At 55.9% G+C, this 228,891-nt stretch carries 221 protein-coding genes, 10 tRNA genes, 1 riboswitch and 1 other annotated feature (2 of these 233 only partly in view); of the genes, 98 read left to right on the forward strand and 133 right to left on the reverse strand.

Features of this window, described 5'->3' with window-relative positions; genetic code table 11:
• The 10 genes from HV355_RS10735 to HV355_RS10780 all read left to right on the forward strand — a co-directional run.
• Window positions 1-409, forward strand: the 3' portion of a protein-coding gene (locus tag HV355_RS10735; protein ID WP_010425933.1) for an Rsd/AlgQ family anti-sigma factor. The gene continues 89 nt to the left of window position 1, outside the view; only the last 409 of its 498 coding nucleotides appear in the window; its start codon lies off the left edge, out of view; its stop codon occupies window positions 407-409.
• 54 nt (window positions 410-463) lie between these two features.
• A riboswitch (TPP riboswitch) is annotated at window positions 464-573 on the forward strand.
• Window positions 574-650: 77 nt separating this feature from the next.
• The gene (gene thiC / locus HV355_RS10740) at window positions 651-2,546 is read left to right on the forward strand and encodes a phosphomethylpyrimidine synthase ThiC (RefSeq protein ID WP_182401868.1); all 1,896 of its coding nucleotides are present in this window, start codon (window positions 651-653) and stop codon (window positions 2,544-2,546) included.
• Window positions 2,546-3,181, forward strand: coding sequence for a thiamine phosphate synthase (gene thiE, locus HV355_RS10745; protein WP_182401870.1), 636 nt, complete (start codon window positions 2,546-2,548; stop codon window positions 3,179-3,181). The genes thiC and thiE overlap by 1 nt, the downstream gene beginning before the upstream one ends.
• A complete protein-coding gene (gene thiF, locus HV355_RS10750; RefSeq protein WP_182401872.1) occupies window positions 3,174-3,929 on the forward strand; it encodes a thiazole biosynthesis adenylyltransferase ThiF in 756 nt (251 codons plus the stop codon). Before thiE ends, thiF begins: the two co-directional genes overlap by 8 nt.
• The gene (gene thiS / locus HV355_RS10755; protein WP_010425940.1) at window positions 3,913-4,113 is read left to right on the forward strand and encodes a sulfur carrier protein ThiS; all 201 of its coding nucleotides are present in this window, start codon (window positions 3,913-3,915) and stop codon (window positions 4,111-4,113) included. Before thiF ends, thiS begins: the two co-directional genes overlap by 17 nt.
• A gap of 1 nt (window position 4,114) precedes the next feature.
• Window positions 4,115-4,882, forward strand: a complete 768-nt coding sequence (gene thiG, locus HV355_RS10760; RefSeq protein WP_182401874.1) for a thiazole synthase — start codon at window positions 4,115-4,117, stop codon at window positions 4,880-4,882.
• On the forward strand, window positions 4,882-6,015 hold the full coding sequence (gene thiH, locus HV355_RS10765; protein ID WP_010425943.1) for a 2-iminoacetate synthase ThiH: 1,134 nt from the start codon (window positions 4,882-4,884) through the stop codon (window positions 6,013-6,015). Before thiG ends, thiH begins: the two co-directional genes overlap by 1 nt.
• A 334-nt stretch (window positions 6,016-6,349) precedes the next feature.
• Entirely contained in the window at window positions 6,350-7,894 is a 1,545-nt protein-coding gene (locus tag HV355_RS10770; RefSeq protein ID WP_182401882.1) for a sensor domain-containing diguanylate cyclase, read from the forward strand.
• A 133-nt stretch (window positions 7,895-8,027) separates the two neighbouring features.
• Window positions 8,028-8,336 (forward strand): PTS sugar transporter subunit IIB, encoded by a 309-nt coding sequence (locus tag HV355_RS10775; protein WP_010425948.1) that lies wholly within the window; start codon window positions 8,028-8,030, stop codon window positions 8,334-8,336.
• Complete coding sequence (locus HV355_RS10780) at window positions 8,336-8,653, forward strand: PTS lactose/cellobiose transporter subunit IIA (protein WP_003862327.1); 318 nt, start codon at window positions 8,336-8,338, stop codon at window positions 8,651-8,653. Before HV355_RS10775 ends, HV355_RS10780 begins: the two co-directional genes overlap by 1 nt.
• Before the next feature lie 115 nt (window positions 8,654-8,768).
• On the opposite strand, the gene rpoC is transcribed toward HV355_RS10780, so the two are convergent.
• From rpoC to HV355_RS10845, 13 genes are all read right to left on the reverse strand, one after another.
• Window positions 8,769-12,992 (reverse strand): DNA-directed RNA polymerase subunit beta', encoded by a 4,224-nt coding sequence (gene rpoC / locus HV355_RS10785; protein ID WP_042715985.1) that lies wholly within the window; start codon window positions 12,990-12,992, stop codon window positions 8,769-8,771.
• A 76-nt stretch (window positions 12,993-13,068) separates the two neighbouring features.
• Window positions 13,069-17,097 (reverse strand): DNA-directed RNA polymerase subunit beta, encoded by a 4,029-nt coding sequence (gene rpoB, locus HV355_RS10790; RefSeq protein ID WP_100167617.1) that lies wholly within the window; start codon window positions 17,095-17,097, stop codon window positions 13,069-13,071.
• 319 nt (window positions 17,098-17,416) lie between these two features.
• Window positions 17,417-17,782, reverse strand: a complete 366-nt coding sequence (rplL, locus tag HV355_RS10795; RefSeq protein WP_006176746.1) for a 50S ribosomal protein L7/L12 — start codon at window positions 17,780-17,782, stop codon at window positions 17,417-17,419.
• 66 nt (window positions 17,783-17,848) lie between these two features.
• On the reverse strand, window positions 17,849-18,346 hold the full coding sequence (gene rplJ, locus HV355_RS10800; protein WP_001207203.1) for a 50S ribosomal protein L10: 498 nt from the start codon (window positions 18,344-18,346) through the stop codon (window positions 17,849-17,851).
• Between the two features lie 291 nt (window positions 18,347-18,637).
• Window positions 18,638-19,342, reverse strand: coding sequence for a 50S ribosomal protein L1 (gene rplA / locus HV355_RS10805; protein ID WP_006176745.1), 705 nt, complete (start codon window positions 19,340-19,342; stop codon window positions 18,638-18,640).
• 3 nt (window positions 19,343-19,345) lie between these two features.
• Window positions 19,346-19,774, reverse strand: a complete 429-nt coding sequence (gene rplK / locus HV355_RS10810; protein WP_008503452.1) for a 50S ribosomal protein L11 — start codon at window positions 19,772-19,774, stop codon at window positions 19,346-19,348.
• 156 nt (window positions 19,775-19,930) lie between these two features.
• Complete coding sequence (gene nusG, locus HV355_RS10815; RefSeq protein ID WP_003862341.1) at window positions 19,931-20,476, reverse strand: transcription termination/antitermination protein NusG; 546 nt, start codon at window positions 20,474-20,476, stop codon at window positions 19,931-19,933.
• A 1-nt stretch (window position 20,477) separates the two neighbouring features.
• Window positions 20,478-20,861 (reverse strand): preprotein translocase subunit SecE, encoded by a 384-nt coding sequence (gene secE, locus HV355_RS10820; protein WP_003862342.1) that lies wholly within the window; start codon window positions 20,859-20,861, stop codon window positions 20,478-20,480.
• A 229-nt stretch (window positions 20,862-21,090) separates the two neighbouring features.
• Window positions 21,091-22,275 (reverse strand): elongation factor Tu, encoded by a 1,185-nt coding sequence (gene tuf, locus HV355_RS10825; RefSeq protein WP_023309456.1) that lies wholly within the window; start codon window positions 22,273-22,275, stop codon window positions 21,091-21,093.
• 117 nt (window positions 22,276-22,392) lie between these two features.
• Window positions 22,393-22,468, reverse strand: a tRNA-Thr gene (locus tag HV355_RS10830).
• 6 nt (window positions 22,469-22,474) lie between these two features.
• Window positions 22,475-22,549: transfer RNA gene (locus HV355_RS10835), tRNA-Gly, on the reverse strand.
• A gap of 117 nt (window positions 22,550-22,666) precedes the next feature.
• Window positions 22,667-22,751: transfer RNA gene (locus HV355_RS10840), tRNA-Tyr, on the reverse strand.
• 8 nt (window positions 22,752-22,759) lie between these two features.
• Window positions 22,760-22,835 (reverse strand) — tRNA-Thr (locus HV355_RS10845).
• 318 nt (window positions 22,836-23,153) lie between these two features.
• Between HV355_RS10845 and coaA the strand changes: the two genes are divergently transcribed.
• Window positions 23,154-24,107, forward strand: coding sequence for a type I pantothenate kinase (gene coaA / locus HV355_RS10850; protein ID WP_010426211.1), 954 nt, complete (start codon window positions 23,154-23,156; stop codon window positions 24,105-24,107).
• Window positions 24,108-24,147: 40 nt separating this feature from the next.
• On the opposite strand, the gene dppF is transcribed toward coaA, so the two are convergent.
• From dppF to HV355_RS10895, 9 genes are all read right to left on the reverse strand, one after another.
• Complete coding sequence (dppF, locus tag HV355_RS10855) at window positions 24,148-25,146, reverse strand: dipeptide ABC transporter ATP-binding subunit DppF (protein ID WP_010426213.1); 999 nt, start codon at window positions 25,144-25,146, stop codon at window positions 24,148-24,150.
• Window positions 25,143-26,126, reverse strand: coding sequence for a dipeptide ABC transporter ATP-binding protein (gene dppD, locus HV355_RS10860; protein ID WP_010426220.1), 984 nt, complete (start codon window positions 26,124-26,126; stop codon window positions 25,143-25,145). Before dppD ends, dppF begins: the two co-directional genes overlap by 4 nt.
• A 10-nt stretch (window positions 26,127-26,136) precedes the next feature.
• Window positions 26,137-27,039: a dipeptide ABC transporter permease DppC gene (gene dppC / locus HV355_RS10865; protein WP_182401884.1), complete on the reverse strand. Its 903-nt coding sequence runs from the start codon at window positions 27,037-27,039 to the stop codon at window positions 26,137-26,139.
• Between the two features lie 9 nt (window positions 27,040-27,048).
• A complete protein-coding gene (gene dppB, locus HV355_RS10870) occupies window positions 27,049-28,068 on the reverse strand; it encodes a dipeptide ABC transporter permease DppB (protein WP_006177810.1) in 1,020 nt (339 codons plus the stop codon).
• Between the two features lie 161 nt (window positions 28,069-28,229).
• On the reverse strand, window positions 28,230-29,837 hold the full coding sequence (gene dppA / locus HV355_RS10875; protein ID WP_100167433.1) for a dipeptide ABC transporter periplasmic-binding protein DppA: 1,608 nt from the start codon (window positions 29,835-29,837) through the stop codon (window positions 28,230-28,232).
• A 620-nt stretch (window positions 29,838-30,457) separates the two neighbouring features.
• Window positions 30,458-30,534 (reverse strand) — tRNA-Pro (locus HV355_RS10880).
• A 91-nt stretch (window positions 30,535-30,625) separates the two neighbouring features.
• Window positions 30,626-32,320, reverse strand: coding sequence for a kdo(2)-lipid A phosphoethanolamine 7''-transferase (eptB, locus tag HV355_RS10885; RefSeq protein ID WP_148400228.1), 1,695 nt, complete (start codon window positions 32,318-32,320; stop codon window positions 30,626-30,628).
• Window positions 32,321-32,560: 240 nt separating this feature from the next.
• Window positions 32,561-33,763 (reverse strand): MFS transporter, encoded by a 1,203-nt coding sequence (locus tag HV355_RS10890; protein ID WP_182401887.1) that lies wholly within the window; start codon window positions 33,761-33,763, stop codon window positions 32,561-32,563.
• A gap of 238 nt (window positions 33,764-34,001) precedes the next feature.
• Window positions 34,002-34,700, reverse strand: a complete 699-nt coding sequence (locus HV355_RS10895; protein WP_182401888.1) for an autotransporter domain-containing protein — start codon at window positions 34,698-34,700, stop codon at window positions 34,002-34,004.
• 163 nt (window positions 34,701-34,863) lie between these two features.
• Between HV355_RS10895 and tag the strand changes: the two genes are divergently transcribed.
• The gene (gene tag / locus HV355_RS10900; RefSeq protein ID WP_010426235.1) at window positions 34,864-35,445 is read left to right on the forward strand and encodes a DNA-3-methyladenine glycosylase I; all 582 of its coding nucleotides are present in this window, start codon (window positions 34,864-34,866) and stop codon (window positions 35,443-35,445) included.
• Complete coding sequence (locus HV355_RS10905; protein WP_010426237.1) at window positions 35,423-35,869, forward strand: N-acetyltransferase; 447 nt, start codon at window positions 35,423-35,425, stop codon at window positions 35,867-35,869. Before tag ends, HV355_RS10905 begins: the two co-directional genes overlap by 23 nt.
• Here the strand turns inward: HV355_RS10905 and HV355_RS10910 are convergent.
• Window positions 35,832-38,159 carry a molybdopterin guanine dinucleotide-containing S/N-oxide reductase gene (locus HV355_RS10910; protein WP_120158914.1) on the reverse strand — a complete coding sequence of 776 codons (2,328 nt, stop codon included), beginning with the start codon at window positions 38,157-38,159 and terminating at the stop codon, window positions 35,832-35,834. The two genes, HV355_RS10905 and HV355_RS10910, sit on opposite strands and share 38 nt — an antisense overlap.
• A gap of 165 nt (window positions 38,160-38,324) precedes the next feature.
• On the opposite strand from HV355_RS10910, the gene HV355_RS10915 reads away from it, so the two are divergent.
• The 6 genes from HV355_RS10915 (at window position 38,325) to ghrB (ending at window position 44,374) form a co-directional block, all read left to right on the forward strand.
• The gene (locus tag HV355_RS10915; RefSeq protein WP_010426241.1) at window positions 38,325-38,987 is read left to right on the forward strand and encodes an OmpA family lipoprotein; all 663 of its coding nucleotides are present in this window, start codon (window positions 38,325-38,327) and stop codon (window positions 38,985-38,987) included.
• Window positions 38,988-39,166: 179 nt separating this feature from the next.
• Window positions 39,167-40,183 (forward strand): LacI family DNA-binding transcriptional regulator, encoded by a 1,017-nt coding sequence (locus HV355_RS10920; RefSeq protein WP_010426243.1) that lies wholly within the window; start codon window positions 39,167-39,169, stop codon window positions 40,181-40,183.
• Between the two features lie 99 nt (window positions 40,184-40,282).
• Window positions 40,283-41,032, forward strand: a complete 750-nt coding sequence (locus tag HV355_RS10925; protein WP_120158915.1) for a sugar phosphate isomerase/epimerase — start codon at window positions 40,283-40,285, stop codon at window positions 41,030-41,032.
• A gap of 3 nt (window positions 41,033-41,035) precedes the next feature.
• On the forward strand, window positions 41,036-41,974 hold the full coding sequence (locus HV355_RS10930) for a sugar kinase (protein WP_100167438.1): 939 nt from the start codon (window positions 41,036-41,038) through the stop codon (window positions 41,972-41,974).
• A gap of 117 nt (window positions 41,975-42,091) precedes the next feature.
• The gene (locus HV355_RS10935; protein WP_182401890.1) at window positions 42,092-43,372 is read left to right on the forward strand and encodes an MFS transporter; all 1,281 of its coding nucleotides are present in this window, start codon (window positions 42,092-42,094) and stop codon (window positions 43,370-43,372) included.
• Between the two features lie 27 nt (window positions 43,373-43,399).
• On the forward strand, window positions 43,400-44,374 hold the full coding sequence (ghrB, locus tag HV355_RS10940; protein ID WP_182401892.1) for a glyoxylate/hydroxypyruvate reductase GhrB: 975 nt from the start codon (window positions 43,400-43,402) through the stop codon (window positions 44,372-44,374).
• Between the two features lie 58 nt (window positions 44,375-44,432).
• On the opposite strand, the gene cspA is transcribed toward ghrB, so the two are convergent.
• Both cspA and HV355_RS10950 read right to left on the reverse strand, forming a co-directional pair.
• Complete coding sequence (cspA, locus tag HV355_RS10945; RefSeq protein ID WP_003860775.1) at window positions 44,433-44,645, reverse strand: RNA chaperone/antiterminator CspA; 213 nt, start codon at window positions 44,643-44,645, stop codon at window positions 44,433-44,435.
• 247 nt (window positions 44,646-44,892) lie between these two features.
• Complete coding sequence (locus tag HV355_RS10950; RefSeq protein ID WP_042715665.1) at window positions 44,893-45,603, reverse strand: DUF3053 domain-containing protein; 711 nt, start codon at window positions 45,601-45,603, stop codon at window positions 44,893-44,895.
• Between the two features lie 331 nt (window positions 45,604-45,934).
• Between HV355_RS10950 and HV355_RS10955 the strand changes: the two genes are divergently transcribed.
• Entirely contained in the window at window positions 45,935-46,222 is a 288-nt protein-coding gene (locus tag HV355_RS10955) for an HTH-type transcriptional regulator (RefSeq protein WP_010426260.1), read from the forward strand.
• Between the two features lie 39 nt (window positions 46,223-46,261).
• On the opposite strand, the gene HV355_RS10960 is transcribed toward HV355_RS10955, so the two are convergent.
• From HV355_RS10960 to ubiD, 3 genes are all read right to left on the reverse strand, one after another.
• Window positions 46,262-47,881 carry an ABC-F family ATP-binding cassette domain-containing protein gene (locus tag HV355_RS10960; protein ID WP_182401894.1) on the reverse strand — a complete coding sequence of 540 codons (1,620 nt, stop codon included), beginning with the start codon at window positions 47,879-47,881 and terminating at the stop codon, window positions 46,262-46,264.
• 215 nt (window positions 47,882-48,096) lie between these two features.
• On the reverse strand, window positions 48,097-48,801 hold the full coding sequence (gene fre, locus HV355_RS10965) for an NAD(P)H-flavin reductase (RefSeq protein WP_182401896.1): 705 nt from the start codon (window positions 48,799-48,801) through the stop codon (window positions 48,097-48,099).
• Window positions 48,802-48,843: 42 nt separating this feature from the next.
• Complete coding sequence (ubiD, locus tag HV355_RS10970; protein ID WP_182401898.1) at window positions 48,844-50,337, reverse strand: 4-hydroxy-3-polyprenylbenzoate decarboxylase; 1,494 nt, start codon at window positions 50,335-50,337, stop codon at window positions 48,844-48,846.
• A gap of 170 nt (window positions 50,338-50,507) precedes the next feature.
• Between ubiD and rfaH the strand changes: the two genes are divergently transcribed.
• Window positions 50,508-50,999: a transcription/translation regulatory transformer protein RfaH gene (gene rfaH / locus HV355_RS10975; RefSeq protein ID WP_010426265.1), complete on the forward strand. Its 492-nt coding sequence runs from the start codon at window positions 50,508-50,510 to the stop codon at window positions 50,997-50,999.
• Here rfaH and tatD read toward each other — a convergent pair.
• From tatD to udp, 9 genes are all read right to left on the reverse strand, one after another.
• Window positions 50,996-51,778, reverse strand: a complete 783-nt coding sequence (tatD, locus tag HV355_RS10980; RefSeq protein WP_108417331.1) for a 3'-5' ssDNA/RNA exonuclease TatD — start codon at window positions 51,776-51,778, stop codon at window positions 50,996-50,998. The genes rfaH and tatD overlap by 4 nt on opposite strands.
• A 41-nt stretch (window positions 51,779-51,819) precedes the next feature.
• Window positions 51,820-52,590 (reverse strand): Sec-independent protein translocase subunit TatC, encoded by a 771-nt coding sequence (gene tatC / locus HV355_RS10985; RefSeq protein ID WP_126546334.1) that lies wholly within the window; start codon window positions 52,588-52,590, stop codon window positions 51,820-51,822.
• 2 nt (window positions 52,591-52,592) lie between these two features.
• Window positions 52,593-53,135, reverse strand: a complete 543-nt coding sequence (gene tatB, locus HV355_RS10990; RefSeq protein ID WP_042715671.1) for a Sec-independent protein translocase protein TatB — start codon at window positions 53,133-53,135, stop codon at window positions 52,593-52,595.
• A 3-nt stretch (window positions 53,136-53,138) separates the two neighbouring features.
• Window positions 53,139-53,393: a Sec-independent protein translocase subunit TatA gene (tatA, locus tag HV355_RS10995; RefSeq protein WP_010426269.1), complete on the reverse strand. Its 255-nt coding sequence runs from the start codon at window positions 53,391-53,393 to the stop codon at window positions 53,139-53,141.
• Between the two features lie 76 nt (window positions 53,394-53,469).
• On the reverse strand, window positions 53,470-55,110 hold the full coding sequence (ubiB, locus tag HV355_RS11000; protein ID WP_089598243.1) for a ubiquinone biosynthesis regulatory protein kinase UbiB: 1,641 nt from the start codon (window positions 55,108-55,110) through the stop codon (window positions 53,470-53,472).
• On the reverse strand, window positions 55,107-55,712 hold the full coding sequence (gene ubiJ / locus HV355_RS11005) for a ubiquinone biosynthesis protein UbiJ (RefSeq protein ID WP_042715673.1): 606 nt from the start codon (window positions 55,710-55,712) through the stop codon (window positions 55,107-55,109). Before ubiJ ends, ubiB begins: the two co-directional genes overlap by 4 nt.
• 13 nt (window positions 55,713-55,725) lie before the next feature.
• Window positions 55,726-56,481: a bifunctional demethylmenaquinone methyltransferase/2-methoxy-6-polyprenyl-1,4-benzoquinol methylase UbiE gene (ubiE, locus tag HV355_RS11010; protein ID WP_010426273.1), complete on the reverse strand. Its 756-nt coding sequence runs from the start codon at window positions 56,479-56,481 to the stop codon at window positions 55,726-55,728.
• A 66-nt stretch (window positions 56,482-56,547) separates the two neighbouring features.
• Complete coding sequence (rmuC, locus tag HV355_RS11015; RefSeq protein ID WP_182401900.1) at window positions 56,548-58,005, reverse strand: DNA recombination protein RmuC; 1,458 nt, start codon at window positions 58,003-58,005, stop codon at window positions 56,548-56,550.
• Window positions 58,006-58,144: 139 nt separating this feature from the next.
• Window positions 58,145-58,906 (reverse strand): uridine phosphorylase, encoded by a 762-nt coding sequence (gene udp, locus HV355_RS11020; RefSeq protein ID WP_003860792.1) that lies wholly within the window; start codon window positions 58,904-58,906, stop codon window positions 58,145-58,147.
• Window positions 58,907-59,162: 256 nt separating this feature from the next.
• Between udp and HV355_RS11025 the strand changes: the two genes are divergently transcribed.
• Complete coding sequence (locus tag HV355_RS11025; RefSeq protein WP_089598245.1) at window positions 59,163-59,969, forward strand: dienelactone hydrolase family protein; 807 nt, start codon at window positions 59,163-59,165, stop codon at window positions 59,967-59,969.
• Window positions 59,970-60,017: 48 nt separating this feature from the next.
• On the opposite strand, the gene metE is transcribed toward HV355_RS11025, so the two are convergent.
• On the reverse strand, window positions 60,018-62,279 hold the full coding sequence (gene metE / locus HV355_RS11030) for a 5-methyltetrahydropteroyltriglutamate--homocysteine S-methyltransferase (RefSeq protein WP_182401902.1): 2,262 nt from the start codon (window positions 62,277-62,279) through the stop codon (window positions 60,018-60,020).
• 115 nt (window positions 62,280-62,394) lie between these two features.
• On the opposite strand from metE, the gene metR reads away from it, so the two are divergent.
• The gene (gene metR / locus HV355_RS11035; RefSeq protein WP_182401904.1) at window positions 62,395-63,348 is read left to right on the forward strand and encodes an HTH-type transcriptional regulator MetR; all 954 of its coding nucleotides are present in this window, start codon (window positions 62,395-62,397) and stop codon (window positions 63,346-63,348) included.
• Here the strand turns inward: metR and HV355_RS11040 are convergent.
• From HV355_RS11040 to pldB, 3 genes are all read right to left on the reverse strand, one after another.
• The gene (locus tag HV355_RS11040) at window positions 63,236-64,135 is read right to left on the reverse strand and encodes a carboxylate/amino acid/amine transporter (protein WP_010426279.1); all 900 of its coding nucleotides are present in this window, start codon (window positions 64,133-64,135) and stop codon (window positions 63,236-63,238) included. The genes metR and HV355_RS11040 overlap by 113 nt on opposite strands.
• Window positions 64,136-64,217: 82 nt before the next feature.
• Window positions 64,218-65,018, reverse strand: coding sequence for a sugar/pyridoxal phosphate phosphatase YigL (yigL, locus tag HV355_RS11045; protein WP_182401906.1), 801 nt, complete (start codon window positions 65,016-65,018; stop codon window positions 64,218-64,220).
• A gap of 25 nt (window positions 65,019-65,043) precedes the next feature.
• Entirely contained in the window at window positions 65,044-66,036 is a 993-nt protein-coding gene (gene pldB / locus HV355_RS11050; RefSeq protein ID WP_010426283.1) for a lysophospholipase L2, read from the reverse strand.
• Between the two features lie 110 nt (window positions 66,037-66,146).
• On the opposite strand from pldB, the gene rhtB reads away from it, so the two are divergent.
• On the forward strand, window positions 66,147-66,767 hold the full coding sequence (rhtB, locus tag HV355_RS11055) for a homoserine/homoserine lactone efflux protein (protein WP_008501533.1): 621 nt from the start codon (window positions 66,147-66,149) through the stop codon (window positions 66,765-66,767).
• Here the strand turns inward: rhtB and rhtC are convergent.
• From rhtC to pldA, 3 genes are all read right to left on the reverse strand, one after another.
• A complete protein-coding gene (gene rhtC / locus HV355_RS11060; protein WP_010426287.1) occupies window positions 66,764-67,384 on the reverse strand; it encodes a threonine export protein RhtC in 621 nt (206 codons plus the stop codon). The genes rhtB and rhtC overlap by 4 nt on opposite strands.
• Before the next feature lie 61 nt (window positions 67,385-67,445).
• Window positions 67,446-69,275 carry an ATP-dependent DNA helicase RecQ gene (gene recQ / locus HV355_RS11065; RefSeq protein ID WP_010426289.1) on the reverse strand — a complete coding sequence of 610 codons (1,830 nt, stop codon included), beginning with the start codon at window positions 69,273-69,275 and terminating at the stop codon, window positions 67,446-67,448.
• 90 nt (window positions 69,276-69,365) lie between these two features.
• Window positions 69,366-70,235 carry a phospholipase A gene (pldA, locus tag HV355_RS11070; protein WP_042716814.1) on the reverse strand — a complete coding sequence of 290 codons (870 nt, stop codon included), beginning with the start codon at window positions 70,233-70,235 and terminating at the stop codon, window positions 69,366-69,368.
• Between the two features lie 160 nt (window positions 70,236-70,395).
• On the opposite strand from pldA, the gene yigI reads away from it, so the two are divergent.
• Entirely contained in the window at window positions 70,396-70,863 is a 468-nt protein-coding gene (yigI, locus tag HV355_RS11075) for an acyl-CoA thioesterase YigI (protein WP_010426301.1), read from the forward strand.
• 51 nt (window positions 70,864-70,914) lie between these two features.
• Window positions 70,915-71,811: an EamA family transporter RarD gene (gene rarD, locus HV355_RS11080; protein ID WP_010426302.1), complete on the forward strand. Its 897-nt coding sequence runs from the start codon at window positions 70,915-70,917 to the stop codon at window positions 71,809-71,811.
• Between the two features lie 82 nt (window positions 71,812-71,893).
• Here the strand turns inward: rarD and corA are convergent, their stop codons facing one another.
• The 8 genes from corA to HV355_RS11115 all read right to left on the reverse strand — a co-directional run bounded on the left by corA (window position 71,894) and on the right by HV355_RS11115 (window position 78,851).
• Window positions 71,894-72,844, reverse strand: a complete 951-nt coding sequence (gene corA / locus HV355_RS11085) for a magnesium/cobalt transporter CorA (protein WP_010426304.1) — start codon at window positions 72,842-72,844, stop codon at window positions 71,894-71,896.
• A gap of 150 nt (window positions 72,845-72,994) precedes the next feature.
• Window positions 72,995-73,051: a YsgD/CorL family protein gene (ysgD, locus tag HV355_RS24025; protein WP_212743980.1), complete on the reverse strand. Its 57-nt coding sequence runs from the start codon at window positions 73,049-73,051 to the stop codon at window positions 72,995-72,997.
• A gap of 149 nt (window positions 73,052-73,200) precedes the next feature.
• Window positions 73,201-75,363, reverse strand: a complete 2,163-nt coding sequence (gene uvrD, locus HV355_RS11090) for a DNA helicase II (RefSeq protein WP_182401908.1) — start codon at window positions 75,361-75,363, stop codon at window positions 73,201-73,203.
• 107 nt (window positions 75,364-75,470) lie between these two features.
• Window positions 75,471-76,187 carry a 5-amino-6-(5-phospho-D-ribitylamino)uracil phosphatase YigB gene (gene yigB, locus HV355_RS11095; RefSeq protein ID WP_010426308.1) on the reverse strand — a complete coding sequence of 239 codons (717 nt, stop codon included), beginning with the start codon at window positions 76,185-76,187 and terminating at the stop codon, window positions 75,471-75,473.
• Window positions 76,187-77,086 (reverse strand): tyrosine recombinase XerC, encoded by a 900-nt coding sequence (gene xerC, locus HV355_RS11100; RefSeq protein WP_010426310.1) that lies wholly within the window; start codon window positions 77,084-77,086, stop codon window positions 76,187-76,189. Before xerC ends, yigB begins: the two co-directional genes overlap by 1 nt.
• On the reverse strand, window positions 77,083-77,790 hold the full coding sequence (locus tag HV355_RS11105) for a DUF484 domain-containing protein (RefSeq protein WP_182401910.1): 708 nt from the start codon (window positions 77,788-77,790) through the stop codon (window positions 77,083-77,085). Before HV355_RS11105 ends, xerC begins: the two co-directional genes overlap by 4 nt.
• Complete coding sequence (gene dapF / locus HV355_RS11110) at window positions 77,787-78,611, reverse strand: diaminopimelate epimerase (protein ID WP_010426314.1); 825 nt, start codon at window positions 78,609-78,611, stop codon at window positions 77,787-77,789. Before dapF ends, HV355_RS11105 begins: the two co-directional genes overlap by 4 nt.
• Before the next feature lie 36 nt (window positions 78,612-78,647).
• A complete protein-coding gene (locus HV355_RS11115; RefSeq protein ID WP_042716806.1) occupies window positions 78,648-78,851 on the reverse strand; it encodes a lipoprotein in 204 nt (67 codons plus the stop codon).
• 135 nt (window positions 78,852-78,986) lie between these two features.
• Between HV355_RS11115 and cyaY the strand changes: the two genes are divergently transcribed.
• Window positions 78,987-79,307 carry an iron donor protein CyaY gene (gene cyaY / locus HV355_RS11120; RefSeq protein ID WP_045403860.1) on the forward strand — a complete coding sequence of 107 codons (321 nt, stop codon included), beginning with the start codon at window positions 78,987-78,989 and terminating at the stop codon, window positions 79,305-79,307.
• Between the two features lie 75 nt (window positions 79,308-79,382).
• Here the strand turns inward: cyaY and cyaA are convergent, their stop codons facing one another.
• Entirely contained in the window at window positions 79,383-81,926 is a 2,544-nt protein-coding gene (gene cyaA / locus HV355_RS11125; RefSeq protein WP_182401912.1) for a class I adenylate cyclase, read from the reverse strand.
• Between the two features lie 350 nt (window positions 81,927-82,276).
• Here cyaA and hemC point away from each other — a divergent pair, with 350 nt between their 5' ends.
• The 5 genes from hemC (at window position 82,277) to HV355_RS11150 (ending at window position 87,754) form a co-directional block, all read left to right on the forward strand.
• On the forward strand, window positions 82,277-83,218 hold the full coding sequence (hemC, locus tag HV355_RS11130; protein WP_182401914.1) for a hydroxymethylbilane synthase: 942 nt from the start codon (window positions 82,277-82,279) through the stop codon (window positions 83,216-83,218).
• The gene (gene hemD, locus HV355_RS11135; RefSeq protein ID WP_182401916.1) at window positions 83,215-83,955 is read left to right on the forward strand and encodes a uroporphyrinogen-III synthase; all 741 of its coding nucleotides are present in this window, start codon (window positions 83,215-83,217) and stop codon (window positions 83,953-83,955) included. The genes hemC and hemD overlap by 4 nt, the downstream gene beginning before the upstream one ends.
• A gap of 20 nt (window positions 83,956-83,975) precedes the next feature.
• The gene (hemX, locus tag HV355_RS11140) at window positions 83,976-85,169 is read left to right on the forward strand and encodes a uroporphyrinogen-III C-methyltransferase (protein ID WP_174340366.1); all 1,194 of its coding nucleotides are present in this window, start codon (window positions 83,976-83,978) and stop codon (window positions 85,167-85,169) included.
• 2 nt (window positions 85,170-85,171) lie between these two features.
• Window positions 85,172-86,371, forward strand: a complete 1,200-nt coding sequence (gene hemY, locus HV355_RS11145; RefSeq protein ID WP_029484909.1) for a protoheme IX biogenesis protein HemY — start codon at window positions 85,172-85,174, stop codon at window positions 86,369-86,371.
• A gap of 171 nt (window positions 86,372-86,542) precedes the next feature.
• A complete protein-coding gene (locus tag HV355_RS11150) occupies window positions 86,543-87,754 on the forward strand; it encodes an MFS transporter (RefSeq protein ID WP_182401918.1) in 1,212 nt (403 codons plus the stop codon).
• 505 nt (window positions 87,755-88,259) lie between these two features.
• Here the strand turns inward: HV355_RS11150 and HV355_RS11155 are convergent.
• From HV355_RS11155 to trxA, 17 genes are all read right to left on the reverse strand, one after another.
• Window positions 88,260-88,336 (reverse strand) — tRNA-Pro (locus tag HV355_RS11155).
• A 46-nt stretch (window positions 88,337-88,382) separates the two neighbouring features.
• Window positions 88,383-88,468, reverse strand: a tRNA-Leu gene (locus tag HV355_RS11160).
• A 22-nt stretch (window positions 88,469-88,490) separates the two neighbouring features.
• Window positions 88,491-88,566 (reverse strand) — tRNA-His (locus HV355_RS11165).
• 64 nt (window positions 88,567-88,630) lie between these two features.
• Window positions 88,631-88,707 (reverse strand) — tRNA-Arg (locus tag HV355_RS11170).
• 102 nt (window positions 88,708-88,809) lie between these two features.
• A complete protein-coding gene (locus tag HV355_RS11175) occupies window positions 88,810-90,195 on the reverse strand; it encodes an amino acid permease (protein ID WP_010426333.1) in 1,386 nt (461 codons plus the stop codon).
• A gap of 196 nt (window positions 90,196-90,391) precedes the next feature.
• On the reverse strand, window positions 90,392-91,132 hold the full coding sequence (gene wecG, locus HV355_RS11180) for a lipopolysaccharide N-acetylmannosaminouronosyltransferase (RefSeq protein ID WP_108417316.1): 741 nt from the start codon (window positions 91,130-91,132) through the stop codon (window positions 90,392-90,394).
• Between the two features lie 12 nt (window positions 91,133-91,144).
• Entirely contained in the window at window positions 91,145-92,497 is a 1,353-nt protein-coding gene (gene wzyE, locus HV355_RS11185) for an ECA oligosaccharide polymerase (protein ID WP_089598259.1), read from the reverse strand.
• Window positions 92,494-93,573, reverse strand: a complete 1,080-nt coding sequence (locus HV355_RS11190) for a TDP-N-acetylfucosamine:lipid II N-acetylfucosaminyltransferase (protein WP_120158934.1) — start codon at window positions 93,571-93,573, stop codon at window positions 92,494-92,496. The genes wzyE and HV355_RS11190 overlap by 4 nt, the downstream gene beginning before the upstream one ends.
• Window positions 93,570-94,820, reverse strand: a complete 1,251-nt coding sequence (wzxE, locus tag HV355_RS11195; RefSeq protein ID WP_108417314.1) for a lipid III flippase WzxE — start codon at window positions 94,818-94,820, stop codon at window positions 93,570-93,572. The genes HV355_RS11190 and wzxE overlap by 4 nt, the downstream gene beginning before the upstream one ends.
• A gap of 1 nt (window position 94,821) precedes the next feature.
• Window positions 94,822-95,952 (reverse strand): dTDP-4-amino-4,6-dideoxygalactose transaminase, encoded by a 1,131-nt coding sequence (rffA, locus tag HV355_RS11200; protein WP_042717731.1) that lies wholly within the window; start codon window positions 95,950-95,952, stop codon window positions 94,822-94,824.
• 4 nt (window positions 95,953-95,956) lie between these two features.
• On the reverse strand, window positions 95,957-96,634 hold the full coding sequence (gene rffC, locus HV355_RS11205; RefSeq protein ID WP_108417313.1) for a dTDP-4-amino-4,6-dideoxy-D-galactose acyltransferase: 678 nt from the start codon (window positions 96,632-96,634) through the stop codon (window positions 95,957-95,959).
• A complete protein-coding gene (gene wecC / locus HV355_RS11210) occupies window positions 96,631-97,893 on the reverse strand; it encodes a UDP-N-acetyl-D-mannosamine dehydrogenase (RefSeq protein ID WP_042717724.1) in 1,263 nt (420 codons plus the stop codon). The genes rffC and wecC overlap by 4 nt, the downstream gene beginning before the upstream one ends.
• Window positions 97,890-99,020: a UDP-N-acetylglucosamine 2-epimerase (non-hydrolyzing) gene (gene wecB / locus HV355_RS11215; protein WP_010426343.1), complete on the reverse strand. Its 1,131-nt coding sequence runs from the start codon at window positions 99,018-99,020 to the stop codon at window positions 97,890-97,892. Before wecB ends, wecC begins: the two co-directional genes overlap by 4 nt.
• A 56-nt stretch (window positions 99,021-99,076) precedes the next feature.
• Window positions 99,077-100,123 (reverse strand): ECA polysaccharide chain length modulation protein, encoded by a 1,047-nt coding sequence (gene wzzE, locus HV355_RS11220; protein ID WP_042717725.1) that lies wholly within the window; start codon window positions 100,121-100,123, stop codon window positions 99,077-99,079.
• A 13-nt stretch (window positions 100,124-100,136) separates the two neighbouring features.
• Window positions 100,137-101,240: a UDP-N-acetylglucosamine--undecaprenyl-phosphate N-acetylglucosaminephosphotransferase gene (wecA, locus tag HV355_RS11225; RefSeq protein ID WP_089598263.1), complete on the reverse strand. Its 1,104-nt coding sequence runs from the start codon at window positions 101,238-101,240 to the stop codon at window positions 100,137-100,139.
• A gap of 244 nt (window positions 101,241-101,484) precedes the next feature.
• Window positions 101,485-102,744 (reverse strand): transcription termination factor Rho, encoded by a 1,260-nt coding sequence (gene rho / locus HV355_RS11230; protein WP_001054528.1) that lies wholly within the window; start codon window positions 102,742-102,744, stop codon window positions 101,485-101,487.
• A gap of 341 nt (window positions 102,745-103,085) precedes the next feature.
• Window positions 103,086-103,415 carry a thioredoxin TrxA gene (gene trxA, locus HV355_RS11235; RefSeq protein ID WP_004386384.1) on the reverse strand — a complete coding sequence of 110 codons (330 nt, stop codon included), beginning with the start codon at window positions 103,413-103,415 and terminating at the stop codon, window positions 103,086-103,088.
• Window positions 103,416-103,559: 144 nt separating this feature from the next.
• Here trxA and rhlB point away from each other — a divergent pair, with 144 nt between their 5' ends.
• Window positions 103,560-104,828, forward strand: coding sequence for an ATP-dependent RNA helicase RhlB (rhlB, locus tag HV355_RS11240; protein ID WP_010426359.1), 1,269 nt, complete (start codon window positions 103,560-103,562; stop codon window positions 104,826-104,828).
• A 6-nt stretch (window positions 104,829-104,834) separates the two neighbouring features.
• Window positions 104,835-106,319 (forward strand): guanosine-5'-triphosphate,3'-diphosphate diphosphatase, encoded by a 1,485-nt coding sequence (gene gppA / locus HV355_RS11245; RefSeq protein ID WP_108417311.1) that lies wholly within the window; start codon window positions 104,835-104,837, stop codon window positions 106,317-106,319.
• 51 nt (window positions 106,320-106,370) lie between these two features.
• Here gppA and rep read toward each other — a convergent pair whose 3' ends face one another.
• Window positions 106,371-108,395, reverse strand: a complete 2,025-nt coding sequence (gene rep, locus HV355_RS11250; protein ID WP_182401923.1) for a DNA helicase Rep — start codon at window positions 108,393-108,395, stop codon at window positions 106,371-106,373.
• A gap of 85 nt (window positions 108,396-108,480) precedes the next feature.
• Between rep and ppiC the strand changes: the two genes are divergently transcribed.
• Window positions 108,481-108,762 carry a peptidylprolyl isomerase PpiC gene (ppiC, locus tag HV355_RS11255; RefSeq protein WP_006812396.1) on the forward strand — a complete coding sequence of 94 codons (282 nt, stop codon included), beginning with the start codon at window positions 108,481-108,483 and terminating at the stop codon, window positions 108,760-108,762.
• A 55-nt stretch (window positions 108,763-108,817) separates the two neighbouring features.
• On the opposite strand, the gene cysE is transcribed toward ppiC, so the two are convergent.
• From cysE to HV355_RS11280, 5 genes are all read right to left on the reverse strand, one after another.
• Window positions 108,818-109,639: a serine O-acetyltransferase gene (gene cysE / locus HV355_RS11260; RefSeq protein WP_010426365.1), complete on the reverse strand. Its 822-nt coding sequence runs from the start codon at window positions 109,637-109,639 to the stop codon at window positions 108,818-108,820.
• Window positions 109,640-109,713: 74 nt separating this feature from the next.
• Complete coding sequence (gene gpsA / locus HV355_RS11265) at window positions 109,714-110,733, reverse strand: NAD(P)H-dependent glycerol-3-phosphate dehydrogenase (RefSeq protein ID WP_108417309.1); 1,020 nt, start codon at window positions 110,731-110,733, stop codon at window positions 109,714-109,716.
• Window positions 110,733-111,200: a protein-export chaperone SecB gene (secB, locus tag HV355_RS11270; RefSeq protein ID WP_003860835.1), complete on the reverse strand. Its 468-nt coding sequence runs from the start codon at window positions 111,198-111,200 to the stop codon at window positions 110,733-110,735. Before secB ends, gpsA begins: the two co-directional genes overlap by 1 nt.
• A 32-nt stretch (window positions 111,201-111,232) precedes the next feature.
• Entirely contained in the window at window positions 111,233-111,484 is a 252-nt protein-coding gene (gene grxC / locus HV355_RS11275) for a glutaredoxin 3 (RefSeq protein WP_010426371.1), read from the reverse strand.
• A gap of 11 nt (window positions 111,485-111,495) precedes the next feature.
• Window positions 111,496-111,927 (reverse strand): rhodanese-like domain-containing protein, encoded by a 432-nt coding sequence (locus HV355_RS11280; RefSeq protein ID WP_010426372.1) that lies wholly within the window; start codon window positions 111,925-111,927, stop codon window positions 111,496-111,498.
• A gap of 248 nt (window positions 111,928-112,175) precedes the next feature.
• Between HV355_RS11280 and gpmM the strand changes: the two genes are divergently transcribed.
• The 5 genes from gpmM to HV355_RS11305 are packed head-to-tail and all read left to right on the forward strand — an operon-like array spanning window position 112,176 to window position 118,112.
• Window positions 112,176-113,720, forward strand: coding sequence for a 2,3-bisphosphoglycerate-independent phosphoglycerate mutase (gene gpmM / locus HV355_RS11285; protein WP_148400202.1), 1,545 nt, complete (start codon window positions 112,176-112,178; stop codon window positions 113,718-113,720).
• A gap of 33 nt (window positions 113,721-113,753) precedes the next feature.
• The gene (gene envC, locus HV355_RS11290; protein ID WP_029484911.1) at window positions 113,754-115,013 is read left to right on the forward strand and encodes a murein hydrolase activator EnvC; all 1,260 of its coding nucleotides are present in this window, start codon (window positions 113,754-113,756) and stop codon (window positions 115,011-115,013) included.
• A gap of 3 nt (window positions 115,014-115,016) precedes the next feature.
• On the forward strand, window positions 115,017-115,967 hold the full coding sequence (locus HV355_RS11295; protein ID WP_089598268.1) for a divergent polysaccharide deacetylase family protein: 951 nt from the start codon (window positions 115,017-115,019) through the stop codon (window positions 115,965-115,967).
• A gap of 9 nt (window positions 115,968-115,976) precedes the next feature.
• Window positions 115,977-117,182, forward strand: a complete 1,206-nt coding sequence (locus tag HV355_RS11300) for a glycosyltransferase (protein WP_182401925.1) — start codon at window positions 115,977-115,979, stop codon at window positions 117,180-117,182.
• Window positions 117,183-117,197: 15 nt separating this feature from the next.
• Window positions 117,198-118,112 carry a hypothetical protein gene (locus tag HV355_RS11305; RefSeq protein WP_182401926.1) on the forward strand — a complete coding sequence of 305 codons (915 nt, stop codon included), beginning with the start codon at window positions 117,198-117,200 and terminating at the stop codon, window positions 118,110-118,112.
• A gap of 27 nt (window positions 118,113-118,139) precedes the next feature.
• Here the strand turns inward: HV355_RS11305 and tdh are convergent, their stop codons facing one another.
• Window positions 118,140-119,168, reverse strand: coding sequence for an L-threonine 3-dehydrogenase (gene tdh / locus HV355_RS11310; RefSeq protein ID WP_042717745.1), 1,029 nt, complete (start codon window positions 119,166-119,168; stop codon window positions 118,140-118,142).
• A 9-nt stretch (window positions 119,169-119,177) separates the two neighbouring features.
• A complete protein-coding gene (kbl, locus tag HV355_RS11315) occupies window positions 119,178-120,374 on the reverse strand; it encodes a glycine C-acetyltransferase (protein WP_010426385.1) in 1,197 nt (398 codons plus the stop codon).
• A gap of 215 nt (window positions 120,375-120,589) precedes the next feature.
• Between kbl and rfaD the strand changes: the two genes are divergently transcribed.
• Genes rfaD through HV355_RS11345 form a run of 6 tightly spaced genes read left to right on the forward strand, consistent with a single transcriptional unit; the run spans window position 120,590 to window position 126,784 of the window.
• Window positions 120,590-121,522, forward strand: coding sequence for an ADP-glyceromanno-heptose 6-epimerase (gene rfaD, locus HV355_RS11320; protein ID WP_174340354.1), 933 nt, complete (start codon window positions 120,590-120,592; stop codon window positions 121,520-121,522).
• A gap of 2 nt (window positions 121,523-121,524) precedes the next feature.
• Window positions 121,525-122,571 carry an ADP-heptose--LPS heptosyltransferase RfaF gene (gene rfaF / locus HV355_RS11325; protein WP_182401928.1) on the forward strand — a complete coding sequence of 349 codons (1,047 nt, stop codon included), beginning with the start codon at window positions 121,525-121,527 and terminating at the stop codon, window positions 122,569-122,571.
• 3 nt (window positions 122,572-122,574) lie between these two features.
• Window positions 122,575-123,558, forward strand: coding sequence for a lipopolysaccharide heptosyltransferase RfaC (rfaC, locus tag HV355_RS11330; RefSeq protein ID WP_182401930.1), 984 nt, complete (start codon window positions 122,575-122,577; stop codon window positions 123,556-123,558).
• Window positions 123,559-123,561: 3 nt separating this feature from the next.
• On the forward strand, window positions 123,562-124,671 hold the full coding sequence (locus HV355_RS11335; RefSeq protein WP_120158945.1) for a glycosyltransferase family 9 protein: 1,110 nt from the start codon (window positions 123,562-123,564) through the stop codon (window positions 124,669-124,671).
• Between the two features lie 5 nt (window positions 124,672-124,676).
• Window positions 124,677-125,585, forward strand: coding sequence for a glycosyltransferase family 2 protein (locus HV355_RS11340; RefSeq protein ID WP_182401932.1), 909 nt, complete (start codon window positions 124,677-124,679; stop codon window positions 125,583-125,585).
• Window positions 125,573-126,784 (forward strand): O-antigen ligase family protein, encoded by a 1,212-nt coding sequence (locus HV355_RS11345; RefSeq protein ID WP_182401934.1) that lies wholly within the window; start codon window positions 125,573-125,575, stop codon window positions 126,782-126,784. The genes HV355_RS11340 and HV355_RS11345 overlap by 13 nt, the downstream gene beginning before the upstream one ends.
• 23 nt (window positions 126,785-126,807) lie before the next feature.
• On the opposite strand, the gene HV355_RS11350 is transcribed toward HV355_RS11345, so the two are convergent.
• Window positions 126,808-127,764, reverse strand: a complete 957-nt coding sequence (locus HV355_RS11350; protein WP_182401936.1) for a polysaccharide deacetylase family protein — start codon at window positions 127,762-127,764, stop codon at window positions 126,808-126,810.
• 150 nt (window positions 127,765-127,914) lie between these two features.
• Between HV355_RS11350 and rfaQ the strand changes: the two genes are divergently transcribed.
• From rfaQ to coaD, 7 genes are all read left to right on the forward strand, one after another.
• Window positions 127,915-128,982, forward strand: coding sequence for a putative lipopolysaccharide heptosyltransferase III (rfaQ, locus tag HV355_RS11355; protein ID WP_182401938.1), 1,068 nt, complete (start codon window positions 127,915-127,917; stop codon window positions 128,980-128,982).
• Complete coding sequence (locus tag HV355_RS11360; protein ID WP_182401940.1) at window positions 128,982-130,109, forward strand: glycosyltransferase family 4 protein; 1,128 nt, start codon at window positions 128,982-128,984, stop codon at window positions 130,107-130,109. Before rfaQ ends, HV355_RS11360 begins: the two co-directional genes overlap by 1 nt.
• Window positions 130,110-130,111: 2 nt before the next feature.
• Window positions 130,112-131,209 (forward strand): glycosyltransferase, encoded by a 1,098-nt coding sequence (locus tag HV355_RS11365; RefSeq protein ID WP_029484913.1) that lies wholly within the window; start codon window positions 130,112-130,114, stop codon window positions 131,207-131,209.
• 14 nt (window positions 131,210-131,223) lie between these two features.
• Window positions 131,224-132,213: a glycosyltransferase gene (locus HV355_RS11370; protein WP_010426408.1), complete on the forward strand. Its 990-nt coding sequence runs from the start codon at window positions 131,224-131,226 to the stop codon at window positions 132,211-132,213.
• Between the two features lie 66 nt (window positions 132,214-132,279).
• Window positions 132,280-133,554, forward strand: coding sequence for a lipid IV(A) 3-deoxy-D-manno-octulosonic acid transferase (waaA, locus tag HV355_RS11375; protein WP_108417290.1), 1,275 nt, complete (start codon window positions 132,280-132,282; stop codon window positions 133,552-133,554).
• On the forward strand, window positions 133,554-134,324 hold the full coding sequence (locus tag HV355_RS11380) for a glycosyltransferase family 2 protein (RefSeq protein ID WP_126815719.1): 771 nt from the start codon (window positions 133,554-133,556) through the stop codon (window positions 134,322-134,324). The genes waaA and HV355_RS11380 overlap by 1 nt, the downstream gene beginning before the upstream one ends.
• A gap of 3 nt (window positions 134,325-134,327) precedes the next feature.
• Window positions 134,328-134,807: a pantetheine-phosphate adenylyltransferase gene (gene coaD, locus HV355_RS11385; RefSeq protein WP_042717767.1), complete on the forward strand. Its 480-nt coding sequence runs from the start codon at window positions 134,328-134,330 to the stop codon at window positions 134,805-134,807.
• Window positions 134,808-134,809: 2 nt separating this feature from the next.
• Here coaD and mutM read toward each other — a convergent pair whose 3' ends face one another.
• The 4 genes from mutM to radC all read right to left on the reverse strand — a co-directional run bounded on the left by mutM (window position 134,810) and on the right by radC (window position 137,002).
• Window positions 134,810-135,619: a bifunctional DNA-formamidopyrimidine glycosylase/DNA-(apurinic or apyrimidinic site) lyase gene (gene mutM, locus HV355_RS11390; RefSeq protein ID WP_100167467.1), complete on the reverse strand. Its 810-nt coding sequence runs from the start codon at window positions 135,617-135,619 to the stop codon at window positions 134,810-134,812.
• Between the two features lie 72 nt (window positions 135,620-135,691).
• The gene (gene rpmG, locus HV355_RS11395; protein WP_003024094.1) at window positions 135,692-135,859 is read right to left on the reverse strand and encodes a 50S ribosomal protein L33; all 168 of its coding nucleotides are present in this window, start codon (window positions 135,857-135,859) and stop codon (window positions 135,692-135,694) included.
• 22 nt (window positions 135,860-135,881) lie between these two features.
• Window positions 135,882-136,118 (reverse strand): 50S ribosomal protein L28, encoded by a 237-nt coding sequence (gene rpmB, locus HV355_RS11400; RefSeq protein ID WP_002436699.1) that lies wholly within the window; start codon window positions 136,116-136,118, stop codon window positions 135,882-135,884.
• 218 nt (window positions 136,119-136,336) lie between these two features.
• Window positions 136,337-137,002, reverse strand: coding sequence for a DNA repair protein RadC (gene radC, locus HV355_RS11405; RefSeq protein WP_010426422.1), 666 nt, complete (start codon window positions 137,000-137,002; stop codon window positions 136,337-136,339).
• 173 nt (window positions 137,003-137,175) lie between these two features.
• Between radC and coaBC the strand changes: the two genes are divergently transcribed.
• From coaBC to slmA, 3 genes are all read left to right on the forward strand, one after another.
• Complete coding sequence (gene coaBC / locus HV355_RS11410; protein ID WP_120159028.1) at window positions 137,176-138,387, forward strand: bifunctional phosphopantothenoylcysteine decarboxylase/phosphopantothenate--cysteine ligase CoaBC; 1,212 nt, start codon at window positions 137,176-137,178, stop codon at window positions 138,385-138,387.
• Window positions 138,365-138,823 carry a dUTP diphosphatase gene (dut, locus tag HV355_RS11415; RefSeq protein WP_015570042.1) on the forward strand — a complete coding sequence of 153 codons (459 nt, stop codon included), beginning with the start codon at window positions 138,365-138,367 and terminating at the stop codon, window positions 138,821-138,823. Before coaBC ends, dut begins: the two co-directional genes overlap by 23 nt.
• A 120-nt stretch (window positions 138,824-138,943) precedes the next feature.
• Complete coding sequence (slmA, locus tag HV355_RS11420) at window positions 138,944-139,540, forward strand: nucleoid occlusion factor SlmA (RefSeq protein ID WP_010426428.1); 597 nt, start codon at window positions 138,944-138,946, stop codon at window positions 139,538-139,540.
• Window positions 139,541-139,623: 83 nt separating this feature from the next.
• On the opposite strand, the gene pyrE is transcribed toward slmA, so the two are convergent.
• Together pyrE and rph are read right to left on the reverse strand one after the other, a co-directional pair.
• On the reverse strand, window positions 139,624-140,265 hold the full coding sequence (gene pyrE / locus HV355_RS11425) for an orotate phosphoribosyltransferase (RefSeq protein WP_010426430.1): 642 nt from the start codon (window positions 140,263-140,265) through the stop codon (window positions 139,624-139,626).
• 67 nt (window positions 140,266-140,332) lie between these two features.
• Window positions 140,333-141,049 (reverse strand): ribonuclease PH, encoded by a 717-nt coding sequence (gene rph / locus HV355_RS11430; protein ID WP_010426431.1) that lies wholly within the window; start codon window positions 141,047-141,049, stop codon window positions 140,333-140,335.
• A gap of 125 nt (window positions 141,050-141,174) precedes the next feature.
• Between rph and HV355_RS11435 the strand changes: the two genes are divergently transcribed.
• On the forward strand, window positions 141,175-142,038 hold the full coding sequence (locus HV355_RS11435; RefSeq protein WP_010426433.1) for a YicC/YloC family endoribonuclease: 864 nt from the start codon (window positions 141,175-141,177) through the stop codon (window positions 142,036-142,038).
• A gap of 204 nt (window positions 142,039-142,242) precedes the next feature.
• Window positions 142,243-142,860 (forward strand): trimeric intracellular cation channel family protein, encoded by a 618-nt coding sequence (locus HV355_RS11440; RefSeq protein ID WP_010426435.1) that lies wholly within the window; start codon window positions 142,243-142,245, stop codon window positions 142,858-142,860.
• A 2-nt stretch (window positions 142,861-142,862) separates the two neighbouring features.
• Here HV355_RS11440 and ligB read toward each other — a convergent pair whose 3' ends face one another.
• A complete protein-coding gene (gene ligB, locus HV355_RS11445) occupies window positions 142,863-144,533 on the reverse strand; it encodes an NAD-dependent DNA ligase LigB (RefSeq protein ID WP_182401942.1) in 1,671 nt (556 codons plus the stop codon).
• A gap of 251 nt (window positions 144,534-144,784) precedes the next feature.
• Here ligB and gmk point away from each other — a divergent pair, with 251 nt between their 5' ends.
• From gmk to recG, 5 genes are read left to right on the forward strand one after another with little or no spacing between them, the layout of a single operon-like run.
• Window positions 144,785-145,408 (forward strand): guanylate kinase, encoded by a 624-nt coding sequence (gene gmk / locus HV355_RS11450; RefSeq protein WP_010426438.1) that lies wholly within the window; start codon window positions 144,785-144,787, stop codon window positions 145,406-145,408.
• Window positions 145,409-145,462: 54 nt separating this feature from the next.
• Window positions 145,463-145,738 carry a DNA-directed RNA polymerase subunit omega gene (rpoZ, locus tag HV355_RS11455; RefSeq protein WP_000135058.1) on the forward strand — a complete coding sequence of 92 codons (276 nt, stop codon included), beginning with the start codon at window positions 145,463-145,465 and terminating at the stop codon, window positions 145,736-145,738.
• A 19-nt stretch (window positions 145,739-145,757) separates the two neighbouring features.
• Window positions 145,758-147,872, forward strand: a complete 2,115-nt coding sequence (spoT, locus tag HV355_RS11460; RefSeq protein WP_023309883.1) for a bifunctional GTP diphosphokinase/guanosine-3',5'-bis pyrophosphate 3'-pyrophosphohydrolase — start codon at window positions 145,758-145,760, stop codon at window positions 147,870-147,872.
• Window positions 147,873-147,876: 4 nt separating this feature from the next.
• Complete coding sequence (trmH, locus tag HV355_RS11465; RefSeq protein WP_182401944.1) at window positions 147,877-148,566, forward strand: tRNA (guanosine(18)-2'-O)-methyltransferase TrmH; 690 nt, start codon at window positions 147,877-147,879, stop codon at window positions 148,564-148,566.
• Window positions 148,567-148,569: 3 nt separating this feature from the next.
• Window positions 148,570-150,651, forward strand: a complete 2,082-nt coding sequence (gene recG, locus HV355_RS11470) for an ATP-dependent DNA helicase RecG (RefSeq protein ID WP_182401946.1) — start codon at window positions 148,570-148,572, stop codon at window positions 150,649-150,651.
• 2 nt (window positions 150,652-150,653) lie between these two features.
• On the opposite strand, the gene gltS is transcribed toward recG, so the two are convergent.
• On the reverse strand, window positions 150,654-151,856 hold the full coding sequence (gltS, locus tag HV355_RS11475; protein WP_108417283.1) for a sodium/glutamate symporter: 1,203 nt from the start codon (window positions 151,854-151,856) through the stop codon (window positions 150,654-150,656).
• A gap of 225 nt (window positions 151,857-152,081) precedes the next feature.
• Between gltS and HV355_RS11480 the strand changes: the two genes are divergently transcribed.
• Together HV355_RS11480 and HV355_RS11485 are read left to right on the forward strand one after the other, a co-directional pair.
• Window positions 152,082-153,473: a uracil-xanthine permease family protein gene (locus tag HV355_RS11480; RefSeq protein WP_042714436.1), complete on the forward strand. Its 1,392-nt coding sequence runs from the start codon at window positions 152,082-152,084 to the stop codon at window positions 153,471-153,473.
• 119 nt (window positions 153,474-153,592) lie between these two features.
• Window positions 153,593-155,281 carry an AsmA family protein gene (locus HV355_RS11485; protein ID WP_182401948.1) on the forward strand — a complete coding sequence of 563 codons (1,689 nt, stop codon included), beginning with the start codon at window positions 153,593-153,595 and terminating at the stop codon, window positions 155,279-155,281.
• Window positions 155,282-155,423: 142 nt separating this feature from the next.
• Here the strand turns inward: HV355_RS11485 and yicI are convergent, their stop codons facing one another.
• Window positions 155,424-157,742, reverse strand: a complete 2,319-nt coding sequence (gene yicI / locus HV355_RS11490; RefSeq protein ID WP_182401950.1) for an alpha-xylosidase — start codon at window positions 157,740-157,742, stop codon at window positions 155,424-155,426.
• A 12-nt stretch (window positions 157,743-157,754) separates the two neighbouring features.
• Window positions 157,755-159,146 (reverse strand): glycoside-pentoside-hexuronide family transporter, encoded by a 1,392-nt coding sequence (locus tag HV355_RS11495; RefSeq protein WP_182401952.1) that lies wholly within the window; start codon window positions 159,144-159,146, stop codon window positions 157,755-157,757.
• A gap of 288 nt (window positions 159,147-159,434) precedes the next feature.
• On the opposite strand from HV355_RS11495, the gene HV355_RS11500 reads away from it, so the two are divergent.
• Window positions 159,435-159,529 (forward strand) — tRNA-Sec (locus HV355_RS11500).
• Window positions 159,530-159,566: 37 nt separating this feature from the next.
• Window positions 159,567-160,409 (forward strand): DUF2971 domain-containing protein, encoded by an 843-nt coding sequence (locus HV355_RS11505; protein WP_182401954.1) that lies wholly within the window; start codon window positions 159,567-159,569, stop codon window positions 160,407-160,409.
• Here the strand turns inward: HV355_RS11505 and HV355_RS11510 are convergent.
• The gene (locus HV355_RS11510) at window positions 160,404-160,589 is read right to left on the reverse strand and encodes a toxin-antitoxin system HicB family antitoxin (RefSeq protein WP_120158963.1); all 186 of its coding nucleotides are present in this window, start codon (window positions 160,587-160,589) and stop codon (window positions 160,404-160,406) included. The two genes, HV355_RS11505 and HV355_RS11510, sit on opposite strands and share 6 nt — an antisense overlap.
• 136 nt (window positions 160,590-160,725) lie before the next feature.
• Between HV355_RS11510 and HV355_RS11515 the strand changes: the two genes are divergently transcribed.
• From HV355_RS11515 to HV355_RS24270, 4 genes are all read left to right on the forward strand, one after another.
• On the forward strand, window positions 160,726-161,067 hold the full coding sequence (locus tag HV355_RS11515) for a SymE family type I addiction module toxin (RefSeq protein WP_182401956.1): 342 nt from the start codon (window positions 160,726-160,728) through the stop codon (window positions 161,065-161,067).
• Between the two features lie 498 nt (window positions 161,068-161,565).
• Window positions 161,566-162,261 carry a hypothetical protein gene (locus HV355_RS11520; RefSeq protein WP_182401958.1) on the forward strand — a complete coding sequence of 232 codons (696 nt, stop codon included), beginning with the start codon at window positions 161,566-161,568 and terminating at the stop codon, window positions 162,259-162,261.
• A gap of 211 nt (window positions 162,262-162,472) precedes the next feature.
• Window positions 162,473-162,952 (forward strand): type VI secretion system tube protein TssD, encoded by a 480-nt coding sequence (gene tssD / locus HV355_RS11525; RefSeq protein WP_182401960.1) that lies wholly within the window; start codon window positions 162,473-162,475, stop codon window positions 162,950-162,952.
• 10 nt (window positions 162,953-162,962) lie between these two features.
• Window positions 162,963-163,271 (forward strand): hypothetical protein, encoded by a 309-nt coding sequence (locus HV355_RS24270; protein ID WP_249420867.1) that lies wholly within the window; start codon window positions 162,963-162,965, stop codon window positions 163,269-163,271.
• 307 nt (window positions 163,272-163,578) lie between these two features.
• On the opposite strand, the gene HV355_RS11535 is transcribed toward HV355_RS24270, so the two are convergent.
• The 3 genes from HV355_RS11535 to HV355_RS11545 all read right to left on the reverse strand — a co-directional run bounded on the left by HV355_RS11535 (window position 163,579) and on the right by HV355_RS11545 (window position 165,979).
• Window positions 163,579-164,022: an acetyltransferase gene (locus HV355_RS11535; protein ID WP_182401962.1), complete on the reverse strand. Its 444-nt coding sequence runs from the start codon at window positions 164,020-164,022 to the stop codon at window positions 163,579-163,581.
• 355 nt (window positions 164,023-164,377) lie between these two features.
• The gene (locus HV355_RS11540) at window positions 164,378-165,376 is read right to left on the reverse strand and encodes a class I SAM-dependent methyltransferase (protein WP_182401964.1); all 999 of its coding nucleotides are present in this window, start codon (window positions 165,374-165,376) and stop codon (window positions 164,378-164,380) included.
• Between the two features lie 78 nt (window positions 165,377-165,454).
• Window positions 165,455-165,979 carry a lipocalin family protein gene (locus tag HV355_RS11545; protein ID WP_182401966.1) on the reverse strand — a complete coding sequence of 175 codons (525 nt, stop codon included), beginning with the start codon at window positions 165,977-165,979 and terminating at the stop codon, window positions 165,455-165,457.
• 117 nt (window positions 165,980-166,096) lie between these two features.
• On the opposite strand from HV355_RS11545, the gene HV355_RS11550 reads away from it, so the two are divergent.
• The 4 genes from HV355_RS11550 (at window position 166,097) to HV355_RS11565 (ending at window position 169,629) form a co-directional block, all read left to right on the forward strand.
• Window positions 166,097-166,822 carry a MerR family transcriptional regulator gene (locus HV355_RS11550; protein ID WP_172701444.1) on the forward strand — a complete coding sequence of 242 codons (726 nt, stop codon included), beginning with the start codon at window positions 166,097-166,099 and terminating at the stop codon, window positions 166,820-166,822.
• 99 nt (window positions 166,823-166,921) lie between these two features.
• On the forward strand, window positions 166,922-167,332 hold the full coding sequence (gene uraH / locus HV355_RS11555; RefSeq protein ID WP_148400180.1) for a hydroxyisourate hydrolase: 411 nt from the start codon (window positions 166,922-166,924) through the stop codon (window positions 167,330-167,332).
• A gap of 102 nt (window positions 167,333-167,434) precedes the next feature.
• Window positions 167,435-168,394, forward strand: coding sequence for a DUF523 and DUF1722 domain-containing protein (locus HV355_RS11560; protein ID WP_000208728.1), 960 nt, complete (start codon window positions 167,435-167,437; stop codon window positions 168,392-168,394).
• Between the two features lie 146 nt (window positions 168,395-168,540).
• A complete protein-coding gene (locus HV355_RS11565; protein WP_120158970.1) occupies window positions 168,541-169,629 on the forward strand; it encodes an AAA family ATPase in 1,089 nt (362 codons plus the stop codon).
• A gap of 28 nt (window positions 169,630-169,657) precedes the next feature.
• Here the strand turns inward: HV355_RS11565 and HV355_RS11570 are convergent, their stop codons facing one another.
• The 6 genes from HV355_RS11570 to HV355_RS11595 all read right to left on the reverse strand — a co-directional run bounded on the left by HV355_RS11570 (window position 169,658) and on the right by HV355_RS11595 (window position 174,780).
• On the reverse strand, window positions 169,658-170,611 hold the full coding sequence (locus HV355_RS11570; RefSeq protein WP_182401968.1) for a helix-turn-helix domain-containing protein: 954 nt from the start codon (window positions 170,609-170,611) through the stop codon (window positions 169,658-169,660).
• Between the two features lie 25 nt (window positions 170,612-170,636).
• Window positions 170,637-171,416: an MBL fold metallo-hydrolase gene (locus tag HV355_RS11575; protein WP_182401970.1), complete on the reverse strand. Its 780-nt coding sequence runs from the start codon at window positions 171,414-171,416 to the stop codon at window positions 170,637-170,639.
• 95 nt (window positions 171,417-171,511) lie between these two features.
• Entirely contained in the window at window positions 171,512-172,312 is an 801-nt protein-coding gene (nlpA, locus tag HV355_RS11580; protein ID WP_182401972.1) for a lipoprotein NlpA, read from the reverse strand.
• 188 nt (window positions 172,313-172,500) lie between these two features.
• Window positions 172,501-172,899, reverse strand: coding sequence for a type II toxin-antitoxin system VapC family toxin (locus tag HV355_RS11585; RefSeq protein WP_174340333.1), 399 nt, complete (start codon window positions 172,897-172,899; stop codon window positions 172,501-172,503).
• A 3-nt stretch (window positions 172,900-172,902) separates the two neighbouring features.
• The gene (locus HV355_RS11590; RefSeq protein WP_108417271.1) at window positions 172,903-173,163 is read right to left on the reverse strand and encodes an AbrB/MazE/SpoVT family DNA-binding domain-containing protein; all 261 of its coding nucleotides are present in this window, start codon (window positions 173,161-173,163) and stop codon (window positions 172,903-172,905) included.
• A 117-nt stretch (window positions 173,164-173,280) separates the two neighbouring features.
• The gene (locus HV355_RS11595) at window positions 173,281-174,780 is read right to left on the reverse strand and encodes an MDR family MFS transporter (RefSeq protein WP_089598299.1); all 1,500 of its coding nucleotides are present in this window, start codon (window positions 174,778-174,780) and stop codon (window positions 173,281-173,283) included.
• 78 nt (window positions 174,781-174,858) lie between these two features.
• On the opposite strand from HV355_RS11595, the gene HV355_RS11600 reads away from it, so the two are divergent.
• The gene (locus tag HV355_RS11600; RefSeq protein ID WP_182401974.1) at window positions 174,859-175,506 is read left to right on the forward strand and encodes a TetR/AcrR family transcriptional regulator; all 648 of its coding nucleotides are present in this window, start codon (window positions 174,859-174,861) and stop codon (window positions 175,504-175,506) included.
• Here HV355_RS11600 and HV355_RS11605 read toward each other — a convergent pair.
• Window positions 175,503-175,922, reverse strand: coding sequence for a GNAT family N-acetyltransferase (locus HV355_RS11605; RefSeq protein ID WP_148400175.1), 420 nt, complete (start codon window positions 175,920-175,922; stop codon window positions 175,503-175,505). The genes HV355_RS11600 and HV355_RS11605 overlap by 4 nt on opposite strands.
• Before the next feature lie 186 nt (window positions 175,923-176,108).
• Between HV355_RS11605 and HV355_RS11610 the strand changes: the two genes are divergently transcribed.
• The 5 genes from HV355_RS11610 (at window position 176,109) to HV355_RS11630 (ending at window position 182,840) form a co-directional block, all read left to right on the forward strand.
• Window positions 176,109-176,678 carry a TetR/AcrR family transcriptional regulator gene (locus tag HV355_RS11610; protein WP_010426497.1) on the forward strand — a complete coding sequence of 190 codons (570 nt, stop codon included), beginning with the start codon at window positions 176,109-176,111 and terminating at the stop codon, window positions 176,676-176,678.
• Between the two features lie 149 nt (window positions 176,679-176,827).
• Window positions 176,828-177,949, forward strand: coding sequence for an efflux RND transporter periplasmic adaptor subunit (locus tag HV355_RS11615; protein ID WP_029484915.1), 1,122 nt, complete (start codon window positions 176,828-176,830; stop codon window positions 177,947-177,949).
• A complete protein-coding gene (locus HV355_RS11620; protein WP_182401976.1) occupies window positions 177,949-181,059 on the forward strand; it encodes an efflux RND transporter permease subunit in 3,111 nt (1,036 codons plus the stop codon). Before HV355_RS11615 ends, HV355_RS11620 begins: the two co-directional genes overlap by 1 nt.
• The gene (locus HV355_RS11625) at window positions 181,059-182,423 is read left to right on the forward strand and encodes a TolC family protein (RefSeq protein WP_182401978.1); all 1,365 of its coding nucleotides are present in this window, start codon (window positions 181,059-181,061) and stop codon (window positions 182,421-182,423) included. Before HV355_RS11620 ends, HV355_RS11625 begins: the two co-directional genes overlap by 1 nt.
• Before the next feature lie 120 nt (window positions 182,424-182,543).
• The gene (locus HV355_RS11630; RefSeq protein ID WP_010426504.1) at window positions 182,544-182,840 is read left to right on the forward strand and encodes a YicS family protein; all 297 of its coding nucleotides are present in this window, start codon (window positions 182,544-182,546) and stop codon (window positions 182,838-182,840) included.
• 51 nt (window positions 182,841-182,891) lie between these two features.
• On the opposite strand, the gene HV355_RS11635 is transcribed toward HV355_RS11630, so the two are convergent.
• Window positions 182,892-183,842 carry a LacI family DNA-binding transcriptional regulator gene (locus HV355_RS11635; RefSeq protein ID WP_042714383.1) on the reverse strand — a complete coding sequence of 317 codons (951 nt, stop codon included), beginning with the start codon at window positions 183,840-183,842 and terminating at the stop codon, window positions 182,892-182,894.
• Window positions 183,843-184,135: 293 nt separating this feature from the next.
• On the opposite strand from HV355_RS11635, the gene HV355_RS11640 reads away from it, so the two are divergent.
• From HV355_RS11640 to HV355_RS11665, 6 genes are all read left to right on the forward strand, one after another.
• Complete coding sequence (locus tag HV355_RS11640) at window positions 184,136-184,450, forward strand: PTS sugar transporter subunit IIB (protein WP_010426508.1); 315 nt, start codon at window positions 184,136-184,138, stop codon at window positions 184,448-184,450.
• 11 nt (window positions 184,451-184,461) lie between these two features.
• On the forward strand, window positions 184,462-185,787 hold the full coding sequence (locus HV355_RS11645) for a PTS sugar transporter subunit IIC (RefSeq protein ID WP_182401980.1): 1,326 nt from the start codon (window positions 184,462-184,464) through the stop codon (window positions 185,785-185,787).
• A 17-nt stretch (window positions 185,788-185,804) separates the two neighbouring features.
• A complete protein-coding gene (locus HV355_RS11650) occupies window positions 185,805-187,181 on the forward strand; it encodes a glycoside hydrolase family 1 protein (RefSeq protein ID WP_182401982.1) in 1,377 nt (458 codons plus the stop codon).
• A 5-nt stretch (window positions 187,182-187,186) separates the two neighbouring features.
• Window positions 187,187-187,489: a PTS lactose/cellobiose transporter subunit IIA gene (locus tag HV355_RS11655; protein ID WP_029741865.1), complete on the forward strand. Its 303-nt coding sequence runs from the start codon at window positions 187,187-187,189 to the stop codon at window positions 187,487-187,489.
• 138 nt (window positions 187,490-187,627) lie between these two features.
• Window positions 187,628-189,007 (forward strand): carbohydrate porin, encoded by a 1,380-nt coding sequence (locus HV355_RS11660; RefSeq protein ID WP_033144328.1) that lies wholly within the window; start codon window positions 187,628-187,630, stop codon window positions 189,005-189,007.
• Window positions 189,008-189,141: 134 nt separating this feature from the next.
• On the forward strand, window positions 189,142-190,047 hold the full coding sequence (locus HV355_RS11665) for a DMT family transporter (protein WP_121426073.1): 906 nt from the start codon (window positions 189,142-189,144) through the stop codon (window positions 190,045-190,047).
• 1 nt (window position 190,048) lies between these two features.
• Here HV355_RS11665 and HV355_RS11670 read toward each other — a convergent pair whose 3' ends face one another.
• The 5 genes from HV355_RS11670 to HV355_RS11690 all read right to left on the reverse strand — a co-directional run bounded on the left by HV355_RS11670 (window position 190,049) and on the right by HV355_RS11690 (window position 193,047).
• The gene (locus HV355_RS11670; protein ID WP_041911701.1) at window positions 190,049-190,315 is read right to left on the reverse strand and encodes a Txe/YoeB family addiction module toxin; all 267 of its coding nucleotides are present in this window, start codon (window positions 190,313-190,315) and stop codon (window positions 190,049-190,051) included.
• Window positions 190,290-190,562: a type II toxin-antitoxin system prevent-host-death family antitoxin gene (locus HV355_RS11675; RefSeq protein WP_041911702.1), complete on the reverse strand. Its 273-nt coding sequence runs from the start codon at window positions 190,560-190,562 to the stop codon at window positions 190,290-190,292. Before HV355_RS11675 ends, HV355_RS11670 begins: the two co-directional genes overlap by 26 nt.
• Before the next feature lie 56 nt (window positions 190,563-190,618).
• A complete protein-coding gene (gene nepI, locus HV355_RS11680) occupies window positions 190,619-191,809 on the reverse strand; it encodes a purine ribonucleoside efflux pump NepI (protein ID WP_182401984.1) in 1,191 nt (396 codons plus the stop codon).
• Between the two features lie 169 nt (window positions 191,810-191,978).
• Window positions 191,979-192,497: an SRPBCC domain-containing protein gene (locus HV355_RS11685; protein WP_182401985.1), complete on the reverse strand. Its 519-nt coding sequence runs from the start codon at window positions 192,495-192,497 to the stop codon at window positions 191,979-191,981.
• Between the two features lie 97 nt (window positions 192,498-192,594).
• Window positions 192,595-193,047, reverse strand: a complete 453-nt coding sequence (locus tag HV355_RS11690) for a DUF1198 domain-containing protein (RefSeq protein ID WP_045343915.1) — start codon at window positions 193,045-193,047, stop codon at window positions 192,595-192,597.
• 99 nt (window positions 193,048-193,146) lie between these two features.
• On the opposite strand from HV355_RS11690, the gene HV355_RS11695 reads away from it, so the two are divergent.
• The gene (locus HV355_RS11695) at window positions 193,147-194,049 is read left to right on the forward strand and encodes a LysR family transcriptional regulator (protein WP_182401987.1); all 903 of its coding nucleotides are present in this window, start codon (window positions 193,147-193,149) and stop codon (window positions 194,047-194,049) included.
• Here the strand turns inward: HV355_RS11695 and HV355_RS11700 are convergent.
• The 10 genes from HV355_RS11700 to HV355_RS11745 form a co-directional block, all read right to left on the reverse strand.
• Window positions 194,037-195,041 (reverse strand): alpha/beta hydrolase, encoded by a 1,005-nt coding sequence (locus HV355_RS11700; protein ID WP_182401989.1) that lies wholly within the window; start codon window positions 195,039-195,041, stop codon window positions 194,037-194,039. The two genes, HV355_RS11695 and HV355_RS11700, sit on opposite strands and share 13 nt — an antisense overlap.
• Before the next feature lie 162 nt (window positions 195,042-195,203).
• Window positions 195,204-196,601: a hexose-6-phosphate:phosphate antiporter gene (uhpT, locus tag HV355_RS11705; protein ID WP_182401991.1), complete on the reverse strand. Its 1,398-nt coding sequence runs from the start codon at window positions 196,599-196,601 to the stop codon at window positions 195,204-195,206.
• Between the two features lie 132 nt (window positions 196,602-196,733).
• Window positions 196,734-198,053: an MFS transporter gene (locus HV355_RS11710; protein WP_182401993.1), complete on the reverse strand. Its 1,320-nt coding sequence runs from the start codon at window positions 198,051-198,053 to the stop codon at window positions 196,734-196,736.
• Window positions 198,046-199,551: a signal transduction histidine-protein kinase/phosphatase UhpB gene (gene uhpB / locus HV355_RS11715; RefSeq protein ID WP_182401995.1), complete on the reverse strand. Its 1,506-nt coding sequence runs from the start codon at window positions 199,549-199,551 to the stop codon at window positions 198,046-198,048. The genes HV355_RS11710 and uhpB overlap by 8 nt, the downstream gene beginning before the upstream one ends.
• A complete protein-coding gene (uhpA, locus tag HV355_RS11720) occupies window positions 199,548-200,141 on the reverse strand; it encodes a transcriptional regulator UhpA (protein ID WP_108417255.1) in 594 nt (197 codons plus the stop codon). The genes uhpB and uhpA overlap by 4 nt, the downstream gene beginning before the upstream one ends.
• 125 nt (window positions 200,142-200,266) lie before the next feature.
• Entirely contained in the window at window positions 200,267-200,554 is a 288-nt protein-coding gene (gene ilvN, locus HV355_RS11725; RefSeq protein WP_010426528.1) for an acetolactate synthase small subunit, read from the reverse strand.
• Window positions 200,555-200,557: 3 nt separating this feature from the next.
• Entirely contained in the window at window positions 200,558-202,246 is a 1,689-nt protein-coding gene (gene ilvB / locus HV355_RS11730; protein ID WP_182401997.1) for an acetolactate synthase large subunit, read from the reverse strand.
• Window positions 202,247-202,352: 106 nt separating this feature from the next.
• Complete coding sequence (gene ivbL, locus HV355_RS11735; RefSeq protein ID WP_057979964.1) at window positions 202,353-202,451, reverse strand: ilvB operon leader peptide IvbL; 99 nt, start codon at window positions 202,449-202,451, stop codon at window positions 202,353-202,355.
• A 147-nt stretch (window positions 202,452-202,598) separates the two neighbouring features.
• Window positions 202,599-203,018: a helix-turn-helix domain-containing protein gene (locus HV355_RS11740; RefSeq protein WP_152537873.1), complete on the reverse strand. Its 420-nt coding sequence runs from the start codon at window positions 203,016-203,018 to the stop codon at window positions 202,599-202,601.
• Entirely contained in the window at window positions 203,015-203,329 is a 315-nt protein-coding gene (locus tag HV355_RS11745) for a type II toxin-antitoxin system HigB family toxin (RefSeq protein ID WP_032662028.1), read from the reverse strand. Before HV355_RS11745 ends, HV355_RS11740 begins: the two co-directional genes overlap by 4 nt.
• A 29-nt stretch (window positions 203,330-203,358) precedes the next feature.
• Here HV355_RS11745 and HV355_RS11750 point away from each other — a divergent pair, with 29 nt between their 5' ends.
• The 5 genes from HV355_RS11750 to emrD all read left to right on the forward strand — a co-directional run bounded on the left by HV355_RS11750 (window position 203,359) and on the right by emrD (window position 206,663).
• Complete coding sequence (locus HV355_RS11750; RefSeq protein WP_182402150.1) at window positions 203,359-203,703, forward strand: hypothetical protein; 345 nt, start codon at window positions 203,359-203,361, stop codon at window positions 203,701-203,703.
• 103 nt (window positions 203,704-203,806) lie between these two features.
• Entirely contained in the window at window positions 203,807-203,896 is a 90-nt protein-coding gene (gene tisB / locus HV355_RS11755) for a type I toxin-antitoxin system toxin TisB (protein ID WP_023309830.1), read from the forward strand.
• 64 nt (window positions 203,897-203,960) lie between these two features.
• A complete protein-coding gene (locus HV355_RS11760; RefSeq protein ID WP_010426532.1) occupies window positions 203,961-204,407 on the forward strand; it encodes a GNAT family N-acetyltransferase in 447 nt (148 codons plus the stop codon).
• A 62-nt stretch (window positions 204,408-204,469) separates the two neighbouring features.
• Window positions 204,470-205,303, forward strand: coding sequence for an EamA family transporter (locus tag HV355_RS11765; RefSeq protein WP_182401999.1), 834 nt, complete (start codon window positions 204,470-204,472; stop codon window positions 205,301-205,303).
• Between the two features lie 175 nt (window positions 205,304-205,478).
• Entirely contained in the window at window positions 205,479-206,663 is a 1,185-nt protein-coding gene (gene emrD / locus HV355_RS11770; protein WP_182402001.1) for a multidrug efflux MFS transporter EmrD, read from the forward strand.
• Here emrD and HV355_RS11775 read toward each other — a convergent pair.
• Together HV355_RS11775 and dsdC are read right to left on the reverse strand one after the other, a co-directional pair.
• Complete coding sequence (locus HV355_RS11775) at window positions 206,566-207,654, reverse strand: cellulase family glycosylhydrolase (RefSeq protein WP_182402003.1); 1,089 nt, start codon at window positions 207,652-207,654, stop codon at window positions 206,566-206,568. The two genes, emrD and HV355_RS11775, sit on opposite strands and share 98 nt — an antisense overlap.
• 84 nt (window positions 207,655-207,738) lie before the next feature.
• Window positions 207,739-208,665 (reverse strand): DNA-binding transcriptional regulator DsdC, encoded by a 927-nt coding sequence (dsdC, locus tag HV355_RS11780; RefSeq protein ID WP_148400154.1) that lies wholly within the window; start codon window positions 208,663-208,665, stop codon window positions 207,739-207,741.
• Between the two features lie 204 nt (window positions 208,666-208,869).
• Here dsdC and dsdX point away from each other — a divergent pair, with 204 nt between their 5' ends.
• Window positions 208,870-210,207: a D-serine transporter DsdX gene (gene dsdX, locus HV355_RS11785; protein WP_023309824.1), complete on the forward strand. Its 1,338-nt coding sequence runs from the start codon at window positions 208,870-208,872 to the stop codon at window positions 210,205-210,207.
• Window positions 210,208-210,224: 17 nt separating this feature from the next.
• Window positions 210,225-211,511: a D-serine ammonia-lyase gene (gene dsdA, locus HV355_RS11790; RefSeq protein WP_182402005.1), complete on the forward strand. Its 1,287-nt coding sequence runs from the start codon at window positions 210,225-210,227 to the stop codon at window positions 211,509-211,511.
• A gap of 32 nt (window positions 211,512-211,543) precedes the next feature.
• Here dsdA and HV355_RS11795 read toward each other — a convergent pair whose 3' ends face one another.
• From HV355_RS11795 to HV355_RS11810, 4 genes are all read right to left on the reverse strand, one after another.
• Window positions 211,544-211,891 carry a DUF202 domain-containing protein gene (locus tag HV355_RS11795; protein ID WP_120159003.1) on the reverse strand — a complete coding sequence of 116 codons (348 nt, stop codon included), beginning with the start codon at window positions 211,889-211,891 and terminating at the stop codon, window positions 211,544-211,546.
• The gene (locus HV355_RS11800) at window positions 211,881-212,228 is read right to left on the reverse strand and encodes a YidH family protein (RefSeq protein WP_023309821.1); all 348 of its coding nucleotides are present in this window, start codon (window positions 212,226-212,228) and stop codon (window positions 211,881-211,883) included. Before HV355_RS11800 ends, HV355_RS11795 begins: the two co-directional genes overlap by 11 nt.
• Window positions 212,229-212,320: 92 nt before the next feature.
• Entirely contained in the window at window positions 212,321-213,643 is a 1,323-nt protein-coding gene (locus HV355_RS11805) for a 6-phospho-alpha-glucosidase (RefSeq protein ID WP_108417248.1), read from the reverse strand.
• Window positions 213,640-215,262: an alpha-glucoside-specific PTS transporter subunit IIBC gene (locus HV355_RS11810; protein WP_168980069.1), complete on the reverse strand. Its 1,623-nt coding sequence runs from the start codon at window positions 215,260-215,262 to the stop codon at window positions 213,640-213,642. The genes HV355_RS11805 and HV355_RS11810 overlap by 4 nt, the downstream gene beginning before the upstream one ends.
• A gap of 221 nt (window positions 215,263-215,483) precedes the next feature.
• On the opposite strand from HV355_RS11810, the gene HV355_RS11815 reads away from it, so the two are divergent.
• On the forward strand, window positions 215,484-216,230 hold the full coding sequence (locus HV355_RS11815) for a GntR family transcriptional regulator (protein ID WP_024907387.1): 747 nt from the start codon (window positions 215,484-215,486) through the stop codon (window positions 216,228-216,230).
• On the opposite strand, the gene HV355_RS11820 is transcribed toward HV355_RS11815, so the two are convergent.
• The 3 genes from HV355_RS11820 to ibpA form a co-directional block, all read right to left on the reverse strand.
• Window positions 216,198-217,859: a putative transporter gene (locus HV355_RS11820; protein WP_120159005.1), complete on the reverse strand. Its 1,662-nt coding sequence runs from the start codon at window positions 217,857-217,859 to the stop codon at window positions 216,198-216,200. The two genes, HV355_RS11815 and HV355_RS11820, sit on opposite strands and share 33 nt — an antisense overlap.
• Window positions 217,860-218,074: 215 nt before the next feature.
• A complete protein-coding gene (gene ibpB, locus HV355_RS11825) occupies window positions 218,075-218,503 on the reverse strand; it encodes a small heat shock chaperone IbpB (RefSeq protein ID WP_059311582.1) in 429 nt (142 codons plus the stop codon).
• Between the two features lie 136 nt (window positions 218,504-218,639).
• Complete coding sequence (gene ibpA, locus HV355_RS11830; RefSeq protein WP_008500162.1) at window positions 218,640-219,050, reverse strand: small heat shock chaperone IbpA; 411 nt, start codon at window positions 219,048-219,050, stop codon at window positions 218,640-218,642.
• Window positions 219,044-219,115 (reverse strand) — a sequence feature (ROSE (Repression Of Heat Shock gene Expression) occurs in the 5'-region of heat shock genes and acts as an RNA thermometer to modulate expression.). It overlaps the preceding gene by 7 nt.
• A 247-nt stretch (window positions 219,116-219,362) precedes the next feature.
• On the opposite strand from ibpA, the gene HV355_RS11835 reads away from it, so the two are divergent.
• Complete coding sequence (locus tag HV355_RS11835) at window positions 219,363-219,695, forward strand: YceK/YidQ family lipoprotein (RefSeq protein WP_010426547.1); 333 nt, start codon at window positions 219,363-219,365, stop codon at window positions 219,693-219,695.
• Here HV355_RS11835 and HV355_RS11840 read toward each other — a convergent pair.
• The 8 genes from HV355_RS11840 to HV355_RS11875 form a co-directional block, all read right to left on the reverse strand.
• Window positions 219,692-220,921, reverse strand: a complete 1,230-nt coding sequence (locus tag HV355_RS11840) for a DUF3748 domain-containing protein (RefSeq protein WP_182402007.1) — start codon at window positions 220,919-220,921, stop codon at window positions 219,692-219,694. The genes HV355_RS11835 and HV355_RS11840 overlap by 4 nt on opposite strands.
• Before the next feature lie 51 nt (window positions 220,922-220,972).
• Window positions 220,973-222,310, reverse strand: coding sequence for an MFS transporter (locus tag HV355_RS11845; RefSeq protein WP_108417245.1), 1,338 nt, complete (start codon window positions 222,308-222,310; stop codon window positions 220,973-220,975).
• Window positions 222,311-222,424: 114 nt separating this feature from the next.
• Complete coding sequence (gene dgoD / locus HV355_RS11850) at window positions 222,425-223,573, reverse strand: galactonate dehydratase (protein ID WP_174340309.1); 1,149 nt, start codon at window positions 223,571-223,573, stop codon at window positions 222,425-222,427.
• A complete protein-coding gene (locus HV355_RS11855) occupies window positions 223,570-224,187 on the reverse strand; it encodes a 2-dehydro-3-deoxy-6-phosphogalactonate aldolase (RefSeq protein WP_042714333.1) in 618 nt (205 codons plus the stop codon). Before HV355_RS11855 ends, dgoD begins: the two co-directional genes overlap by 4 nt.
• Window positions 224,171-225,049, reverse strand: coding sequence for a 2-dehydro-3-deoxygalactonokinase (locus tag HV355_RS11860; protein WP_182402009.1), 879 nt, complete (start codon window positions 225,047-225,049; stop codon window positions 224,171-224,173). The genes HV355_RS11855 and HV355_RS11860 overlap by 17 nt, the downstream gene beginning before the upstream one ends.
• Window positions 225,046-225,735 (reverse strand): D-galactonate utilization transcriptional regulator DgoR, encoded by a 690-nt coding sequence (gene dgoR, locus HV355_RS11865; protein WP_003861109.1) that lies wholly within the window; start codon window positions 225,733-225,735, stop codon window positions 225,046-225,048. Before dgoR ends, HV355_RS11860 begins: the two co-directional genes overlap by 4 nt.
• A 226-nt stretch (window positions 225,736-225,961) precedes the next feature.
• Complete coding sequence (gene yidA, locus HV355_RS11870) at window positions 225,962-226,774, reverse strand: sugar-phosphatase (RefSeq protein WP_172701413.1); 813 nt, start codon at window positions 226,772-226,774, stop codon at window positions 225,962-225,964.
• 115 nt (window positions 226,775-226,889) lie between these two features.
• Complete coding sequence (locus HV355_RS11875) at window positions 226,890-227,915, reverse strand: NAD(P)-dependent alcohol dehydrogenase (protein WP_182402011.1); 1,026 nt, start codon at window positions 227,913-227,915, stop codon at window positions 226,890-226,892.
• 110 nt (window positions 227,916-228,025) lie between these two features.
• On the opposite strand from HV355_RS11875, the gene HV355_RS11880 reads away from it, so the two are divergent.
• Window positions 228,026-228,891, forward strand: the 5' portion of a protein-coding gene (locus HV355_RS11880; RefSeq protein ID WP_182402013.1) for a LysR family transcriptional regulator. The gene runs 70 nt beyond the window's last position; the window shows 866 of its 936 coding nt (coding positions 1-866); it begins with the start codon at window positions 228,026-228,028; the stop codon falls past the right edge of the window.

Raw genomic sequence — 228,891 nt, forward strand, 5'->3', positions numbered from 1 at the left:
CGTGGCTTATTACAATCTGGTCGGTATTAAGCCTGGCAAAGAATCGTTTATGCGGCTGAATGAAAAAGCGCTGGATGATTTTTGCCAGAGCCTGGTCGACTACCTGTCCGACGGCCATTTCAATATTTATGAACGCATTATCCGCGAAATGGAAGGGACAACACCGTATTTAGCGGCCAGCAAACTCTATCCGCTGCTGGAAGCCAACACCCAGCAGATCATGGATTACTACGATTCCACGCTCGAAAACGCCATCGATCACGATAACTATCTTGAGTTTCAGCAGGCGCTGTCCGATCTCGGTGAAGCGCTGGAGGAGAGATTCACGCTTGAAGATAAGCTGATCGCCCTCGTGCTGGACAATGACGTGAATACCAGCAATGAAGAGAACGTCGCGCGCCCTGCTTGAGTTCTTAATCGTTAACGAGTAATTTACAACCATTCGCCCCTCTCACGAGGGGGATTTTTCTTGTCGGAGTGCCCAGTGTGAAAGCACGGGCTGAGACCGTTAATTCGGGATCCGCGGAACCTGATCAGGCTAATACCTGCGAAGGGAACAAGAGTCACACAGCTGTTGTATCGCCTGAGGGCGATCCTCTCTTGCTTCATCCGTCGTCTGACAAGCCATGTCCTTCACTTTGGAATGAGCTATGTCTACTGCAAAACTGACCCGCCGCGAACAGCGCGCACAGGCCCAACACTTCATCGATACCCTGGAAGGCACTGCTTTCCCGAACTCTAAACGTATCTACATTTCCGGCTCGCAGGCCGATATTCGCGTCCCGATGCGTGAGATCCAGCTCAGCCCGACGCTTATCGGCGGCAGCAAAGAGGATCCGCAGTTCGAAGACAACGAAGCCGTGCCGGTATACGACACCTCCGGCCCGTATGGCGATCCCAATGTGGCAATTAACGTCCAGCAGGGTCTGGCAAAGCTGCGCCAGCCGTGGATTGACGCGCGTAATGACAGCGAAGCGCTAAACGAGCAAAGCTCTGCTTACACCAAAGAACGCCTGGCCGACGACGGTTTGGACGAGTTGCGCTTTACCGGCCTGCTGACGCCAAAACGCGCTAAAGCGGGTAAATGCGTGACCCAGCTGCACTACGCGCGCCAGGGCATCGTCACGCCGGAGATGGAGTTCATCGCCATCCGCGAAAACATGGGTCGCGAGCGCATCCGTAGCGAAATACTGCGCTATCAGCATCCGGGCGAAGGCTTTGGCGCTCGTCTGCCGGAGAACATCACGCCGGAGTTTGTGCGTGACGAAGTGGCTGCCGGTCGCGCCATTATCCCCGCCAACATCAACCACCCGGAATCCGAGCCGATGATTATCGGCCGCAACTTCCTGGTGAAGGTCAACGCGAACATCGGTAACTCTGCCGTCACCTCCTCCATCGAAGAAGAGGTGGAAAAGCTGGTCTGGTCCACGCGCTGGGGTGCGGACACGGTAATGGACCTCTCCACCGGCCGCTATATTCACGAAACCCGCGAGTGGATCCTGCGTAACAGCCCGGTACCGATTGGCACCGTCCCGATTTATCAGGCGCTGGAGAAGGTCAACGGCATTGCCGAAGACCTCACCTGGGAAGCGTTCCGCGACACGCTGCTGGAGCAGGCGGAACAGGGCGTGGACTACTTCACCATTCACGCGGGCGTGCTGCTGCGCTACGTGCCGATGACGGCGAAACGTCTGACCGGCATCGTCTCGCGCGGCGGCTCCATCATGGCGAAGTGGTGCCTGTCACATCATCAGGAAAACTTCCTCTACGAACACTTCCGCGAGATCTGCGAAATCTGCGCCGCGTATGATGTCTCTCTGTCACTGGGCGACGGCTTGCGTCCGGGCTCTATTCGCGACGCGAATGACGAAGCGCAGTTTGCCGAACTGCACACGCTGGGCGAGCTGACCAAAATCGCCTGGGAATACGACGTGCAGGTGATGATTGAAGGCCCAGGCCATGTGCCGATGCAGATGATCCGCCGCAATATGACCGAGGAGCTGGAGCACTGCCACGAAGCGCCGTTCTATACCCTGGGGCCGTTGACCACCGACATCGCGCCGGGCTATGACCACTTCACGTCAGGCATTGGGGCGGCGATGATCGGCTGGTTCGGCTGCGCCATGCTCTGCTACGTGACGCCGAAAGAGCACCTCGGCCTGCCTAACAAAGAAGACGTGAAGCAGGGGCTGATTACCTACAAGATTGCCGCCCACGCGGCGGATTTGGCGAAAGGCCACCCGGGCGCGCAAATCCGCGATAACGCCATGTCGAAGGCACGCTTTGAATTTCGCTGGGAAGACCAGTTCAACCTGGCGCTGGACCCGTTCACCGCCCGCGCCTATCACGACGAGACCCTGCCGCAGGAATCGGGCAAAGTCGCGCACTTCTGCTCTATGTGTGGGCCGAAGTTCTGCTCGATGAAAATCAGCCAGGAGGTGCGCGACTACGCCGCCGCGCAAACCATTGAAGTGGGTATGGCGGACATGTCAGAAACCTTCCGCGCCAAAGGCGGCGAAATCTACCTCAAAAAAGAGGAGGCGTAATGTACCAGCCCGATTTTCCCCCGGTGCCCTTCCGCTTAGGGCTTTATCCGGTGGTGGACAGCGTGGAGTGGATAGAGCGCCTGCTGAAGGCTGGCGTTCGCACCCTCCAGCTGCGCATCAAAGATAAACGCGATGACGAGGTGGAAGCCGATGTGGTTGCCGCCGTCGCGCTTGGGCGTCGACATAACGCCCGCCTGTTTATCAACGACTACTGGCGGCTGGCCGTTAAGCACCGGGCGTACGGCGTGCATCTGGGCCAGGAGGACATGGAAACAACGGATCTGAGCGCTATCCGTCAAGCCGGGTTGCGTCTTGGCGTTTCAACGCATGATGACATGGAGATCGACGTGGCGCTGGCGGCCCGTCCCTCTTACATCGCGCTGGGTCACGTCTTCCCGACGCAAACCAAGCAGATGCCCTCCGCACCGCAGGGGCTGACGCAGCTGGCGAGTCATGTTAAGCGTCTGGCGGATTACCCCACCGTCGCCATCGGCGGGATCAGCCTTGAACGTGCCCCGTCGGTGCTGGATACCGGCGTCGGCAGTATCGCCGTCGTCAGCGCCATCACCCAGGCCGCTGACTGGCAGGCCGCGACCGCACAGCTGTTAAAGCTGGCAGGAGCAGGCGATGAATGATCGTGATTTTATGCGCTACAGCCGTCAGATCCTGCTGGAGGATATCGCCATCGACGGGCAGCAAAAACTGCTCGCCAGCCGGGTGCTGATTGTCGGTCTGGGCGGCTTAGGCGCGCCCGCCGCGCTTTATCTGGCGGGTGCGGGCGTCGGCACGCTGGTGCTTGCCGACGACGACGAGGTACATCTCAGCAACCTGCAGCGGCAAATTCTTTTCACCATGGAGGATATCGACCAGCCTAAAGCGCAGATCACCCGGCAGCGGCTGAACCAGCTTAACCCGGACATCGAGCTGATTGCCCTGCAGGAGCGGCTCGGTGGTGAACGCCTGCAGCGTGAAGTTGCCCTTGCCGACGTGGTGCTGGACTGCACGGACAATATGGCGACGCGTCAGGCGATTAACGCCGTCTGTGTGGCACATAACACGCCGCTTATCACCGCCAGCGCGGTCGGTTTCGGGGGACAGATGATGGTCCTGACGCCGCCGTGGGCGCAGGGCTGCTATCGCTGCCTGTGGCCGGACGATGCCGAGCCAGAGCGTAACTGCCGCACCGCAGGCATTCTCGGTCCAGTCGTTGGTGTGATGGGCACGCTGCAGGCACTGGAGGCCATCAAGCTGCTCAGCGGCATAGAGACGGAACGTAATACGCTGCGGCTGTTTGATGCGCGCTCAAGCGGCTGGCGTCACCTGGCCTTGCACCGCGCCAGCGGCTGCCCGGTATGCGGAGGCAGCGATGCGCATTCTGTTTAACGATGAGCCAATGAAGTGCGATGACGGACTTACCGTTGCCGTGCTGCTCGAAAGGCTACGCCAGCTCAAGCCGGGAACGGCGCTGGCGCTCAATCAACAGATCCTGCCGCGCGAGCAGTGGGAACATCAGCAGGTCAATGAAGGCGACCAGATCCTGCTGTTTCAGGTCATCGCAGGGGGCTGAAATGTTACGTATTGCCGATAAAGTTTTTGATTCGCATCTGTTTACAGGTACCGGAAAATTCGCCTCGCCGCAGCTGATGGTGGATGCCATCCGTGAAAGCGGCAGCCAGCTGGTGACGCTGGCGATGAAGCGCGTGGACCTTCGCCAGCATAACGATGCCATTCTTGCGCCTTTACTGGAGGCAGGCGTTACGCTTTTACCGAATACCTCCGGCGCGAAAACGGCCGAGGAGGCGATTTTCGCCGCACAGCTGGCGCGTGAAGCGCTCGGCACCCGCTGGCTGAAGCTGGAAATTCACCCGGATGCGCGCTGGCTGCTGCCCGACCCGATTGAAACGCTGAAAGCAGCTGAAAAGCTGGTGCAGCAAGGGTTTACCGTCCTGCCTTACTGCGGCGCCGACCCGGTCCTGTGTAAACGGCTGGAAGAGGTCGGCTGCGCCGCCGTCATGCCGCTGGGAGCACCCATCGGCTCCAACCAGGGGCTGGAAACCCGGGCGATGCTGGAGATCATCATCGAACAGGCCACCGTGCCCGTGGTCGTGGATGCGGGCATTGGCGTACCAAGCCATGCCGCGCAGGCGCTGGAGATGGGTGCCGACGCGGTTCTGGTGAACACGGCTATTGCGGTGGCTGACGATCCGGTCATGATGGCGCGTGCGTTTCGCCTGGCGGTGGAGTCAGGTTTGCTGGCACGGCAGTCTGGCCCCGGCTCCCGCAGTGTTCAGGCGCAGGCCACCAGCCCGCTGACCGGTTTCCTGGAGGCGCTCTGATGACCACGTTTACCGATCGCTGGCGGCAGATCCACTGGGACGATATTGCCCTGCGCATCAACAGCAAAACGGCTGCGGATGTCGAGCGTGCGTTAAACGCGCGTCATCCGACCCGCGAAGACATGATGGCCCTGCTTTCACCGGCGGCTAGCGCCTACCTTGAGCCGATGGCGCAGCGCGCGCAGCGGCTCACCCGCCAGCGCTTTGGCAACACGGTGAGCTTCTACGTGCCGCTTTACCTCTCAAACCTGTGCGCCAACGACTGCACCTACTGCGGCTTCTCCATGAGCAACCGCATTAAGCGTAAAACGCTCGATGAAGGTGAGATTGCGCGCGAGTGTGCGGCCATTCGTGAAATGGGCTTTGAGCATCTTCTGCTGGTCACGGGCGAACATCAGGGGAAGGTGGGAATGGACTATTTCCGTCAGCATCTTCCGGCTATTCGCCGTGAGTTTGCATCGTTGCAGATGGAAGTGCAGCCCCTGTCGCAGGACGAGTACGCAGAACTGAAAACGCTTGGGCTGGACGGGGTCATGGTCTACCAGGAAACCTATCACGAGGCGACGTACGCCCGGCATCACCTGAAGGGGAAAAAGCAGGACTTTTTCTTCCGGCTGGAAACGCCGGACAGGCTGGGGCGCGCCGGGATCGACAAAATCGGCCTCGGCGCACTGACGGGGCTTTCAGACAACTGGCGAGTGGATAACTATCTGGTGGCGGAACATCTGCTGTGGCTCCAGCAGCATTACTGGCAGAGTCGCTACTCCATCTCTTTCCCCAGATTGCGTCCGTGTACAGGCGGCGTCGAACCGGCCTCGGTGATGGATGAGCGCCAGCTGGTACAAACTATCTGCGCGTTTCGCCTGCTCGCCCCGGACGTTGAATTATCGCTCTCAACGCGTGAGTCGCCGGCGTTTCGCGATCGCGTTATCCCGCTTGCGATTAACAACGTCAGCGCGTTTTCCAAAACGCAGCCGGGCGGTTACGCCGACGATCGTTCGGAGCTGGAGCAGTTTGCGCCACACGATGCTCGACGTCCGGAAGCCGTCGCTGAAGCGCTGATCGCCCAGGGGCTTCAGCCTGTCTGGAAAGACTGGGACAGCTGGCTGGGACGCGCCTCGCAATTACGTTGAAATGTGCTGCAACTACGTAAAAAAATGACGAGGCGTCTTCTGAGATAAACACCGGGCAGTTGTGAACAGGTGCCCGGTTTTTCTATTCTGCTTTCGTCAGCAACGGATGCTGTCCAGGGCGAAAAGCTTCTTCCTCGTTTCGCCCTGCCTCCGCCCAAACATAACAAAAGTTGAGAAAATAAAAATAATGAGTAGTTTCTTAATGATTCTTAAGATAAATCATCTCGCCTGAAATCCTGTTCCGTATAATTCGCTACTAACCTCAGGACAGCGACTAAGCTGAGAGAATATCAGCAGGCGTAACGTATTCATCATCTGGATTAATCTACAGCTCATGGCACTTCACAGTAAAAAGCTCTCTTTCACCCGGCCGATTATGGTCAGCTTTGCGGGGATCCTCTGCAGCTTCGCGCTGATCGCCGTGTTGATTACGCTTTCTCAGAGAAAGGATTTTCTGGAGGATTATCATAAGATTAATGGTAATTTCACCCATAACCTGGCGGTGAACTATACCGAATCCATCCTGCGTGAAAACGACTATATTTTGGGGCGTGCAGCGATGTATTTTGCGCGCAATGACCGGCTGAATCAGACAATCAACGTCGATCCGGCACAAGGGCTGCAGATGTTAATGCATTTGCAAAACCTGATGCCGACCGTGTCGTCCATCTCTTTGACAGACACGCAGGGGCATTACCTGCGCGCGCCGGAAGTGCTTCCAACGGAAAAGAGCAAGACATTCGACGCGCGAACCCGCCCGTGGTTTATAGGCCAGGCAGAGGCCAGTATCTTTAGCCACTATACCAGCCCCTATATGGACTACTTTACCGACCACCCAACCGTCACTCTCTACAAGCCGGTGATTTCACCCGAAGGCAGGCTGAAGGGAACGCTCGCTTTTCATCTCGATTTAACCTCTATGGGTTATACCCTCCGCCAAATGGTGGCCCCCGTACAGGGTGAATTTTTCGTCGTCGAACGCGATGGTACCGTGGTACTTCACCCGGACACGGGGGCGCTCTTTAAACCGTACGTCAGCGAAGCGCTGATGGACAAAATGACCAGCGGCGAAGGCCATTTATTCGATCCAAAAAGCAAATCCTGGTACTACTACTACTCCTTCACCAACCCGGACTGGTTTGTTATTTATCGAGTATCCGACGCCACGCTTACCGCCATTACCCGCCACGAAACCGTTGTTGTCAGTTGGGGATTTGCACTCGCAGCCATTATCATCATTCTGTTTGGTTTGTACCTGCGCCATGCTTCCCGTACTGTGCTGATGAATATTATCAACGCCATCAAAACCGGGGATGTCAGCCAGGCCCCGCGCCTTGAGGCAATGCTCAGCCATACCATTCAGTCAAACAAAGAGCGTGAACAGGCCTATGTGCGTCAGGCAACCCATGATGCATTAACGGGCTGTAAAAACCGCCGCGCTTTCGACAACGATGTGGATGAACTGCTGAACGCCCATCAACCTTTCGCGCTGGGCCTGATCGATATCGATAACTTCAAATCCATTAATGACACCTGGGGACACCTGAGCGGCGATATCGTTTTGCGTAACGTTGCCCGCGAGGGGATCCAGATCATGCAGCCCCATCACATCTCTGTTTACCGCTACGGCGGCGAAGAGTTCGCGGTGATCTTCCATACGGAGCCGATCGCTACCGCTCACGCGCTGCTGGAAGCGTGGCGCACCGCCGTGGAACGGCGCGTCTGGCGTGAGGAAAACCTGCACGTGACGTTCAGTGCGGGCCTGGGGGAATGGCACTTCGAGCCGCTGGAACACTTTGTAGGTAGCGTCGATGGCGCGCTTTACACGGCAAAACAGCAGGGAAAAAATCGTATCGTTCGTACATCTGACAGCGAGTGACCACAAAATTGTAACCGGTTTCAGAAAAATGCCGATTTCTTTGTGATGCCTGACACACAATCACGGTAAAGCGGTTGTTGAAGCGGTCTGCACGGGATAATTATCAATAAACACATGTAGATCGAGGCTGATTATGAAGAACATCGTTTTATGCTGTGCAGCGGGAATGTCAACCAGCATGCTGGTTCAACGTATGAAAGATGCCGCGCAGAAAAAAGGGGTTGAAGTCACCATTAAAGCCGTTCCGGTCGCGGAGTTTAAAGACAATATCGCGACGGCCGACATCGTATTGCTGGGGCCACAGGTAAAATACGAGCAGGCGAAACTTCAGGCGCAGGCCGACCCGCTGGGCAAAAAAGTCGCGGTGATCGACATGATGGATTACGGCATGATGAAAGGTGATGCCGTACTGGAAAAAGCGCTCAAGCTGCTGGAGTCATAATGGAAGACTTAGAAACCACAATCATGGAACTGCTGGTGAACGCGGGCGCGGCGAGAAGTGCTGCTCTGACCGCACTGCAGATGGCACGTAAAGGCGACTTTGACGAAGCCGAGAAGGCGATGGAAGAGTCGCGCGAATATGTGAAGCACGCGCATACGATCCAGACGCAGCTTATCGGTCTTGACGAAGGCACCGGGAAGCTTCCGGTTAACCTGATCACCGTTCACTCTCAGGATCACCTGATGAACGCGATGGTCATTCAGGATCTGGCGGGCGATATGATTGAACTTTATCGACGGATCCCGTTGGTAAACTGATAACATACAGATGTAAAAAAACCCGCCGAGGCGGGTTTTTTGTTGTCGGGTGGCGCTACGCTTACCCGACCTACGAGGCATATGCCCGGTAATGTTTATTACCGGGCATCAACGATTACTCGTTGTCGGAACCGCCCAGACCTGCGTTCAGCAGTTCTGCCAGGCTCGCGGATGCATCTTCTGCAGTGACCTGCGGTGCAGCTGGCAGTTCGCCCGCAGCACGACGACGCATACGATCCTGGTGGTACGCATAACCGGTACCTGCCGGGATCAGACGACCCACGATGACGTTCTCTTTCAGACCGCGCAATTCATCACGCTTACCAGCAACAGCCGCTTCGGTCAGGACACGCGTGGTCTCCTGGAACGATGCTGCAGAGATGAAGGACTCGGTTGCCAGAGACGCTTTGGTGATACCCAGCAGATCGCGCGCGAAGGTCGCACCGATTTTGCCGTTCGCTTCCAGATCGCGGTTAGCAATCTTAACGCGAGAGTATTCAACCTGTTCGCCTTCCAGGAACTCGGAGCTGCCTGCGTTTTCGATGGTTGCTTTACGCAGCATCTGACGAACGATAACTTCGATGTGCTTATCGTTAATCTTAACGCCCTGCAGACGGTAAACGTCCTGTACTTCGTTGGTGATGTAACGCGTTACCGCGTGTACGCCACGAAGACGCAGAATGTCGTGCGGAGCTTCTGGACCATCGGAAACCACGTCACCACGTTCTACACGTTCACCTTCGAACACGTTGAGCTGACGCCACTTAGGAATCATCTCTTCGTACGGCTCGCTGCCATCTACTGGGGTGATAACCAGACGGCGTTTACCTTTGGTCTCTTTACCGAAGGAAATGATACCGCTGATTTCAGCCAGGATTGCAGGCTCTTTCGGACGACGTGCTTCAAACAGGTCCGCAACGCGTGGCAGACCACCGGTGATGTCCTTGGTACCGCTGGATTCCTGAGGAATACGCGCCAGAGCATCACCCGCACCGATCTGAATACCATCTTCCAGCTGTACGATCGCTTTACCCGGCAGGAAGTACTGCGCAGGCATGTCGGTACCAGGGATCAGAACGTCGTTACCCTGACCATCAACGATTTTCAGTGCAGGACGCAGATCTTTACCACCGGCAGTACGTTCAGCAGAATCCAGAACCACCAGAGAAGACAGACCGGTCAGCTCGTCGGTCTGACGAGTAATGGTCTGGCCGTCGATCATGTCAGTGAAGCGGATGAAACCACTTACTTCGGTGATAACCGGCATGGTGTGTGGATCCCAGTTTGCAACGGTTTCACCGCCGGCAACCTGCTCGCCATCACCTTTCGCCATAACCGCACCGTAAGGCACTTTATAGCTCTCTTTGGTACGACCGAATTCGTCGATCAGCTTCAGCTCGGTGTTACGAGAGGTCACAACCAGCTTGCCTGCGGAGTTAACAACAGACTTCGCATTGCTGAGCTTGATGCTACCTTTGTTTTTCACCTGGATGCTGGATTCAGCAGCCGCACGAGATGCCGCACCACCGATGTGGAACGTACGCATCGTCAGCTGTGTACCCGGCTCACCGATGGACTGTGCCGCGATAACGCCGATTGCTTCACCTTTGTTGATGATGTGGCCACGCGCCAGGTCACGACCGTAGCAGTGCGCACATACACCAAAGTCGGTGTCACAAGATACAACGGAACGCACTTTCACTGAGTCAACAGAGTTCGCTTCCAGCAGGTCACACCAGTGCTCGTGCAGCAGCGTGTTGCGTGGAACCAGAATGTCTGCAGTGCCCGGCTTCAGAATGTCTTCCGCGGTCACACGACCCAGAACGCGATCGCGCAGTGGCTCTTTAACATCACCACCCTCGATAACCGGGGTCATGGTGATACCTTCGAGGGTGCCACAATCGTCTTCGGTCACAACCAGATCCTGCGCAACGTCAACCAGACGACGCGTCAGATAACCGGAGTTTGCTGTTTTCAGTGCGGTATCCGCCAGACCTTTACGAGCACCGTGCGTGGAGATGAAGTACTGGAGTACGTTCAGACCTTCACGGAAGTTCGCGGTGATTGGCGTTTCGATGATGGAGCCATCTGGCTTCGCCATCAGACCACGCATACCTGCCAGCTGACGAATCTGTGCTGCGGAACCACGCGCACCGGAGTCGGCCATCATGTAGATGCTGTTGAAGGAAACCTGCTGCTCTTCTACGCCGTCACGGTTAATCACGGTTTCGGTCTGCAGGTTATCCATCATCGCTTTGGATACACGATCGTTCGCCGCTGCCCAGATATCGATAACTTTGTTATAGCGTTCGCCTGCGGTTACCAGACCAGACTGGAACTGCTCCTGGATCTCAGCAACTTCGGCTTCCGCTTCAGAGATGATCTCGTGTTTCTTCTCTGGGATGACCATGTCATCGATACCAACAGATGCACCTGAACGCGCTGCATAAGCAAAGCCGGTGTACATTGTCTGGTCAGCGAAGATTACGGTCGGCTTCAGACCCAGAATGCGGTAACAGGTGTTCAGCATTTTGGAGATCGCTTTCTTGCCCAGCGCCTGGTTGACGATGGAGAAAGGCAGACCTTTCGGTACGATCATCCACAGAATGGCACGGCCAACGGTCGTGTCTTTCAGGCTGGTTTTCGCCACGAATTCGCCGTTTTCATCTTTTTCGTATTCGGTGATACGCACTTTAACGCGCGCATGCAGAGAGGCCAGGCCAGCGCGATAAATACGCTCAGCTTCTTTCGGGCCAGTCAGCACCATGCCTTCGCCTTTGGCGTTAACACAGTCACGGGTCATGTAGTACAGACCCAATACAACGTCCTGAGAAGGAACGATAATTGGTTCACCGTTCGCTGGAGACAGGATGTTGTTGGTAGACATCATCAGCGCACGCGCTTCGAGCTGGGCTTCCAGCGTCAGCGGTACGTGAACAGCCATCTGGTCACCATCGAAGTCGGCGTTATAAGCCGCACAAACCAGCGGGTGAAGCTGGATAGCTTTACCTTCGATCAGGACTGGCTCAAATGCCTGGATACCCAGACGGTGCAGTGTTGGTGCACGGTTCAGCAGTACCGGGTGTTCGCGGATCACTTCGTCCAGGATATCCCAAACGACAGCTTCTTCACGCTCAACCATTTTCTTCGCGGCTTTGATGGTGGTGGCCAGGCCACGCAGTTCCAGCTTGCCGTAAATGAACGGTTTGAACAGCTCCAGTGCCATTTTCTTCGGCAGACCGCACTGATGCAGACGCAGGTATGGACCTACGGTGATTACAGAACGACCGGAGTAGTCAACACGCTTACCGAGCAGGTTCTGACGGAAACGACCCTGTTTACCTTTGATCATGTCGGCCAAAGATTTCAGAGGACGTTTGTTCGAACCGGTGATCGCACGACCGCGACGACCGTTATCCAGCAGGGCATCTACCGCTTCCTGCAGCATACGTTTTTCGTTGCGTACGATGATGTCCGGCGCAGCCAGATCCAGCAGACGCTTCAGACGGTTGTTACGGTTGATAACGCGACGATACAGATCGTTCAGATCGGACGTTGCGAAACGACCACCATCCAGCGGTACCAGTGGACGCAGATCTGGCGGCAGAACCGGCAGAACGGTCAGGATCATCCACTCTGGCTTGTTGCCAGACTGAACGAACGCTTCCAGCAGTTTGATACGCTTGGTCAGCTTTTTACGCTTGGTTTCGGAGTTAGTTTCGTTCAGCTCTTCACGCAGCTGCTCGCACTCTTGCTCCAGATCCATGCTCTTCAGCAGGGCCTGGATAGCTTCCGCACCCATCTTCGCGTCGAATTCGTCACCGAACTCTTCCAGCGCGTCCAGATACTGTTCTTCGGTCAGAATCTGGTTACGTTCCAGGTTCGTCATACCGCCTTCGATCACAACATAAGATTCGAAGTACAGAACACGTTCGATATCGCGCAGCGGCATATCCAGCAGCAGGCCGATACGGGACGGCAGAGATTTCAGGAACCAGATGTGAGCAGTCGGAGACGCCAGCTCGATGTGGCCCATACGCTCACGGCGTACTTTGGTCTGGGTCACTTCAACGCCGCACTTCTCACAGATCACACCACGGTGTTTCAGGCGCTTGTACTTACCGCACAGGCACTCGTAGTCTTTTACTGGCCCGAAAATACGCGCACAGAAAAGGCCGTCACGCTCAGGTTTGAACGTACGGTAGTTGATGGTTTCCGGCTTTTTAACTTCACCAAAAGACCATGAACGGATCATGTCTGGCGAAGCCAGAGCAATTTTGATCGCATCAAACTCTTCGGTTTTAGTCTGCGCTTTCAGAAACTTTAATAAATCTTTCACGGATTTGCTCCCGTCGGAGTTAGCACAATCTGGTGTCGGGGGTGAACCCGACACCAGTGACCTGTTTGAGCGAGAATTACTCGTCTTCCAGTTCGATGTTGATACCCAGCGAACGAATCTCTTTCAACAGTACGTTGAAGGATTCTGGCATGCCCGGCTCCATCTGATGGTTGCCGTCCACGATGTTCTTATACATCTTGGTACGACCGTTCACGTCATCAGACTTAACGGTGAGCATTTCCTGCAGGGTGTATGCTGCGCCGTATGCTTCCAGCGCCCACACTTCCATCTCCCCGAAGCGCTGACCACCGAACTGAGCCTTACCACCCAGCGGCTGCTGAGTAACCAGGCTGTAAGAACCGGTAGAACGAGCGTGCATCTTGTCGTCGACCAGGTGGTTCAGTTTCAGCATGTACATGTAACCTACGGTTACCGGACGCTCGAACTGTTCACCGGTACGGCCGTCAAACAGCGTAATCTGACCAGACGTTGGCAGACCACCCAGTTGCAGCAGCTCTTTAATTTCAGCTTCTTTTGCACCGTCGAATACCGGCGTTGCAATTGGCATACCCTTACGCAGGTTTTCCGCCAGACGCAGAACTTCATCATCGCTGAAGGTGTTCAGGTCGACTTTCTGACGCACGTCGGTACCCAGATCGTAGGCACGCTGGATGAATTCGCGCAGTTTCGCGACTTCTTCCTGCTGCTTCAGCATGGCGTTAATCTTGTCGCCGATACCTTTCGCAGCCATACCCAGGTGGGTTTCCAGGATCTGACCGATGTTCATACGAGACGGTACACCCAGTGGGTTCAGTACGATATCTACCGGCGTACCGTTAGCATCGTGCGGCATATCTTCGATCGGGTTGATCTTAGAGATAACACCCTTGTTACCGTGACGACCTGCCATCTTATCACCAGGCTGGATCTGACGTTTAACGGCCAGATAAACCTTAACAATCTTCAGCACGCCTGGTGCCAGATCGTCGCCCTGAGTGATTTTGCGGCGTTTCGCTTCGAGTTTTTTCTCGAACTCGTGTTTCAGTTCGTCATACTGCTCAGCCAGCTGTTCCAGCTGATTTTGTTTCTCTTCATCGGTCAGGCCCAGTTCCAGCCAGCGATCGCGTGGCAGTTTGTCGAGCTTCTCAGCTTCAACGCCACCGGCAACCAGCACCGCATAGATACGGCTGAACAGACCCGCTTCGAGGATCTGCAGTTCTTCAGACAGGTCTTTCTTAGCCTGTTTGAGCTGCATCTCTTCGATTTCCAGCGCACGCTTATCTTTCTCAACGCCGTCACGGGTGAAGACCTGAACATCGATAACCGTACCGGAAACACCGTTTGGTACGCGCAGAGAAGAGTCTTTAACGTCAGACGCTTTCTCACCGAAGATTGCACGCAGCAGTTTCTCTTCTGGCGTCAGCTGGGTTTCACCTTTAGGCGTAACCTTACCAACCAGAATGTCGCCGCCGGTCACTTCAGCACCGATGTAAACGATACCGGATTCATCCAGTTTAGAGAGCGCAGCTTCACCCACGTTCGGGATGTCAGCGGTGATCTCTTCTGGCCCCAGCTTGGTGTCACGGGACACACATGCCAGTTCCTGAATGTGGATGGTGGTGAAACGATCTTCCTGAACCACACGCTCGGAGACGAGGATGGAGTCTTCGAAGTTGTAACCGTTCCACGGCATGAACGCTACGCGCATGTTCTGACCGAGCGCCAGTTCACCGAGGTCGGTGGACGGACCGTCTGCCAGCACGTCGCCACGTTCAACTGGCTCACCCAGAGATACGCAAGGCATCTGGTTGATACAGGTGTTCTGGTTAGAACGGGTGTATTTGGTCAGGTTATAAATGTCGATACCCGCTTCGCCCGGATACATCTCGTCTTCGTTAACTTTGATAACGATACGGGATGCGTCGACGTACTGAACGGTACCGCCACGCTTAGCAACTGCAGTAACACCGGAGTCAACGGCAACAGCACGTTCCATACCGGTACCAACCAGCGGCTTATCAGCACGCAGAGTTGGAACGGCCTGACGTTGCATGTTCGCACCCATCAATGCACGGTTGGCGTCATCGTGTTCCAGGAACGGGATCAGGGACGCACCGACGGATACCACCTGCTGGGTGGATACGTCCATGTAGTCAACCTGGTCGCGGCTGAACAAGCTGGATTCGCCTTTGCTACGGCAGGTAACCAGATCTTCTACAAAGTGGCCTTCGTCATCCAGGTTGGAGTTCGCCTGAGCGATAACGTAGTTGCCTTCTTCGATAGCAGACAGGTAATGAATTTCGTCGGTAACAACACCGTCGGTCACTTTACGATACGGAGTCTCGAGGAAACCGTATTCGTTAGTCTGTGCGTACACGGACAGGGAGTTGATCAGACCGATGTTTGGACCTTCAGGCGTTTCGATTGGACATACGCGACCGTAGTGGGTCGGGTGTACGTCTCGAACTTCAAAGCCTGCGCGTTCACGGGTCAGACCGCCTGGGCCGAGTGCAGAGATACGACGTTTGTGCGTAATCTCAGACAGCGGGTTGTTCTGGTCCATGAACTGAGACAGCTGGCTTGAACCGAAGAACTCTTTCACTGCTGCAGAAATCGGCTTGGCGTTGATCATATCCTGAGGCATCAGGGTATCCAGATCGCCCAAAGACAGACGCTCTTTCACCGCACGCTCAACACGCACCAGGCCAACGCGGAACTGGTTTTCCGCCATTTCGCCTACGGAACGGATACGACGGTTGCCGAGGTGGTCGATATCATCCACTTCGCCTTTACCGTTACGGATATCGATGAGCTTCTTCATCACTTCGATGATGTCGTCTTTGCTCAGGATACCGGAACCTTCGATCTCATCACGCAGCAGAGAACGGTTGAACTTCATACGACCAACCGCGGACAGATCGTAGCGGTCTTCGGAGAAGAACAGGTTCTCGAACAGGCTTTCCGCCGCTTCGCGAGTTGGTGGCTCACCAGGACGCATCATGCGGTAGATTTCTACCAGCGCGCTCAGACGATCGGTGGTTGGGTCGACACGGATAGTCTCAGAGATATACGCGCCGTGGTCCAGATCGTTGGTGAACAGCGTTTCGATACGTTTGTGGCCAGACTGGCTCAGCTTAGCCAGCAGATCCAGGCTCAGCTCCATGTTCGCTGGGCAGATCAGCTCACCCGTTGATTCATCAACGTAATCTTTCGCGGCTACTTTTCCTGCAATGTACTCAACCGGAACTTCGATGAGTTTGATATCATCTTTTTCCAGCTGGCGGATATGGCGCGCGGTGATACGGCGACCTTTTTCCACATACACTTTGCCGTCGGCTTCGATGTCGAACGACGCGGTCTCACCACGCAGACGTTCCGGCACCAGCTCCATCTGCAGCTTGTTGTCGCGGATTTCAAAGATCACTTTCTCAAAGAACAGGTCCAGGATCTGTTCAGTGGTGTATTGCAGCGCACGCAGAATGATGGTTGCAGGCAGCTTACGACGACGGTCGATACGGACAAACAGGTTGTCTTTCGGATCGAACTCGAAGTCCAGCCATGAACCACGGTAAGGAATGATACGTGCGTTATACAGTACTTTACCGGAAGAGTGTGTTTTACCTTTATCGCTGTCGAAGAAGACGCCCGGGCTACGATGCAGCTGGGAAACGATAACACGCTCAGTACCGTTGATTACGAAAGTACCGTTGTCTGTCATGAGTGGAATTTCACCCATGTAGACTTCTTGTTCTTTAATGTCTTTAACGGTGCCTTCCGGCGCTTCGCGCTCGTAGATCACCAGACGCAGTTTTACGCGCAGCGGTGCGGAATAGGTCACGCCACGGATCTGACATTCCTGAACGTCAAACACCGGTTCGCCAAGGCGGTAGCTGACGTACTGCAGCTCGGAGTTACCGCTGTAGCTCTGAATCGGGAACACGGAGCGGAAGGCTGCTTCCAGACCGTACTGCCCTTCAGGATCTTGCTCGATAAACTTCTGGAACGAGTCAAGCTGGATAGAAAGGAGATATGGAATGTCCAGAACTTGTGGACGTTTACCAAAATCCTTACGAATACGTTTTTTCTCGGTATAGGAGTAAACCATAGGGTTCCTCAGCTCGCTGACAAGTCGACCCATCTGTCCGACGAAGGGACAGTTTGTGCAACACCATTTTGTGGACCGGAAAATTGAATACTTTCCGCAATACCTGTTGCTATCACGCTTAAATCATTTCGTCGCGATTTACACAGAGCGAGCACCCTGTCGCAATATATTAAGTCGTCGATAGAAACATGCATTGTCAGGACAACCAGCAGTCAAACAGTGTGAAATGCTACTGATGCCTTACAGCGCAAAAAGGCTGGTGACTAAAAAGTCACCAGCCATCAGCCTAATGACTTAGGCTGCAACCAGAAAAGTTGGCTTATTTAACTTCAACTTCAGCGCCAGCTTCTTCCAGAGATTTTTTCAGTGCTTCTGCGTCGTCTTTGCTCACGCCTTCTTTCAGCGCAGCTGGAGCAGATTCTACCAGGTCTTTAGCTTCTTTCAGACCCAGGCCAGTTGCGCCACGTACTGCTTTGATAACAGCAACTTTGTTAGCGCCAGCAGCTTTCAGAATTACGTCGAATTCAGTTTTTTCTTCAGCAGCTTCAGCCGGGCCCGCAGCTACAGCTACAGCAGCAGCAGCAGAAACACCGAATTTTTCTTCCATTGCAGAAATCAGTTCTACAACGTCCATTACGGACATAGCTGCAACTGCTTCAATGATTTGATCTTTAGTGATAGACATTTAAATTGTTCCTGAAAATCAGAATAAGTTTATACGTAAGCGAATGCTTTATAAAGATAACTGCGATTAAGCAGCTTCTTTCGCATCGCGAACAGCAGCCAGAGTGCGAACCAGTTTGCCAGCCGAAGCTTCTTTCATGGTTGCCATCAGGCGTGCAATTGCTTCTTCGTAGGTCGGCAGGGTTGCCAGGCGATCGATTTGCGATGCCGGGATCAACTCACCTTCAAAGGCTGCAGCTTTGACCTCAAATTTTGCATTCGCTTTCGCGAACTCTTTGAACAGACGAGCAGCAGCGCCCGGGTGTTCCATAGAGTATGCAATAAGGGTCGGACCAACAAACGTGTCTTTCAGGCACTCGAACTGAGTACCTTCAACTACGCGACGCAGCAGGGTGTTACGAACAACACGCATGTATACGCCAGCTTCACGACCTGCTTTACGCAGTTCAGTCATTTTGTCTACAGTAACGCCACGGGAATCCGCAACTACTGCAGACAGCGCGCCTTTGGCTACTTCGCTGACTTCAGCAACAATCGCTTGTTTGTCTTGAAGATTTAAAGCCATTAGCTTTGCTCCTGGATGTTTGCCGGAACTCATGTCCCGGAACTCACTTCACTCTCCCCAACGAGGAGAGCGTCTTAATACGGTGAGCAGAAACAAGCCAGAGTATTCAAAAATAATCTTAGCGTTCTGTCACCGTCTACGCAGGGGATTAAGTCTCTTGCGAAACACCTGCGGTCTTCGACGGAGGCCTGGATTAGGCCAGGCTCCAACGAACAATTCTGTTAGCCGCTAACTTTCGTTAGCAAACATGGGGGTAAGATTGTAGACAAAATCACCGCCCACGTAAAGGCATTAGTTTGCAGCAGCGCTCAGGCCAGCCTGGTCAACTGCAACACCTGCACCCATGGTGGTGGAGATGCTAACTTTCTTGATGTACACGCCTTTCGCCTGAGTTGGTTTTGCTTTTTTCAGCGCAACCAGCAGAGATTCCAGGTTTTCTTTCAGTTTGTCAGCGTCAAAGTCCACTTTACCGATGGTGGTGTGGATGATGCCGTTTTTGTCGTTACGATAACGAACCTGACCTGCTTTAGCGTTCTTAACCGCTTCAGCAACGTTAGGGGTTACAGTACCCACTTTCGGGTTTGGCATCAGGCCACGTGGACCCAGAACCTGGCCCAGCTGGCCAACAACGCGCATTGCATCTGGAGAAGCAATAACAACGTCAAAGTTCATTTCGCCTTTCTTGATCTGATCAGCCAGATCTTCCATACCTACCAGTTCAGCGCCGGCAGCTTTAGCAGCTTCAGCGTTTGCACCCTGAGCAAATACAGCTACGCGAACGGAACGGCCAGTACCGTGTGGCAGTACAGTTGCGCCACGAACGTTCTGATCGGATTTACGAGCGTCGATGCCGAGGTTAACGGCAACGTCAACGCTTTCAACGAACTTAGCAGTTGCCAGTTCTTTCAGCAGAGCGATAGCTTCGTTGATGTCGTACTGTTTGGTCGCATCAACTTTGTCACGGATCACGGACATGCGCTTGGTCAGTTTAGCCATTTCTTAGTCCTCCACTACCAGGCCCATGGAACGTGCAGTACCTTCGATTGAGCGAGTCATCGCTTCAATGTCGGCACCAGTCATGTCGGCAGCTTTGGTCTGCGCGATTTCCTGCAGCTGAGCGCGGGAAATTTTACCCACTTTGTCTTTGTTCGGTTTACCGGAACCAGACTTGATACCAGCCGCTTTCTTCAGCAGAACTGCTGCTGGAGGGGTTTTGGTAACGAAAGTGAAAGAACGGTCAGCGTAAACAGTGATTACGACTGGGATTGGCAGACCTTTTTCCAGGGATTCAGTTTTTGCGTTGAACGCTTTACAGAATTCCATGATGTTCACACCCTGCTGACCCAGAGCTGGACCAACTGGTGGACTTGGGTTCGCCATACCAGCTGCAACCTGCAGCTTGACGTAGGCTTGTACTTTCTTAGCCATTCTAAAATCCTCTGATTGGGTGATAGCGCCTCAGAGAGGCTCCCCGTGAATAAAATTCGTTTTACGGGCCGTAACCCATAAAAACAAAAGGCGCGAAATTGTATTCCAATCTCGCGCCTTGTGCAACGATTTAATCGCCGCTTTTTTGATCGCTGCTTAGGCTTTTTCGACCTGTGCAAAGTCCAGCTCTACCGGGGTCGCACGACCGAAGATAGAAACAGACACTTTCAGGCGGGACTTCTCGTAGTCCACTTCTTCAACGACGCCGTTAAAGTCAGCAAACGGACCGTCATTAACACGAACCATCTCACCCGGTTCAAACAGCGTTTTCGGACGCGGCTTATCACCCACCTGCTGCAGGCGGTTCATAATCGCATCAACTTCTTTATCGCTGATTGGCGCCGGACGGTCAGACGTGCCGCCGATAAAGCCCATCACGCGCGGTACGCTGCGCACCAGGTGCCAGCTCGCGTCGTTCATCACCATCTGAACCAGCACGTAACCCGGGAAGAATTTACGCTCGCTTTTGCGACGTTGGCCGCCACGGATCTCGACCACTTCTTCGGTCGGAACCATCACTTCGCCAAATAACTCTTCCATGTTGTGTAATTTGATATGCTCACGCAGCGACGTAGCTACGCGGCCTTCAAAACCGGAAAACGCCTGAACGACGTACCAACGCTTTTTAGGGGCTTCAGACATCTTAGAACCTCAGGCCAGTGATAAAGGAAACCAGGCGAACCAGAATACCATCCAGTCCCCACAGGATCAGTGACATTACAGCGGTAACCGCCGCTACGATCAGCGTGGTGTGCAATGTTTCCTGGCGAGTCGGCCAAATGACCTTGCGGACTTCGGTACGTGCTTCGCGAGCGAAAGCGACAGTCGCTTTGCCTTTTGTCGTCAACAGCGCGACACCACCCGCTGCAGCAATCAGAATTACCACTGCAAGCGCGCGTAGCGGCAGCATCATGTCACGATAAAGATAGTTGCCAACAATTGCCACGATCAGCAGCACGGCTACAACTACCCATTTCATCGCTTCCAGGCCGCGCCCGCTCCCTTGAGCTTCGGTATTCGCACTCATAAACCAACCTGTCAGAAGTATTCTACAAACATTTTCACCCCGCGATTGCGAGGCAAACCAAATCGAAATGCTTATTCGCTTTTCGGATTATACGCTCTCTGCAGAGCCTGTCTCAGCAATGATTATGACAAAAATAATCACTGATGAGCCAGGTTCTGATGTGAAAGCGTGCAAAAAGGGCATCAAATGATGCCCTTTTATTGCGCATTGCGTCAAATGTTATCAGCGATTAGCCGAGAACTTTAGCAACAACGCCCGCGCCAACGGTACGGCCGCCTTCACGGATTGCGAAACGCAGACCATCGTCCATCGCGATTGGGTGGATCAGAGTCACAACCATCTTGATGTTGTCGCCTGGCATTACCATCTCAACGCCTTCTGGCAGTTCGATGGTACCGGTCACGTCAGTTGTACGGAAGTAGAACTGTGGACGGTAGCCTTTGAAGAACGGAGTATGACGGCCGCCTTCGTCTTTGGACAGGATGTACACTTCAGATTCGAACTTGGTGTGTGGCTTGATTGAGCCTGGCTTCGCCAGAACCTGACCACGTTCGATTTCTTCACGTTTGATACCACGCAGCAGAACACCCACGTTCTCACCAGCACGGCCTTCGTCCAGCAGTTTGCGGAACATTTCAACGCCAGTACAGGTAGACTTAGCAGTCTCTTTGATACCAACGATTTCAACTTCTTCACCAACTTTGATGATACCGCGCTCTACACGACCGGTAACAACGGTACCACGACCGGAGATGGAGAATACGTCTTCGATTGGCAGCAGGAATGGCTTGTCAATCGCACGCTCTGGTTCTGGGATGTAAGAATCCAGGAAGCCAGCCAGTTCGATGATTTTCGCTTCCCACTCTGCGTCGCCTTCCAGCGCTTTCAGCGCGGAACCACGAACGATTGGGGTATCGTCGCCTGGGAAATCGTACTGAGACAGCAGTTCACGAACTTCCATCTCTACCAGTTCCAGCAGCTCTTCGTCATCAACCATGTCGCATTTGTTCAGGAACACGATGATGAAAGGAACGCCTACCTGACGACCCAGCAGGATGTGCTCACGAGTCTGAGGCATTGGGCCGTCAGTCGCAGCAACAACCAGGATCGCGCCGTCCATCTGCGCAGCACCGGTGATCATGTTTTTAACATAGTCGGCGTGGCCTGGGCAGTCTACGTGTGCGTAGTGGCGAGTCGGGGTGTCGTACTCAACGTGGGAGGTGTTGATGGTGATACCACGAGCTTTTTCTTCTGGTGCGTTATCGATCTGGTCGAATGCGCGAGCAGAACCACCGTAGGTTTTTGCCAGAACGGTAGTGATTGCAGCGGTCAGCGTTGTTTTACCATGGTCAACGTGGCCGATAGTACCGACGTTAACGTGCGGTTTTGTACGTTCAAACTTTTCTTTAGACATCGATTGTCCCTCTAAGACACGGATAAATCGGTGATATCACCACATCAACCAGGCGAAATGCCTGAACTGTTGAATACATTTAAATTGAAACAGAGAGAAACGGGAGGAGAAGTGAAGTGGTGCTGATACCCAGAGTCGAACTGGGGACCTCACCCTTACCAAGGGTGCGCTCTACCAACTGAGCCATATCAGCACGTATTGGAGCGGGCAGCGGGAATCGAACCCGCATCATCAGCTTGGAAGGCTGAGGTAATAGCCATTATACGATGCCCGCATCCTGAAACTCGGCTACCCAGTTCTTTCTGTAACAAAAAAAGAGATTTCTCTCTTTTCATGTTCGAGCTGGCTAATTTTTCCAACCAGCTCCGGCGGCATTTACGCTGCCAGAAAGTGGTGGTGGGGGAAGGATTCGAACCTTCGAAGTCTGTGACGGCAGATTTACAGTCTGCTCCCTTTGGCCGCTCGGGAACCCCACCGGACTTGATGGTGCCGACTACCGGAATCGAACTGGTGACCTACTGATTACAAGTCAGTTGCTCTACCTACTGAGCTAAGTCGGCATCAAGTAGCGCGCATTCTATGGAGACATGCGCAGTCATGCAACTAAAAAATTGCATAAAACGTTCTTTCGCTCACATTTTATGCGAAACCAGTGCTAACCGCTTTAAATTCATCCGCTCGCGGTCAAATATTCAACATGAACCCCTGATTTACCCCTTCTATACCGTACCGTGATACCTCCCGCGTAAAGCATCGCTTTCCCATATTTTTTCTTATTATTCCTGTCATCTGGTGTTAACCTCCTGCCCATTGTCCAAAATTAACTATGTGAAGAGCCATGACCCGGCAGTTTTGTGCTGGCTCACAGAAGCATGCTTATGAGCAAAAAAGAGCAAACGTTAATGACACCTTATCTTCACTTTAACCGCAGCCAGTGGGCTGCCCTGCGTGATTCCGTTCCCATGACGCTGACGGAAGGTGAAATCGCACGGTTAAAAGGGATAAACGAAGATCTGTCCCTGGAAGAGGTGGCAGAAATTTATCTTCCCCTCTCTCGCTTGCTTAACTTCTATATAAGCTCGAACCTCCGCCGCCAGGCGGTACTGGAACAGTTCCTCGGTACTAACGGTCAGCGTATTCCTTATATCATCAGTATCGCGGGCAGCGTGGCAGTGGGTAAAAGCACCACCGCGCGCGTGTTACAGGCGTTACTGAGCCGCTGGCCAGAACACCGCAGCGTGGAACTGATTACCACCGACGGCTTCCTGCATCCCAATGAAGTATTGAAAGAACGCGGGTTGATGAAGAAGAAGGGCTTCCCGCTCTCTTATGATATGCACCGTCTGGTGAAATTCGTCTCTGATCTGAAATCGGGCGCGCCTAACGTCACCGCGCCGGTTTACTCGCATCTGATTTACGACCGTATCCCGGATGGCGACAAAACGGTTGTGCAGCCAGACATCCTGATTCTGGAAGGGTTAAACGTGCTGCAAAGCGGGATGGATTATCCTCACGACCCGCATCACGTCTTTGTTTCCGACTTTGTTGACTTCTCTATCTATGTCGATGCGCCGGAAGATCTGCTGAAAAGCTGGTATATCAACCGCTTCCTGAAGTTCCGCGAAGGGGCGTTCACCGATCCTGATTCCTACTTCCATAATTACGCCCAGCTCTCTAAAGAAGAGGCGATCAACGTCGCAACGGGACTGTGGAATGAGATCAACTACGTGAACCTGAAAGAGAACATCCTGCCAACACGTGAGCGCGCCAGCCTGATCCTCACCAAGAGTGAGAAACACGCTGTCGACCAGATCCGTCTACGGAAGTCATAACGCAGATATAAAAAAACCGGCTTCACGCCGGTTTTTTTCTTTACGCATGCGGCTTTTCGCCATTTTCATCCTGATCGACCGCGAAGCAGGCCACCAGTTGTCCACGATAATCCTTCAACTGTGGCTGCAACTGCGTGCAGGGCCCGAAGCGTCGGCTACAGCGGGCATTGAACGCACATCCCGGAGGTGGATTCAGCGGGCTTGGCAACTCGCCGGTCAGCTTAATGCGCTCACGACGATCGTCCGGATTCAGACGCGGCGTCGCAGACAGCAGTGCCTGGGTATACGGGTGACGAGGATTATTGAAGATCTGCTCTTTCGTCCCTTTCTCCACGCAGCGCCCTAAGTACATCACCATCACTTCATCGGCAATGTGCTCCACGACAGACAAATCATGTGAAATGAACACATACGACAGCCCCAGATCCTGCTGCAGATCCATCATCAGGTTCAGCACCTGCGCACGTACGGATACGTCGAGCGCAGAAACAGGCTCATCGGCAATCACCACGTCCGGGTCAAGCATCAGACCGCGGGCGATGGCGATACGCTGACGCTGGCCGCCCGAGAACATATGCGGGTAGCGATCGTAATGCTCAGTTTTCAAACCCACTTTCGCCATCATCGCCAGCGCTTTCTCACGACGCTGCTCTTTGCTCAGGTTGCTGTTGATAAGCAAAGGCTCTTCCAGAATCTGACCCACTTTTTTGCGCGGGTTCAGTGAACCGTACGGGTTCTGGAACACAATCTGGATTTTCTGGCGACGCAGCTTCTGCGCCTGTGGGTCGTGCTTGAGCAGATCCTGCCCCTGATAGTACAGTTCGCCGCCGGTTGGCACTTCAATCATCGTCAGCAGACGGCCCAGCGTCGATTTGCCACAGCCGGACTCCCCCACCACCGCAAGCGTTTTACCGCGCTCAAGGGTAAAGGAGACACCGTCCAGCGCTTTGACCAGGCGCTCAGGAGCAAATAAGCCCTTCTTCACCGGGTAGTGTTTTTTCAGGTCGATGGCCTGCAACAGCAGTTGTTGCGTACTCATAGTGTTGGCCTCCCGGCATCATCGAGTGGATAGTGGCATTTGGACTGGCGACCGTCAGCCAGCAGATTGAGCTCTGGCTCGTCGACGCGGCATTTATCCGTCGCATACGGGCAGCGCGGGTTAAGCAGACAGCCCTGCGGACGGTCATATTTACCGGGCACAACCCCAGGAAGCGAGGCCAGACGCGCTTTATCCTGCGCAAATTCCGGCAGCGCACGCAGCAGAGCCTGCGTATACGGATGACGCGGGGCACGGAAGATATCGTGCGAACTTCCGGTCTCCACCACCTGGCCTGCATACATCACGATGATTTTGTGTGCCGCTTCAGCCACCAGCGCCAGATCGTGCGTAATCAGCACCAGCGCCATATTCTCTTTCTGCTGCAGCTCCAGCAGCAGCTCGATGATTTGCGCCTGGATGGTTACATCCAGCGCGGTTGTCGGTTCATCGGCGATCAGCAGTTTTGGCCGACAGGCAATTGCCATGGCGATCATCACGCGCTGGCTCATCCCGCCGGATAACTGGTGCGGATACACATCCAGACGCGATGCCGGATCGGGAATACCTACCTGCGTCAGCAGATCGATAGCGCGCTGACGACGGGTTTGCTTGTTCCCCCCCTGATGCACCTTGATGGCTTCCATAATCTGGAACCCCACGGTGTAACACGGGTTCAGGCTGGTCATTGGGTCCTGGAAGATCATCGCCACTTCCGCGCCCACCAGCTGGCGGCGCTGCTTCTCGGAAATGCGCTGCAGGTCCTGACCATTAAATTCCAGGCTTTCCGCCATTACGCGGCCGGGATAATCAATCAGCCCCATAATTGCCAGCGAGCTGACTGACTTGCCGGAACCAGACTCCCCTACGATACCAACCACTTCACCCTGATTTACGCTGTAGCTGATGCGGTCCACGGCGCGAAACGGTGTGCCTTCGTCGCCGAAGTGTACCGATAATTTATCTACATTTAATAACGCCATCTCGTGCCTCTTACTGCTTCAGTTTGGGATCAAGTGCATCACGCAGACCATCACCCATCAGGTTAAATGCCAGCACCGTCAGCAGAATCGCCAGACCCGGGAAGGTGACGACCCACCAGGCGCTTTGCGCGAACTGCAACACGTCGGAGAGCATAGTGCCCCACTCCGGTGTTGGCGGCTGCGCACCCATGCCAAGGAAGCCAAGAGCGGCCATATCGAGAATGGCGTTAGAGAAACCGAGCGACGCCTGAACAATCAGCGGCGCAAGGCAGTTAGGCAGAATATTGACGAACATCTGGCGCATCGCACCCGCACCCGCCACGCGAGAAGCGGTGACGTAGTCTCGATTCACCTCAACCAGGACAGCCGCACGGGTTAATCGGACATAGTGCGGCAGCGCAACGAACGTCAACGCCAGGGCAGCATTACCTATCGAAGGTCCAAAGACCGCCACCAGCACTAGCGCCAGCAGCAGGCTTGGCAACGCCAGCATGATGTCGACGATACGCATGATGACGTTATCGACGATACCGCCGAAGTAGCCAGCCACCAGGCCGAGCACAACGCCCATGATCAGCGACAGTACAACAACGAGGCAGCCCACCAGCAGCGACAGACGCGCGCCGTACATCAGACGCGACAGCACGTCACGACCCACATCATCGGTACCGAGCAGGTGCGTCAGGCTACCGCCGTCCTGCCAGGCAGGTGGCGCGAGTAGCGCATCGCGGAACTGGTCCGCCGGGTTATACGGTGCGAGGAAGTTCGCAAACACCGCAATCAGGATCATGATAACAACATACACCAGCCCTACCACCGCGCCTTTGTTGCGCTTGAAGTAGTGCCAGAACTCCTGCAGCGGCGTCATAGGAACCGGTGCAGCGACCACGTTATTTTGAGTGACTTCTGACATGACGGCCCCTTACTTCTTATGACGAATACGCGGGTTCACCACGCCGTACAGCAAATCGACCAGCAGGTTGACGAGGATAATCATCGTCGCAACCAGCAGTACACCGCCCTGCACAACCGGATAGTCACGGCGTTGCAGCGCGTCAATCAGCCAGCGACCGAGGCCCGGCCAGGAGAAGATGGTTTCCGTCAGGATCGCCCCTGCCAGCAGCGTCCCCACCTGCAGACCGATAACGGTAACGACCGGCAGCATGGCGTTACGCAGGGCATGAACGATGATCACGCGCATGCGGGTTAACCCTTTGGCACGCGCGGTACGGATGTAATCTTCGCCCAGCACTTCCAGCATGGAGGAACGGGTCATACGCACGATCACCGCCAGAGGAATGGTGCCCAGCACCATCGCAGGCAGGATCATGTGCGCGACGGCATCAATGAAGTTGCCCTCTTCGCCCCAGATAGCCGTGTCGATCAGCATAAAGCCGGTGAGCGGGTTGGTATCATCAAGGAAGACCATATCGCTGACGCGCCCGGAGACCGGGGTTAGGTTCCATTGCACGGAGACCAGCATGATCAGCATCATGCCCCACCAGAAGATAGGCATGGAGTAACCGGTCAGCGCCAGACCCACGGCGGTATGGTCAAAAATAGAGCCACGCTTAACGGCAGCCAGTACCCCAACAGGAATACCCACCGCAGTGGCGAAAATCATGGCGCAGATGCCCAGTTCCAGCGTCGCTTTGAAACGCGGCACGAACTCGTCCCACACCGGAAGACGGCTTTTGAGTGAAATCCCTAAATCACCGTGCAACACGCCCCAGATATAGTGGAGGTACTGCTGCCACATTGGCTTATCAAGGCCAAGTTCAGCCAGCAGCTGCGCATGACGCTCAGGGGAGATACCACGCTCGCCCGCCATAATCATTACCGGGTCGCCGGGGATCATATGGACGAAGGCAAAAGTGAGAAGGGTGATACCGATAAACGTCGGGATAACGAGTCCCAGACGTCGGAGGATGAACTGCAACATAACCCGGATTCTCTCTGATGACGCACGACCAGTGGCGTGACGTCTGTATTGCTCACAAATGTAAATTCCCTCTCCCTGTGGGAGAGGGTTAGGGTGAGGGGATGCATGCACGACCCTCACCCCTGCCCTCTCCCAAAGGGAGAGGGAGAACACCCTACTTATTATTCAACAGATACGTTTTCGAAGTGGTGTTTGCCCAGTGGATCAACCACGTAGCCCTTCACTTCTTTACGCACTGGCTCGTACACGGTGGAGTGAGCAACAATCAGCGCCGGGGCCTGATCGTGCATAACAACCTGCGCTTGCTTGTACAGTTCAATACGTTTGTTGTGATCGTCGGTCGCACGCGCCGGCTGGATCAGATCTTCAAACGGCTTGTAGCACCAGCGAGAGTAGTTGGAACCGTCTTTCGCTGCCGCGCAGCTGAACAGGGTGGCGAAGAAGTTGTCCGGATCCCCATTGTCGCCGGTCCAGCCCATCATCACCGCCTGGTGTTCACCCGCTTTGGCGCGCTTCAGGTACTCGCCCCACTCGTAGGTCACAATCTTGGCCTGAACGCCGATCTTCGCCCAGTCAGCCTGAACCATTTCCGCCATACGGCGCGCGTTCGGGTTATATGGACGCTGAACAGGCATTGCCCACAGTTCAACGGTAAAGCCTTTATCCTGGCCTGCTTCTTTCAGCAGCGCTTTCGCTTTCTCAGGATCGTAGGTGTAGTCTTTAATGTCGTCGTTATAGCCCCACATGGTTGGTGGGATCAGGTTCTTGGCAGCAACGCCAGCGCCCTGGTAAACGGCTTTGATGATCGCTTCTTTGTTCACCGCGTAGGTCAGCGCCTGACGCACTTTCACGTCATCAAACGGTTTCTTCTCGGTGTTGAAGGAGAGATAGCCCACGTTCAGGCCAGCCTGCTCCAGCAGGTTGATGTTCTTGTCCTGCTTCATACGAGCGATGTCAGCCGGGTTCGGGTACGGCATAACCTGACATTCGTTTTTCTGCAGTTTTGCGTAACGCACGGAAGCGTCAGGCGTGATGGAGAAGACCAGGCGGTCAATCTTCGGTTTGGTGCCCCAGAAGCCTTCGAAGGCTTTGTACAGAATGCGGGAGTCTTTCTGGTACTGCAGCAGCTGGAATGGACCGGTACCGATTGGATTCAGGTCGACTTTCTCCGGCGTACCGGCTTTCAGCATGTTGTCCGCGTACTCTTTAGAGAGGATAGAAGCGAAGTCCATGGCCAGGTCAGCCAGGAATGGCGCTTCCGGACGCGTCAGCACGAACTGAACGGTTTTATCGTCCACTTTTTTCACTTCGGCGATCAGGTCCGGCAGACCCATTCCTTCGAAGTACTCATAGCTGCCGCCAGACACTTTATGGTACGGGTTCTGGGCATTTTTCTGACGGTCGAAAGAGAACACAACGTCGTCGGCGTTAAAGTCGCGCGTTGGTTTGAATTCTTTGCTGTCCTGCCACTTCACGCCCTGACGCAGGTGGAAGGTATAGGTTTTACCGTCTTCGCTGACTTCCCACTTCTCAGCCAGACCCGGAATCACTTCCGTGGTGCCGGTTTTAAATTCAACCAGACGGTTATAGATCGGTACAGAGCTTGCGTCGTACGTCGTACCAGAGGTAAAGAGCTGTGGGTTAAAGCCTTCCGGCGAGCCTTCAGAACAGTAAACCAGGGTTTTTGCCTGTACGCTTGCTGCTACGGTCATAGCCACCAGGCTCAGACCAAGCTTTAGCATCCCTGACTTCTTCAAGGAAATACTCATTATTCTGCTCCAATGTGATGTTTTGCTTTGTTGTGTTACGCCGCCTGACCTTTATTTATTTTTTACCCGGTCTGGTCGGTGATGCCCGAAGGCTTTAAAGGGATGGAGAATCCTTTCAGAAGAGCGTTTGAGTTGCAGCGCAGATCGTCCCTGAAATGCCCCTCATGCCCTACAATCTGTCAACAGAATGTGAAAACGTCAATACAGGTGACGGGGATTTACGCGGAGTGTGAGAAACCGCAAACAAAGATTAAAAAAACCTCCAGCGCCAGTTTTCAGCAGGGAAATTTATGCTACTCGCCATGTGGCAGCACAAATATCTTCATATTTCGCAACATGTAGTGATTAACTTTTATTCAGATTGGGTAAATTTTCTTGCGGAATGGTGATTATCTGAGCACTAAATTCCGCGAACGTTAAAACGCACAGCGAAAAATGCTGAGGTTATCCATAAGCAACGCGAAAAAAGATCAATCCATATATAAAAAAATACAATGGATAATGTCACAAAATCGTTAACAGGCAGGGTGAAGCAAGGCTAAGGGGCGTTTTAATGAGTCTGGCTGGCTAACGCCATAATGCAAAAAGGGCTAACCTTGCGGTTAGCCCTTTTTTAAATGTGGTCGGCGAGAGAGGATTCGAACCTCCGACCCACTGGTCCCAAACCAGTTGCGCTACCAAGCTGCGCTACTCGCCGAATGCGGAGCGCATCTTACTGCTGAGGTGCGCCCCCGTCAATCCCTTATTTTCAAAAAGCCATTCAACTGGCGATATTCTCGCCAGAGCAGCTACTGCGCGGCTTTTGCGGTGTTATCAGGGAGTTTACACCAGTTGTTGTTTTCGTTAATTCCACCGTTCGGTGAGGTATAGCCGAGACAACCCATAATGGTATCGTACAGCTCGACGTGACGGCGCGGGACCTTGATCTCTGCCTGCTGCTTCAAATGCGCAAACATTTTGGCTTTGTCAGGGTTCTCAAGGTACTTATCCGACATCCACATGATCATCGGCACGCGGAACTGCTCCGGCGGCGCAAGCTTGCGTGGCGTACCGTGCAGGTGTTCTTTTTCGTTGATGGACTCGCCGTGGTCAGCCGCGTAGATCACAATCGCTTTCTTATCGCGAAGCTCGTCGATCACCCTGCTCAGGAACGTGTCCACATACAGAATCGAGTTGTCGTAGGCATTGATCAGCTCCTGCTTGCTGCAGTTTTTGTTAATGCCGACACACTCAGGCGTCCATTTCGCGAAATCGCGCGTATAACGCTGGTAATAGCTGTAGTGCGAGCCTTTGGTATGCAGCACGATAAGGTGCTTACCCTGCGGATGGTTTTTCAGCGACTGTTCCATCTCGGAGAGCAGCAGCATGTCATCGACATTCTTCCCACGGTTGCGCGGCTCGGCACCAATCTGCTCACGATAGGCGATGTTATCCGCCATGGTGTTGGTGTAGAACCACATCTCACTTTGCATAGCGAACAGGTCGGAGCTAAATCCAAGCTGCTTCAGAACAGCAAACACGTTCTGCTCTTTGAGGGTACGCTGCGGGTTATCGCTGGCACCGCCCTCACGCACAAACATACAGCGCAGAGAGAGCTTCGTCGCGGTATCGCAGGAGTAACCGCGGTAAGCCACGAGGTTCTTTTCCTGGGCCAGTTTTGGCGTGGTATCGCGGTCATAGCCGAGAATACCCATATGATCCCAGCGCGTGGTTTCACCGATAACAAAGACGACGTAGGTATCATCCAGCCCGTCAGCCGGTGCCACGTAATTGAATTTTTTCGTCGGATTCATCAAGGATTTTACATCACTCGATTCATCCGCCTGTGCCCAGGCATACAGGCCTAAGGCCGAGAGCCAGTTGGAGGGCAAATAAGAGTTAGCGACCACACCGCCGTAGCTTGGCATGTCGACGCCCGTCGCTTTTTCGATACGTTTTTGCTGTTTTTCCATCAAGCGAATCGGTGCCCAGACCAGTAATCCGGCCAGCAGGACAACGGCGATATTCCGGATCCGCTGCCCGCGCGTGCGCAGCTGGCGTAACAACGTATAGCGGCAGGTATTACTCCAGATAAAGAAGAGCGGTATCAGACAGGTTAAAACCGTCCAGACGATAAAGCCCTTACCTACGACCTCTTTCGAGAGATCGATATCGGTGGTCATGACTGACGCCACAATCCCATAGCCAATGACCACATTCATAAAGGTCATGTAATAACTGGCGGCGGCAGAGATAATGACAACCAGTGAAGCCAGAATTTGCCACGGGCGTCGGCCAAAAAGGGAAAGCAGACGTAACAGGAAGAAGGTAGCGAGGATGGAACCGAACACTTCAATTGCAGCAAAAATTCCATTTCTTACGGTGAGGTGCTCGAAATAACCTTCCACTCGTCTGAACAGCACCGCGCCATTCAGAAACAAACCGATATAGACAGCCAGCATCAGACACAATCTTTGCTGGGTAAGAGACCTAATGTATTTCATGCAAACAACCCTGGGGGAAGGGGTATAGAGACCCGCCGACTCTCATCGAGAAAACAGACAGAGTAAGTATGTGCGTAGGAAAGCGTTATCAGAAACGTCTACAAGCGCGGTAAGTAGACCACAGCGGGAGAGAAAAGTGGCAGCAGAGAATGTGATCCGTGCAAATTTTTACAAAAAAGCAAGTCAGGAAGCGTATCCCTCAGCGCAAAAAAAGAGGCCATTACGGCCTCTTCTTATTCGTTACGCATGCGCTTCGCTAAATACTTCTCGCTGCGGCTGACGAATCGTCGTCGACAGCGCCAGGGAAATAATCAGCAAGGCAAATATCACGCAGAAGGTCACATAGAACCCGCCGAACAATGAAGCAATTAACGAACCGCAGATACTGCCGATCCCGAAGCCCAGATAGATGACGCCGTAGTTTTTTGCCAGATTGTTCAGGCCAAAGAACTCGCTCACCAGAGACGGGAAGACGGTAATGGTGCCGCCAAAGTTAAAGGCCACGCAGGCAATCGCGGCAAAGAAAGTGGCCTCATTCAGCGGTGCAAACAGCAGCGCCGCCATGCCCACCAGCGAAACCACCTGCCCTATCGTAATGACCCGGATACGGGCAATTTTATCAGACAGAATACCGAGCACCAGACGGCCCGAGAGGTTGGCAATAGAAATCACGGTGACCGCATTCGCCGCCGTGGCCGCATCCAGTTTCACCATGCCCTGCGCGATATCTTTCGCCACGCCAATGACATACAGACCGCTCATGCAGGCCGTCAGGAACATCACCGCCAGCATCCAGTACTGTGGTTTGCGCATGGACTGAGCCAGGGTGAAGTCGTTTTCCACCACACCGTTAACGGATTTCACTTCCTGCTGCGGCGCATCGGCCATCAGCGTTGCACCGAACAGAATCATCACCAGAACGATAACGCCCCAGATCATAAAGGTTTTTTCGAGGCCAACGGAGGCCAGCAAATGGGAATCGATAAATTTGAACCCGAGGCTGCCCAAACCATATGAACCGATGGCAAACGCAGAGATCAAACCTTTACGCTCCGGGAACCACTTCACGCAGTTCGACAGCGTCAGCAGATAACCAGCACCGTCTGCCAGACCCACCAGCACCCCGGCGCTCAGCCAGAGCATCATCAGGTTGTTGGAATGCGCCGTCAGGAAAAAGCCCACGCCCAGCAGGATCCCGGACGCCATGGTGACGCGCTTAACGCCAAAGCGCTCCTGCAGTTTGCCCGCGACGGAAGAGGAAAGCGCCAGCCCCAGGCTCAGCAGGCCGAAAGAGAACGCCACCTGGCTCACCGGTGCACCGAGCTTATCGGAAAGCGCACTGTTGAACAGGCTCCAGGTGTAGACCGAGCCCAGCGCGAACTGGGTGACGATAGTGCCGAAAAGCGTGAGCCAGCGCGTACGGTTATAAGTTGAAGTGTTCATGGCAGTTGTCCTGCAAGAGAAATTAAGGAAGTTCGCTGAGGACAACAATAAACAAAACCTTATTACCGCTGGGGTAAAACGGCATGAAATGCAGGAGGAACGGAATGAAATGCCTGGAATCGGGAATGAATGACCTTGCCGGGGAACGACATGCACAATTGTTAGTGCTCGCTATCGCGACAAGGCGCGCCGTTATTGTATTTAAGATGTTATCGCAACGTTGGAAAAAGTGACAACTTTAAAAGTTTGCACTCACACCCAGGGTGTACATGAACTCCTCGCCCGTCGTGGTGTTTTCCCCCTGAGCCAATGACGCATAGGCCGCCATATGGGTTGTAAACGGCATATCCGTTCCGACGGTCACGTCCATCCAGCTGCTGTTTTGTGCAATAGCAGGCGTCTGCGACATGCCGAACTGAGACTTCCACTGGTTCTCGCCAACCTGCTGATTGAAACTGACCTGCGCCCAGGGCCGAAGATCGCCATATTGCGTATCCACGCGCCAGCCCAGGCTGCTCACGCTGGCATGCCAGAGCGGATCGGTCAGCCCCTGCGTCGTCACGCTATCGCCGAATTCATTAATCATCATGGGTGCCGTGCCATCGTAACGCCACGCCATCACCGGGCCGGTTGTTATATTTCCCGCCAGCGGAAAATTCCAGCCCACGCTCATACTGCCTTCCGCTGTCGGGCCAGAAGGCGAATTCAGGGCAAGCCCAGGTCCAGTTTGCGAAGTCTTAATACGTTCAGCCAGAATGTCTTCATAACGCGGTTGGTGATCCGCATCCCATGTATAGCGTTCCGCCGTATTACTTTGTGCGTCTGAAACGATATATTCCTGTTGCCAGGCAGATACTGTGTGACAAAAAAACAACCACGCTGAAATCCCCACCAGGCCAGAAACAGCATGGCGACCACTGATTTTTTTTATCATCATCAAAGCGACTCCAGAAAGAGCCAATTTCGGCGATATTTATCGTTGTTCAGGAAGAGGTTAACGGGCATATAGCCCTGTATTAACTATTGTCTTTAAAGTAGACACGTCAAGCCTGACGAAATGAAATTTTTTGCGATAACCGTGTGAATAAGGGAGATAACCTATGCAACGTTGCGGCTGGGTAAGCCAGGATCAGCTCTATATCGACTATCACGATCGTGAATGGGGCATACCGGAAACGGATGGCAAAAAACTGTTTGAAATGATCTGCCTTGAAGGCCAGCAGGCGGGTTTGTCATGGATTACCGTACTGAAAAAACGGGAAAATTACCGCAACGCCTTCCACCAGTTCGATCCTGTCGCCGTCGCCGCCATGACCGAAGAGGATGTCGAACGACTGGTACTGGACGCTGGTATCATTCGTCATCGCGGGAAAATCCAGGCCATCATCGGCAATGCACGCGCTTACCTGGCGATGGAGCAAAACGGCGAGTCATTTTCAGAATTTGTCTGGTCTTTTGTGAATGACACGCCACACGTCACGCAGGCCGCTACGCTCGGGGAGATCCCCGCCTCCACACCCGCTTCAGATGCACTCTCTAAGGCGCTGAAAAAACGCGGTTTTAAATTTGTGGGCAGCACCATCTGTTACGCCTTTATGCAAGCCTGTGGGCTGGTCAACGATCATATTACGGGCTGCTTCTGTCATCCGGGAGGCCACCATGATCCGCAAATGGCAAAGTGAAAATACCGATCCGCTCCTGAGTCTGTGGCTAGCAAGCACCACGGAGGCGCATCCGTTTATCGATGCAAACTACTGGAAAGAGAACGAAGCCATGGTGCGGGAGGTTTACCTGCCGTCGGCGGAAACCTGGGTCTGGGAACAGGACGGAAAGCCGTGCGGATTTATCAGCGTGATGCAGTCGCAGTTTGTCGGCGCGCTGTTTGTCGCACCGTCGTACATCGGGAAAGGCATCGGGCGGGCGCTGCTGAACCATGTTCAACAGCGCTTTCCGCATTTAAGCCTGGAGGTGTACCAGAAAAATGTCCGGGCAGTGAATTTCTACCATGCGCAGGGTTTTCGCATTGAAGATAGCGCCTGGCAGGATGATACCCAACACCCGACGTGGATCATGAGCTGGCAGGCGGATCAAACGCCGTTAACGTAAGCGCTGGCCCCTGGTATTTCTCGACCCATGCCAGCGCCGTATTCCCCGCGCAGCCATTCCCCAGCTTCGAGCTGGGGAGATCTTTGGTCAGCACGTTAACCGCCCCGTTTTTACAGATACCGCCTTCGCTCAGGTCCAGATCCGGCCATGCCCCCTGGTGAATGCAGATAACGCCCGGCTTAATCCCGTCGCTCACCACCGCTCCCGCCAGCACCTGTCCGCGCCCGTTCCAGACGCGCACCACATCGCCATCTGCGATTCCACGTGCTTTCGCATCTTCGGAATGCAGGGTAATGGGCTCGCGCCCAGCAACCGCATACTGCTCGCGCAGTGACGTATAGTTCAGCTGGCTGTGCAGGCGGTGCGCCGGATGGGCAGATAAGATCTGAAGCTGCCCCGGCTGCGCGTTGCCGTGCCATTCGTCTGGCTCCAGCCACATGGGGTGCGGTGGGCAATCAGCATAGCCAAAGCCTGCAATGCGCTCGCTGAAGAGAACGATTTTCCCGCTTTCGGTTTTTAGCGGATGGTTCTCCGGGTCGCGGCGGAAATCAGCGAAACGGACAAACTGCGCATTTTGCTCGCTCTCCGGCATTTCGAAGATGCCGTTCGCTTCCCAGAACTCAGCAAACGGCGGCAGCGTCACCCCTTGGGCTGCGCCACGCTGGGCCGCAATCTGGTAGAAGGTTTCCAGCCATTCCAGATCCGTTTTGCCTTCGGTAAAACGCTCGCGCCCGCCCGCTTCCCAGCGCTCGCTCAGTTCCGCAAAGACGTCAAAATCATCACGCGCTTCATCGCGCGGTGCGACAACACGCTTCATTGGCACCATGTGCTGGTTGCTGTAGTCGCCGGTCATGGTGAGATCGTTACGCTCAAACGACGTGGTCGCAGGCAGCACAATATCGGCATGCTTAGCCGAGCCGGTCCAGAAGCACTCGGAAATGACCACCAGCTCCGGCTTCTGCCAGGCGCGGATCAGGCGGTTGGTGTCCTGATGGTGTGTGAAGTTCGACCCGCCCGCCCACCAGACAAATTTAATATCCGGGAAGTGGCGGTCCAGACCGTTGTGCTGATAAAAACCGCCCGGGTTTTCCAGAGCTTCAACAATGCGCGCCACCGGGATTTTATCCACGGCATCCACGCCGCCCTGCACCGAGCCCTGCAGAGACGCCAGCACCGCCGCTTTACGCGTTGGGTTACCGCCGTTCGCAAAGTGATAGGAGAGACCAAAACCACCGCCCGGCGTGCCAATCTGCCCAAGCATTGCGGCAAGGGTCACCAGCATCCAGTGCTTCTGCTCGCCAAACTGCTGGCGCTGCATTCCCCAGCCGGACATTAACATGGTGGTATTTTTATGGAACAACGCCGCCAGTTCGCGGAGTTTACCCGCAGGAACGCCACAAATCTCTGCTGCCCATTCCGCTGTTTTAGCCACCCCATCGGATTCACCCGTCAGGTAGTCGGCAAATTTATCGAAACCGGTGGTACAACGCGCCAGGAATTCCGCATCGTGCCAACCGTTTTCTACCAGCGTATGGGCGATACCCAGCATCATCGCCACGTCGGTGCCCATATGCGGGGCAATCCACTCGGCGCTGTCGCCGAAGAAATCCATGGTTTCCGAACGCATTGGGTCAATACAGAGGATGCGCTTGCCGCTTTTGCGCAGCGCGTCGAAATATGACACGCCCTGCTCATCGGACGCATTCCAGGCAATTTTCAGAGTGTTGAGGGGGTTAGCGCTCCACAGCACAACCACATCAGTATGTTCCAGCACCAGCGGCCAGCTGGTCTGCTGTTGGTAGACCTCATTCCCGCCCACGACATACGGCATAATCGCCTGCGCCGCACCGGTGGAGTAATCTCCCAAATGCCCGGTATAGCCCCCGGCCAGACTCATATAGCGCTGCAGCAGCGTCGAGGCCTTATGCAGCACGCCGTTCGAACGCCAGCCGTAAGAGCCAGCAAAAATGGACGACGGACCATAGCTATCACGGATACGTTTATGCTGGGTGTGAATCAATGCCAGCGCCTCATCCCAGCTCACGCGGACAAACTCATCCTGTCCCCGAATACCTTGCGGTTTGTCTGGCGAAGCCAGATAACCTTTACGCACCATCGGCCAGCGCACGCGCGTTTTGCTATGCACCTGATCGCGAACGACAGTCTGTAACGAGTTGGGATGCTGTGTTGGCAGTGCCCCGCGGGACGACAGGACAGTTTCCCCGTCGGTTTCGACCAGCATGGGTCCCCAGTGGGCGGCGGTCAGAATGGTTTTGGTTGAGGTGCTCAAAGCGTGCGCTCCTGGTTGCGTGCAGGTTTACGGCCTTCTTAATTGAGGCGATTTATGGTTTGTCACAAATTTCAGAGTTATACACTGAATTTTCTCCGTATCTGGACGTCATAATCAACTGCCACGCTCGCCGTGGCAAAGAATAAAAAGGATTAAGGAAATAAGATGAAAAAACGCGTACTCGTTATTGCCGCTCTGGTGAGCGGTGCACTGGCTGTTTCTGGCTGCACAACTAACCCTTACACCGGTGAACGCGAAGCGGGTAAATCCGGCATCGGCGCGGGCATCGGCTCGCTGGTTGGGGCAGGCGTTGGGGCACTCTCTTCCTCCAAGAAAGATCGCGGTAAAGGCGCACTGATTGGCGCAGCAGCAGGTGCAGCACTGGGCGGCGGCGTCGGTTATTACATGGATGTGCAGGAAGCGAAACTGCGCGACAAAATGAAAGGCACAGGCGTGAGCGTCACGCGCAGCGGCGACAACATCATCCTGAACATGCCAAACAACGTGACCTTTGACAGCAGCAGCGCAACGCTGAAACCAGCAGGCGCAAACACCCTGACCGGCGTGGCGATGGTGCTGAAAGAGTACAATAAAACCGCCGTTAACGTGATTGGCTATACCGACAGTACCGGCAGCCAGGATCTGAACATGCGTCTGTCTCAGCAGCGCGCCGATTCCGTGGCCAGCTCGCTGATCGCCCAGGGTGTTGAAGCGAACCGTATCCGCACCAGCGGCATGGGTCCGGCAAATCCGATTGCCAGCAACAGCACGGCGGAAGGCAAAGCACAGAACCGTCGCGTAGAGATTACGTTAAGCCCAATTCAGTAGGTAAAAGCAAAACGGCAACCCCGTTGCCGTTTTTAGTGTTTGCGCCCTCTCCCGTGGGAGAGAGTTGGGGTGAGGGCACCAGACCGCAACCTCCGGTAAGCGCAGCGACACCGGGCAAATTACTTGATTCGCCAGATTTTCCCGCTAAGGTATTCTCACTAAATTCAGGGAAATCAGCGATGAGCAAACCAACCCGGGCCACCATCAGCGACGTTGCGAAAGCCGCCAAAACCGGTAAAACCAGCATTTCGCGCTATCTCAACGGTGAGAAACACCTGCTGTCCGACGCGCTGCTCGCCCGCATTGAACAGGCCATTGCCGAACTCGACTATCGCCCAAGCCTTATGGCGCGCGGCCTGAAACGCGGCAGAACTCGCCTGATTGGTCTGATCATCGCCGATATCACCAACCCCTACTCCGTCAACGTGCTCAGCGGCATCGAAGCCGCCTGTCGCGAAAAAGGCTTTACGCCGCTGGTCTGTAACACCAACAATGAGGTCGATCAGGAGCTGCACTATCTGGATTTGCTACGCAGCTACCAGGTGGAAGGTATTGTGGTGAATGCCGTGGGCATGCGTGAAGAAGGGCTCAACCGGCTGCAGCAGTCTTCGCTGCCAATGGTGCTTATCGACCGCAAAATCCCGGAATTTGCCTGCGATGTCGTCGGGCTGGATAACACGCAGGCGGCCACTACAGCCACCGAGCACCTCATCGAACAGGGTTTTGAAGCGGTCCTTTTCCTGAGTGAACCGTTGGGAATGGTCAACACGCGTCGCGAGCGCTTAAGCGCCTTTCGCGCCACGCTGGACCGCTATCCCGGCGTGATCGCCGAAAATGCCGAAACGCCGCTGCATGAAGCTGACCAGATTGACAATACCCTTCGCCAGTTCCACACGCGCCACCGTGGAATGCGTAAAGCCGTCATCTCCGCAAACGGGGCGCTAACGCTCCAGGTTGCCCGCTCCCTCAAGCGCATTGGCCTGCACTGGGGAAGTGATATCGGCCTGCTGGGTTTCGATGAGCTTGAGTGGGCAGAGCTGGCTGGCGTCGGCATCACCACGCTCAAGCAACCCACGTGGCAAATCGGCTATGCCGCTGTTGAACAGGTGGTTCGCCGTATTGAAGGTGCCAGCGACGCCGTGCGTGAACAGGTCTTCTCTGGCGAACTGATCGTTCGCGGCTCTACCGCCCGCTAACTCCCTTCGTGACAGCGATCATAAATTCAACATCCCGATCTTTTCTTTGGAACCGGTTCCATCTAGCGTAATACTATCGATTACGCGATGGAGTCTGGTATGAGCAGGAAAATAATGGTGGTCACCGCCGCTTATGGCGCGGACCAGGTGCGGCAGGCCGGTGGTCAACGCGCAATGCTTCCCGTCATTGCGGGCGCAGGCGCGGACGGTGTAGAAATCCGCCGCGAGCTGTTCAACAGCGAAGAGCTGCTGGCGCTGCCTGCGCTGGGTGAGTCCATCGAACTACTGGGTCTGCTGGCATGCTATTCCGCACCCGCCGCCCTGTTTATGCCCAACGGAACGCTCAACCCTGACCTCCCCCGCTATCTGGCCGAAGCCACCGCGCTCAACGCGCTGTGGTTGAAAGTCTCGCTGGGTCATTTCAACGATAAACAGCCGCTTGAAGCTTTACGCGCGATGCTGAATGAAAGCGGTATGACGCTGGTGGTGGAAAATGACCAGACCGACTGCGGCCAGCTCGCGCCCATGCAGCGCTTCAAAGCCGCCTGCCGGGTGATGGCATTGCCCGTCACCCTGACGTTCGATATGGGCAACTGGCTGTGGGTGGGCGATTCCCCCGAAGAAGCCGCGCGTCATCTGGCTCCGGCCGTGAGCTATATCCACGTTAAGGCCGCCGTTCCGCATAAGGAGCAGTTCCGCGCCATTGCGCCGGACCGCGCGGAATCACGCTGGCTGGACCTGCTTAATCAGCTTCCTGCCGATGCCCCGCGCGGTATCGAATTCCCCCTGGAGGGGGCAGATTTAACTGCCGTTACCCGCCACTACGTTAACCTGCTGCGCGAGGAGTAAACCATGCAAAAGACGCTGGATGTAATCACTATCGGCGAAGCCATGGCGATGTTTGTGGCCACCGAAACGGGCGACCTGAGCGCGGTAGAACACTTTATGAAACGCGTGGCGGGTGCAGAGCTGAACGTCGCCACGGGCCTGGCGCGCCTGGGCCTGAACGTCGGCTGGGTGAGTCGCGTAGGGGACGACAGTTTTGGCCATTTCGTTCTCGATTCACTGAAAAAAGAGGGAATTGATGCCGCAGGCGTCACGCTCGACGGACGTTTCGCAACGGGCTTTCAGCTGAAATCTAAAGTCGAAAATGGAACCGATCCCATCGTAGAGTATTTCCGTAAAGGATCGGCCGCAAGCCATCTCTCCGTGGAGGATTACCACGCCCACTATTTTGCCTCCGCGCGCCATCTGCACCTCAGCGGCGTGGCGGCAGCGCTGTCTGCCAGCTCGTATGCGTTGCTGGACCATGCGGCAACAGCCATGAAGTCTCAGGGTAAAACGATCTCTTTCGATCCTAATTTGCGCCCGGTGCTGTGGAAAAGCGAAGCGGAAATGGTCGAAAAGCTGAACCGTCTGGCGTTCCAGGCTGACTGGGTTCTGCCGGGCCTGAAAGAAGGGATGATCCTGACGGGTGAAAAGACGCCGGAAGGCATTGCCGATTTCTACCTGAATAACGGGGTAAAAGCGGTGGTGCTGAAGACCGGTGCCGATGGCGCATGGTTTAAAACGGCCAACGGGGAACAGGGCGCGGTCGCGGCGGTGAAGGTTGAGAACGTGGTCGACACCGTCGGCGCGGGCGATGGCTTTGCCGTGGGCGTCATTAGCGCCCTGCTGGAAGGCAAACCGCTGCAGCAGGCCGTTGCGCGTGGCAACAAGATTGGCTCGCTGGCGATTCAGGTGCAGGGCGACAGCGAAGGATTACCAACGCGAGCAGAGCTCGGCGTTTAAATTCCCTCTCCCCGTGGGAGAGGGCCAGGGTGAGGGCAACAGGCCGCACCAAATAATTAAGCCACCGTGTACCCTACAGACAACGGCGGTAACAACCTCAACAACAGAGGCAAGCCTATGAACAGTTCGACCAATGCAGTAAAACGCTGGTGGTACATCATGCCAATCGTGTTTATCACGTACAGCCTGGCGTACCTCGATCGTGCTAACTTCAGTTTCGCATCCGCTGCGGGGATCACCGAAGACCTCGGTATCACCAAAGGTGTATCCTCCCTGCTCGGCGCCCTTTTCTTCCTCGGCTACTTCTTCTTCCAGATCCCCGGCGCGATTTACGCGGAACGCCGCAGCGTGCGCAAGCTGATCTTCGTCTGCCTGATCCTGTGGGGCGCCTGCGCGTCACTGACCGGCATGGTAAACAACATTCCTGCTCTGGCCGCCATTCGCTTTATTCTCGGCGTCGTTGAAGCGGCGGTCATGCCGGCGATGCTGATTTACATCAGTAACTGGTTTACCAAATCTGAACGCTCGCGCGCGAATACCTTCCTGATCCTCGGCAACCCGGTAACGGTACTGTGGATGTCGGTGGTGTCTGGCTACCTGATCCAGTCCTTCGGCTGGCGCGAAATGTTTATCATCGAAGGGGTGCCAGCAGTGATCTGGGCATTCTGCTGGTGGGTGCTGGTGAAGGATAAACCTGCCCAGGCGAAATGGCTTTCCGAAGATGAAAAAGCCGCGCTGCAGGCTCAGTTGGACAAAGAGCAGCAGGGTCTGAAGGCGGTTCGCAACTACGGTGAAGCCTTCCGCTCTCGCAACGTGATCCTGCTGTGCGCGCAATATTTTACCTGGAGCATTGGCGTATATGGCTTCGTACTGTGGCTGCCGTCAATTATCCGCAGCGGTGGCGACAATCTTGGCATGGTCGAAGTGGGCTGGCTGTCATCCGTGCCTTATCTGGCTGCCACCATCGCGATGATTATCGCTTCCTGGGCATCGGACAAACTGCAAAATCGTAAGCTGTTCGTCTGGCCCCTGCTGCTCATCGCTGCCTTTGCCTTCATTGGCTCCTGGGCCGTTGGTGCGAACCATTTCTGGGTCTCTTATACGCTGCTGGTGATTGCGGGTGCAGCGATGTACGCCCCGTATGGTCCGTTCTTTGCCATCATTCCGGAAATGCTGCCGCGTAATGTGGCAGGCGGCGCGATGGCGCTGATTAACAGCATGGGCGCGCTGGGGTCGTTCTGTGGTTCCTGGTTTGTGGGCTATCTGAACGGTGCAACCGGCAGCCCGTCAGCGTCGTACATCTTTATGGGGGTGGCGCTTTTCGCCTCGGTATGGCTTACTCTGATCGTTAAGCCTGCTAATAATCAACAGCTTCCCGTCGGCGCACGACACGCCTGAAACCTTTTAAAATCAACGGAGATTAGCATGAAGCCGTCCGTCATTTTGTACAAAGCACTGCCTGATGATCTGCAAAAACGCCTTGAAGAACACTTCACCGTCACGCAGGTGAAGAACCTGAGCCCAGAAACCGTGGCACAGCACGCCGGGGCGTTCGCCAGCGCTGAAGGTCTGCTGGGTTCAAGCGAGAAAGTGGATGTCGCCCTGCTGGAGAAAATGCCGAAGCTTCGTGCGACGTCTACCGTTTCTGTGGGTTACGACAACTTCGACGTGGATGCCCTTAACGCCCGCAAGATCCTACTGATGCATACGCCACATGCCCTGACGGAAACCGTGGCCGACACGCTGATGGCGCTGGTGCTCAGCACGGCCCGTCGCGTGGTGGAAGTGGCTGAGCGCGTCAAAGCGGGCGAATGGACCAAAAGCATTGGTCCGGACTGGTTCGGCGTAGACGTCCACGGCAAAACGCTGGGCATCGTGGGTATGGGGCGTATCGGGCTGGCGCTGGCACAGCGCGCGCATTTCGGTTTTAACATGCCGATTCTGTACAACGCACGCCGTCGCCACGGTGAAGCTGAAGAACGTTTCAACGCGCGTTACTGCGAGCTTGATAGCCTGCTGCAGGAAGCCGATTTTGTCTGCCTGGTTCTGCCGCTGACGGACGAAACGCGTCATCTGATTGGCAAAGCCGAGTTTGAAAAGATGAAGACGTCGGCCATTTTCATCAATGCGGGTCGCGGCCCGGTGGTGGATGAGAAGGCGCTGATTGAGGCGCTGCAAAACGGCGAGATCCATGCAGCAGGCCTGGACGTGTTTGAACAAGAGCCGCTGTCAGTCGATTCCCCGCTGCTCAAACTGCCAAACGTCGTCGCCCTGCCCCACATCGGCTCAGCCACTCACGAGACGCGCTACAACATGGCGGCGACTGCGGTAGACAATCTAATTGCCGCGCTCGGCGGAAAAGTGGATAAGAACTGCGTTAACCCGCAGATCCAACAGTAGAAACGAAAAAACCCGCCAGAAGGCGGGTTTTTGAATTTTGTGCTACTGGGTTGGAAGCTTACAGGCTTACAACGTTACCAGCTGCTGGGCCTTTAGCGCCGCTTTCGATGGTGAAGGAAACTTTCTGACCTTCATCCAGAGATTTGTAGCCATCGTTCTGGATAGCAGAGAAGTGTACGAACACGTCTTTTGAGCCATCGTCAGGAGTGATGAAGCCGAAACCTTTATCAGCGTTGAACCATTTTACCAGACCAGTCATTTTAGCAGACATAGAAATTACCTTATTAACAAATATATTGTGCCTTCCGGCTTGATGGATTGCGTTACAGATTTTTAAGCGATGAAGGAAGGGTCACAACGAAGGGTATCTATGGATAACAATCTGGACTGCTTTACTAAACTGCTTTAGGTCTGTGTAACAAACCGACGGGGATAGTTATACCGATGTGGTAGAGGAATGACAAGCGTTATTTTCAATACCCCTAAAAAAAACCCCGCACGAAGCGGGGATTTTTATCTTACTCGGTGGCAGCGACTGCCGCACTCCACGCCTGGCTAAAGGCCTGGTGCTGGGAAGCCAGCGGCCCAATCAGCGTATTATATTGACTTGCCTGCTGTGAGGTTGGGAACTGGATACCGTTAGAGACAAAGCTCACCTGCGTCCCCTGTTGGGAGATAAAATCCCCCACCTGAACCAGCTGCTGCGTGAAGACCTGCGCGGCCGGAATCAACGGCTGCAAAGCGTCAGACGGCTTCGTCACCACTTTCTCATACACTTTGTCAAAGACAGGCTTGAGATCCTCGCCCTGTTTCAGCGCAGAACGTGACGCATCAGCCTGCATTTTCGCATTCTGTAACTGCTGGCTCAGCACGCCAAGCGCACCGTTGGACTGGCGCAGCGGTTCACGTTGGGTCATATAATCCTGCGGTACACGGATCGCATTAACGCTATCCAGCACCGGACGAAGTCCAGAGTCCATCGCCTGGCTCACCTGCTGCGAATAACCATAAAGGATGGCGTAATCGGACACGAAAGGACCAAACTGTTTTTTCTGATCCGCAGTCAACGTTGGTAAACGCTCGCCGCTACGCATCACTGTATTCTGAAGAAAATCGATAAACGCTTTGCGCTGATCGCCTTCTTTATCGAAACACCCACTCAGGCTAACTACCATCAACAACGCCGCAAGAGGCGCAAACCAGCGAGAGCAGGACTTTCCTGTCGCCATTTTATTACTCCTTTCACCCAAAAAAGCGCACACCGGCACACGCGTGCCCAACGCTGACAAGGATAGTCCAGGTCAGCCCCGCAAGATACTCTTTTCATGCAAAACGGCTATTGCCGTTTTATTTCTTACCATTTACAAAAAAATACCTGTCGAAGCCGATATATGTCTAATCAGGTAATTAGCATAACTATCCATATAGCTGAAACGGATAAAGCTATCGTTACCGCACGATTAATCACATCCGCAACGATCCTTCGTTTGTATTAGGGACTATTCTTAATTGGCTCTCTGATGTTCTTGATCCCGATGTGTGATTTAAGAGGAGTTCTCAATGGAATATAAAGATCCTGAGTTTGAGCTGCTGAGCAGCCTGGAACAGATTATTTTTAAAGATGTACCGCAGACGGTTACCCTGCAACAAAAGTCCAATCCCTTTACAGAATTTGAGCAATTGCGCAAAGGGACAGGGCTGCAAACAGATGAATTCGCCAGAGCGATGGGTGTCAGCGTGGCGATGGTGCTGGAGTGGGAATCAAAACGTGAAAAGCCCACGCCAACCGAGTTAAAGCTGATGCGCCTGATACAGGCGAACCCTGCACTCAGTAAACAGATTGCGTAATATAGTTTGACCGCCCCCGCCCTTGCGGGGGCTTGTGTTTTACAGGCTTACACAATTCCATCCCGCCTCATTCCACACCAGGTTATGCGTCAGCGTTAATCCCTTCAAAAACGTTTCATCATGCGACACCACCAGCAGCGCGCCAGGGAACTCCGCCAGTGCAGCCTCAATGGCCTGAACGGAGGCCAGATCCAAATGGTTAGTGGGCTCATCCAGGAGCAAAAGCTGCGTGGCCTCTTCACGCCATAAGACAATGGCCAGCGCGGCTTTGAGGCGTTCACCGCCGCTCAGTTCCGCCAGGGGGAGCGAGACCTTATCTGCGCCAAGCTGAAGCTGTGCCAGGCGAGTACGCAACGTGCCTTCTTCAAGCGGCGAGTTGCTGAGGTTGAGATGCGTCATTACCGACAGTGAAAGATCGAACTGCGACAGGTGTTGATCGAGATAGGCGCAGGTGACCGATACCGTGCAGGATCCTGAAAGAGGTGCTTCCTCTCCGGACACCACTTTCAAGAGCGTCGATTTACCACAGCCATTCGGCCCACGGAGTGCGACACGCATTGGCCCGTCCATACGCCAGCTTATCGGCGGAATATCCACATGCGGCAGCGCCAGCGCCTCCAGCACCAGTACCTGTTTCCCCTCCGCGACGCGACTGCCCGGCAGGGTGAAGATGACCGGGTTATCGTCTTCTACCCGCTCGCGCGCGTTGCTTACTGCGGTATTTAACGCGTCATTCTGTTCGCTGTGCTGTTTTTTCCACGAGCCAATGCGCTCTTTTGCCGCCATTTTGTATTTCACCCGCTCAAAGGAGGCGATATTGAGGCTATCAACCGTACGCAACGTTTTTGCCGAACGTCGCTGGCTGTCGTCGTGCTCTTTATGCATCCGCGCGCGGATTCGTTTGCGCTCGGTGGCCGCGTGCTCCAGCGCGGCGCGGGCAGCCTGCTGTTCCGTATCGCGCTGAGTTTGATAATCAGCATAGTTTCCACCGAAGCTGCGCAGGCCAAAAGGGCTCAGCTCGAGAATGCGCGGCACCTGTGCCAGCAATTCACGATCGTGAGAAGCCACCAGCACGCCGCCCTGATGGTGGAAAAGCTGGTCGTAAAACCATTCACGCCCTTGTCTGTCCAGATGGTTCGTGGGTTCATCCAGTAGCAGGTAATCCGCATCCGCACTCAATGCCCCGCAGAGCAGGGCGCGAATACGCTCACCGCCGCTGAGTTCCCTGGCCGGTTTATCGGGATCAAACGGCGGGAGGTGCGCGTTCATAAACGCTTCACTCAGGCGTTCCGCCAAATCCCAGTTACCGTCGAGCTTTTCCAGATCCTCTGGCTGATAGTCACCGCTGTCGATGCGCTTACGGGCGGCGAAAATCGCGTCATATTCGAGCAGTTCCGCAAGCGTGGTCTGCGAGGAAATATCATGCTGCTGCGCCACATAGACATGGGTACCGAAACGCTCAATATGGCCGTTTTCAGGTTCATCAATGCCTGCCAGTAGACGCAGCAGGCGTGTTTTACCGCTGCCGTTGCGGCCAACCAGCGCGCACGGCGACGCAACGAGTGTAAGATTTAGCGGACCGAAAAGGGTATCGCCCGTCGCAAACTGACAGGTGACCTGATGCAAAATAAAAGAAGGGGACTGCGCAAAATGAGCCATAAGCACTCCTGAATGAAATCAAAAACTTCCCCTGCCGACGCTGTAGCGTTTAGCAAGGACAGAAATTCATCAGTCGTGTTTGTTCATTTTTGGGGGGCGCTCCTGAGGGAGGACAATAACAGCGCTAAGGATAGCGGCAATGCACTAACCTTTTCAAGGTTAAATTATCGCCAATTCTCACCGAGACAAAAAACCCGCCGAAGCGGGTTAGACACTTAGATAAACGCGAACGCATCGCCAAACAGGCGATCTTCCCGCGCGTCGCGCTCATTACAGAACAGGTCGCGGGCAATTTTCGCCATTTCAAAACGGCCAGCAATGTAGATATCGTGCCCGGCGAGCGTGCCATGATCCTGCAGGACCGCCGTTAGCACCGTACCACTACGACCGCGCCAGCCCTCTTCCGGCTGCTCAACAACCGGCTCAACGCGCAGGTTCGGGTGATTCACGCTCAGCGCTTCCAGTTCGGACAGGTCGTACAGATGTTTCTCTTCGCGGCCGCCCCAGTAGATGGTGATGTCGCGGTTCGGGTTACGTGCCAGCGCGGTCAACAGAATAGAGCGAACATACGAGAACCCCGTACCGCCAGCAATCAGGATAAGCGGGCGGTCTTCATCTTCTTCGCGCAGCCAGGCTTCACCGTGCGGAATGTCTACCACGATTTCACGCTCTTTCAGGATGCGGTCCATGACAGCCATGGCGTAAAGGTTAAGCTCAGACGCACCAATATGAAGCTCAATAAATTCCTGCTCCGCTGGCGTAGACGCCATAGAGAAAGGACGTTTATCGCGCTCATCCATCACGACCATCAGGTACTGACCAGCGCGGAAAGAGAATGCCGATTCTGGCACTAAACGGACGCGATATACGGTGTCGGTAATGGCATCTACCGAGGTCACTTTACAGCTTAAGGTTGTCATTCGCTCTCTCTGTCGGGAAGTCTATAGGGCTTAACGGTCAGCTTAAGATTTACCGTTATTCATTATGGCCAGTTCGTCCCAGATCGCGTCTATTCGCGCGGTCACGGCAGGATCTTTTTTGATCGGGCGACCCCATTCACGGTCGGTTTCGCCAGGCCATTTATTCGTGGCATCCAGTCCCATTTTTGAGCCAAGACCGGAAACCGGCGAGGCAAAGTCCAGATAATCTATCGGCGTGTTTTCGACTAACACCGTATCACGCGCGGGGTCCATGCGTGTAGTAATCGCCCAAATAACGTCGTTCCAGTCGCGGGCGTTGACGTCATCATCGCAGACGATAACAAACTTGGTATACATAAACTGGCGCAGGAAAGACCATACGCCCATCATCACGCGTTTAGCGTGACCGGCATACTGCTTCTTCATCGTCACTACCGCCAGGCGATACGAGCACCCTTCCGGCGGCAGATAAAAATCAACAATTTCCGGGAACTGTTTTTGCAGAATCGGCACAAAGACTTCGTTCAGCGCCACGCCCAGCACCGCAGGCTCATCCGGTGGACGGCCGGTATAGGTCGAGTGGTAAATCGCATCTTCACGCTGGGTAATGTGCGTGACGGTAAACACCGGGAAGTTATCAATTTCATTGTAATAACCCGTATGGTCGCCGTAAGGCCCTTCCGGTGCAAGCTCACCCTGTTCGATGTAGCCTTCCAGCACGATTTCCGCACTGGCTGGCACTTCCAGGTCATTGGAGACACACTTTACGACTTCCGTTTTAGTGCCGCGCAGCAGCCCTGCAAAGGCATACTCGGACAGCGTATCCGGAACAGGCGTAACCGCGCCCAGAATCGTTGCCGGATCGGCCCCCAGGGCAACAGAAACCGGGAATCGTTCACCGGGATGTTCCGCGCACCACTCCTGGAAATCAAGCGCGCCGCCACGATGTGACAGCCAGCGCATGATAAGTTTATTTTTACCAATCAGCTGCTGGCGGTAGATACCGAGGTTTTGGCGCTCTTTGTGCGGCCCACGGGTGACGGTCAGACCCCAGGTAATCAGCGGCGCAGCATCTTCAGGCCAGCACTGCATAATCGGGATTTTTGTCAGATCAACCGCATCGCCTTCCAGCACTTTTTGCTGGCACGGCGCACCGCGCAGGCGTTTGGTTGGCATGTTCAGTACCTGCTTAAACTGCGGCAGCTTGTCGAACAGATCGCGGAAACCTTTCGGCGGCTCCGGCTCTTTCAAAAACGCCAGCAGTTTACCCACTTCACGCAACGCCGTGACATCCTCTTGCCCCATGCCCAGCGCCACACGGCGCGGCGTGCCGAACAGATTGCACAGCACCGGCATGTCGTAGCCTTTCGGATTTTCAAACAGCAACGCAGGCCCACCGGCACGCAGGGTGCGGTCAGCAATTTCTGTCATTTCCAGATAAGGATCAACAGGAAGCGTAATCCGTTTAAGTTCGCCCTGCTTTTCCAGCAGCGTCAGGAAGTCGCGTAGATCGTGGTATTTCATGCAGTTAGTCATGGCCTCTCTGTAAGCGCTTCATTATACGGCGTAAGCCTACGTGATGCTGTAATTTTGTTAAATTAGCGTGAACTTCCGCGACTTACTCCACTTTCGCCCATTATAATCAACTTAGCGATCCGGCCAGGGTTTTGATATGCTTGCGCCCCGAACTAAGGGAAAGAGTGATTATGCAGGCCTGGTATTTACTGTATTGCAAACGCGGGCAACTTCAGCGCGCGCAGGAACATCTTGAACGTCAGTCGGTGAATTGCCTGACGCCCGTGATCACGCTTGAAAAAATGCAGCGCGGGAAACGCACGATGGTCAGCGAGCCTCTCTTCCCGAACTATCTGTTCGTCGAATTCGACCCGGAAGTGATCCACACCACGACAATCAGCGCCACGCGCGGTGTCAGTCACTTTGTCCGTTTTGGCACCAGCCCCGCGACGGTTCCCTCAACCGTCATTCATCAGCTTTCGATTTATCAACAACCCGAAGGGATTACCGACCCGGAAACCCCTTATGCGGGCGATAGCGTGGTGATTACAGAAGGTGCCTTTGAAGGCCTGCAGGCCATATTCTCTGAACCTGATGGCGAAGCGCGCTCTATGTTGCTGCTTAACCTGTTGAATAAACAGGTGCTACAGAGCGTGAAAAACACCGACTTCCGTAAGCTTTAAAACGCAATTCGAAACAGGCGGCGCACGTTGTCATCCGTCTGCGCGGCCAGCCAGTGCGGATCTTCTCCGCGCCAGTGCGCCACACTCTCAACGATGTGCCCCAGATACGCCGGTTCGTTACGCCGCGATGCCGGTTTGGGCTTCATGTCACGCGGCAGCAAATAAGGGGCATCGGTTTCCAGCAGCAGGCGTTCGGCCGGGATCGCTGGCAACAATTCACGCAGTTCCAGCCCGCGACGCTCATCGCAAACCCAACCGGTAATGCCCAGATAAAGTCCTCGATTCAGGCAATCCAGCGCGTCCTGACGCGATCCGGTAAAGCAGTGCAACACAGCACCAGGCAGTTTATCCAGCCACGGTTCCAGAAGGGTCAGAAAACGCTCATGCGCATCGCGGCAATGCATGAACACCGGCATTTCAAGCTCAGCGGCCAGCGCCAATTGGGCGGTGAATGCTTTTTCCTGGTCTTCCGGCGTGGAAAAATTGCGATTGAAATCAAGACCGCACTCGCCGATGGCGACCACCTGTGGCATTTTCGCCAGCGCGTGGAGCGTTTCAGCGCTGTGTTGCGTCCACTGGCTACTGTCATGAGGGTGGACGCCTGCGGTTGACCAGCAGCGTTCGTAGCGTTGCGCCAGCAACTGCGCCTGCTCACTTTCATGAAGGTTGGTTCCCGTCAGCAACAGCCCTTTCACCCCGGCGGCAAAAGCACGGGCGACGACCTCATCCCGGTCTTTCGCGAACTGCGAGCTGGTCAGGTTAAGCCCAATATCAAACATGCCCCTCTCCATATGACAACCGCCCTGACGGGCGGCTGGTGTTATTCTTCAGTGGTCTTTTCAGACCCGTCTTCTTCATCTTCCTGCGGACGTCGTTTGCCCACATAGAAGCGCGAGAAGAACACGCCGACCTCAAACAAACAATACATCGGTATCGCCAGTAAGGTTTGCGAGAAGACATCCGGTGGCGTCAGCAGCATGCCCACCACAAATGCGCCTACGAGGATATACGGACGCTTCTTGCGGAGATCGTCAGGCGTTGTCACGCCCATCCAGCACAGCAGGACAATCGCCACCGGTACTTCGAACGCCACACCAAACGCCATAAACAGCGCCATGACGAAGCTGAGATAGCTGGCGATGTCTGTCGACACCTGAACCCCTTCCGGCGCGGTATGCGTCAGGAAGCCAAAGGCCAGAGGGAAGACAACGAAATAGGCGAACGCCATGCCGATATAGAACAGCAGCGAGCTGGAGACCAGCAGAGGGATCACCAGTTTACGCTCGTGCTTGTACAGCGCCGGCGCGACGAAGGCCCAGACCTGGTACAAAATAACCGGCGCAGACGCAATCAAGGATACCCAGAAGGTCAGCTTGATCGGGGTGAAAAACGGTGAAGCCACGTCCGTGGCGATCATCGTCGCGCCCAGCGGCATCTGTTTAATCAGCGGTGCAGAGACCACCTGATAGATATCGTTGGCAAAATAGACCAGGCACAGGAATATAAGGAGAACCGCAATAATGCAGTTTAACAGGCGCTTGCGCAGCTCAATGAGGTGCGTAATGAGCGGTTGAGTATCATCTACTGCCATGTTTACGCTTTATCACTCGAGGAAGGGGATGATTCGGAAACGGACGCAGCAGGCTTTGCTTCAGCCGCTTTTAACACTGGCTCGACCGACTGCGCCTGTTTTTTCACTTCAGGTTCCTGCGGCGTCTGTTCTGGTGCGGCAGCCTGATGCTCTGCGCTGGACGGCGTTACGCCCTCACGCTGCTCTTCGCTGCCCTTCACCACCGGGTTATGGATGGTGTTAGCTTCATCACTCGCCTTTTCAGGATCGTTGATGCTGTATGAACGCTTCATAGATTCAGCCGCTTCGCGCAACTCATCCATTGATGCTTTCAGCTCGGGCGTCAGGTTTTCCATGCTCGCCTTCTCAACTTTTTTCAGGCTGTCCTGAAATTCCTGGAGCTTAAGCTCCTGCGCCAGCTCGTTTTGCACGGTGGTTGCCAGCGAGCGAAGCGCACGCACCCAACCCACCACGGTTTTGACCGCAACAGGGAGACGCTGCGGCCCCAGCACAATCAAACCAATCACAAAGACCAGCAGCAGCTCACTAAAACCAATGTCGAACACGAATTACACCTGCTCTTTATCGTGGCGTTTAGCGTCTTCCTTTTTGGCTTCATCTTGCTTATCAGCGATGGATTTAGCAGTAAAGTCAGCGTCCTGGCTGGTTTTATCCTGCTTACTTTCATCATCACCCATGGCCTTCTTAAAGCCTTTGATAGATGCACCAAGGTCGGAACCGATAGAACCGAGTTTCTTCGTACCAAACAGCAGTACGACGATGACGGCAATGATTAACAATTGCCAGATACTGATACCACCCATACGTAATCCTCAGTGATAGATGCTTAATGAGTCAGGTTGCATTATACGTATGCAACCTGGTGATAGCGACGCAAAATCAGCGCGTTTTTCTCCAGCCAGCGAGCCAGACAACAACGCCGCCAGCCATGAGCCAGGCGGGCATCATCTCCCAGTCAGGGCGATTGATGAGCAGCAGCGTACCGCTCAGCAGCAACGTCGCGCCAATGCCAAAGAGGTAGCGTGACTGTCCCTGGCGCACGCGGCTGGACTGAAGCTCGTGCGCGATTTTATCCATGCTGTGCTGAAGGTTCTTGCTCTGACGCAAACTGTCGTAAACCAGTTCAGGAATTTCAGGCATTTTTTCAATCCAGAACGGGCCTTTCTCCTTAAGGGAGCGTACCAGCGCTGGAATGCCAACCTGATCTTTGATCCAGGATTCAAGGAAAGGTTTCGCCGTTTTCCATAAGTCTAACTGAGGATAGAGCTGGCGACCTACGCCCTCAACGTAAAGTAATGTTTTCTGAAGTAAAACTAATTGTGGCTGTACTTCCATATTGAAGCGACGCGCGGTATTGAACAGGTTCAGCAAAACGTGACCGAAGGAGATCTCCGACAGCGGTTTTTCGAAAATCGGTTCGCATACCGTGCGGATCGCAAACTCAAACTCTTCGACATTGGTGTCTGGTGGAACCCAGCCAGAATCCACGTGCAGCTCGGCCACCTTGCGGTAGTCGCGGTTGAAGAACGCGATGAAGTTCTCTGCAAGATAGCGCTTATCTTCTTTGTTCAGCGAGCCAACAATGCCACAGTCGATCCCGATGTACTTCGGATCCTCTGGGTGTTCGTAGCTCACGAAGATGTTGCCCGGGTGCATGTCCGCATGGAAAAAGCTGTCGCGAAAGACCTGGGTAAAGAAGACCTGCACACCACGCTCTGCCAGCAGCTTCATGTTGGTGCCCTGCTTTTCCAGCGCAACAACATCCGAGACCGGAATACCGTAAATACGCTCCATGACCATCATGTTCTGGCTGCAATAGTCAGAATAGACTTCAGGAACATACAGCATTGGGCTGTCTTCAAAGTTACGACGCAGCTGAATGGCGTTCGCCGATTCACGCAGCAGGTTAAGCTCGTCAATCAGCGTTTTTTCATACTCCCGCACCACTTCCATCGGGCGCAGTCGGCGGCCATCCGGTAACAAACGCGGTACCCAACGGGCCAACCTGTAGATCAGCTTCATATCGGCTTTGATGATCGGCAGGATATCCGGACGAATAACCTTGATAACCACTTCTTTGCCGTTTTCTTTCAGGCGAGCCGTATGTACCTGGGCAATGGAGGCCGATGCGAGCGGCTGAATGTCGAAATCATCAAACCAGGTTTCAACAGGAATGTTGCCCATCGCTTCTTCGATCTGCTTCTTCGCTCTCACCCCGTCGAACGGGGCAACGCGATCCTGCAGCATCGCCAGTTCATCGGCAATTTGCGGCGGGAAGAGATCGCGGCGGGTAGAAAGCATCTGCCCAAACTTGATCCATACCGGGCCCAGCTCCTGCAGCGCAAGACGCAAGCGTTCGCCTAAAACCTGGTCTTTGTGGCGATTTGGCATCCAGAACAGCGTGCGCCGCCAGATACGAAGCGGCAGCGTGATACGCATTCTGGGGATAAGCTCGTCGAGCCCGTAGCTCAAAAAGGTGCGAACGATAAAATAGAGGCGCCGAATTTCACCAGGCGTCATTTGCCCTCCAGTTTTTCCAGGCGTTTGGTTAACGCATCAACCGCGCGTTCAACAGCAGCGGTCTCTTCTGCAAACCATGCCACTTCCAGCGGCCCGGGGGCCATGCGCCACTCTTCGGTGATGACCTCTGCGGCATAGCGCTGCTGCCGTTGCAGATTTTTGCGCAGGAACGCCGTACCGCCATGAATCGCTTTTCCGATCCCTTCGGCGGCGATGTCGCCAATAAAAGGCGCAAGCAGTTCTGCCGGGTCAAACTCAGCCAGATCGCTGAGCGCCACGAAGTTCTGCACGACCTGAATGTCGCCTTCAACTTCGAGTTCACCGCTGCGGATAAGCGCCGTGAGTTGCTGACGGTCACGCAGTTTTGGCAGCACGCTCATATGAGTGATAACCGAGCAATCCGCCTCGCCCTCCCATTCACCCAGAACGTCAAGCTGGCGCTCGCTGAAGACCAGCACAAGCGGCGTCGAGAACTCTTTTAAAACGATACGCAGTACCTTTCCGTTCAGCCGCTGACGTGCAGCCTTCAGCGCCGGAGCGCGATACAGAAAGGCATTCAGTACATTCTCAATACCTGCGGTGACTAAGGGTTTAAAGGGCACGGGACACCTCCACTCAGAACTTGTAACCGCGGTGCAGCGCGACGACACCCGCCGTCATGTTGAAATACTCAACGTTTTCAAAGCCCGCGTCCTGCATCATCGCTTTCAGGGTATCCTGATCCGGGTGCATACGAATGGATTCGGCCAGGTAGCGATAGCTCTCTGCATCGTTCGCTACCAGCTCACCAATACGCGGCAGAACGTGGAAGGAGTAGGCGTCGTAGGCTTTGCTCAGCGGCTCAATAATGGGCTTGGAGAATTCAAGCACCAGCAGACGTCCACCCGGCTTCAGCACGCGGTACATGGAGCGCAGCGCTTTGTCTTTGTCGGTGACGTTACGCAGACCAAAAGAGATGGTGATGCAGTCAAAGGTGTTATCCGGGAACGGCAGCGCTTCGGCGTTTGCCTGCACATATTCCACGTTACCCACAACGCCGATGTTACGCAGCTTCTCGCGTCCCATTTTCAGCATTGAGTCGTTGATATCTGCCAGCACGACGCGACCGGTTTCACCCACCAGACGGGAGAACTTCGCCGTCAGATCGCCCGTTCCGCCAGCCAGATCGAGAACTGTTTGTCCACGACGCACACCGCTGCAGTCAATAGTAAAGCGCTTCCACAAGCGATGAATGCCGAAGGACATCAAGTCATTCATCACATCGTACTTCGCCGCCACGGAATGAAATACGTGGGCCACCATGTCAGCTTTCTGCGCTTTGGCAACAGTCTGAAAGCCAAAGTGCGTCGTGTCTTGTGAATCGTCAACCATCTCAGAGCCTGCTTATCAGTAAAATGTTCGTGAAGTGTAACAGATTGGGCGCGTTTGCCCTACGATTCAACCACCGCGAAAGAAACGCGTCGGCTGCTCTTCTGGCGATAAATTCGCCGCTAAATCGTTGTCTTCACTGTGTGTATTTTGTTCATCCGCGCCTTCACGCAGGCGGAACTCTTCGTCCTGCGACGTCGCCTGTTCAACCAATTCCGGATTAATCTCGCGTTTCACCTCCACCCCCAGGCTGCGAAACGCTTCGGCTTGCGCCAGCAGGTTGCCACGCCCGGAGGAGAGCTTTTTCATCGCCTGCCGGTAGTTATCCTGCGCACGATCCAGGCTTTGCCCGACCGAGGACATATCGTCCACAAACAGGCGCATTTTGTCGTAAAGTTTGCTGGCGCGATCGGCAATGTGTTGCGCGTTACGGCTTTGATGCTCGTAACGCCACAAATTAGCAATGGTCCGCAAGGCCACCAGCAGCGTGGTAGGGCTGACCAGCATAATGTTATTTTTCAGCGCTTCAGTGATCAGTTCGGGCTGTCTGTCGAGCGCCAGCAGGAAGGCGGGTTCTACCGGGATAAACATCAGCACGTAGTCCAGCGAGCGCAGGCCCGGCAGCTGCTGATAATCCTTTCTGCCCAGCAGACGAATATGGTTACGCACGGAGGCGATGTGTTCCTGCAGCGCCGACTCGCGGGTGTAGTCATCTTCCGCGTTGAAATAGCGCTCGTAGGCCACCAGCGTCATTTTGGCGTCAATCACCACATCTTTACCCTGCGGCAGACGTACGATGACATCCGGCTGCATACGCGAGCGGGCATCGTTCTCAATGCTGACCTGGGTTTCGTATTCATACCCTTCGCGCAGGCCAGACGCTTCAAGCACGCGCGTCAGCACCACTTCCCCCCAGTTTCCCTGCGTTTTGTTATCGCCTTTGAGCGCGCGCGTCAGGTTCACCGCCTCCTGCGCCATCTGGGCATTCAGCTGCTGGAGATTACGGATTTCATGCGCCAGGGTGTGCCGCTCGCGCGCCTCCTGACCAAAGCTGTCCTGCACCTGACGGCGAAACCCGTCCAGCTGTTCACGCAGTGGTGTCAGCAGGCTATTCAGGCTCTGTCGGTTCTGTTCGTCGACGCGGCGGTTGCTGTGCTCAAAAATTCGGTTGGCGAGGTTCTCAAACTGTTCGCTGAGGCGCTGCTCGCTGTTGATCATCTGGCGGATTTTGTCTTCCGCATGCAGTTGGGTGGATTCAAGACGGGTGGTCACTTCGCGGAGATCGGCCTCCAGCGAAGTGTTGATGTCGCGCAGGTTACGCAGTTCATTATTGAGCAGCTCGCACTCGTCGCGCCAGTGGTCACTCAGAGCAAGCAGTTGTTTTGCCGCGCTGAGATCGGCGACGATCTCCTCGCGCTCTGCCAGCTGCTCGGCTTTCTGCTGCGCATGCTGGTAGCTGGAAATCAGCCAGCCTACCGCCACGCTCACCAGCGCAACCACCGCATAAATCAGGATTGAGATATCCACAATGCCCCCTGCATCAACGTATTACCCGCACAAAATAGAATTGTGCTGTATAAACGTCCAGTTTGAAAGGGTTTTCCTGCGAGGCGCTACGCAAAAAATAAAGGCCGAACATGTCGGCCTTGTGTCTCTGAAGGGAGGATTAGATGAGGCGACGAGCCGCTTCCACCACGATTTTCACTGCATGACTTTCGGTCTGCTTCATGGTTTCGGCGTTCGGGATCTCCTGCTGGGTACGGTTGACGATCACGCCCGCCACCATACCGGCACGCAGACCCTGGCTTGCGCACATGGTCAGCAGCGTTGCAGACTCCATTTCGTAGTTCATCACGCCCATGGACTGCCACTCTTCCATAGAGCCTTTGAAACGGCTCACCACGCGGCCTGAGAAGGTGTCGTAACGCTCCTGGCCCGGGTAGAAGGTATCGGAAGAGGCGGTGACGCCCACGTGGGTGGTCGCGCCCACGGATTTCGCGGCCTCAACCAGCGCGGTGGTGCATTCGAAATCGGCTACTGCCGGGAATTCCATTGGTGCAAAGTGCAGGCTTGCGCCGTCCAGACGTACAGATGCGGTCGTAACCAGCACGTCGCCCACGTTGATGTGCGGCTGAATAGCGCCAGTGGTGCCGATACGCAGGAAAGTACGAATGCCCAGCTGCGCCAGCTCTTCCACCGCAATAGACGTAGACGGGCCACCGATACCGGTAGAGCACACGATCACCGCTTTGCCATCCAGCTCTGCGCGCCAGGTGGTGAATTCACGATGGGCTGCCAGCTTAACCGGCTTATCCATCAGCGCGGCGATCTTTTCCACACGCTCAGGATCGCCAGGGACGATAGCGAGCGTAGCCCCTTGTAAATCGTTTTTGGTGAGGCCGAGATGAAAAACATCAGACTTAGACATAGGGTGACTCCTCTGTGGGTCGGTTAGTCAGAAGAAGTAAAACGGTACTTTACAGAAGCAGTAAGCATATTTTCGTGACACACCTCACCATGAATGAAAATGGTTGCAGTTAATTTCCATTAAATAGTGACTTACATCACATTAACAAGTTATATCGACAGGTGCTGCACAAAAGATAGACCGTATAAGGCACTGTGGGTTGTTAACCTGGTGACTATATTTACCTTTGCGCTAACTCATTGGTACGGAGAATGCCATGACTGAAAAAACCGGTTTTGCACCTGCTGCGGCTCCGCATGCTTCAACCATCGTCTCAACCTCAGAAGAAGCCATTACTGCGGGCGAGACCTCCATCCCCTCGCAGGGGGAGAATATGCCTGCTTATCACGCGCGGCCAAAATCGGCAGACGGCCCGCTGCCGATCGTGATTGTGGTTCAGGAAATTTTTGGCGTTCACGAGCATATTCGCGACCTCTGCCGCCGCCTGGCGCTGGAAGGGTACCTGGCCATTGCGCCAGAGCTCTATTTCCGTCAGGGCGATCCGAACGATTACAGCGATATCCCTACATTGTTCAACAATCTGGTGAGCAAAGTTCCGGATGCCCAGGTGCTGGCTGACCTTGATCACGTTGCCAGCTGGGCCGCGCGCAACGGGGGCGATGCACATCGTCTGCTGGTGACCGGCTTCTGCTGGGGCGGACGCATTAGCTGGTTGTATGCCGCGCATAACCCGCAGTTGAAAGCGGCCGTCGCCTGGTACGGCAAACTGGTGGGCGAAAAAACGCTGAACTCACCGAAGCAGCCTGTTGATATCGCAACGGATTTGAATGCACCGGTGCTAGGGCTTTATGGTGGTCAGGATACAGGCATTCCGCTTGATACCGTCGAGACCATGCGTCATGCGCTACGCGCGGCGAACGCGAAGGCGGAGATTGTGGTATACCCGGATGCCGGACACGCGTTTAATGCCGATTATCGCCCGAGCTATCACGCAGAATCAGCCAAAGATGGCTGGCAGCGGATGCTGGCGTGGTTTAGCCAGTACGGCGGGAAAAAAGCATAAAAGCAAAAAAGCCCGGTGGCGGCAACGCCTTACCGGGCCTACGCTGCATCAAGCCTGACGCAAGTTCTGCGCCGCCTTCACCATGTTCGCCAGCGCCGCGCGCGTCTCCGGCCAGCCGCGGGTTTTCAGTCCGCAGTCCGGGTTCACCCACAGACGTTCCGCCGGGATCCGCTGGGCGGCTTTTTTCAGCAGGGCTTCAATCCACTCCACGCTCGGCACGTTCGGGGAGTGAATGTCGTACACGCCCGGCCCGATTTCGTTCGGGTAGTCGAACTCTTCAAACGACTCCAGCAGCTCCATGTCTGAACGCGAGGTCTCGATGGTGATCACGTCGGCGTCCAGCGCGGCAATCGAATCCATGATGTCGTTAAATTCGCAGTAGCACATGTGGGTGTGGATCTGGGTGTCGTCCTTCGCCACCGCGGCGTTGATGCGGAACGCTTCCACGCCCCACTGCAGGTAAGCATCCCAGTCGCTGCGACGCAGCGGCAGACCTTCACGCAGCGCCGGTTCGTCAATCTGGATGATGCCAATGCCTGCAGCTTCCAGATCTGCCACTTCATCACGCAGCGCCAGCGCGATTTGCTTCGCGATGGTCTCACGGGTCACGTCTTCGCGCGGGAAGGACCAGCAGAGAATGGTTACCGGACCGGTGAGCATCCCTTTCACCGGCTTATCGGTCAGGGACTGGGCATACTTCGCCCACTCCACGGTGATCGCTTCCGGGCGGCTGACGTCGCCGATGACCACTGGCGGCTTCACGCAGCGGGAGCCATAGCTCTGCACCCAGCCGTTCTGGGTAAAGACGAAGCCGTCCAGGTGCTCACCGAAGTATTCGACCATGTCGTTACGCTCGGCCTCCCCGTGCACCAGCACGTCCAGACCTAAACGCTCCTGCTCGATAATTGCCTGCTTAATGTGCTCAGCGATACCGGTGCGGTAGTTGTTCGCATCCAGGTTGCCCTTCTTGAAGTCCAGACGCAGGCCGCGGATTTCAGTGGTTTGCGGGAAAGAACCAATTGTGGTGGTCGGCCACGCGGGCAGGTTGAATCGGGTGCGCTGCGCTTCGGCGCGTATTTCATAGGGGCTCTGGCGCTGGCTGTCCTGCGCGGTGATGGCCGCCAGGCGTTTTTCCACCGCCGGGTTGTGCACACGGGCTGAGTGACGACGTGCCTGGATCGGTGCGCTCCATTCGGTAATCGCCGCCGTCTCACCGCTGTTCAGCGCGTCGCGCAGCAGCGTCAGCTCTTCGCATTTTTGCAGGGCAAAGGCAAACCAGCTTTTCACTTCAGGGTCGAGACGGGTCTCCACGCTGAGATCGATTGGGCTGTGCAGCAGCGAGCAAGAGGATGCCACCCACAGCTCACGTTTGCCGACAATGTCTTTGATTTGTGCATATTTCTCGGTCAGATCGGCACGCCAGACGTTGCGACCGTTAACCAGCCCGGCAGAAAGCAGCCAGTCCGCTGGCAGGCGCTTGTGCAGCTCCGCGACATCGTCTTTACCGTGAACGAGGTCAACGTGCAGGCCCTGAACCGGCAGCGCGGTAATGGTTTTCAGGTTTGGCGTCACGCCTTCGAAATAGGTAGTGAGCAGCAGCTTCACCTGCCCGGTGAGCGCGTCATACGCCGGTTTGAAGGCATCAAGCCACGCCTGCGGCAGCTCGAGCACCAGCGCGGGTTCGTCGATTTGCACCCACTGAATGCCGCGCTTGCCCAGCTCAATCAGCACCTGTTTGTAGACCGGCAGAATATCGTTCAGCAGGCTGAGGCGGTCAAACTGTTCGCCTTTTACTTTACCCAGCCACAGGTAGGTGACTGGCCCCAGCAATACGGGCTTCACCTGATGACCCAGCGCCAGCGCTTCGTCCACTTCATCCAGCAGCTGCGTCCAGGTCAGCCTGAACTGCTGACCTTTCACGAACTCCGGCACCATATAGTGATAGTTGGTGTTGAACCACTTAGTCATTTCCGCCGCTGCCGCTGGCTCCCCCGTTGGTGCACGGCCACGGCCGATGCGGAACAGGGTATCGATATCTACCGATCCATCTTTGTTCTGATGACGAGCCGGCACGTTGCCAAGCAGCAGGCTGGTCGTCAGAACATGGTCGTACCAGGCGAAATCGCCCACCGGCAGCAGGTCAATGCCCGCCTGTTTTTGCTGCTCCCAGTGACGGGCGCGCAGCTCGCATCCCACCGTCAGCAGTTCTTCACGGGTGGTGTTACCCGCCCAGTAGCTTTCTTGCGCTTTTTTCAGTTCGCGGCGCAGGCCAACGCGAGGAAAACCGAGAGTGTGATTGCGGATTGTCATGTTATGCCCCTTGTGAAATTTGTTATTTAGACGTCCAGATGTTTACACATCTATAATTGGCAGGTACTGTATATTCCTCAAGCGCAAAATGTTCATGGCGAAGTGAAGGACTTTCATGATCGAGATTAAACACCTGAAAACGCTACAAGCGTTGCGGAACTGCGGTTCTCTTGCGGCAGCGGCGGCCACGCTGCACCAGACGCAGTCTGCCCTTTCTCACCAGTTCAGCGATCTGGAACAACGCCTCGGCTTTCGTCTTTTTGTGCGTAAGAGCCAGCCTTTGCGCTTTACGCCGCAGGGTGAAATTCTGCTGCAACTGGCAAATCAGGTACTGCCGCAGATCGCCAGCGCGCTGCAGTCCTGTAACGAGCCGCAGCAAACCAAACTGCGTATTGCCATTGAGTGCCATAGCTGTATTCAGTGGCTGACCCCCGCGCTTGAGAACTTCCGCCAGAAGTGGCCGCAGGTGGAGATGGACTTTAAATCCGGCGTGACCTTTGACCCGCAGCCGTCGCTGCAGCAGGGCGAGCTGGATCTGGTGATGACGTCAGATATTCTGCCGCGCAGCGGCCTGCACTATTCGCCGATGTTTGATTATGAAGTGCGCCTGGTGCTGGCCCCGGACCATCCGCTGGCCAGTAAAACGCGCATCACGCCGGAAGATCTGGCGACAGAAACGCTGCTGATTTATCCCGTGCAGCGCAGTCGCCTGGATATCTGGCGTCACTTCCTGCAGCCCGCTGGGATTAGCCCACAGCTGAAAAGTGTGGATAACACGTTGCTGTTGATACAGATGGTGGCGGCCAGAATGGGCATCGCGGCATTGCCGCACTGGGTGGTGGAGAGTTTTGAACGCCAGGGTCTGGTGGTGACCAAAACCCTGGGTGAAGGACTGTGGAGTCGGCTGTACTCTGCCGTGCGCGATGGCGAGCAGCGTCAGCCGATTACGGAAGCGTTTATTCGCTCAGCGCGGAACCACGCGTGCGACCATCTTCCGTTTGTGCGGAGCGCGGAGCGACCCAACGGCGATGTACCCACAGCGAAGCCAGGATCACCGCTCCCCCAATAAGGAAACTCGGCCAGTGCGGCTGTTGCTGCCAGATGGCGAGATTGACCAGCAGCCCTGCCGGGACATGCACGTTATTCATGATCCCCAGCGTACCGGCGTCTACCTGCGTAGCGCCGTAGTTCCACATGAAGTATCCCAGCCCGGAAGCCACCACGCCCAGCCAGACCAGAACGCTCCACTGCACGGTGGTCGTCGGCAGTTTTTGCGGGTTGCCGAGCATAAACCACGCCACCACCGCGACAATCGCGGCCCCCATATAGAACCAGGCGAACGCGTTGTGCTGCGGCATCGGACGGGTCTCCATCAGCCGTTTGTATCCCACCATGCCGATGGCGAAGCTGATATTGGCGAGCTGGACGAACATCAGCCCTGTCCAGAAGTGATCGCTTACCTTGTCATAGCGAATAATCGCCGCCCCAAGCACCGCCAGCGCCGCGCTTAAAAGATATCCCCAGCGCAGACGACGCTTGCTGAGCAGGTCGTAGATCAGGGTGATGTAGAGCGGCGTGAGCACGGTGAACAGCAGGAATTCCGAGACAGACAGATAAACGTAAGCCCGGAAGCTGAACAGGTACATGATGCCGAGCTGCATCGCGCCCACCAGCATATACAGCAGTATCGTTTTCAGCGATTGTCCGCGCGCCCGCAGAAACGGCAGGAACACCAGCGCCGCCAGCCCCACGCGCATCAGCACCGAGAAGTAGCTGTCGACCGATCCGGCAAGGTATTCGCCAATCAGGCTAAAGGAGAAGGCCCACAGGATAGTGGTGATAATGAGTAGCGCCACAATGCTTGTCTCTCAGAAAGAAGGACAGGCATTGTAGCGAACTCTTTAGTTGACAACTGAACAATAAATAATCGAATGAAGATTATTCAAGGAACAGTTTGCGCAGGTACTTAGGCACAGCGTTATCGCCGTTGGTGCCGATCACTTCCAGCTCCGGGTGCAGGTCTTTCAGACGCTGGTGCGCGTTCTCCATGATGCAGCCTTTGCCCGCCATGGAGAGCATCTCAGCGTCGTTCATACCGTCTCCAAACGCGATGCAGTCTTTCAGCTCAAAGCCCAGACGTTTAGCCACCGCTTCCAGCGCGTGACCTTTGGAGACGCCACCGGCCATCACTTCCAGACAGGTCAGCGTGGAGAAGCTCACGTTAACGCGGTCGCCCCAGCGAGCGTTGATCGCCTGCTCCAGCAGCAGCAGCGCTTCATGGCTTTCGCAGGTGAAGAACACCTTACTGATCCCTTCCGGCTCCAGCAGGCCAGGCTCGTACAGTGAGTACTGGAATACGGCTTCCTTGAAAAAGCGCATCTCATCCGGGCGGTGGCGGTTCATAAACCACTCGTCATCGCGATAAACGTTGGTGACGATATCCGGGTTATTGTGCACCACGCCGAACAGATCGGCGGCAATATCGCGGTCCAGATTGTGGGTAAAAATCAGGTTACCATCCGTGTCGTGCACGCGCGCACCGTTGGAGGTGATCATGTACGATTTGATTTCCAGATTATCGCGGATCTGCCCCACGTCCACGTGGTGGCGACCGGTGGCAAACACGAAGTTCACGCCACGGGCAGTCAGGAGTTTTAATGTCTCTTTCGCGTAAGGCGAGAGGGTGTGGTCGGGGGAAAGCAGCGTGCCATCTAAGTCAGATGCAACAACCTGGTACATAGGGAAATTTAACCTCTGGTGAATATCAATTATGCCTGTTGAAAAATTCAACAATGGCGTTAAGCGCGACTGAGCGCATAGCGTCCTTTTCAAAAAGGATCTCATGGTACGCGCCGTTGATGACCAGCGGTTTTCCCCCTTCACAAGGGTGACCGGCGGCAGCGCGCAGTTCACAATAGCGGTCATGCATGCGGTTATCCACCACACGCTCTTCCTCCGCCTGAATCAGAAGCGTCGGCGTGTCATCATCGCCTACGCCCGCCAGCACCTGCTCACCGGCATGAATCCCTTCCCGCACCCAGTGCCAGGTCGGGCCGCCAACGCGCAAGCGCGGTTCATCGGCATAAAAGCGCAGGTTGCGACGATAGCGCTGCCGGCTGTGGGTCAGAACGTTGATGGCGAACGGCAATGCCCGCCAGCGTCCGGTACCGATGGCATAGCCTTCACGAATGCGCTGATGGCCCTCAGCCCAGTCGAGAAGATGGCGCACCATCCAATCGGGAAAACGAATGACAATACCGTACATCGGTGCGGTGAGCGCAATGGCGTCGCACTGGTGCTCATACCGCTGCAAAAACAGTGTCGAAATGGCACCGCCCATGGAGTGCGCAAGGATATACCGCTTGCGCCAGGGGCCAGGCTGCACTTCCTGCTGCCAGAACGCGGCAAAATCGTCGACGTAATCGCTGAAGTTATCCACGTGCCCACGGTGCGTATCCGGCAGCATACGACCGGACAACCCCTGTCCACGGTGGTCGATGATCAGCACGTCGAACCCCATATGGACCAGGTCGTAAGCCAGTTCGGCATATTTAACGTAGCTTTCGATGCGTCCGGGGCAGACGACAATCACACGGTCATTTTTTTCATTGCGGAAACGAACGAAGCGCACCGGGATGCCCCCGACGCCCGTAAACTCATCTTCCTCACGCTGCCGCCAGAAATCGGTCAGCGGCCCCATAGAGAAAGCAGCAAAAGCGTTTTCTCGTGTTTCCCAGTCCTTTTTCTGCTGAAACATTGGGTTTCCACTCACGTAATCCAGGGAATATCGTTTTTTTCGTCACTGGTCACAAAATGACGCAATAATAGCGTATTGTGGCATAAAAATAGACGGTTCGGGAGTTTCAAATGACCTTCGAATGGTGGTTCGCCTACCTGCTGACATCCATTATCCTCAGCCTTTCACCGGGCTCGGGTGCCATTAACACCATGACTACCTCCATCAATCACGGCTATCGCGGTGCGGCGGCATCCATCGCCGGTTTGCAGACCGGGCTGGGCATTCATATCGTCCTGGTCGGAATTGGTCTGGGGACCCTGTTCTCCCGCTCGGTGCTGGCGTTTGAAGTGCTGAAATGGGCCGGTGCGGCATATCTGATTTGGCTCGGCATCCAGCAGTGGCGCGCGGCAGGCTCCATCAACCTCAATACGCTCGCTCAGACGCAAAACCGAGGCCATCTGTTTAAGCGCGCGGTCTTCGTCAACCTGACCAACCCGAAGAGCATCGTTTTCCTCGCCGCGCTGTTCCCGCAGTTTATCGTGCCGCACCAGCCGCAGGTGATGCAGTACGTGGTGCTGGGGGCGACCACCATCATTGTCGATATCATCGTGATGATTGGCTATGCGACGCTGGCGCAGCGAATTGCGGCGTGGATTAAAGGGCCTAAGCAGATGAAGGCCCTGAATAAAGTCTTTGGTTCGCTGTTTATGCTGGTTGGCGCGCTGCTTGCGTCAGCGCGTCATGCTTAGCGAGAGATGATGAGATGAATGCCGAAGCCGGCGAACAGCGCGCCGGCGAAGCCGTCGATCCACTTCGCGATACGCTGGTAGCCGCGGCGCATTGCCGGTAAAGCGAACAGGCTGGCGACGATGGTGAACCAGGCAAAGGTTTCAACGACGATCAGCAGGAAAATACCCCAGCGCGCGCCCGCGCCGACGCTATCGCCGACAAACAGCGAGAACACGGAGCCGAAATAGATAATCGCTTTCGGGTTCGCCAGGTTGGTCAGCAGCCCTTTCACAAAGCTGCGTCCGCCCGTTGCCAGCTCCACCTTTGGCTCTTCCGGCTTTTTCTCTTCTTTCTTCAGCGCCCCGCGCAGCATCTGGTAGCCCATCCAGCACAGGTACAGGCCACCGCCGACCATAATGATGTTATGCAGCCAGGCCATCTTCGCCAGGATCAGGTTCAGACCGAGCAGCGCGACTGCCGCCCAGACCATGACGCCCATGGTAATACCGAGCACGCCCATCATCGCCTCTTTACGGGAGCGGCTGACGGCGGTTTGCGACACGAAGAAAAAGTCAGGGCCTGGGCTCATCAGCGCAACGATGTGCACCAATGCCACGGTGAGAAATAGCATTAACATAATTAGCTCGCGGGGAAATAATGTAGTGAGTCACCATCCTGGCACTTTTTCGCCCGGCTGACTACTCCTCGTCATCACCGTCGGCGTGAGAGCGGATAAGCGCCATAAACTCTTTCCCGAAGCGCTCCAGCTTGCGCGTGCCGACGCCGTTGACGCTCAGCATCTCGCTCGCGCTGAGCGGCATCTGCTCGGCCATCTCAATCAGCGTCGCGTCGTTGAACACCACGTACGGCGGGATGTTTTCTTCGTCGGCAATCGCTTTACGCAGCTTGCGCAGTTTGGCGAACAGCTTGCGGTCGTAGTTGCCGCCGTAGGATTTTTGCATCACACGCGGCTTCAGGGCGATGACGCGTGGAACGGCCAGTTTCAGTTCAACTTCACCGCGCAGTACCGGACGCGCGGCTTCGGTAAGCTGCAACGCAGAGTGCTGGGCAATGTTTTGCGTAGCAAAGCCAAGGTGGATCAGCTGGCGAATGATACTCACCCAGTGCTCGTGGCTCTGCTCTTTACCGATGCCGTAAACCGGCAGCTTGTCGTGGCCCATATCGCGGATACGCTGGTTATTCGCCCCGCGCAGCACTTCCACCACGTAGCCCATACCAAAGCGTTGATTGACGCGCCCAATGGTTGAGAGCGCTTTACGCGCGTCCATCAGACCATCGTACTGCTTCGGCGGATCAAGGCAGATATCGCAGTTGCCGCACGGCTCTTGTCGCCCCTCGCCAAAGTAGTTGAGCAGCACCAGACGGCGGCAGGTTTGCGCTTCGGCAAAGGCGCCCATCGCGTTGAGCTTGTGACGCTCGATATCCTGCAGCTGTCCCTGCGGTTTCTCTTCCAGGCAGCGGCGCAGCCACGCCATGTCCGCCGGATCGTAAAACAGCATCGCTTCCGCAGGCAGCCCGTCACGCCCGGCGCGACCAGTTTCCTGATAGTAGGATTCGATATTGCGCGGGATGTCGAAGTGCACCACAAAGCGCACGTTGGGCTTGTTGATGCCCATCCCGAACGCCACCGTCGCGACCACGATTTGAAGGTCGTCGCGCTGGAATTTCTCCTGCACGTCGGCGCGGATGTGGTTCTCCAGTCCGGCGTGATACGCGGCGGCGCTAAAGCCGCGGTTTTGCAGACGCGCGGCGGTGTCTTCCACCTTCGCACGGCTGTTGCAGTAGATGATGCCGGACTTGCCGCGCTGCTCCTGCACATAGCGTAAGAGCTGATCCAGCGGCTTGAATTTTTCCATCAGCATATAGCGGATGTTCGGGCGGTCGAAGCTGCTGACCTGAATGTAGGGGTCGTTCAGCCCGAGCAGACGAACGATATCCAGGCGTGTAGTGTCATCCGCCGTGGCGGTAAGCGCCATAAACGGCAGCTCGGGGAAGCGCTGACGCAGCTGGCCGAGGGCGGCATATTCCGGGCGGAAATCGTGTCCCCACTGGGAGATACAGTGCGCTTCATCCACCGCCAGCAGCACCGGGTTCCAGTGCGCGAGATGGTCGAGGAAGTTATCCAGCATCAGGCGTTCCGGCGCGATATACAGCAGGCGAATCTGTCCGGTGCGGCAACCCGCCATCACCTCTTGCTGCTGCTCGCGGGTCTGCGTGGAGTTAAGACAGGCGGCTGCCACGCCGTTGGCGAGCAGCTGGTCGACCTGATCTTTCATCAGAGAAATGAGGGGGGATACTACGACCGTCAGGCCGTTCAGCACCAGCGCAGGCACCTGATAGCAGAGGGATTTCCCGCCGCCGGTCGGCATCACCACCAGGCAATCACGGCCTTCCAGCACGGTTTCAATGATGGTTTCCTGGCCGGGGCGGAACTGCTGGTAGCCAAAGGTTTCATGCAAAACCTGTTTAGCCAGCGATTCCTGATTCAATACTTCCGCCTGCGCCACGTTAACCCCATATGCCAGAAATGAAACAGGCGCTATTTTCAGCGCCTGAGAAAGAAACTTCAACGTTTAACGCAAAAACATTCGAGCGACCTAGAAAATATCGTTCAGCATAACGCCCACACCCACACGGGTCTGGTTAAAGTTGTAATCGATAAGCGACTCGCCGTAACCGCTATACACCTGCGTATAAAGACGCACGTGTTTCGTCACCGGGTAGCTCAGGCCAACCTCAGCACCACCGTAGCCAGTGTTCCAGTTGTACTGGCCTTTCGCGCTCAGCACGGCATCACCCAGCTGATAGCCAATCTTGAGCTGGTAGTAGCCCATGTATTTGGTGATATCCGGGTTGTCATCGGTGCTGCCCACCACATACCACGGCTTCACTTCCACCATCCAGTTACCGTTCTGCGCCATCAGGCGCGTATAGGCACGGTTCCAGCTGCGCGAGGTTGGGTCGGAACGTCCGTTGGAATCGTGGTTAAAGCCCACCTCGACGTCACGCAGCGTCCAGCCAGCAAATTCGTAATCCGTTGCGAAGCCGAGGAACAGCTGCGGCTCATAGTTGGTTTCACGGAACGGCGAGGACTCACCGCTGTTGGAGAGCTGCCACCAGGACTTTTGGGTGTATGACGCACCGAGCACCGAGTTCGGCCCAAGAATGCCTCGCCAGAACGGGAACGCGAGGCTGAGCTGGAACTTCACCTCATCTTTACGCGCATTATCGGACCAGTTATAGGAACTTATCGCCTCTTTGTTGAGATCGCTGGTCTGGGTATAGATCACGTAGTTGGTGTCATACGGGTACAGTGTGAACGGATTGTCATGCTCCTGAAGCATATTGGCGATGATGCTGCCGCGCACTGCGGGGGCATCGTGCACTTCTTTGACGGTTGCTTCTTGCGCATATGCTGTGAGGGGCAGCGAAACCGCCGCCAGTAACCAACCCAGATACGTCCGCATCGGTGGTGTTCTCCTGAAAGGGTGATATTTAATGAATAGTTTTGTCCGGGCATTCTACAGACTTCTGCAGCAACTTCCGCCTCCTCGTTTCTGAAAGTGGAAATCCTTATTGTTGAGGCATAAAATCAACATTTTGTTAACAACAAGGATGCAACCCCTCATGTCAGCCACGCTTACCGCCGAAGAAACGTTAAAACTCGTGGGCGAGATTTTTGTGTACCACATGCCGTTTAACCGCGCGCTGGGTCTGGAACTGGAGCGATACGAGAAAGACTTTGCCCAGCTCAGCTTTAATAATCAGCCAATGATGGTAGGCAACTGGGCGCAAAGTATTTTGCACGGTGGGGTAATTGCCTCCGCGCTGGACGTGGCGGCGGGGCTGGTCTGCGTCGGCAGCACGCTGACGCGCCATGACACCATCAATGAAGAGGAGCTCCGCCAGCGTCTTTCGCGGATGGGCACTATCGATTTACGCGTCGACTATCTGCGCCCTGGACGGGGTAATCGCTTTACCTGTACCAGCAGCCTGCTGCGCGCGGGCAACAAAGTCGCGGTAGCGCGCGTTGAGTTGCATAACGAAGAACAGGTTTATATCGCCAGCGCAACCGCCACTTATATGGTGGGTTAAGGCGATAAAAACGGGTAAAATTAATTCACTCTTTTGTAACGGATTTTCCCGATGGATGCTAAACAGACGCGGCAGGGCGTTTTACTCGCCCTTGCCGCTTATTTTATTTGGGGTATCGCACCGGCGTACTTCAAATTTATCGCCTATGTACCGGCCGACGAGATCCTCACCCACCGCGTCATCTGGTCGTTCTTCTTTATGATTGCGCTGATGAGCGTCAGCCGTCAGTGGTCCGGCGTCAAAACGCTGCTGCAAACCCCTAAAAAGGTCTTCCTGCTGGCGCTTTCTGCGGTACTGATCGGCGGCAACTGGCTGCTGTTCATTTGGGCGGTGAATAACCATCACATGCTTGAAGCGAGCCTGGGATACTTTATTAACCCGCTGGTGAACATTGTGCTGGGGATGATTTTCCTCGGCGAACGCTTTCGCCGGATGCAGTGGGTAGCGGTCATTCTGGCTTTCTGCGGCGTGCTGGTGCAGCTGTGGACCTTCGGCTCACTGCCGATTATTGCCCTCGGTCTGGCGTTCAGCTTTGCGTTCTATGGGCTGGTACGTAAGAAGATTGCGGTGGAAGCGCAGACCGGGATGCTGTTTGAAACCCTGTGGCTGCTGCCGGTGGCGGCAATTTATCTGTTTGGCATCGCCGACAGCGCCACCAGCCACATGGGCAGCAACCCGTGGTCGCTGAACCTGATGCTGATGGCCGCGGGCGTGGTGACCACCATTCCGCTGCTGTGCTTCACCGGCGCGGCGACGCGCCTGCGTCTCTCCACGCTGGGCTTCTTCCAGTACATTGGCCCGACGCTGATGTTTCTGCTGGCAGTGGTGTTTTACGGGGAAGTGCCGGGGGCAGATAAGATGGTGACCTTCGCCTTTATCTGGGTGGCGCTGGCGATTTTCGTTGCCGATGCAATTTATACCCAGCGCAGGGTGCGCAAAGGGTTGTAATGTTGCCCTCACCCCAACCCTCTCCCACAGGAGAGGGAGTTCGATCGTAGGGCGGGTAAGCGGAGCGCCACCCGCCAGATTTTTACAGCCAGTTCCGACGCTTGAAATAGAGATACGGCGCCAGCCCGGCGAGGATCATGAAGATAATCGCCCCCGGGTAGCCAAAGCTCCACTTCAGCTCCGGCATAAACTCAAAGTTCATCCCATAGCTGGATGCCACCAGCGTCGGCGGCAGGAACACCACGGATACCACCGAGAAGATCTTGATGATGCGGTTCTGCTCGATGTTGATAAAGCCCATCGCCGCCTGCATCAGGAAGTTCACCTTCTGGAACAGGGATTCGTTGTGCGGCAGCAGGGATTCGATATCTCGTAAGATCTCACGCGCCTGCTCCAGCTGACCGCCCGGCAGACGTGCTTTACGCACCAGGAAGTTCAGCGCACGCTGGGTATCCATCAGACACAAACGCACTTTCCAGCCGATATCTTCCTGCTCCGCCAGCGTCGAAAGCGCTTCGTCATATTCATCGCCCTGATGGCCTTCCATGATCACGCGGCTCAGCTTTTCCAGGTCGCTGTAGATGTTCTCAATTTCGTCCGCCAGCTGTTCAATTTTGGTTTCGAACAGATCGAGCAGCAGCTCGTAAGCATTACCGTCCACCATCGCCTGGCTACGGGCGCGCATGCGGTAGAGACGAAACGCAGGCAGTTCGCGCTCGCGCAGGGTAAACAGACGACCATCGCGGATGGTAAACGCCACGGTGGAGTTACCCGCGTGGTCATCAGCGTCTTCAAAGAAGAAGAAGGAGTGAATGTGCAGACCGTCTTCATCTTCAAAAAAACGTGCGGATGCTTCGATGTCTTCCAGTTCAGGACGCGTTGCCAGGCTTTGCCCCAGCTCAGATTGTACGCGAAGGCGCTCATCGTCGTCCGGCTCGACCAGATCCACCCATACGGCATCAACGAGGGGCTGTGACTCTTCGGCTTCAAGCCGAGTCAGTCGGTTATTTTCGAGTTGAAATGCGCTCAACATGACCGGGACTCCCAATGCAAAAAATATCGGACAGTTCGGTGGGCACACAGAAACAATTTGGGTTTCAGACCATTAAACAGCCTGACTCAGCGCGACGGGGATAATGCAGTCGCTGACAACCACTAAGGCCATCAGCAAGGGGAGATAGCCTTAGGAGTTGTTCCTGGATGACAGGGAATTGAGCCAGTATCTACTGGGTGTGTCCAAGGCGAATGTCCTCTTAGCGTAATCGTGCGCGCATGTTACGCCAGCAGTAACTGTGGCGTCAACACGCAACGGAACGCTGAAGGGCATTAATTGACCTTCAGCCTATAAGGTTAGCAGATTATTACAAAATAATGATATTTTTCTGAAAGTTACACGGTTTCCAGCCTGGCGTAAGCAGCCACCAGCCATTTGATCCCCTGGCCCTGGAACGCCACCTGTAAGCGGCTGTGTTCACCGCTACCTTCGAGGTTCACGATGGTGCCTTCACCAAATTTCGAATGACGCACGCGCTGGCCCAGCTTGTAGCCGGTATCGGTTTCAGTGATGGGTGAACCCATACGTTGATGGTTGACCGGACGGCTGATGCTTGCCCGCAGACGCACCTCTTCCACGCACTCTTCCGGCAGCTCGCCGATGAAGCGCGACGGACGGTGATAAACCTCTTTGCCGTACAGACGGCGGGTTTCGGCGTAGGTCAGCGTTAGCTTTTGCATCGCACGGGTCACGCCCACGTAGGCCAGACGACGCTCTTCTTCCAGACGCCCGCCTTCATCCAGCGACATCTGGCTCGGGAACATCCCCTCTTCCATCCCAACGATAAACACCTGCGGGAACTCCAGACCTTTGGCGGAGTGCAGGGTCATCAGCTGAACTGCATCCTGCCAGGTGTCCGCCTGCCCTTCTCCCGCTTCCAGCGCGGCGTGGGACAGAAACGCCTGCAGCGGCATCAGGTCTTCGTCTTCTTCGTTGTAGCTGAACTGGCGCGTTGCCGTCACCAGTTCCTCTAAGTTCTCAATACGGGTCTGGCCCTTCTCGCCTTTCTCCTGCTCGTACATGGTACGCAGGCCGGAGTCTTTAATCACCCGGTCGGTCTGCACGTGCAGCGGCATATCGGCCGTTTCCTGCGCCAGCGCGTCAATCAGTTCGAGGAAGCGCTGTAATGCGCTGGCGGCACGTCCGGCGAGCGCTTTTTCCTGCAGCAGCTCGCGGCATGCCTGCCAGAGCGTAAGCTGGCGGTCACGCGAGGCCTGGCGCACCACGTCCAGTGTGCGGTCACCGATGCCGCGCGTCGGCGTGTTCACCACGCGCTCAAACGCCGCATCGTCGTTGCGGTTGGCGATCAGGCGCAGATACGAGAGCGCATCCTTGATCTCCTGACGTTCGAAGAAGCGCATCCCGCCGTAAATGCGGTACGGCATGCTCACCTGCAGCAGCGCCTCTTCCAGCACGCGCGACTGGGCGTTGCTGCGGTAGAGAATGGCGCACTGCTCCAGGGCACCGCCGTTGTCCTGCCAGGTTTTGATGCGGTTCACCACGAAGCGGGCTTCGTCGAGCTCGTTGAAGGCGCAGTAAATCGAAATCGGTTCGCCGTCGACGCCGTTGGTCCACAGCTTTTTACCCAAACGCCCGTTGTTGTTTTCGATCAGGGCGTTAGCCGCGCTGAGGATGTTGTTCGTCGAGCGGTAGTTCTGCTCCAGACGGATGGTTTCCGCGCCGGGGAAGTCCTTGAGGAAGCGCTGAATATTCTCCACCTGCGCCCCGCGCCAGCCGTAGATCGACTGGTCATCATCGCCTACGATCATTACCTTGCCGGTATCACCGGCCAGCAGGCGGATCCATGCGTACTGGATGTTGTTGGTATCCTGGAATTCGTCCACCAGGATATTGGTGAAGCGTTCACGGTAGTGCTGAAGGATGTGCGGCTTGTTGAGCCACAGCTCGTGGGCGCGCAGCAGCAGCTCGGCGAAATCCACCAGACCGGCGCGATCGCACGCTTCCTGATAGGCCTTGTAGACGTTCTGCCAGGTCTGCTCGACCGGGTTGCCGAAGCTCTGAATGTGGTGCGGGCGCAGCCCCTCGTCTTTCTGGCCGTTGATGTACCACATCGCCTGACGCGGCGGCCACTGCTTCTCGTCGAGGTTCATCGCCTTGATCAGGCGCTTCAGCAGGCGCAGCTGGTCTTCGCTGTCGAGGATCTGGAAATCCTGCGGCAGGTTGGCGTCCATATGGTGCGCGCGCAGCAGGCGGTGCGCCAGGCCGTGGAAGGTGCCAACCCACATACCGCCCTGGCTGGTGCCCATCAGCTGTGCGATACGGTGGCGCATCTCCGCCGCCGCCTTGTTGGTAAACGTGACCGCCATGATGGAGTACGGCGAGCAGTTCTCCACGCTCTGCAACCAGGCAATACGGTGAACCAGCACGCGCGTCTTACCACTGCCCGCTCCAGCCAGCACCAGCATATTGGTGCGCGAGGCCGCTACGGCTTCACGCTGTTTGTCATTAAGGCTGTCGAGCAGGTAAGAAACGTCCATTGGCACCGTCACATAGTATTCAGGAACACAGCAAAACGCCCGGTGGCGCTTCGCTTACCGGGCCTACAACTGCAAAACCCTGGTAATTTATACAATATTACTGGTGATTATATCAGCGTCGTGAGGGATGCCAACCGCGAAATTTCCACGTGCGGCAGAAGACGGCTATCCTTCGTGGTCATCAGGTCGGCGTTTTCTGGCTTGATCCAGCAGGCCTGCATGCCGCAGCGAATGGCACCCGCGACATCCGTGGTCAGATCGTCGCCCACGTGCAAAATTTCACCGAGCGGCAGGTTCATTTTTTCCGCTGCCAGATGGTACATATCGCTGAACGGCTTCGAGCGCCCGTGCGGGCCCGCGCGCAGCACGAACTCAAAGTAATCCCCGAGGCCAAACAGTTCAGGCTGTGCGTTACCGTTAGTGATGGCCACCAGCGGCCACTTTTCGGCAAGCTTCGCCAGCGTGTCGTGGGTCTCCTGCGGCACGTCGATACGGCTGCGCCATTTGGCGAAGTTTTCCATTGCCGCTTCGGCACCGATGGCCGCGTCCTGTACGCTCAGGCCCACGTTGAGCATCGCCTGCTCAACCGCACGACGACGCCATTCGGTCACGTCGTGGTAAATGTCCGGCTCGGTCTCCCGCAGGGACTGACGCAGAGTCTGAAAATCCTTGTTCTGCATCGCTTTCAGCGCGGGATGGTAGTTCTGCACAAACGCCAGCGACTCCTGCTCGGTACGCAGGATCACCTCACGGTTGTCATAAAGGGTGTCATCAAGGTCAAACGTCAGGGCCGAGATCTGACCAAGTGGGCGGTAAAAACGCATTATTTCCCCCGTTTGGCGCGTGGATGCGCCGCGTCATACACCGAGGCAAGGTGTTGGAAGTCTAAGTGGGTATAGATTTGAGTGGTCGACAGATTTGCGTGGCCAAGCAGTTCCTGCACGCCGCGCAGATCGCCGCTGGATTCCAGCATGTGGGTGGCGAACGAGTGGCGCAGCTTGTGCGGGTGAACGTGGCTGTTTAGCCCCTGCTTGATGCCCCACTCCGCAAAGCGCTTCTGCACGTTACGCGCCGAGATCCGCTTGCCGAGCTTTGATAAAAACAGCGCATTCTCCTCTGCGCCAAACAGCCCGCGCAGATCCAGCCAGTGCTCAATCCAGGAGACCGCGTTGCGGCCAATCGGCAGACGGCGCTCTTTGCTGCCCTTGCCCATGACCCACACTTCGCCGGATTCCAGATCGAGATGCTTTAAATCGAGGTTCACCAGCTCAGAGAGACGCAGGCCCGCACCGTACATTACCTCCAGCATCGCGCGGTCGCGCACCGCCAGCGGATCGTTAAGGTCGATATCCAGCAGGCGATTTACGTCGTCGACGTCGATATTTTTCGGAAGATGGCGAGGGGCTTTTGGCGTGGCGATGCCTTTCGCCGGGTTGGCTTTTAAACCGCCCTGGCTCACCAGCCAGTCGAAGAAACTGCGCAGGGCGGAAAGCCTGAGCGCCAGGCTCGCCGGGCTGAGGTTTTTTTTACGGCTACGCACAACGAACCCGCGCACCGTGGCAGCATCACATTGTTGCCAGCTTTTCAGGCCGATCTCGTCGGCAATCTGGATGATGGCATCAAGCTGACGCTGATAGTTAAGCAGCGTTATGGGGCTGAGCTGACGTTCCACGCCCAGATAGCGCAGAAAGCGCGTGACGTCAGCGGCGAGTGCATCTGTCATACGCGCTCAATCCAGCGCTCCAGCAGCTCAGGCAGCATCAGGGCGATTTCCTGCAGCAGGTGCGTACCCTGCCCCTGCTCATAATGATGTGCGTCACGGCTGGTAAATAACATCACGCCCAGATCGCCATCGCGCCCCATCAGCGACATCGCCACCGAGCCAATCGCTTTGGCTTCCGGCAACACGACCAGCAGCTCAGGCCCGTTCAGCGGCCCGAGATAGTGCTGCTCACGGCCCAGACGCTGAATGCGTAGCGGCTCAAACGCCTGGCGGCTCAGCGACAGATGGGTAAACCCGGACGGCGCACCAATGCGCCAGCGGTCCGGGAACAGGCGAATCGTCGCGCCTGCCAGCCCAAGCTCACGCGCCCAGCGGTGGAAGCGGCTGAGGAACTCTTCAAGGCTGTGCGCCGAGGCCAGACGCGCCTGCAGGTGCAACAGACGATAAAACAGGCTCTCGTTATTGCTGGCCTGCTCCATCAGCAGCGTCATGTTCTCTTCAAGCTGATTGATGTGCTTGCGCGAGCGCGCCATGTGCCATTCGACCAGCGACACGGTTTCACGAATCGGATGCGGTACGCGCATCTGTTCAACAACGCGTGCATTGCGGATAAAAAACTCAGGATTGTTCAGCAGGTAATCAACAACAGCGCTGTCATCCAGTTCCGTCATTATTTCCTGCAGTTCTTCCCCTGGTTGTTTCATAGATGGATAAACCCGTCATAAACATGTGTCGCCGGGCCCGTCATATACAGTGGATGACCCGGTCCTTTCCAGGCGATATCAAGCCGACCGCCCGGTAATTCCACGCGAACCTCTTCTGCCAGTAACCCCTGAGAGATGCCCACAGCAACTGCAGCACAGGCACCGCTTCCGCAGGCCTGGGTTTCGCCCGCGCCGCGCTCGTAAACCCGCAGACGGATGTGCTCACGCTTCACCACCTGCATAAAGCCGATGTTCGCGCGCTCCGGGAAACGTTCGTGGCTTTCCAGCACCGGACCGAGCGTTTCAACCGCGGCGGTTTGCACATCATCAACCTGAATCACACAGTGAGGGTTACCCATCGAGACGACGCCGCACAATACTGTCTGCTCGGCCGCACGCATAATATAGGTCTTTTCCGCTTTGTTTGCGCGGAACGGTACGGCGGAAGGCTCGAAGTTTGGCTCGCCCATATTCACGCGTACCAGCTCGTCATCGGTCACGCTGAGCACCATACGGCCGTTCGCAGTACTGACGCGAATATCGCGCTTGTTGGTCAGCCCCTTCAGGCGGACAAAGCGGGCAAAACAGCGCGCGCCGTTGCCGCACTGGTTAACTTCGCTGCCGTCAGCGTTAAAAATGCGGTAGTGGAAATCGAGATCGGGATCGTAAGGCGGCTCGACCACCAGCAGCTGATCGAACCCCACGCCCACGTGCCGATCCGCCAGGCGGCGAATCAGCTCCGGGGAGAAAAACACATTCTGCGTTACCGCGTCGACGACCATAAAATCGTTGCCAAGGCCATGCATTTTAGAGAACTGCATCATTTGCTCCATTGCGCGGGTACAGAACGTAATCTGTCAGAGATTAACCTGAGTCGGGCCACCGTTATCGCCGCGATCGTTAGTATCTGGCGTCGTTGACTCAATGCCGCTTTGCACCGGTTTCGTTGGCGGCGGTGCGTTTTTATCCTCTGGCGGGAAGTACAGCGGTCCTTTCAGTCCACAACCCGTCAGGCTAAACAGCGTGATGAGAACGGCAAGCGTTCGGAAGACGTTTTTCATTATCAAGTTGCTCGTAAGTTCAAATCTGTTTCTATCATCGCAGGAGAAGACACAAAAGCAAGAGTTTGCCGCTTTCCTGCAACGGGAATTATTTAGCGTTATACTGCCGCCATCACGAAAAACAGGAACAAAACCATGAATGACAGTGAATTCCATCGCCTTGCCGACACCCTGTGGATGACCATCGAAGAGCGCCTGGACGACTGGGACGGCGACAGCGATATCGATTGTGAAATCAACGGCGGTATCCTGACCTTAAGCTTTGAAAACGGCAGCAAAATTATTATTAACCGCCAGGAGCCGCTTCACCAGGTGTGGCTGGCGGCCAAACAGGGCGGCTATCACTTCGATCTGAAAGACGGGGAATGGGTCTGCGACCGTAGCGGCGTACCGTTCTGGGATCTGCTGGAACAGGCGGCGACCGCGCAGGCGGGTGAGGCAGTGAGTTTCAGGTAGTTTTGTTGCCGGGTGGCGGCAACAGCGACTCGAACCGTAGGCCGGGTAAGCGTTAACGCCACCCGGCAAAAAGGATCAGGAGAAATACTGCTGCAACAGCGGCGCGGTATCCTGATTCGCCGGCGCGGCAGGCGTTACGGCCTGGGTCCGGAACGGGATCACCTGCGTACGACCATCGACGTTCACAATCTGATAGAACTGCGGCAGGTTGAAGTTAATGAAGCTTGAGCCGTAGGTGAAACGGTCGTGCGAAGAGGAGTAGAAGCGGCTGACGTCGCGCACCAGCTCCTCTTTACTGCCTTCACAGTGGTGATACACCTCGGCGCGGTTAGTCTCATCAAGGATGTAGATATTGAAACCGGCATCCTCACCTGACTCTTCGAAGAAGAACTGAATAATCCCTTCGCTCGCAAAACCATCCACCACCTGCGGCAGCTTAACGTGGTTGGTTTCCACCTGCACCGACAGGCCATGCAGCTTGTTGTGTGAAATCGCGCCGTAGAACTCGATGGCATTTTCCAGCTTCTGTACTGACACGTTCAGGCGCTCGAAGAACAGCCCCCAGGTCTGGCCGGAGACGCGCAGCGCTTTAAAGCGCCCGGTTTCGTGACGGGTGCTGGAAAGACGCAGCTCGATGCACTCAGAGACCAGCTGCTGCACGCGGGTACGAATCAAACCGCGCAGGTGCTGGCTGTAGCAGAACACTTCGACGCTGTCCGGCGGCGCGGCGTCCTGGTGCATCTTGCCAAGAATGGTTTTCAGCGCTTCGATCATCGCCTGCTCGCCGTTGAAGTGCAGGGTACGTACTTCGTTCCACGAGTTGCGGTACAGCAGGTCTACACTGCCTACCAGGCAGTTTTGCTGCTCGCCAAAGCTGAAGACGTCCAGCTTGCGGAAGTCAAAATGGACTACCTGATTGCGGAAGGCCGCCGTCGGGTCGTACTCCAGGTTGACGATAATCGCCAGATGGCGAATCTCGCACGGGCTGTAAAGCGCTTTTGGCGTTGGCGCAGGCAGACGCAGCGGGAAGTGCTGCGAAACGTCAGCGACCATCTCCTGCAGCTTGGCTAAATCAACCACCTCGTTGCCTTTGATAAACAGGCGCGTGCGCGAGGTCAGCAGGCCGTTGAACCAGGCCCAGGCCACCAGCTTGTTCAGATAGCGGTTATACTCCAGCGGCTGATGGCTGATGATCGAATCCATGCTTGGCGCACGGTTGTACAGATACCACCCGGTGCGGTTTGCGCGGCCCGGTGGCACAAAGATAAAGGTCAGGTTCGGCTCTGACAGGTCAGGTGAAATCTGCGGGTTCACCAGGGTGACTTTACCCGGCAGCGCTTCAAACGCGGCGTACAGCTTGCGGGTCAATACCCCGATGTCCTGCGGGCTGGCGGAAACGCTGAGGTTGTTACGGCGCGCAAAGCGGATCAGATTACGGTAGCTTTGCATCATTGCATCGAGCAGTTCGTTGTGCGCTTCACGCACCTGATCGATCTTCCAGTTGGCGCGGTTGTCGAGCATGGACAGACGCGCTTCGTCCCATCCCCACTCTTTGACTAACTGACTGACCACTTCACGACGCCAGCCCACGCAGGCGCGTTCGCGGCTCAGTTTTTCACAAACTTTGAGATAGAAACATCGACGCACCAGATCGAGACGCGTGGTGTCATCAATGGCTTTCAGGTATTCGGTAACGCGTTCCAGCATCATGCAGTAGGCATCAAGCCCGTAGGAGACAATCTCCCCGTCGTGCAGACGCTGTTTGATGTCTTTCGCCAGCAGGCGCGGCGTAGGGTATTCCCAGGAATAGGCTTCCAGCAGCAGCGTTTTCAGCACCGCTTTGTACGGTGAGTCGATGCTCTTATAAAGCTGCCAGAGGCTCGCGCCAAAGTACTCTTCGGCGGACAGAGAGCTCAGGCCCCCCAGATCCAGCCATTCGTTTGGCGTCAGTACGCCCTGAGAATAGAGCGACATGACGTAATCGTCGTAATGCTCTTCTTCATCGCACGGCACCATATTCCACAGAATACGCTTCCCGGCGAGGCGAACGGCAGTACGGTAGAACTCATCCAGCAATAAGATGTGCTGAGTCGAGCCGCAGTCTTCACCACCGAGACTGCCGCTTTCGTTATGGCGGAAACGGTTTTCATCAATCAGGAAGAAGCTTACTTCCACGCCGAGCGACGCCGCCCAGCTCTCCAGCAGGCTGCATTTACGCTGCAGCAGCTGGCGCTCTTCGTTATCGAGCCAGGATTGATGGCAGACCCAGATATCCAGGTCAGAAGAACAGCTTTGCCCTACCGATGAGGTACTCCCCATTGTGTAAACGCCAGTGATTGGCAGTTCACCTTTCGGAGAAACCTGAGGCGGCATGCCGCGGTAGAGTTCCAGCTCGTTCAGATAGTGCTGTTGGGTTTCATCAGGCGTGAAAAGGCAAATGCCCTGGGGAACGTTACCATCGAGGTAGCCCGGCATCAGAGGATGGTGATAGTGCAATAATGTCGGCAGCAGACTGTATACCTGCTGGAAAGCAGGGCCCATGGCAGCAAGCGCGCGATCCACGCGCAGTTGATTTATGGCATCCAGTCTCTGTTTCAGAGTCTCAATATAGAGGTACAAGACGTATCGCCTGATGTTTCCGGGTGTCGTAAGCTATTCAAAACACGAATAACAGCGAGCCCGCAGTATTTCAAAAAGATAACCGTTACCCTTCTTTCGCCCTTATCATTATGGTGGTACCGACGAAAAAATGGTCTAAAACGTGATCAATTTAACACCTTGCCGGTTGACCGTAAAGAAAGATGCGCTACATACAAGTGTAGCACCGTTCTGTACGTGTAAATTCCTGAATACGGCTACGGCAGACGAATACGCCGCCTTGTCCCTCTCACCCTTCATCAACCGTAAAACTGCCATCCCAGAGTCAACAATGTTAGGATGGTTAGCGATTGATAATGACGGTAACAAGCATGTTAGACAATGTTTTGAGAATTGCCACACGCCAAAGCCCTCTTGCGCTCTGGCAGGCACATTATGTGAAGCAGCGCCTTGAAGCCTGCCATTCCGGATTGCGCGTCGAGCTGGTGCCGATGGTGACGCGCGGTGACGTGATCCTTGATACGCCGCTGGCGAAGGTTGGCGGAAAAGGCTTGTTTGTCAAAGAGCTGGAAATGGCCTTGCTTGAGAACCGTGCTGACATCGCCGTGCACTCCATGAAGGATGTGCCCGTTGAATTCCCGGAAGGGCTGGGGCTCGTGACCATCTGCGAACGTGAAGATCCGCGCGATGCGTTCGTCTCCAACCAGTATGGTTCTCTTGACGCGTTGCCGGAGGGCAGCGTGGTTGGCACGTCCAGTTTACGCCGTCAGTGTCAGCTGGCCGAACGCCGCCCGGACCTGGTGATTCGCTCGCTGCGCGGAAACGTGGGTACGCGTCTGGGCAAGCTGGATAACGGCGACTACGATGCCATTATCCTCGCCGTTGCCGGTTTGAAGCGTCTGGGACTGGAATCACGCATTCGCGTCGCATTGCCGCCAGAGCTGTCGCTACCGGCCGTGGGCCAGGGTGCGGTGGGCATTGAGTGCCGTCTTGACGATGTGCGCACGCGCGAGCTGCTTGCACCGCTGAACCATGACGAGACCGCCATCCGCGTAAAAGCCGAGCGCGCCATGAACACTCGCCTCGAAGGCGGCTGTCAGGTGCCAATTGGCAGCTATGCTGAATTAACCGACGGTGAGCTGTGGCTGCGTGCGCTGGTTGGCGCGCCGGACGGTTCACAGATGGTACGCGGCGAACGTCGCGGTAAGGCGCAAGATGCCGAGCAGCTTGGCGTGTCGCTGGCCGAAGAGTTACTGGATCACGGTGCCCGCGAAATTCTGGCTGACGTTTATAATGGAGAACCCCCTGCATGAGTATTCTTGTCACCCGCCCTTCTCCCGCAGGAAAGCAATTAGTGAGCCGTCTGCGCGCACTGGGGCAGGTGGCCTGGAGTTTTCCGCTGATTGAATTCTCCCCCGGTCGGGAGCTGTCCATGCTCGTCGACCAGATGAATGCCCTGCAGGAAGGCGACCTGATCTTTGCGCTGTCGCAACATGCCGTGGAATTTGCCCATGCGCAGTTGCAACAAGCAGGGAGAGAGTGGCCAACCGCTCCCCGCTATTTCGCTATCGGGCGAACAACCGCACTGGCCTTACATACCGTGAGCGGAACAGACGTTCGCTACCCGTTAGATCGGGAAATCAGCGAAGTCTTGCTACAATTACCTGAATTACAAACTATTGCCGGAAAACGTGCGCTCATTTTACGCGGTAACGGGGGACGTGAACTGTTGGGTGAAACGCTGCGGGAACGCGGGGCCAACGTCACGTTCTGCGAATGCTATCAGCGTTGTGCGAAACACTACGATGGCGCGGAAGAGGCAATGCGCTGGCATATGCGCGGCATCGACACCCTGGTCGTAACCAGCGGTGAAATGCTGCAGCAGCTATGGTCGCTTATTCCACAATGGTATCGTGAGAACTGGTTACTCCACTGTCGGCTTCTGGTCGTCAGTGAGCGTCTGGCGAACCACGCCCGGGAACTGGGCTGGCAAGATATTCGGATCGCTGATAACGCCGACAACGATGCGCTGCTGCGCGCATTACAATAACTCTCAAATGGGAAGCCATAATGACGGAACACGAAAAATCCTCCGCCGTGGTTGAAGAGACCAGGGAGACTGTGGACACAACCCCACAGCCAGAGACGACAGAGAAAACCGCTGAGAAGAAAAACGGCAGCAACAAAACCAGCCTCGCGCTGAGCGCAATTGCCATCGCCATTGCCCTGGCGGCAGGCGTTGGCCTGTACGGTCTTGTTAAGCAGCAAGGCTCTAACCAGACGGCCACCAGCGATGCGCTGGTCAATCAAATTACCGCCCTGCAAAAAGCGCAGGAGACGCAGAAAACCGAGCTGGAAGGCGTGATCAAACAGCAGGCCGCCGCGCTTGCCGATGCGAACAGCAAGCGGGAAGAGTTGACCAAACAGCTGAGTGAAGTGCAGGAGAAAGTCGCCACGATTTCCGGTACCGATGCCAAAACCTGGCTGCTCTCACAGGCCGATTTTCTGGTGAAACTGGCCGGACGTAAGCTCTGGAGCGATCAGGACGTTACCACTGCCGCCGCGCTGCTGAAAAGCGCCGACGCGAGCCTGGCAGATATGAACGACCCAAGCCTGATCGCCGCGCGCCGCGCCATTACCGAAGATATCGCCAGCCTCTCCGCCGTCTCGCAGGTGGATTACGACGGCATTATCCTCAAGGTGAACCAGCTTTCGAACCAGATTGATAACCTGCAGCTGGCGGATAACAACGACGACGACTCCCCGATGGATTCCGACGGTACCGAGCTTTCCAGCTCCCTGAGTGAATGGCGCATAAACCTGCAAAAAAGCTGGCAGAACTTTATGGACAGCTTCATCACCATCCGCCGCCGCGATGAAACCGCCGTGCCGCTGTTAGCACCGAACCAGGATATCTATCTGCGCGAAAACATCCGCTCCCGCCTGCTGGTTGCGGCACAGGCCGTACCGCGTCATCAGGAAGAGACCTACAAGCAGGCGCTGGATAACGTCTCGACGTGGGTGCGTGCGTATTACAACACTGATGACGCGACGACCACGGCCTTCCTGGAAGACATCGATAAGCTGAGCCAGCAAAACATCACCATGAACGTGCCGGATAAGCTGGAAAGCCAGCCGATTCTGGAGAAGCTGATGCAGACGCGCGTGCGTAACCTGCTGGCCCAGCCCGGCGTTCCGGCGGAAGGTACGGCTGAAGCACCGGCCGCCGCTCCAGCGCCTGAAAGCGCGCCACAAGGAGAGTAATGATGCTTAAAGTCCTCTTACTCTTTATCCTGTTGATCGCCGGGATCGTCCTGGGGCCGATGCTCGCGGGCCATCAAGGCTATGTGCTGATCCAGACTGATAACTACAACATTGAAACCAGCGTTACCGGCTTAGTGATTATCCTGGTCCTCGGCGTGGTGGTGCTGCTTGCTGTGGAATGGATCCTGCGCCGTATTTTTCGCACCGGGGCGCATACCCGCGGCTGGTTCGTTGGTCGTAAGCGCCGTCGTGCCCGTAAGCAAACAGAGCAAGCGCTGCTGAAACTGGCCGAAGGCGATTATCAGCAGGTAGAAAAGCTGATGTCGAAGAATGCCGATCACGCAGAACAGCCGGTGGTGAACTATCTGCTGGCCGCTGAAGCGGCACAGCAGCGTGGCGATGAAGCCCGTGCTAATCAACATCTTGAGCGCGCGTCCGAGCTTTCACCTAAAGATCCGATTCCGGTGGAGATCACCCGCGTTCGCCTGCAGCTGGCGCGGAACGAAAACCATGCGGCGCGCCACGGCGTTGACCGACTGCTGGAAATCACCCCACGTCATCCCGAAGTGCTGCGCCTTGCTGAACAGGCCTACATCCGTACCGGTGCCTGGGGTTCACTGCTGGATATCATTCCTTCGATGGCAAAAGCAGACGTCGGTGACGATGAACATCGTGACGAACTGCAGCGCATGGCGTGGATTGGGCTGATGGATCAGGCGCGCGCCGACCTGGGCAGCGACGGTCTGAAAACCTGGTGGAAGAATCAGAGCCGTAAAACGCGTCAGCAGGTTCCACTGCAGGTGGCGATGGCGGAACATCTGATTGAATGTGACGATCATGACACTGCGCAGGAGATCCTTCTCGACGGTCTGAAGCGCCAGTACGACGACCGCCTGGTAATGGTGATCCCGCGCCTGAAAACCAATAATCCTGAGCAGATCGAAAAAGTGCTGCGCCAGCAGATCAAAACCGTGGGCGACCGCCCGCTGCTGTGGAGCACGCTGGGCCAGTCGCTGATGAAGCACGGCGAGTGGCAGGAGGCGAGCCTCGCCTTCCGCGCGGCGCTAAAACAGCGTCCGGACGCGTTTGACTACGCCTGGCTTGCCGATTCACTGGATAAGCAGCATAAGCCGGAAGAGGCCGCCGCCATGCGGCGTGACGGGTTGCTGTTGACGTTGCAAAATAACGGTAACCAGCCGTAATTGAAATGGAGGCCTTGAGGCCTCCTTTTTTTATCTTCACTCTCCTGCTACATTCATTGCATCTTCCGCAGGAAACGAACCCGCCAATGTAACGATCGCTTTTCATTAACCCCTTTTTCGCACACGCGCATTTTGCAGCGTGGAGTAAAACGTTTTTGAAAGGAAATCGTCATGAATTCGCTTTTGTATGCGCTTATTGAAGCGCTGCGCTGCCACCGCTGGCTGCGCCTGCTTGCCTGCGCGTTTATCTTCTCTTCACTGGGGAATGGTTTGACCCAAGTTGTTGTTTTCGGCTTACTGCTGCAGTGGGCAGCACCACCGGTACTGCTGACGCTCGCTTTTCTTTTTGCCACGGTGCCGGGACTCCTCGGCAGTATGATCGGCGAAAAATTGTGCTCTCGATTTTCCCCGTTGTCTTTGCTGATTCTGACTGAGGTACTGGGATTGCTCGCCCTGATCTTTCCCTTTCTCGGCGTGCATTATCACAGCATACCCGCCCTGCTTGCCATGCAATCCGCTGAAGCATTATTGAGTGGGATCGGCTGGCCTGCGCTAACGCTGCTGTTCAAACGCGGCCTCAGTGATGCCGAGCTGCCTGCCGCAACCGTTCTGGAGAATCTGATATTTGCTTCTCAAGTCCTTTTGGGAACCGGACTTGGCGTCGTGCTTTTTCAGAAAATGCCGGTCGTCGATTTGCTGGCAATCGACGCCGCCAGTTTTCTGGGATCGCTCTTGATGCTTCTGCTGGCGAGGCGAGTGTTTGCGGCACGGATAAAACCCTCTCCCACCGACGCCCACGCACTCGTCGCGCTACGTTGGCAGAGGCTAACCCAGCGGCAAAAACGCTGTTTGCTCCTGCTGCCAGCACTGGCTGCCGTAGGCTCACCCGCTATGGCGTTACTGCCCGCCCTGGCGCAGGAGATACAGCCTGAGAATGCGGCAGGTCTCGCGCTGCCCCTGCTTTTCGCCAGGAGCATGGGGCAGCTTTGCGGTCCAATGTTGCTCAAGAGAGACAGTCTGACGCGCGTCGCGACCCAACCTCTCCTGCTGATGGGCTACCTTGCTCTCTTTCTGGCTGCTTATGGGGTGCTTCCGCTGTTATCCGGCTGGGTTGTGCCCGCGCTGGGAATGATCTTCATTGCACATCTGGCGTCGAATATTGTGTTTGCGGCAGGTACGTTTGGGGTGCTTAGTAACTTTCAGATGGCCCAGATTTCGTCAGCAAGCAGTAAAGCCTGGCGCTGGCAAACGCTTAGCGCTTCCCTCTTTACTGGCCTCGCAGCGATGGTAGCGACAGCATTTGGGGCAGTTGAGGCGCTGTATATGGTCTCTGGCACCGCGCTGCTTTTCGTTACGCTGGTACTGCGGCGTTTCAGTGATTAAGACATAAAAAAACGCCTGCTATAAAAGCAGGCGTTAAAACAGGTCTGTAAGACAACATATTTGGTGCTTCACTCAACGTTGTGTCCATGGTGTTTGATGAGGCCGAAGCGACATCTGTCAGTGGACGATAAGCACCGTAAACGGCTCTGCGTCATTCCTGAGTTTATGAGGCACTAAGGCGAACATAAGAGATGGAATGAGCATCTACACGCATATTATTGCACGTTACATGCCAGGTTTACACGCAGAACTTTTACATTGCGCAACATTCTAAGATAAAAGGAAATTCTGCTGTTAAGAACCGCCTGAAGCCCGATAATGTACCGATAAGAGATTCAACCTGTCGTCGGAAAGAGACAATAAAGCCGCCGAAATAGTAAATTGTTTATTTTCAAGGTATTGCATGTCGCCAAATCGCGACAATGGAGAAGTGTGTTGTTGGGGAATAACGACAGGGATTAAAACCGCAGAAAACAAAAAACCCCGCCGAAGCGGGGTTCAAAATTGGTCGGCGAGAGAGGATTCGAACCTCCGACCCACTGGTCCCAAACCAGTTGCGCTACCAAGCTGCGCTACTCGCCGATGTACTGCTTTTTTGAATTTTTAGTTCAATTCATTTAAAAAGTCGTGGTGCGAGGGGGGGGACTCGAACCCCCACATCCAAAGGACACTAACACCTGAAGCTAGCGCGTCTACCAATTCCGCCACCTTCGCAATTCACAACTCTTTCAAATAATGGGGTGGCTAATGGGATTCGAACCCACGACAACTGGAATCACAATCCAGGGCTCTACCAACTGAGCTATAGCCACCACTGTATTCTTTCACGCGGTACTGACTACTTCTCAGACCACCGCAGCTCTAGCACCGGGTTAATGGTGCGCCCGACAGGATTCGAACCTGAGACCTCTGCCTCCGGAGGGCAGCGCTCTATCCAGCTGAGCTACGGGCGCTTAGCGCCGTTGCGGGGCTGGATATTACGTACCTCCGTCCCCGCTGTCTAGTGCTTTTTTGAAAAAAATGCGCGTTTGGTTATGGTTTGCACATTTTGCCGCTTATTCCTCCACTTTATGCGTGGTGGCGCGGCGACCCAGGCCAAAAAGCTTATATGCCGCTGTAACGGCAGCCAGGAAGATCATCCCGACAAACAGCGACATGCGGGTATCTTCATTAAAGTACATCCCAATTAATACGCAAATCAGGAACGCCATCGTCAAATAGTTCGCGTACGGGAACAAAATGGAGCGGAACGGATGGCTGGCGATCGCTTTTTTATGCGCATGACGGAAACGCAGCTGGCTAATCAGGATCACAAACCACGGCACCATGCCCGGCAGCACGCTGGCGCTATAAACGTAAACGAACACGCGCTGCGGATTCGGGATGATGTAATTCAGACATGAACCAATCAGCAGAATCACGATCGATACTGCCACGCCCATAACCGGCACGCCCGCACGGGACACTTTCCCCATCGCCGCAGGCAGTTGGTTGTTTTTAGAAAGCGCGTAGAGCATGCGGCCACAGCTGTACATCCCGCTGTTACAGCCAGAGAGCGCAGCCGTCAGCACCACGAAGTTAATAATCCCTGCTGCTGCCGTAATACCAATCTTCGCGAAGGTTAAGACAAACGGGCTGCCGGTGGTGCCGATTTCATTCCACGGGAAGATAGTCACGATAACGAAAATTGCGCCCACATAGAAAATCAGGATACGCCACAGCACTTTGCCCACCGCGCTACGCAGCGTGACCTGCGGGTTTTTCGCTTCACCGGCAGTAATACCGATCAGCTCCACGCCCTGATAGGAGGCGACAACGATACAGAGCGCCGTCAGGAAGCCCTTCCAGCCGCCCGCGAAGAAGCCACCGTTCTCGGTCAGGTTGCCGAAGCCAATCGCGTGCCCGCCGTTGCCGAAGCCAAAGAAAATAACCCCGAGACCCACGACAATCATCACGATAATGGTGGTGACTTTGATCATCGCAAACCAGAACTCGATCTCACCGTAGAGTCGCACGGCAGCCAGGTTAGCCAGCGCCACCAGCCCCACAGCAATGAGCGCAGGTATCCACTGGACCATGTCCGGGAACCAGAACTGTACGTAGACCCCTATCGCCGTGATTTCCGAGATGCCCACGGCCATCCACATAAACCAGTACGACCAGGCCGTAAGGTAGCCAAAGAACGGGCTCATATAGCGGTGCGCGTAAACGGCGAAAGAGCCGGTGACCGGCTCCAGGAAGAGCATTTCGCCCATTGAACGCATGATGAAGAAAACGAACAGCCCGGCGATGATGTACGCCAGTAATACGGAAGGACCCGCCCATTTGAGCGTACTTGCGGAGCCCATGAACAGGCCAACGCCGATAGTGCCGCCCAGCGCTATCAATTCAATGTGTCGAGCTTCCAGCCCACGCTGTAGCTCCGGTTTTTTCTCTGCCATAAATCCTCGGTTGTGTCTGCTGGTTACCGGCTTAAGCCGGTTATTGTTTTTTAGGGGAACTAAAATACGGTGCGAATGGTTTCTTAAATTCTGCTAAATGGCAAACGATGCATTAAAAAAATGAATGCATTGCACAGATTAGCAGCAGTTTTGCAGGGGAGTTGCAGCGCGAACAGCATATCGCGCTACATTTTGATTACATTTTACCGGTGTAGTGCCAGGCGAGATAGCGCAGCAGACGGATCTGCCGTTTGATACGCGTCGGTTGTGATAACAGACGATACAGCCACTCCAGGCCGAGGTTTTGCCAGACTTTCGGCGCGCGCTTAACGTGGCCGGTAAAGACGTCGTAGGTGCCACCCACGCCCATGTACAGGGCATCCGGGCAGACCAGACGGCAATCGCGCATCAGGATCTCCTGACGCGGCGAGCCCATCGCCACGGTGACAATTTTCGCCCCGCTGTCGCGCACGCGTTCAAACAACGCCTGCCGACTTTCAGGTTTAAAATAGCCGTCCTGGCTTCCCACAATGTTAACATTCCACTGGCTACGCAGCTTCTGCTCCGTCTGGGCCAGCACCTCCGGCTTACCGCCGATCAGGAAGACCGGCGTGCCTTCCGCTCCCGCGCGCGCCATGAGCTGCTCCCAGAGGTCAGCCCCCGCCACGCGTGAAACATTAGCGCCAGGATACTTTTTGCGGATAGAGCGCACGACGCTGATGCCGTCTGCGTACTTGAATTCGGCGGCGGTAATCAGGTCTTTCACTTCCGCGTTATCTTCAACCGCGAGCATTTTTTCCGCATTAATGGCCACCAGCGTGCCCGATTTCATCTGCCCGTCCGAGAACAGAAAATCCAGCGCGTGTTGCATATCACGCCAGCCTATAAGCTGTAGACCGCGCAGCGCATAGCGCGGCGCAGAAGTTGTGTCAGTCATTACAATCCCTACTCAGACTTGCGACAGCGTTGTGCTGCCTTGATGCTCGCGTCGGTGGACAAGCCCTGCGCTGTCAAACAGCCAGTACAACAGTTTTGCCAGCACCAGACACACACCGAAAACGACCATGAAGAACACCACGCGCGAGACGAACGAATCCAGCCCCTCGCGTGCCAGAACAATCATATTGAAAATGGCACCAAAGCAGAAACTGTGCAAAATAGCCGCCTTGTAGCGGTTGGTCTCTTCGTTACCGAGCGTGTAAAGCCAGTCGAACCATTTAATGATCAGCCCAACCGCAATCGCGCCAGGCAGGATAAACCACGCGCCGCCCATCACGACCAGCGAGCCAATCAGCGTTGGCGAGATTGCCAGGCCAGAATGGTTGTTCAGCACTTCCCAGGTAAAGTAGTTCGCCGTATTGAGCACCACGCCCGGACGGTCCGGCCACAGCCAGGTCGGAATAAAGACGTAGAAGTCGCGGGCAATCGGCGCTAATCCCTGGAAGTCGATCTTGTCGTAGTTTTGCAGCAGCAACGCCAGGTTTTCCCACGGCGAGAAGGTGTCGCGCGTGAGGTAGAGGAAGGTGTAAAACGCTTCGTCACCGGCAACGTTTAACCCATAGCGCTTCAGCGCCAGCCAGAACATTCCCACAATGCCAAATACGCCTGCCGCCGCCAGCATCCACAGGGAGATCCACCCGCGAATGATGCCGATAAACAGGAAGATGGCGAAGGCGATAATAATGTTAGCGCGCGTCCCACCCACAATCATGTAGGTCAGGATGCCGAAGGCGACGGTACTCACGAGGAAGAACAGCCACGCCTTGCTGTCCTGGCGCAGGAAAAAGACCACCAGCATCGCCGGAATGAAAAAGTAGAAGAACCGTTTGAGCGCCACGCCTGACACTTCAGCAGAGAAAATCTGGCTGTAGGACTGGAGCTTAAACAGCAGGAAGCCGTTATGCATGAAGAAGATGCCGACGCTGACCAGCGCGATAGTCATCAGCATCACCCACGTAAGGTGCGTCTCCACCCGGTTCATGGTGAAAATCGGTCGCCGCGGTGCGGACGCTGTCGCTGAGCGCAGGCGCGTTTTATAGGTGACGTAGTAGACGGCGTAGAAGCAGGTTGCGGAGAGCAGCGCCTGCAGCAAAATTTCCGGCGGGGCAACGGCCACATCAAAACGGAAAACCAGAATACTGGTCAGCGGGAAGCCGAAGTAAAAGGTCAGCAAAAACAGCAGCGAGAAGAAGACGTTGAAGTTAAAGCGCACCCGACGAAACTCAAACCAGGTGAGCGTGGCGATAAACAGCGTGCTCAGCAGCCAAACCACCAACAAGCCGCTAAATTGCAACTGGCTCATGCGTTGTCTCCTGCAGCGATACGCAGCGCGCGGTGCCACGGCGTGAGGTAGTTCGGGCTAAAGAAGTCGATGCTATTTTTATCCACCAGCGCCAGCTGGCGCTGCGCTTCCCGCACGATATCGATGTTCAGCGTGTCCGAGGTAAACAATACCGGAATATGCTGCTCGGTCATATCCTGCCAGAACGGGTTTTCGCGGTTCAGCACGCATGGAACGCCGGCCTGGATAAGCAGACATAAGGTACCAATCCCCTGCTGACGGGCAAAGATAAAATAACCCAGGTCGCACTGTCTCAGGAGCGCGAGATAGTCATCAAATTCCAGCTTATCCTGCAGAATATTCACATGCTCAGCGCTGAATAACGCCAGCGCCTGCTGACGGACCTCAGCGATGTAGGCGTCGTTATTCGCCGGGTAGCCCATTGGCACTACCACGTTCACCGTATCGCCAAACTGCTGATGCACCGCCCGGAGCGCCGCAACATGTTCGTTACTGCGATCCCCGGAGTTCCCCACCAGAATCGTCAGTTTGCCCTCGCGCAGCGTATCGTTCGCCATATTGTTCAGCGCCGGGTTCATGCGAGTCGGGAAATAGAGCAGCTCACCGCGCACGTTCGGATGCCGTTCAGCAAAGTAGTTAAGATCGCCACGGGTCGCGAACACGCAGCCCACGCGCCCCTGAGCCATACGGCGCAGAGGATAGAACAGGCGAAACTTCCAGCCGCGCGACACTTCATAGAGATCGGCGCCCCAGATATGCCAGCTACACTGGGAAGGCTTTATCCCGCCGCTCAGCAGAGCCATCCACAGGCCCGTATTGAACTGCCCATGGAAAAAGAAGCGTTGATCACGATCGGCTTTTGCCTTCGCGATAACCGCTTTCGCCAGCGCGGCTTTATCTGGCCAGAAGGTGATGTTAAGCGCCGGACACGCCGCGCCCAGGCCATTGTCCTGACCTGCAACCATAAACTCGCGCGCATCAGGATTGCCCGACGCCAGCTCATCGTTGAAGAACCGCAGTACGGTCTGGTTATGGTGTGGGATGTCCGACCCCAGGATGTGAATCAGTGCAGTCATGCGCGTTTACGCCAAAGTAAAAATACGCCGCAACAGGCAGCGAAATAAACGATATAAGTTGCCATATAGGCCTGAGCAGCCCCCAGCGCGCCGTGCGAAGGGATCAGCCAGTGAGAGAACGCCGTCAGCAGCGCAAACTGACTAATCTCCGCCAGGATATACAACCGCAGCGAGGCTTTCGCAATCACCAGATAACCGAAAACGTAAGCGCCGACTTTCAACACATCGCCTACCAGCTGCCAGGCGAACAGATCGCGCATGGCGATAAACTTTGCCGAGAAGAGCAGCCAGATGGCGACATCACGTAATAACCAGACGGTAAAGCTGGCGGCCGCCACGGCAGGGAGCACAAAACGCAATGAGCGGAAAATCTCGCGGGTAATATCCTTTTTTACGGTCAGCCGGGATAAGGTTGGCAGCAAATAGACGCTAAAGGAAGCCGTTATAAATTGGAGGTAGGCATCGGAAATGCTGCTCACGCCCTGCCAAATCCCGACTTCATCCCAACTGTAATGCGCAGCCAGCAGGTTTCGCATCATGACGTAGGCCACCGGAAGCGTCACCGAAGTGATGAGCGCCATCAGGGTAAATTTGCCTAACTGCCCCGCCAGCATCGTGTCCCACTGCGGTTTCAGGTAACGTAGCGGGATGACCCCTCTGCGCATCAGCATAAACGCTGCCGGAACGACAACCAGAGCAGGCACGAGCGCCAGCCCCAGCAGTGCGCCCTCATAGCCACCCAGACGATAGCAGAAATAATAGGCAATCACGCCGATGACGCTTCCCAGGATCAGCGCCAGCGCATTGCCCGCCGCATCACGGAAGCCCTTCATCAGTGCCAGCAGCAGGTTGGCCCAGGCAATCCCCATCTGAACCAGCGCGACCAGGCGAACCAGCCCCTGATACTGCGTATGTCCAAACAGCCCCTGGCTAATCGGGGCCGCCGCCAGTAAAAACACAACGGCCAGCAGCGTGGAAAATCCCAGGACCATGGCCGAGGACGTTCCCACAACCGTGCGCAGTTTTTCGGCATCATCATGATGCTGAGCCACGTATTTGGTGACGCCGTTAAATATTCCCGCCCCGGCCAACACGCCGAGTACCGTGACCAGCTGGCGGAAATTGCCCGCCAGCCCGACGCCTGACGGGCCGAATGAGACAGCCAGCAACTTGACGACCAGCAATCCGGCACCAATTTTTACAAGCGTGGACGCAGCCGTCCACACCGATGCTTTTGCCAGAGACATATCAGCCGAAATAACTCAGAAGGGTATTGATCACCGTGCGTTGATTAACGGGTGCGAGGTTGTAGAACAGAGGCAGGCGGAGCAAACGCTCGCTCTCTTTGGTGGTGTAACGGTCTTCGCCCGCGAATACGCCAAACGCTTCTCCAGCCGGGCTGGAGTGCAGCGGGATGTAGTGGAATACCGCCAGAATTTCAGCCTCTTTCAGCCAGGCAATCAGGCTGCTGCGATCGTCGTTATCGCGCAGCTTGATGTAAAACATATGGGCGTTGTGGACGCAGTCTGCCGGGATCGTCGGCAGTTCAATACGCCCGGCTTTCGCCAGCGGCTCCAGCGCGTCGTAGTAGGTTTGCCACAGGGACAGGCGCTGCAGATTAATACGCTCCGCCGCCTCCAGCTGCGCCCAAAGATATGCGGCCTGCAGATCGGCCATCAGGTAGCTTGAGCCGATATCGCGCCAGGTGTACTTGTCAACCTGACCACGGAAGAACTGGCTGCGGTTGGTGCCTTTTTCGCGGATCACCTCGGCACGCTCCACCAGCGCACGGTCGTTAATCAGCGTCGCCCCACCCTCACCGCCTGCGGTGTAGTTTTTGGTTTCGTGGAAGCTAAAGCAGCCGATGTGGCCTATCGTGCCCAGCGCGCGCCCTTTGTAGGTGGACATCACGCCCTGCGCGGCGTCTTCCACCACGAACAGGTTGTGCTTTTTGGCGATCGCCATAATCGTGTCCATTTCGCACGCCACGCCCGCATAATGAACCGGGACAATCGCGCGCGTTTTGTCGGTAATCGCCGCTTCAATCAGCGTTTCGTCGATGTTCATGGTATCCGGACGGATATCCACAAAGACAATTTTTGCCCCGCGCAGGACAAACGCGTTCGCCGTAGAGACAAAGGTATAACTCGGCATGATCACTTCATCGCCGGGCTGGATGTCCAGCAGCAGTGCGGCCATCTCCAGGGAGGCCGTACAGGATGGCGTCAGCAGCACTTTGGCGCTGTGAAAACGCTGCTCCATCCACTGCTGGCAGCGACGGGTGAAACCGCCGTCGCCGCAAAGTTTGCCGCTGCCCATGGCAGACTGCATATAGTCGAGTTCCGTTCCCACGACGGGTGGTGCGTTAAATGGAATCATCATGTCACCTGTATAACCAGTAAGCGGTGGCGTCGACGTTGGCCCCACTCGCAATATAACGTTTAAGCGCGGCGGTGTTGCCCATCTGGGTCGCCACCCGCAGCGTCGATAACTGTTCCTGCTCAGCCCAGTGCAGCGCGGCCTGCATGAGTTTCTTCCCCATGCCGCGTCCGGCGAGTAAGCCGATACGCGCGTCCTGCTCATTCACCTTACGCAGGGAAACAAAGCCCTGAATCTGTCCATCCACCGCGCGGAAAACCAGACACACGTGGTCGAACGTGCCTTTTACCGCATTTTCAATCCACTGAGCATAAAAACGGCTGCTGTCTTCAGGCTTATACCATGGAGCACGAAAGCGGCTTTGGGCAAAGGCCTGCGCCGCCATCTGGCGCAGCGCGGGAATGTCCTGCTCTGCTGCAATTTCTGCGCCTGCCGACGGGTGGTGGGAAACCGTTATGGAGAGATCAACCTCGCCTTCGACCAGCTGAAAACCATGTTGCTGCAGCGCATCCAGCAGATCGGCACGGCCCGCCGGGATCTTCGCCTGCACGCGCGGCCAGGCCGCGAAGTCGGACGCCTGCAAAGCAGGCGCATCGTCACGCAGACGCACAATCGCCGAAGGCCGGGCAAAAAAAGTGCTTTCCCACTCAAGGGATTCCAGCACGCCGTTGAGTTGACTCAACGCCACACGCCTTTGGTATCAACCACGTACTTCTGGGACACGGTCTTACCGGGGATCGCTTTGAACGCGTTGTGATCCACCAGCAGCACCAGCACATCCGCCGTCGCCAACGCATCGTTTAGCGCGGTCAGCGTACAATGGCCCGCCAGCTTCGCTGGCAGCTCATGGATATTCGGCTCAACCACAAGCGTCTCACCGCTGTGCCAGCCTGCGATCATCTCAGCAATTTCCATCGCCGGGCTTTCGCGCAGATCGTCAATGTTCGGTTTAAAGGCCAGGCCAAAGCAGGCAATTTTCAGCTCGCTGGCGCGCTTGCCGCTTTCAGCCAGACAATCCGCCACCGTCGCTTTTACCTGATTGAGTACCCAGTGAGGTTTGCTGTCGTTGACTTCACGCGCGGTGCGGATCAGGCGCGCCTGATCGGGGTTTTGCGCCACGATAAACCAGGGATCGACGGCGATGCAGTGACCACCCACGCCCGGACCCGGCTGGAGAATGTTGACGCGTGGATGGCGATTCGCAAGGCTAATCAGCTCCCAGACGTTAATCCCCTGATCGGCACAAATCAGTGACAGTTCATTCGCAAAAGCGATGTTAACGTCGCGGAAGCTGTTTTCGGTCAGTTTACACATCTCGGCGGTGCGGGAGTTGGTCACCACGCATTCGCCTTCAAGGAAAATCTTATACAACTCGCTGGCGCGCGCGGAACATACCGGCGTCATGCCGCCAATCACGCGGTCGTTTTTAATCAGCTCGACCATGACCTGACCCGGCAGCACACGCTCCGGACAGTAGGCGATATTAATATCGGCCTGCTCACCCGCCTGCTGTGGGAAGGTTAAATCTGGACGGGCTTCTGCCAGCCACTGGGCCATCTGCTCGGTAGCGCCCACCGGCGACGTGGACTCGAGGATCACCAGCGCCCCTTTTTTCAACACAGGCGCGATAGATTTTGCTGCCGCCTCAACGTAAACCATGTCGGGCTCATGATCGCCTTTAAATGGCGTCGGAACCGCAATCAGAAAGGCATCGGCGTCGACCGGCGTGGTGCTGGCGCGCAGGAATCCCCCGTCGACGGCCTTTTTCACCACGAGGTCAAGATCGGGCTCCACAATATGAATTTCGCCACGGTTAATGGTGTCCACTGCGCGAGCATTGATGTCGACGCCTACAACCTGCTTTTGACGAGAGGCAAAGGCCGCCGCAGTAGGCAGTCCAATGTAGCCAAGACCCACGACAGAGATGGTAGTAAAACTCATAGCGTTACCCGATTGTGTTTAAGTGCATGCAAAATACGACCACAAGACTGCCCATCACCATACGGGTTATGGGCGCGGCTCATCGCCTGATACTCTTCTTCATCGTGCAGCAGGCGCGTCACCTCGTCGACGATGCGGCGCATATCCGTGCCCACCAGACGTACCGTGCCCGCTTTTACCGCTTCCGGGCGCTCGGTGGTTTCACGCATGACCAGCACCGGTTTGCCGAGAGACGGCGCTTCTTCCTGAATCCCGCCGGAATCGGTGAGGATCAGCCAGGCGTGATTCATCAGCCAGACGAATGGCATGTAGTCCTGCGGTTCGATCAGAAGGACATTATCCACATGACCCAGAATACGGTTCACCGGCTCGCTGACGTTAGGATTGAGGTGTACCGGATAGACAATCTGCACATCTTCATTCTGCGCGGCAATCTCAGCCAGCGCGTGGCAGATTTGCTCAAAGCCGCGACCGAAACTTTCGCGACGGTGGCCCGTCACCAGGATCGTTTTCTTGCCGTTATGCAGGAAAGGATAGCGCGCAGCGAGTTCTGCCTGCAGATCGGTGTTTGCCAGCACGCGGTCACGTACCCAGATCAGCGCATCGATAACCGTATTCCCGGTGACAAAGATCTTATTGTCGGCAATATTTTCCCGCAGCAGGTTCTGACGCGAGTTTTCAGTTGGCGCAAAGTGGTACATCGCCAGATGTCCGGTAAGCGTGCGGTTGGCCTCTTCCGGCCAGGGCGAGTAAAGGTTGCCCGTGCGCAGGCCCGCTTCAACATGACCAACGGGAATACGCTGATAGAATGCGGCCAGACTGGTCGCCACGGTGGTCGTGGTGTCACCATGAACCAGCACCACATCAGGTTTGAAGGATTCCAGAATAGGCTTCAATTCTTGCAGAATACGGCAGGTGATCTCCGTCAACCCCTGCCCCGGTTTCATAATATTGAGATCGTAATCCGGGACGATAGAAAAGAGAGTTAAGACCTGATCGAGCATCTCCCGGTGCTGGGCAGTCACGCATACTTTTGCTTCAATATCAGGATCTCTGGCCAGCGCATGAACCAGAGGCGCCATCTTGATGGCCTCCGGCCTGGTGCCAAATACGGTTAGTACTTTCACATCGATTCTCTTCGATTAGGCGATGAAGGCCGTAGCCTTCATCGTAGACGGCGTTCTTAATTTGTGCGACGACGCATTAATGCTACGCCAGCGCCAGTCAGTGCGCCCACAATCCCCCACATGATCATCAGGAATGCGCGTCGCGGACTATCGCGTTTTACAGGTTCTTCAGGCGTTCTCAAATAACGATACGTCTGAAAACGAGGGTCCATCGTTGGACCGACGTTCAGGGTGTTAAGCATGGCGCGGTTTTGGTCGTAATCGAGGTCAAAATCAGGGCCAACGGCCTGGAGATTTTCCAGTCGCGCCTGGAGCATTGGACGACCAAGGAGGAACATTTCGGAATCAGGCAGTTCATCCGCCGGAACATCCGTTTCGCTGCGAGAGATATTGTGCTGCTCCGCAATTTTAAGCGCCTGCTCAATATTGTGGACACGGCGGGCAAAAATGGCTTTCGCCACCTCTTCCTGACGTTTCACCTGCGCCTTCATCTGAATCGTTCGCGCAGCCCAGGCACCTTTCAGCTCATCATTGAGATGGCTGGCGGCACGCTGGCTGGCAAAGGCCACATACTGACGTAGCAGGTTATTCGCATCCGGCGCCGTTTCGGCAATCAGCTTCACGCTGTCGCTGACATTGCGCAGCGCATCGCCCGGCATAAACTGGATATTGTTGATGAGATCATCCAACAGCGCGGCATCGACTTTTGTGTTATCAACCCGACGCTGTTTGAAGTAATCGGTCTGCGACCAGAAATCGCGACGCGTATCCCACGAGGCGAGCTGCATCACGAACTCTTTGTAGGCCTCATCCATTACGGATACCTGATCCGGCGTGGCGAGATTCGCTTTAATATCCAGGTTACGCAGGAATTGCTGCTGGGAATAGAAGCCGCCGAGCATGTTAACCGTTGGTCTGTCGGTAATCGCCGTCGCGCTCCACTCTTGTTTTGCAAAGAATGTGTAGGCCAGCGCTAACAGAGCGAACCCCAACGCGATCCCCGCTATCCAGAATTTGCCCCGCCATAACACGCGAAACAAACCACGAATATCCAGCTCATTCTCAGTTACCACTGATTTCGCTCCCGCCAACGGTTGAGTCATCATAGTCCCGGTTTTACTTAGTTAATGTTGTGTTTTTGCCACTGTTCCGACGCATCCTGCGTTTTAAACGTTTAATGAATCGTGCGACTTTCCATGCGCGTTTGATGCAGTAACCGTACATAAAGAATGCTAGCAAGAATAATACCAACATTACCCATTCAGGGATGAAATGAGCATATTCCGCGGCCACACCAATACCGGCGAGGATAGCCGCTGCGAGGGTGATCAGGACAAAAGCCTGACGGGACGTGAACCCGGCGCGCATGATCAGATGGTGGATATGCTGACGGTCAGGGGAGAATGGACTCATCCCTTTACGCAGACGGCGATACATAATCGCCACCATATCCATCAGCGGAATAGCAATAATCCACAGCGCCGTTACCGGGCTAATCGGATGCGTTTTACCTTGTGTGGTTTCCAGCAGGACCCAGATAACGGTAAAGCCAATCAAGGTACTTCCCGCATCACCCATGAAGACTTTATAGCGACGCCCCAATACACCGAGGTTGAGGAAGATATAGGGCAGGATGGCGGCAATCATGGCGAAACACCACATTGACAGGCTGTACTGACCATCAAACCACAAAATAATACCGATCGCGGCAAACGAGACGGAGGACAACCCGCCGAGCAGGCCGTCAATACCATCGACCATGTTGAAAGCGTTAATTGCCGCCCAGACGGCAAACAGCGTCAGGAAGAAACCAAACGGCCCCAGCACCAGCTCCCACGGGCCAAAAACATAACCCAGACTTCTCAGGTACAGGCCGCCGACCACCATCATGATGACGCCAATGGCCGCCTGTACGGTCGCGCGAAACTTCACACTGATATCAAATCGGTCATCAAGCGCCCCGACTAACACGAGGACACCCGCACATGCCAGGTAGAGCGCGGCATGCGGAATATAGTAATCCGCGATCGCAAACGTGAAACAGATACCTGCGTAAACCGAAATCCCCCCCACCAGCGGGATAAGCCCCTGATGGCGCTTACGGAAATTCGGCTTGTCCACTAACCCGATTCTTTTTGCTACCTTGCGCGCAATAAACAAAAAACAGGTTGTGAATAAAAAAATACTGATCAGCTCAGTTACTGCAGTGAGTAGATTCACAATGGATTGCTCTCAACAAAAGTTAGTCCCGGAAGTATAACCATGAAGCACCCTGCCTCTGAAGGAATAAAAGGTGGCCTCTCACAACTCCCTTTGTATGTTTTTCAATCAATTATTTCTTTGACTGTTTAAACCTGCTTATTGTCGCACCGACAGGTCGAAAATGGGAGTCTGTGGTAATAGCGTATAGTCCATAAATGAAAAACGCCACGTAAAAACGTGGCGTTCACTGGGATAATTTGCGTTACGAGCGTTTCATCATGTCGAAGAAATCGTCGTTGGTTTTGGTCATCGCCAGTTTGTTGATGAGGAACTCCATTGCGTCGATTTCACCCATTGGATGGATGATTTTGCGCAGGATCCACATTTTCTGCAGCTCTTCCTGAGTGGTGAGCAGCTCTTCCTTACGGGTACCGGAACGGTTGTAGTCGATAGCCGGGAAGACGCGTTTTTCAGCGATCTTACGAGAGAGGTGCAGTTCCATGTTGCCTGTACCTTTAAACTCTTCGTAGATAACTTCGTCCATTTTGGAGCCGGTATCAATCAGCGCGGTCGCAATGATGGTCAGGCTGCCGCCCTCTTCCACGTTACGTGCCGCACCGAAGAAGCGCTTCGGACGATGCAGGGCGTTGGCATCCACACCACCGGTCAATACTTTACCGGAAGCTGGCACCACGGTGTTGTACGCACGCGCCAGACGGGTGATGGAGTCGAGCAGGATGATCACGTCTTTCTTGTGCTCAACCAGGCGTTTCGCCTTCTCGATAACCATTTCTGCAACCTGAACGTGGCGAGATGCTGGCTCGTCGAAGGTAGAAGCAACCACTTCACCTTTAACCAGACGCTGCATCTCGGTCACTTCTTCCGGACGTTCGTCAATCAGCAGTACCATCAGCACGCAGTCTGGGTGGTTGTAGGCAATGCTCTGCGCGATGTTCTGCAGCAGCATGGTTTTACCCGCTTTTGGCGGTGCCACAATCAGGCCACGCTGACCACGACCAATAGGTGATGCCAGATCCAGAACGCGAGCAGTTAAGTCTTCGGTAGAACCGTTACCACGCTCCATGCGCAGGCGAGAGTTCGCGTGCAGCGGCGTTAAGTTCTCAAAGAGGATCTTATTGCGCGAGTTTTCCGGTTTGTCGTAGTTAACTTCGTTAACTTTCAACAACGCAAAGTAGCGTTCACCCTCTTTTGGAGGACGAATCTTACCTGAAATGGTGTCACCAGTGCGGAGGTTGAAACGGCGGATTTGGCTAGGGGATACGTAGATGTCGTCAGGGCCGGCGAGGTAGGAGCTGTCTGCAGAGCGGAGGAAACCAAATCCGTCTTGCAATATCTCCAGCACACCGTCGCCAAAGATATCTTCGCCACTCTTAGCGTGCTGCTTCAGGATGGCGAAAATGATGTCCTGCTTGCGCATACGAGCCTGGTTTTCCAGCCCCATATTTTCGCCGAGAGTGATCAGCTCAGAAACCGGCGTATTCTTTAATTCGGTAAGATTCATAATGGTGTGGGTTCTTAAACTCGGGGTGATTCTCGAACTTAATGTTGTGAATGGTATGGCAGGGTCATCCATGCCTGTTTAGCGGCCATCAACTCATGTCTGTTCGCTGTCTGGTCACAGGGAAAGAACGCAGAACTGAAACGACAAGACGGATTGAGTGACAAGCCCGGAATCTAGCAACTTCACGCACTGTTCATGTTAACAACGGGAAGTATCGGGTAAAACAAGATTCAAACAACAAGATATGTTTAAAACGAAGTCATAGCTAACTTAGCACGACTAAAGCCGGGCGTCCAGAGATCCACACAATTTAGGCGCTCAGGACGCTCAGCCGAGAAACCTTACGCCAGATTAGCGTCGAGGAACTCTTTCAGTTGACCTTTGGACAGTGCGCCCACTTTGGTCGCTGCCACTTCACCGTTTTTGAACAGCAGCAGGGTCGGGATGCCACGGATACCGTATTTTGGCGCGGTGCCCGGGTTCTGGTCGATGTTCAGCTTGGCAACGGTCAGTTTGCCCTGATATTCGTCAGCGATTTCATCCAGAATCGGGGCGATCATTTTGCAAGGACCACACCATTCAGCCCAGAAATCGACGAGGGTTAGCCCGTCAGCCTTAAGCACGTCCGTGTCAAAACTGTCGTCAGTCAGGTGAATAATTTTATCGCTCATATATAACTCCACAGGAATAAGCCTGGTACGTTGGTTTTGTCTCCACCAACGACGTGTTGATGTCGCATTAACCAACTAAAGGTTGACTTTATTTCACCGGATACGCTTTCGTAAAGCAATAGTAAGCTGATATTCTACCACACTATGAGCAAAACACATTTAACAGAACAGAAGTTTTCCGACTTCGCCCTGCACCCAAAAGTGATCGAAGCCCTTGAAAATAAAGGGTTTCATAACTGCACGCCCATTCAGGCTCTCGCCCTGCCGCTTACGCTGGCCGGTCGCGATGTTGCAGGGCAGGCGCAAACCGGTACTGGCAAAACGATGGCGTTCTTAACGTCAACGTTTCATTATTTACTGTCTCATCCAGCGATTGCAGACCGCAAAGTTAACCAGCCGCGCGCGCTTATTATGGCCCCGACGCGAGAACTGGCGGTACAGATCCACGCAGACGCTGAACCCCTGGCGCAGGCTACTGGCCTGAAGCTTGGCTTGGCCTATGGCGGCGACGGCTACGATAAGCAGCTGAAAGTGCTGGAAAGCGGTGTGGATATCCTGATCGGTACCACTGGCCGTCTTATCGACTACGCCAAACAGAACCATATCAACCTCGGTGCCATCCAGGTTGTCGTGCTGGATGAAGCCGACCGTATGTACGATCTGGGCTTCATTAAAGACATCCGCTGGCTGTTCCGCCGCATGCCTGCTGCGAATCAGCGTCTGAACATGCTGTTCTCTGCAACCCTTTCTTACCGCGTTCGCGAACTGGCGTTCGAACAAATGAACAACGCCGAGTATGTGGAAGTGGAGCCAGAGCAGAAAACAGGTCACCGCATTAAAGAAGAGCTCTTCTATCCTTCGAATGAAGAGAAAATGCGTCTGCTGCAAACACTGATCGAAGAAGAATGGCCCGATCGCGCCATCATCTTTGCGAACACCAAACACCGCTGTGAAGATATCTGGGGCCATCTGGCTGCAGACGGTCACCGTGTTGGTCTGCTGACCGGCGACGTTGCACAGAAAAAACGCCTGCGTATTCTTGAAGAATTTACCCGTGGCGATCTCGATATTCTGGTCGCAACCGACGTTGCCGCTCGTGGTCTGCACATCCCAGCCGTGACGCACGTTTTTAACTATGATCTGCCAGATGACTGCGAAGACTATGTACACCGTATCGGTCGTACCGGTCGTGCGGGCGCGAGCGGTCACTCTATTAGCCTTGCGTGTGAAGAGTATGCGCTGAATCTTCCAGCCATTGAGACCTACATCGGTCACTCTATTCCGCAGAGCAAATACAACCCGGAAGCGCTGTTAAGCGAACTGCCGCCGCCGAAGCGTCTTACTCGCCCACGTTCCGGCAATGGTCCGCGTCGTTCTGGTGGCGCACCGCGTAATCGTCGTCGTTCAGGTTAAGAAATTATGCTCAGTTCCACCTCGCTATATGCGGCAATTGATCTCGGTTCGAATAGTTTTCATATGCTGGTTGTGCGCGAGGTGGCGGGAAGCATTCAGACGCTGACGCGCATTAAGCGCAAGGTCCGCCTGGCGGCGGGCCTGAGCAGCGACAATCACCTCTCCCCCGAAGCCATGGAACGTGGCTGGCAGTGTCTGCGCCTCTTTGCTGAGCGCCTGCAGGACATACCCCATACCCAAATCCGCGTTGTCGCTACCGCGACGCTTCGCCTGGCGGTTAATGCCGTGGATTTTATTGCCAAAGCGCAGGAAATTCTCGGTTGCCCGGTGCAGGTCATCAGCGGTGAAGAAGAAGCGCGTCTGATCTATCAGGGCGTGGCGCACACCACCGGGGGTGACGATCGCCGTCTGGTGGTGGATATTGGCGGAGCGAGCACCGAACTGGTCACCGGCACGGGCGCCCAGGCGACGTCGCTGTTCAGCCTGTCGATGGGCTGCGTGACCTGGCTTGAGCGCTACTTTACCGACCGCAATCTCGCGCAAGAGAACTTCGACGAGGCGGAAAACGCCGCGCGCGAGGTGCTGCGTCCGGTCATGGACGAATTGCGCTACCACGGCTGGAAAGTGTGTGTTGGCGCGTCCGGAACCGTACAGGCGTTGCAGGAAATCATGATGGCGCAGGGGATGGACGAGCGGATCACGCTTGCCAAACTCCAGCAACTGAAGCAACGCGCTATTCAGTGTGGTCGGCTGGAAGAGCTGGAAATTGAAGGCCTGACGCTTGAGCGTGCATTGGTTTTTCCAAGCGGTCTGGCCATTCTGATCGCCATTTTCACCGAACTGAACATCCAGTGCATGACCCTTGCAGGCGGCGCGCTGCGCGAAGGTCTGGTCTATGGGATGCTGCATCTGTCGGTTGATCTGGACATCCGCAGCCGTACGTTGCGTAACGTCCAGCGCCGCTTCATTGTGGATACCGAGCAGGCACAACGGGTGGGACAGCTGGCATCGCTCTTTGCGGACCAGGTCAAACAGCGTTGGGATATTGAACCATTAAGTCGCGATTTGCTGCTAAGTGCATGTGCGCTGCATGAAATTGGCCTGAGCGTTGAGTACAAGCAAGCGCCGCTGCATGCCGCCTGGCTGGTGCGTAATCTTGATTTGCCGGGCTATACCCCTGCGCAGAAAAAATTGCTCGCTACCCTGCTGCTAAACCAGACCAATGCCGTGGACCTCTCTTCACTCCACCAGCAAAACGCGGTGCCGCCGCGCGTGGCCGAGCATCTGTGCCGTTTGCTTCGTCTGGCGATTTTGTTTGCCAGCCGTCGCCGCGACGATCTCCTCCCGGCAATTACGCTGGCGGCAGACGATGAAAAGCTCACGCTGACGCTACCGGAAAATTGGCTGGATAATCATCCACTTGGGGCAGAGCTGATCGAGCAAGAGTGCCAGTGGCAGAGCTACGTGCACTGGGCGCTTGAGATAAAGTAAGTCGCTGAACAATGCCGGGTGGCGGCTTCGCCTTACCCGGCCTACTCATCATTATCCCTTCTCTTTGGCTTTTGCCAGCATGGCGCGAATATTCGCCACGTTAGCCTGTCCCTTGTGCATGCGCTCTTCCGCGGTAATGACTTTGCGTTCCTGCTCCCAGATGAGATCGTCCTGAGGTAGCTCCAGCAGGAAACGGCTCGGCTCAGGGCGCACCAGTTCACCGTACTGTCTGCGCTCTTTACACAGGGTAAAAATCAGCTCTTTCTGCGCGCGGGTGATCCCCACGTAGGCCAGTCGACGCTCTTCATCGACGTTATCTTCATCAATGCTGCTCTGGTGCGGCAGTAAGCCCTCTTCCATACCGACCAGATAGACATACGGGAATTCCAGTCCTTTGGACGCATGCAGGGTCATCAACTGTACCTGGTCGGCCTCTTCCTCACTCTCACCGCGCTCCATCATATCGCGCAGCGTAAAGCGGGTGACGACCTGGGTCAGCGTCATCGGCTCGTCAATGTCCGAGCCTTCCAGCATTTCAGTCATCCAGCTAAAGAGTTGGTTGACGTTTTTCATCCGCATCTCGGCCGCTTTCGGGCTGGCAGAGGTTTCGTACAGCCAGGATTCGTAGTCGATACCGTGGATCAGATCGCGCACGGCAGCCACAGGCTCACGCTCTGCCAGCCGCTGTACTTCACCAAGCCAGTGGGTGAAGCGGGTTAAGTTGTCATATCCGCGTCCCGTCAGCGTCTGGCTTAGCCCCATATCAAAGCTGGCGGTAAACAGGCTTTTATTGCGGGTCATCGCCCACTCGCCAAGCTTTTGCAGCGTTGCCGGGCCGATCTCGCGTTTCGGCGTATTCACAATGCGCAGGAAGGCACTGTCATCATCCGGGTTAGTCAGCACGCGCAGATAGGCCAGCAGATCTTTGATTTCCGGGCGCGAGAAGAATGAGGTTCCACCCGAAATTTTGTAAGGAATACGGTTCTGCATCAGCATCTTTTCAAAGACGCGCGACTGGTGATTACCGCGATAGAGGATCGCGTAATCCTTGTACTCTGTTTTATTCACGAAGTGATGGGCAATCAGCTCACCGGTGACGCGTTCAGCTTCGTGTTCTTCATTGTTGGCGCTGAGCACTTTCAGCTCTGTACCGTAGCCCAGCTCGGAGAACAGACGCTTCTCAAACACGTGTGGGTTATTGGCGATCAGGATATTCGCCGCTTTCAGGATGCGACCGGACGAACGGTAGTTCTGCTCCAGCTTAATCACCTGTAACGCCGGGAAATCTTTGCTCAGCAGCACCAGGTTTTGCGGACGCGCGCCGCGCCAGGAGTAGATCGACTGGTCGTCGTCGCCTACCACGGTGAAACGCGCGCGTTGCCCTACCAGCAATTTCACCAGCTCGTACTGGCTGGTGTTGGTGTCCTGATATTCATCCACCAGCAGGTAGCGGATCTTGTTCTGCCAGCGCTCGCGCACCTCTTCATTACGCTGCAACAGCAACGTCGGCAGCAGGATCAGGTCGTCGAAATCCAGCACGTTACACGCTTTCATGTGCGCGTCGTACAGACCATAGCAGTGAGCGAAGATACGATCCCGTTCCCCTTTCGCGCTGGCTGCCGCCTGGGCTGGCGTCATCAGATCGTTTTTCCAGTTGGAGATCGTCGAGATCAGCTGTTGCAGCAGGACTTTGTCATCTTCAATCAGCCCTTCCGTCAGCTCTTTAAGCAGCGCCACCTGGTCAGTATCATCGAAAAGCGAGAAGTTTGACTTCATCCCCAGCGCCGCGTATTCGCGTTTAATAATATCCAGCCCCAGCGTGTGGAAGGTGGATATCATCAGGCCGCGCGCCTCTTTACGACCCAGCGTCTGCCCCACACGCTCTTTCATCTCGCGCGCCGCTTTGTTGGTAAACGTTACGGCAGCGATGTGCCGCGCCTGATACCCGCATCCATGGATCAGGTGGGCAATTTTATTGGTGATGACTCGCGTTTTGCCCGATCCCGCACCCGCCAGCACCAGGCAGGGTCCGGTGACGAATTCGACGGCTTGTTGTTGTCCGGGGTTTAAACGCATAAAAGATCACTCAATGAAAGTCGGGAGAGGAGGAAAAACGCGTGGTAGTATACCGAGCGTAAACTAGTCGACTCAAGGCACGATCATGGCAAAAACAGCAGCAGCACTGCATATCCTTGTTAAAGAAGAGAAACTGGCACAGGATCTTCTGGAACAGATTAAAAACGGCGCCGACTTCGGCAAGCTGGCGAAGAAGCACTCTATCTGTCCGTCAGGTAAACGTGGCGGTGACCTGGGTGAATTCCGCCAGGGCCAGATGGTTCCGGCATTCGATAAAGTGGTCTTCTCTTGCCCGGTACTGGAGCCAACCGGTCCCCTGCACACGCAGTTCGGATACCACATTATCAAAGTGTTATACCGCAACTAACAAAAAGCCCGGTGAGTCAATGCACCGAGCTTTTTTGCCAATGGCTGCCGACAGGCTAAATGCCGTCGCCATACTCGAACGTATGATGAATACCGTTGAAGTGCTGATCCATATCCATCGACGGTTTATCGCTATCCGGTTTACCGACAATGCGCGCCGGTACGCCAGCAGCGGTGGTGTGCGGCGGTACAGGCTGCAGCACAACTGAGCCCGCCCCTATTTTGGCCCCACGTCCCACTTCGATATTACCGAGGATCTTCGCTCCCGCGCCAATCATCACCCCTTCACGGATCTTCGGATGGCGATCGCCGCTGGTTTTACCGGTACCGCCCAGGGTAACCGACTGCAGGATAGAGACATCATCTTCAATCACCGCCGTTTCGCCGACAACAATGCCAGTGGCGTGGTCGAGCATGATGCCACGACCAATTTTCGCCGCAGGGTGAATGTCCACCTGGAAGGTCACAGAAACCTGATTTTGCAGGAAGATAGCCAGCGCGCGGCGGCCTTCATTCCATAACCAGTGGCCGATGCGATAAGCCTGAAGCGCGTGGAAGCCCTTCAGATACAGCAGCGGCGTGGAGTATTTATCGACCGCCGGGTCACGCGTGCGCACGGCCTGGATATCACAGGCGGCAGAGGCGATCATCTCCGGGTCAGCGGCATAGGCCTCTTCCACCACTTCACGAATAGCGATAGCAGGCATGATGGAGGAAGCCAGTTTATTGGCGAGCATATAGCTCAGGGCGCTGCCGAGGTCTTCGTGCTTGAGTAGCGTCGCGTGGTAGAAACTGGCCAGCATAGGCTCGCAGTCGGCCAAAGCCCGGGCTTCGGCTTTAATATTGTTCCAGACGATATCCAGTTCTTCACACGGCATTGCTTACTCCAGACGATAGTTAATGACCAGCCAGTTCTGCGCTGGCTGGGTCATTCAGGTGACAACGGTTCCGACTAGTTACTGCTGCGCTCGTCCTTGCGCGCACGACCTAATAAGGTCAATGCTGCCTCGCGCGCATTTTTTCCGCAATACAATACCTGATAAATTTCCTCGGTTATTGGCATTTCGACACCGAAACGGTGCGCCAACTCGCGGACTTCCTTGGTATTGCGGTAGCCTTCAACCACCTGACCAATCTTCTCCTGCGCGCTTTTTACATCGCTGCCCTGACCGAGCATCATGCCGAAGCGACGGTTACGAGACTGGTTATCGGTACAGGTCAACACCAGGTCACCCAGGCCCGCCATGCCCATAAAGGTGGCGGGATCGGCACCCAGTGCTTCGCCCAGGCGAGACATTTCCGTCAGCCCTCGGGTGATCAGCGCCGTACGCGCATTGGCACCAAAACCAATGCCGTCTGACATCCCGGCACCGATGGCAATCACGTTCTTCACCGCGCCGCCCAGCTGTACACCGATGAAATCGGGGTTACTGTAGACGCGGAAGCTCTTGCCGCAGTGCAGCAGCTGCTGGAGATCGTCAGAGAAGGCCTGGTCAGTGGATGCCAGTGAAATCGCTGTCGGCAGGCCAGCAGCAAGCTCTTTGGCAAACGTCGGTCCGGAAATCACCGCAAGCGGGATATCATCGCCCAGCGCTTCGCGGGCTACGTCCTGCAGCAGGCGTCCGGTTTCCGCTTCCAGCCCTTTTGTCGCCCAGACAATGCGTGCATCCGGGCGCATCAGCGGCTTGATTTGACGCAGTACTTCGCCAAACACATGGCTCGGCACCACAATCAGAATGTTGCGGCTGGCCGCCAGCGCGGTCGCGAGGTCGCTTTCCAGGTGCAGGGAGTCAGGGAACGGAACGTCCGGGAGAAAAGCCACGTTGCAGCGGTCGCGTTGCAACGTCGCAATATGTTTGGGATCGTGGCCCCACAGGACCACGTCGTGACCATTTCTTGCCAGCGTGATGGCAAGAGCGGTGCCGTAAGAGCCGGCACCGATCACAATCATTGACGCATTAACAGTGCTCATCAGGCATCCTGATGTTGTTCGGCACCTTCGCCAGCCTGCTGCTGCAGATAGTTCATGAACAGCGCATCAAAGTTAACTGGCGCAAGGTTCAGTTGCGGGAATGTACCGCGAGAGACCAGGCTGGTGATGCATTCGCGAGCATACGGGAACAGGATGTTCGGGCAGTATGCACCCAGGCAATGTGCCATCTGGTTGCCTTCGATACCGCCAATGGAGAAGATGCCGCCCTGCTGTACTTCACACAGGAACGCCGTTTCTTCGCCCAGAGATGCGGTTACGGTCACACGCAGTACAACTTCATACACATCATCCGCCAGTTGGGTGGATGCGGTATCAAGATCAAGTTTAACCTCTGGCTGCCAATCTTTCTGGAAAACGTGTGGCGCATTTGGCGCTTCGAAAGAGACATCTTTGGTGTAGATGCGCTGGATCTGGAAAGTCATTTCAGTGTTGTTTTGTTCTGACATGGAAAAACCCTTTTTAATTGTCCTAAAGTCTCTTAGCTCAGCAGCGGATCGAGTCCACCACGGGCGTCGAGCGCATACAAGTCATCACAGCCACCAATGTGCTGCGCATCAATGAAAATCTGCGGAACCGTCGTGCGACCACTGCGTTGGATCATCTCTTCGCGTTTAATCGCGTCACCATCGATCGGCAGTTCCTGGAACGTTACGCCTTTGCTGTTCAGCAGTGCTTTCGCACGGTGGCAGAACGGGCAAGTTGCTTTGGTGTAGATCTCAATATTGGCCATCACTGAACTCCTTATTTACCGCGAACTAAAGGAAGATTTTCCCCGCTCCAGCCGGAAATACCTTCTTTCAGTACCGTTACGTTTTCGAAGCCTGCTTTATGCAGTGCGTTGGCAGATTCCTGCGCCTGCATGCCGGTGCCGTCAACAACGATGATCGGCTGGGCTTTATGTTTTTCCAGCTCACCAATGTTGTTCGCTTTGATTTCAGCAGGCAGCAGGTTAATAGAGCCTGCAATGTGACCTTTGCGGAAATCGTCGCGCTGACGCAAGTCGACGACGACGGCGTCTTCTTTGTTGATCAGACGTGTCGCTTCACCGCGGGTGATCACCTTAATTTTAGACGTCAGTCCCTTAAAGGTGGTGAACAGCACAGCGACCAGCAGGCCAATCCACGCGATGCTCAGAACCGGGTGGCGGCTAACGAATTGCATAATTTCTTGCATGGGGGGTAACAACTCCCGACTAAGTGATTAAAAAAACCAGGACAGGAGTATACCTGTGCGTTGTGGCAAATACAGCCAGCGACAATAAGCTAATCGATTTTCTGCGGCATGCCACGAAAAAAAAGCCTCAAAATGTCCGGGGAAGTGCCTTGCCCCTACGCATTCTTTGATCTTCTGCGGCTATTTGATCGATTCAGCTGTAGTAAAATTACGCAAATTTTTCGTCTCTTGAGCATGAGGTTGTCGCAATGTCGGTTTCTAAAAAACCTATGGTACTGGTGATTCTGGATGGCTATGGCTACCGTGAAGACAGCCAGGATAACGCTATTTTCAACGCCAAAACGCCAGTGATGGATGCACTTTGGGCGAAACGCCCTCATACCCTGATTGACGCGTCTGGCCTGGAAGTGGGCCTGCCGGACCGCCAGATGGGCAACTCCGAAGTCGGTCACGTTAACCTGGGCGCGGGTCGTATCGTGTATCAGGACCTGACGCGTCTGGACGTTGAAATCAAAGAACGCACCTTCTTCTCCAACCCAACGCTCGCAGGTGCAGTAGATAAAGCCGTTGCCGCAGGTAAAGCCGTGCACATTATGGGCCTGCTCTCTGCAGGCGGCGTGCACAGCCACGAAGATCACATCATGGCGATGGTTGAACTGGCCGCTGAGCGCGGTGCGGAAAAAATCTATCTGCACGCTTTCCTGGACGGCCGCGATACGCCGCCACGCAGCGCAAAAGGCTCTCTGCACGCCTTCGAAGAGAAATTCGCCGCGCTGGGCAAAGGCCGCGTGGCGTCCATCATTGGTCGTTACTACGCGATGGACCGCGACAACCGCTGGGATCGCGTTGAACAGGCCTATGACCTGATGACCCAGGCAAAAGGTGAATTCCAGTTCGCGACCGCCGTTGAAGCACTGGAAGCCGCTTACGCACGCGATGAAAACGACGAATTCGTGAAAGCTTCCGTCATTCGTGCTGAAGGCCAGGCTGAGGCCGCCATGGAAGATGGCGACGCGCTGATCTTCATGAACTTCCGCGCTGACCGCGCGCGCGAAATCACCCGTGCATTCGTGAACAGCGACTTCGACGGTTTCGCCCGCAAGAAAGTAGTGAAACTGGACTTCATCCAGTTGACTGAATACGCCGCAGACATCAAAGCGCCTTGCGCGTATCCGCCAGCATCTCTGGCAAACACCTTCGGCGAGTGGATGGCGAAGAACGACAAAACGCAGCTGCGTATCTCTGAAACCGAAAAATACGCGCACGTCACCTTCTTCTTTAACGGCGGCGTAGAAGAGCCGTTCAAAGGTGAAGACCGCATTCTGATCAACTCGCCGAAAGTCGCTACCTACGACCTGCAGCCAGAGATGAGCTCTGCCGAGCTGACTGAAAAACTGGTTGCGGCCATCGAAAGCGGTAAGTACGACACCATCATCTGTAACTACCCGAATGGTGACATGGTGGGCCACACCGGCGTGATGGAAGCAGCGGTTAAAGCAGTTGAAGCGCTGGACAACTGTGTTGAGCAGGTAGCAAAAGCCGTTGAGTCTGTGGGCGGCCAGCTGCTGATCACCGCTGACCACGGTAACGCAGAGCAAATGCGCGACCCGGCGACCGGCCAGGCACACACCGCGCACACTAACCTGCCTGTTCCGCTGATTTATGTGGGTGATAAATCACTGAAAGCAGTGGAAGGCGGCAAGCTTTCCGACATCGCGCCAACCATGTTGACGCTGATGGGCATGCCGATCCCTGAAGAGATGACTGGTAAGCCGCTGTTCATCGTGGAATAATCGCTCCCCATGAGGGGAAAGGCGATTTTTTCAATCACATGGGTCGTGAAGCCGCTTAGGTTATCAGTCAGACCTCTGTTTTACGCCAGCGCACTCAGCGCTGGCGTATTGCTGTGCGCCGCATCCGCCCACGCGGATGACCGCGACCAGCTGAAATCCATTCAGGCCGATATCGCCGCCAAAGAGCGTGCGGTACGCCAGCAACAGCAACAGCGTTCCTCACTTCTTGCCCAGCTTAAGCAGCAGGAAGAGGCGATCTCCGCCGCCGCACGCAAACTCCGTGAAACGCAAAACACCCTCGCCCAGTTGAACAAACAGATCGATGAGATGAACGCGTCGATAGCCAAACTGGAACGCCAGCGTGATGCCCAGGAGCGCAATCTTGCCGCACAGCTTGACGCCGCGTTTCGTCAGGGTGAACACACCGGCCTTCAGCTGATACTCAGCGGTGAAGAGAGCCAGCGCGGACAGCGTTTGCAGGCCTACTTCGGCTACCTGAACCAGGCGCGTCAGGAGACGATCGCGCAGCTGAAGCAGACGCGCGAAGAGGTCACCACCCAGAAAGCCGAGCTGGAAGAGAAGCAGACCCAGCAGCAGACGTTGCTCTACGATCAGCAGGCCCAGCAGGCGAAGCTGGAGCAGGCGCGCAACGAGCGTAAGAAAACCCTGTCCGGCCTTGAATCTTCCATTCAGGAAGGCCAGAGCCAGCTGAGCGAAATGCGCGCTAACGAATCGAAACTGCGTAACAGCATTGCGCGAGCAGAAGCCGCGGCGAAAGCGCGCGCGGAAAAAGAGGCGCGCGAGGCGCAGGCCGTTCGCAACAAGCAGCAGGAAGCGTCCCGTAAAGGTACGACCTACAAACCAAGCGAAAGCGAACGTTCTCTGATGTCGCGCACCGGCGGTTTAGGCTCGCCTCGCGGCCAGGCTTACTGGCCGGTTCGCGGTTCCATTCTGCATCGCTATGGCGAACAGCTGCAGGGTGAGCTACGTTGGAAAGGGATCGTTATCGGTGCGTCTGAAGGTAGCGAAGTGAAAGCCATCGCCGATGGCCGCGTGATCCTGGCCGACTGGCTGCAGGGTTACGGGCTGGTCGTGGTGGTCGAACACGGTAAAGGCGACATGAGCCTTTACGGCTACAACCAGAGCGCGCTGGTCAGCGTCGGCACTCAGGTGCGCGCAGGTCAACCTATCGCCCTTGTGGGCAGCAGTGGCGGTCAGGGCCGCCCGTCACTCTATTTCGAAATTCGTCGCCAGGGTCAGGCGGTCAATCCACAGCCGTGGTTGGGAAGATAAGTTTTGCTTCAATTTCGTCGAATGATTCTCTCCGTCGCCAGCGCACTGGCGCTGGCTGCACCGGTATACGCAGGCAAACTCGCTATTGTCATTGATGACTTCGGTTATCGTCCGCACTATGAAAATCAGGTACTGGCGATGCCGTCAGCGATCTCCGTTGCGGTCCTCCCCAATGCGCCTCATGCGCGGGAAATGGCGACCAAGGCCCATAACAGCGGTCATCAGGTCCTGATCCACCTGCCAATGGCACCGCTTAGCAAACAGCCGCTGGAAAAAGACACGCTTCGTCCGGACATGAGCAGCGATGAGATCGACCGCATCATCCGCGACGCCTACAATAAAGTGCCGTATGCCGTCGGCCTGAATAACCACATGGGCAGCGCGATGACGTCCAGCCTGTACGGAATGCTGAAAGTGATGCAGTCGCTGGAGCGCTACAACCTCTATTTCCTCGACAGCATGACCATCGGCAACAGCCAGGCCCTGCGAGCCTCTCAGGGAACCGGCGTGAAGGTGATCAAGCGTAAGGTGTTCCTGGATGACACGCAAAATGAAGCGGATATTCGGGTGCAGTTTAATCGTGCTGTACAGCTAGCCCGCCGCAACGGCTCAGCCATTGCCATTGGTCATCCGCATCCTTCAACGGTGCGCGTGCTGCAACAGATGCTGCCGACCTTACCTGCTGATATCACGCTGGTACGCCCGAGCGATCTGCTCAATGAACCGCAGGTGGATACGTCTCGTCCTGGCAGCGCACAGCCGCCAGCAACGCAGCCGCGTAATCCGTTCAGCGGCGTAAAAAACTGCAAGCCAAAACGGCCGCTTGAACCGGTGCATGCAACCCGCTTCTTCACAGTAATTAGCGAAAGCGTGAGCCAGAGTACGCTGGTGCAATATTTCCAGCATCAGTGGCAAGGTTGGGGTAAAAAGCCCTTCCCCGCGACAGGTGACTAAGGTAGAAAGATGCCGCAACGACACAAAATCCTGCTCCTCGATACCGGTAAAGAATGGGGAGGAGGCACCAACAGCATGCTCGAACTTCTGAAGCGCATTAATCGCGAGAAGTTTGATATCACCTGTTGTTTTTACTCCGACTACAGCCGGGCCGAAGGGCAAACCATCGGTCAGGTGTTGAATGGCATTGGCATCCCGTTAATTGTCATCCCCCAGCATAAGCAGCCCGCGTGGGCGAAGATTGCAAAAGAACTGGGTCGCAGCCTGCTTTTCTTCTCGCGCAGCGGCCGCAAGGCCGTCACGCGCCATATTGATACGCTCTGGCGTATTCGCCCCAACGTCAGCAAAATCGAGACGATTTTCAGGGAAGGCGGTTTCGATACGCTGTACATGAACAACCAGCCAGGCTCTAACGAAGAGGGTTACCTGGCGGGAGCTAAACTGCGTGCGCGGATCATCCAGCACTGCCGCATTGAACCGGTGCTGACGCCGCCGCTGGTAAAGCTGGTGAATGCCCATGCCACAAAAATCATCGCCGTCTCGCATGGCGTTGAGCGCGTGTTACTTCAGCATGGCGTCCGGCCTGAGCTGTGCACAACGGTCAACAATGCCATCGACATCCACCAGCCTTTACCGGATCGACACGCCATGCGTCATCGCCTGAACATTGATGACGATACGTTTGTCTTTGGCAGCATTGGATCGTTAATTCCTCGCAAAGCCAACCACCACACGCTGGCGGCGCTGGCACAGTTCAGCCGCAGGGAACCCAACGCAAAATGGAAGATGGTGCTGGTGGGTGAAGGTGCGGAGCGTGCCGCATTAACCGCGCAAGCCAAAGAATTGGGCATTGAGAACAACGTGATTTTCACGGGCTTCCAGAATACGCCATTTGACTACCTTGCCACGTTTGACGCGTTTATACTCGCCTCAAAAAGCGAAGGGCTGCCTCGCGTAGTGCTGGAAGCGATGCTGCTTAAAATCCCTGTTATTGGCTCTCAGGTGACGGGTACGGCTGAATTGATTGATCATGAGTCAACGGGGCTGCTCTTCCGCTGGAGCGATGTTTCACAGCTTGCTCAGCATCTGAATAATATCTGGGCGGATGCAGACCTGCGGGCTCGACTGGCTGTGGCTGCATACCAGAACGTCTGCCATACCTACGCTATCGAAAACTATGTCAGCGGTGTCGAAGCCGTTCTTGGCGCGCACTAACCAAACGAGAAGAACATGTTTAAATTCCTTAATGCTCGCTACCGCCACATCACCGGGCAACATAACATTCCGTACGCTTCCCTTCCGGTCACGCGCGATCTCGTTGCGGTGGATTCCATCGTGATCCCGTGTACGGGCGCAGATTTCGTCGAAGAAGCGTTATTGTCAGCGACGTTTGCAGAACGTTACGCCACTGCCGTCAGTGAGATCGTCATCGTCAGCGATCAGCCTGAATCCGCCTTCGGGGTACTGCCGCCGAAAACCCGCGTAGTGACGCTGAATCTTCCGGTTCGTGAGGAAGGTTACCGCTATAAGCAGATCTACCTCAGCCGTCTGGTGAAGCTTAACGCCCCGCTGCAGGCGCGCGGTGAAGGCGTATTGATGATCGACTCCGATCTCAACCTGCTCAAGATGCCCGAGATTAACATGGCAGACATGCACATCTACTCCAGCTTCCGTCAGGGCAAAATGATTGCCAAGCTGGACGGCGCGCCAGCGGAGAAAGTGCCGGCGTATTACAAGGGGACGGTGCGTCCATATCTGGTCGATCACGTTAACGGCGCGTTTCTTGCGGCAACCAAAAAAACCTGGCGCCGCATCTGCCCGCTGTGGCTGACGCTGTTCCAGGATACCTGGGAACTGATGGACGACACGCAGCCGCCGACCGATCAGCTGCCGCTCGCCGCGCTGCTGGACATGCTGGATTTAAAAACGGTTAACCTGGGTGACTGGATGAACTGGCCGGTCTCCAAGAAGATCGGTGGTCAGGAAGCCGTTGTACCGAAAGAGGTGATTGGCGCGCACGGCGGTTTCCCTCTCTCCGAATGGCAGAAGTATCTTGAATCTCCGGATAACGCGCTGCTGTTCAAAGGTCAGGACTACACCCGCAAGGTGCGTTACCTGACGGACGAAGAGAAAAAAAATCAGTGAAAAAAGGGGCCACAGGCCCCTTTTTGATTACTTATCCCAGCTCAGGATCACTTTCCCTGACTGGCCGGAACGCATCGCGTCGAAGCCCTGCTGGAACTCATCGATGGAGAAACGGTGAGTAATAATCGGGGACAGATCCAGACCGGACTGGATCAGCGCCGCCATCTTGTACCAGGTCTCGAACATCTCGCGGCCATAGATGCCCTTGATGAACAGCCCCTTGAAGATGACTTTGTTCCAGTCGATGGACATATCTGACGGCGGAATACCCAGCATCGCGATACGGCCACCGTGGTTCATGGTGTCGAGCATGGTGCGGAACGCCGGTGGCGCGCCGGACATCTCCAGACCCACATCAAAGCCTTCGGTCATGCCCAACTCTTCCATCACGTCGGTCAGGCTCTCTTTCGAGACATCCACCGCGCGGGTGACGCCCATTTTGCGCGCCAGCGACAGACGGTATTCGTTCACGTCGGTGATCACAACGTTGCGCGCACCCACGTGCTTCGCCACGGCTGCCGCCATAATGCCGATGGGACCCGCGCCGGAGACCAGCACGTCTTCACCCACCAGGTCGAAGGAGAGCGCCGTGTGTACCGCGTTGCCGAACGGGTCGAAAATGGAGGCCAGATCGTCAGAGATGTTGTCCGGAATTTTGAACGCGTTAAACGCCGGGATCACCAGGTATTCCGCGAAGCAGCCCGGACGGTTTACGCCCACGCCGACGGTGTTGCGGCACAGGTGCGTACGTCCGCCGCGGCAGTTACGGCAGTGGCCGCAGGTAATATGGCCTTCGCCAGAAACGCGATCGCCAATTTTGAAGCCTTTCACTTCCTGGCCGATACCGACCACTTCGCCGACGTATTCGTGACCGACAACCATCGGTACCGGAATGGTTTTCTGCGACCATTGGTCCCAGTTGTAGATGTGAACGTCAGTGCCGCAGATGGCTGTTTTACGAATTTTGATCAGCAGATCGTTATGACCGACTTCCGGCTCCGGCACGTCGGTCATCCAAATCCCTTCTTCCGCTTTCAGTTTGGATAACGCTTTCATCACACGTCCTCAGGCAATTACGCCCAGCTGTTTGCCGATGCGGGTAAAGGCTTCCACCGCACGCTCAATTTGTTCAGGCGAATGCGCCGCAGACATCTGGGTGCGGATACGCGCCTGACCTTTTGGCACCACCGGGAAGAAGAACCCGGTGACGTAAATCCCTTCTTTCTGCAGCTCGCGGGCAAACTTCTGCGCAACGACCGCATCGCCCAGCATGACCGGAATGATCGCGTGGTCAGCTCCGGCCAGGGTAAACCCTGCGGCGCTCATTTTTTCACGGAACAGACGGGCGTTGGACCACAGGCGGTCGCGCAGCTCAGCGCCGGACTCCACCATCTCCAGCACTTTGATGGAGGCAGAAACAATCGCCGGTGCCAGGGAGTTGGAGAACAGATACGGGCGAGAGCGCTGGCGCAGCCACTCCACCACCTCTTTGCGCGCGGCGGTGTAGCCGCCAGATGCGCCGCCGAGCGCTTTGCCCAGCGTACCGGTGATGATGTCCACGCGGCCCATCACGTCGCAGTATTCGTGGGAACCGCGGCCGTTTTCGCCGACAAAGCCGACCGCGTGAGAGTCATCAACCATCACCAGCGCGTCGTACTTGTCTGCCAGGTCGCACACGCCCTTCAGGTTAGCGATCACGCCGTCCATGGAGAACACGCCGTCGGTGGCGATCAGCACGTGGCGAGCCCCCGCTTCACGGGCCTCTTTCAGACGCGCTTCCAGCTCAACCATGTCGTTGTTGGCGTAGCGGAAACGCTTCGCTTTACACAGGCGTACGCCGTCGATAATAGAGGCGTGGTTCAGGGCGTCGGAGATAATCGCATCTTCTGCGCCAAGCAGGGTCTCAAACAGACCGCCGTTAGCGTCGAAGCAGGAGGAGTACAGAATCGCGTCTTCCATTCCGAGGAAGCTCGCCAGCTTTTGCTCAAGCTGCTTGTGGCTGTCCTGCGTACCGCAGATAAAGCGTACGGAGGCCATACCGAAACCGTGGGTGTCCATGCCGTTTTTTGCAGCGGCAATCAGCTCAGGGTGATTCGCAAGACCCAGGTAGTTGTTCGCACAAAAGTTGATCACATGGCTGCCGTCGGCAACGGTGATGTCCGCCTGCTGAGCAGACGTGATAATACGCTCTTCCTTGAACAACCCTTCCGCACGTGCGGTGTCGAGGTCGCTGTTTAACTGTTTGTAAAAATCACCACGCATTGCAATTCTCCAGACTCGGCAAATTTCGGCACATATTACCCAAACCTATAGTTCATGACGAGATGACGCAGTATCTCTTCTCGTTTTTGCAGCATAAATCACGTGTAACCCTGCTGCATATCGGTGAATGGCTGAAGGGTCGCCATACTAATGATATGATATGAATATTAGCGTCCGGGATTGTCCCCGGGCTCCACACTTCAAAGGTTACAGTTATGATCATCGTTACCGGCGGCGCGGGCTTTATCGGCAGCAATATTGTTAAGGCTCTCAATGACAAAGGCATCACCGACATCCTGGTGGTTGACAACCTGAAAGACGGCACCAAGTTCGTTAACCTGGTGGATCTGAACATCGCTGATTACATGGATAAAGAAGACTTCCTTATCCAGATTATGGCGGGTGAAGAGTTCGGCGAGATCGAAGCCATCTTCCACGAAGGTGCGTGCTCCTCCACCACCGAGTGGGACGGCAAGTACATGATGGACAACAACTATCAGTACTCCAAAGAGATCCTGCACTACTGCCTGGAGCGTGAAATTCCGTTCCTGTATGCCTCTTCCGCGGCAACCTACGGCGGCCGCACCTCTGACTTCATCGAATCGCGCGAGTACGAGCAGCCGCTGAACGTCTACGGTTACTCTAAGTTCCTGTTCGACGAATACGTGCGTCAGGTTCTGCCAGAAGCGAACTCGCAGATCGTCGGCTTCCGCTACTTCAACGTTTACGGGCCGCGCGAAGGCCACAAAGGCAGCATGGCAAGCGTGGCGTTCCACCTGAACACCCAGTTGAATAACGGCGAAAGTCCAAAACTGTTTGAAGGCAGCGACGGCTTCAAGCGTGACTTCGTCTACGTAGGCGACGTTGCAGCCGTAAACCTGTGGTTCTGGGAAAACGGCGTGTCCGGTATCTTCAACCTGGGCACCGGCCGCGCGGAATCCTTCCAGGCGGTGGCAGACGCGACGCTGGCGTACCACAAGAAAGGCAGCATTGAGTACATTCCGTTCCCGGATAAGCTGAAAGGCCGTTATCAGGCGTTCACGCAGGCCGATCTGACCAACCTGCGCGCCGCAGGCTACGACAAGCCGTTCAAGACCGTTGCCGAAGGCGTAGCGGAATATATGGCCTGGCTGAACCGCGACGCGTAAGTATGAAGATTCTGGTGATCGGCCCGTCATGGGTGGGCGACATGATGATGTCGCAAAGTCTCTATCGCACGCTCAAGGCGCGCTATCCCCAGGCGATAATCGACGTGATGGCACCCGCATGGTGCCGTCCGCTGTTGTCGCGTATGCCGGAAGTGAACGAGGCGATCCCGATGCCGCTCGGCCACGGGGCGCTGGAAATCGGTGAACGCCGCAAGCTCGGCCACAGCCTTCGCGAGAAGCGCTATGACCGCGCGTACGTGTTGCCAAACTCCTTTAAGTCCGCCCTCGTGCCTTTCTTTGCGGGCATTCCGCACCGTACCGGCTGGCGCGGTGAAATGCGCTATGGCCTGCTGAACGACGCGCGGGTGCTGGATAAAGAGGCCTGGCCGCTGATGGTGGAGCGCTATGTGGCGCTGGCCTACGACAAAGGCGTGATGCGCAGCGCGAAAGACCTGCCGCAGCCGCTGCTCTGGCCACAGCTTCAGGTTAACGACGGGGAGAAATCCCACACCTGCAATGCGTTTGGACTTTCATCCGAACGCCCGATGATTGGCTTCTGCCCCGGTGCAGAGTTCGGTCCGGCGAAACGCTGGCCGCACTATCACTACGCCGAACTGGCGAAACAGCTGATCGACGAAGGCTACCAGATTGTGCTGTTTGGCTCGGCGAAAGATCACGAGGCGGGTAACGAAATTCTCGCCACGCTGAGCAACGAGCAGCAGGCCTGGTGCCGCAATCTGGCTGGCGAAACGCAGCTTGAGCAGGCGGTTATTTTGATCGCCGCCTGTAAGGCCGTGGTCAGCAACGACTCTGGCCTGATGCACGTGGCCGCCGCGCTGGACCGCCCGCTGGTGGCGCTGTATGGCCCAAGCAGCCCGGACTTCACGCCGCCGCTGTCGCATAAAGCGCGTGTCATTCGACTCATCACCGGCTACCACAAGGTGCGTAAAGGTGATGCTGCTGAGGGTTATCATCAGAGCCTGATCGACATTACGCCAGAGCGCGTCCTTGAAGAGCTCAACGCCGTGCTGTTGAGCGAAGAAGGATAACGAATGCGGGTATTGATCGTTAAAACGTCTTCAATGGGTGATGTTCTGCATACGCTGCCGTCGCTGACGGATGCGATGCAGGCCATTCCCGGCATTCGTTTCGACTGGGTGGTGGAAGAAGGCTTCGCGCAGATCCCCACCTGGCATGAAGCGGTTGATCGCGTGATCCCGGTGGCGATTCGCCGCTGGCGCAAAGCGTGGTTCTCCGCCCCCATTAAAGCCGAGCGCAAAGCCTTTCGCGATGCGGTGCAGGCTCAGCGTTACGATGCCATCATCGACGCGCAGGGACTGGTCAAAAGCGCCGCGCTGGTGACGCGTCTGGCGCACGGCGTAAAGCACGGTATGGACTGGCACACCGCCCGCGAACCGCTGGCAAGCCTGTTCTATAACCGTCGCCACCACATTGCAAAACAGCAGCACGCCGTCGAACGCACCCGGGAGCTGTTCGCGAAAAGCCTCGGCTATGCGAAACCCGACACTCAGGGCGATTACGCCATTGCGCAGCATTTTTTGCGCAATACTGGCCCCAACACTCAGCCTTATCTTGTCTTCCTGCATGCCACAACGCGCGACGATAAGCACTGGCCGGAAACGCACTGGCGAAAGCTGATTGAACTAATGCAACCTTGCGGTATCCATATTAAACTCCCGTGGGGCGCTGAACATGAACGACAGCGTGCGGAGCGTCTGGCCGCAGGATTTTCGCATGTTGAGGTTTTGCCTAAACTCACGCTGGCACAGGTTGCTGCGCAGTTAGCGGGAGCGAATGCTGTCGTTTCCGTTGATACGGGATTAAGCCATTTAACCGCTGCGCTGGATCGTCCAAATCTGACGATTTTTGGCCCGACCGATCCGGGTTTGATTGGGGGTTACGGTAAAAACCAGCATCAGATGGTCAGCCCGACTCAGCAAACAAAGGATATTAGCGCAGATGCGATTTTTTCATTTTTACAGGGTAGCCACTGGCTTTCCAACAGGGATATTTAACCCATGAGTTATGTATTTCTGCTGATTTTACTCTTTCCGGTGAAGCTCATCCGGAAGCTGTTTCGCAAGGACACAGGTAAAAACCTTGTCATTCAAACAGCCAAAATCGGTGACTTTGTTAATGCTACGCCCCTCCTAGCGTACCTGCAAAAAAGCGACGTGCTTATCAGTCGCAGCGTGGGTGCGATGGCGAAGCATGATGACACTATCGAGCAGATTTATTTTATCGAGCAGCATAAGCGCAATCTGTGGCGTAAGCTCTGCTTTGCCTGCAGGATCATGAATCGCTATGACAACGTGTATCTCCTGCAACCCAACAGCGTGAACCTCTTTTTCGCTTCCGTCTGTAATGCAAAAAACAAACAATTTTTAAGCACTTATACGCGCAGATGGTATCACGGCATTTTCTATACCACGGCTGACGGTACCGTTGAGCATGGTAAACAAACGTTGTCGGTCACAAACTATCTAAAGCTGGCGGACCGCTCGCTAACGTGGCAAGACTCCCCAAAGCACGCTACAAAGCCACTTTTTAAGCCGCAGACCTGGCCGGAAATCCTTGATAAACCCGGTGTTATCCGCATCGGCATCAGTATTGCTGCCGGGAATAAAGCGAAAACCGTTCCGCCCATTATCTGGAAGCGAATTGTTGAGCATCTCGCTGACCTGCCCTGCGAGTTTTATGTATTTGGTGCGCCCAATGAGCAGCCGTGGATGGATGATATCACCCGTGCTTATGGTGAAATGCCTAATTTCACAAACCTCATCGGGCAAATCTCTCTTGAAGAGCTTCCCTGGGCGATTTCAAAGATGGATTGCTATATCGCATCGGATTCGGGGAACGTTTATATTGCCGACGCGGTAGGTGTGCCGGTGGTGTTGCTGTTTGGACCATGCTGTCACTATGAACAGCGTCCGCTTGGCAATGTGTTGTTGATTGGTAATGACGACAACATTTGTTCTTATGTATTTGAAACGCGTTATTATTTTTCACAAGAACGCGAAGCGTTATTTGCGGTAACAGAAGACGCGCTACGCGAACTTAAACATTTTATCTGCGAGTTACCTACCGTTAACGCAACCACCTATGCTTTTGATGCTCAGGGAAACTAATTTCTATGGCTTTTCTTAGCGTCATTATTGCCGCGCATAACGCCGAAGATACGCTTCATGCTACGTTAGAAAGCCTGCACGCCGCGATTGATAATGCGGGTGATGCTGTTGAAGTCATTATCGTTAATGACAGTTCCGATGATGCCACCCAGGATATTATCGAGAAATGGTTGCCTGCGTTCCCACACGCGCAATCCCGGTACGTTGAGTACCGTAACGTCGGTCATGTTCGAAACAGTGCAGTGTCTCTGGCATCAGGCGATTACATCACGATGCTGGATAGTGATGATCGACTGAAGCCTTGCAGCCTCAGGGACGCAGTGGCTTTTTTGAAAGCACAGCGTCCAGATATGCTCCTGACGCGCTTGCTGGAAATTCGTGATATCAGGAAAATCACCGCGTTCTGGCAGGGCTTTACGCCCATCGCTTTATCACAGAAAGAGGCGATAAGGCGTTTCTTGCAGCATAAAGAGTTTCAGGCACATCTCATCGGTCAATTTATTCATCGGAAGTTGTACGAGAGCAATCCTATTCCCTCGATGGTCTGTTACGAAGACTTTGCGGTATTTCCTGCCATGCTCATGCAGGCAGAAAAAATCAGCTATCAACGCCAGGGCCATTACTATTACATCAAACGTAGCGACAGTTTGTCGAGTCGTCTCGACGCCAGTAAAATTACGACACTTGTTGAATGTACATTAAAGATGGAAAAAACGTTTCCGCAAGCGTTTAAAAATCTGATTAATTGTCACTGGTTTGATATCTACAGTAACCATCGGCAACACCTTACCGATCAACAGCTCAAATTCGTTAAATTACGGGTAAATGCGCTTTATTCGCTATCATTTTTCTTATCCAGCGATGTTCGTTTCAGCTATAAAAAAAGGGTTATTGAGGCATTATGGAAAAAGTAAAATTGCGTCTATATCAACTGACGCTAATTCTGAGCCTTATCTCGCTTGCATTGGCCTTGATCAGTTCGGGTAAGCAGCGAGAATTTTTCTATATCGCGATTTATGCCAGCATTATCGGCTTAGCGCTTGAATATAAAAAAATCACACTGCGCCCCTTTTCAATAGCACTGCCCATTTTGTTGATTGGGTTACTTAATTTAGCCTGGTACATGGTTTATGAATACCATAGTGAAGGTTTGAACGCTTACAGCGATTATCTCGGTGCAAGTAAGAAGCTGATTCTAGCCAGTTTCCTTATTTTCTATCTCGACCGGTTTAAGTCTTACGTTGATAAGGCCTCCTTCCAGAAGTATTTCTTCTATGCCTCAGGCGCGGGGTTTGCCCTCGCCACGGGTTATGGTTTATGGCAGGCATCGCAGGGAATGGGACGTGTTGAGATGGCCATTAATCGTGCGACCGTATCAGCTTACGTATACTCTGTGTTATCTCTGGCTTTCGTATACAGCCTTTATCTGCAGAAAAACGTTAAGCTGTATGTGGCTGCGGGTCTCACCATCTTAATTTCTTATTTCATCATTCTTCTGACGGGGACGCGTGCCGCAATGGGCCTCTATTTGCTGTTGGCCATTGTGCTCACGCTTTATCACTTCAGACGAATTCATCTTAAATCGACGCTGATTTTTTTATGTATTGTGGCGGGGATTGTCATCGTTAGCTACAAGCCATTGATTGCGCCAAAGATAACGCAAACGCAAATCGAAATAGCAAACTATGAGAAAGGGTATGACAAAACCTCACTCGGCGCGCGTTTTTCCATGTGGACCGTGGGTATTCAGAACGGGCTCGCGCATCCATTGGGGCAGTCAGTTGAAGATCGCCAGGCATGGACGCAGCGTTATATAAAAGAGGGACATCCGCATCTCATTACTGCACTAACATATATCAATGTTCATTTGCACAATGAATTTATTGAGAAATATTCGCTGCAGGGTATCCCAGGGCTGGTGATATTATTCTTTTTCTTTGCGTCGATGATCGTTTACGCGCTTAAGAATAACAATGGCCTGTTGCTCACGACCATGCTCCTGCTTTTACTATATGGCCTGACCGACGTTATATTGTTGAGCTCAGAAGCCTTGATCTTCTTTGTTACCCTGTTTGCCTTGAGTACACCCTTTTCGCAAACCAGACAACGCTGATGATAATGCCCGCTGCGCGGGCATTAATTTTTTTTGTACTGATAAAACTCCGCCAGCGTCATCCCTACGGTTTTATCTGACAACCACGTAAACAGCGCTTCCAGATCGCGATACAAGCCCTCAATCGCCGATTCATCCTTAAACGTGGGACTCCCGCCAGGCATAAACTCCGATGAATGAAGCATAAACTCCACGTAATCATTCCCCTGCGATAAGCACTGTTGCGCGACCTGAATCATCTGCGCGGCGTTCCCACCAGACGGTCGTAGCCAGTTCACGGACGGTGAGCGATATTTACCGCGAAGACGATCGTAGCCCTGCTTGACGGTATTCAACCAGGCCGGGTGTTTATACTGAATACTCATCGGGACTTCGAGTAGCGGGCTATTACCCGCCCGGGAAATATCATCCGTGTCCATGAAGTAGGCATGGTCAGGGAAATGCTGATAATTCGTTCCGCCACTCCCCTGCGGGGCACCTTTCGCGTTGCGCCAGTTCACGCGCGGCGTAACGGAACAATCAACCTGATAGCCCAGTTCAATAAGCAATTTGGCATAGCGACTGTCAAAGGCCCAGCGCCCGGCACGATGGCTCAGCATTTTGGTCTGGAAGGTCTCTTCCAGCAGGCGGGTCATGAAGAGCACTTTTTCGCGCATCATCTCGTCTGAAAACTCAATCAGATACGGCTGCCAGCGCCAGTCATCACCCGTGAGATCGTGCTCCGGCGGGCTATTCCAGGCATGCAGGTGCATACCCACTTCCCCCTGACCGCGAGTAATAACGTCCCTTGCGAATTCAATGAAAACGGGCTCGATTGCCATCTCATAGTTTGTCAGCCAGACGGGCTTAAAACCAAAACGTTCGCAAAGCGCCTGAAAGCGCGCCAGGTAGCGTGCGTTTTCCGTTTTGATCACCCGATGGTTTTGCCAGAGATTATCGCCTTCGGTATCGATCGTGATGATAAACGCTGGTTTTTTCATAATGAGTCCATGAGACAAAGTAGTTAGCGCTATGTTACGCACGCCTCAAAGCAGGAGTAAACCCTTCCAGGGAAATTCCTGACATTGTGGAGAAAGAGTGCAAGTCGCTACCAGGTCTATTAGAATTGCCAACAGTACAACGCCGATAAGATGATGATGAATAACTTACCTGACACGCCTGATTTGCGCATTTTACTGATCAAACTTCGCCATCATGGTGACATGTTACTCACCACCCCCGTCATCGATTCGTTACGCCAAAAATGGCCTGAGGCGCAAATCGACGTGCTTCTTTATGAAGAGACACGCGATATGCTCGCCGCGCATCCGGCGATCGGCACAATTTATGGTATCGATCGCAAATGGAAGCAGCTGGGCACGCTGAAGCATCTCCAGAAAGAGTGGCAACTGCTTAGCACATTAAGAAGACAGCATTATCACCTGGTGATTAACCTTGCCGATCAGTGGCGCAGCGCCATCGTCACACGCTTCACCGGTGCCCCGGTTCGCCTTGGGTTTGCCTTTAATAAGCGCAAGAGTGCATTCTGGCGTTTTTGTCATAGCAATTTGGTCTCTGTCGCCAATCACTCGTCACTGCACACCGTTGAGCAAAATCTTTCCATCCTTTCAGCGCTGCCGGTTGACCCAAAACCCGCCGTCACCATGGCTTACCGCCCGGATGACTGGCAACACGCACACCACCTCTTGACGCAAAAAGGTGTGGGAGAGCGATACATCGTGATTCAACCCACGTCGCGCTGGTTCTTCAAATGCTGGGATGAAGGAAAGATGGCGCAAACCATTACCGCCCTGCAGCAGGAAGGCCACACCATCGTTCTCACGGCTGGCCCGGATAAAAAAGAGATGGCAATGATCGATCGCATTCTCGCTGCCTCACCGAAAACGGGTGTCGTCTCGCTGGCAGGTCAATTGACGCTGCGTCAACTGGCATCCCTTATCGATCATGCGCGTCTGTTTATCGGCGTGGATTCCGTGCCGATGCATATGGCTGCGGCGCTTCAGACACCCTGCGTGGCGCTGTTTGGCCCCTCAAAGCTGACGTTCTGGTCTCCGTGGCAGGTCAACGGGGAGGTTATCTGGGCCGGTGACTACGGCCCGCTCCCCAATCCGGACGCCATTGATACCAGCACCAAAGAACGCTATCTCGACGCCATTCCCGTGGATGCTGTCGTCTCCGCTGCAAAGAGATACCTGTAATGAAACACCATCGCCTGGCGATTGTTCGCCAAAAATATCGCCCTGATGGCGGAGCGGAACGTTTCGTCTCCCGCGCGCTGACGGCGTTAAGCAATCAAAATCTTGAGCTCAACGTTATCACCCGCGAATGGCAGGGAGAAAAGCAGGACGACTGGCATATCCACATTTGTGACCCGCGCAAGTGGGGACGCATCAGCCGCGAACGCGGTTTTGCGCATGCCGCCCGCGCACTGTGGCAGCAGCAGCAATTTGATATTGTGCAAAGCCACGAGCGTATCCCGGGTTGCGACATTTACCGCGCAGGCGATGGCGTTCATCGCCGCTGGTTGCTGCAGCGTGCGAGGATCCTGCCCGCCTGGCGCGCACAAATGCTCATGCACGATCGCTACCACCGCTACGTGATGAATGCCGAACGTGAAATGTACCAGGCTCCTGAGTTGAAGGCCGTTATCTGTAATGCGGAGATGATCAAACGCGAAATCGTCGAAGACTTTGATATTGACGCAAAAAAGATACATGTGATTTATAATTCAATTGATTCCAGCCGCTTCGTTCCGGCCGAGGAAGCACAGCGTGCCGCGCTGCGTCAGCAGTTTGGTTTACCCACCACCGCCGTTGTGTTTTGCTTTGTAGGCTCAGGATTTGAACGAAAGGGATTAGCCAGCGCCATACGCGCTATCGCGGGAACCGCGGCGTGGCTGATTGTGGTTGGGCAGGATAAAGCGGAAAATCGTTATCGTGAACTCGCCCGTTCACTCGGCTGTGAAGGGCAAATCCGTTTCCTGGGGATGCAAAAAGAGACGTTGCCATTTTACCAGCTATCCGATGGTTTACTGCTGCCAACGCTGTATGATCCCTTTCCTAACGTTATTCTTGAAGCGATGGCCTGCGGTTTACCTGTCATTACTTCAGAGAGTTGCGGCGGAGCCGAATTTATTGTGCAAGGCAACAACGGATTTTACTGTGACGCACTTGATATCAACACATTGAAGGAGGCAATAGCGGCCATTCCTTCTCTGGAAAAGAATAACAATATGGGGCTAGCAGCACGTGAACGTGTAAAAGAGGCCACCCCCGAAAAACTATCAAGTCAGCTTATTTCGCTTTATCAAAAATTACTGGATTAAAAATGCGCATCCTAATGATTATTGATGGTTTACCCGGTGGAGGAGCTGAAAAAACAGTTCTTACACTTTCCAGCGGATTGATCGAAATGGGTCATCAGGTCTCCCTGTTCTCCCTGCGGAAAGTGTGCGACTACGCCATCCCGGAAGGCATCGATTTTCAGGTTATTCAGGATACGTGTAAAAAGCCGTGGCGGAAGCTGACGGAGATCCCGCGCCGCGCCCGACTGCTGGATAATGCGATTAAGCAGGCTGAACGCAGTGGAAAATTTGATGTGGTGTTCTCCCACCTGCATAAAACTGACCGCATCGTGGCGCACTGCCGCGCACTGGAACGCGATAAAGTCTGGTTCTGCGTACATGGCATGTTCTCGTTCTCCTATCTGCGCCATCGCAGCGGTCTTTCGCGCTGGTTTAAACATTATAAGATTCGTCATACCTACGAAAACCGCAATGTTGTGGCCGTCTCAGCCGCCGTGTTGAAAGACCTCTCGGAAACGCTGGCAATCGATCTTCGTCGCCAGGCCGTTATCCATAATCCTTTCGATATTCCAGAAATCCAGCGTCTGGCGGACGAACCCTATGAGATGCAGGGACAGGATTACCTCATTCACGTCGGCCGCTTCCACGAGCACAAACGTCACGATCGTCTCTTACGCGCCTTTGCGCTGAGCCAGATAGAGACAACACTGGTCATGATGGGAAATGGCGCCGACGCTAAAATTCAAAAACTAAAACAGCTGGCTACCGAGCTGGGCATTGAAAACAAAATTGTTTTCCGTCCATTCCAGCCCAATCCCTATCCATGGATCAAAGGCGCACGCCTCTTAGTGTTAAGCTCTGACTGTGAAGGTTTTGGTAATGTATTGGTCGAATCAATTATCTGTCAGACACCCCCCGTCAGTACAAACTGCCCGGGTGGACCCGCTGAAATCCTCACAGGGGACTTAGCGCGCGGGCTGACAGCATTAAATGATGAGTCACTGGCAAAAACGCTGGCAGATATCTATGCCTCTCCGCCAGTCGTTGATCGCGCAACGATCGCATCGTTCGGCATCAATGCTATCTGCCAGCAATATATTGCTTTGGTCGACAATCCATAATAATCAGGTTTCTTATGCAAAATTCAGCGCCATTATTAAGCGTGGTGGTTGCCGTTTATAACGGTGAAGCGTTCCTGGATCAGTTCTTTACCTGCCTTGTCAATCAACGCATCGACAGTATGGAAGTCATCATCGTTAATGACGGCTCCACTGACCGCTCGATGGAGATCGTCGACAACTGGCGAGAAAAGCTGCCGCAGCTGCAGGTCATTGAGCAGCAAAACCAGGGTGTCTCCATCGCGCGGAATAGCGGTCTGGCCATCGCGACGGGTCAATATCTTTCCTTCCCGGATATTGATGATGTCTTTAAACCCGGCATGTATCAGCATCTGCTGGATATGGCCGTTACGCAGGATCTGGACGTCGCCACCTGTAACGGGAACTACGTCTGGGAAAATAATAAAAAACCCTCGCGCCCGATTTTCCCTGAGGACAAACTGGCATCGACAGGCGTGATGACTGGCGCGGCATGGTTAAAGATGGCGCTGGATTCTCGTAAGTTCCTCCACGTCACCTGGTTGAATATCTATCGCCACGACTTTATCCGTAAACACAGTTTCCATTTCGAACCCGGCCTGCGCCATCAGGATATCCCGTGGACGACTGAAGTGCTGCTCGCGGCAGAGCGGGTGCAGTACACCAGTGAACGTTATTATGACTACTACATTCACTCCGCATCGGTGTCCCATATGCCGGACAATGACGACACGCTCATTCGCTCGGCGCGCCATTACATGAAAATCCTGCAGATGCTTGATGCCATCAATCAGCGCTACCCGGATAAAGTGAAAGGTATCCCGGCCTGCCACTGGCAAATCGCCAAAGAGGGACTGGGGATTATTCACACCTTCGACAACATGAAGGATGAGAAGAAGAAATCCATGATTATTAAAGAGTTCTTCGAAACGGGCATCTGGAAACTCATCTGGAAAAGTGCAAAAAGTCCGCGTTTGCGCTGGCGACTGGGCCGCCGTTACTTCCGCTTAAAGCGGTATCTGGCATAAGAGATAGCTTTACCTGGCTTAAATGCTTAGAATTTGCCCGCCGAAACTAAAAAAACGGATAATCGATTGGAATTGTTGTATACCGCCCTGCTCTATCTCATTCAGCCACTGGTGTGGCTGCGACTGTTGCTTCGTAGCCGTAAAGCACCCGCGTATCGAAAACGCTGGGCTGAACGCTATGGCTACTGCCGTAATAAAGTTGCCCCGGACGGTATTTTGCTCCATTCCGTTTCAGTTGGTGAGACGCTGGCGGCTATCCCGCTGGTTCGCGCCCTGCGTCACCGATACCCGTCACTGCCGATCACCGTCACGACCATGACGCCCACCGGTTCTGAGCGTGCGTTATCCGCTTTCGGAAAAGACGTGCATCACGTCTATCTGCCTTACGATCTGCCCTGCGCCATGAACCGTTTCCTGAATACCGTTCGCCCGAAACTGGTGATCGTGATGGAAACCGAGCTGTGGCCGAATATGATTTCTGCCCTCCATGCCCGTAAGATCCCGTTGGTTATCGCTAATGCCCGACTGTCTGAGCGCTCGGCGAAAGGGTACGGCAAGCTGGGCAAATTTATGCGTCGCCTGCTGAGTAAAATCACCTTGATTGCGGCGCAGAATGAAGAAGATGCGGCGCGCTTCATCGCGCTAGGCCTGAAACGCAACCAGCTTGCGGTAACGGGCAGCCTGAAATTCGATATTTCCGTCACGCCTGAACTCGCCGCCCGTGCGATCACACTGCGTCGCCAGTGGGCCCCGCGACGTCAGGTCTGGATTGCGACCAGCACTCACGACGGCGAAGAAGAGATCATCCTCCAGGCGCACCGCAAGCTGCTGGAAACATTCCCTGATTTACTGCTTATCCTCGTGCCTCGCCATCCTGAGCGCTTTAAAGATGCCCGCGATATGGTGCAAAAAGAGGGTTTCAGCTACACCCTGCGCAGCAGCGGTGAGATCCCTTCCGGCAGCACTCAGGTAGTGATTGGCGATACGATGGGCGAGCTGATGCTTTTATACGGCATTGCTGACCTCGCCTTTGTCGGCGGCAGCCTGGTCGAGCGCGGCGGTCATAACCCACTGGAACCGGCAGCACACGCCATTCCGGTACTGATGGGACCGCACACGTTTAACTTCAAAGATATCTGCGCGAAATTGCAGCAGGCCGATGGTTTAATTACCGTGACCGACGCGGATTCGGTGGTCAAAGAGGTGTCTACCCTTCTGACTGACGAAGATTATCGCCTGTGGTACGGGCGTCATGCCGTCGAAGTGCTGCACCAGAACCAGGGCGCACTGACCCGTCTGCTGCAGCTTCTGCAACCTTATCTGCCTCAGCGGAGCCACTAATGTCAACGCGTCTGTCGGTCGTGATGATCGCCAAAAACGCCGCCGACCTGCTTCCGGACTGCCTGGCCTCCGTCGCCTGGGCTGACGAAATCGTCATCCTGGACTCCGGCAGCACGGACAACACGGTAGATGTCGCCCGCGCGGCGGGCGCAAAAATCTATACCAATTCTGACTGGCAAGGTTATGGCATTCAGCGCCAGCGCGCGCAGGAATATGCCACCGGCGATTATGTGTTAATGCTCGACACTGACGAACGCATCACGCCAGAACTGCAGCAGGCTATTCAAACGGTGCTTTCCTCGCCTCAGCCAGGTGCGGTATACAGCATTGCCCGCCGCAACTACTTCCTTGGCCGCTTTATGCGCCACAGCGGCTGGTATCCTGACCGCGTGATGCGCCTCTACGAGCGCGAGCGGTATCAGTACAACGACAATCTGGTCCATGAATCCCTGAGCTGCGATAGCGCCCAGGTCATCCCCCTGACGGGCGATTTGCTGCACCTGACCTGCCGTGATTTCGCGAGCTTCCAGCGTAAACAGCTCAACTATGCCACCGCATGGGCGCAGGAGCGTCACCAGCGCGGCAAGAAGGCCTCGCTGACGGGTATCTTCACCCACACGCTGGGCGCGTTTCTGAAAACGCTGCTGCTGCGAGGCGGCGTACTGGACGGTAAACAGGGCTGGTTACTCGCGGTGGTCAATGCCCAGTATACTTTCAACAAATACACCGAGCTGTGGGCGCTCTGCCGCGGCTACTCTGAGAAAACGTGAGCCATGAGCACAAAAGCGATTTATCCGGGTACCTTCGATCCGATCACCAACGGTCATGTTGATATCATCACCCGTGCGGCATGCATGTTCGACAAGGTGATACTGGCGATTGCCGCCAGCCCCAGCAAGAAGCCGATGTTTGACCTGAACGAACGCGTTACGCTCGCCACCGATGCCATTTCGCATCTGCCGAACGTTGAGGTGGTTGGGTTTAGCGACCTGATGGCTAACTTCGCCCGCGCTCAGCAGGCAAACATTCTGATCCGGGGTTTACGCGCCGTAGCAGACTTTGAGTATGAAATGCAGCTGGCGCACATGAACCGCCATCTGATGCCAGAGCTGGAGAGCGTGTTCCTGATGCCCTCCAAAGAGTGGTCGTTTATCTCTTCCACGCTGGTAAAAGAGGTGGCGCGTCATCACGGCGATGTCACCCACTTCCTGCCGGTTAACGTCCACCAGGCCTTGATGGAAAAGTTAAAGTAACGCTATTTCTGGCACTGACGGCAATAGAACGTGGCGCGCTGGGCGTGCTTCGTGGCAATAATTGGCGTCCCGCAGGCTCTGCACGGTTCACCCTTACGGCCATATACCTGCAGCTCCTGGGCAAAATAGCCTGGCTTCCCGTCGCTTTGCAGGAAGTCCTTCAGCGTTGTCCCGCCCTGCTCAATAGAACGCAGCAGTACCGCTTTAATCACTCTGACCAGCAGTTCGCACTCTTGCGCCGACAGCGACGAGGCCAGCCGATCGGGATGGATCCCGGCCGCAAACAGCGATTCGCTAGCGTAAATATTCCCCACGCCAACCACCAGCTTGTTATCCATCAGCCAGGGCTTAATCGGGGTCTTTTTCTTTGCGCACTTCTCTTTCAGGTATTCCGCATTAAACGCATCTGACAGCGGTTCAGGCCCGAGATGCGCCAGCACGTTGTGCCCTTCCAGCTCCTTCGTCCACAGCCATGCGCCAAAACGCCGCGGGTCGGTGTAACGCAGCACTTTACCGTTGCTCATCACCAGGTCAACGTGATCGTGCTTTTCCGCAGGCAGCTCTTCAGTAAGGATGCGCAGGCTCCCGGACATCCCCAGATGGATAATAATCCAGCCGTCAGGCAGTTCCAGCAGCAGGTACTTGGCGCGACGCTGCACGCTAAGGACGGGTTTGTCACTTAACGCGTGGATCTCATCGGACACCGGCCAGCGCAGGCGCCCATTACGGACAACTGCGTGAAGAATGGTTGCGCCGACCAGATGGGGCTCGATGCCGCGACGGCTGGTTTCTACCTCAGGTAATTCAGGCATAGTTCCTCCGTTGAGATGCAGAATGCAAAAAACCCCGCAGATGCGGGGTTTTTCAATACAAGGAGACTAAAATTATTTGATTTTAGCTTCTTTGTACAGTACGTGCTGGCGTACAACTGGATCGAATTTTTTCAGTTCCAGTTTTTCCGGCTTAGTACGTTTGTTCTTCGTGGTGGTGTAGAAGTGACCTGTACCAGCAGAAGAAACCAGCTTGATTTTCTCGCGAATACCTTTAGCCATGATTTATTTCCTCTTTAAGTACTTAGTACTTTTCGCCACGGGCACGCAGTTCGGACAGAACTGTATCGATGCCTTTCTTATCAATAACACGCATACCTTTAGCAGATACACGCAGGGTGACAAAACGCTTCTCGCTCTCAACCCAGAAACGGTGAGAGTGCAGGTTCGGCAGGAAACGGCGTTTAGTCGCGTTCAGTGCGTGGGAACGGTTGTTACCGGTCACCGGACGCTTGCCAGTAACTTGGCAGACTCGGGACATGTCTATTCTCCAAAAATCAAATTAGCTCGAGCTTCGTATGGGGTATCGGCGCCTCGTCAGGCTTTACAGCCCGGTCATCGCATAGTTCTAAGTGAACTCTCGATTGCCAGGCCCAAATGCCAAACCCGAGATTCTCAAAGGTGGCGTAGTATACGCTGACTCGGCGGTGTGCTCAAGTCCCGAACAGACAAAGATCCCGATGGATCGCGAGAAAGGGTCTAAATCCAACCACGTTCCGCAAAAGAAATGTACTCTCCGCGGCCAATTATCAGATGGTCCAGCACACGAATGTCCATGAATTGACAGCATTTGATAATGCGTTCGGTGATTTCTTTGTCCGCTCTGCTCGGTTCTGCACAGCCAGAGGGGTGATTATGCGCGAGGATCACGCCGGCTGCATTCACTTTTATCGCTTCCCGCACAATTTCTCGCGGATAAACCTCTACGTGGGTCAAGGTTCCAGAGAAAAGGTGAGTGTGTTTCAGCACCCGGTTCTTATTGTCGAGAAAGATCACCATGAAGATCTCCCGCTCCATATCTGACAGCTGGCTTTGCAGGAATTCGCGGGTCATCGCCGGGGTAAGGATCGGATCTTCCTCCTCCATACGGACATTGTAAAAACGGCGGGCAAGTTCAGCAATCCCCCTCAGCTGGGCATATTTCGCCACGCCAATCCCCTCAACCTGCGCAAACGCTGCCAGATCGGCGGTCAGCAAACCATGCAGTGAACCGAAATGTTCTATCAGCTCTTTTGCCAGCGTAAATACCGTTTTCCCCTGCGTACCCGTACGCAAAAAGAGCGCCAGCAGCTCATCGTCTTTTAACAAGGTGACGCCATATCGCAGCAGTTTTTCGCGCGGTAACAGCAGTTCCGTCTCTTCCATGCCCAGCCTCCTTCTGTTTGTCATCATGCTGCCACAGGCCAATCCGGGGCTCGACGCTGACTTTTCGTTCTTGCGTAACGCCTCGCAAAGTGAACGAAGGACAAAATCACCCCGTTTTTGTGATTGTGATAAAATGCCCGCTCTCTGGTGAAACCCAACAGGAAAGAATCATGATGAGCCTGGCCGGTAAAAAAATCGTTCTTGGCGTGAGCGGCGGTATAGCAGCCTATAAAGCGCCGGACCTGGTGCGTCGCCTGCGCGAGCGCGGGGCGGATGTGAGGGTCGCGATAACCGAAGGTGGCAAAGCCTTTATCACGCCTCTGAGCCTGCAGGCTGTCTCGGGGTACCCGGTATCCGACAGCCTGCTTGACCCTGCAGCAGAAGCGGCGATGGGCCACATTGAGCTTGGGAAATGGGCAGATCTGGTGATTCTTGCCCCCGCCACGGCCGATTTGATTGCCCGCGTGGCGGCGGGCATGGCGAACGATCTGGTCTCGACCATTTGCCTCGCAACACCTGCGCCAGTCGCCGTCGTGCCCGCAATGAACCAGCAGATGTACCGTAACGCAGCCACCCAGCACAATCTGGAGACGCTGGCATCACGCGGCCTGCTTATCTGGGGCCCGGACAGCGGCAGCCAGGCGTGTGGCGATGTTGGCCCGGGTCGTATGCTGGACCCGCTGACGATTGTTGATATGGCTGCAGCCCATTTTTCGCCTGTCAACGATCTGCAACATCTCAACATCATGATTACCGCGGGTCCCACGCGCGAACCGCTGGACCCGGTGCGTTACATCACTAACCACAGCTCCGGCAAGATGGGCTTTGCCATTGCTGCTGCTGCTGCAAAACGCGGCGCGAACGTCACGCTGGTGAGCGGCCCGGTCTCACTGCCGACACCTCCGTTCGTTCAGCGCATTGACGTCATCACCGCGTTGGAAATGGAAGCCGCCGTACAGGCCCATGCGCAAAACCAGCAGATTTTTATCGGCTGTGCGGCCGTCGCGGATTATCGGGCAGAGACCATTGCAGACGCCAAAATCAAAAAGCAAGGTGATGAATTAACGATAAAAATGGTGAAAAACCCGGATATCGTTGCGGGTGTCGCCGCACTGAAAAGCCATCGTCCTTACGTTGTTGGGTTTGCCGCAGAAACAAATAATGTGGAAGAATATGCCCGGCAAAAACGTACTCGCAAAAACCTTGATTTGATTTGCGCGAACGACGTATCGCTGGCCACGCAAGGATTTAACAGCGACAGCAATGCACTGCACCTTTTCTGGCAGGATGGAGATAAAGTCTTACCGCTTGAGCGCAAGGAACTCCTGGGCCAACAATTACTGGACGAGATCGTTACCCGTTATGATGAAAAAAATCGACGTTAAGATTCTGGACCCGCGTGTTGGCGAGCAATTTCCGCTGCCGACTTATGCCACCTCCGGCTCTGCCGGTCTTGACCTGCGCGCCTGTCTCGATGACGCCGTAGAACTGGCTCCAGGTGCAACCACCCTGATCCCGACAGGCCTGGCAATTCACATTGCTGACCCGTCTCTGGCGGCGGTGATCCTGCCGCGTTCTGGTCTGGGCCATAAGCATGGCGTCGTACTGGGTAACCTGGTTGGCCTGATCGACTCTGACTATCAGGGTCAGCTGATGGTATCCGTCTGGAACCGTGGTCAGGACAGCTTCACCATTGAACCGGGCGAGCGTATTGCGCAGATGGTCTTCGTACCGGTTGTGCAGGCAGAATTTAACCTGGTGGCAGATTTCGACGCCACCGACCGTGGCGAAGGCGGCTTCGGCCATTCCGGGCGTAAATAACCGTCCGATAGATACGCATCTCACAGCGCCATAATGCAATAACAAACCGCAAACGTCAGTTTGCGGTCGCTGTGTGGATGCCAGCCTGGCAAGTGCTTATTTTCAGGGGTATTTTGTAACATGGCAGAAAAACAAACCGCGAAAAGGAATCGTCGCGAAGAAATACTTCAGTCTCTGGCTCTGATGCTTGAATCCAGCGATGGCAGTCAACGCATCACTACCGCTAAACTGGCCGCCTCTGTAGGCGTGTCTGAGGCGGCGCTGTACCGTCATTTTCCGAGCAAGACCCGGATGTTCGACAGCCTGATCGAGTTTATTGAAGACAGCCTGATCACGCGCATCAACCTGATTCTGAAAGACGAAAAAGACACCACCGCGCGTCTGCGTCTGATTGTGCTGTTAATCCTGGGCTTTGGTGAACGCAATCCGGGCTTAACCCGTATCCTCACCGGCCATGCGCTGATGTTCGAGCAGGACAGGCTGCAGGGGCGCATTAACCAGCTTTTCGAACGTATTGAAGCGCAGCTGCGCCAGGTACTGCGCGAAAAGAAAATGCGTGAAGGCGAAGGGTACACCATCGATGAGACGCTGCTGGCGAGCCAGATCCTGGCGTTTTGCGAAGGGATGCTCTCCCGTTTTGTGCGTAGCGAATTCAAATACCGACCAACGGACGATTTTGACGCCCGCTGGCCGTTAGTGGCTGCTCAGTTGCAGTAACACCGTTGCCGGATGGCGGCTTCGCCTTATCCGGCCTACGAAATACGCAGGCCCGGTAAGCGTCGCGCCACCGGGCAATTCAATTACACGCCGAACTCTTCCCGGTACGCACGTACCGCCGCCAGATGATCCGCCATCTCCGGCTTCTCTTCCAGATAGGCAATCAGGTCTTTCAGGGTGATAATCGACGTCACTTTGCAGCTGTAATCGCGCTCAACTTCCTGAATAGCGGAAATTTCACCGCGACCACGCTCCTGACGATCCAGAGAAATCAGGACGCCAGCAAGCGTCGCACCGTTGGCCTGGATAATCTCCATCGATTCGCGGATTGCCGTGCCCGCGGTGATCACATCGTCCACCAGCATGACGCGGCCCTGCAGCGCGCTGCCGACCAGATTCCCACCTTCACCGTGGGTTTTGGCCTCTTTACGGTTAAAGCAGTACGGCACATCACGGTCATGGTGTTCAGCCAGCGCCACCGCGGTGGTGGTCGCAATTGGAATACCTTTGTAGGCCGGACCAAACAGCAGGTCGAAATCAATCCCGGAATCCACCAGCGCTTCGGCATAGAAACGGCCTAACAGCGCCAGATCGCGCCCGGTATTAAACAGCCCGGCGTTGAAGAAATAGGGGCTCTTACGCCCGGATTTCAGCGTAAACTCGCCAAACTTAAGTACCTGCTTGTTAAGCGCAAACTCAATAAACTGGCGCTGATACGATTTCATGGATTCGCTCCTTTGGTTTTTCTGTCTTACAGGCAAAAAAAAGGCGACTCATTGGTCGCCTTTAAAATCAATTTTCTAACGCCGCTTTCTGCGTCGTTACAATGGATTCGATTCCCCCTCGGGCCAACGCCAGCAGGGAGAGAAGCTCTTCGTGGGTGAACGGCTCGCCTTCTGCCGTGCCCTGTACTTCAATGATGCGACCGTCTTCAGTCATCACCACGTTCATGTCGGTTTCGGCAGCGGAATCTTCAACGTATTCCAGATCGCAAAGCGCTTCACCGTTAACGATACCCACGGAAACCGCCGCGACCATGCCTTTCATTGGATTGGTTTTCAGCTTACCGGCCGCAACCAGCTTGTTCAGGGCATCCGCCAGCGCCACGCAGGCACCGGTAATGGATGCCGTACGCGTACCGCCGTCTGCCTGAATGACATCGCAGTCCAGCGTGATGGTAAATTCACCGAGGATTTTCAGGTCAACGGCGGCGCGCAGCGCACGCGCGATAAGACGTTGAATCTCCATGGTACGACCGCCCTGCTTGCCCTTCGCCGCTTCGCGGGCGTTACGGGTATGAGTCGCACGCGGCAGCATGCCGTACTCAGCGGTGATCCAGCCCTGGCCCTGACCTTTCAGGAAGCGCGGAACGCCTTCTTCGATAGAGGCGGTGCACAAAACTTTAGTGTCACCAAACTCAACCAGCACGGAGCCTTCAGCGTGTTTTGTATAGTTACGGGTCAGGGTGACGGGACGCACCTGGTTGGCGCTACGACCTGATGGACGCATGATGGATTCTCCGGCTTGAAACGAATGTGGCTGCGCATTATACGGATAAAGGACGCTTATTCCTATCCTGAGAAGCCCCCGAAAGCTATAATCCCCCCATCTCTCCTTTAAAAACGGGAATGTCTATGATCCGCAGTATGACCGCCTACGCCCGGCGTGAAATCAAGGGTAGCTGGGGCAGCGCCACATGGGAAATGCGCTCGGTAAACCAGCGTTACCTGGAAACGTATTTCCGTATGCCGGAGCAGTTCCGCAGCCTTGAGCCTGTCGTACGTGAACGTATCCGTACGCGTCTGACACGCGGCAAAGTGGAATGCAACCTGCGCTTTGAGCCTGATGCCAGCGCGCAAGGCGAGTTGATTCTTAACGAAAAACTGGCGAAACAGCTCGTGAATGCGGCGAACTGGGTCAAAATGCAGAGCGATGAGGGCGAAATCAACCCGGTTGATATTTTGCGCTGGCCTGGCGTCATGGCCGCCGGTGAGCAGGATCTGGATGCCATCGCCGCTGAAATCCTGGCAGCCCTCGACGGCACGCTGGACGACTTTATCGTGGCCCGTGAAACCGAAGGTCAGGCGCTGAAAGCGATGATTGAGCAGCGCCTTGAAGGCGTGAGCACCGAAGTAGCCAAAGTCCGCACCCATATGCCGGAAGTGCTGCAGTGGCAGCGCGAGCGCCTGGTCTCCAAACTGGAAGAAGCGGAAGTTCAGCTGGAAAACACCCGTCTGGAACAAGAGCTGGTGCTGATGGCGCAGCGTGTTGACGTCGCTGAAGAGCTGGACCGTCTGGAAGCGCACGTTAAAGAAACCTACAACATTCTGAAGAAGAAAGAAGCTGTAGGTCGCCGTCTGGACTTTATGATGCAGGAGTTCAACCGCGAGTCGAACACCCTGGCGTCAAAGTCGATCAATGCAGACGTGACGAATTCAGCAATTGAGCTGAAAGTGCTGATTGAGCAGATGCGCGAGCAGATCCAGAATATCGAGTAATGCCTTTCGGGTGGTGTCGACCGCACCACCCATTACTATTTCTAATCCATCCTGACACTCAATTTTCCCACCGTCCGCCCTTCATCAAGCCTATCCAGACAAATGTGATAAAAATTTATAGGGCAAACTGACTCGCCTTAGAAAATCTCAATCGTGATCTTGCGCACAAATCGCTAACCTCCCCGCGTTCACACCGGAGGGTATATGCTGCTTCACGTTCTTTATCTCATTGGTATTACCGCAGAAGCCATGACCGGCGCGCTTGCAGCCGGACGTCGCCGTATGGACACCTTCGGCGTGATTATTATTGCCACAGCGACCGCGCTGGGCGGCGGCTCCGTGCGCGACATCCTGCTTGGCCATTACCCGCTCGGCTGGGTTAAACACCCTGAGTACGTGATTATCGTGGCGACGGCCGCCGTGCTCACCACCATTGTGGCACCCGTTATGCCCCACCTGCGCCGTCTGTTCCTGGTGCTTGATGCGCTGGGGCTGATCGTCTTTTCAATCATCGGTGCGCAAATCGCGCTTGATATGGGTGAAGGGCCGGTTATCGCCACCATTGCCGCCGTGGTCACGGGCGTATTTGGCGGAGTATTGCGTGACATGTTCTGCAAACGTATTCCCCTGGTCTTTCAAAAAGAGCTCTATGCCGGGATCTCCTTTGCCGCAGCGGTACTCTATATCGCCTTGCAGCATTACGTTTCGAACCATGATGTAGTGGTCATCTCGACGCTGCTGTTTGGCTTTACGGCCCGCATGCTGGCGCTGCGTCTGAAGCTCGGGCTGCCCGTTTTTCACTACAAGCACAGCGCACACTGATGTCAAAATCCGTTGATGTGCTGCTCAGCGAGCCACTTCGCCAGCACGTCAACCTGAGGCGCGTGCATCCAGTTCATGATTTGCCGCGCTTTCTCCTCTCCAGTTCCCGGCAAGGTTTGCCAGTCGGCAGAGCTTCTCTGGCTCATTGCCTGCCACGATCGCCCATCGATAACGTTCAGTGTCGATTTGGATAGCGGAGCGCCCATCGCGTTAATCCAACGGATAAAAGGTTGTTCCCGCATCTGATTAAAACGATGCCAGAGCGCAAGCCCGCGCGCCGCAGAAAACCCCGGCGTGGCCTGAAGTTGCGCCTGTGTTAATAACAGCCATGAAAAGATATGTTCGAAATGATGAGCCTGCCAGAGCGTACGCCAGCCGGACTCCCCTAAACCTTCAATATCCAGCCCCTGTTTAGAGCTGAGCCATGTTAGCCGGGCAAAAAACTGCTCCATGCAGTCCGGCGAGGCATAAAAACAGCTTAATGAATGGTATTGCGAGTCGGGAGGCTGCGGTTTTTGTCTGTCCGCCCCTCGCCAGACCACCTTATCCAGGCGCGGAATACCCTGTCCGGCGAGACTGATCAGCACCTGATCGCCTTGGGCGATATCCAGTCTCTGCCAACGCCCAACCGACCCCAGACTGACTCGTCGCACCTGTTTATCATCCAGTCGCACAGGCTCAAGCCCTGCAACGACGGACACCTTGCCCGTTCGCCCTACAGAAAACTGGATATTCTTTACCTCAGCAAGCTGCGAAACAGGAGAATATTTCCACGCGACAACCCAGTTTCCTTCACCAGGCAACCAGCTTTCGCCCGCAGGTTCATCCTCCGAACGCACCACAATGCCATCCGTGGCAAAGGGTAATCCGGTCTCGTGCCAGGCCGCGCGCTGTTTTTCGACGGCATCAACAGATTCGGCGGGAAGCGTATACCGCGCTGAGAGCGAAAAACCGGCTTTAGACAGCTCAACCAACGAAGTCTTCATATCTTTCGGCCCATCCGGCCAGGCCCAGATGAATACGCCGATCTTGCTCAGGAGCGCGTTATCCTTTTGCCGCATCATCGCACCCGCCACCTTTGCGCGAGCGTTCATTCCGCCCATCTGGCTCTGAATGTGGTTGTCGTGTAACCAGAAAAGTTCGCCCTGCAATACGCTATTCGCCAGCGTGCCGGTGAGCTTTTGCGGCACAGACGGGATTAAACGCACCTTCCCGGTCCAGTCTTCCCCTTTCAGGCCATCACCGCGACTGATAGCCTGGGCTAACTTTCCGTCACGATAGACCAGCGTCACCGCCACACCGTCAACTTTGGGTTGCAGCCACAGATGCTGTCGGGCACGCATCCACTGTCTCAGCTCCTCTTTGCTGGTCACTTTATGCACGCCCGTATGGGCAACAGGATGTTTTAAGCTCCCCGTCAGCGCGGGGAGTTTCTCTTCTGAAGGCTCGCTGCCAAAACACCGCTGCCACTGGGCTAACCGTGCGTTAAGCTGGTCGTACACGTCGTCATTAACATCGCTTACCCCCTGCTTCCAGTAGGCATCATCCCAGCGTTTGATCTGCGCGCTTAACGACGCAATCTCTTTCTCTGCTTTTGTCTGCGACCATACCGGACACACCGCCGCGCCATAGCCACACCACAACACCAGTAATCCGCTCATCCATCGCCACATTGCTACTCCTCCTTTGCGTTGCAGGAGGTATAACCTGACGTTCGAAACAACGCTAACGGCAACCTTTCGCTTTGCGAGGCGCTATCCAGGGTTTCTTTTTATTTCTGCAAACCGCAGGTAAAACCGGAAAACGACACGCAAAAATCAATAATCCAGGGGAAAAAGTGTGACAAAGGCTACGTCACGGTGCGCCGACGTGTATAATAAGCCCGTATGTAGGACTTCTTCGTTAACACATACAAAAGACTCTCATGGCTCAAGGCACGCTTTATATTGTTTCTGCCCCTAGTGGCGCGGGTAAATCCAGCCTTATTCAGGCACTGTTAAAAACCCAACCGTTGTACGACACACAGGTTTCTGTTTCTCACACCACGCGAGCGCCGCGTCCGGGTGAAGTGCACGGTGAACACTATTTCTTTGTGGATCACGACGAATTCAGAGCGATGATCGGCAGAGACGCGTTTCTTGAACATGCTGAAGTGTTCGGTAACTACTACGGCACCTCGCGTGAAACCATTGAGCAGGTTCTGGCAACCGGTGTAAACGTGTTCCTGGATATCGACTGGCAGGGCGCGCAGCAAATTCGCAAGAAAATGCCTGACTCGCGCAGTATCTTTATTTTACCGCCATCGAAAGATGAGCTCGATCGCCGCCTGCGTGGCCGCGGTCAGGACAGCGAAGAAGTCATCGCAAAGCGTATGGAACAGGCTGTTGCAGAAATGAGCCATTACGCGGAATATGATTACCTTATTGTGAATGATGATTTTGATGCCGCGCTGAGCGATCTCAAAACCATTCTTCGTGCAGAACGTCTGCGTATGAGCCGCCAGAAGCAGCGACATGACGCATTAATCACCAAACTGTTGGCAGACTGAACCCACTTTCAGTATCATGCCCAGTCATTTCTTCACCTGTGGAGCATTTTAAGTATGGCACGCGTAACTGTTCAGGACGCTGTAGAGAAAATTGGTAACCGTTTTGACCTGGTGCTGGTCGCCGCGCGTCGCGCTCGTCAGATGCAGGTAGGCGGTAAAGATCCGCTGGTACCGGAAGAAAACGATAAAACCACCGTTATTGCACTTCGCGAAATCGAAGAAGGTCTGATCAACAACCAGATCCTCGACGTGCGTGAGCGCCAGGAGCAGCAAGAGCAGGAAGCCGCAGAACTGCAGGCCGTAACCGCTATTGCTGAAGGTCGTCGTTAATTAAACCTACGGGTCGCCCTTGTATCTGTTTGAAAGCCTGAATCAACTGATTCAAACCTACCTGCCTGAAGACCAGATTAAGCGTCTTCAGCAGGCGTATCTCGTTGCACGTGACGCTCACGAGGGCCAGACACGTTCAAGCGGTGAACCCTATATCACGCACCCGGTAGCGGTGGCCTGTATTCTGGCCGAGATGAAACTCGACTACGAAACGCTGATGGCCGCTCTGCTGCACGACGTGATCGAAGATACCCCTGCCACTTATCAGGACATGGAACAGCTGTTTGGCAAAAGCGTTGCCGAACTGGTGGAAGGGGTCTCTAAGCTTGATAAGCTGAATTTCCGCGACAAGAAAGAGGCGCAAGCCGAAAACTTCCGCAAGATGATTATGGCGATGGTGCAGGATATCCGCGTCATTCTCATCAAACTCGCTGACCGTACCCACAATATGCGCACGCTGGGCTCACTTCGCCCGGATAAACGTCGCCGCATTGCCCGTGAAACCCTCGAAATATACAGCCCGCTGGCGCACCGTTTAGGTATTCATCACATTAAAACCGAGCTGGAAGAGCTGGGTTTTGAAGCGTTGTACCCGAACCGCTATCGCGTGATTAAAGAGGTGGTGAAAGCCGCACGCGGTAACCGTAAAGAGATGATTCAAAAAATCCTCTCGGAAATCGAAGGGCGCTTGCAGGAAGCGGGAATTCCGTGCCGCGTCAGCGGCCGCGAGAAACATTTGTACTCCATCTACTGCAAAATGGTGCTCAAGGAGCAGCGTTTTCACTCGATCATGGATATCTACGCCTTCCGCGTAATCGTCCACGACTCAGACACCTGCTATCGCGTGCTGGGGCAGATGCACAGCCTCTACAAACCGCGTCCGGGGCGCATGAAAGATTACATCGCCATTCCAAAAGCGAACGGCTATCAATCTTTGCACACCTCGATGATCGGGCCACACGGCGTGCCTGTTGAGGTGCAAATTCGCACCGAGGACATGGACCAGATGGCAGAGATGGGTGTTGCCGCACACTGGGCGTATAAAGAGCACGGTGGCGAAAGCAGCACGACCGCACAAATCCGCGCCCAGCGCTGGATGCAGAGCCTGCTGGAGCTTCAGCAGAGTGCGGGTAGCTCGTTTGAATTTATTGAGAGCGTTAAATCCGATCTCTTCCCGGATGAGATTTACGTTTTCACCCCAGAAGGTCGCATTGTCGAACTGCCTGCGGGCGCAACGCCGGTCGACTTCGCTTACGCCGTGCATACCGACATCGGGCATGCCTGCGTCGGCGCGCGTGTCGACAGACAACCTTATCCGCTGTCTCAGCCGCTCTCCAGCGGCCAGACGGTAGAAATTATTACCGCGCCGGGCGCACGTCCGAACGCGGCCTGGCTGAACTTTGTCGTGAGCTCCAAAGCACGCGCTAAAATTCGCCAGTTGCTGAAAAACCTCAAGCGTGATGATTCCGTCAGCCTGGGGCGTCGTCTGCTCAACCACGCGTTGGGTGGCAGCCGTAAGCTGGCTGAAATTCCGCAGGAGAACGTCCAGCGTGAGCTGGAGCGCATGAAGCTCGCCTCGCTTGACGATCTGCTGGCAGAGATTGGCCTCGGCAACGCCATGAGTGTGGTAGTGGCGAAGAACCTGCAGCAAGGCGACACAACAGCGGTGCCTGCAACGACGCAAAGCCACGGACACCTGCCGATTAAAGGCGCGGACGGGGTGCTGATCACCTTCGCAAAATGCTGTCGTCCAATTCCTGGCGACCCGATTATTGCGCACGTCAGCCCGGGCAAAGGGCTGGTTATCCACCACGAGTCCTGTCGTAACATTCGCGGCTACCAGAAAGAAGCCGAGAAGTTTATGGCCGTTGAGTGGGATAAAGAGACCGCGCAGGAATTTATCACCGAAATTAAGGTGGATATGTTCAACCACCAGGGTGCCCTGGCGAACCTGACGGCAGCGATCAACACGGCCTCTTCCAATATTCAGAGCCTGAATACGGAAGAAAAAGATGGTCGCGTGTACAGCGCCTTTATTCGTCTGACCGCCCGCGACCGCGTGCATCTGGCGAATATTATGCGCAAGATCCGCGTCATGCCGGACGTGATTAAAGTCACCCGAAACCGAAACTAGGTTTATGAATTCACAACGTTATGCACGTATCTGCGAAATGCTCGCCAGGCGTCAGCCTGACCTGACGGTCTGCATGGAGCAGGTGCATAAACCTCATAACGTCTCTGCTATCGTTCGTACCGCAGATGCCGTCGGTGTGCATGAAGTGCACGCCGTCTGGCCGGACGGCCGCATGCGCAATACGGTCTCGGCGGCGGCAGGCAGCAACAGCTGGGTGTCTGTCAAAAATCATCACACCATTGGCGAAGCCGTATCGCACCTGAAAGGGCGCGGGATGCAGATCCTTGCCACTAACCTGTCCGCTAAAGCCGTAGATTTCCGCGAGATCGACTACACCCGCCCGACCTGCATTTTGATGGGTCAGGAGAAAACCGGGATCTCTCAGGAAGCGCTGGATCTGGCGGATCAGGACATCATCATTCCGATGATCGGCATGGTGCAGTCTTTGAACGTCTCCGTGGCGTCTGCGCTCATTTTGTATGAAGCGCAGCGCCAGCGTCAGAACGCCGGGATGTACGAGCGCAGCAACAGCATGCTGCCGGAAGAGGAACAGCAGCGCCTGCTGTTTGAAGGTGGTTATCCGGTTCTGGCTCGCGTTGCGAAGCAGAAAAAATTGCCTTACCCCCACGTCAACGCGCAGGGCGAAATTGAAGCCGATGCCGAGTGGTGGGCCACCATGCAGTACGCCGGGTAAGCGATGAAAGGCCGCCTGCTGGATGCCATCCCGCTAAACAGCCTGACGGGCGTGGGCGCGGCGCAAAGCAATAAGCTGGCAAAAATTGGCCTGCACACCGTGCAGGATCTCCTGCTTCACCTCCCCCTGCGTTACGAAGACCGCACCCAGCTCTACAAGATTGGCGATCTCCTTCCCGCCATTTACGCCACCGTTGAAGGCGAAGTCCTGAACTGCAACATCACCTTCGGCGGACGCCGGATGATGACCTGCCAGATAAGCGACGGCACCGGTATTCTCACCATGCGTTTTTTCAACTTCAACGCGGCGATGAAAAACAGCCTGGCGACGGGCCGCAGGGTGCTGGCCTATGGCGAGGCCAAACGCGGGAAGTACGGCGCAGAGATGATCCACCCGGAGTACCGCGTACAGGGCGATCTCAGCACGCCGGAGCTGCAGGAGACGCTCACCCCGGTTTATCCGACGACGGAAGGCATCAAGCAGGCGACGCTGCGTAAACTCACCGATCAGGCGCTGGAGCTGCTGGATACCTGCGCTATCACCGAGCTGCTGCCGCCCGAGCTGGCGCAGGGCATGATGAGCCTGCCCGAGGCGCTCCGCACCCTGCACCGCCCGCCGCCAACGCTACAGCTCAGCGATTTAGAAAGCGGCAAACACCCCGCCCAACGGCGTCTTATCCTTGAGGAATTACTGGCGCATAACCTGAGCATGCTGGCGCTTCGCGCTGGCGCACAGCGTTTCCATGCCCAGGCCTTAAGCCAGAATGATGAACTCAAAGATAAGCTGCTGGCCTCGCTGCCGTTTAAACCCACCGGCGCGCAGGCGCGCGTCACCGCCGAGATTGAACGCGATATGGCGCTCGACGTGCCGATGATGCGCCTGGTGCAGGGCGACGTGGGTTCCGGCAAAACGCTGGTTGCCGCCCTGGCGGCCCTGCGCGCGATTGCCCACGGCAAGCAGGTGGCGCTGATGGCGCCGACCGAGCTGCTGGCCGAACAGCACGCCAACAATTTCCTTGCCTGGTTTGCGCCACTGGGGATTGAAGTGGGCTGGCTTGCCGGGAAGCAAAAAGGCAAAGCGCGCCTTGCGCAACAGGAGGCCATTGCCAGCGGGCAGGTGCAGATGATTGTCGGCACGCACGCCATCTTCCAGGAGCAGGTGCAGTTTAACGGTCTTGCGCTGGTGATTATCGACGAGCAGCACCGCTTCGGCGTGCATCAGCGTCTGGCACTGTGGGAGAAAGGCCTGCAGCAGGGCTTCCACCCGCATCAGCTGATCATGACCGCTACGCCGATTCCGCGCACCCTGGCGATGACCGCCTACGCCGATCTGGATACCTCCACCATCGACGAACTGCCGCCGGGCCGTACCCCGGTCACCACGGTCGCCATTCCTGACACGCGCCGCAGCGATATCATCGACCGCGTGCGCAACGCCTGCACCCACGAAGGCCGTCAGGCCTACTGGGTCTGTACGCTGATTGAAGAGTCTGAACTGCTGGAGGCGCAGGCTGCCGAAGCCACGTGGGAAGAGCTTAAGCTGGCGTTGCCGGAGCTGAACGTCGGTCTGGTGCACGGACGCATGAAGCCCGCCGAAAAACAGGCGGTGATGCAGTCGTTCAAACAAGGTGATTTGCATCTGCTGATCGCCACCACGGTGATCGAAGTCGGCGTGGACGTCCCGAATTCCAGCCTGATGATCATCGAAAACCCGGAGCGTCTCGGCCTTGCCCAGCTCCACCAGCTGCGCGGGCGCGTTGGTCGTGGCGCGGTGGCTTCCCACTGCGTACTGCTCTACAAAGCCCCGCTATCAAAAACAGCCCAAATGCGTCTGCAGGTGCTGCGCGACAGCAACGACGGTTTTGTGATTGCGCAAAAAGACCTGGAGATCCGCGGCCCGGGCGAACTACTGGGAACGCGCCAGACCGGGAACGCCGAATTCAAAGTGGCGGATTTGCTGCGCGATCAGGCGATGATCCCCGAAGTTCAGCGCCTCGCCCGCCATATTCATGAACGCTACCCCGAACAGGCGGCAGCGTTAATTGAGCGCTGGATGCCGGAAACTGAACGCTACTCCAACGCCTGATTTCAGGCAAACATCGGCAGCATCAGGTACAGCTTGATCACCAGCGCGTTGACGATATCAATGAAGAACGCCCCGACCATCGGGACTACCAGAAACGCCATGTGCGATGGCCCGAACCGTTCAGTGATCGCCTGCATGTTGGCGATAGCCGTAGGGGTTGCCCCCAGACCAAACCCGCAGTGACCCGCCGCCAGCACCGCCGCATCGTAGTTTTTACCCATCATGCGCCAGGTCACGAACATGGCGTACAGCGCCATAAACAGCGCCTGCACCGCCAGTATCGCCACCATCGGCAGCGCCAGCGAGGCCAGCTCCCACAGTTTGAGGCTCATCAGCGCCATCGCCAGGAACAGCGACAGGCAGACGTTGCCGAGCACCGATACCGCCCGTTCAAACACGCGGTAGAAGCCCATCAGCGCCAGACCGTTGCTCAGGATCACCCCGATAAACAGCACGCAAACAAACGTCGGCAGTTCAAACGCTGAGCCCGCCAGCCATTGCGCAACCACTTTGCCCACGGTCAGGCAGATGGCGATCATCGCGATGGTTTCAATCAGCACCAGCGAGGTAATGCTGCGCCCGACGTCCGGTTTTTCGAACGCGGTCGGGACCAGCTCATCGTCAGGTCTGCCGTTCGGCGTGGTGGAGTGTTTAACCAGATAACGCGCCACCGGGCCGCCAATCAGGCCACCCAGCACCAGACCAAAGGTCGCACAGGCCATCGCCACTTCCGTCGCGTTTTCAAAACCGTAGCGCTCGACGAACAATTTACTCCACGCGGCCCCGGTACCGTGACCGCCTGACAGCGTAATCGACCCTGCCAGCAGCCCCATCAGCGGATCCAGCCCCAGCAGCGTTGCCATGCCGATGCCAATGGCGTTTTGCATCAGCAACAGCCCCACCACCACAATCAGGAATACGCCGAGCACTTTACCGCCCGAGCGCAGGCTCGCCAGATTGGCGTTCAGACCGATGGTGGCAAAGAAGGCCAGCATCAGCGGGTCTTTCAGGGACATATCAAAATCGATTTCCCAGCCCATGCTTTTTTTCAGTATCAGCAGGGCCAGCGCCACCAGCAGGCCACCGGCGACAGGTTCAGGAATGGTGTATTTCTTCAGAAGGGAAACGCTATGTACCAGCTTACGGCCAAGCAGTAAGACCAGCGTTGCGGCAACAAGTGTCGACAACGTATCGAGATGAATCATAGAAGGCTCCTGTTTTGCGCGTGTTCCATACACACGCGGCGTTATCCTGGGCCGGTTTGCGCTCGTCATGAGCTCCCGGCGCGAAAAGTGTAATTTTTTTTCCTCACGCGTTGTAGAAAACCTGCTCACAGCGGCAGATTTTCTTCCCTTTTTTTGCTGGCAATCGTTTGCTTTTACCAGGTGGTCAGATAAAATGCCCGCTTTTCCACCGTGGGATTGCCGCCGATGTCCGTTAACACCATAGAGTCGCCTGATGCGCAACCGATTGCGCAGAAGCAAAATAGCGAACTGATTTACCGCCTTGAAGACCGCCCGCCGCTGCCGCAAACGCTTTTCGCCGCCTGCCAGCATCTTCTGGCGATGTTTGTTGCGGTGATCACCCCGGCGCTGCTGATCTGCCAGGCGCTCGGTTTACCGGCGCAGGACACGCAGCACATTATCAGCATGTCTCTTTTTGCCTCCGGCGTCGCCTCTATTATTCAAATTAAAGCCTGGGGTCCGGTAGGGTCGGGATTATTGTCGATTCAGGGCACCAGCTTTAACTTCGTGGCACCGCTAATCATGGGCGGTACGGCGCTGAAAACCGGTGGGGCGGATGTTCCAACCATGATGGCGGCGCTGTTCGGCACGCTGATGCTGGCCAGCTGCACGGAGATGGTCATCTCCCGCGTTCTGCATCTGGCTCGCCGCGTCATCACCCCGCTGGTTTCCGGCGTGGTCGTAATGATTATCGGCCTGTCGCTGATTCAGGTGGGCCTGACGTCCATCGGCGGCGGCTATGCGGCAATGAGCGACCACACCTTCGGCGCACCGAAAAACCTGCTGCTGGCAGGCGTGGTGTTGGCAATCATCATTCTGCTTAACCGTCAGCGTAACCCTTACCTGCGCGTGGCCTCGCTGGTTATCGCGATGGCGGCCGGTTACCTGATGGCCTGGGCGCTGGATATGCTGCCGCAAAATACCGCACCGACGAATGCCGCGCTGATCACTATCCCAACGCCGCTCTATTACGGACTGGGCATTGACTGGGGCCTGCTGCTGCCGCTGATGCTGGTCTTTATGATCACCTCTCTGGAGACCATCGGCGACATCACCGCTACCTCGGACGTCTCTGAGCAGCCGGTGTCCGGTCCGCTGTACATGAAGCGTCTGAAAGGCGGCGTGCTGGCGAACGGCCTGAACTCGTTTGTCTCTGCCGTATTCAACACCTTCCCGAACTCCTGCTTCGGTCAGAACAACGGCGTGATCCAGCTGACCGGCGTGGCCAGCCGCTACGTCGGGTTTGTGGTGGCGCTGATGCTGATCGTCCTCGGCCTGTTCCCGGCGGTAAGCGGCTTTGTGCAGCACATCCCTGAGCCGGTGCTGGGCGGCGCGACGCTAGTGATGTTCGGCACTATCGCGGCCTCCGGCGTGCGTATCGTCTCCCGCGAGCCGCTGAACCGCCGCGCGATCATGATTATCGCCCTGTCGCTGGCGGTCGGTCTGGGCGTTTCTCAGCAGCCGCTGATCCTGCAGTTTGCGCCTGACTGGGTGAAAAACCTGCTCTCTTCCGGCATTGCCGCGGGCGGTATCACCGCTATCGTTCTGAACCTCGTTTTCCCGCCTGAGAAAAATTGATTTCTCTCACGGCAGGCTGTCAAGGCCTGCCGTGACATCTCTTTACACCATTCCCGCCTTGAGCATTGCGCATAAATCGTGCATAACTCCCTTATGTACGTTTTGCGGGATGGAAGACCATGAAATTTATTGGAAAGCTGATCATCTATCTTCTGTTAGCTCTGCTTGTGGTAGCGCTGGCATTCTATATTTTGCTCCAGACCCGCTGGGGCGCGTCGCAGGTCAGCAATTGGGTTACGGTAAATACCGATTACGAACTCAACTTTGACCTGATGGATCACCGCTTTTCATCCCCTTCTCACCTCATTCTGGAAAATGTCACCTTTGGTCGTGACGGCAAACCCGCCACCCTGGTGGCCAAAAAAGTCGATATCGGTTTAAGCAGCCGTCAGGTAACCGATCCGCTGCATATGGACACCATTACCCTGTTCGATGGCACGCTGAACCTCTCTCCGCAAACCGCGCCGCTGCCTTTCCAGGCGGACCGTTTGCAGCTAAACAACATGGCCTTTAACAGCCCGAATACCGAATGGGACCTGAGCGCGCAGAAAGTCACAGGCGGCGTCAGTCCGTGGCAGCCAGAGGCGGGCAACGTGCTGGGCAAAAATGCGCAGATCCAGATGAGCGCAGGCTCGCTCACCCTGAACGGCGTCCCGGCCAGCAACGTCCTGATTCAGGGACAGCTCAACGGTAAAGAGGTGGTGCTGAGCACCATTGGCGCGGATATGGCGCGCGGCTCGCTCACCGGCTCCGCCCTGCGTAACGCTGACGGCAGCTGGATTATCGACAGCATGCGTCTGAATGAGATCCGCCTGCAAAGCAATAAATCGCTGATGGATTTCTTTGCTCCCATCACCACGCTCCCTTCCCTACAGATTGGTCGGCTGGAAGTGACCGACGCGCGCCTGCAGGGGCCGGACTGGGCGGTGACGGACCTTGATTTGAGCCTGCGTAACCTGACTCTCAGCAAAGGCGACTGGCAGAGCCAGGAAGGGCGTTTGTCTATGAACGCGAGCGAGTTTATCTACGGCTCGCTGCATCTGTTCGACCCGATCCTGAACGCTGAATTCTCCCCGCAGGGTATCGCGCTGCGCCAGTTCACCTCTCGCTGGGAAGGCGGGATGGTACGCACCTCCGGCAACTGGCTGCGCGACGGCAAAGCGCTGGTGCTGGATGACGCCGCCATCGCCGGGCTGGAATACACCCTGCCTGAAAACTGGAAAACACTGTGGATGGATCCCCTGCCGGAATGGCTGAACAGCGTGACGCTGAAAAAATTCGGCCTGAGTCGCAATCTGGTGATCGACATCGATCCTGCTTTCCCGTGGCAGATCACCTCTCTGGACGGCTATGGTGCAAACCTGCAGCTGGCGAAAGACCGCCAGTGGGGCGTCTGGGGCGGCAGCGCAACCCTGAACGGTGCGGCCGCGACCTTTAACCGCGTGGACGTGCGCCGTCCGTCGCTGGCGCTGAATGCGAACGCCGCCACGGTGAACATTACCGACCTGAGCGCGTTTACCGAGAAAGGTATTCTGGAAGCCACGGCGACGGTTTCACAGCTGCCGCAGCGACAGACCACGGTGAGCCTGAACGGGCGCGGCGTGCCGCTCAACGTGCTGCAGCAGTGGGGCTGGCCTGCGCTGCCGATTACGGGTGACGGCAATATTCAGCTCACCGCCAGCGGTAGCGTGCAGGCAAATGCCCCGCTGAAGCCGACAGTGAATGGCAAGCTGAACGCGGTGAATATGGATAAACAGCAGGTGCAGCAGACGATGACGAGCGGTGTGGTTTCAACACCGGTGCAATAAACAAGCCGGGTGGCGGCTACGCCTTACCCGGCCTACGAGGTTTTAGTTCCCTCTCCCTGTGGGAGAGGGTCAGGGTGAGGGCATCAGAGCGCACAATTATCGTAGGCTCGGTAAGCGAAGCGCCACCGGGCATTTTTGCGGCTCAGAAGTGAACCACCACCTCATTCCCCTCCGCTTTCACCACCACACCCCACTCGCTGCACGCATGCGAGCCGCCCTTCACGCCGCTCACCTTCTGCACGTTGCGCAAGCACACCGACCAGTTTTGCGCGTCTCCCGCGCCGGTAAAGGTCACGATTTCGCCCCGACATGACGCCTTCAGCGTAAACGCCACGGATCCATCCGACGCGGGCACTTCGCTCACCGCCGTGGCGCCGTCGTCCAGGTTAAACAGCTGGAAGGCCGTCCCCGCGTTCCACGCGTAGTCCGGCTTCTGGTTATTGTTACCCAGCGCCAGCAGCGTATTGTCGCGCACGTAGACCGGCAGGCTCATGAAATCGTGCTGCTGCTTATGCCAGCGGCTGCCCTGAATTTCGTCGTTATGCCACAGGTGCGTCCAGCGGCCTTCCGGCAGGTAGAACTGCACGTCGCCCACCTCGGAGAACACCGGCGCGACCATCACCGAATCCCCCAGCATGTACTGGCGGTCGAGATAATCGCACGCTGGATCGTCCGGGAACTCCAGCATCATCGCCCGCAGCATCGGCGTACCGAACTCGCGGGCCAGCGCTGCCTGACGATACAGATACGGCATCAGCTGACACTTCAGCTGCGTGAAGTGGCGCACCACGTCGCAGGACTCGTCATCGTACGCCCACGGCACGCGGTAGGATTTGCTGCCGTGCAGACGGCTGTGGCTGGAGAACAGCCCGAACGCGCACCAGCGTTTGTAGACGTGCGCCGGCGCGGTGTTTTCAAACCCGCCAATATCGTGGCTCCAGAATCCGAAGCCGGACAGGCCAATCGACAGCCCGCCGCGCAGGCTTTCGGCCATGGATTCATAGTTGGCGTAGCAGTCGCCGCCCCAGTGCACCGGGAACTGCTGTGCCCCCACGGACGCGGAGCGGGCAAACAGCACCGCCTCTTCTTCCCCCACCGACTCTTTCAGCACGTTCCACACCAGCTCGTTATAGATGTAGGCGTAGTGGTTGTGCATCTTCTGCGGATCGGAACCGTCGCACCACTGCACGTCCGTCGGGATACGCTCGCCGAAGTCGGTCTTGAAGCAGTCGACGCCGATGTCCACGAGGCCTTTCAGCTTGTCCGCATACCACCGGCACGCGTCCGGGTTGGTGAAGTCATAGATCGCCAGCCCCGGCTGCCATTTGTCCCACTGCCACAGGGAGCCGTCCGGGCGCTTGAGCAGGTAGCCCTTCTCTTTCAGCTCCCGGAAAATCGGGGATTTCTGGCCGATGTACGGGTTAATCCACACGCAGACCTTCAGCCCTTTCTCCTTCAGGCGGCGGATCATCCCTTCCGGGTCCGGGAAGGTCACCGGGTCCCACTCAAAGTCGCACCACTGGAAGGCCTTCATCCAGAAGCAGTCGAAATGGAACACGTGCAGCGGCAGGTCGCGCTCGGCCATGCCGTCGATAAAGCTGTTTACCGTCGCTTCGTCGTAGTTGGTGGTGAACGAGGTGGTGAGCCACAGGCCGAACGACCAGGCAGGCGGCAGCGCCGGACGCCCGGTAAACTGCGTATAGCGGTTCAGCACCGCTTTCGGCGTCGGTCCGTCGATCACGAAGTACTCGAGATATTCTCCTTCCACGCTGAACTGCACCTTGGAGACCTTCTCGGAGCCGACTTCAAACGAGACGTTTTCCGGGTGATTCACCAGCACGCCGTAGCCGCGGTTGGTCAGGTAGAACGGGATGTTTTTGTAGGACTGCTCGGTGCTGGTGCCGCCGTCGCGGTTCCAGGTTTCGACCGTCTGGCCGTTGCGCACCAGGGCGGTGAAGCGCTCGCCCAGACCGTAGACCGTTTCCCCCACGCCCAGATCCAGACGTTCGAACACGTAATTGCGGTCGGTATTGCTGTCCTGCACGTAGCCGTTGTTTTTCAGCTGGCTGCCGGTAATGCGCTGGCCGTTACGCAGGAAATCCAGCGCCCAGAACTCGCCTTTGGTAACGCGCACGCTAACGCTGCCGCTTTTTAGCTCGGCAAATTCGGCGTTGTTTTCAATCTCAACTTTTACATCCTTCAGAACGTTCAGCGGATAGTGCGGACCGTTATTCAGCGCCCCCTGGAAGTGCTCGATGCGCACCCCGACGATCCCTTCCTGCGGGGCAAACAGGCGCACCGTGAACATCAACGTGTCGAGCTGCCAGGTTCGTTCGCGCACGTCGCGCGGCGCGACGTACACCACCAGGTCATTGCCCTGCTGCTCCACGTCGAACACCTGCACCGGATAGGTCACGTTCAGGCCCGGTTGAATAAGCCAGTTTCCATCACTGATTTTCATACTCTCGTCCTCTTAGTTCTGTAATTCTTTGCTGATCGGCAGGTTTTCAAATTCCTGCTGATTGCGGCGTGCGCCCTGCGCCAGCTCGCCCATGATTTTGGTCAGGAAAGGGGTTTTCAGCGTGTAGTAGCGTTTGGCGATGATGGCGCTCAGCACGTAGCAGACCGCCGGCGCCAGGGTAAACAGGCCGATAATGATGCTGATGGTCGCGCTGTTCTGAGTTTTGGCTGCCGCGTCGTAGCCGCCGCCTGCCAGCATCCAGCCGATCATCGCCCCGCCCAGCGCCAGACCAAGCTTCAGCACGAATAGCGTGCCCGCAAAGCTGATGCCGGTCAGGCGCTTACCGTTAGTCCATTCGCCGTAGTCGACGGTATCGGACATCATCACCCACTGGATCGGCGTCACCAGCTGGTGCAGCACGCCGATAACGAAGATGAAGCCGAACATCAGGACGGTGGCATGCATCGGCACGAAGAACATCGCCACGCTGACCACCGCCAGCGCGGCGTTGGTCCACCAGAAGATGCTGACCTTGCACTTCCAGTCGGTGAGCGGTTTCGCCAGCGCGGAGCCGATCAGGTTGCCGACGCAGTAAGTGGTGAGGAACGCGACGAACACCTCCGGCGAGCCCATGATCCAGGTGCAGTAGTACATCATCGCGCCGCCGCGCACGCAGACGGCGAGGATGTTGAGGATGGTCAGCACGCCGACGATGCGCCACTGGTCGTTGTGCCAGATGTCGCGCAGGTCTTCCCGCATAGAAGTGGTGCTCGGCGGCACCTGAATGCGCTCTTTGGTGGTGAAGAAGCAGAATGCCAGCATCAGGAACGCGACCACCGACAGCACGGCGATGCCGCCCTGGAAGCCGAACGCCTTATCGTCGCCGCCAATCAGTTTCACCAGCGGCATCATCAGCACCGTAGAGAGCATGCCGCCCGCCGTCGCCAGCACAAAGCGCCAGGACTGCAGGGAGATACGCTGCGTCGGGTCGTTGGTGATCACGCCACCGAGCGCGCAGTACGGGATGTTGACCACGGTATAGAGCAGGGTCAGCAGAGTGTAAGTAACGGCGGCGTAAATCATTTTGCCGTTGAGGCTGAGGTCCGGCGTGGTGTAGGCCAGCACGCAGACGATGCCGAACGGGATAGCGCCAAACAAAATCCACGGACGGAACTTGCCCCAGCGGCTGCGGGTGCGATCAGCAATCAGACCCATGTACGGGTCGGAGATCGCATCCAGCGCGCGCGCCAGCAGGAACATGGTGCCGACAAACCCGGCGGGAATGCCGAAAATATCGGTGTAGAAAAACATCATGTACAACATGACGTTATCAAAAATGATGTGGCTGGCGGCGTCTCCCATGCCGTAGCCAATCTTCTCTTTTACTGACAATACTTCGCTCATCTTTTTTTATCCTTCACGCTGTAGGGGGCGCTGAGACCGGTTGCATTGGTTTTAAACCATTGTTTCAAAGGCGGGTATTGCGTTTTCTGGTTAGCAGATTACGTTTCTTGTTTTTTGTGATCGCGTTAAATGTTGATAGCACAAAGGGCTAACATGAGGATTTTCTTAGGAATTAACTGAAACAGGGGGGTACAGGTCAAAAGAGAGGTGAAAAAAGTGGTGTGGGGTATGTGGTAAATGTCTGAAAGTAGCTATAATGCGCCCGCCTCCATGTAGCAATCGAGGCGCGGAAGATCGTCATCTCCGGTGAGGTGGCTGGACTTCAAATCCAGTTGGGGACGCCAGCGTTCCCGGGCAGGTTCGACTCCTGTGATCTTCCGCCAAAAATGTTCTCTAACGACACACACAGAGTTGATTATTATGTATAAATATCTCCCTCCGGAAAGAATCGATATATTACAAAATAATTTAATCTGTTTTAATAATCCTTTGAACTTTAATGACCCATTTGAATTCAACACCTCTTTTAAATTAAATAATTTCGAATCAACTTTGCATGACTCATTAATAACAACGGACCTTTTTAAAGAGTTACCTGCCGATATTTTAAATTCTATAGAGCTACTACCAAAAGAAACCGTCTCTAAGATAATAGAGGAAGCAACAAAAGAAATATTATCATTCTATGAACTAGCAAAGCCAAATATAATAAAAACAACCGAATCCTTAATGCAAAAATTTAACTCAAGCCTGATAAGAATGACAAGAATATTATCATTATCAGATAATCCTACTAATATTCTTATGTGGGGACATTACGCTCAATCTCATAGTGGTTTCGTGATTGAGCTTGACACAAATCATCCTTTTTTTTCACAACGTCGTAGCCATAAAGACGAATTTGGTTTTTTGCGAAGAGTTGTTTATCAAAAAGAATATCCATCTCTTGACCCATTATTATCAGAAAATACAGAAAGTCATTTTTTAATAAAAAGCAGTGATTGGGAATATGAAAACGAATGGAGAATGTTGTTACCACAATCCAGCTCTGATAAAACAATCAACATTAATGGGAAAGAATATGATCTCTATAAAATACCATCAAGCTCTATTAAATCCATAATTTTTGGTTGCAATGCCTCTGAGAATTTTAGAAAGGATGTGTTCAAGCTCATACGTTCACGAAATGATTATAGCCATGTCATTTTCATGCAAGCTATAAAATCAAACACCAAATTCGAAATTGAATTAAATATGTTATAACCTATTTTTTAATCTATTTATTTCATTTCTACCTAAATTTTTAAGCCAATTCCCCAAACTCATCCCCTCTGCCTTCGCCGCTTCTTCAAATTGCGCCTTTAACTCAGGCGTAATGCGAATCTGAAAAGTCGGTGCCTTCCCTGATTTTGACTGATTTGGGTCGCGTTTAGCTGTTGACATGTACGTACCTACAAGAGCAAGATATCTTCACTGAGGTACGTACCTTAACATACGAAAACCTCAAATTGAAACGCTCTCGCCAAGTACTCGCAATACCGGACGAGAGCTAACCACACCAACTATCAAGGAGTTGATTATGGCTGATTCGCATTCTACCCCAGACACCGACCAATCCGGAACTGAGCGTTCGTTAATTGTGGGATACCGCCCGAATGTTTTCGACAAATCCACGCCGAAAATCATCCTTTCCGGCAAGTGGCTGCGCGCCGCGGGTTTTGATACCGGACAGCAGGTCACGATAAAAGTCATGAAAGGATGCATCGTTCTGGTGGCGTATAACGAGCAGGAGCAGCGGTTGCAGGACGATTTTAAACGGACGAAGGCAAAGCTTGTTGAGATTGAGGACGCGCTGGCGGCGATTCAAACTCAGCGTCCTAGAAAGCGCCTCGCAAAATCAAATACAAGCCATCTGGCTTAGCGACTGTTTCTGGCATACAACCCGCCAGGCGCGTTAGACGATGTAGATGGGAGAGGACATGAAGAGAAAGTTGCAACCCAATCTCCCTGTTCGAACCATCAATTTGCATCTCATAAATAGAATTTCTGATGGCGAAATTGATCCGTATTCAACTATCCGGAAATTCCGGATAGTTGGCCAGGAAAGGAGACATCAGATTTCCACTGAGAGATCACTACAATCTCAAAGCAACACTCATAGTTACGCTCAGCTCGTGGCACCCAGTTTCGCCTTTACCGGCCATACGGCTATTAAACTAATATACAACCGATCTAACGCCCTCATTCTTACGCTCATACAATATCTAAATTGATAGCCAACAATTATTCACGATAAATATAATTCAAAGGTTAAAATCCCTGTATTTTTTATTAAAGATAAACTATTGCGATATGCATCACAGCAGAACGTCACTATTAATAGAAACTTGTGCCTATGGTTACTGTTAAAGGGTGCAATATGTATTATAGCGACTCATTAATAACATCAATAGATGCACATAAAATATTGGCTTTAAAGTTAGAACACGCCTTAACAGGCGTAAAAGATGAAGTATTAAAGCAAGCGCAACTGTTAGATGATGGGGCAACGCGATTAAGCTATCAGCTTTCGTGCTTTACTGAAAACTATCAGGACGTATGTTTACGATTACGTAATGAAGACTCAAGATTTTTGACAGGTATCGTCCAGTTAATAAAACACAGAGACGTTATCTATAAGATGCTTTATATTTATATTAAAAGCCTATTAAGTAACAAGGGTGAAAAAAGAATACATAACATACAAAAAAATCTTATGCGTTTAGGTGTATCAATTTCATCATCGATGCTCTCCAGCCAGGCTTTTATATATTCAGCAACTATTGCAATTTGTAGTAGTGTTCATACCAACATTTGGATGAAAGAAAAGATCACATCGTTTTCTACTTATGCTGTCCTTGGTTTAAAAGTTTATGGCATCGTTGAACAGGCATCCAGAAGTGCTAACCATCTAAAAAACTATAATGCTTATTACTATAATCTCCTTTATCAGGAAGAACTTGAAATGATGTTCTTCTTGATAGAGCCCATAATAATGAGGTCCCCCATACTTAACCAAGCTTATGCTTCAGACAGCGACATTGCATATGCGATTTCAAGGATGATAAAGGGATGATCAAAGCTATTAAAGACTGGTTAAAAGGCCAACTCATATTCTTCCTGAGAGGTGCCATTCCCCTTTTTTTCGTTATAATATTTGCACTATTTGCCGTAACCTGGCTGCCCGAAAAAATCGCAATGAATGCAATATGGTCAATTGTAGTTATTGTAGGTCTCTATATCCTTTTACGTAAAAAAAGATAATTACTATTTAACAGGAGCAAATTATGTCAATTCCCGCTCATCTGTGGTTGTTTGATGAAAATGGTTCGCCCATCGTTGGTCCATCCTTACTGCCAGCGAGATTAGGATCGTTTGAAATCCGTTCAGTTATCCATCAGGTATGGATCCCTGAGAACTCGAATACTGGTCGTTTGACAGGCACGAGAGTTCATTCCCCCTTAAACTTGCATAAGGAATTTGATGCTGCAACGCCTGTTTTATATCGTGCTATGTGTGAAGGAAGAACATTAAAAAAAGCAGAATTGAAAATGTATCGAATTCTTGACCAGGGCGTTGAAAGTGAGTATTTCAATATGATAATGGAGAACGTAAAGATCACCTCTATATCCCCTCTGTTGCATCCCACCGGCTTAACAAGCACACATCTCGAAGATATTCAACTCCGTTACGAGAAGATTACATGGAAGCATTGCGATGGGAACATTCTCTACACTGACGAATGGAATAACCGGGCTACGTATTAGGGTATCTACAATGAAAGTACTGTTAATTTTGGCTACACTTCTATTCCTGGTTCAAAATACATCAGCAGCCCTAATGTCCGGCTTCGCAGCCAGGTATTATCAGGATGATGGAACAACGTCAGAAGAACCCTCAATAGTGCCTCTCTCTCCCACCATCACCATCGGTAAGAAAACCGTGCAAATGGAGGTTACTCACCTGTCAGATATCACCAGCACACCAGTTAACAAAGACAGTTCCGCACGCTGGGTCTGCCTTCATGACGACGATGACACGAATTACTGGTTCATTTCTGATAACGAAATGGGTCAGGATTACTAACTGCGCTAGTTATAGCCAAAGATGGCATCCATAACGAGTGTGCTAAAACATCGCAACCTGTCAGCGTCTCAGTCGCTAATGTTCCATTATTAAATGCGGCACATGGCAATTTAGTCGCATTGTTCGGCAAGAAAGAGACCGCCAAAAAGAAAGCGATGCTTTTGTATCAGGAGACGCCAGTACAGAATGGATTCATCCAGAGTAATACGGTCTCTTATTACTTTGATGACGAAAAAGTGCGTGGCGTAATCATCGGGCAAATTACCAGTAACTAGCTTGCAGACTCCCTCTCCAGAGGGAGAGGGTGTTAAACCTGCCCGCCCAACCGCATATGCAGCAACGGAAACGGATTCCCCTGCCCGTCCAGTTCCGAGCGCCCGACCTGCTCAAACCCCATATGGCGATAAAACGCGACGCCCTGCGGATTCTGCTCATTCACGTCCACCTCGTTCGCACCGCACGCTGCGATGGCGTGTTGCAGCAGCAATTTCCCGACGCCCTTCCCGCGGCTCGCGTCGTCAACAAACAGCATTTCAATGCGGTTTTCATCCACGCCTAAAAAGCCGTGAATAACGCCTGCGTCATCGCGAGCTAACACGACCTTGAGGTTTGGCAGATAGGCGTTGAGCAATAGTGGGCGCAGCGCCGCAATATCGCTTTCCTGTAAAAAGTGGTGGGTGGCGCGGACGGAGGATTCCCAGATCGCGACCAGACGTTCGAAGTGTGTGGGGAGTGCGGTTTCAATTTTCATGGTGGGATCATTATAGAGCGTGGCGATTAAATCAAGTGTCCAGAAGCATGGAGGCAATAAACTGAAGACCTTAAATGCAGTTATAAACTCTCGTACACCTGAAAGCCGAGAGCGTATCAGGGAAATGGCCCGGAAGTTGGTTCAGGAAACTGGGCAGAAGATAGATCATGACAAGCAAGAATCATCATCAGGGAATGAGAACAAGGAAAAGAGTCAATCTTTCATGGCAGTTGTTCGGTTTAACCGAACAACTGAGGAACGGTGAATATTGTAGTGGACTGCTCCCCCTCACCCTAACCCTCTCCCTCAGGGAGAGGGAACCGATTGTGCGGTTTGTCCTCCCACACAGCTCGCGCTAAACCCTAATCTCCATCACCGCGTACACCCCGTCCTTCGGCACCACCACGGTGACGTTTTCCACCGGCACGCCCGCCGCAAGGTGGATATCCTGCAGCTGCTGTAACGACCTCGGGTAAATATCCTCCCAGCCGATCCCCCGCAGCACAAAGTCAATTTGCGGGCTGCTGGTGAGCATGTTCGACACAATCACCGCGCCGCCGGGCTTGACCAGCCGCAGCGCGCGCTGGAGAAAAATCACCGCATCGGTATCGTTGAAGTATTCGAAAATCCCCAGCGCGTCGACCAGTTCGGCCTGGTGCTCGCCCAGCTCCAGCAGCAGGTCCTCGTTACGCACCAGCGTATGGAGCAGGTTGCGTCTGAGCAGCGTCAGTTGTTCGCCCACCACAATGCCTTCCTGCGCCGCCATGGTTTCGGCCCAGCTCAGGGCGACGGCATCTTTATCGACCAGCGTGAGATACACCTGCTGACCATCAAGTTTGGCATTGCGGAGCGCTTCCAGCACCGGGATGGCGGCCCCGCTTGCCAGGCTGACCCAGTTATTTTCACTGTCGTTGTGAATGTATTTCTCCACCAGCGCGGCCAGCACGCGGGCGCGGGAGCGCACGCCGATGGCATCATTGGCGTGGATAAACCACTGGCGACTGTCGCTGTCCATTTTCGTCCCTTCGGGGAGACGCTCTTCCAGCGGGTTTTGCACCACAAACAGCGCCAGCGCAGAGGGAACCAGCCGGGTTCGCCACGCGGTGAGCGCCGGACGGTTGCGAAAGGCTTGTTCGGAATAGCGGTTCTGCGGGACTAGCACCGCCTGGCCGCCCTCTTCCCATTCAACAAAAGGAGGGCGGAGCGCCGGATCGGCTTTCAGTCCCCGATCGATGGCATTTATCTCCCGGACGGTATCGCCTTTCATCGGCCACCGATCGCTGACGTCGGGAAAGGACGCACTGAAAATCTTCATATTTTCCGGTGCATCGCCGCGAAAAGGCTGCCAGTTCATGTCGTCTTTCCTCCGTTAGGCTTTTAACGGAAGTCTATCCAGGCGGGCCAGTAATACCCTACGAAGAAAGCACGAACTTCACTGCTTCACCCACACCAATTGATCGGTTTGGAAGCCCAGACCGCGCGCGGTGTTCAGGTAATCCTGTTTCACCGCATCCGGGATGGTTGGCGTGCGCGACAGGATCCACAGGTAGTCGCGGTTCGGGCCGCTGACCAGCGCGTACTGGTACTTATCGTCCAGTTTGATCACGTTATACCCGCCGTAGAACGGGCCGAAGAAGGACACCTTCAGCGCGGCCGTGGTCGGTTCGCCGGTAAAGTAGGCTTTACCCTCGCTCTCATTCCACTTGTTCTTCACCGGGTCGTAGCCGCGGTTAAGCACGCTGATGCCGCCGTCGCTGCGCTTACCGTAGGTGGCGGTAACCTGCTCCAGGCCGCGTTCAAAGCGGTTTTCCAGGCGAGCGACTTCGTACCATTTGCCAAGATAGCGGCTGGCGTCAAAACCGGAAATGGGCTGCACGCCCTTCGGTGGGGTGGGGGATTTACAGGCTACCAGCGTCAGGGCAATGGCAACACCGGTCACAACAGGCCATAGCTTCATGAGAATTCCTTTCATTTGCACAGTTGGAAATTAAGTGTAGTGCACCGCGGCGGCGCTTCATCCCGTCCGCGAAAATTCGTAGTATATTGAGAGTATTCCTCAACTCTGGACACGGACATGGCTTACTCCATCGGCGAATTCGCCAGACTCAGCGGGATCACCGCCACCACGCTGCGGGCCTGGCAGCGGCGCTACGGCTTACTCAAGCCTCAGCGCACGGAGGGCGGCCACCGCCAGTACAGCGATGAGGACGTCCAGCAGGCGCTAAAAATCCTCGACTGGGTAAAAAAAGGCGTCCCGATTGGCCAGGTCAAACCGCTGCTGGAGCGCCCTACGTCGCGCCTGACCAACAACTGGCTCACGCTGCAGCAGACCATGTTACAGCGCCTGCAGGACGGCAAAATCGAGTCCCTGCGCCAGATGATTTACGACGCAGGACGCGAGTACCCAAGACCAGAACTGGTCGCAAACGTGCTGCGCCCGCTGCGCAGTCAGGTATCGGCCAACGTCGCCGCCGCCATGACCCTGCGCGAGATCCTCGACGGCATCATCATCGCCTACACCTCGTTTTGCCTGGAAGGCGATAAAAAAGCGCCGGGCGACAACATCCTGCTCAGCGGCTGGAACCTGAATGACCCATGCGAAGTCTGGCTCGAAGCCTTAACCCGCACCGGGCAAGGCCACCGTATCGATATTTTACCCACGCCGCCCGCCACGCTGGCCCCGGAGATTTTCCCGGACCGCCACTGGCTTCTGGTCACGCGCGGTAAACTCACCGCCGCGCGCAAAAAGCAGATCGAGCAGTGGCAGCAGCAGGTATCGCTTGAAGTGATTATCCTCTAATCATTTTCTCCTGTGGGAATCTTCACGAAAAGTTGAATATTTTCCCGCGCCACAAATGCTAACGTTTTCCTGTGACCGACAACTCCACAGGAAAACACAATGAAAAAAACTGCCTCTCTGCTGATGCTGACCACCCTGGCCTTTGCCCCTGCCGCCTTTAGCGCCCCTGCCGGCACGCTGAGCGTACACATTCTTGACCAGCAAACCGGGATGCCGCCATCGGACGTTACCGTCACGCTGGAAAAACAGCAGCAGGACAAATGGACCCCGATTGCCGGCGGCAAAACCGACCATGATGGCCGCATCAAATCGCTTTATCCGCAGGATCAGGATATGCAGCCCGGCGTCTATAAAGTGACCTTTAAAACCGCAGATTACTTCCACGGGAAGAAGCTGGATTCCTTCTTCCCGGAGATCCCGGTGCTGTTCACCGTAACCCGCACCAACGAAAAGCTGCACATCCCTCTCCTGCTGAGCCAGTACGGTTATTCAACTTACAAGGGCAGTTAACCAACGTTGATTTTAAAGGAAAATAAAAAATAATTCCGCTAATACTTGGACAAATTAGTCATGTTGTGTAAGTTTTAAAGAGAAGAACGGGAGGACCACACCATGACAACAAAACCTGTGCTCGGTATTAGCGGATGTTTGACCGGGTCTGCCGTTCGCTTCGACGGCGGACACAAGCGTATGGGCTTTGTCATGGATGAACTGGCCCAGTGGGTGAGTTTCAGGCCCGTCTGCCCGGAAATGGCGATTGGCCTGCCGACGCCACGCCCGGCCATACGCCTGACGCTGACGGACAGTGGCGAAACGCAGCTCCGCTTCAGCAAGCCGCCCCATGATGATATTACGCAGAAAATGGCCGACTTTACGGCGGACTATCTGCCAAAAATCGGCGATCTGTCGGGATTTATCGTCTGCGCGAAATCGCCAAGCTGCGGCATGGAACGCGTGCGGCTGTATGATGAAAACGGCAACCGGGGCCGCAAGGAGGGGGTCGGGCTGTTCACCGCCGCCCTGCTTGAAACCTACCCGTGGCTGCCCGTGGAGGAAGACGGTCGGCTGCACGACCCGGTGCTGCGGGAAAACTTTATCGAGCGGGTATTTGCCCTGCACGAGCTGAACACGCTGCGCGCTAAAGGCCTGACGCGCCGCGCGCTGCTGGATTTCCACAGCCGCTATAAATTGCAGCTGCTGGCGCACCATCAGGCGGGCTACCGCGAGATCGGCCCGTTCGTTGCGTCGCTGCATGAATGGGAGGATCTGGACGCGTTCTTCGTGGCGTACCGCGAAAAGCTGATGACCATCCTGAAAAAGCCCGCCTCGCGGAAAAACCATACCAACGTGCTAATGCATATCCAGGGCTATTTCCGTAACCAGCTGAACAGCCGCCAGCGCGTCGAGCTGCGCGATGTGATCCTGCACTATCGCGACGGGCTGCTGCCCATCCTCGCGCCGTTGACGCTGCTGAAACACTACATGGCCGAATACCCTGACCGGTATCTGATGACGCAAAACTACTTTGATCCCTATCCTGATGATTTGGGTCTGCGTCTGGCAGTAACCTGACGATAAAAATGCGAAGGCCCGTTTGACCCACAGAGGCCTAAAGCAGTACCCCGTTTAGACGACACCCTCACTGTCGTCTCTTTTTTGCATTCCACACAAAAGACTGTAATTATATACAGGCCCGTAACGCAAAAAAGGGACTGCCTGTGATCACCACCCTGCACATTCAAAACTACCGCTCGATTCGCGAAATGTCGCTGGAGCTGGAGCAGCTCAACATCGTCTTTGGCCCAAACGGCACCGGAAAATCAAATATCTACAAAGCGATCCACCTGATGCACAGCGCCGCACAGGGGCAGTTTTCGCAGGCACTGGCGAACGAGGGTGGGATTTTAAAAGTGTTCTGGGCAGGCAAAACCCGCAGCGACCAGCTGCGGCGGATGAATTTGGCCGTTGAAACCGAAACCTACGAATACGAGCTGCAGGTAGGCTTTGTCGAAAAACTGCCTTACCCCTCACAGTTTCAACTCGATCCAGTGATCAAAGAAGAGTCCATCTGGCTGAGCGGCCAGCACCGCCGCCCGTCGTCCCAGCTGATGAAGCGTAAAAATCAGGCCGTATTTCTGAACAACGTGCATCACGAGAAAGTCACCCACAGCGGCACGCTGTATGAGAACGAATCGGTGTTCGGCCAGCTTGGCGAGCCGCATCTTTACCCGGAAGTGTCGCAGATGCGCGAGTCGCTGCGTAACTGGCGCTTTTATCACGAGTTTTCCGTCTCATCCGGCTCGGCCATGCGCGCGCCTCAGGTCGGTTTCCGCTCCCCGGTGCTGGCCAGCGACGGCGCAAACCTGGCGGCGGCGTTTCAGACCATCGTGGAAATTGGCGACGAGCTGCTGCTGATGCGCATCCTTGACCAGGCCTTCCCCGGCTGTGTGTTTTACAGCGACAACACCGGCGGACGCTTCCGGATGATGATGCAGCGTGAAGGGCTAAGCAGACCGCTGGAGCCGGCGGAATTCTCCGACGGCACTCTGCGTTTTCTGTGCCTGGCGGTGGCCTTGCTCAGCCCGCGTCCACCGGCGTTTATCGCGTTGAACGAACCGGAAAACAGCCTGCATCCGCAGATGCTGCCCGCGCTGGCGAGCTTAATCGCTGAGGCCAGCCGCTACTCGCAGATCTGGCTGACCAGCCACTCGCCCGAACTGGCGAATTTAATTGAGAAACAGCGATCGTTTTCGCTTTATCAGCTGTCGATGGTGGAAGGGGAAACGAAGGTGGAGAGGCTGGGGTAAACGCCGGGTGGCGCTACGCTTACCCGGCCTACGAATGAGTCCGAAAGGTCTTCCGCCACTCCGCCGGACTGACCCCAAAACGCGCCTTAAACTGCTGTCGCCAGGTGACGGCGGAATTAAATCCCACCAGTTCAGCCACGCGCTCAATCGGCATATTTCCGGCTTCAAGCAGGATCTGGCTGCGCCGCAGGCGCTCGGCGGTAAGCCAGTCGGCAACGCTCATCCCCGTGGCTTTAATAAAATGACGCGTCAGGGTGCGGCGGCTCATGGAGACCACGTCCGCCAGCGAGTCAAGGCTATGCGGTTCGGTGATGTGCTGCTGTAGATAGTCGATCAGGCAATTGATACGTGCATCGCGGGTGTCATTCGGAACAGGCTGAGCAATAAACTGCGCCTGACCGCCCTCGCGGTGCGGCGGCACAATCATCCGCCGGGCAATCTGGTTGGCGACCACGCTGCCAAAGCGCTGACGAATGATATACAGGCAGCAGTCCAGCGCAGCCGCGGTTCCGGCAGAGGTGATGATATTGCCGTCATTCACGTAGAGGGCATTGATATCCAACTGGACGTGCGGAAAAAGCGACTGGAACTGATGTTCGAACTCCCAGTGGGTGGCAGCGCGCTTGCCGTCGAGAATGCCCGCATAGCCCAGCACAAACGACCCCAGACACAGCCCGACGATTTCAGCGCCATTGTCTCTCGCCTGCACCAGGCTATCGATCAACGTCTGGGGCGGGCGTTCCAGGACGTGCTGCCAGTAGGGCACGACAACAATATCAGCCTGCTCAATGGCGGAGTAATCCTGCGTAGCATTAAGTGAAAAACCGTCTTTTGATGTCAGAAACCCTGGTTTTTCAGCGCAAATCGTGACATTAAAGCGCTTTTCGCCCGATACCGTATCGCCAAACAAAATGCAGGGAACGGAGTAGTGGAACGGGCTAAACCCGTCCACCGCGACAATGGCAACATGTAATAGTGACATCACTCTCTCCTTCCCTCTGCGGTGCTCAGAATATAACGCTTTCACCATCCTGGGGAATGCTCAACGCATCGCTAAACTGGTTGGCTTCGGCGTATTCACGCAGCGCGCGGCGGGTCAGTAGACAGTGGTTGATGGCCTCCATATGGGTCGCCACAATCTGCGCCTCAGGCAACAGAAAATGCACGTTCAGCACATCCTGCTCGCCCATGATAATGGGGCCAAAGCCAATCACATGCGCGTAACCGGCGTTCAGTACCACGACATCCGGCTGGTGTTTTTGCATGTCGGTCGCCACCTCTTCACGCCAGATGGTATCCCCGGCGATATAAAGCGTCTTTTCGTCAGGATGACGGAAGACGACGCCGCAGGCCTCGCCCAGGCGCTCCGCCAGGTCCGGCACGGCATAAGCGCGATCGGTTCCGTGCTGGCCGCCATTGGTTTTCACGATGCTTACGCCATCAAATGCGGTCTCTTGGGTCATCACCGTCAGGTGGGTAAATCCCTGGCTGCGCAGCAGCGCGGCGTCGCTGCCGTTTTGTACATAAATCGGTTTGTCTTTGGCGATCAGTGCAATGGCGGTTTGATCCCAGTGATCGTCGTGCGTGTGGGTGACAATCACCGCGTCGGCATCGAGCAGCGTAGTAACCTCAACAGGTAGGTCAACGGTCGGGTTACGAATATCTGCATGCGCCGTACCCGGGAAACCCGGGTAAGCCCCTTTCGGCGCGAGCATGGGGTCAACTAAAAAACGTTTTCCCGCGTAGGTAATCATCTGAGTGGCATTGCGAATCTGAGTAATGTTCATAGGCTATCCTCCGGTGGGTGTGATAAGGAGAATAGCCCGTGACCACGCGTTGCGATGTGGGCTTAAGGGCGATGATCGATGGAATTGGGCCAAACTTACCAGCCTGGCACCGCGCCGCCGTTGAAGATCGTTTCGGCCGCTTTTGCTACCTCGGGCGACTGATACGACTGTATGAATTCCTTCACGTTTTCCGCAGCTTTCTTGTCCTCACGCGTCACGACAATGTTCACATACGGCGAATTTTTATCTTCAATGAAGACGCTGTCATGAACCGGCGACAGGCCGGTTTGCTGGAGGTAGGTGGTACTAATAATGGCAACATCCACCTTCGGATCGTCCAGCACGCGCGGCAGCTGCGCGCCTTCCAGCTCCATAATCTTCAGATTTTTAGGGTTTGCGGTGATATCCAGCGCCGTCGGCAGCAGCCCGGTGTCCGGCTTCAGGGCAATCAGCTTCTCTTTTTGCAGCAGCAGCAGCGCGCGACCGAGGTTGGTTGGGTCGTTAGGAATGGCAACCGTTGCGCCGTCTTTCAGTTCATTCACCGATTTAATCTTGCGGGAATAGCCAGCCATCGGGAAGACGAAGGTGTTTGCAACGGCAACCAGCTTGTAGCCGTGCGCCTTGTTATCTTCTGCGAGGAACGGGCGGTGCTGGAAGACGTTGGCATCCAGCTCCCCCTGGTTAGTGGCATCGTTGGGCAGCAGCGATCCGCTAAAGCCCACCAGCTCCACGTCCAGACCGTATTTCTCTTTTGCCACCTTTTTAGCGACCTCCGCCACGTCCTGCTCGGCACCGTTAATCACGCCGACCTTAATGTGTTTGGCATCATTGCTGCTTTGGTCACAGCCCGCGAGCAGCAGGCCAGTCAGGAGAAGCGCACCCAGTCGAAGTTTCACGAGACAGTTCCTTTTGTTAGACGTTTTGAAGACTATATCGACAACGCGACGGCGCGCTAAAAAACGAAAAGGAATCAATAAGAAGGATAAGTTATATGCGGCCTATTGCCGGGTGGCGCTGCGCTTACCCGGCCTACGCGCGGGGGTGTTGTAGGCCCGGTTAGCAAAGCGCCACCGAGAGATGGGCATCAGGCTGCGGTAGTCCAGTCCTCTACCCTAAGGTCTTGCACCATCCCAAATGCGCGATCGTTGGTGACAATCGTCGTACCCCGGCTGATGGCATGCGCAGCAATCAACTGGTCGAGATCGCCCATCACCTTCCCTTTCTTTTCCATCACTGCACGAAGCTCGCCGTAGGCGGCTGCGGCTTCACTGTCCCAGTCGCAAATGGTGATGGTTTTTAGAAATTCCACTATGGTTTTGTGCAGTTGGTTGTTTTGCTTTTTGGCTACGCCGTAAAGTAATTCAGCCTCCGTTACGCTTGAAATACACATTTTTTCAGGCGCAATACGCGAATATTGATTTAGAACCTCGGGGTGTTGCCTCACAAGATGGCTTACGATGTTTGTGTCCAGCATATGCAGCATGTTCTACAGCCCTTCCAGAGGATCTCGTGTCGAATAGCTCTGATTACGCTCCTCTTTGCTCAGAAACGAATCCGGCACATGCGTTTGTTTGAGCAAACGCAAAAAGTTGTCCCTGTGTCGCTCTTTTTCCGATCTTGCCGTCAAAACAATATTCCCCTCGTCATCCCGCCGGATGTAAACGCTCTCCGTATCAAACGCAAACTCAGCAGGCAGAACAACAGCCTGCTTTCGCCCTTTTTTGATCAGTTTTGCAGTGCGCTCCATTGTAACCTCTGCTGGTTTATTGAACTGCCAAGAGCATGCGCCACGACGAGAAGGCATGACAACTTCAACGCTTCAATTTCAGAAAGCGACTCGCAAAAAATAACCGAACCGCTAACCTCACGCCTGCCGACGCAGCGGCGCTTCCCGTAAAAACCACGACAGCGCAAACGCCAGCACCATAATCCCTGCCGCCAGCAGGAATACCGCATGAATGGCAGAGCCGAAGGCATCAAGGTAGTCCAGTCTCAGGGCGTCAGGCAGATGGTGGATGGCGGTCGGGTTCAGCTCGCGCGGCAGTTCCGCGCCTTCCGGAAGGCTGTCCATCAGCCCCGATTGCAGAATATTCGTGAACACCGCGCCAAACAGCGCGACGCCGATCGCCCCACCGATGGAGCGGAACAGCGTGACGCCAGAGGTGGCTACGCCGTATTGATCCGCCGACACGCTGTTTTGCACCGCCAGCACCAGCACCTGCATCACCAGTCCCAGCCCCATGCCCAGCACGCTGGTGAATAGATAAAGCTGCCAGGTTGGCGACGTGATTGAAATGCGCGTCAGTAAAAACATCCCCACCACGCCGAGCAGCGTGCCAAGGATCGGGAACAGGCGATATTTCCCGGTACGGCTGATGATCCGCCCGCTGATAATCGAGGTCAGCAGCAGCCCGCCCATTAGCGGAATGAGCTGCAAACCGGCCTGCGTTGGCGTGGCGTCTTTCACCACCTGCAGGTACAGCGGCAGGAAGGTCACTGAGCCAAACAGCGACATGCCGATGATAAAGCCAATCAGGCTGCAGAGCAGGAAGCTGCGGTCGCGGAACAGCGACAGCGGGATGATCGGCTCCCACGCCAGCCGTTCCTCATAGATAAACCCGGCAATGCCCGTCAGGCCAAAGGCCAGAATGCACCACAGCTGCGGGTCGCTCCACGGGCGAACGGTGCCGCCTTCGGTGGTAAACAGGATGATGCACAGCAGCGCCATGCTGAGATAAATCGCCCCCAGATAGTCAATCTCGTGCTTGCTGCGCCGCGCGCTGCCGTGAAATACCGCGCCTATTACCAGCAGCGCAAACAGCCCCAGCGGCAGGTTGATGTAGAAAATCCAGCGCCAGGAGGCGTGCTGGACGATAAACCCGCCAATCAGCGGCCCGATGACCGTCGCCAGGCCAAACACGCCGCCAAACAGCCCCTGATAGCGCCCGCGATCGGCTGGCGGGATCACGTCCGCCACGGCGGCCATACTGATCACCATCAGGCCGCCGCCGCCCAGCCCCTGCAGGGCGCGCATCAGCACCAGCTGGGTCATGTTCTGCGCCAGCCCGCACAGCGCGGAGCCCACGAGGAACAGCACAATGGCGATTTGCAGGACGATTTTACGCCCAAACAGATCGCCGAATTTACCGTACAGCGGCACCACGATGGTGGAGCTGAGGATATAGGCCGTCACTACCCAGGAGAGCTTATCCAGGCCGCCCAACTCACCGACAATGGTAGGCAGCGCGGTAGAGACGATGGTTTGATCAAGCGCAGAAAGCAGCATCACCAGCAGCAGCGCGCTGAACAGCAGCTTAATCGACGGCGCTTTTTGCGCGGGTGGGTTCATGACGTCGGATTCCATAAGAGATCGCTTGAAATTAATTAATCGCATAATTAATATTTGTGGAAGTGATGAATAAGATCAAGAGGCACCGTGGTCATGCCAGCATTAAAAGACAATTCTGAACCGCGCCGCCCCGGCCGCCCTCGCGGGGGTAAACGCGTCACCGCCAGCCGCGAACAGCTGCTGGATATCGCCCTGAACCTCTTTTCCCGTCAGGGGATCGCCAATACCTCACTCAACGCCATTGCCAAAGAGGCGGGCGTCACGCCCGCGATGCTGCACTATTACTTCAACTCCCGAGAGCAACTGCTGGATGCGATGATTGAGGAACGTTTCCTGCCGTTACGCGAGCGGATCGGGACGATTTTCGCCGATAACCGGGATTCGCCGGCGAACGCCCTGACGGAAATGGTTAAGGTGCTGGCCGAACTGGCGGAACAGTATCCCTGGTTTGCACCGCTGTGGATGCAGGAGGTGATTGGCGAAATGCCGGTACTGCGCACCCATCTTCAGGCGCGGTTTGGTGACGAGAAGTATCAGGCGACGCTTGCCACCCTCAAAGGCTGGCAGCAGGAACGGAAGCTGAATCAGGCACTGGCACCGGAGCTGCTGTTTACCACCTTGCTGAGCCTGGTGCTGGTGCCGTTCTCACGCATGCGCAATGACGAGAGGCTAAAATCCCTCTCGCCGGAAATCATTGTCCGTCATGCGCTTGCCGTAATCGGCACCGGGATCGGCGGTTAAAGCGCCTTTGCCAGATAGTGGCGCTGCATGCCCGCATGGGGGTAATCCTGCAAAGACATCTGCAGCCGGTAGCCCTGTTTTTCATAGAACGGGCGCGCCTGGAAGCTGGCGGTATCGACCAGCGCGTGCTTGCAGCCCTGACGTCGGGCTTCATCTTCTGCCGTTTTGATGAGCTTGCTGCCCACGCCGGAGCCGCGCAGGGATTCGCTGACCCAGAGATAGTCAATATTCAGCCAGTCACCTTTGCGCACGCCGATTAATCCGCCCAGCATGGCGCCATTATCGTCACGTACGTAAACGCCAATGTCGCCACTAAAGTTCGACATATCTAAAAACTGCCCGTTATAAGCTCTTAACCCTACAAATAACTCTTCTTTCTCTTCGGGTGTGACTTTTTTAGTAATGCTCAACTGCATATTGTTCTCCTTATTTTCAGCGCAATCTGAATATCTCACAGCTTAACCTTCATAAAAACTCCTTATTTCCTCCATTGTTTAATCCAGGAAATATTCATTCAATATGTAAATAAAAAAAGCCTTTCCAATACGCACCTAAAACGTATAATGAGAACGATCATTCTCACTTTTACACGGTAGCCGACGATGAGCACAAAGCTGGAAGAACGACAAAAATTGCGCCAGGACGAGATCATCACCGCCGCGCGCCGCTGCTTTCGCGCCAGCGGGTTTCACGCCGCCAGCATGTCGCAGATTGCCAGCGAGGCGAAGCTCAGCGTCGGACAAATTTACCGTTATTTCAGCAACAAAGACGCGATTATCGAAGAGATGATCCGCCGCATCATCGACTCGCGCATCGAGGAGATGCAGGGCAAAACGCTGGTTGAAGGGATGCCGCAGGCCCTCGCCTGGCGGCAAACGCTCAACGAGGATGACGATGCGCTGATGCTGGAAATGTCCGCCGAGGCCACGCGTAATCCTCAGGTTGCCGCCATGCTGATCGAAGCCGAATCGCGCATGTTCACCAACGCCTGCGCGCACCTGAAAAAGCAGTTCCCCCACCTGAGCGATGAGCATATTCGCTGCTGCGTGGAGATTACCGCCGTGATGATCGAAGGGACGATTTACCGTCGACTCGCGCCGTTAAAAGTACCGTCAGAACAATTAGAACCTCTTTATCAGGATATTTTAAATATGCTTTTCTCTGCGAAGTAATCGCATATGAATAATTAGCGGGAATAAGTAATTCCCCTTTTTTTACATTTCTGGCTCAGCCAGAGATGCGGTATCGCTGTGCCTTTAAATAGCCCTCCTCCCTGTTAAGCGATTAACAGGGCAGGCATCGTTCACCCTGGAAAAAGATTATGAAAACCATAACAACCTCCATCGCGGCATTACTCCTCCTGACAGGGTGCGATAATGCGCAAACATCTGCTCCCCAGCGTCCTCTTCCGGATGTGGGGATTGTCACGCTCATGAGCCAGCCTGTTTCCGTCGTCAGCGAGCTGACGGGCCGCACCACTGCCGCCATGAGCGCCGAAGTGCGCCCGCAGGTAGGCGGCATTATCCAGAAGCGGCTGTTCACCGAAGGCGATACGGTCAAGGCCGGACAGGCACTGTATCAAATTGACCCTTCCAGCTACCGCGCCGCCTACGATGAAGCCGCCGCGGCGCTAAAGCAGGCGCAGGCGCTGGTGCAGGCCGACTGCCAGAAGGCCCAGCGCTATGCGCAGCTGGTGAAAGATGACGGCGTGTCGCGTCAGGATGCAGAGGACGCGAAGTCCACCTGCGCACAGGACAAGGCCAGCGTCGAGTCAAAGAAGGCCGCGCAGGAAAGCGCGCGCATTAACCTCAACTGGACCACCGTGACTGCACCGATTGCCGGACGTATCGGCATCTCCTCCGTCACCCCCGGCGCGCTGGTGACCGCTCAGCAGGATACCGCCCTCGCCACCATTCGCGGGCTCGACAGCATGTACGTCGATCTCACGCGTTCCAGCGCCGATCTGCTGCGTTTACGCAAGCAAACCCTTGCCACCAATAGCGATACGCTAAGCGTGTCGTTAATCCTCGAAGACGGCAGCACCTACGGTGAAAAAGGCCGCCTGGCGTTAACCGAAGTGGCGGTGGATGAATCAACCGGTTCCGTCACGCTGCGCGCCGTCTTCCCGAACCCGCAGCATCAGCTCCTGCCGGGGATGTTTGTCCGCGCCAGAGTGGATGAAGGCATCATGAACGACGCGATCCTGGCACCGCAGCAGGGCATCACCCGCGACGCCAAAGGCACCGCTACCGCGCTGGTGGTCAATGCCAGCAACAAGGTCGAGCAGCGTCAGCTGGAAACGGGCGACACCTACGGCGACAAATGGCTGGTGCTGAGCGGCCTGAAGGCGGGCGATAAGCTGATTGTGGAAGGCACCGACAAGGTGACCGCCGGGCAGGAAGTGAAAGCCGAAGAGATGAAAGCCAGTGGAGGAAACGCCTGATGTTTTCCCGTTTCTTCGTGCGTCGCCCGGTCTTTGCCTGGGTTATCGCCATTCTTATCATGCTCGCCGGGATGCTGGCGATCCGCTCGCTGCCGGTCGCGCAGTACCCGGACGTCGCCCCGCCGTCGATCAAGATCTCCGCCACCTACACCGGTGCCTCCGCGCAGACGCTGGAAAACAGCGTGACGCAGGTGATCGAGCAGCAGCTCACCGGGCTGGATAACCTGCTCTACTTCACCTCCACCAGCAGCTCGGACGGGTCGGTAAGCATCAACGTCACCTTCGAACAGGGAACCGATCCGGACACCGCGCAGGTGCAGGTGCAAAACAAGGTTCAGCAGGCGGAATCTCGCCTGCCGACCGAGGTACAGCAGTCCGGCATTACCGTCGAGAAATCGCAGAGCAACTTCCTGCTGATCATGGGCGTGTACGATAAAACCGACGCCGCCAGCAGCTCGGATATCGCCGACTGGCTGGTGAGCAATATGCAGGACCCGCTGGCGCGCGTGGAGGGCGTTGGCAGCCTGCAGGTGTTCGGTGCGGAATACGCGATGCGCATCTGGCTCGACCCGGCGAAGCTGGCGTCCTACTCGCTAATGCCGTCCGACGTGCAGAGCGCGATCGAGGCGCAGAACGTGCAGGTCTCCGCCGGTAAAATCGGCGCGCTGCCCTCGTCGAACGCCCAGCAGCTGACCGCCACAGTCCGCGCCCAGTCGCGCCTGCAGACGGTGGATCAGTTTAAAAACATCATTGTGAAGAGCCAGTCCAACGGCGCGGTCGTGCACATCAGCGACGTCGCCCGCGTGGAGATGGGCAGCGAAGATTACACCGCCACCGCGAAGCTCAACGGCCACCCGGCGGCGGGTATGGCGGTCATGCTTTCACCGGGTGCGAACGCGCTCAACACTGCCACGGCGGTGAAAGACAAGATTGCCGAGTTCAAAAAGTCGATGCCGGAAGGCTATGACGTGGCCTACCCGAAAGACAGCACAGAGTTCATCAAGATCTCCGTTGAGGACGTGATCCAGACCCTGTTCGAAGCCATTATCCTCGTGGTGGTGGTGATGTACCTGTTCCTGCAAAACATCCGCGCCACGATGATCCCGGCGCTGGCGGTACCTGTCGTTCTGCTGGGCACCTTCGGCGTGCTGGCGCTGTTCGGCTACTCCATCAATACCCTGACGCTGTTTGCGATGGTGCTGGCGATAGGGCTTTTGGTGGATGACGCCATCGTGGTGGTGGAAAACGTCGAGCGTATTATGCGCGACGAAGGCCTGCCCGCCCGCGAAGCCACCGAAAAATCGATGGGCGAAATCTCCGGCGCGCTGATCGCCATTGCGCTGGTGCTCTCTGCGGTATTCCTGCCGATGGCCTTCTTCGGCGGCTCCACCGGGGTGATTTACCGTCAGTTCTCGGTCACCATCATTTCGGCGATGTTCCTCTCCGTGGTGGTGGCGTTGACCCTGACGCCCGCGCTCTGCGGCTCAATTCTGAGCCACACGGCTCCGCACAAGAAAGGTTTCTTCGGCGCGTTTAACCGCTTCTACAGCAGGACCGAGCATGGCTATCAGAACAAGGTGCTGCGGGCCCTGCGCCGCTCCGGCGGCATGCTGGTCATCTACGCCCTGCTCTGTGGCGCGATGGGCTTCGCCATGCTTAAGCTGCCGGGCAGCTTCCTGCCAACGGAAGACCAGGGCGAAATCATGGTGCAGTACACCCTGCCAGCCGGCGCGACGACGGTGCGTACCGCCGAAGTCAGCCGCCAGGTGCGCGAGTGGTTCCTCACCAAAGAGAAAGCCAACACCAACGTGATCTTTACCATTGAAGGCTTCAGCTTCAGCGGCAGCGGCCAGAACGCCGGGATGGCGTTTGTCTCTCTGAAAAACTGGTCAGAGCGTAAAGGCGATGAGAATACCGCGCAGGCCATCGCCCTGCGCGCCACGCAGGAGCTGAGCACCATCCGCGATGCGACCATCTTTGCCATGACGCCGCCGGCGGTGGACGGTCTGGGCCAGAGCAACGGCTTTACCTTTGAGCTGATGGCCAGCGGCGGCACCGACCGTGACGCGCTGTTGAAACTGCGTAACCAGCTGATTGGTCAAGCCAACCAGGACAGCTCGCTGCACGCCGTGCGCGCCAACGATCTGCCGCAGATGCCGCAGCTTCAGGTCGATATCGACAACAACAAGGCCGTGTCGCTGGGGCTGTCCCTGAGCGACGTCACCGACACCCTCTCCAGCGCCTGGGGCGGGACCTACGTGAACGACTTTATCGATCGCGGCCGCGTGAAAAAGGTCTACATCCAGGGCGACAGCGACTATCGCGCCGTGCCGTCGGATCTCAACAAATGGTATGTGCGCGGCAGCGACAGCACCATGACCCCGTTCTCCGCGTTCGCCACCACCCGCTGGGAGTACGGCCCGGAAAGCCTGGTGCGCTACAACGGCTCGGCGGCGTATGAGATTCAGGGCGAAAACGCCAGCGGCGCCAGCTCCGGCACGGCGATGAGCAAAATGGAGCAGCTGGCAAACAGCCTGCCGTCCGGCAGCACCTGGGCGTGGAGCGGTTTGTCGCTGCAGGAAAAACTGGCGAGCGGTCAGGCGATGAGCCTTTATGCCCTTTCCATTCTCGTGGTGTTCCTGTGCCTGGCAGCGCTGTATGAGAGCTGGTCAGTACCGATTTCGGTCATCATGGTGATCCCGCTTGGCGTGCTGGGCGCAGCCGTCGCCGCCTCCCTGCGCGGCCTGAACAACGATGTCTACTTCCAGGTGGCGCTGCTGACCACCATCGGCCTGTCGTCGAAGAACGCCATCCTGATTGTGGAATTTGCCGAAGCCAAAGTCGCGGAAGGGTACTCCCTGACGCGCGCCGCGCTGCGTGCCGCTCAGACGCGTCTGCGTCCGATCATCATGACCTCGCTGTCGTTTATCGCAGGGGTTACGCCGCTGGCCGTGGCAACCGGGGCTGGTGCCAATAGCCGCGTGGCGATCGGTACCGGCATTATCGGTGGGACGCTGGCCGCGACGCTGCTGGCGATCTTCTTCGTCCCCTTATTCTTTGTACTGGTGAAACGTCTGTTCTCCGGTAAGCACGTAAACCGGAGGTCATAATGTTTCGTGTATCTATTTTAGCGTTAGCCCTGCTGAGCGCAGGCTGTGTGTCGTTAGACCCAACGTATCAACGCCCGGACGCCCCCGTCCCGGCAACCTTACCCGGCGCGCACGGCGAAGCCACCGCCGTGGTGAGCCAGTGGCAGCAGGTGATGAACGACGCGCGGCTGAAAAGCGTGGTGACGATGGCGCTTAACAGCAACCGCGACGTGCAAAAAGCGATTGCGGATATCGACGCCGCCCGCGCCCAGTACGGTGAAACGCGCTCGTCCCTGTTCCCGACGGTAGACGCCGAGCTGAGCCACACCCGCAGCCGCACGCTGGCAAGCGGCGTGACCACCAGCGACGAAGCCAACGGCGCGGTCTCCAGCTTCGAGCTGGATCTGTTTGGCCGCAACCAGAGCCTCTCCCGCGCCGCGCGTGAAACCTGGCTTGCCAGCGAATTCACCGCGCAGAATACGCGACTGACGATGGTTAGCGAGCTGACCACGGCCTGGGTGACGCTGGCGGCGGATAACAGCAACCTGGCGCTGGCGAAATCCACAATGGAGAGCGCGGCGAACTCGCTCAAGATTGTGAAGCGCCAGCGTGAGGTGGGCGTGGCGGCGGCAACGGACGTCAGTGAAGCGATGGCGGTTTACCAGCAGGCGCGCGCCAGCGTGGCGAGCTACCAGACGCTGGTGATGCAGGACAAAAACGCCCTTAATCTGCTGGCGGGCGATACGGTGCCGGAGAACCTGCTACCCGGCACGCTGGAGAGCCTGAGCGATAATGCCATCACGCTGATCCCGGCGGGCGTCAGCTCCAGCGCGCTGCTGCGTCGCCCGGATATTCAGGAGGCCGAGCATAACCTGCTGAGCGCCAACGCCAACATCGGCGCGGCGCGCGCCAACTTCTTCCCGACCATTTCGCTTACCGCCAGCGCGGGCGTCGGCAGCGACTCGCTGTGGTCCCTCTTCAGCCACGGGATGAAGGTCTGGTCGTTTGCGCCGTCCATCACCCTGCCGCTGTTCAGCGGCGGCAACAACCTGGCGCAGCTGCGTTATGCAGAAGCCGAGAAAAAAGGGTTAATTGCGACCTACGAAAAAGCCATCCAGAGCGCGTTTAAGGACGTGGCCGACGCGCTGGCGCGCCGTGAAACGCTCAGCGAGCAGCTGGATGCCCAGCGAGAATACGTGGCGGCGGAGCAAAAAACGCTGGATGTGGCCACGCGCAGCTATAAGGCAGGCGCGGGGGATTATCTGACGGTGCTTACCGCGCAGCGGTCGCTGTGGTCGGCGCAGGAATCACTGATTGCGCTGCAGCAAACCGACCTGGAAAACCGCATCACGCTGTGGCAGTCGCTGGGCGGCGGGATCCAGTAACCTCATCGGTGGGCGATTCTCATGCGCAGAAAAGAGAAAATCATACTTTCGGCTGGAATCGCTACACTGAATGTAACGATATATTTCATGGGAAGCATGTGACGTTAACTGGAGGTTTCGATGAAAGCTGCGCACCTGGTTTGCCTGCTCGTTTGCCTGTTGTTCGCCGCGTTTGTTCACGCACAGGAGAAGGACGATCCGGCGAAAGATGCCCAGATAAAACAGCAGGTTCTGAAAGATGTGAAGAAAACCTGCACGCCACAGAAAAAGCAGAGCGATAAGGCCTGGCAGGCAATGATTTTGTCGTCGGAGGCCAACCAGCTGCTGATCAAAAACGCCATCACCGCCGTGAAGCGCGACAATCTGGACGCCTACTGGGATGCCGTCAGTCAGGTGGATTGTATGGAAGACTATTGAGGGCGGGAAAGCCGGGTGGCGGCTGCGCCTTACCCGGCCTACAAAACATTTTTAACGCTTCCGCATATCCGGAATAATTAAATCCCCGCGCAGCACGTACGACCCCAGCATCTGCGTTTTCTCCGTCAGCCAGCTCACAATCCGCGCCGCCATGGCATCCATGGAATATTCAATGGCCGGGATCACCGGAATACCCGGCAGATGGAGCGACCCGCCCAGGCTGAAGACCATGATGTCGTCCGGCACCGATTTATTAAACGCCTGCAGCTGCGGGATCACCCGCTGGGCTTCCTGCTCGTCCGCCACCAGCAGCGCGTTGAAATTCAGGGTGCTGGCGTTGTTCAGCAGCTCCTGCAGCGCAACGGATGAGGAGGTGGCGTCCATAAAGACCAGGTTGCGATTAAAGGGCAGGAAATTTTTCTCCAGCGCATGCTTGTAGCCGAGCAGCACCTGGTCGGCAAAACCGCTGCCGTGCGGGTGGATCAGCGCAATCTGGCGACGCCCCTGGCTGGTGAGGTAGTTACAGGCGGTTTCGGCGGCAAACGCGTGATCGAACTGGATGCTGTTGGCATTATCAGACTCCATACAGTCGACCAGAATGACGTTTTCCATATCCACGTCCAGCGGAAAACGGGCGCCAATCACCAGGATATCATCACAGAGCCCGCAGGAGAGTTCTTCAAGGGCGTGCATCACTTCCGCTTTGCTATGCGCGAAGCGCAGCAGCAGATGTTTTTGATGCTGGCTGAGCTGTTTTTCCAGCGCGTACAGATAACCGGTGGTCTGGTTAATGTTTTCCTGCGCGCAAATCACGCCAATACAGCCCGTCGACTGGCTTAGCAGTGATTGTGCAATCACGTTAGGACGATAATTCAGCTCATCCACCGCTTTTAGAACGGCCTGACGGCTGGCTTCCTTCACGCCGCGTGACCCGCTCAACACCCGTGATACCGTGGCTTTGGACACCCCGGCCAGACGTGATACATCGTTGATTGTAGACATCTCTCTCCCCTGGCAGGCCAACTTCACGCCTGCAAATTCCATTACCGCTACGGCTCACATTATAGCCAGAACGGAGTATATCCGTTTCCGTTTTTCATGGAAACCGATTTTCCGTTTCCACTCAAAATGACGTCATAACAGCCAAATTCCGTGATGCAGATCGTGGTAATAAGCCCCATAAGCACAGCTTCTTGATGGTTGTCACACTTCTGTCTTTTATAAATGGAAACCGGTTTCCGTATGATGTCCAATCATCTCCGCAATAACTTTTTACATTTAGAGGATGGTTGTCGATGTTCAAGATTATGCTGTGCTGCTCTGCCGGGATGTCCACCAGCCTGTTGGTCAGCAAAATGGTCGATGTCGCGAAAGAACGTGGTTTGCCGGTGAAGATTGATGCGTACGGTGTTTCCGAATTTGATACGCAGTTTCCGCAATACCAGGTTGTCCTTCTCGGACCGCAAGTGAAATACATGTTAAAGACACTCTCAGATAAGGCGGCGACGCAAGGCATTCCGGTACAGCCCATCGACATGATGGACTACGGCATGCAGCGTGGCGATAAAGTACTGGACTATGCTCTGTCGCTCATCGAAGCGGCACACTAAAAGGTGTTCACATGAGTTCGTTATATCAATCCATGGTCGCGGTGATTGAGCAGTCAATTACCCCGCTGGCCGCAAAGCTGGGTCAGCAAAAGTATGTGATTGCAATACGCGACGGCTTTACCGCCGCGCTGCCGTTTATGATCATCGGCTCGTTTATGCTGGTGTTCATCTTCCCGCCGTTTTCGGCGGATACCACAAACAGCTTTGCCCGCGGCTGGCTGGATTTCTCCCAGACCTACCGCGAGCAGCTGATGCTGCCGTTTAACCTCAGCATGGGCGTCATGACCTTCTTCATCTCGGTGGGGATTGGGGCAAGCCTGGGGCGTCAGTTCAACCTCGACCCGGTGATGTCCGGCCTGCTGGCCTTTATGGCCTTCCTGCTGGTCGCCGCGCCCTATGCCGACGGCAAAATCTCGACCCAGTATCTCTCCGGTCAGGGCATCTTCACCGCGCTGATCACCGCCATCTACTCCACCCGCGTCTATGCGTGGCTGAAGCAGAACAACGTGACCATTCGCCTGCCGAAGGAAGTGCCGACCGGCGTGGCGCGTTCGTTTGAGATCCTGATCCCAGTGATGGTGGTGATCGGCACGCTGCACCCGCTGAACCTGTTCATTGAAGCGCAGACCGGAATGATCATTCCGCAGGCGATCATGCACCTGCTGGAACCACTGGTGTCCGCCTCTGACTCCCTGCCCGCCATTCTGCTCTCCGTGCTGCTGTGCCAGATCTTTTGGTTTGCGGGTATCCACGGCTCGCTGATTGTCACCGGCATCATGAACCCGTTCTGGATGGCTAACCTATCGGCAAACCAGGCGGCGCTGGCGGCCGGCGCGGCGCTGCCGCACGTTTACCTGCAGGGCTTCTGGGATCACTACCTGCTGATTGGCGGCGTAGGCTCCACGCTGCCGCTGGCGTTCCTGCTGCTGCGCAGCCGCGTGACCCATCTGCGCACCATCGGCAAAATGGGCGTGGTGCCAAGCTTCTTTAACATCAACGAACCGATTCTGTTTGGCGCACCGATCATCATGAACCCGATGCTGTTTATCCCGTTCGTGTTCGTTCCGCTGGTCAACGCCTGCCTGGCGTACGGCGCAACCAAGCTCGGCTGGCTGGCACAGGTCGTCTCGTTAACCCCGTGGACCACCCCTGCACCGATTGGTGCGTCATGGGCGGCGAACTGGGCGCTCAGCCCGGTGGTGATGTGCCTGGTCTGTATGGTGATGTCCGCGCTGATGTACCTGCCGTTCCTGCGCGCCTATGAGCGTACGCTCATCAAAAACGAAGAGCAGAAAGCTCAGGCGACCGTCGGTAACGCTGAAGCCGCCAGCAATTAAGTCAAAGAGGAAGAGTCATGAAATACGCATTTCCCGATAACTTCTGGTGGGGCAGCGCAAGCTCAGCTCTCCAGACCGAAGGGGCAAGAGAGGGCGAAACCACATGGGATTACTGGTTTGCCCGAGAGCCGAACCGTTTTCACAACGGCGTGGGGCCGCAGCAGACCTCCACGTTTTATCAGCACTGGAAAACGGATATTCAGCTGTTAAAGCAGCTGAACCACAACAGCTTTCGCACCTCGATTAGCTGGGCGCGCCTGATCCCCGACGGTATCGGTGAAGTGAACCCGGAAGCGGTCGATTTTTACAATCAGGTCATTGATGAGCTGAATGAACAGGGCATCACGCCGTTTATCACCCTGTTCCACTTCGACATGCCGATGGCGATGCAGGAGATCGGTGGCTGGGAAAACCGCGACGTGGTGGACGCTTACGCCCGCTATGCGCAGATCTGCTTCGAGCTGTTCGGCGACCGCGTGCTGCACTGGTTTACCTTCAACGAGCCGATCGTGCCGGTAGAAGGCGGTTACCTGTACGACTTCCACTATCCGAACGTGGTGGATTTTCGTCGGGCGGCCACCGTGGCGTATCACACCGTGCTGGCCCATGCGAAGGCGGTGCAAGCCTACCGCGCCGGGCATTACGCGGGGGAGATTGGCATCGTGCTGAACCTGACGCCGTCATACCCGCGTTCGCAGAATCCGGCAGACGTGAAGGCGGCGCACATCGCAGACCTGATGTTTAACCGCAGCTTCCTTGACCCGGTTCTGCGCGGTGAATACCCGGCAGACCTGGTGGCGCTGCTGAAATCTTACGATCAGCTGCCCGCCTGCAAGCCGGAAGACGGTTTCCTGATCGCGGAAGGGAAAATCGACCTGCTCGGCGTGAACTACTATCAGCCGCGTCGCGTGAAGAGTCGCGACAGCGCGGTGAACCCTCAGGCGCCGTTTATGCCGGAGTGGTTCTTTGATAACTACGAGATGCCGGGCCGCAAGATGAACCCGTACCGCGGCTGGGAAATCTACGAGCCGGGTATTTACGATATTCTGGTTAACCTGCGCGACAATTACGGCAACCCACGCTGCTTTATTTCTGAAAACGGCATGGGCGTCGAAAATGAGCAGCGCTTTATTGAAAATGGCCAGATTAACGATCAATACCGCATCGAGTTTATTTCCGAACATTTAGCCTGGCTGCATAAGGGTATTAGCGAAGGGTGCAATTGTCTTGGTTACCATATGTGGACATTTATTGATAACTGGTCGTGGTGTAACGCGTATAAAAATCGCTACGGATTTATCCAGCTCGATTTAAAGACGCAGCAGCGCACCATTAAGAAAAGCGGGGAGTGGTTTGCCGCCACCGCCTTAAATAATAGCTTTGATAAAGAGTAATGATGATGATCGCACTAGAAGAAGCCGTAATGGAAATTATCGTCAACGCCGGGCAGTCCCGCAGCCTGTGCTTTGAAGCACTGCACGCGGCGCGTCAGGGTAACATTGACGAGGCCAAAAGCCTGCTGCGCGAAGCCGACGGCTACGCGCGCCAGGCGCACAAGATGCAGACCAAACTCATCGAGCAGGATGCGGGCGAAGGCCGCCAGCCGATGACCTTAATCATGGTGCACGCGCAGGATCATTTAATGAACTCTTTATTAGCGCGTGAACTGTCCGAAGAAATCATTCATTTATATCAGAGATAGCCTATGGCGAAATAAAGTTACTGTAATACCTCTGTACCTTAAATAGAATTCCACTTGTTCTGATGATAGCGACATACTCTGTCAGATCGGAGCGGGATGGTTATTGTCTGAATAAAATTAAACTATATTGAGATAACCATGAATACGATTAAAAAACTTCCATTAACCATGGCGGTTATCGCCGCGCTTTGCCCAATTTCCGTGCTCGCACAGGAATTCACACAGGAGCAAATCGACGCCATTGTGGCAAAAGCGGTGGATAAAGCCCTGGCCGAACGTCAGGCCAAAATGGATGCGGCGGTCGCGAAAAAAGCGGACGTGGTAACCGAGCCGCAAAGCGCGGCGCAGTCCCCCGATATGGCGATTCCGTTCGGCATTAAATTTACCGGCTACGCCCGCTACGGCGCGCACTTCCAGGCCGCCGATCAGAAATACGTGGCGGTGGACGGCTCCTACAACGGCGCGTCCGCCATTGGTCGTCTGGGCAACGAAGGCAACGGCGGGGAATTCCAGCTCTCCAAGGCCTTCAAGGGTGAAAACGGCGCCATCTGGGACGTTAACGTGATGATCGACCACTGGGGCGACGAAGTTAACCTGAAAAAAGCCTACGCGGGCGTGACCAACATTATGGCCTCCAACCCGAACGCCTATTTCTGGGCCGGTCGTGACTTCCACCAGCGTCCGCAGCAGGGCATCAACGATTACTTCTGGATGAACCACGACGGCCAGGGTGCCGGGGTGAAGAACTTCGACATCGGCGGCGTGCAGTTCGACGTGGCCGCCGTGGCGGCGGTGGAATCCTGTAGCCCGGAAGTGATGGAAGACGAAGCGAACCCGTCGCGCATCACCTGTACCGGCGGTTCCGGCACGGGTGACAAAGGTAACTACGCCGCGACCTCAAAAATCCACGGCATGAAGCTCGGCCCGATCGACATGGAGCTGTACGCCAACTACGGCTTTGACTCCAAGGCGGTGGAGAGCGACGAGCGCCTGAACGCCTGGCAGGGCGGCGTGGTGCTGAGCCACACCAACGACAGCGGCGTGAACAAAGTGATCGCCCGCTACTCCGATAACGCGGACAACAGCGTGTTCAACAAAACCGAGGACCTGACCACGGTCTACGCCAGCTTCGAAGGGCTGTACAAATTCACCCAGGCGACGCAGGTAGAGTACATCCTTGCCTTCCACGACTACGACAACAGCCGCGATAAGACCGACAACCGCAAGAACTACAATGCCATCGTGCGCCCAATGCACTGGTGGAACGACGTTCACTCCACCTGGCTGGAAGCGGGCTGGCAGCACGTTGATTATGACAACGGCGGCGACAACAAGGGCTGGAAGCTGACCCTGTCGCAGAACATGTCCATCGCCATGGGGCCGGAGTTCCGTCCGATGCTGCGCTTCTACGTGACCGGCGGCAAAGTGGATAACGAGCGCACCGCACGCGTGAACAACACCAAAGACGAAACCCTCGACGACTTCAACGTCGGCGCGATGTGGGAGGCGTGGTTCTAGTACAGCGACGTTTGTTTCGCCCGGCGGCGCTGCGCTTGCGCGGGCCTACAAAACCTTGTAGGCCGGGTAAGCGCAGCACCACCCGGCGAGATCCCATGTTATGCTAGAAAAAAATCAACATAGCAGGGGAGAAAATGGGTTCCACACGTAAAGGGATGCTGAACGTCCTGATTGCCGCCGTTTTATGGGGCAGCTCGGGGGTTTGCGCGCAGTACATCATGGAGAAAAGCCACATTTCTTCGCCTTACCTGACCATGGTTCGCCTGCTCTTTACCGGCGTGATCCTGCTGACGCTCTCTTTCGTTCACGGCGACAAGATTTTCTCGGTCATCAAGCATCGCAAAGACGCCCTCAGCCTGCTGATTTTCTCACTCGTCGGCGCGCTCACCGTGCAGCTCACCTTTCTGCTGACGATTGAAAAATCCAACGCTGCGACCGCCACCGTGCTGCAGTTTCTGTCCCCGACCATCATCGTGGCGTGGTTTGCCCTGGCGCGGAAAAAGCGTCCCGGCGTGTTTGTCTTGTCGGCCATCATGACGTCGCTTATCGGCACCTTCCTGCTGGTCACCCACGGCGACCCGACCTCGCTCTCCATCTCGCCTGCCGCACTGTTCTTCGGCATCGCCTCGGCGTTTGCCGCCGCGTTTTATACCACGTACCCGTCGACGCTGATCGCCCGCTACGGCACGCTGCCGATTGTCGGCTGGAGCATGTTGATTGCCGGGTTAATGCTGACGCCGTTCTACGCCGGGCGCGGGACCACGTTCGTGATTGACGGCAGCCTGCTGCTGGCGTTTTTCTACCTGGTGGTGATCGGCACCGCGCTGACGTTTAGCCTGTACCTGAAAGGTGCGCAGATGATCGGCGGGCCGAAGGCGAGCATTCTGAGCTGCGCCGAACCCTTGAGCAGCGCGCTGCTGTCGGTGATTTTGCTGGGCGTGGCGTTCACCCTGCCGGACTGGCTGGGGACGCTGCTGATTGTGTCGTCGGTGGTGCTGATTTCGATGGATTCGAGAAGACGGGTTCAGACATCGGCGTGATCTACGAATAATAGTGATAGCGGCACATTAAAATAGTGAGAGCGCTATCCGACACCCCGTAAACCAGACGATCGGTATCATTGATTCGGCGGGACCAGTACCCGGAAAGATTACCTTTAAGCGGTTCCGGCTTACCCAGGCCATCGAAGGGTTGACGCTTCGCATCTTCAATCAATTTATTGATTCTGCGAAGCGTTTTCTTATCCTGCTCCTGCCACCACAGGTAATCATCCCAGCCATTATCAGTCCAAATCAGTAGCCTGGTCATCTATCAGATCCCTCTGCGTGGTTTTTCCGGTATTTGCCTGTGCGATTGACTCCATCAGTCGGCTGGCGTTAGCAGGCGAACTCATCAGATGGATGGTTTCCATCATTGAGTTGTAGTGCTGCAGAGACATCACTACCGCATCCCCCCCGTTGCGGCGGCTGATGATGGTGGTCTCCACATTGTCATTCACGTCGTCCAACACATCTTTGAGTCGACTTCGTGCTTCGGTAAACGTCACAACCTGCATATTCCCTCCTGTACAAGTTACGGTACAAGTATATCGATGAAGTGACTATTTATCAATCAACGTGCCTTAACCTTCCCTGCCACCAGCAGTGCCGTCAGCAGCATCAGCGTACCGGAAATCACCAGCGGCGACGTCAGCCCCAGATGGTCGAGCGCCACGCCGCCAATGGCCGCGCCGCAGGTGTTCGCCAGCTGGATCACCGCCACCTGAATCGACCCGGCTTTTTCAGCCTGATCGGCCAGCGTGCGGGTGATCCACGTCGACCAGCCCACCGGCACCAGCGCAAAGGCAAAGCCCCAGATAATCGCAATCGCCGACGCCACCCACTTATCGCTGCCCCACAGCACCAGCACCGCGGCACTGACCGCCAGCACCAGCGGCGCACCGGCCAGCGCGACCTTCAGGGAGCGTTTCAGAAACTGAGACGACAGCGAGGTGCCGACAAAGCTGGCGATACCGAAGCTCAGCAGCACCAGCGTCAGGCCGGCGACGTCAAAGCCCGCCATGGTCATAAACACCGGGCGAATGTAGGTGAAGAAGGCAAACTGCCCGGCAAAGGCCATGAAGATCGCGGTCATCCCCGCCAACACGCCGGGGCGTTTCAGCAGGGCGAACATGTTCTGCTTATGATGCGCCGCTTCGCCCGGCAGAGACGGCAGCGCTTTCCACACCCAAATGATGCAGAGCAGGCCCATCACCGCCGCCGCGTTGAAGACGTTACGCCAGCCGATAATCCCACCGAGGAAGCTGCCGAGCGGCGCGGCAATCACCAGCGCGATAGAGACCGCACCGAAGATAACGGAAAGCGCTTTTGGCACCGTACGCGCGGGCACCAGGCGCATGGTGAGCGAGGCCGACATCGCCCAGAAACCGCCGAGCCCCAGCCCCAGACAGGCGCGACCGAGCAGCAGCAGGGTGAAGCTTTCCGCGAAGGAGACCAGCAGGCAGGAGAGCGTCAGCAGCACGCTGAACAGAATGACCACCTTGCGGCGGTCGATAGTGCCAATCACCTGGGTGATAAACAGGCTGGCGAACATCGCCACGAAGGCGGTGACGGTAACGGACTGCCCCGCCACGCCTTCGGAAATGCCCAGGTCCTGCGCCATTGGCGTCAGCAGGCTCACCGGCAGAAACTCAACGGTAATCAGGCAGGCGACGCAGAACGCCACGGCGAAAACGGCCGACCAGTTGGGGCGAGAAACCTCTTTGGTCTGCGGTCTGGTCGTGGGCTGGATATGTTCTGTCATGGCGTCACCTGAAGATAAAAACGTGCGGAAAAGTCGCGCAGTTTATCATCAAAAGTGTGACGAATTTAACGATTTGACAACTTTGCAGCTTTTTTTGCCGGGCGGCGCTGAGCTTGCACCGGCCTACGGGGCTTGTAGGCCCGGTCATACACAGCGCCACCGGGCAAAATTACCCGCGAGCCTTAAGGGCAGCATTTGCCAGCCCGACGATCCATTCCTGGTGCCCGTTAATCATCGGGTTCGGCACGGTGCGCGCTAATTCCTTTGCTGGAGCGCCTTTCTGCGACTCCTGGGTCAAAATGCGCACGCGGTTGCCGGGCAGGTCTTCAAACAGCCAGGCGTGGATAACATCGAGACGCGAATTTGCATCCCCTTCCACCCAGCCGTGCCACGCAATACGTGCCGCTTCACCGTCAACGGGAGGCATATACTCCGTCACCTGCGCCTCAACCGGAAAGCCAAAGGTGGTGAAGCGAAAGCGGGCGTTAGCGCTCAGTTCAGGACCGCTGCCGTCGTGGAAACGGATATCCTCGGCGTTGCTGTAGTAGCCCGGCCACAGGGTGGTGTCGTTAAGCTGCGCCCAAATTTCTTCCGCGCTCAGCCCGGCGACGATGATTTCGTTAGATGCAAAGTTATCGGTGGTGCCTGGCAGGTAGTCGTTCGGCCAGATAATGGCGGATTGTTTCATGGTTCACCTCATCGGTTAGTTGATGAGGTGATGGTGCGCCCGAAGGTGATATAAATCTAATGACGATGCTTTATACTCTTCATCACGGTTCGTGATATCAGTGCAGGTAAAACACGCCCTCTTCCGGCAAGAAGAGCTGGTTATAACGCAGTTGAAAGGCGTTAAGCTCCTGCGGGTCCGGCTCTATCTCGCGCATAAAGCCAAGCGCCAGACGAATTTGCGCATCGGTGATCGGCGCGGCCAGACGGGCTTTACGCAGCATGCGGTGCCAGGTATGCAGATTCTCTTCGCTGGCGTCGACGATGCAGACCTGCCAGATCAGCAGCACCTGGGCGGCATTTTGCAGATGCGCCTCGTCGGGGCGTTCAAGATAGCGGATAAACTCATTGCCCGGCGTTTTACCGAACTGGTCAATCATCGACTCGACCGGCATTGGGGTGATCCCCAGCCGCTCGCTTAAACGTTTGATGGCGCGGCGGGAGTCTGAGGTCAGGACACGAAATCCCACCACAAACACCACGGCAAGCGTTGCCAGCATTATCCAGACCATGCGTTCTCCTTAGACTAGCCGCTCATCATAGCGGGAAACGCAGCGCGTCGACAGCGGGCAGCGCCATAATAGTAAACGGAAAAGAGGTGGAAAAACGTCATGAAAGCGGATCTGCGCACGCTGGATCTTAACCTGCTGAAAACGCTGGATACCCTGCTGGACGAACGCAGCGTCACCCGCGCGGCGGCGCGTCTTGCCCTGACTCAGCCCGCCGTAAGCGGCATGCTCAATCGCCTGCGGGATTACTTCGACGATCCGCTCTTCATCCGCGCCCCGCATGGGATGGTGCCAACCACGCGCGCCGAAGCGTTAGCCGCTCCGGTGAAGCGCATTCTCGCTGATATCGACGTGCTGCTGCAGCCCGTGGCTTTTGACCCGATCACCGCAACGCTCACCTTCACCCTCGCCGCGACCGATTACGCCCTGCGCGCGGTGGTGGTGCCGTTTATCGCCGCCCTTAAGGTGCAGGCGCCTGGCATTCGCGTGCGCGTGGTGCCCGTGGAATCGGGTCGCCTGGTCAGCCAGCTTGAACGGGGCAACGTTGACGTGGCGCTGATCACCCCGCATACCACGCCAGATGAGCTTCACAGCCGGGCACTTTATGATGAACGGTACGTTTGCATGATGCGCGCCGACCACCCGGATGCCGGAAAGCCCATGACGCTAGACCGGTTTTGCGCCCTGGAGCATATGCTGGTCTCTTACGAGGGCGACGGTTTTCGCGGCGTAACGGATGGCGCGCTGGAGAAGACTGGCCGAACGCGGCACGTAGGATTATCGGTGAGTAACTTTTTAGTCCTGCCGGACATGCTGGCCCTCAGCGATATGATTGCCGTTGTGCCATCACGCATAGCGGAAAACCAGGCGGGGATGTTTGTCTGCGAGACGCCAGTTCCCGTGCCTGGCTTTACCAAAAGCATGGCCTGGCACGGCAGAACGCACCGCAATCCCGCGCAGGCGTGGCTGCGCGGGCTGTTGCTGGAGACCAGTCAGCGAGCCTGAAGCCCCTTCAGCAGCGCCTCGTGGAAGCGGGCAGGATCCTGCATCTGCGGCGCGTGGCCCATGTCGCTAAATTCCACCAGCGTCGCGTGTGGAATACGTTTTGCCGTCTCTTTCCCCAATACCGCATAGTTTCCCAGCGTCTTGCGGATTTCCGGCGGGGCGAGGTCTTTCCCGATGGCAGTGTTGTCCTTCGTACCGATCATCAATAATACCGGCATCTTTAACTCACTAAATTCATAGATAACCGGCTGGGTGTAAATCATGTCGTAGAGCAGCGCCGAGTTCCAGGCCACGCGCGTCTTACCCGGCCCGTTGTTAAGCCCGGCGAGCATAGTCACCCAGCGCTCGTATTCCGGCTTCCACTCCCCGGCGTAGTAGGTATTTTTCTCGTACTGTCGAATGCCGTCGGCGCTGACGTTCAGCTCGCGCTGGTACCACTGGTCAACCGTAATGTGCGGCACGCCGCGCGCTTTCCAGTCCTCCAGACCTATCGGGTTCACCATCACCAGTTTTTCAACCTGCCGCGGCCACATCAGCGCGTAGCGGGTCGCCAGCATGCCGCCGGTCGAGTGGCCGATGACCGTCACGCGATCGACGCCGAGCGATTTGAGCAGCGCGTGGGTGTTATCCGCCAGCTGCTGGAAGGTGTACTGATACCGCTCCGGCTTGGTGGATTTGCAGAAGCCGATCTGGTCGGGAGCAATAACACGATACCCGCTGGCTGAAAGCGCGCGGATCGTGTCGTCCCAGGTGCCGGCGCAGAAGTTTTTGCCGTGCATCAACACCACGGTGCGGCCGTTGGGCTTTTCCGGCTTCACGTCCAGGTAAGCCATATCCAGAGATTGATTTTGCGAGGTAAAGGTAAAGTGTTTTACCGGCCAGCCGTAGTCAAAACCTTCCAGCTTCTCGCCGTAGGTGGGGGCATCCGCGGCCATTGCGGGGGAGGCCAGCGCCATCAGCAGCGCGAGGCAGGACAATCGTCGGGTCAACATGCAAGCTCTCCGTTAGCAAAAGGGGCTAAGGCTGCACGAAAGGCGGCAGCAAAAAACACTGTAGAGCATACGGAGGAGCGGGTGTGTAAAGCGGGGTAAAGGTAAGCGTGAGGGAAATAAAAAAGCCCGGCGGTCAGCCGGGCAAAGAAGTCACCTGCACACTCAGGCTGCTTTCAATTTCTGCTTCTGCGCACGATTCTCGCGGCGAATTTTACGTTCTTCCAGCACCGCGACCGTCGCCATCAGGACGATACAGCCGATGGCTGCCGCATCCAGCGCCGCGAAGGTGCCCGCCCAGCCGGTGAGGCCGAAAATTGGCGTGCCGTCGGCGATCATCCCCAGACCCAGCTTGGCGAAGCTATCGCCGATCAGGTAGGCGAAGGTGCCCTTAATCCCATCGGCGGCGCCGATCGCTTTTTTCGGGACGAAGCCCACTGCCGCCACGCCGATCAGTAATTGCGGACCAAACACCAGGAAGCCGAGCGCGAACAGGGACGCCAGATAAACGTACTGGTTGCTGGCATGCTGGTACACGCCGAGGGTGGCGATAATCAGCGCCAGCGCGACGCAGGCTACCAGCGCGCGACGGCCGTTGGCGAGGTCAGAGAGCCAGCCCCACAGCAGCGTGCCGACCAGCGCGCCCACTTCGAACAGGGTGAAGCCCTGAATCGCCACTTCTTTAGAGAGCTTCAGCTCCTGGAAGGCATACACGGTCGACCACTGATCGATGCCGATACGCACCACGTAAAGGAAGATGTTCGAGAAGCACAGCAGCCAGATCACTTTGTTTTTCAGCACGTACTCAACAAAGATCTGCCATTTGGACATCTCGTTTTCTTCGGTCTCTTTGTCCTCTTCGCTGATCTCCTCACCGAACAGCTCTTCGGCTTTGCCGAGGCCGTAGGATTCCGGGGAGTCGCTGCCGTAGCGCAGGCCGATAAAGCCGACAATCAGGGCGATAATCGACGGGAAGATAAACATGCCGATCACGTGGCCGTCGAACAGGTAGTTTGCGCCAAACAGCGCCACGCCAGCCGCACCCGCCCCGCCGAGGTTGTGGGAGATGTTCCACATGCCGAGGTAGGAACCACGCTTGCGGCGCGGGGTCCATTTGGTGATGGTGGAGTAGCTGCACGACCCGCCGGTGCTCTGGAAGAAACCGCTCAGGGCGTAGAAGGCGATCATCATGAACAGGCTGACGGAACCCGCGCCCATGCTGGCGCTGAAGCCGAGCATACAGATGGCGGAGAGGATCAGCATAAACGGCAGGAACTGCTTGGTGTTTTTGCCGTCCGCGTAGTAGGAAACGACGGTTTTCCCCACGCCGTAGGTGATGGAGAAGCCCAGGCCAATCATCCCCAGTTGCGTCATGCTCAGCCCGTAGGTGGAGATCATGTCGTTCTGCGCGATGTTAAAGTTTTTGCGGATCAGGTACATGGTCAGGTAGCCGATGAAGACCACCAGATAAGACTGCATGAACGGTTTGAACCACATCTTGCGCCGCACGTCGAGCGGCAGATCCAGGGTCGGCTTGCGCACCTGATTTAAGAAGGCCAGCATGACTGAGTTACTCCTGAGCTGATTTTTGCAGCATTGTAAAAATCAGCCGGGAGAGATGCCTGAGACAGCGTCCAGGTAAAACCGGGAAAATTTCCTAGTTTTGCGCCATTCGGGGTGAAAAGGTGAGGCGCATCACGCTTCGTTCACCTCGCGCGGAGACTGGGCGTTCAAAAACGGCAGCAGCAGCAGGGCGGAAATCCCCGCCGCGATGGCGATCACCGCGAAGAACCCGCTCCAGTGCCAGACGTCGATCACCCGTGCCAGCGGCCAGCCGGAGAGCGACGCGCCGAGGTAGGCAAACAGCCCGACAAAGCCCGTCGCCGCGCCAGCCGCCTCTTTGTGGGAACACTCCGCCGCCGCCATGCCGATCAGCATCTGCGGGCCAAATACGAAGAAGCCGATGGTGAAGAAGCACGCCGCCTGCATCACGTAGCTGGCGAACGGCATCAGCCACAGCGAGCCGACGGAGAGCAAAATCCCGGCGGCAAAAATCAGGTTCATTGGGCCACGGTTGCCGTTGAACAGCTTATCCGACCCCCAACCCGCCACCAGCGCGCCGATAAACCCGCCCAGCTCGAACATCGTCACCGCCGAGTTGGCGGTCACCAGGTCCACGCCGAGCGTCTCGGACATGTACAAATTGCCCCAGTCGTTGATGGCCGCGCGCACCACGTAGACCAGCACGTAGCAGAGCGACAGCAGCCAGATGTACGGGTTCTTCAGCACGTACTTAGTGAGGATCTCCCTGCGGGTCAGCCCCGCGCCTTCCTGCTGCTGGGCAATCTCCATCTCGTCGTGCCGCCAGTCGCCCACCGGCGGCAGGCCGACGGTTTGCGGCCTGTCGCGCAGGCGCCAGCAGAGGAACAGCCCGGCGACAATCGCGAGGCCACCGGCAATCATCATCCCCGCGCGCCAGCCGTAGTGCAGCGCTGCGGCTCCCACCACCATCGGGATCAGTGCCCCGCCGACGTTATGCGCGGTATTCCAGATTGCCCACCAGCCGCCGCGCTCGTTGCGCGAATACCAGGCGGTGAGCAGGCGGGCGCAGACCGGCGCGCCCCAGCCCTGGAAAAAGGCGTTCAGCGCCCACAGCAGGGCAAAGGCCCAAAGCGACGTCGAGAAGCCAAACAGAATGTTCACCACGCCGGTGGCGATCAGCCCAACGCCCATGAAATAGCGCGCGTTGGAGCGGTCGCTGACGATGCCGGAGACGAACTTCGACAGGCCGTAGGTGATGTAAAACAGCGTCGCCAGCAGGCCGATATCGGTGCGGGTCATCACGCCGCTGGCGAGGATTTCCGGCGCGGCGGCGTTGAAGCTTTTGCGGGTGAAGTAGAACAGCGCGTAGCCGAGCCAGATGGTAATCAGGATATGGCGACGCCAGTAGCGGTAGCGGGCGTCGATTTCCGCTTTATCGCCTATCGGCGCGGCGTTCACGGGGGTTTTAAACATGGTGGCTCCTTAGCGGCAGGCTGACGCTGACGCGCGTCCCGTGGGTGCAGGAGATGCTCAGCGTGCCGCCCAACGCCTTCACGCGCTCGCGCATGCCCGCCAGGCCAAAGCCCTGATGGCCGGAACCCGGCGGCAGGCCGCAGCCGTCGTCTTCAATCACCAGCTTGAGGCTGTCGTCCTGCTGCCAGCCCTGGATCGTGACCGCGCTGGCGCTGGCGTGTTTGACGATATTGTTCAGCCCTTCCTGACAGACGCGAAACAGCGTCACGCGCTGGCCTTCGCTCAGCGCAGGCTCGTTAATGCGCCAGTCGAGATGGCTAACAATGCCGCGGCTTTCCAGCTCCATCTCACGCATCAGGGAACGCACCGCCTGCTCAAGCGACAGGTCGTCGAGCTGGCGCGGGCGCAGCCGTCCTAACAGGCGGCGAACGGAGTCATAGACGCCCAGCGAAAGCTGTTCGATATGCGCCCCGCCCTGCTTAACGCCCGCGTTTTCTGCCGCCAGACGCTGGACAATGCCCGCCTGGGTGCGGATGGCGGTGATGGTCTGGCCGATATCGTCGTGCAGCTCGCGGGCGACCTCCTGCCGCACGCTCTCTTCCGTCTCCAGCAGGCGCTCCGCCAGACGACGGTTGCGCGCCAGTTCGGTCTGCAGGGACTGGTTCAGCTCGCGCAGGCGCTGAATGCCCGCGCCGAGCAGCAGCCCGGTCAGGCTCTGGGCCAGCAGGGACAGCAGTAAATCCACAGGATGATCGTGCCAGGTCTGGCTGGCGATCAGCGCGATGGCGTTCATCAGCGTGGCGATCAGCGCCCCCTGCCAGCCGTAGTGCCAGGCCAGAGCGATAATCGGCAGCGCCAGACAAAACGGCGTGAAGCGTGAAAGCTCTGCGGGCAGGCCAAGCTGTAGCCACAGGCTCACCACAAACAGCAGCAGATACCAGATGAGGTGCCGGGCGCGCCAGTTCACCGGTTGGGAAACCAGCGCCGGGCCGAGCGGCTGCCAGACGGTGCTGGTGAGGTAGTGCCAGATCACGAGGCAGGTCGGGGCCAGCGTCAGACCGCCTGTGAGGGTCAGCAGCAGGGCGTTGAGCATCTCCTTCTCGCCGACCCACGGAAGCGACTGCAGCAGCGCGGCGGCAATCAGCGCCGCCCCCTGACGCAGCAGCGTGCGCCAGTCGCGCTGGTGACGGTAGCGGGAAATCAGCGCAACCGGGAGAAGCGTGAGCAGGCTTCCGGTCATCAATAAGGGTAAGTGCGCCAGGGCCACTTCCTGCGCCAGCCAGACCAGCATCAGCCATTCAGCACCGAGCAAAACGGGCCAGTAGCCGCGCGGGCACTGGAGCATTAGCCCCAGACGCAGGCCGAAGGGAAACAGCAGTACAGCCAGCTCCGGGCGTTCCACCAGGTGCAGGCTGATGCTCCACAGGCAGAACCAGGCGGCGGAGAAGATAAAAAAGCTGGCGACAACGGCGATCAGCCGTGAAAAAGCGGAACTCATTGCCAGCTGTCGAACATGCGGCGCGCCAGCTCGACGTCGTTGCTGACGTTGAGTTTTTCCATCAGGTTGGCGCGGTGAACGTGCACGGTTTTCGGGGACAGTTCCAGCTCGGCGGCAATTTCTTTTACCGACATTCCCTGCGCGAGTTTTTCCGCAACCTGGCGTTCGCGCTTGGTGAGCGGGTCCTGACGTCCGGCCGCCAGCTTGATGGCGATATCCGGCGTTAAATAGCAGCCGCCGGTGGAAACAGTGCGGACGGCGGCGATCAGCTCGTCCGGGCTACAGCGTTTAGAGAGGAAACCGCGCGCGCCCGCGTTGAGCGCCTGCTCGACCAGCGCCGGGCTGTCGTGGACCGACAGCATAATCGTCGACATCCCTTTCGGCAGTTGGCTTAGCAACTCCAGCCCGGAGAGATCCGGCATCGAGATGTCGCAGATACAGACCTGCACCCCGCGCCCCGGCAGGCCCGCCAGCGCCTCACGACCGGAACCAAACTCGGCCACGACCTGAAAATCCGGTTCGAGGTTCAGAAGCTGGGCAAAGCCGGAGCGGACGATAAGGTGGTCGTCGATGAGAGCGATGGTGGTCATGGTTTGATCCTGATGCGTGAACACGCCGGATGGCGGCGTAAACGCCTTATCCGGCCTACGTGTAAAGTCCTTGTAGGCCGGATAAGCGCAGCGCCATCCGGCAAAAGCCTCTTACCTTAAGTGATTTACTCAAAAAACACCGCAATTTTGTTAAACATGGTGGGATCGGACTGATTGCGCGCCACTTTGGTGACATCTTCCAGCTTGTCGATCTGCGCCATCATCTGCTCCAGACGCTGATCGTCATTGACCAGTAGCCAGATGCGGCTGTGCTCGCTGCCCTGAATCGGCAGACAGAGAATGCCTTCCACGTTAAACGCCCGACGGGCAAACAGCCCACAAACGTGCGTCATGACGCCAGGGTGGTTGCGGACGGTGAGTTCCAGAATGACGTTATCATGTTGTTTCTGCATGGTTTATTCTCCCACCATCTCAGTATTTGCCGCTCCCGGCGGCACCATCGGATACACTTTTTGTTCAGGGTCGATACGCACGTGGATCAGCGCCGGGCCGGGGCGAGAAATCGCCGCCTGCAGCGCCGCGTGGGCATCCTCTTCGGCGTTCAGATCGCAGGTGTGCAGGCCAAAGCCGGCGGCAATCTGCATAAAGTTAATCATCCCCGGATAGGTCGCCGCAAACACGCCCTGCTTGTAGAACAGGCTCTGCTGCTGGTGCACCAGCCCCAGCGCCTCGTTGTTCATCAGGATAATTTTCACGTCTAACTGGTTTTCGGCCGCAGTCGCCATCTCCTGAATGTTCATCATCAGGCTGCCGTCGCCGGAGAAGCAGATGACCTTGCGGTCCGGATTGGCGAGCGCCGCGCCCACGGCTGCGGGCAGGCCAAAGCCCATGGTGCCCAGACCGCCGGAGGTCAGCCACTGGCGCGGACGGTTCAGCGGGTAGGCCTGGGCTGTCCACATCTGGTGCTGACCCACGTCGGTGGTGATAATCGCGCTGTCGTCCACGCAGGCGGCCACGGCGTTGATCAGCCCGTAGTGGCTCAGCGGGTCGCCTTCGGTTGGGATGGCGCCCGGGAACTCGCGCTGCAGATCGGCCACCAGCTGACGCCAGTCGGCGCGGTCGGTTGCCGCGGTTTGCGGAATCAGCTGCGCCAGCACTTCAGCCACGTCGCCCTGAATCGCCACGTGCGGCTGCTTGATTTTACCCAGCTCGGCGCGGTCGATATCCACGTGAATGATCTTCGCGTTTGGGCAGAACTGCTCGGTTTTGCCAATCGCCCGGTCATCAAAACGTGCGCCCATAACGATCAGCAAATCAGCCTCTTGCAGGATGTAGTTAGTGCTGCGCGCGCCGTGCATGCCCAGCATGCCTAATGACAATGGGTGCGCTTTTGGCAGCATGCCCAGCGCCATCAGGGTCATGGTGGTCGGCAGGTTGGCTTTCTCTGCAAACTGGCGGATTTCATCCGCGGCGTTGATAGCCCCGCCGCCCAGATAGAGCACCGGACGCTTGGCGGCGTTAATCATGGCGGCGGCATCGCGCACGCTCTCAGCGCTGAATTCCGGCGCAGGAGCACGGTCGCCCGGCTCCGGCAGAACGTCGATCTCGATCTCTGCGGTCTGGACATCCTTAGGAATGTCTATCCACACCGGGCCCGGGCGGCCAGACTGCGCAATGCGGAACGCATCGCTGATAACCTGAGGCAGCTCGCTGATATCGCGAACTAAATAGTTATGTTTGGTGATGGGGATAGAGATGCCGTAGGTATCCACTTCCTGGAACGCATCGGTGCCGATCATCGAGGACGGTACCTGGCCGGTAATGCAGATCAGCGGAATGGAGTCGAGGCGCGCGTCGGCGATGGCGGTCACCAGGTTGGTTGCGCCCGGGCCGCTGCAGGCCATGCAGACCGCCGGTTTGCCCTGCGTACGCGCCATGCCCTGAGCGATAAAGCCTGCCCCCTGCTCGTGACGCGCCAGCACGTGGCGGATCTGCGTGCTTTGGCTCAACGCATCGTACAGCGGCAGCACCGTGCCGCCCGGGATACCCGCAACGGTAGTGATGCCCTGTCGTTCCAGCAGATGAACGATCAGCTGCGCGCCGGTGAAACGCGTCTTCGTGGATGTTGTGCCCGAAATTGCCATGCTCCAGTCCTTTTCTTCTGGGCCGACTTTCCGGGGAGGCTCTTAAACGAAAAACCCCACCCGGTTTGCGCCGGCGGGGTTTTGGATTCGTGTGTTGATCCAGTCCCTACGGCGCATTGCCGACGACCACCACCACACGCACGACGACCACTGCGGCTGGTTGCGCAGTTTTTAGTAGGGTCGAAGTGAAGATGGATGAAGTCATTGGGGACCTGTGTTTGGAATCATTGATTGAATTTATACAAACACAGGTTTTCGGGCATGACAATGGAAATATTTTCATCTGAGTAAAAATGCGTCAGGGATCACGTTTCGTTTGTTGAGTGATAACTCTCAAAAAGTCGGTTTTTACTCACTCAATAAAAAGCGCAGGTGATACCCCAAACCTCGCTGCCAGCTTTTTAATATGGTTCAGAGTAAGCTGTCTCTGACCATTCAGAACCCGTGAAACCATCGATTTACTGCCAATTTCATCCTGAAAATCCGATATCGTCAGGTTGTACTGATCCATCAAGGTTCTTAAAACCGCAATACCGACGGGAACGGACTCCATCTCCTTGCGTAATGCGACTATCTCCGGCCGACTGGCTTCGTAACGGCTAATCCTGGCGCACACAATATCCAGCAAGGGGCTATCGGGCTCGTTCATAAGAAGATACTCAACCAGCTCAAGCGCATCCTTATAATCTTTCTCGCTCGGCTGTTCACCCAGTAAAGGAACGGCCGCAACAAGGGCATGCGTAGCTTTCATTGCATCAGCGACGATCATCATTTCTTCCCCTTAGTGCGATGTTTCTCCGTAAAACGGTCATATTCCTTATGAGTAAAAACATGGCGCACATAAAACTTTTGGCTTTCAAAGAATATGAGAGCCACTACTCTGAGATTGTTGTTTGCAATATCAATAACATAATGCTTATCCAGATACTTAAAGTTATCCAGCGTCGGAAACAGTTTTTTCAGCGCAGCAGGTGTTGGGCAATGGCTCTTTTCGATGGTGCGACCCAAAAAAAGGAGTTCTTCCTTGTGCTGCGGAAACTGGGTTACCGCATCCAAAATAGCTTTCATAGAGATTAAATGCATACTGCATGCCTGCCGCGTCCGTTGCCATTATGGCATCCATTGCCAATAAGTCAACAGACATCTTTTTTGAGCAGACCAGAAAACAAAAAACCCCGCCTAAGCGAGGTTTTTATCAGGTTTTTGCGGTTGGTCGCCGCAGAACACACTGTGTTACGTCAACGCAAAAAGTATACGCGATCGAAGAGGAACGCGCAATTCCGGCACGGATTTTGACGTTTTTGAGTATGGATCGCCTTCCAAATTTTGTCCATAAAATACTGTTCATGCATACAGTATTTATCTATACTGAGGGTGTTCGCAGTGAGCGAGGGGGCCGCAGTTCTACCGGCGCAACGAAGTCCTGGCTGAAACGGGTGGTGCCGTCAGTGCCTTAACCCCCTGAAGTGAGCACACTGTGTTACGTCAATCCAGGTGCTGGCAACAGGCGGCGGAAAGGTACGCCAGCATCGTGCTCCTTTTAACCAAAAGGAGACGCGTATGAGCGTAGTGGATATGGTGATACTTATCCTCAAACTCATTGTTGCAGTACTGCAACTGCTTGATGCTGTCCTGAAATTCCTTCGGTAATTCAGGTTCAAGTCGCACCTGAGAGGGGCGGGCAACCGCCCCTCTTTAATAACGAGGGAATGCTATGTCGCGTCTGTTAATTGAGCCTGTCACACCGGATGAGCCGGGATATATTGCCCTGAAGGCGGAAAGTATCGCATTGAATTTCAACATGCTGCGCAGGCTGGAAGAGAACTGGCAGCGCGGTGAGAACCGCTTTAACGCACCGGGTGAAAAGCTGCTGGGTGCGTTTCTTAACGGTAAGCTGGTCGGCGTATGCGGCCTCAACCGCGATCCGTTCAGCCAGCAGCCGCGCGCCGGGCGTATTCGCCATCTCTACGTCAGCGAGAAGTGTCGCGGGCTGGGCATTGGCAAACAGCTGTTGACCGTGGTCATGGCCGATGCCAGCATCTGGTTTGATTTCCTGAATACCCATGCGCCGGACAGTGCCTGCGGGTTTTATAATCGGGCGGGTTTTACGATGGTCTCAGACGAACCGCGGGTGACGCACCGCCTTTTTTGTGCGGTGTAACCGGCTGGCAGCATCAGGATGTGAATGTTACAGTTGAGTGACAATTCATCACCCGATACGCCATGACCCTCACCGTATTCTGCATTTTGCTCTTCGCCGCGCTGCTGCATGCCAGCTGGAACGCCATCGTTAAGGCCGGAACGGACAAGCTCTATTCCGCAATAAGCGTCAGCGGCTCCGCCACGGTTATCGCTCTGGTCTTACTGCCGTTTTCTCCACAGCCATCTGCTGCGAGCTGGCCGTTTTTGATTGTCTCCTGTGCCTTACAGGTTGTGTACACCGTGCTGGTCGCGAAGACCTATCAGGTCTCTGACATGAGCCAGACCTATCCGCTGATGCGCGGCACCGCCCCGCTGCTGGTGGCGCTGATCAGCGTGCTGGCGCTCGGCGATAGCCTCTCATGGCTCGCCTGGTCCGGCATTGGCGTGATCTGCCTGTCGATTCTCATTATGGCGATGCATGGCCGTATGCAGTCACGCAAAGGGATCTGGCTCGCGCTGCTGAACGCCTGTTTCATCGCAGGCTATACGCTGGTGGACGGCACCGGCGTGCGGTTATCGGACACCGCGCTGGGCTATACGCTGTGGACCTTCTTTATGAACGGCTTCTGCCTGCTGAGCTGGGCAATGGTGGCACGTCGGCGCGAGGCGTCCGGCTACCTGCGCCTGCACTGGAAAAAGGGATTGCTCGGCGGCGTTGGTACCATGGGATCTTACGGTCTGGCGCTTTGGGCAATGACGCAGGCCCCGCTGGCAGTGGTCGCGGCGCTGCGTGAAACCTCAATTCTCTTTGGGGCACTGATCGCATTTGTCCTTTTAAAAGAGAAGGTTGCGGGTTTGCGCATCGTGGCGGCGCTGGGTATTGCCGGCGGTGCTATTCTGCTGCGCCTGGCGTAAATCACTGGCAACATTAGTTGCCGTTCTTGTTTACAAATCCTGCCTTCCCCATTTTTTTCATTCACCACGACAATGCTTAAATTGTCATCTCTCTGTGGTAGATTCCTCGCGCATTTATGGGAATGCGCAGTCACTTATTCTTCATTTTTCTCTTTTGGCAAAAGTATTCAGCGACATGAAAAAACAAAGGAACGTTAACTTATTGTTGATGCTGGTGTTACTGGTGGCCGTCGGTCAGATGGCGCAAACCATCTACATTCCGGCGATTGCCGACATGGCAAAGGAACTTAACGTCCGCGAGGGCGCAGTGCAGAGCGTGATGGCAGCGTACCTGCTGACCTATGGCGTTTCGCAACTCTTTTACGGCCCGCTGTCCGACCGCGTCGGGCGTCGTCCGGTGATCCTGGTGGGTATGAGCATTTTCATGGTGGCAACCGTGATTGCGATGATGACCCATAACCTGACCGTATTGATTGCCGCCAGCGCCTTACAGGGTGTCGGAACCGGCGTCGGCGGGGTGATGGCGCGAACCTTACCGCGCGATATGTATCAGGGCACCCAGCTCCGTCATGCCAACAGCCTGTTGAACATGGGTATTCTGGTCAGCCCGCTTCTCGCCCCGCTGATTGGCGGCCTGCTGGACACGATGTGGTCCTGGCGCGCCTGCTACGCCTTCCTGCTGATGCTGTGCATCATTGTCACCTTCAGCATGGCGCGCTGGATGCCGGAAACGCGCCCGCAGGACGCGCCGCGCACGAAGCTCATCACCAGCTACAAAACGCTGTTCGGTAACGGCGCGTTTACCTGCTACCTGCTGATGCTAATCGGCGGTCTGGCGGGTATCGCGGTGTTTGAAGCCTGCTCCGGCGTGCTGCTGGGCGCGGGGCTGGGTCTGAGCAGCATGGTCGTAAGTATTCTGTTTATTCTGCCGATCCCGGCGGCATTCTTCGGCGCGTGGTTTGCCGGACGCCCGAACAAACGCTTCTCTACCCTGATGTGGCAATCGGTGATCAGCTGTCTGCTGGCGGGTCTGATGATGTGGATCCCGGGGCTATTTGACGTGATGTCGGTCTGGACGCTGCTCATCCCGGCGGCGCTATTCTTCTTCGGCGCGGGCATGCTGTTCCCGCTCGCCACCAGCGGCGCGATGGAGCCGTTCCCGTTCCTTGCTGGCACGGCTGGCGCGCTGGTGGGCGGTTTGCAGAACATCGGTTCCGGCGCGCTGGCCTGGCTCTCGGCCATGATGCCGCAGACCGGGCAGGCTAGTTTGGGTTTGTTGATGACGCTGATGGGGCTGCTGATTTTACTGTGCTGGCTGCCGCTGGCGTCGCGTGTCCCGCATCACGAGCAGCCAGTTTAACCGCATGATGGCCCGGCTTCTCGCCGGGCTTTTCACAGACGGGCGCAATCATCACCTGTAGTAACGGCTCTGGCGCAGGCCGCCAGGCGCCCTCTTCCCCGTCGTAAAACTGGAAGTCCGCGTTCAACGCATACGGGATTTTCGCCTTTTGCAGCTCGCAGGCCATAAAGGTGGCGAAGGCCAGCTGCGAAACGGTTGGCGTGAGGTGGTTTGACTCCCCCACGCCCCAGCCCCCGACCCAGCTAACGTGCCCGGTTTTTTGCTGCCAGCGCAGCGCGGTATTGATGCGATTATGGATAGCCGCTTTCTCCGCCGCCGTGCCGGACGTCCACGGGTATTTACCGCTATTTTTCAGCGGCCCCCACGGGAAAATATGCCACTCCGCCAGCAGGTAGTTTTGACTGTGCGCAGGCAGCTTCAGGCTGGATAAATCCTCCGGCGCGGCACGCAGGCGTGGCGCAATGAAGATCATGCGCTGCGGGTCAATATCGTGGATCGCTTTAATGGTTTTTTCATACACGCGGTTTAGCGACGTGAGGTTGTGGTTAAGCTTGTCGGCGGGCTCATAAATGAGATCAAAACCCAGCAGTGGGTAGCTCTGACCGAAATAGTGCGCCACGGCAATCCACCAGTTGATCGTCTCTTTCTCGTTATCGGCTTTTGGGTCGTTTTTATATTCATCAGCCTGATAAGCGACTATCGGGATCACGCCATACTGCTCGCAGGCTTCTACCAGCTTGCGCAGGTGGATCAGCCGCGCTTCCGTCGGCTCATCGGCCACGCGGATGCGCACGTGGGTAATGCCTTTTGCACGAAAATCCCGTACCACTAGCGGGTCGAATTCACGTATGCCGCGCTCGGTACGCGCCCAGTCCACATCCATCCCGACGCCCAGCTGCTGCGCATAATGGGCAGCCGTCAGCGGCGGCTCAGCGGCAATCGCCCAGCAGGAAGAGATAAGCAACACAGTGGCAATAAAAGGCTTTAACACGGTTTACCCTGGATAAATCGAAAGCATTACCTGTATTTAGCACGCTTTTTCACATTTGGTGTAGAGCGAAAGCGTAATAATTCGTCAACCTGCCAGCTCTTTCAGCCAGCCGATAAAGGCATCTATTTTCGGCCACTGACGGCCAGAAAGCGTCGAGATATAGTAGTGCTGATGGCATTTCAGGGTCTTTTCACCAAACGGGGCGATAAGCTCGCCCCGTTCGAGCCGTTTCTGCACCAGCCGCTTTCTCCCCATCGCGACGCCTACGTGGTTGATGGCCGCAATAATCGCTAAATCGGAACGATCAAAGCCAATGCCCGACGATGGCGGCATATTCACCGCAAAGTGCTGCGCCCAGCTCAGCCACTCATCCGTACCGGAATCATTGCTCCAGGCCTGACGGTCGTGCAGCAGCGTGCAGTGGCTGAGGTTCTCGGGGTTTTTCAGCAGTTCATGCTCGCGGGCATACTGCGGCGAGCAGACGGGCAGAATCTCCTCGTCCATCAGGAAGTGATGTGAGAGGTGGTTTGGCGGCGTATCGTCGAAATAGAGCGCCAGATCGACGCCCGTTCGCTGCATATTAACGTAATCATTGCCGGTCAGGATGGTGAGTGAGATCGACGGGTAGCGGCGGGTAAAGTCCCCCAGCATGGGCACCAGCCAGCACTGGGCAATCGACGGGCGGGAGTAAACCGTCAGCGTGCCGGAGAGCGCCTGGTTTTTGATATCCAGGATCTCCTGATTCAGGGTGTCGAGGGACGTTTTTAGCGTCCAGTAAACGCGCTTGCCTTCCTGCGTCAGCTCGACTTTACGGTGCGAGCGAACAAACAGCTGAATGCCCAGCTCCTCTTCCAGCAGGTTAATGCGGTGGCTCACCGCGCTGGGGCTGAGCGACAGCTCCGCCGCCGCCAGGGCGAAGGACTCATGCCGGGCAGCCACTTCAAAGGTGTACATTTTCGACAACTGCCAGCCGTTTAGCAGCCGGTTTCTGGCTTCATTTGCATCGGTCATCACAATTCTCGCGCGTGGTATCTGCGCTCAGCATACCGCTCAAGGATGAATTTATGTGAACCTAATACGAGTTAAGTGCACTTTTTAGAACGCAGTCACTTAGTTGATCCAATCTGGCTCACCTGAACGCCAATTTATATCGTTTGTCAGCCCACGCCGTTTTTTCGTCCAATACCCACAGATGACATAAGGGTGAGGTGAGATATGGGATCTCAGGTCTGGGTTGTGGCAACGCTGCTGGTCAGCATTGTGTTGATTGTTTTAACCATCGTAAAACTGAAGTTTCACCCGTTCCTCGCGCTGCTGCTGGCGAGCTTTTTCGTCGGCGCGATGATGGGGATGAGCCCGCTGGATATGGTGAACGCCATCGAGAGCGGAATTGGCGGTACGCTGGGCTTCCTGGCGGCGGTGATTGGTCTGGGCACCATTCTCGGCAAGATGATGGAAGTCTCCGGCGCGGCCGAGCGCATCGGGATCGCACTGCAGCGCTGCCGCTGGCTGTCGGCGGACGTGATTATGGTGCTGGTGGGCCTTATCTGCGGCATTACGCTGTTTGTGGAAGTGGGCGTAGTACTGCTGATCCCGCTGGCGTTTTCCATCGCCAAAAAGACCAACACGTCGCTGCTCAAGCTGGCCATTCCGCTCTGTACCGCGCTGATGGCGGTGCACTGCGTAGTGCCGCCGCATCCGGCCGCGCTGTTTGTGACCAATAAATTAGGCGCGGACGTCGGAACGGTCATTGTTTACGGTTTGATGGTGGGCCTGATGGCCTCTCTGGTCGGCGGCCCGCTGTTCCTGAAACTGCTCGGCAACCGTCTGCCGTTTAAACCGGTTCCGGCGGAATTTTCAGACCTGAAGGTGCGGGAAGAGCACACCCTGCCGTCGCTGGGCGCCACGCTGTTCACGGTGCTGCTGCCGATTGCCCTGATGCTGGTGAAAACCATCGCCGAGCTGAATATGGCAAAAGAAGGTACGCTGTATACGCTGCTGGAGTTTATCGGCAACCCGATCACCGCCATGTTTATCGCCGTGTTTGTTGCCTACTACCTGCTGGGGATCCGCCAGCATATGGGCATGGGCACAATGCTGACGCACACCGAGCACGGCTTCGGCTCTATCGCCAACATTTTGCTGATTATCGGCGCGGGCGGCGCGTTTAACGCCATTCTCAAAACCAGCGGACTGGCGGACTCGCTGGCGCATATTCTCTCGAACCTGCACATGCACCCTATCCTGCTCGCCTGGCTGGTGGCGCTGGTGCTGCATGCCGCCGTCGGCTCCGCCACGGTCGCGATGATGGGCGCCACGGCGATCGTCGCGCCGATGCTGCCGCTCTACCCGAACGTCAGCCCGGAGATCATCACCATTGCCATCGGTTCCGGCGCCATTGGCTGCACGATCGTGACCGATTCTCTCTTCTGGCTGGTGAAGCAATACTGCGGCGCGACCCTGAATGAGACCTTCAAATACTATACGACGGCGACCTTTATCGCCTCGGTGCTTGCACTTGGCGGCACATTCCTGCTTTCCTTCATTATCTGAGCGCGAAGAGACGTACTATGGAAAACGCAACTATCACTACTTTAACCGCACAGTTTCCTCTGGTTGAGGATCTGGTTGCCCTGAAAGAAACCACCTGGCTTAACCCGCGCACCACGACGCTTGCAGAAGGGTTGCCCTATGTCGGGCTGACCAAAGCCGACGTGGACGACGCCCACGCGCGCCTCAACCGCTTCGCGCCGTATCTGGCGAAAGCCTTCCCGGAAACGGCGGCAACGGGCGGGATTATCGAATCCGAACTGGTCGCCATTCCGGCGATGCAAAAGCGGCTGGAGAAAACGTCCGGCAAGGCCATTCCCGGCACCCTGCTGCTGAAAAAAGACAGCCATCTGCCGATTTCCGGCTCGATTAAAGCGCGCGGTGGCATCTATGAGGTGCTGACCCATGCGGAAAAACTGGCGCTGGAAGCCGGGTTGCTGAGCATCGACGACGACTACAGCATTCTGCTGGAGCCGCGCTTTAAGGACTTCTTCAGCCAGTACAGCATTGCGGTAGGCTCAACCGGCAACCTTGGGATGTCCATCGGCATTATGAGCGCATGCATCGGCTTTAAGGTGACGGTACATATGTCTGCCGACGCCCGCGAGTGGAAGAAAGCCAAACTGCGCAGCCACGGCGTCATCGTCGTGGAATATGAGCAGGATTACGGCGTGGCGGTAGAGCAGGGACGAAAAGCGGCGGAAAGCGATCCGAACTGTTTCTTTATCGATGATGAAAACTCCCGCACCCTGTTCCTGGGCTACGCCGTTGCAGGCGAGCGCCTGAAGGCGCAGTTTGCCGAACAGGGCCGGGTAGTGGATGCGGAGCATCCGCTGTACGTCTACCTGCCGTGCGGCGTCGGCGGCGGCCCTGGCGGCGTGGCGTTTGGCCTGAAGCTGGCCTTTGGCGATAACGTTCACTGCTTCTTCGCGGAGCCAACGCACTCACCGTGCATGCTGCTGGGCGTCTACACCGGCCTGCACGATGAGATTGCCGTGCAGGATCTGGGCATTGATAACGTGACGGCAGCGGACGGCCTGGCGGTAGGACGCGCCTCCGGCTTCGTGGGCCGCGCGATGGAGCGCCTGCTCGACGGGTTCTATACGCTTTCCGACCAGAGCATGTACGACATGCTCGGCTGGCTGGCGCAGGAGGAAGGGATCCGTCTGGAACCGTCGGCGCTGGCAGGCATGGCCGGGCCGGTGCGCGTTCATTCGCATACCAACGTTACCCACCTGGTGTGGGCGACCGGCGGCGGGATGGTGCCGGAAGACGAGATGGCGAAGTATCTGGCTAAAGGGAAGTAATTATGCCGGGTGGCGGCTGCGCCTTACCCGGCTTACAGCTGCAAAATTTGTTGAATGTGGGTTACCGCAAACAGCAGTGACAGCGATAGCACGGCCAGGGCGATGAGGAACTTATCCCGCACCGCCTTCGGCTGTACAAAGTCATTCTGCGCCACGTCCATCAGGTTACGGCTGCGGGTATAGCGCCATAAAATGATAGCCACCAGCGCCAGCACAACCACTGAGATCCAGAATGGCACCCCCGTCCGGTGCCAGTTGTGCTTAATCGCCAGGGCAATCAGCGCGCCATACCCCAGCAGCGTTCGCAGCCACGCGAGCGACGTCCGCTCTGGCTGCAGGCCGGGGTCCGCTTCGCGTCGCGCTTTGCGGCTATCCGCCATAGAACACCAGCACCATTACCACGCCCGCCACCGTCAGCAGAATCGTGCTGATAATCAACAGCCCGCGCGTATAGGGCAGATCCTGCTTCAGACGCATCGCCTTCTCATTGCGCAGCCAGCGCAGGTAGCCATAAATCGCCAGCACGCCCGCGAACAGGCACAGCAGCAGCGCCAGCACTTCACGGATCAGCGGCGTGGCGAAATCCGGCGCGAGCTGATCGAGGCCCACCCCTGCGGCAAGAAAGCCCAGCGCGGTGCGGATCCACGCTAAAAAAGTGCGTTCATTAGCCAGAGAGAAGCGGTAGTCCGGCGCTTCACCGAGGCGGGAAATTTTCATGAAGGTTCCTTGTCGTGCTACGGGCAGGCTTCAGCATAGCGTAAATCGACAAGGACAAGGAGACCGGCATCGGGCGATGCCGGTCAGGACGATTAATGCAGCTCTGGCCAGTATGCTTTGTTGGCCTCGATCAGATCATCCAGAATCGCTTTCGCGACGGACGCGCTCGGCACGGTTTTCGACAGGGTGATAGCCTGCCAGAGTTTCTGGTACGAGCGCTGCTCCCAGGCATCCACCACCAGTTTTTCCACCGCCACCTGCTGGCTCATCAGCCCTTTCTGGAAGTGTGGAATATCGCCCACCGTGAGCGGCTCCGGTCCGTTATGGCCCACCAGGCACGGGATCTCCACCATCGCGTCGGCATCGAAGTTATGGATGGCCCCGTTGTTTGGCACAATCAGCAGCATCCGCTCCTGGGTGTTGAAGGCAATCGCGGTTGCCAGATCGACGATGTACGACGCGTGTTCGTCGATTTCCAGCTCGCCGGCGGAGGATTTTCCCGCCTCGATAATCGCCCGGCAGGAACTGAACACGTGCTTCTCACGGTGATCCATGACCTCATTGGCGCGGGTGCGTTCCGGGTTGGAATGCGCGACCACGTAGTCCGGGAACAGGTAATACTTCAGGTAGGTGTTCGGCATGGTGTCCGGATCCAGCGCCTGCACGTCTTTTGCTTTGGCAAAGGTATCGTTCCAGCTCGCTTCGGTATGCGCATCTTCCGAAGGCGGAACATAGCCGTTTTTCGCCACGTATTCGCGCAGTTTCGGCATAAGATCGTTGCCGTTCAGGTCTTCAATCGACGTCCACCAGCCGAAGTGGTTCAGGCCGTAGTAGCGCACGCGCATCTCTTTGCGGTCCTTGAGGCCGACAATCTGCGCCATGCGCCCTTCAATGCCGATCGGCATATCGCAGATGTTGAGGATTTTGGCGTTCGGGCGCAGGCGGCGCGTGGCTTCCGCGACAATCGCCGCCGGGTTGGAGTAGTTCAGCATCCACGCGTTCGGGGAGTACTGCTCCATATAGTCCACCAGCTCCAGCACGCCGCCGATAGAGCGCATGCCGTAGGAAATCCCGCCAGGTCCGCAGGTTTCCTGGCCCAGCACGCCGTGGCGCAGCGGAATTTTTTCATCTTTTTCACGCATCGGGTATTTGCCCACGCGGATATGCGCCATCACGAAATCCACATCGCTAAACGCCGCTTTAGGATCGGTGGTGTAGCTGAACTCAATCTCCGGCGCCTGCTCCCTGAGGATGATTTTGCACGCTTCGGCGATGGTTTCCTGACGTGCGCCGTCGTTGTCATAAAATTTCAGGGCGCGCAGCGGGAAACGGTCACGGTTGGCTAACAGCATCAGGACGATACCAGGCGTAAAGGTGCTGCCGCCGCCTGCAATGACAACTGAGAATTTTTTCATGATATAGCCTCTGTCAGGGTGGTTTGTTCATTTGTTAAAGGAGTTTTCATCAGCGATTCCAGCTGGTCACGCACCTGAGGAACGTGCAGGCCGACAATCACCTGAATGCCGTTGCCGCGTCGCACCACGCCGTGGGCGCCGAGGGCTTTGAAGACGTCATCGCTTTGGGTTTTCGCCATATCGACCAGGGCGATACGCAAGCGGGTGGCGCAGTTGTTGATGCTTTCGATGTTCGCCGCGCCGCCGAGCGCCTGAAGGAACCCGGCAGCCTGCCCGACCTGCTGGCTGGCCGCTGCCGGGGCGGTGGTTTGCCCGCGCGCCGCCTTATAGTCGGCCTTGCTGTAGAGTTTGATTTCGCTCTCTTCCCGGCCCGGCGTTTTCAGGTTCAGACGTTCGATCAGCGTTTTGAAGACCACGAAGTAGATCCCGGTGAAGCAGACGCCGATGCCGATCTGGGTGAATACCGTCGAGGCGTGGTTATGGAACATCGGGATCCAGTTTTGCGGCAGGAACTGGTCCAGCAGGCCGCCGCCCATGTTCCCGACCACGCCGAAGGCGTACATCACCGTTGCCATGGTGGCTGCCAGCACGGCGTGCACGGCAAACAGCAGCGGCGAAATAAACAGGAAGGTGAATTCGAGGGGTTCAGTGATGCCCACCAGCACGGCGGTGAGCGTAGCCGGGACCAGCAGGCCCGCCACCTTGACGCGGTTTTCCGGCGACGCGGTGTACCAGATAGCGAATGCAATCCCCACCGAGCCAAACACTTTTGAGTTGCCGTGCAGCGCGAACCCGCCTTCCGGGAAGAGGGTTTTCAGCGGCAGGGTGCTTTGGCTGAATTCCTGAAGGTGCTGCGCCCAGTAGACCTGAATGCCGCCTTCTACCGCCGCCGGGCCGAAGATAAACGGACCGTAGACGAAGTGGTGCAATCCGGTTGGGATCAGAATGCGTTCCAGGAAGGTATACACCCACACGCCCAGCGCACCGGCAGAGCGCAGGAACGCCTGCAGGGACTCGATGCCCATCTGCACTTTCGGCCAGCCCAGCAGCGTCAGCCAGGCGCAGGGGATCATGACGAAGAACGCGAGGATAACGACGAAGGAGCTGCCCTGGAAAATCCCCAGAAAGACCGGCAGCGGCTTGTCGAAGTAGCGGTTGTGGATGGCGGTGACGATGCCTGAAATCACAATGGCGCCGATGATGCTGGTATCGAGCGTTTTGATCCCGGCAATCATCGCCAACCCGCTACCCGCCGTCGGTTCGGCGGAGAAATCGACGCCAAAGAAGTGGCCCCAGGTCATCCCCATCGCGTTAATGAAGTAGTTCCAGGTCAGGAAGCTAATCAGCACCGCCAGACAGGCGCGGCCCTGCGCCTGCTTCGCCAGGCCAATCGGCAGGCCGACGGCAAAAATCAGCGGCATATTGCGAAACACCGCCCAGCCGCCCTCTTCAATGATGTGAACGATCTGCGCGAAAAGATGATCGGGGGCGGTTAAGGCTTCGCCAACAAACAGCGGGTTGCGAAGCATGATGGCGATTCCCACCACGATCCCGGCGAACGGAAACAGCAACACCGGGGTAAACATGGCACCGCCAAAACGTTGTATTTGACTGAGCATTTTTTAATCCTCATGAAACAACCTGTAGGGGTAGAGGCCTTTATGGTTTTTTGCTGGCCTGAGGTGAGCATAAGAACTTACTGATGCGCGAACATGGCGTGCCGCTGCGATTCGTGATCCCATTCATGGTTTTATTTTGACCAATCAGGTCTACTTTTAGCGGTAAACATGGACATGTCAGAACACAATCCACGCGCTAATAAGGGCAGAGAGGTCTACTGGTGATCTACAAATCTATCGCCGACAGATTGCGGCTGCGGCTGAATTCATCGGACTACAACATCGGCAGCCCGCTGCCGGGCGAAAAAGCGCTGGCGCAGGAGTTTGGCGTGGCGCGAATGACCATCCGCAAGGCGCTGGATCTGCTGGTGAGTTGGGGGTTGGTTGAGCGGCGGCACGGCAGCGGAACCTTTGTGTCGCGCAAAGACGTCCACCACGAAACCACCAACCTGACCGGGCTGGTGGAGGTGCTGCGTCAGCAGGGAAAAGAGGTGCAGAGTAAGGTGCTGCAGTTCGAAGTGATGCCCGCCCCGCCCGCCATCGCCAGCCAACTGCGGATTCAGGTGGATGAGCGGATCTATTTTTCCCGGCGGGTGCGCTACGTGGACGGGAAGCCGCTGATGCTGGAGGACAGCTTTATGCCGGTGAAGCTGTTCCGCAACCTCTCGCTGGCGCATCTTGAGGGGTCTAAGTTTGATTACATCGAGAAGGAATGTGGGATCACCATCAGCGGCAACTATGAGAGCCTGACGCCGGTGCTGGCAGATAAAACGCTGGCCGGTTATATGAACCTGCCGGAACAGACGCCACTGCTGCGCATTACCTCTCTCTCCTACAGCGACAGCGGCGAGTTCCTCAATTATTCCGTGATGTTCCGCAATACCAGTGATTACCAGGTGGACTACCATCTGCGGCGCATCCACCCGGACGACCTGCTAGCTCATCCCCCAGAACAGCACCGCCAGTAGCTGCGGGGTGATGATGCGCAGGAACATCACCAGCGGATAGACGGTGGCATAGGAGAGCGCGGCCGCGCCGCTGGTGGCGTGCAGGTTGTTGGCAAAGGCCAGCGCGGGCGGATCGGTCATGGAGCCCGCCAGCATCCCGCACAGGGTCAGGTAGTTCATTTTGGCGAACATCCGCGCCAGTATTCCCACCGTCAGCAGCGGGATCGCCGTGATGAATATGCCGTAGCCGACCCAGCTCATCCCTTCACCCTTGACCAGGGTATCGACAAAATCTCCACCGGATTTCAGCCCGACCACCGCCAGGAACAGCACGATGCCCAGCTCGCGCAGCGCCAGGTTGGCGCTCGGCGGCATAAACCAGTAGAGCTTCCCGATACAGCCGATACGCCCGAGGATCAGCGCCATAATCAGCGGCCCGCCCGCCAGACCCAGCTTGAGCGCCACCGGGAAGCCCGGCACGTACACAGGAATAGAGCCGAGCAGCACGCCGAGCCCGATGCCGATAAACACCGGCAGCATCTGCACCTGCTGCAGTTTTTGCTGGGCGTTACCCACCATATCCGCCACGGCGTCGATGGACGACGGGCGACCGACCAGGTTGAGGATATCCCCGAACTGCAGGCTGGCGTCCTGGCTGGCAACCAGTTCGACACCCGCACGGTTAAGGCGGGAGATCACCACGTCATAGCGCTCTTTCACCTGCAGATCGCGTATTTTCTTGCCCAACACCTTTTCATTGGTCACGACAACGCGCTCGACGCGCATATCGGTGCCGCGGGTTGAGAGCGATGTATCCACTTCCTGCCCAATCACCAGACGGGCGTTGTTTAAATCGCCGGGCTGACCGACCAGGTGCAGCAGATCGCCCTGCTGAATGACGGTGCCGGGCGCGGGTACCATCAGCATATCGTCACGCTTAAGGCGGGAGCAGATGATGTTAGCGCTGTTGAGGATCGGCACGTCCTGAATCGCCATATTGTTCAGGTTGGGGTTATCGACGCGAATATTGATGGTTTTGATCGGCATATGACCGTTGGTGAGCGTGGTTTCATGATCCATCGCCTCTTTTTCAACGTTGACGCGAAACAACACCCGCACCAGCCACATGGAGAGCAGAATGCCGCAAATCCCAAACGGATAGGCCATGGCGTAGCTCATCCCCATCTGGTCGACGATGCCGGGTTCGATACCCAAATCGCGCAGGATTTGCTGGCCCGCGCCGAGCGCTGGCGTGTTGGTGACCGCCCCGGAGAAAATGCCCAACACCACGGGCAGCGGGATATCGAAGATTTTGTGCAGAATTGCGGTGACCAGCCCGCCCATCACCACAATGCCGAGGGCAAACAGATTGAGTCGCAATCCGGAGACCCGAAGTGAAGCAAAAAAGCCCGGCCCGACCTGAATACCGATGGTATAAACGAAGAGGATCAGGCCGAACTCTTGAGTAAAGTGGAGCATTTCGGCGCTGAGGACCAGCCCGAGCTGGTCGGCAAAGTGCCCGACAAAAATGCCGCCAAACAGCACCCCGCCAATCCCAAACCCGACGCCACGTATTTTGATATTCCCTATCCACAGGCCAACAACAGCGACCAGGGCCAACACGCTGACGGTTAACGCGATATCACTCATGATCCACTTCCTGTGCATAACCTTAGTTATGCTAAGGATTCTCTCAGAGCCGGATGCGATTGTATGGGCGATGGCGCACAAAAAAGCCCTGCCGGGGCAGGGCTTCGTGCAGTCTGTGAGTATTGTCGGGTAGCGGCTGCGCCTTACCCGACCTACAGGAACGGCAGGATTTGTAGGCCGGGTAAGGCATAGCCGCCACCCGGCAAAAAAGTGAGTTAACTATTCAACGCCGGACGCTCGCTAATGGCGATACGCTGCGGCGCGATGGCTTCCGGCACGTTGCGGAGCAGGTCGATATGCAGCAGCCCGTTGGTAAACGTCGCGCCGGACACTTCCATATGGTCTGCCAGGGTAAAGCTCAGGCTAAACGGCTGATTAACCAGCCCCTGATGCAGCCATTTGGTCTCGGTCTCTTGTTTTTCCGGCGTCCCTTTCACGGTCAGACGCGTGCCTTCAAGCTGAATATCCAGATCGTCCTGGCGGAAGCCGGCCAGCGCAAGGGTGATGCGATAGTGGTTATCGTCGCTTTTTTCGATATTGTACGGCGGAAACGTCTGTTGCTCATTGCTGCTTTGCAGGGCGTTAGCCAGTTTGTCAAAACCAATCCACTGACGCAGCAGGGGGGATAAATCGTAGTTACGCATACTTAATCTCCTTCTGAGAAGCGAGTTCGGCACAGTTTAATTTTGTGCGCAGTTGTTCCTGCAAATCCTGATGGATTCGCATATGCTCCCGTTACGGCAAGCAATTCTGGGTGGGCCGCTCACGCGACCCGCGTAATTAGTTAATTTCGATACGGCGCGGTTTTTTCTCTTCCGGAATCACACGTTCCAGTTCGATAAACAGCAGGCCGTTAACCAGGTTCGCGCCTTTAACGTGAATGTTCTCGGCTAACTGGAACTTGCGTTCAAAGTTGCGCTCGGCGATGCCCTGATAAAGGTAGGTACGTTCTTTCTGCTCGGCCGTATGGGAACCTTTCACCACCAGCAGGTTGTCCTGCGCGGTGATCTCCAGTTCGTTTTCTGCAAAACCGGCGACGGCAATAGCGATGCGGTAGTGGTTTTCGTCAACCAGCTCAACATTGTATGGAGGGTAGCCGTTGCTCTGGCTTTGGTTATTTTCTAAATGGTTAAACAGGCGGTCAAAACCAATTGCAGAACGGTATAGCGGAGAAAGATCGAAGTTACGCATAAATAAAACTCCTGAAATCAGCGAGAAAATGTAGCCTTCCACCATGGACAGGCCTTTGTGCCCCCGAACACCCATCAGGCGAGTTCGTTATCGGCCACATTCTTAAAATGGGTCTGGATACGGGCTTTTCAAGCGTATTGATGTGAGATTTTTTTGCACTTTGCGGGTTGTCGCTTAGACTGGGACAACAGCACAAAGAGTTAAATTGCGATGGCTGCCACAGTGCGGGGTTTTCGGGCTATTCATTTAGGGTAAGGCCCGCTATAACCCTGAGTTGCAGGTCGATGCAGTGTTATTAACGATGACTGAGTGATGATGAAAAATGTTCTGATAAAGCTGACAGCGTTCAGCGGGGTGGTATTACTTTGCGGGTGCTCGAGCGTGATGTCTCACACCGGCGGTAAAGAAGGAACATATCCGGGGACGCGCGCCAGTGCGGCCATGATTTCCGATGACGACACAAACTGGGGAACCAAATCTCTGGTTATCCTGGATATGCCTTTCACGGCAGTCGCCGATACGCTGCTACTCCCGTGGGACATGTTCCGCACGGACAGTTCCGTGCGCTCACGCGTTGAGAAAAGCGAGCAGGAAAATCTGGCGACCAACGCCGTCATCCCGCCCGCTGCAATGCCCCCGCGTTAGTCCTCAGCGGTTTCCGTTAGCCACAGCTGGCGGAAACCGTCCGTCTCTTCCATCCAGGCGATAGAGCGCCCGTCAGGCGAGAACACGACCGCATCCGCAGACGGTGGATTGCCGCGATCGGACGTCAAAAACGTCACCTCTCCGGTCTGCGCGTCGCAGCAGGCGATCCGGTTTTCAAGCACACACCCCAGCATGTTCCCGGAAGGGTGCCAGTTGAACGCAGACTGAATCCCGCTCTCCGTATGGGTTAACTGGCGCGGCTCGCCGCCCTCGGGCGAGATTAACCACAGCTGAACCGTACCGTTTTCATCACGCATCAGAAAGGCAATCTGCGTCCCCTGCGGATTACTGCGTACCCAGTGGCGCGGCACGTTCACCAGCCCCGGATAACGGTTCTGGTGAGTGAAGGTCAATCGACGCTGCATCACCCCGGCAGGTGGCGCTGGCAGCGTCTCTGGCGTTCCCTGGAGCGGTGCATCACCCGCTCGTTTCCAGCCCTGCTCGTCCTGCGGTAACGCGACAATAAACAGCTCGGGTACTTTTTCGCCCTTTTCAGACAGCGTGTCGCCGATAAACGCCAGCCTGTCGTTGCCTACCCAGCCCTCTTCATAGGCACGGTTGATTTCATCGCTGCCCGGCTGTGGGTTGGGCGTGGTGCGGCTGACCAGCACGCTCCAGAAGGTTCCCGGATATTCACGCGGATGATTCCCCTGCGGGTTCACCGGGCCGAAAGGCGCAGCCACGCCGACGTTGCGTAAATCGAGCTTCGGATCGCGCTCGTGCAGCACGTGGTCGTTATAGGTGAAGCTGACGAGCTGCCCGTTCGGGCTAAAGACGTGCACATGGCTGCCGCCGCGCAGCGCGCCTGCGGTGTAGGGCGCAGTGATATCCATCGCGTCAAGATTGCTCACCTGACCGTTACAGGCAATGACTCCCTGACGATGATGAAAATCATAGTGCCAGTCTGCATCCGGTTTTTTCGGGCCGTGGATAAAGACGTATTTTTCCTGTGCGGGATGAACGGTCACCACGCCAACATGCGCGCCGTCAGTGGCGCGATAGATCACCTCCACCTCACCCGTAGCGACATTGACCCGCTCAATGGTTTCGCCGGTAAATGACGCACCAGACGGGCGTACGTCGTAGACCAGCCACTGGCTGTCCGGCGTCCAGGTATTAATATTGGTGAGCTGATGGTTACGGGGAGCGAAGGTGATTTGTTTCATGAGGATACCCTGATGCACGGTGAGTGCATCAGGGTAAAACATCCGTAGGGATTAGCCTACTCGTTTCACATCGCCCACCAGCAGGATGTAGGAGAGCGCGCCGATCAGCGCCACAGCAGAGATGTAGACCAGCGCCGGGCCGAAGCCGTAGTCCTGCGCCAGATAGCCGATGACCAGCGGTACGGTGATCCCGCCGAGCCCGCCGACAAAGTTGAACACGCCGCCGGTCAGGCCAATCAGCCGCATCGGCGCGAGGGACGACACCAGCGACCAGGTGATAGAGGCGAAACCGTTACCGAAGAACGCCACCGCCATCAGGGTCATAATCCACACCGGATCGTTGGTGTAGTTGGCACCCATGATGCAGGTTGAGATCAGCAGCCCGCAGATAATCGGCGTTTTACGCGCCACGCCCAGCGAGTAGCCTTTTTTCACCAGCTTATCGGCCAGCCAGCCGGAGAGCAGCACGCCGAAAAACGCCGCGAGGAACGGCACGGTGGTCATAAAGCCCGCTTTCAGCGCCGTGATGCCCTTTTCCTGGGTCAGATAGTTCGGGAACCAGGTCAGGAAGAACCACAGCGTGGAGGTCACAGCGAACTGGCCCAGATACACGCCCACCAGCTTACGGTGGAAGACCAGCTTCCAGTCCGCTTTGGTTAGCGGCTGGCGCGCCTCTTTTTTCACCGGCGCATCGCCATCCACCAGGCCACCGCCGTCGCGGATGTAGTCCAGCTCGGCTTTGGTGATGCTTTTGGTCAGACGCGGCGGCTGGTAAACCTTGAACCAGATCAGCGACCAGATAATGCCAATCCCACCGGTGACGATGAACACCCAATGCCAGCTCAGCAGCTCCTGGATCCAGATCAGCAGCGGCGTCAGGAACGCCAGGCCAACAAACTGCCCGGAGGTGTAAAAGCCGACGGCAGAAGCGCGCTCATGTTCCGGGAACCAGCTGGTCACCATGCGGTTATTGGTGGGAAAGGCGGGCGCTTCGAAAACCCCAGTGATCGCGCGCAGGCCAATCAGCGACATCAGCCCGGTCGCGAAGCCCTGGAACAGCGTCGCCACGGACCAGCCGAAAATGGCGATAAAGTAGGTCAGACGTGAACCCACGCGGTCAAGGAACCAGCCGCCGGGGATCTGGCAGAGCGTATACAGCCAGGCAAACGCCGAGAAGACGTAGCCCATTTCCGCTTTGGTGATGCCAAACTCTTCCTGAATATGAGCCGATGCCACGGCAAGGTTGGCGCGGTCGACATAGCAAATGACCACGGTAATAAAGATCATGATTAGCGTCAGGTAGCGGCGACGCCCGGTTTTTGCAGCAGTAACTGGAATATCCATCGCAATCTGTCTCCAGATTTTGGGCATAGCGAAGCCGCTCACCATGCCCTGTAATTTACAGAGGGTTATATTTTTGTATGTACGTTTTTATTGCCCGGTGGCGCTTCGCTTACCGGGCCTACGGGAGAGTAGGCCGGATAAGCGTAGCGCCATCCGGCTTTACCATTCGGCTACGGAACCGTCCTCATGACGCCATAGCGGGTTGCGCCAGTCTGGCGCGTTTTTACTGAGCTCAATAACTTTGGCTTCGTCAATTTCTACGCCAAGGCCCGGCTTCGTTAACGGTTTAAAGAAACCGCCTTCCATGCTGAAGTCTTCTTTGTTTTTCACAAAATCGAGCAGCTCCGCGCCCTTGTTATAGTGAATCCCCATGCTCTGTTCCTGGAACACGGCGTTGCGGGAGACAAAGTCCACATGCAGACAGGCTGCCAGCGCGATCGGCCCGAGCGGGCAGTGCGGCGCCAGCGCCACATCGTAGGCTTCTGCCATTCCGGCAATTTTGTAGCATTCGGTGATGCCGCCCGCGTGGGAGAGGTCCGGTTGCAGGATCGCAATGCCGCCCGCTTCGAGCACGCGCTTGAACTCGAAGCGCGAGAACATGCGTTCCCCCGCCGCGATGGGAATGTGCGTCTGTTCAGCCAGTTTCGGATAGTATTCCGCCTGCTCTGCCAGCACCGGCTCTTCGATAAACAGCGGGCGATACGGCTCCAGCTCTTTAATCAGCACTTTGGCCATCGGCGCGCTGACGCGGCCGTGGAAGTCCAGACCAAACTCGATCTCGTTGCCGAAGGCTTCACGGATTTGCGCCACGGTATTCACCGCGCGATCCACCGCACGCGAGTTGTCGATAATGCCCATCTCTTCGCAGCCGTTGAGCTTGAAGGTATCAAAGCCAATGTTGCGCAGCTGCGTGATGCCGTCGATCACTTCCGCAGGACGGTCGCCGCCGACCCAGCTGTAGGCTTTAATTTTGTCCCGCACCAGGCCGCCCATCAGCTGCCAGACCGGCGCGTCCAGCACTTTGCCTTTGATATCCCACAGCGCCTGGTCGATACCGGCGATGGCGCTCATCAGAATCGGTCCCCCGCGGTAGAAGCCCGCGCGGTACATCACCTGCCACAGGTCGTTGATGCGCGCCGGATCCTGACCAATCAGGTATTCACCCAGCTCGTGAACCGCCGCTTCAACGGTGCGCGCGCGTCCTTCAATTACCGGTTCGCCCCAACCTACAACGCCTTCATCGGTTTCGATTTTCAGGAACATCCAGCGCGGGGGTAAACGGTACGTGGTGAGTTTGGTTATTTTCATTTCACTGCCTCTCGATACGCTTTCACAAATGCTGCTGCCTGCTGTGCGGTACGTTCCACGGACTGCCCGGCGCGATACAGATCGCTGCCCAGCCCCGCGCCCACACAGCCCGCGCTCATCCACTGGCCCAGGTTTTCTGGCGTTACGCCGCCCACGGCAAAGACCGGCACGCTGGCGGGTAAGACCGCTTTCAGGGCTTTGATGTAGTCAGGGCCAAAGGCCGACGACGGGAAAATTTTGAGCGACTGCGCGCCCGCATCGAGGGCAGTAAAGGCTTCCGTGGCGGTGGCGCATCCCGGGCAGACGGTCATGCCGTAACCCACCGCGCGGCGGATCACCTCAGGCTGAATGTTGGGCGTGACGATAAGCTTGCAGCCCATTTTCGCCAGTTCATCCACCTGCTCCGGGTGCAGCACGGTGCCTGCGCCAATCAGCGCCTTCTCACCGAACGCCTCCACCACGGCCGGAATGCTTTTTTCCCACTCCGGCGAGTTGAGCGGGATTTCAACCGCGTCGAATCCGGCGTCGATAACCGCACCGACGTGGGCTAACGCCTCATCGGGCGTGATGCCGCGCAAAATCGCGATAAGGGGAAGATCAGTTTGCCACTGCATGAGCGATGCTCCTTATTCCTGCCTGAAATGCCGTGTCGCCGGATACCGTTGCAACATCACACCCAACGGCGCGGAACGCCTGCTCGTAGCGCGACGTCAGCGATGCGCCGGCGACAAGGGTGACGGCCTGCTCGTGCGCGATGAAATCACGCATGCTGGCGACTTCTGCGCCAATCAGCAGGCCGGAGAGAAATTCGCTGACCTGCTCGCGCGGGAGATTTCCCAGCACGTGCGAGGCGCGAACCTCAAAAAGCTGCGGCAAAACATCAGGAGAAGCGATCCCACGGTCAAGCCCGGCAGCAAACGCCTGTGACGAGGCTTCTTGCTCCGGCAAACCGGCTCCCACCAGCGAGTGGTTGAGCAGCAAATGGTGCAGCTCGCCGGTCATCACGGTGCGAAAATCGTGGATTTGCTCAGCATCAGCCTGGACCCACTTGCAGTGCGTTCCAGGCATGATGTAGACAGAAGAAGGAGAAAGCGTGCGCGCGCCAAGCAGCTGCGTCTCTTCGCCGCGCATCACGTTGTGGTTATCGTCGCGAGAGACGCACAAGCCGGGAATAATCCAGATATTGTCGCCAACGGACGTTAACTGCTCGCCAATAGCGGAGAAGTGGGCGGGAACCGGCAGATAAGGCGCGACTTTCCAGCCTACGTTACTGCCGACCATACCCGCCATGACCACCGGCGTGGCGCTATCGCGCCAGTTTTGTGTGACCTCTGCTAACACCGCCTCGGGGGATTTACCGTTCAGGCGCGTCACGCCTGCTTCTGATTGCCTGCTCTCCAGGCACTGCTCGCCCTTATAAAGCCAGGCGCGCAGATTGGTCGATCCCCAGTCAATTGCGATGTAGCGAGATGTCATGTGATTTCCTTCAGCCTTCGTGTCGAGCTGGCGATCATGGTAAGTGCCGCCTGCTCTGCCGCATCGCCATCCTGATGCCGTATCGCATCGAACAGCGCTTTATGTTCCTGGAGCGTTTTCGGCATGTTGGCCTCATCGCCCATCCAGGTACGTTCAAATACTGCTCGCTGTAGCGAGCTGATCGCCACGCTAAGCTGCTGTAATACCGGGTTATGCACCGACTGCAGCACCGCTTCGTGGTAGCGAATATCCGCCTCGTTAAACGCTTCCCGGTTCTGGTTATTGGCGATCATGTCGTTTAAAGCCGACTCAATCTGCGCCAAATCGCCGGACGTTGCGCGCTCCGCCGCCCAGCGGGCGATGGCCGGTTCAACCAGGTTTCGTACCTCGCTCATCGCACCGATAAGCCTTGGGTCGTAGTCGTTTTCCAGCACCCACTGCAGAACGTCGGTATCGAGGTAATTCCACTGGTTGCGCGGGGCAACAAACGCGCCGCGGTACCGTTTCATTTCAATCAGCCGCTTCGCCATCAGCGAGCGGAATACTTCCCGGATGATGTTGCGCGAGGTTTCAAACTCTTCGCACAGTTCGGCCTCTGCTGGCAGCGGTGAACCGGGAACGTATTTGCCCCCCACAATCTGGGTGCCCAGCGTGATGACGATGCGATCGGTTTTATTGAGAGTCATGGAGAGTCCTTGTGCTCTGTATGTCCATCACTACTTTACCGCGACCGCTGAATTTCACCTCACTTTTGCAGTACAAACGTGAGGGAGTTCGTCTTTGCTGTGGTGGTAATGTAGTACAATCACTTAATGTTGTACTACAATCAAGATCACAAAAAGAACAATTCAATAAATTCAGTGCAAAAAAAAGCCCCAGTTGATAACCGAGGCTGATGATTAAAAATAAGCGTTACTGCAACACAAATTTCTCGATCGCGTGGGCAACGCCGTCTTCCAGGTTGGATTTGGTCACGAAGTTGGCCACTTCTTTCACCGACGGAATGGCGTTATCCATCGCCACGCCCATGCCCGCGAACTCAATCATCGCGATGTCGTTTTCCTGGTCACCCAGCGCCATGATCTCTTCCGGTTTGATACCCAGCGCATCAGCAAGCGATTTTACGCCTGTGCCTTTATTGACGCGTTTATCGAGGATTTCGAGGAAGTATGGCGCGCTTTTTAGCACGGTGTACTTCTCTTTTACCTCCGCCGGAATGCGTGCGATGGCTTTATCCAGGATTTCAGGCTCGTCGATCATCATCACTTTCAGGAACTGGGTCGCCGGGTCCATCTTCTCGGCTTCACAGAACACCAGCGGGATCGTCGCGACAAAGGATTCATGCACCGTGTAGTAGCTGATGTCGCGGTTAGCGGTGTACAGCGTGTTGCGATCGAGCGCGTGGAAGTGCGACCCTACTTCACGGGACAGTTTTTCCAGGAACAGGTAGTCATCATAGTTCAGCGCGGTTTGCGCCACCGTGCTGCCGTCTGCGGCTTTCTGCACCAGCGCACCGTTGTAGGTGATGCAGTAGTCACCAGGCTGATTCATGTGCAGCTCTTTCAGGTAGCTGTGTACGCCCGCATACGGACGGCCCGTGGTCAGGACCACATTCACGCCCTTCGCGCGGGCGGCGGCGATCGCGTTTTTAACGGCTGGAGAGATGGTGTGGTCTGGCAGCAGCAGCGTGCCGTCCATGTCGATTGCAATGAGTTTGATAGCCATGAGATCCCCGGGATAAATGAGTGCTGCCTCATGCTAACGCGATTAAGCCCACAAAAATAGAGCTACATTGCGCAACAGAAATACCCCTTTTACGCAAATCCCGGGGAGCGCTGACTTACTCGCGAGTAAGGACGATTTTGCCAAACGCGCCGCGATCGAGGTGTTCAAACGCCTGTTCAAGCTCGTTAAAACGGTAGCGATGTTCGATCACAGGTTTCAGTCCGGTCACATCCACGGCGCGGACGAAATCTTCCAGCGCCCGGCGGTGGCCTACGCCAATCCCCTGAATGACGGGGGATTTCAGCAGCAGTTCACCAGCTGAGAGCGTAATCTCCGTCCCGGCCAGCACGCCAATCACGGAGATACGCCCGTGAACGGCAACGGCGCGCAGGGAATGCTTCAGGTTCTCTCCCCCTACGGTTTCGATAATATGGTCGATGCCGCGATCCTGCGTGAGCGCCAGCGTATTTTCCGCCCAGTCGCCCTTCAGACGGTTGATGCCCTGATTAGCCCCCAGTTTTTTGGCCTGCGCCAGTTTTTCATCGCTTCCCGAAGTGACAAACACCTCTGCGCCGTGCGCTTTTGCGATTTGCAAAGCAAAGAGCGCCACGCCGCCCGTGCCCTGCACCAGCACCGATTGCCCGGCGCGCAGCTGGCCGCGTTCCACCAGCGCAAACCAGGCGGTAAGCCCTGCGCAGGGCAGCGTGCTGGCCTCGGCGTCATCCAGGGTCTCCGGGGAGGCCACCAGCGCGTCTTCATTCACAATCACATACTCGGACAGCATGCCCTGGAAGTATCCGCCGGACGTTTTATAGGGCAGATTACGCGCGTCCGCCTGCGGCTTACCGTCTATCCACTCAGGGAAGAAGGTTGAGATGACGCGTGCGCCGGGTTTGAAACGCGTAACACCTTCACCAATGCTGTCCACCACGCCCGCCATGTCAGACGCCGGAGTAAACGGGAAGGAAAGCGGGATCGGCATTGTGCCTTCAACAACCATTTTATCGCGATAGTTAAGCGCAACGGCATTCACCCGCACGCGCACTTCACCCGGGCCGGGCTGTGGAACGAGTGCCTGAGTCAGCTTGAGGTTCTCGCGCCCGAGGGCGTCCATGGACCAGCGTTGCATTGTCTCTGTCATTTTATTTCTCCTGCCATCAGATGAGCTTTAGTCCTGACAGTCTACCGTTGACTAACCGTCGCCAGTGGCGATAAGTTTTCTCTTCATTGACGCCAGAATAGATACAATCCATGACCGATACGCTGAAGGATATTCCTGTTTTTGTGGCCGCCGTTGAGGCGGGAAGTTTCGCGCAGGCCGCCATTCGTCTGCATTTGTCACGTTCGGCGGTAGGAAAAAGCATCGCTCGCCTCGAGGAGCGGCTTGGTGTGCGTCTGTTTCACCGCACCACCCGCAGCCAGAGTCTGACCGATAACGGCGCGCTTTTTTATGAGCGCTGCCTGCGGGCGCTTGAGGAGATTCGGGGTGCGGAATCGCTGCTTGAAACCGGGAAACAGCAGGTCAGCGGTCGCCTGCGCGTTGCCATGCCGGTGCTGTTTGGTCGCCAGTGCGTCGCCCCGCTGCTGATCGCGCTGGCGCAGGAACACCCCGGGCTTGAGCTTGAAATGTCATTCAGCGACCGCGTGGTGGATCTGGTGGAGGAAGGGTTTGATATGGCAGTGCGGAACGGCACGCTTCAGGACAGCAGCGTGCTGGTCGCCAGAAGGCTGGGGGAACACCGCATGGTGCTGTGCGCCGCGCCGGAGTATCTGCAGAAGAAAGGCCAGCCACAAAGCGTTGATGATTTACCCCAGCATACGGCCATTAACTATCTGCGCGCAGGCAGAGTGTTGCCCTGGCAGCTGATGGATAGCGAAGGAACGTCGCGCACCTTTACACCCCGATCGTCGCTCAACATGGATGATTTGCAGGCGATCTGCGACGCTGCGCTGGCCGGACACGGCATTGCATGGCTGCCCTGCTGGATGGTCGTCAAAGATATTCATCAGGGTAAGCTCGTCCCGCTCCTGAAGCAGGCACCGGATGTGCATTTCGACGTTCATGCGGTGTGGCAGCAGACGCCGCATCTGCCGCTGAGGGTAAGAATAGCGATAGA

This window comes from Enterobacter sp. RHBSTW-01064 (assembly GCF_014103035.1).
Classification (GTDB): Bacteria; Pseudomonadota; Gammaproteobacteria; order Enterobacterales; family Enterobacteriaceae; genus Enterobacter; species Enterobacter mori.

Bases quoted from the DNA above. Each gene is read 5' to 3' on its own strand.
- rhtB (WP_008501533.1), top strand. From the start codon at position 66,147: ATGACCTTCGAATGGTGGTTCGCCTACCTGCTGACATCCATTATCCTC.
- HV355_RS11650 (WP_182401982.1), top strand. From the start codon at position 185,805: ATGAAATACGCATTTCCCGATAACTTCTGGTGGGGCAGCGCAAGCTCA.
- emrD (WP_182402001.1), top strand. From the start codon at position 205,479: ATGAAAAAACAAAGGAACGTTAACTTATTGTTGATGCTGGTGTTACTG.
- HV355_RS11655 (WP_029741865.1), top strand. From the start codon at position 187,187: ATGATCGCACTAGAAGAAGCCGTAATGGAAATTATCGTCAACGCCGGG.
- HV355_RS11740 (WP_152537873.1), bottom strand. From the start codon at position 203,018: ATGATGATCGTCGCTGATGCAATGAAAGCTACGCATGCCCTTGTTGCG.
- wecG (WP_108417316.1), bottom strand. From the start codon at position 91,132: ATGACTGACACAACTTCTGCGCCGCGCTATGCGCTGCGCGGTCTACAG.
- HV355_RS10895 (WP_182401888.1), bottom strand. From the start codon at position 34,700: ATGATGATAAAAAAAATCAGTGGTCGCCATGCTGTTTCTGGCCTGGTG.
- rplJ (WP_001207203.1), bottom strand. From the start codon at position 18,346: ATGGCTTTAAATCTTCAAGACAAACAAGCGATTGTTGCTGAAGTCAGC.
- tatD (WP_108417331.1), bottom strand. From the start codon at position 51,778: ATGTTTGATATTGGGCTTAACCTGACCAGCTCGCAGTTCGCGAAAGAC.
- HV355_RS11795 (WP_120159003.1), bottom strand. From the start codon at position 211,891: ATGGCGGATAGCCGCAAAGCGCGACGCGAAGCGGACCCCGGCCTGCAG.
- rffA (WP_042717731.1), bottom strand. From the start codon at position 95,952: ATGATTCCATTTAACGCACCACCCGTCGTGGGAACGGAACTCGACTAT.
- dsdA (WP_182402005.1), top strand. From the start codon at position 210,225: ATGGAAAACGCAACTATCACTACTTTAACCGCACAGTTTCCTCTGGTT.
- ubiD (WP_182401898.1), bottom strand. From the start codon at position 50,337: ATGACTAACTGCATGAAATACCACGATCTACGCGACTTCCTGACGCTG.
- kbl (WP_010426385.1), bottom strand. From the start codon at position 120,374: ATGCGTGGTGATTTTTACAAACAGTTAAACAGCGACCTCGACACCGCA.
- gmk (WP_010426438.1), top strand. From the start codon at position 144,785: ATGGCTCAAGGCACGCTTTATATTGTTTCTGCCCCTAGTGGCGCGGGT.
- HV355_RS11875 (WP_182402011.1), bottom strand. From the start codon at position 227,915: ATGACAGAGACAATGCAACGCTGGTCCATGGACGCCCTCGGGCGCGAG.
- HV355_RS10890 (WP_182401887.1), bottom strand. From the start codon at position 33,763: ATGAACACTTCAACTTATAACCGTACGCGCTGGCTCACGCTTTTCGGC.
- ubiE (WP_010426273.1), bottom strand. From the start codon at position 56,481: ATGGTTGACGATTCACAAGACACGACGCACTTTGGCTTTCAGACTGTT.
- HV355_RS11505 (WP_182401954.1), top strand. From the start codon at position 159,567: ATGTATAAATATCTCCCTCCGGAAAGAATCGATATATTACAAAATAAT.
- HV355_RS11660 (WP_033144328.1), top strand. From the start codon at position 187,628: ATGAATACGATTAAAAAACTTCCATTAACCATGGCGGTTATCGCCGCG.
- secB (WP_003860835.1), bottom strand. From the start codon at position 111,200: ATGTCAGAACAAAACAACACTGAAATGACTTTCCAGATCCAGCGCATC.
- rplL (WP_006176746.1), bottom strand. From the start codon at position 17,782: ATGTCTATCACTAAAGATCAAATCATTGAAGCAGTTGCAGCTATGTCC.
- HV355_RS11675 (WP_041911702.1), bottom strand. From the start codon at position 190,562: ATGCAGGTTGTGACGTTTACCGAAGCACGAAGTCGACTCAAAGATGTG.
- HV355_RS11610 (WP_010426497.1), top strand. From the start codon at position 176,109: ATGAGCACAAAGCTGGAAGAACGACAAAAATTGCGCCAGGACGAGATC.
- HV355_RS11700 (WP_182401989.1), bottom strand. From the start codon at position 195,041: ATGTTGACCCGACGATTGTCCTGCCTCGCGCTGCTGATGGCGCTGGCC.
- corA (WP_010426304.1), bottom strand. From the start codon at position 72,844: ATGTTGAGCGCATTTCAACTCGAAAATAACCGACTGACTCGGCTTGAA.
- HV355_RS11820 (WP_120159005.1), bottom strand. From the start codon at position 217,859: ATGAGTGATATCGCGTTAACCGTCAGCGTGTTGGCCCTGGTCGCTGTT.
- rhlB (WP_010426359.1), top strand. From the start codon at position 103,560: ATGAGCAAAACACATTTAACAGAACAGAAGTTTTCCGACTTCGCCCTG.
- HV355_RS11535 (WP_182401962.1), bottom strand. From the start codon at position 164,022: ATGAAAATTGAAACCGCACTCCCCACACACTTCGAACGTCTGGTCGCG.
- thiF (WP_182401872.1), top strand. From the start codon at position 3,174: ATGAATGATCGTGATTTTATGCGCTACAGCCGTCAGATCCTGCTGGAG.
- HV355_RS10775 (WP_010425948.1), top strand. From the start codon at position 8,028: ATGAAGAACATCGTTTTATGCTGTGCAGCGGGAATGTCAACCAGCATG.
- HV355_RS10915 (WP_010426241.1), top strand. From the start codon at position 38,325: ATGAAAAAACGCGTACTCGTTATTGCCGCTCTGGTGAGCGGTGCACTG.
- cysE (WP_010426365.1), bottom strand. From the start codon at position 109,639: ATGCCGTGTGAAGAACTGGATATCGTCTGGAACAATATTAAAGCCGAA.
- yigL (WP_182401906.1), bottom strand. From the start codon at position 65,018: ATGTACCAGGTTGTTGCATCTGACTTAGATGGCACGCTGCTTTCCCCC.
- HV355_RS10770 (WP_182401882.1), top strand. From the start codon at position 6,350: ATGGCACTTCACAGTAAAAAGCTCTCTTTCACCCGGCCGATTATGGTC.
- HV355_RS10925 (WP_120158915.1), top strand. From the start codon at position 40,283: ATGAGCAGGAAAATAATGGTGGTCACCGCCGCTTATGGCGCGGACCAG.
- cyaY (WP_045403860.1), top strand. From the start codon at position 78,987: ATGAATGACAGTGAATTCCATCGCCTTGCCGACACCCTGTGGATGACC.
- rph (WP_010426431.1), bottom strand. From the start codon at position 141,049: ATGCGTCCATCAGGTCGTAGCGCCAACCAGGTGCGTCCCGTCACCCTG.
- metR (WP_182401904.1), top strand. From the start codon at position 62,395: ATGATCGAGATTAAACACCTGAAAACGCTACAAGCGTTGCGGAACTGC.
- HV355_RS11025 (WP_089598245.1), top strand. From the start codon at position 59,163: ATGACTGAAAAAACCGGTTTTGCACCTGCTGCGGCTCCGCATGCTTCA.
- ilvN (WP_010426528.1), bottom strand. From the start codon at position 200,554: ATGCAGAAACAACATGATAACGTCATTCTGGAACTCACCGTCCGCAAC.
- ubiB (WP_089598243.1), bottom strand. From the start codon at position 55,110: ATGACGCCTGGTGAAATTCGGCGCCTCTATTTTATCGTTCGCACCTTT.
- HV355_RS11115 (WP_042716806.1), bottom strand. From the start codon at position 78,851: ATGAAAAACGTCTTCCGAACGCTTGCCGTTCTCATCACGCTGTTTAGC.
- dppB (WP_006177810.1), bottom strand. From the start codon at position 28,068: ATGTTGCAGTTCATCCTCCGACGTCTGGGACTCGTTATCCCGACGTTT.
- HV355_RS11690 (WP_045343915.1), bottom strand. From the start codon at position 193,047: ATGGTCTGGATAATGCTGGCAACGCTTGCCGTGGTGTTTGTGGTGGGA.
- dppD (WP_010426220.1), bottom strand. From the start codon at position 26,126: ATGGCGTTATTAAATGTAGATAAATTATCGGTACACTTCGGCGACGAA.
- pldA (WP_042716814.1), bottom strand. From the start codon at position 70,235: ATGCGGACGTATCTGGGTTGGTTACTGGCGGCGGTTTCGCTGCCCCTC.
- coaD (WP_042717767.1), top strand. From the start codon at position 134,328: ATGAGCACAAAAGCGATTTATCCGGGTACCTTCGATCCGATCACCAAC.
- dppC (WP_182401884.1), bottom strand. From the start codon at position 27,039: ATGTCAGAAGTCACTCAAAATAACGTGGTCGCTGCACCGGTTCCTATG.
- HV355_RS11360 (WP_182401940.1), top strand. From the start codon at position 128,982: ATGAAACACCATCGCCTGGCGATTGTTCGCCAAAAATATCGCCCTGAT.
- trxA (WP_004386384.1), bottom strand. From the start codon at position 103,415: ATGAGCGATAAAATTATTCACCTGACTGACGACAGTTTTGACACGGAC.
- HV355_RS11515 (WP_182401956.1), top strand. From the start codon at position 160,726: ATGGCTGATTCGCATTCTACCCCAGACACCGACCAATCCGGAACTGAG.
- HV355_RS11605 (WP_148400175.1), bottom strand. From the start codon at position 175,922: ATGCAGTTGAGCATTACTAAAAAAGTCACACCCGAAGAGAAAGAAGAG.
- thiG (WP_182401874.1), top strand. From the start codon at position 4,115: ATGTTACGTATTGCCGATAAAGTTTTTGATTCGCATCTGTTTACAGGT.
- HV355_RS11440 (WP_010426435.1), top strand. From the start codon at position 142,243: ATGCTGCTTCACGTTCTTTATCTCATTGGTATTACCGCAGAAGCCATG.
- ghrB (WP_182401892.1), top strand. From the start codon at position 43,400: ATGAAGCCGTCCGTCATTTTGTACAAAGCACTGCCTGATGATCTGCAA.
- HV355_RS11105 (WP_182401910.1), bottom strand. From the start codon at position 77,790: ATGAAACAACCAGGGGAAGAACTGCAGGAAATAATGACGGAACTGGAT.
- wzyE (WP_089598259.1), bottom strand. From the start codon at position 92,497: ATGAGCCAGTTGCAATTTAGCGGCTTGTTGGTGGTTTGGCTGCTGAGC.
- gppA (WP_108417311.1), top strand. From the start codon at position 104,835: ATGCTCAGTTCCACCTCGCTATATGCGGCAATTGATCTCGGTTCGAAT.
- tssD (WP_182401960.1), top strand. From the start codon at position 162,473: ATGTCAATTCCCGCTCATCTGTGGTTGTTTGATGAAAATGGTTCGCCC.
- yidA (WP_172701413.1), bottom strand. From the start codon at position 226,774: ATGGCTATCAAACTCATTGCAATCGACATGGACGGCACGCTGCTGCTG.
- HV355_RS11370 (WP_010426408.1), top strand. From the start codon at position 131,224: ATGCAAAATTCAGCGCCATTATTAAGCGTGGTGGTTGCCGTTTATAAC.
- HV355_RS24270 (WP_249420867.1), top strand. From the start codon at position 162,963: ATGAAAGTACTGTTAATTTTGGCTACACTTCTATTCCTGGTTCAAAAT.
- tisB (WP_023309830.1), top strand. From the start codon at position 203,807: ATGAGCGTAGTGGATATGGTGATACTTATCCTCAAACTCATTGTTGCA.
- nusG (WP_003862341.1), bottom strand. From the start codon at position 20,476: ATGTCTGAAGCCCCTAAAAAGCGTTGGTACGTCGTTCAGGCGTTTTCC.
- HV355_RS11750 (WP_182402150.1), top strand. From the start codon at position 203,359: ATGGCATCCATTGCCAATAAGTCAACAGACATCTTTTTTGAGCAGACC.
- fre (WP_182401896.1), bottom strand. From the start codon at position 48,801: ATGACAACCTTAAGCTGTAAAGTGACCTCGGTAGATGCCATTACCGAC.
- hemX (WP_174340366.1), top strand. From the start codon at position 83,976: ATGACGGAACACGAAAAATCCTCCGCCGTGGTTGAAGAGACCAGGGAG.
- tuf (WP_023309456.1), bottom strand. From the start codon at position 22,275: ATGTCTAAAGAAAAGTTTGAACGTACAAAACCGCACGTTAACGTCGGT.
- pyrE (WP_010426430.1), bottom strand. From the start codon at position 140,265: ATGAAATCGTATCAGCGCCAGTTTATTGAGTTTGCGCTTAACAAGCAG.
- tdh (WP_042717745.1), bottom strand. From the start codon at position 119,168: ATGAAAGCGTTATCCAAACTGAAAGCGGAAGAAGGGATTTGGATGACC.
- HV355_RS11635 (WP_042714383.1), bottom strand. From the start codon at position 183,842: ATGTCTACAATCAACGATGTATCACGTCTGGCCGGGGTGTCCAAAGCC.
- rfaC (WP_182401930.1), top strand. From the start codon at position 122,575: ATGCGGGTATTGATCGTTAAAACGTCTTCAATGGGTGATGTTCTGCAT.
- rpmG (WP_003024094.1), bottom strand. From the start codon at position 135,859: ATGGCTAAAGGTATTCGCGAGAAAATCAAGCTGGTTTCTTCTGCTGGT.
- HV355_RS11760 (WP_010426532.1), top strand. From the start codon at position 203,961: ATGTCGCGTCTGTTAATTGAGCCTGTCACACCGGATGAGCCGGGATAT.
- HV355_RS11585 (WP_174340333.1), bottom strand. From the start codon at position 172,899: ATGCTGCATATGCTGGACACAAACATCGTAAGCCATCTTGTGAGGCAA.
- nepI (WP_182401984.1), bottom strand. From the start codon at position 191,809: ATGACAGAACATATCCAGCCCACGACCAGACCGCAGACCAAAGAGGTT.
- HV355_RS11670 (WP_041911701.1), bottom strand. From the start codon at position 190,315: ATGACCAGGCTACTGATTTGGACTGATAATGGCTGGGATGATTACCTG.
- HV355_RS11600 (WP_182401974.1), top strand. From the start codon at position 174,859: ATGCCAGCATTAAAAGACAATTCTGAACCGCGCCGCCCCGGCCGCCCT.
- uhpB (WP_182401995.1), bottom strand. From the start codon at position 199,551: ATGAGTTCCGCTTTTTCACGGCTGATCGCCGTTGTCGCCAGCTTTTTT.
- rho (WP_001054528.1), bottom strand. From the start codon at position 102,744: ATGAATCTTACCGAATTAAAGAATACGCCGGTTTCTGAGCTGATCACT.
- rfaF (WP_182401928.1), top strand. From the start codon at position 121,525: ATGAAGATTCTGGTGATCGGCCCGTCATGGGTGGGCGACATGATGATG.
- HV355_RS11485 (WP_182401948.1), top strand. From the start codon at position 153,593: ATGAAATTTATTGGAAAGCTGATCATCTATCTTCTGTTAGCTCTGCTT.
- rpoZ (WP_000135058.1), top strand. From the start codon at position 145,463: ATGGCACGCGTAACTGTTCAGGACGCTGTAGAGAAAATTGGTAACCGT.
- dppA (WP_100167433.1), bottom strand. From the start codon at position 29,837: ATGAGTATTTCCTTGAAGAAGTCAGGGATGCTAAAGCTTGGTCTGAGC.
- HV355_RS11190 (WP_120158934.1), bottom strand. From the start codon at position 93,573: ATGACTGCACTGATTCACATCCTGGGGTCGGACATCCCACACCATAAC.
- yigB (WP_010426308.1), bottom strand. From the start codon at position 76,187: ATGCGTTTTTACCGCCCACTTGGTCAGATCTCGGCCCTGACGTTTGAC.
- cspA (WP_003860775.1), bottom strand. From the start codon at position 44,645: ATGTCTGCTAAAATGACTGGTCTGGTAAAATGGTTCAACGCTGATAAA.
- HV355_RS11345 (WP_182401934.1), top strand. From the start codon at position 125,573: ATGGAAAAAGTAAAATTGCGTCTATATCAACTGACGCTAATTCTGAGC.
- HV355_RS11845 (WP_108417245.1), bottom strand. From the start codon at position 222,310: ATGGTGAGCGGCTTCGCTATGCCCAAAATCTGGAGACAGATTGCGATG.
- HV355_RS11560 (WP_000208728.1), top strand. From the start codon at position 167,435: ATGACAACAAAACCTGTGCTCGGTATTAGCGGATGTTTGACCGGGTCT.
- HV355_RS11350 (WP_182401936.1), bottom strand. From the start codon at position 127,764: ATGAAAAAACCAGCGTTTATCATCACGATCGATACCGAAGGCGATAAT.
- recG (WP_182401946.1), top strand. From the start codon at position 148,570: ATGAAAGGCCGCCTGCTGGATGCCATCCCGCTAAACAGCCTGACGGGC.
- HV355_RS11340 (WP_182401932.1), top strand. From the start codon at position 124,677: ATGGCTTTTCTTAGCGTCATTATTGCCGCGCATAACGCCGAAGATACG.
- tatA (WP_010426269.1), bottom strand. From the start codon at position 53,393: ATGGGTGGTATCAGTATCTGGCAATTGTTAATCATTGCCGTCATCGTC.
- dapF (WP_010426314.1), bottom strand. From the start codon at position 78,611: ATGCAGTTCTCTAAAATGCATGGCCTTGGCAACGATTTTATGGTCGTC.
- HV355_RS10905 (WP_010426237.1), top strand. From the start codon at position 35,423: ATGATCCGCAAATGGCAAAGTGAAAATACCGATCCGCTCCTGAGTCTG.
- udp (WP_003860792.1), bottom strand. From the start codon at position 58,906: ATGTCTAAGTCTGATGTTTTTCATCTCGGCCTCACCAAAAACGATTTA.
- thiC (WP_182401868.1), top strand. From the start codon at position 651: ATGTCTACTGCAAAACTGACCCGCCGCGAACAGCGCGCACAGGCCCAA.
- HV355_RS10955 (WP_010426260.1), top strand. From the start codon at position 45,935: ATGGAATATAAAGATCCTGAGTTTGAGCTGCTGAGCAGCCTGGAACAG.
- HV355_RS11590 (WP_108417271.1), bottom strand. From the start codon at position 173,163: ATGGAGCGCACTGCAAAACTGATCAAAAAAGGGCGAAAGCAGGCTGTT.
- HV355_RS11365 (WP_029484913.1), top strand. From the start codon at position 130,112: ATGCGCATCCTAATGATTATTGATGGTTTACCCGGTGGAGGAGCTGAA.
- HV355_RS11860 (WP_182402009.1), bottom strand. From the start codon at position 225,049: ATGACATCTCGCTACATCGCAATTGACTGGGGATCGACCAATCTGCGC.
- grxC (WP_010426371.1), bottom strand. From the start codon at position 111,484: ATGGCCAATATTGAGATCTACACCAAAGCAACTTGCCCGTTCTGCCAC.
- hemC (WP_182401914.1), top strand. From the start codon at position 82,277: ATGTTAGACAATGTTTTGAGAATTGCCACACGCCAAAGCCCTCTTGCG.
- HV355_RS11625 (WP_182401978.1), top strand. From the start codon at position 181,059: ATGTTTCGTGTATCTATTTTAGCGTTAGCCCTGCTGAGCGCAGGCTGT.
- HV355_RS10920 (WP_010426243.1), top strand. From the start codon at position 39,167: ATGAGCAAACCAACCCGGGCCACCATCAGCGACGTTGCGAAAGCCGCC.
- HV355_RS11495 (WP_182401952.1), bottom strand. From the start codon at position 159,146: ATGAGCGAAGTATTGTCAGTAAAAGAGAAGATTGGCTACGGCATGGGA.
- HV355_RS11305 (WP_182401926.1), top strand. From the start codon at position 117,198: ATGTTTAAATTCCTTAATGCTCGCTACCGCCACATCACCGGGCAACAT.
- rfaQ (WP_182401938.1), top strand. From the start codon at position 127,915: ATGATGATGAATAACTTACCTGACACGCCTGATTTGCGCATTTTACTG.
- gpmM (WP_148400202.1), top strand. From the start codon at position 112,176: ATGTCGGTTTCTAAAAAACCTATGGTACTGGTGATTCTGGATGGCTAT.
- mutM (WP_100167467.1), bottom strand. From the start codon at position 135,619: ATGCCTGAATTACCTGAGGTAGAAACCAGCCGTCGCGGCATCGAGCCC.
- HV355_RS11840 (WP_182402007.1), bottom strand. From the start codon at position 220,921: ATGAAACAAATCACCTTCGCTCCCCGTAACCATCAGCTCACCAATATT.
- HV355_RS11835 (WP_010426547.1), top strand. From the start codon at position 219,363: ATGATGAAAAATGTTCTGATAAAGCTGACAGCGTTCAGCGGGGTGGTA.
- wzxE (WP_108417314.1), bottom strand. From the start codon at position 94,820: ATGTCTCTGGCAAAAGCATCGGTGTGGACGGCTGCGTCCACGCTTGTA.
- HV355_RS11550 (WP_172701444.1), top strand. From the start codon at position 166,097: ATGGCTTACTCCATCGGCGAATTCGCCAGACTCAGCGGGATCACCGCC.
- uhpA (WP_108417255.1), bottom strand. From the start codon at position 200,141: ATGACCACCATCGCTCTCATCGACGACCACCTTATCGTCCGCTCCGGC.
- HV355_RS10780 (WP_003862327.1), top strand. From the start codon at position 8,336: ATGGAAGACTTAGAAACCACAATCATGGAACTGCTGGTGAACGCGGGC.
- HV355_RS11745 (WP_032662028.1), bottom strand. From the start codon at position 203,329: ATGCATTTAATCTCTATGAAAGCTATTTTGGATGCGGTAACCCAGTTT.
- uraH (WP_148400180.1), top strand. From the start codon at position 166,922: ATGAAAAAAACTGCCTCTCTGCTGATGCTGACCACCCTGGCCTTTGCC.
- rpmB (WP_002436699.1), bottom strand. From the start codon at position 136,118: ATGTCCCGAGTCTGCCAAGTTACTGGCAAGCGTCCGGTGACCGGTAAC.
- dsdC (WP_148400154.1), bottom strand. From the start codon at position 208,665: ATGACCGATGCAAATGAAGCCAGAAACCGGCTGCTAAACGGCTGGCAG.
- wecC (WP_042717724.1), bottom strand. From the start codon at position 97,893: ATGAGTTTTACTACCATCTCTGTCGTGGGTCTTGGCTACATTGGACTG.
- ppiC (WP_006812396.1), top strand. From the start codon at position 108,481: ATGGCAAAAACAGCAGCAGCACTGCATATCCTTGTTAAAGAAGAGAAA.
- hemY (WP_029484909.1), top strand. From the start codon at position 85,172: ATGCTTAAAGTCCTCTTACTCTTTATCCTGTTGATCGCCGGGATCGTC.
- HV355_RS10950 (WP_042715665.1), bottom strand. From the start codon at position 45,603: ATGGCGACAGGAAAGTCCTGCTCTCGCTGGTTTGCGCCTCTTGCGGCG.
- HV355_RS11570 (WP_182401968.1), bottom strand. From the start codon at position 170,611: ATGTCACTATTACATGTTGCCATTGTCGCGGTGGACGGGTTTAGCCCG.
- ilvB (WP_182401997.1), bottom strand. From the start codon at position 202,246: ATGGCAATTTCGGGCACAACATCCACGAAGACGCGTTTCACCGGCGCG.
- HV355_RS11800 (WP_023309821.1), bottom strand. From the start codon at position 212,228: ATGAAAATTTCCCGCCTCGGTGAAGCGCCGGACTACCGCTTCTCTCTG.
- gpsA (WP_108417309.1), bottom strand. From the start codon at position 110,733: ATGAGCACTGTTAATGCGTCAATGATTGTGATCGGTGCCGGCTCTTAC.
- dut (WP_015570042.1), top strand. From the start codon at position 138,365: ATGATGAAAAAAATCGACGTTAAGATTCTGGACCCGCGTGTTGGCGAG.
- ibpA (WP_008500162.1), bottom strand. From the start codon at position 219,050: ATGCGTAACTTCGATCTTTCTCCGCTATACCGTTCTGCAATTGGTTTT.
- HV355_RS11280 (WP_010426372.1), bottom strand. From the start codon at position 111,927: ATGCAAGAAATTATGCAATTCGTTAGCCGCCACCCGGTTCTGAGCATC.
- HV355_RS11595 (WP_089598299.1), bottom strand. From the start codon at position 174,780: ATGGAATCCGACGTCATGAACCCACCCGCGCAAAAAGCGCCGTCGATT.
- xerC (WP_010426310.1), bottom strand. From the start codon at position 77,086: ATGACAGATGCACTCGCCGCTGACGTCACGCGCTTTCTGCGCTATCTG.
- pldB (WP_010426283.1), bottom strand. From the start codon at position 66,036: ATGTTTCAGCAGAAAAAGGACTGGGAAACACGAGAAAACGCTTTTGCT.
- HV355_RS11685 (WP_182401985.1), bottom strand. From the start codon at position 192,497: ATGAAACAATCCGCCATTATCTGGCCGAACGACTACCTGCCAGGCACC.
- coaBC (WP_120159028.1), top strand. From the start codon at position 137,176: ATGAGCCTGGCCGGTAAAAAAATCGTTCTTGGCGTGAGCGGCGGTATA.
- rhtC (WP_010426287.1), bottom strand. From the start codon at position 67,384: ATGTTAATGCTATTTCTCACCGTGGCATTGGTGCACATCGTTGCGCTG.
- uvrD (WP_182401908.1), bottom strand. From the start codon at position 75,363: ATGGACGTTTCTTACCTGCTCGACAGCCTTAATGACAAACAGCGTGAA.
- eptB (WP_148400228.1), bottom strand. From the start codon at position 32,320: ATGAAATACATTAGGTCTCTTACCCAGCAAAGATTGTGTCTGATGCTG.
- ivbL (WP_057979964.1), bottom strand. From the start codon at position 202,451: ATGACTTCATCCATCTTCACTTCGACCCTACTAAAAACTGCGCAACCA.
- dsdX (WP_023309824.1), top strand. From the start codon at position 208,870: ATGGGATCTCAGGTCTGGGTTGTGGCAACGCTGCTGGTCAGCATTGTG.
- rarD (WP_010426302.1), top strand. From the start codon at position 70,915: ATGGATGCTAAACAGACGCGGCAGGGCGTTTTACTCGCCCTTGCCGCT.
- HV355_RS11480 (WP_042714436.1), top strand. From the start codon at position 152,082: ATGTCCGTTAACACCATAGAGTCGCCTGATGCGCAACCGATTGCGCAG.
- HV355_RS10930 (WP_100167438.1), top strand. From the start codon at position 41,036: ATGCAAAAGACGCTGGATGTAATCACTATCGGCGAAGCCATGGCGATG.
- HV355_RS11540 (WP_182401964.1), bottom strand. From the start codon at position 165,376: ATGAACTGGCAGCCTTTTCGCGGCGATGCACCGGAAAATATGAAGATT.
- HV355_RS11665 (WP_121426073.1), top strand. From the start codon at position 189,142: ATGGGTTCCACACGTAAAGGGATGCTGAACGTCCTGATTGCCGCCGTT.
- gltS (WP_108417283.1), bottom strand. From the start codon at position 151,856: ATGATTCATCTCGATACGTTGTCGACACTTGTTGCCGCAACGCTGGTC.
- rep (WP_182401923.1), bottom strand. From the start codon at position 108,395: ATGCGTTTAAACCCCGGACAACAACAAGCCGTCGAATTCGTCACCGGA.
- HV355_RS11810 (WP_168980069.1), bottom strand. From the start codon at position 215,262: ATGCTCAGTCAAATACAACGTTTTGGCGGTGCCATGTTTACCCCGGTG.
- rplA (WP_006176745.1), bottom strand. From the start codon at position 19,342: ATGGCTAAACTGACCAAGCGCATGTCCGTGATCCGTGACAAAGTTGAT.
- HV355_RS11380 (WP_126815719.1), top strand. From the start codon at position 133,554: ATGTCAACGCGTCTGTCGGTCGTGATGATCGCCAAAAACGCCGCCGAC.
- HV355_RS11150 (WP_182401918.1), top strand. From the start codon at position 86,543: ATGAATTCGCTTTTGTATGCGCTTATTGAAGCGCTGCGCTGCCACCGC.
- yigI (WP_010426301.1), top strand. From the start codon at position 70,396: ATGTCAGCCACGCTTACCGCCGAAGAAACGTTAAAACTCGTGGGCGAG.
- HV355_RS11300 (WP_182401925.1), top strand. From the start codon at position 115,977: ATGCCGCAACGACACAAAATCCTGCTCCTCGATACCGGTAAAGAATGG.
- HV355_RS11765 (WP_182401999.1), top strand. From the start codon at position 204,470: ATGACCCTCACCGTATTCTGCATTTTGCTCTTCGCCGCGCTGCTGCAT.
- HV355_RS11710 (WP_182401993.1), bottom strand. From the start codon at position 198,053: ATGTTTAAAACCCCCGTGAACGCCGCGCCGATAGGCGATAAAGCGGAA.
- HV355_RS11630 (WP_010426504.1), top strand. From the start codon at position 182,544: ATGAAAGCTGCGCACCTGGTTTGCCTGCTCGTTTGCCTGTTGTTCGCC.
- HV355_RS11510 (WP_120158963.1), bottom strand. From the start codon at position 160,589: ATGTCAACAGCTAAACGCGACCCAAATCAGTCAAAATCAGGGAAGGCA.
- rfaH (WP_010426265.1), top strand. From the start codon at position 50,508: ATGCAGGCCTGGTATTTACTGTATTGCAAACGCGGGCAACTTCAGCGC.
- slmA (WP_010426428.1), top strand. From the start codon at position 138,944: ATGGCAGAAAAACAAACCGCGAAAAGGAATCGTCGCGAAGAAATACTT.
- HV355_RS11615 (WP_029484915.1), top strand. From the start codon at position 176,828: ATGAAAACCATAACAACCTCCATCGCGGCATTACTCCTCCTGACAGGG.
- rfaD (WP_174340354.1), top strand. From the start codon at position 120,590: ATGATCATCGTTACCGGCGGCGCGGGCTTTATCGGCAGCAATATTGTT.
- uhpT (WP_182401991.1), bottom strand. From the start codon at position 196,601: ATGCTGGCCTTCTTAAATCAGGTGCGCAAGCCGACCCTGGATCTGCCG.
- coaA (WP_010426211.1), top strand. From the start codon at position 23,154: ATGAGCAAAAAAGAGCAAACGTTAATGACACCTTATCTTCACTTTAAC.
- rpoB (WP_100167617.1), bottom strand. From the start codon at position 17,097: ATGGTTTACTCCTATACCGAGAAAAAACGTATTCGTAAGGATTTTGGT.
- dgoD (WP_174340309.1), bottom strand. From the start codon at position 223,573: ATGAAAATAACCAAACTCACCACGTACCGTTTACCCCCGCGCTGGATG.
- HV355_RS11805 (WP_108417248.1), bottom strand. From the start codon at position 213,643: ATGAAAAAATTCTCAGTTGTCATTGCAGGCGGCGGCAGCACCTTTACG.
- rplK (WP_008503452.1), bottom strand. From the start codon at position 19,774: ATGGCTAAGAAAGTACAAGCCTACGTCAAGCTGCAGGTTGCAGCTGGT.
- dgoR (WP_003861109.1), bottom strand. From the start codon at position 225,735: ATGACTCTCAATAAAACCGATCGCATCGTCATCACGCTGGGCACCCAG.
- wzzE (WP_042717725.1), bottom strand. From the start codon at position 100,123: ATGACTCAACCGTTGGCGGGAGCGAAATCAGTGGTAACTGAGAATGAG.
- thiE (WP_182401870.1), top strand. From the start codon at position 2,546: ATGTACCAGCCCGATTTTCCCCCGGTGCCCTTCCGCTTAGGGCTTTAT.
- metE (WP_182401902.1), bottom strand. From the start codon at position 62,279: ATGACAATCCGCAATCACACTCTCGGTTTTCCTCGCGTTGGCCTGCGC.
- trmH (WP_182401944.1), top strand. From the start codon at position 147,877: ATGAATTCACAACGTTATGCACGTATCTGCGAAATGCTCGCCAGGCGT.
- hemD (WP_182401916.1), top strand. From the start codon at position 83,215: ATGAGTATTCTTGTCACCCGCCCTTCTCCCGCAGGAAAGCAATTAGTG.
- tag (WP_010426235.1), top strand. From the start codon at position 34,864: ATGCAACGTTGCGGCTGGGTAAGCCAGGATCAGCTCTATATCGACTAT.
- dppF (WP_010426213.1), bottom strand. From the start codon at position 25,146: ATGAGTACGCAACAACTGCTGTTGCAGGCCATCGACCTGAAAAAACAC.
- radC (WP_010426422.1), bottom strand. From the start codon at position 137,002: ATGGAAGAGACGGAACTGCTGTTACCGCGCGAAAAACTGCTGCGATAT.
- thiS (WP_010425940.1), top strand. From the start codon at position 3,913: ATGCGCATTCTGTTTAACGATGAGCCAATGAAGTGCGATGACGGACTT.
- HV355_RS11545 (WP_182401966.1), bottom strand. From the start codon at position 165,979: ATGAAGCTATGGCCTGTTGTGACCGGTGTTGCCATTGCCCTGACGCTG.
- HV355_RS11620 (WP_182401976.1), top strand. From the start codon at position 177,949: ATGTTTTCCCGTTTCTTCGTGCGTCGCCCGGTCTTTGCCTGGGTTATC.
- thiH (WP_010425943.1), top strand. From the start codon at position 4,882: ATGACCACGTTTACCGATCGCTGGCGGCAGATCCACTGGGACGATATT.
- ligB (WP_182401942.1), bottom strand. From the start codon at position 144,533: ATGTGGCGATGGATGAGCGGATTACTGGTGTTGTGGTGTGGCTATGGC.
- HV355_RS11520 (WP_182401958.1), top strand. From the start codon at position 161,566: ATGTATTATAGCGACTCATTAATAACATCAATAGATGCACATAAAATA.
- HV355_RS10960 (WP_182401894.1), bottom strand. From the start codon at position 47,881: ATGGCTCATTTTGCGCAGTCCCCTTCTTTTATTTTGCATCAGGTCACC.
- HV355_RS11695 (WP_182401987.1), top strand. From the start codon at position 193,147: ATGAAAGCGGATCTGCGCACGCTGGATCTTAACCTGCTGAAAACGCTG.
- tatC (WP_126546334.1), bottom strand. From the start codon at position 52,590: ATGGCAGTAGATGATACTCAACCGCTCATTACGCACCTCATTGAGCTG.
- HV355_RS11645 (WP_182401980.1), top strand. From the start codon at position 184,462: ATGAGTTCGTTATATCAATCCATGGTCGCGGTGATTGAGCAGTCAATT.
- HV355_RS11435 (WP_010426433.1), top strand. From the start codon at position 141,175: ATGATCCGCAGTATGACCGCCTACGCCCGGCGTGAAATCAAGGGTAGC.
- HV355_RS11175 (WP_010426333.1), bottom strand. From the start codon at position 90,195: ATGGCAGAGAAAAAACCGGAGCTACAGCGTGGGCTGGAAGCTCGACAC.
- HV355_RS11640 (WP_010426508.1), top strand. From the start codon at position 184,136: ATGTTCAAGATTATGCTGTGCTGCTCTGCCGGGATGTCCACCAGCCTG.
- secE (WP_003862342.1), bottom strand. From the start codon at position 20,861: ATGAGTGCGAATACCGAAGCTCAAGGGAGCGGGCGCGGCCTGGAAGCG.
- HV355_RS10935 (WP_182401890.1), top strand. From the start codon at position 42,092: ATGAACAGTTCGACCAATGCAGTAAAACGCTGGTGGTACATCATGCCA.
- ibpB (WP_059311582.1), bottom strand. From the start codon at position 218,503: ATGCGTAACTACGATTTATCCCCCCTGCTGCGTCAGTGGATTGGTTTT.
- yicI (WP_182401950.1), bottom strand. From the start codon at position 157,742: ATGAAAATCAGTGATGGAAACTGGCTTATTCAACCGGGCCTGAACGTG.
- HV355_RS11335 (WP_120158945.1), top strand. From the start codon at position 123,562: ATGAGTTATGTATTTCTGCTGATTTTACTCTTTCCGGTGAAGCTCATC.
- HV355_RS11575 (WP_182401970.1), bottom strand. From the start codon at position 171,416: ATGAACATTACTCAGATTCGCAATGCCACTCAGATGATTACCTACGCG.
- HV355_RS11855 (WP_042714333.1), bottom strand. From the start codon at position 224,187: ATGCAGTGGCAAACTGATCTTCCCCTTATCGCGATTTTGCGCGGCATC.